Source organism: Modestobacter sp. VKM Ac-2984 (assembly GCF_026967985.1).
In the GTDB taxonomy this organism is placed as follows: domain Bacteria; phylum Actinomycetota; class Actinomycetes; order Mycobacteriales; family Geodermatophilaceae; genus Modestobacter.
Genome location: NZ_JAPVBJ010000010.1, coordinates 56761 through 230800 on the forward strand (window position 1 = coordinate 56761; position 174040 = coordinate 230800).

161 protein-coding genes (1 of these 161 cut by a window edge) are annotated in these 174040 nt (G+C 73.3%); 70 read left to right on the forward strand and 91 right to left on the reverse strand.

Translation table 11 applies throughout. The annotated features are described in order from the left end of the window. Both O2W16_RS18690 and O2W16_RS18695 read right to left on the reverse strand, forming a co-directional pair. On the reverse strand, positions 1 to 951 hold the 5' portion of the coding sequence (locus tag O2W16_RS18690; RefSeq protein WP_269160332.1) for an aspartate aminotransferase family protein. It extends 351 nt beyond the left edge of the window; only the first 951 of its 1302 coding nucleotides appear in the window; it begins with the start codon at positions 949 to 951; the stop codon falls past the left edge of the window. Between the two features lie 137 nt (positions 952 to 1088). Then, entirely contained in the window at positions 1089 to 1781 is a 693-nt protein-coding gene (locus O2W16_RS18695; protein WP_269160333.1) for a FadR/GntR family transcriptional regulator, read from the reverse strand. Between the two features lie 261 nt (positions 1782 to 2042). Between O2W16_RS18695 and O2W16_RS18700 the strand changes: the two genes are divergently transcribed. The 6 genes from O2W16_RS18700 to O2W16_RS18725 all read left to right on the forward strand — a co-directional run bounded on the left by O2W16_RS18700 (position 2043) and on the right by O2W16_RS18725 (position 7524). Continuing rightward, positions 2043 to 2891, forward strand: a complete 849-nt coding sequence (locus O2W16_RS18700; protein WP_269160334.1) for an ABC transporter substrate-binding protein — start codon at positions 2043 to 2045, stop codon at positions 2889 to 2891. 5 nt (positions 2892 to 2896) lie between these two features. Continuing rightward, positions 2897 to 3814, forward strand: coding sequence for an amino acid ABC transporter permease (locus O2W16_RS18705; protein ID WP_269160335.1), 918 nt, complete (start codon positions 2897 to 2899; stop codon positions 3812 to 3814). Next, a complete protein-coding gene (locus O2W16_RS18710; RefSeq protein ID WP_442928920.1) occupies positions 3807 to 4622 on the forward strand; it encodes an amino acid ABC transporter ATP-binding protein in 816 nt (271 codons plus the stop codon). Before O2W16_RS18705 ends, O2W16_RS18710 begins: the two co-directional genes overlap by 8 nt. Positions 4623 to 4651: 29 nt before the next feature. Then, positions 4652 to 6250 (forward strand): gamma-glutamyltransferase family protein, encoded by a 1599-nt coding sequence (locus tag O2W16_RS18715; RefSeq protein ID WP_269160336.1) that lies wholly within the window; start codon positions 4652 to 4654, stop codon positions 6248 to 6250. 8 nt (positions 6251 to 6258) lie between these two features. Next, positions 6259 to 7023, forward strand: a complete 765-nt coding sequence (locus tag O2W16_RS18720) for a YoaK family protein (RefSeq protein WP_269160337.1) — start codon at positions 6259 to 6261, stop codon at positions 7021 to 7023. 102 nt (positions 7024 to 7125) lie between these two features. Next, positions 7126 to 7524 carry a DoxX family protein gene (locus tag O2W16_RS18725; protein WP_269160338.1) on the forward strand — a complete coding sequence of 133 codons (399 nt, stop codon included), beginning with the start codon at positions 7126 to 7128 and terminating at the stop codon, positions 7522 to 7524. Positions 7525 to 7557: 33 nt separating this feature from the next. Here O2W16_RS18725 and O2W16_RS18730 read toward each other — a convergent pair whose 3' ends face one another. The 3 genes from O2W16_RS18730 to O2W16_RS18740 all read right to left on the reverse strand — a co-directional run bounded on the left by O2W16_RS18730 (position 7558) and on the right by O2W16_RS18740 (position 11232). Then, positions 7558 to 8859, reverse strand: coding sequence for an aminotransferase class V-fold PLP-dependent enzyme (locus O2W16_RS18730; RefSeq protein ID WP_269160339.1), 1302 nt, complete (start codon positions 8857 to 8859; stop codon positions 7558 to 7560). Positions 8860 to 9043: 184 nt separating this feature from the next. Beyond that, positions 9044 to 9742, reverse strand: a complete 699-nt coding sequence (locus O2W16_RS18735; protein ID WP_269160340.1) for a class I SAM-dependent methyltransferase — start codon at positions 9740 to 9742, stop codon at positions 9044 to 9046. A 485-nt stretch (positions 9743 to 10227) separates the two neighbouring features. Further along, the gene (locus O2W16_RS18740) at positions 10228 to 11232 is read right to left on the reverse strand and encodes a LacI family DNA-binding transcriptional regulator (protein WP_269160341.1); all 1005 of its coding nucleotides are present in this window, start codon (positions 11230 to 11232) and stop codon (positions 10228 to 10230) included. Between the two features lie 176 nt (positions 11233 to 11408). On the opposite strand from O2W16_RS18740, the gene O2W16_RS18745 reads away from it, so the two are divergent. The 6 genes from O2W16_RS18745 to aroQ are packed head-to-tail and all read left to right on the forward strand — an operon-like array spanning position 11409 to position 16674. Next, complete coding sequence (locus O2W16_RS18745) at positions 11409 to 11897, forward strand: TRAP transporter small permease (protein ID WP_269160342.1); 489 nt, start codon at positions 11409 to 11411, stop codon at positions 11895 to 11897. Next, positions 11894 to 13168 carry a TRAP transporter large permease gene (locus tag O2W16_RS18750; RefSeq protein ID WP_269160343.1) on the forward strand — a complete coding sequence of 425 codons (1275 nt, stop codon included), beginning with the start codon at positions 11894 to 11896 and terminating at the stop codon, positions 13166 to 13168. Before O2W16_RS18745 ends, O2W16_RS18750 begins: the two co-directional genes overlap by 4 nt. Next, complete coding sequence (locus O2W16_RS18755; RefSeq protein WP_269160344.1) at positions 13165 to 14130, forward strand: shikimate dehydrogenase; 966 nt, start codon at positions 13165 to 13167, stop codon at positions 14128 to 14130. Before O2W16_RS18750 ends, O2W16_RS18755 begins: the two co-directional genes overlap by 4 nt. A 23-nt stretch (positions 14131 to 14153) precedes the next feature. Beyond that, complete coding sequence (locus O2W16_RS18760; RefSeq protein WP_269160345.1) at positions 14154 to 15185, forward strand: DctP family TRAP transporter solute-binding subunit; 1032 nt, start codon at positions 14154 to 14156, stop codon at positions 15183 to 15185. Further along, the gene (locus O2W16_RS18765; RefSeq protein ID WP_269160346.1) at positions 15182 to 16219 is read left to right on the forward strand and encodes a phosphotriesterase family protein; all 1038 of its coding nucleotides are present in this window, start codon (positions 15182 to 15184) and stop codon (positions 16217 to 16219) included. The genes O2W16_RS18760 and O2W16_RS18765 overlap by 4 nt, the downstream gene beginning before the upstream one ends. Beyond that, complete coding sequence (aroQ, locus tag O2W16_RS18770; protein WP_269160347.1) at positions 16216 to 16674, forward strand: type II 3-dehydroquinate dehydratase; 459 nt, start codon at positions 16216 to 16218, stop codon at positions 16672 to 16674. Before O2W16_RS18765 ends, aroQ begins: the two co-directional genes overlap by 4 nt. 16 nt (positions 16675 to 16690) lie before the next feature. On the opposite strand, the gene O2W16_RS18775 is transcribed toward aroQ, so the two are convergent. Both O2W16_RS18775 and O2W16_RS18780 read right to left on the reverse strand, forming a co-directional pair. Beyond that, complete coding sequence (locus O2W16_RS18775; RefSeq protein WP_269160348.1) at positions 16691 to 17485, reverse strand: hypothetical protein; 795 nt, start codon at positions 17483 to 17485, stop codon at positions 16691 to 16693. Next, positions 17482 to 19410 (reverse strand): bifunctional sugar phosphate isomerase/epimerase/4-hydroxyphenylpyruvate dioxygenase family protein, encoded by a 1929-nt coding sequence (locus O2W16_RS18780; RefSeq protein ID WP_269160349.1) that lies wholly within the window; start codon positions 19408 to 19410, stop codon positions 17482 to 17484. Before O2W16_RS18780 ends, O2W16_RS18775 begins: the two co-directional genes overlap by 4 nt. Before the next feature lie 165 nt (positions 19411 to 19575). Here O2W16_RS18780 and O2W16_RS18785 point away from each other — a divergent pair, with 165 nt between their 5' ends. The 3 genes from O2W16_RS18785 to msrA all read left to right on the forward strand — a co-directional run bounded on the left by O2W16_RS18785 (position 19576) and on the right by msrA (position 22256). Next, a complete protein-coding gene (locus O2W16_RS18785; protein ID WP_269160350.1) occupies positions 19576 to 20256 on the forward strand; it encodes a TetR family transcriptional regulator in 681 nt (226 codons plus the stop codon). A gap of 138 nt (positions 20257 to 20394) precedes the next feature. After that, entirely contained in the window at positions 20395 to 21438 is a 1044-nt protein-coding gene (locus O2W16_RS18790) for an SDR family oxidoreductase (protein ID WP_269160351.1), read from the forward strand. Between the two features lie 302 nt (positions 21439 to 21740). Continuing rightward, positions 21741 to 22256: a peptide-methionine (S)-S-oxide reductase MsrA gene (gene msrA / locus O2W16_RS18795; protein WP_269160352.1), complete on the forward strand. Its 516-nt coding sequence runs from the start codon at positions 21741 to 21743 to the stop codon at positions 22254 to 22256. Between the two features lie 209 nt (positions 22257 to 22465). On the opposite strand, the gene O2W16_RS18800 is transcribed toward msrA, so the two are convergent. The 8 genes from O2W16_RS18800 to O2W16_RS18835 all read right to left on the reverse strand — a co-directional run bounded on the left by O2W16_RS18800 (position 22466) and on the right by O2W16_RS18835 (position 30517). Then, a complete protein-coding gene (locus tag O2W16_RS18800; RefSeq protein WP_269160353.1) occupies positions 22466 to 23500 on the reverse strand; it encodes a HEAT repeat domain-containing protein in 1035 nt (344 codons plus the stop codon). After that, positions 23494 to 24279, reverse strand: coding sequence for a HEAT repeat domain-containing protein (locus O2W16_RS18805; RefSeq protein ID WP_269160354.1), 786 nt, complete (start codon positions 24277 to 24279; stop codon positions 23494 to 23496). The genes O2W16_RS18800 and O2W16_RS18805 overlap by 7 nt, the downstream gene beginning before the upstream one ends. 552 nt (positions 24280 to 24831) lie before the next feature. Next, positions 24832 to 25878: an isopenicillin N synthase family dioxygenase gene (locus O2W16_RS18810; RefSeq protein ID WP_269160355.1), complete on the reverse strand. Its 1047-nt coding sequence runs from the start codon at positions 25876 to 25878 to the stop codon at positions 24832 to 24834. After that, positions 25875 to 26948 carry an adenosine deaminase gene (gene add / locus O2W16_RS18815; RefSeq protein WP_269160356.1) on the reverse strand — a complete coding sequence of 358 codons (1074 nt, stop codon included), beginning with the start codon at positions 26946 to 26948 and terminating at the stop codon, positions 25875 to 25877. Before add ends, O2W16_RS18810 begins: the two co-directional genes overlap by 4 nt. 14 nt (positions 26949 to 26962) lie before the next feature. Next, positions 26963 to 27793 (reverse strand): ABC transporter permease, encoded by an 831-nt coding sequence (locus tag O2W16_RS18820; protein ID WP_269160492.1) that lies wholly within the window; start codon positions 27791 to 27793, stop codon positions 26963 to 26965. Between the two features lie 5 nt (positions 27794 to 27798). Continuing rightward, on the reverse strand, positions 27799 to 28587 hold the full coding sequence (locus tag O2W16_RS18825) for an ABC transporter permease (protein ID WP_269160357.1): 789 nt from the start codon (positions 28585 to 28587) through the stop codon (positions 27799 to 27801). A 2-nt stretch (positions 28588 to 28589) separates the two neighbouring features. Further along, positions 28590 to 29429, reverse strand: a complete 840-nt coding sequence (locus O2W16_RS18830; protein ID WP_269160358.1) for an ABC transporter ATP-binding protein — start codon at positions 29427 to 29429, stop codon at positions 28590 to 28592. A 29-nt stretch (positions 29430 to 29458) separates the two neighbouring features. Continuing rightward, a complete protein-coding gene (locus O2W16_RS18835) occupies positions 29459 to 30517 on the reverse strand; it encodes an ABC transporter substrate-binding protein (RefSeq protein ID WP_269160359.1) in 1059 nt (352 codons plus the stop codon). 288 nt (positions 30518 to 30805) lie between these two features. Between O2W16_RS18835 and O2W16_RS18840 the strand changes: the two genes are divergently transcribed. Further along, positions 30806 to 32542, forward strand: coding sequence for a DUF429 domain-containing protein (locus O2W16_RS18840; RefSeq protein WP_269160360.1), 1737 nt, complete (start codon positions 30806 to 30808; stop codon positions 32540 to 32542). Between the two features lie 31 nt (positions 32543 to 32573). Here the strand turns inward: O2W16_RS18840 and O2W16_RS18845 are convergent, their stop codons facing one another. Continuing rightward, positions 32574 to 33428 (reverse strand): helix-turn-helix transcriptional regulator, encoded by an 855-nt coding sequence (locus O2W16_RS18845; protein ID WP_269160361.1) that lies wholly within the window; start codon positions 33426 to 33428, stop codon positions 32574 to 32576. Positions 33429 to 33569: 141 nt separating this feature from the next. Here O2W16_RS18845 and O2W16_RS18850 point away from each other — a divergent pair, with 141 nt between their 5' ends. The 4 genes from O2W16_RS18850 (at position 33570) to O2W16_RS18865 (ending at position 36653) form a co-directional block, all read left to right on the forward strand. Continuing rightward, positions 33570 to 34436, forward strand: coding sequence for an SDR family NAD(P)-dependent oxidoreductase (locus O2W16_RS18850; RefSeq protein WP_269160362.1), 867 nt, complete (start codon positions 33570 to 33572; stop codon positions 34434 to 34436). An 81-nt stretch (positions 34437 to 34517) separates the two neighbouring features. Then, the gene (locus O2W16_RS18855; protein WP_269160363.1) at positions 34518 to 34673 is read left to right on the forward strand and encodes a Zn-dependent oxidoreductase; all 156 of its coding nucleotides are present in this window, start codon (positions 34518 to 34520) and stop codon (positions 34671 to 34673) included. Positions 34674 to 34802: 129 nt separating this feature from the next. Next, complete coding sequence (locus O2W16_RS18860) at positions 34803 to 35273, forward strand: hypothetical protein (protein WP_269160364.1); 471 nt, start codon at positions 34803 to 34805, stop codon at positions 35271 to 35273. 156 nt (positions 35274 to 35429) lie between these two features. Further along, complete coding sequence (locus O2W16_RS18865; RefSeq protein ID WP_269160365.1) at positions 35430 to 36653, forward strand: DUF5677 domain-containing protein; 1224 nt, start codon at positions 35430 to 35432, stop codon at positions 36651 to 36653. A 91-nt stretch (positions 36654 to 36744) separates the two neighbouring features. Here O2W16_RS18865 and O2W16_RS18870 read toward each other — a convergent pair whose 3' ends face one another. Continuing rightward, a complete protein-coding gene (locus tag O2W16_RS18870; RefSeq protein ID WP_269160366.1) occupies positions 36745 to 37107 on the reverse strand; it encodes a hypothetical protein in 363 nt (120 codons plus the stop codon). Further along, positions 37104 to 38252 (reverse strand): ATP/GTP-binding protein, encoded by a 1149-nt coding sequence (locus tag O2W16_RS18875; RefSeq protein ID WP_269160367.1) that lies wholly within the window; start codon positions 38250 to 38252, stop codon positions 37104 to 37106. The genes O2W16_RS18870 and O2W16_RS18875 overlap by 4 nt, the downstream gene beginning before the upstream one ends. A 116-nt stretch (positions 38253 to 38368) precedes the next feature. Here O2W16_RS18875 and O2W16_RS18880 point away from each other — a divergent pair, with 116 nt between their 5' ends. After that, positions 38369 to 39340, forward strand: coding sequence for a quinone oxidoreductase family protein (locus tag O2W16_RS18880; RefSeq protein ID WP_269160368.1), 972 nt, complete (start codon positions 38369 to 38371; stop codon positions 39338 to 39340). Between the two features lie 36 nt (positions 39341 to 39376). Here O2W16_RS18880 and O2W16_RS18885 read toward each other — a convergent pair whose 3' ends face one another. From O2W16_RS18885 to O2W16_RS18915, 7 genes are all read right to left on the reverse strand, one after another. After that, positions 39377 to 40333 (reverse strand): VWA domain-containing protein, encoded by a 957-nt coding sequence (locus O2W16_RS18885; protein ID WP_269160369.1) that lies wholly within the window; start codon positions 40331 to 40333, stop codon positions 39377 to 39379. Beyond that, positions 40330 to 41304: a DUF58 domain-containing protein gene (locus tag O2W16_RS18890; protein WP_269160370.1), complete on the reverse strand. Its 975-nt coding sequence runs from the start codon at positions 41302 to 41304 to the stop codon at positions 40330 to 40332. Before O2W16_RS18890 ends, O2W16_RS18885 begins: the two co-directional genes overlap by 4 nt. After that, positions 41301 to 42464: an AAA family ATPase gene (locus O2W16_RS18895; RefSeq protein WP_269160371.1), complete on the reverse strand. Its 1164-nt coding sequence runs from the start codon at positions 42462 to 42464 to the stop codon at positions 41301 to 41303. The genes O2W16_RS18890 and O2W16_RS18895 overlap by 4 nt, the downstream gene beginning before the upstream one ends. 209 nt (positions 42465 to 42673) lie before the next feature. Continuing rightward, positions 42674 to 44101: a C40 family peptidase gene (locus O2W16_RS18900; protein ID WP_269160372.1), complete on the reverse strand. Its 1428-nt coding sequence runs from the start codon at positions 44099 to 44101 to the stop codon at positions 42674 to 42676. A 202-nt stretch (positions 44102 to 44303) separates the two neighbouring features. Beyond that, the gene (locus O2W16_RS18905) at positions 44304 to 45842 is read right to left on the reverse strand and encodes an AMP-binding protein (RefSeq protein ID WP_269160373.1); all 1539 of its coding nucleotides are present in this window, start codon (positions 45840 to 45842) and stop codon (positions 44304 to 44306) included. 97 nt (positions 45843 to 45939) lie between these two features. Continuing rightward, positions 45940 to 46674 (reverse strand): SIR2 family NAD-dependent protein deacylase, encoded by a 735-nt coding sequence (locus O2W16_RS18910; protein WP_269160374.1) that lies wholly within the window; start codon positions 46672 to 46674, stop codon positions 45940 to 45942. 9 nt (positions 46675 to 46683) lie between these two features. Further along, positions 46684 to 47679 carry a phosphatase PAP2 family protein gene (locus O2W16_RS18915; RefSeq protein ID WP_269160375.1) on the reverse strand — a complete coding sequence of 332 codons (996 nt, stop codon included), beginning with the start codon at positions 47677 to 47679 and terminating at the stop codon, positions 46684 to 46686. A 270-nt stretch (positions 47680 to 47949) separates the two neighbouring features. Between O2W16_RS18915 and O2W16_RS18920 the strand changes: the two genes are divergently transcribed. From O2W16_RS18920 to O2W16_RS18930, 3 genes are read left to right on the forward strand one after another with little or no spacing between them, the layout of a single operon-like run. Beyond that, the gene (locus O2W16_RS18920) at positions 47950 to 50811 is read left to right on the forward strand and encodes an aconitate hydratase (protein WP_269160376.1); all 2862 of its coding nucleotides are present in this window, start codon (positions 47950 to 47952) and stop codon (positions 50809 to 50811) included. Beyond that, complete coding sequence (locus tag O2W16_RS18925; protein WP_269160377.1) at positions 50811 to 51572, forward strand: SDR family oxidoreductase; 762 nt, start codon at positions 50811 to 50813, stop codon at positions 51570 to 51572. The genes O2W16_RS18920 and O2W16_RS18925 overlap by 1 nt, the downstream gene beginning before the upstream one ends. Positions 51573 to 51627: 55 nt before the next feature. Further along, a complete protein-coding gene (locus tag O2W16_RS18930) occupies positions 51628 to 52335 on the forward strand; it encodes a sirohydrochlorin chelatase (RefSeq protein ID WP_269160378.1) in 708 nt (235 codons plus the stop codon). A 7-nt stretch (positions 52336 to 52342) separates the two neighbouring features. Here the strand turns inward: O2W16_RS18930 and O2W16_RS18935 are convergent, their stop codons facing one another. From O2W16_RS18935 to O2W16_RS18970, 8 genes are all read right to left on the reverse strand, one after another. Continuing rightward, entirely contained in the window at positions 52343 to 52714 is a 372-nt protein-coding gene (locus tag O2W16_RS18935; protein ID WP_269160493.1) for a hypothetical protein, read from the reverse strand. Positions 52715 to 52800: 86 nt separating this feature from the next. Further along, on the reverse strand, positions 52801 to 53625 hold the full coding sequence (locus O2W16_RS18940) for a sulfurtransferase (RefSeq protein ID WP_269160379.1): 825 nt from the start codon (positions 53623 to 53625) through the stop codon (positions 52801 to 52803). After that, positions 53622 to 54089, reverse strand: a complete 468-nt coding sequence (locus O2W16_RS18945) for an SgcJ/EcaC family oxidoreductase (protein WP_269160380.1) — start codon at positions 54087 to 54089, stop codon at positions 53622 to 53624. Before O2W16_RS18945 ends, O2W16_RS18940 begins: the two co-directional genes overlap by 4 nt. A gap of 115 nt (positions 54090 to 54204) precedes the next feature. Next, the gene (locus O2W16_RS18950; protein WP_269160381.1) at positions 54205 to 54480 is read right to left on the reverse strand and encodes a hypothetical protein; all 276 of its coding nucleotides are present in this window, start codon (positions 54478 to 54480) and stop codon (positions 54205 to 54207) included. A 131-nt stretch (positions 54481 to 54611) separates the two neighbouring features. Then, the gene (locus O2W16_RS18955) at positions 54612 to 56507 is read right to left on the reverse strand and encodes an ABC transporter ATP-binding protein (protein WP_269160382.1); all 1896 of its coding nucleotides are present in this window, start codon (positions 56505 to 56507) and stop codon (positions 54612 to 54614) included. A gap of 73 nt (positions 56508 to 56580) precedes the next feature. Then, a complete protein-coding gene (locus O2W16_RS18960; RefSeq protein WP_269160383.1) occupies positions 56581 to 57354 on the reverse strand; it encodes an enoyl-CoA hydratase/isomerase family protein in 774 nt (257 codons plus the stop codon). Continuing rightward, the gene (locus O2W16_RS18965; protein WP_036338653.1) at positions 57351 to 57581 is read right to left on the reverse strand and encodes a helix-turn-helix domain-containing protein; all 231 of its coding nucleotides are present in this window, start codon (positions 57579 to 57581) and stop codon (positions 57351 to 57353) included. The genes O2W16_RS18960 and O2W16_RS18965 overlap by 4 nt, the downstream gene beginning before the upstream one ends. A 186-nt stretch (positions 57582 to 57767) precedes the next feature. Continuing rightward, complete coding sequence (locus O2W16_RS18970; protein WP_269160384.1) at positions 57768 to 59369, reverse strand: ABC-F family ATP-binding cassette domain-containing protein; 1602 nt, start codon at positions 59367 to 59369, stop codon at positions 57768 to 57770. 153 nt (positions 59370 to 59522) lie between these two features. On the opposite strand from O2W16_RS18970, the gene O2W16_RS18975 reads away from it, so the two are divergent. Both O2W16_RS18975 and O2W16_RS18980 read left to right on the forward strand, forming a co-directional pair. Next, positions 59523 to 61448 (forward strand): SCO7613 C-terminal domain-containing membrane protein, encoded by a 1926-nt coding sequence (locus tag O2W16_RS18975; protein WP_269160385.1) that lies wholly within the window; start codon positions 59523 to 59525, stop codon positions 61446 to 61448. Positions 61449 to 61530: 82 nt separating this feature from the next. Beyond that, on the forward strand, positions 61531 to 61989 hold the full coding sequence (locus O2W16_RS18980; protein ID WP_269160386.1) for a hypothetical protein: 459 nt from the start codon (positions 61531 to 61533) through the stop codon (positions 61987 to 61989). Positions 61990 to 61996: 7 nt separating this feature from the next. On the opposite strand, the gene O2W16_RS18985 is transcribed toward O2W16_RS18980, so the two are convergent. From O2W16_RS18985 to O2W16_RS19030, 10 genes are all read right to left on the reverse strand, one after another. Next, positions 61997 to 62569: a hypothetical protein gene (locus tag O2W16_RS18985; protein ID WP_269160387.1), complete on the reverse strand. Its 573-nt coding sequence runs from the start codon at positions 62567 to 62569 to the stop codon at positions 61997 to 61999. A gap of 75 nt (positions 62570 to 62644) precedes the next feature. Next, positions 62645 to 63052 (reverse strand): metal-sulfur cluster assembly factor, encoded by a 408-nt coding sequence (locus O2W16_RS18990; protein WP_269160388.1) that lies wholly within the window; start codon positions 63050 to 63052, stop codon positions 62645 to 62647. Further along, on the reverse strand, positions 63049 to 63516 hold the full coding sequence (sufU, locus tag O2W16_RS18995; RefSeq protein ID WP_269160389.1) for a Fe-S cluster assembly sulfur transfer protein SufU: 468 nt from the start codon (positions 63514 to 63516) through the stop codon (positions 63049 to 63051). The genes O2W16_RS18990 and sufU overlap by 4 nt, the downstream gene beginning before the upstream one ends. Further along, a complete protein-coding gene (locus O2W16_RS19000; RefSeq protein ID WP_269160390.1) occupies positions 63516 to 64853 on the reverse strand; it encodes a cysteine desulfurase in 1338 nt (445 codons plus the stop codon). Before O2W16_RS19000 ends, sufU begins: the two co-directional genes overlap by 1 nt. Beyond that, complete coding sequence (gene sufC / locus O2W16_RS19005; protein ID WP_269160391.1) at positions 64850 to 65683, reverse strand: Fe-S cluster assembly ATPase SufC; 834 nt, start codon at positions 65681 to 65683, stop codon at positions 64850 to 64852. The genes O2W16_RS19000 and sufC overlap by 4 nt, the downstream gene beginning before the upstream one ends. Before the next feature lie 32 nt (positions 65684 to 65715). After that, positions 65716 to 66057 (reverse strand): Rieske (2Fe-2S) protein, encoded by a 342-nt coding sequence (locus tag O2W16_RS19010; RefSeq protein WP_269160392.1) that lies wholly within the window; start codon positions 66055 to 66057, stop codon positions 65716 to 65718. Further along, positions 66054 to 67370: a Fe-S cluster assembly protein SufD gene (gene sufD, locus O2W16_RS19015; RefSeq protein ID WP_269160393.1), complete on the reverse strand. Its 1317-nt coding sequence runs from the start codon at positions 67368 to 67370 to the stop codon at positions 66054 to 66056. The genes O2W16_RS19010 and sufD overlap by 4 nt, the downstream gene beginning before the upstream one ends. Beyond that, the gene (gene sufB, locus O2W16_RS19020) at positions 67370 to 68809 is read right to left on the reverse strand and encodes a Fe-S cluster assembly protein SufB (protein WP_269160394.1); all 1440 of its coding nucleotides are present in this window, start codon (positions 68807 to 68809) and stop codon (positions 67370 to 67372) included. Before sufB ends, sufD begins: the two co-directional genes overlap by 1 nt. After that, positions 68806 to 69657 carry a helix-turn-helix transcriptional regulator gene (locus O2W16_RS19025; RefSeq protein ID WP_269160395.1) on the reverse strand — a complete coding sequence of 284 codons (852 nt, stop codon included), beginning with the start codon at positions 69655 to 69657 and terminating at the stop codon, positions 68806 to 68808. Before O2W16_RS19025 ends, sufB begins: the two co-directional genes overlap by 4 nt. A 73-nt stretch (positions 69658 to 69730) precedes the next feature. Continuing rightward, the gene (locus O2W16_RS19030) at positions 69731 to 72280 is read right to left on the reverse strand and encodes an ATP-dependent Clp protease ATP-binding subunit (protein WP_269160396.1); all 2550 of its coding nucleotides are present in this window, start codon (positions 72278 to 72280) and stop codon (positions 69731 to 69733) included. Between the two features lie 170 nt (positions 72281 to 72450). Here O2W16_RS19030 and O2W16_RS19035 point away from each other — a divergent pair, with 170 nt between their 5' ends. Next, positions 72451 to 73377, forward strand: coding sequence for a COX15/CtaA family protein (locus O2W16_RS19035; RefSeq protein ID WP_269160397.1), 927 nt, complete (start codon positions 72451 to 72453; stop codon positions 73375 to 73377). A 101-nt stretch (positions 73378 to 73478) separates the two neighbouring features. After that, positions 73479 to 74000 (forward strand): VanZ family protein, encoded by a 522-nt coding sequence (locus tag O2W16_RS19040; protein ID WP_269160398.1) that lies wholly within the window; start codon positions 73479 to 73481, stop codon positions 73998 to 74000. A 30-nt stretch (positions 74001 to 74030) separates the two neighbouring features. Here O2W16_RS19040 and O2W16_RS19045 read toward each other — a convergent pair whose 3' ends face one another. After that, positions 74031 to 74912, reverse strand: a complete 882-nt coding sequence (locus O2W16_RS19045) for a heme o synthase (protein ID WP_269160399.1) — start codon at positions 74910 to 74912, stop codon at positions 74031 to 74033. Between the two features lie 364 nt (positions 74913 to 75276). Here O2W16_RS19045 and tkt point away from each other — a divergent pair, with 364 nt between their 5' ends. From tkt to pgl, 5 genes are all read left to right on the forward strand, one after another. Then, positions 75277 to 77508 carry a transketolase gene (gene tkt, locus O2W16_RS19050; protein WP_269160400.1) on the forward strand — a complete coding sequence of 744 codons (2232 nt, stop codon included), beginning with the start codon at positions 75277 to 75279 and terminating at the stop codon, positions 77506 to 77508. 132 nt (positions 77509 to 77640) lie between these two features. After that, positions 77641 to 78747 (forward strand): transaldolase, encoded by a 1107-nt coding sequence (gene tal / locus O2W16_RS19055; RefSeq protein ID WP_269160401.1) that lies wholly within the window; start codon positions 77641 to 77643, stop codon positions 78745 to 78747. A gap of 146 nt (positions 78748 to 78893) precedes the next feature. Continuing rightward, positions 78894 to 80417: a glucose-6-phosphate dehydrogenase gene (gene zwf, locus O2W16_RS19060; RefSeq protein WP_269160402.1), complete on the forward strand. Its 1524-nt coding sequence runs from the start codon at positions 78894 to 78896 to the stop codon at positions 80415 to 80417. A 46-nt stretch (positions 80418 to 80463) separates the two neighbouring features. After that, complete coding sequence (locus O2W16_RS19065) at positions 80464 to 81705, forward strand: glucose-6-phosphate dehydrogenase assembly protein OpcA (RefSeq protein ID WP_269160403.1); 1242 nt, start codon at positions 80464 to 80466, stop codon at positions 81703 to 81705. Continuing rightward, entirely contained in the window at positions 81702 to 82514 is an 813-nt protein-coding gene (gene pgl / locus O2W16_RS19070) for a 6-phosphogluconolactonase (RefSeq protein WP_269160404.1), read from the forward strand. The genes O2W16_RS19065 and pgl overlap by 4 nt, the downstream gene beginning before the upstream one ends. A 105-nt stretch (positions 82515 to 82619) precedes the next feature. Here pgl and O2W16_RS19075 read toward each other — a convergent pair whose 3' ends face one another. The 11 genes from O2W16_RS19075 to uvrC all read right to left on the reverse strand — a co-directional run bounded on the left by O2W16_RS19075 (position 82620) and on the right by uvrC (position 95334). Then, on the reverse strand, positions 82620 to 82961 hold the full coding sequence (locus tag O2W16_RS19075) for an RNA polymerase-binding protein RbpA (RefSeq protein WP_269160405.1): 342 nt from the start codon (positions 82959 to 82961) through the stop codon (positions 82620 to 82622). A gap of 223 nt (positions 82962 to 83184) precedes the next feature. Continuing rightward, entirely contained in the window at positions 83185 to 83415 is a 231-nt protein-coding gene (gene secG, locus O2W16_RS19080) for a preprotein translocase subunit SecG (protein WP_269160406.1), read from the reverse strand. A gap of 120 nt (positions 83416 to 83535) precedes the next feature. Then, complete coding sequence (locus O2W16_RS19085; RefSeq protein ID WP_269160408.1) at positions 83536 to 85299, reverse strand: ABC transporter substrate-binding protein; 1764 nt, start codon at positions 85297 to 85299, stop codon at positions 83536 to 83538. A gap of 51 nt (positions 85300 to 85350) precedes the next feature. Then, complete coding sequence (gene tpiA / locus O2W16_RS19090; protein ID WP_269160409.1) at positions 85351 to 86160, reverse strand: triose-phosphate isomerase; 810 nt, start codon at positions 86158 to 86160, stop codon at positions 85351 to 85353. 9 nt (positions 86161 to 86169) lie between these two features. Continuing rightward, complete coding sequence (locus tag O2W16_RS19095; RefSeq protein WP_269160410.1) at positions 86170 to 87363, reverse strand: phosphoglycerate kinase; 1194 nt, start codon at positions 87361 to 87363, stop codon at positions 86170 to 86172. Next, entirely contained in the window at positions 87363 to 88367 is a 1005-nt protein-coding gene (gap, locus tag O2W16_RS19100; protein WP_269160411.1) for a type I glyceraldehyde-3-phosphate dehydrogenase, read from the reverse strand. The genes O2W16_RS19095 and gap overlap by 1 nt, the downstream gene beginning before the upstream one ends. Positions 88368 to 88540: 173 nt before the next feature. Then, positions 88541 to 90184, reverse strand: a complete 1644-nt coding sequence (locus tag O2W16_RS19105; RefSeq protein WP_269160413.1) for a histidine kinase N-terminal 7TM domain-containing diguanylate cyclase — start codon at positions 90182 to 90184, stop codon at positions 88541 to 88543. A 141-nt stretch (positions 90185 to 90325) separates the two neighbouring features. Continuing rightward, on the reverse strand, positions 90326 to 91300 hold the full coding sequence (whiA, locus tag O2W16_RS19110; protein ID WP_442928921.1) for a DNA-binding protein WhiA: 975 nt from the start codon (positions 91298 to 91300) through the stop codon (positions 90326 to 90328). A gap of 79 nt (positions 91301 to 91379) precedes the next feature. Then, positions 91380 to 92333, reverse strand: coding sequence for a gluconeogenesis factor YvcK family protein (locus O2W16_RS19115; protein WP_269160415.1), 954 nt, complete (start codon positions 92331 to 92333; stop codon positions 91380 to 91382). Next, entirely contained in the window at positions 92333 to 93271 is a 939-nt protein-coding gene (gene rapZ / locus O2W16_RS19120) for an RNase adapter RapZ (RefSeq protein WP_269160416.1), read from the reverse strand. Before rapZ ends, O2W16_RS19115 begins: the two co-directional genes overlap by 1 nt. Then, positions 93268 to 95334 (reverse strand): excinuclease ABC subunit UvrC, encoded by a 2067-nt coding sequence (gene uvrC / locus O2W16_RS19125; protein WP_269160417.1) that lies wholly within the window; start codon positions 95332 to 95334, stop codon positions 93268 to 93270. The genes rapZ and uvrC overlap by 4 nt, the downstream gene beginning before the upstream one ends. A gap of 145 nt (positions 95335 to 95479) precedes the next feature. On the opposite strand from uvrC, the gene O2W16_RS19130 reads away from it, so the two are divergent. Then, on the forward strand, positions 95480 to 96745 hold the full coding sequence (locus tag O2W16_RS19130; RefSeq protein WP_269160418.1) for a cytochrome P450: 1266 nt from the start codon (positions 95480 to 95482) through the stop codon (positions 96743 to 96745). A 92-nt stretch (positions 96746 to 96837) separates the two neighbouring features. Then, the gene (locus O2W16_RS19135) at positions 96838 to 97398 is read left to right on the forward strand and encodes a hypothetical protein (protein ID WP_269160419.1); all 561 of its coding nucleotides are present in this window, start codon (positions 96838 to 96840) and stop codon (positions 97396 to 97398) included. Between the two features lie 71 nt (positions 97399 to 97469). Here O2W16_RS19135 and O2W16_RS19140 read toward each other — a convergent pair whose 3' ends face one another. The 3 genes from O2W16_RS19140 to O2W16_RS19150 all read right to left on the reverse strand — a co-directional run bounded on the left by O2W16_RS19140 (position 97470) and on the right by O2W16_RS19150 (position 102981). Further along, entirely contained in the window at positions 97470 to 98390 is a 921-nt protein-coding gene (locus tag O2W16_RS19140; protein ID WP_269160420.1) for an alpha/beta fold hydrolase, read from the reverse strand. Positions 98391 to 98446: 56 nt separating this feature from the next. Next, on the reverse strand, positions 98447 to 101341 hold the full coding sequence (gene uvrA, locus O2W16_RS19145; protein ID WP_269160421.1) for an excinuclease ABC subunit UvrA: 2895 nt from the start codon (positions 101339 to 101341) through the stop codon (positions 98447 to 98449). Positions 101342 to 101526: 185 nt separating this feature from the next. Next, positions 101527 to 102981, reverse strand: coding sequence for an amidase (locus tag O2W16_RS19150; protein WP_269160422.1), 1455 nt, complete (start codon positions 102979 to 102981; stop codon positions 101527 to 101529). Positions 102982 to 103028: 47 nt separating this feature from the next. On the opposite strand from O2W16_RS19150, the gene O2W16_RS19155 reads away from it, so the two are divergent. Together O2W16_RS19155 and O2W16_RS19160 are read left to right on the forward strand one after the other, a co-directional pair. Beyond that, entirely contained in the window at positions 103029 to 103697 is a 669-nt protein-coding gene (locus O2W16_RS19155; RefSeq protein WP_269160424.1) for an MBL fold metallo-hydrolase, read from the forward strand. A gap of 38 nt (positions 103698 to 103735) precedes the next feature. Continuing rightward, positions 103736 to 104119 carry a VOC family protein gene (locus O2W16_RS19160; protein ID WP_269160425.1) on the forward strand — a complete coding sequence of 128 codons (384 nt, stop codon included), beginning with the start codon at positions 103736 to 103738 and terminating at the stop codon, positions 104117 to 104119. 105 nt (positions 104120 to 104224) lie between these two features. On the opposite strand, the gene O2W16_RS19165 is transcribed toward O2W16_RS19160, so the two are convergent. Continuing rightward, a complete protein-coding gene (locus O2W16_RS19165) occupies positions 104225 to 104503 on the reverse strand; it encodes a hypothetical protein (RefSeq protein WP_269160427.1) in 279 nt (92 codons plus the stop codon). 175 nt (positions 104504 to 104678) lie between these two features. On the opposite strand from O2W16_RS19165, the gene O2W16_RS19170 reads away from it, so the two are divergent. Both O2W16_RS19170 and O2W16_RS19175 read left to right on the forward strand, forming a co-directional pair. Beyond that, positions 104679 to 104927, forward strand: coding sequence for a hypothetical protein (locus O2W16_RS19170; protein ID WP_269160428.1), 249 nt, complete (start codon positions 104679 to 104681; stop codon positions 104925 to 104927). Continuing rightward, positions 104924 to 105358, forward strand: coding sequence for a hypothetical protein (locus O2W16_RS19175; RefSeq protein ID WP_269160429.1), 435 nt, complete (start codon positions 104924 to 104926; stop codon positions 105356 to 105358). Before O2W16_RS19170 ends, O2W16_RS19175 begins: the two co-directional genes overlap by 4 nt. Positions 105359 to 105383: 25 nt before the next feature. Here the strand turns inward: O2W16_RS19175 and O2W16_RS19180 are convergent, their stop codons facing one another. The 5 genes from O2W16_RS19180 to uvrB form a co-directional block, all read right to left on the reverse strand. Next, complete coding sequence (locus O2W16_RS19180) at positions 105384 to 107441, reverse strand: S9 family peptidase (RefSeq protein WP_269160430.1); 2058 nt, start codon at positions 107439 to 107441, stop codon at positions 105384 to 105386. Between the two features lie 47 nt (positions 107442 to 107488). After that, on the reverse strand, positions 107489 to 108826 hold the full coding sequence (locus O2W16_RS19185) for an MFS transporter (RefSeq protein WP_269160431.1): 1338 nt from the start codon (positions 108824 to 108826) through the stop codon (positions 107489 to 107491). 147 nt (positions 108827 to 108973) lie between these two features. Further along, positions 108974 to 110071: a TerC family protein gene (locus tag O2W16_RS19190; RefSeq protein ID WP_269160432.1), complete on the reverse strand. Its 1098-nt coding sequence runs from the start codon at positions 110069 to 110071 to the stop codon at positions 108974 to 108976. A 138-nt stretch (positions 110072 to 110209) separates the two neighbouring features. Then, the gene (locus O2W16_RS19195) at positions 110210 to 111334 is read right to left on the reverse strand and encodes a TerC family protein (protein WP_269160433.1); all 1125 of its coding nucleotides are present in this window, start codon (positions 111332 to 111334) and stop codon (positions 110210 to 110212) included. Positions 111335 to 111589: 255 nt separating this feature from the next. Beyond that, positions 111590 to 113713, reverse strand: a complete 2124-nt coding sequence (gene uvrB / locus O2W16_RS19200; protein ID WP_269160434.1) for an excinuclease ABC subunit UvrB — start codon at positions 113711 to 113713, stop codon at positions 111590 to 111592. 515 nt (positions 113714 to 114228) lie between these two features. On the opposite strand from uvrB, the gene glgX reads away from it, so the two are divergent. Both glgX and treY read left to right on the forward strand, forming a co-directional pair. Then, complete coding sequence (gene glgX / locus O2W16_RS19205) at positions 114229 to 116337, forward strand: glycogen debranching protein GlgX (protein ID WP_269160435.1); 2109 nt, start codon at positions 114229 to 114231, stop codon at positions 116335 to 116337. After that, positions 116334 to 118682: a malto-oligosyltrehalose synthase gene (gene treY, locus O2W16_RS19210; RefSeq protein WP_269160436.1), complete on the forward strand. Its 2349-nt coding sequence runs from the start codon at positions 116334 to 116336 to the stop codon at positions 118680 to 118682. Before glgX ends, treY begins: the two co-directional genes overlap by 4 nt. Before the next feature lie 47 nt (positions 118683 to 118729). On the opposite strand, the gene O2W16_RS19215 is transcribed toward treY, so the two are convergent. The 3 genes from O2W16_RS19215 to O2W16_RS19225 are packed head-to-tail and all read right to left on the reverse strand — an operon-like array spanning position 118730 to position 121688. After that, positions 118730 to 119941, reverse strand: coding sequence for an ABC transporter permease (locus O2W16_RS19215; RefSeq protein WP_269160437.1), 1212 nt, complete (start codon positions 119939 to 119941; stop codon positions 118730 to 118732). Next, positions 119938 to 120666, reverse strand: coding sequence for an ABC transporter ATP-binding protein (locus O2W16_RS19220; RefSeq protein WP_269160438.1), 729 nt, complete (start codon positions 120664 to 120666; stop codon positions 119938 to 119940). Before O2W16_RS19220 ends, O2W16_RS19215 begins: the two co-directional genes overlap by 4 nt. Then, positions 120663 to 121688 carry an efflux RND transporter periplasmic adaptor subunit gene (locus O2W16_RS19225; protein WP_269160439.1) on the reverse strand — a complete coding sequence of 342 codons (1026 nt, stop codon included), beginning with the start codon at positions 121686 to 121688 and terminating at the stop codon, positions 120663 to 120665. Before O2W16_RS19225 ends, O2W16_RS19220 begins: the two co-directional genes overlap by 4 nt. A gap of 216 nt (positions 121689 to 121904) precedes the next feature. On the opposite strand from O2W16_RS19225, the gene treZ reads away from it, so the two are divergent. The 5 genes from treZ to O2W16_RS19250 all read left to right on the forward strand — a co-directional run bounded on the left by treZ (position 121905) and on the right by O2W16_RS19250 (position 128300). Further along, positions 121905 to 123656 (forward strand): malto-oligosyltrehalose trehalohydrolase, encoded by a 1752-nt coding sequence (gene treZ / locus O2W16_RS19230; RefSeq protein WP_269160440.1) that lies wholly within the window; start codon positions 121905 to 121907, stop codon positions 123654 to 123656. A gap of 2 nt (positions 123657 to 123658) precedes the next feature. Continuing rightward, on the forward strand, positions 123659 to 124369 hold the full coding sequence (locus O2W16_RS19235) for a dihydrofolate reductase family protein (RefSeq protein ID WP_269160441.1): 711 nt from the start codon (positions 123659 to 123661) through the stop codon (positions 124367 to 124369). An 84-nt stretch (positions 124370 to 124453) separates the two neighbouring features. After that, a complete protein-coding gene (locus O2W16_RS19240) occupies positions 124454 to 125527 on the forward strand; it encodes an ATP-dependent DNA ligase (protein ID WP_269160442.1) in 1074 nt (357 codons plus the stop codon). A gap of 86 nt (positions 125528 to 125613) precedes the next feature. Next, positions 125614 to 127176, forward strand: coding sequence for an alpha/beta hydrolase (locus O2W16_RS19245; protein WP_269160443.1), 1563 nt, complete (start codon positions 125614 to 125616; stop codon positions 127174 to 127176). A 56-nt stretch (positions 127177 to 127232) separates the two neighbouring features. Next, positions 127233 to 128300 (forward strand): DNA polymerase domain-containing protein, encoded by a 1068-nt coding sequence (locus tag O2W16_RS19250; RefSeq protein WP_269160444.1) that lies wholly within the window; start codon positions 127233 to 127235, stop codon positions 128298 to 128300. An 868-nt stretch (positions 128301 to 129168) separates the two neighbouring features. Here the strand turns inward: O2W16_RS19250 and O2W16_RS19255 are convergent. Further along, positions 129169 to 130098, reverse strand: coding sequence for an EamA family transporter (locus O2W16_RS19255; protein ID WP_269160445.1), 930 nt, complete (start codon positions 130096 to 130098; stop codon positions 129169 to 129171). Between the two features lie 68 nt (positions 130099 to 130166). Between O2W16_RS19255 and O2W16_RS19260 the strand changes: the two genes are divergently transcribed. The 3 genes from O2W16_RS19260 (at position 130167) to O2W16_RS19270 (ending at position 131927) form a co-directional block, all read left to right on the forward strand. Further along, complete coding sequence (locus O2W16_RS19260; protein ID WP_269160446.1) at positions 130167 to 131021, forward strand: LysR family transcriptional regulator; 855 nt, start codon at positions 130167 to 130169, stop codon at positions 131019 to 131021. A gap of 115 nt (positions 131022 to 131136) precedes the next feature. Continuing rightward, complete coding sequence (locus tag O2W16_RS19265) at positions 131137 to 131574, forward strand: hypothetical protein (protein ID WP_269160447.1); 438 nt, start codon at positions 131137 to 131139, stop codon at positions 131572 to 131574. A 149-nt stretch (positions 131575 to 131723) separates the two neighbouring features. Further along, entirely contained in the window at positions 131724 to 131927 is a 204-nt protein-coding gene (locus O2W16_RS19270) for a cold-shock protein (RefSeq protein ID WP_014741881.1), read from the forward strand. Between the two features lie 98 nt (positions 131928 to 132025). Here the strand turns inward: O2W16_RS19270 and O2W16_RS19275 are convergent, their stop codons facing one another. Beyond that, on the reverse strand, positions 132026 to 132484 hold the full coding sequence (locus O2W16_RS19275) for a hypothetical protein (RefSeq protein ID WP_269160448.1): 459 nt from the start codon (positions 132482 to 132484) through the stop codon (positions 132026 to 132028). 224 nt (positions 132485 to 132708) lie between these two features. On the opposite strand from O2W16_RS19275, the gene O2W16_RS19280 reads away from it, so the two are divergent. After that, the gene (locus O2W16_RS19280) at positions 132709 to 133275 is read left to right on the forward strand and encodes a hypothetical protein (protein WP_269160449.1); all 567 of its coding nucleotides are present in this window, start codon (positions 132709 to 132711) and stop codon (positions 133273 to 133275) included. A gap of 88 nt (positions 133276 to 133363) precedes the next feature. Further along, complete coding sequence (gene msrB, locus O2W16_RS19285; protein ID WP_269160450.1) at positions 133364 to 133783, forward strand: peptide-methionine (R)-S-oxide reductase MsrB; 420 nt, start codon at positions 133364 to 133366, stop codon at positions 133781 to 133783. 272 nt (positions 133784 to 134055) lie between these two features. On the opposite strand, the gene hemQ is transcribed toward msrB, so the two are convergent. Next, positions 134056 to 134772 (reverse strand): hydrogen peroxide-dependent heme synthase, encoded by a 717-nt coding sequence (hemQ, locus tag O2W16_RS19290; RefSeq protein ID WP_269160451.1) that lies wholly within the window; start codon positions 134770 to 134772, stop codon positions 134056 to 134058. 160 nt (positions 134773 to 134932) lie between these two features. Here hemQ and O2W16_RS19295 point away from each other — a divergent pair, with 160 nt between their 5' ends. Continuing rightward, the gene (locus tag O2W16_RS19295) at positions 134933 to 135403 is read left to right on the forward strand and encodes a Dps family protein (RefSeq protein WP_269160452.1); all 471 of its coding nucleotides are present in this window, start codon (positions 134933 to 134935) and stop codon (positions 135401 to 135403) included. Positions 135404 to 135497: 94 nt separating this feature from the next. Here the strand turns inward: O2W16_RS19295 and hemG are convergent, their stop codons facing one another. Both hemG and hemE read right to left on the reverse strand, forming a co-directional pair. Beyond that, positions 135498 to 136898 carry a protoporphyrinogen oxidase gene (gene hemG, locus O2W16_RS19300; protein ID WP_269160453.1) on the reverse strand — a complete coding sequence of 467 codons (1401 nt, stop codon included), beginning with the start codon at positions 136896 to 136898 and terminating at the stop codon, positions 135498 to 135500. Next, complete coding sequence (hemE, locus tag O2W16_RS19305) at positions 136895 to 138001, reverse strand: uroporphyrinogen decarboxylase (RefSeq protein WP_331253771.1); 1107 nt, start codon at positions 137999 to 138001, stop codon at positions 136895 to 136897. Before hemE ends, hemG begins: the two co-directional genes overlap by 4 nt. 110 nt (positions 138002 to 138111) lie before the next feature. On the opposite strand from hemE, the gene O2W16_RS19310 reads away from it, so the two are divergent. The 3 genes from O2W16_RS19310 to O2W16_RS19320 all read left to right on the forward strand — a co-directional run bounded on the left by O2W16_RS19310 (position 138112) and on the right by O2W16_RS19320 (position 140387). Then, positions 138112 to 138729: a DUF3000 domain-containing protein gene (locus O2W16_RS19310; RefSeq protein ID WP_269160455.1), complete on the forward strand. Its 618-nt coding sequence runs from the start codon at positions 138112 to 138114 to the stop codon at positions 138727 to 138729. 126 nt (positions 138730 to 138855) lie between these two features. Further along, positions 138856 to 139131, forward strand: coding sequence for a LuxR C-terminal-related transcriptional regulator (locus O2W16_RS19315; RefSeq protein WP_269160456.1), 276 nt, complete (start codon positions 138856 to 138858; stop codon positions 139129 to 139131). Continuing rightward, positions 139128 to 140387, forward strand: coding sequence for a ribonuclease D (locus tag O2W16_RS19320; protein WP_269160457.1), 1260 nt, complete (start codon positions 139128 to 139130; stop codon positions 140385 to 140387). The genes O2W16_RS19315 and O2W16_RS19320 overlap by 4 nt, the downstream gene beginning before the upstream one ends. An 87-nt stretch (positions 140388 to 140474) precedes the next feature. On the opposite strand, the gene O2W16_RS19325 is transcribed toward O2W16_RS19320, so the two are convergent. The 3 genes from O2W16_RS19325 to O2W16_RS19335 form a co-directional block, all read right to left on the reverse strand. After that, complete coding sequence (locus O2W16_RS19325) at positions 140475 to 141758, reverse strand: sugar ABC transporter permease (protein WP_269160458.1); 1284 nt, start codon at positions 141756 to 141758, stop codon at positions 140475 to 140477. Between the two features lie 9 nt (positions 141759 to 141767). Then, a complete protein-coding gene (locus O2W16_RS19330; protein WP_269160459.1) occupies positions 141768 to 142574 on the reverse strand; it encodes an ATP-binding cassette domain-containing protein in 807 nt (268 codons plus the stop codon). A gap of 71 nt (positions 142575 to 142645) precedes the next feature. Then, positions 142646 to 143707: a sugar ABC transporter substrate-binding protein gene (locus tag O2W16_RS19335; RefSeq protein WP_269160460.1), complete on the reverse strand. Its 1062-nt coding sequence runs from the start codon at positions 143705 to 143707 to the stop codon at positions 142646 to 142648. Between the two features lie 254 nt (positions 143708 to 143961). Between O2W16_RS19335 and O2W16_RS19340 the strand changes: the two genes are divergently transcribed. Beyond that, positions 143962 to 145182 (forward strand): thiolase family protein, encoded by a 1221-nt coding sequence (locus O2W16_RS19340; RefSeq protein ID WP_269160461.1) that lies wholly within the window; start codon positions 143962 to 143964, stop codon positions 145180 to 145182. Further along, the gene (locus O2W16_RS19345; protein ID WP_269160462.1) at positions 145179 to 147257 is read left to right on the forward strand and encodes a 3-hydroxyacyl-CoA dehydrogenase NAD-binding domain-containing protein; all 2079 of its coding nucleotides are present in this window, start codon (positions 145179 to 145181) and stop codon (positions 147255 to 147257) included. Before O2W16_RS19340 ends, O2W16_RS19345 begins: the two co-directional genes overlap by 4 nt. Before the next feature lie 145 nt (positions 147258 to 147402). Here the strand turns inward: O2W16_RS19345 and O2W16_RS19350 are convergent, their stop codons facing one another. The 3 genes from O2W16_RS19350 to O2W16_RS19360 form a co-directional block, all read right to left on the reverse strand. Next, positions 147403 to 147663, reverse strand: a complete 261-nt coding sequence (locus tag O2W16_RS19350; RefSeq protein WP_269160463.1) for a thiamine-binding protein — start codon at positions 147661 to 147663, stop codon at positions 147403 to 147405. Between the two features lie 104 nt (positions 147664 to 147767). Beyond that, positions 147768 to 149690, reverse strand: a complete 1923-nt coding sequence (dxs, locus tag O2W16_RS19355) for a 1-deoxy-D-xylulose-5-phosphate synthase (RefSeq protein ID WP_269160464.1) — start codon at positions 149688 to 149690, stop codon at positions 147768 to 147770. A 102-nt stretch (positions 149691 to 149792) separates the two neighbouring features. Beyond that, entirely contained in the window at positions 149793 to 150161 is a 369-nt protein-coding gene (locus O2W16_RS19360; protein WP_269160465.1) for a hypothetical protein, read from the reverse strand. A 96-nt stretch (positions 150162 to 150257) separates the two neighbouring features. On the opposite strand from O2W16_RS19360, the gene O2W16_RS19365 reads away from it, so the two are divergent. After that, complete coding sequence (locus tag O2W16_RS19365; protein WP_269160466.1) at positions 150258 to 150911, forward strand: class I SAM-dependent DNA methyltransferase; 654 nt, start codon at positions 150258 to 150260, stop codon at positions 150909 to 150911. On the opposite strand, the gene O2W16_RS19370 is transcribed toward O2W16_RS19365, so the two are convergent. Continuing rightward, entirely contained in the window at positions 150887 to 151156 is a 270-nt protein-coding gene (locus O2W16_RS19370; RefSeq protein ID WP_269160467.1) for a hypothetical protein, read from the reverse strand. The genes O2W16_RS19365 and O2W16_RS19370 overlap by 25 nt on opposite strands. 209 nt (positions 151157 to 151365) lie before the next feature. On the opposite strand from O2W16_RS19370, the gene O2W16_RS19375 reads away from it, so the two are divergent. Further along, positions 151366 to 151503 (forward strand): hypothetical protein, encoded by a 138-nt coding sequence (locus O2W16_RS19375; RefSeq protein ID WP_269160468.1) that lies wholly within the window; start codon positions 151366 to 151368, stop codon positions 151501 to 151503. A gap of 129 nt (positions 151504 to 151632) precedes the next feature. Further along, positions 151633 to 152628, forward strand: a complete 996-nt coding sequence (locus O2W16_RS19380) for a TAXI family TRAP transporter solute-binding subunit (RefSeq protein WP_269160469.1) — start codon at positions 151633 to 151635, stop codon at positions 152626 to 152628. Here the strand turns inward: O2W16_RS19380 and O2W16_RS19385 are convergent. Together O2W16_RS19385 and O2W16_RS19390 are read right to left on the reverse strand one after the other, a co-directional pair. Further along, positions 152592 to 154028 (reverse strand): HAMP domain-containing sensor histidine kinase, encoded by a 1437-nt coding sequence (locus tag O2W16_RS19385; protein WP_269160470.1) that lies wholly within the window; start codon positions 154026 to 154028, stop codon positions 152592 to 152594. The genes O2W16_RS19380 and O2W16_RS19385 overlap by 37 nt on opposite strands. 16 nt (positions 154029 to 154044) lie before the next feature. Next, a complete protein-coding gene (locus tag O2W16_RS19390; protein ID WP_269160471.1) occupies positions 154045 to 154743 on the reverse strand; it encodes a response regulator transcription factor in 699 nt (232 codons plus the stop codon). Positions 154744 to 154969: 226 nt separating this feature from the next. On the opposite strand from O2W16_RS19390, the gene O2W16_RS19395 reads away from it, so the two are divergent. The 4 genes from O2W16_RS19395 to O2W16_RS19410 are packed head-to-tail and all read left to right on the forward strand — an operon-like array spanning position 154970 to position 159761. After that, entirely contained in the window at positions 154970 to 157075 is a 2106-nt protein-coding gene (locus O2W16_RS19395; RefSeq protein WP_269160472.1) for a TRAP transporter permease, read from the forward strand. Further along, a complete protein-coding gene (locus O2W16_RS19400) occupies positions 157072 to 158082 on the forward strand; it encodes a TAXI family TRAP transporter solute-binding subunit (RefSeq protein ID WP_269160473.1) in 1011 nt (336 codons plus the stop codon). Before O2W16_RS19395 ends, O2W16_RS19400 begins: the two co-directional genes overlap by 4 nt. Positions 158083 to 158085: 3 nt before the next feature. Beyond that, positions 158086 to 158988, forward strand: coding sequence for a dihydrodipicolinate synthase family protein (locus tag O2W16_RS19405; RefSeq protein ID WP_269160474.1), 903 nt, complete (start codon positions 158086 to 158088; stop codon positions 158986 to 158988). Beyond that, the gene (locus O2W16_RS19410; RefSeq protein WP_269160475.1) at positions 158988 to 159761 is read left to right on the forward strand and encodes an SDR family oxidoreductase; all 774 of its coding nucleotides are present in this window, start codon (positions 158988 to 158990) and stop codon (positions 159759 to 159761) included. Before O2W16_RS19405 ends, O2W16_RS19410 begins: the two co-directional genes overlap by 1 nt. 15 nt (positions 159762 to 159776) lie before the next feature. On the opposite strand, the gene O2W16_RS19415 is transcribed toward O2W16_RS19410, so the two are convergent. Together O2W16_RS19415 and O2W16_RS19420 are read right to left on the reverse strand one after the other, a co-directional pair. Beyond that, positions 159777 to 161066: a class I SAM-dependent RNA methyltransferase gene (locus tag O2W16_RS19415; RefSeq protein WP_269160476.1), complete on the reverse strand. Its 1290-nt coding sequence runs from the start codon at positions 161064 to 161066 to the stop codon at positions 159777 to 159779. Further along, positions 161059 to 163089 (reverse strand): APC family permease, encoded by a 2031-nt coding sequence (locus O2W16_RS19420; RefSeq protein WP_269160477.1) that lies wholly within the window; start codon positions 163087 to 163089, stop codon positions 161059 to 161061. Before O2W16_RS19420 ends, O2W16_RS19415 begins: the two co-directional genes overlap by 8 nt. A gap of 188 nt (positions 163090 to 163277) precedes the next feature. Between O2W16_RS19420 and O2W16_RS19425 the strand changes: the two genes are divergently transcribed. After that, complete coding sequence (locus O2W16_RS19425) at positions 163278 to 163946, forward strand: potassium channel family protein (protein WP_269160478.1); 669 nt, start codon at positions 163278 to 163280, stop codon at positions 163944 to 163946. After that, complete coding sequence (locus O2W16_RS19430; protein ID WP_269160479.1) at positions 163946 to 164614, forward strand: potassium channel family protein; 669 nt, start codon at positions 163946 to 163948, stop codon at positions 164612 to 164614. The genes O2W16_RS19425 and O2W16_RS19430 overlap by 1 nt, the downstream gene beginning before the upstream one ends. A 25-nt stretch (positions 164615 to 164639) precedes the next feature. On the opposite strand, the gene O2W16_RS19435 is transcribed toward O2W16_RS19430, so the two are convergent. The 7 genes from O2W16_RS19435 to O2W16_RS19465 all read right to left on the reverse strand — a co-directional run bounded on the left by O2W16_RS19435 (position 164640) and on the right by O2W16_RS19465 (position 169459). Then, positions 164640 to 165425 carry a DUF3159 domain-containing protein gene (locus O2W16_RS19435; RefSeq protein WP_269160480.1) on the reverse strand — a complete coding sequence of 262 codons (786 nt, stop codon included), beginning with the start codon at positions 165423 to 165425 and terminating at the stop codon, positions 164640 to 164642. Positions 165426 to 165464: 39 nt separating this feature from the next. Further along, entirely contained in the window at positions 165465 to 165866 is a 402-nt protein-coding gene (locus O2W16_RS19440; protein WP_269160481.1) for an OB-fold nucleic acid binding domain-containing protein, read from the reverse strand. After that, positions 165863 to 166660, reverse strand: a complete 798-nt coding sequence (locus O2W16_RS19445) for an alpha/beta hydrolase family protein (protein WP_269160482.1) — start codon at positions 166658 to 166660, stop codon at positions 165863 to 165865. Before O2W16_RS19445 ends, O2W16_RS19440 begins: the two co-directional genes overlap by 4 nt. Continuing rightward, positions 166657 to 167556 (reverse strand): DUF3710 domain-containing protein, encoded by a 900-nt coding sequence (locus O2W16_RS19450; protein ID WP_269160483.1) that lies wholly within the window; start codon positions 167554 to 167556, stop codon positions 166657 to 166659. The genes O2W16_RS19445 and O2W16_RS19450 overlap by 4 nt, the downstream gene beginning before the upstream one ends. A 2-nt stretch (positions 167557 to 167558) precedes the next feature. Next, the gene (dut, locus tag O2W16_RS19455; RefSeq protein ID WP_269160484.1) at positions 167559 to 168086 is read right to left on the reverse strand and encodes a dUTP diphosphatase; all 528 of its coding nucleotides are present in this window, start codon (positions 168084 to 168086) and stop codon (positions 167559 to 167561) included. Between the two features lie 51 nt (positions 168087 to 168137). Next, on the reverse strand, positions 168138 to 169061 hold the full coding sequence (locus O2W16_RS19460; protein ID WP_269160485.1) for a hypothetical protein: 924 nt from the start codon (positions 169059 to 169061) through the stop codon (positions 168138 to 168140). 95 nt (positions 169062 to 169156) lie between these two features. Next, positions 169157 to 169459, reverse strand: coding sequence for a DUF4193 domain-containing protein (locus O2W16_RS19465; protein ID WP_036336978.1), 303 nt, complete (start codon positions 169457 to 169459; stop codon positions 169157 to 169159). A 332-nt stretch (positions 169460 to 169791) separates the two neighbouring features. Here O2W16_RS19465 and O2W16_RS19470 point away from each other — a divergent pair, with 332 nt between their 5' ends. Both O2W16_RS19470 and O2W16_RS19475 read left to right on the forward strand, forming a co-directional pair. Beyond that, positions 169792 to 170838: a phosphotransferase family protein gene (locus O2W16_RS19470; RefSeq protein WP_269160486.1), complete on the forward strand. Its 1047-nt coding sequence runs from the start codon at positions 169792 to 169794 to the stop codon at positions 170836 to 170838. A gap of 58 nt (positions 170839 to 170896) precedes the next feature. Further along, positions 170897 to 171445 carry a LytR C-terminal domain-containing protein gene (locus tag O2W16_RS19475; RefSeq protein ID WP_269160487.1) on the forward strand — a complete coding sequence of 183 codons (549 nt, stop codon included), beginning with the start codon at positions 170897 to 170899 and terminating at the stop codon, positions 171443 to 171445. A 21-nt stretch (positions 171446 to 171466) separates the two neighbouring features. On the opposite strand, the gene O2W16_RS19480 is transcribed toward O2W16_RS19475, so the two are convergent. After that, positions 171467 to 172294, reverse strand: a complete 828-nt coding sequence (locus O2W16_RS19480; RefSeq protein ID WP_269160488.1) for an inositol monophosphatase family protein — start codon at positions 172292 to 172294, stop codon at positions 171467 to 171469. Between the two features lie 62 nt (positions 172295 to 172356). Here O2W16_RS19480 and ppgK point away from each other — a divergent pair, with 62 nt between their 5' ends. Both ppgK and O2W16_RS19490 read left to right on the forward strand, forming a co-directional pair. Then, positions 172357 to 173100 (forward strand): polyphosphate--glucose phosphotransferase, encoded by a 744-nt coding sequence (gene ppgK / locus O2W16_RS19485; RefSeq protein ID WP_269160489.1) that lies wholly within the window; start codon positions 172357 to 172359, stop codon positions 173098 to 173100. A 330-nt stretch (positions 173101 to 173430) separates the two neighbouring features. After that, the coding region (locus tag O2W16_RS19490) for a sigma-70 factor domain-containing protein (protein ID WP_331253773.1) at positions 173431 to 174040 on the forward strand (610 nt) is incomplete at its 3' end.

Below are 174040 nucleotides of genomic sequence, written 5' to 3' on the forward strand. Positions count from 1 at the left end.
GACGGCCGCGCCGGCCGCGGCGGAGACCGGGTTCCCGGCGAAGGTGTTGAAGTACATGTTGGCGCTGCCGAACTCGTCCAGCAGCCGGGTCGTGGTGACCACGCCGCCGAGCGGGTGCCCGTTGCCGAGCGGCTTGCCCATCGTGACCAGGTCGGGCCGGATGCCGTGCAGCTCGTGCCCCCAGAACGCCGAGCCGGAACGGCCCAACCCCGACTGCACCTCGTCGGCGATGACCAGCCCCCCGGCGCCGTGGACCAGGTCGGCCAGGCCCTCGACGTACCCGGCCGGCGGGTGCAGCAGGCCCTCGGTGGTGAAGAGCGGGTCGAACAGCAGCGCCGCGAGGCCGTGACCGGCCGCCCGCAGCGAGGCGACGGCGGCGGCCGCCTCCTCGAGCCCCTCCGCGAGGAGGACGTCGGGGCTCCGGGGGTCGGAGAGGACGTCGGGGATCCGCAGCGCGCGGACGTGGGAGCCGAGCGGTTCCGCGACCGTCAGCCCGGTGGTCATCTCCGCCAGCGACGTGGTGTTGCCGTGGTAGCTGAAGTCGGTGACCAGGACACCGGTCGACCGGGTGTGCTGGCGGGCGATCCGGAGGGCGAGCTCGTTGGCCTCCGAGCCGCTGTTGGTGAAGAACACCTTGTCGAGGTGCGGCGCGAAGGTCGCGAGCAGCATCTCGCCGTAGTCGACGACGGGATCGTGCAAGTACCGGGTGTGCACGTTGAGCCGCGCCGCCTGCTCGGCGATGGCGCGGACGACCACGGGGTTGCAGTGCCCCACGTGCGGGACGTTGTTGTAGGCGTCGAGGTAGTCGACGCCGTCGGCCCCCGTCAGCCACACACCGTGCCCGCCGACGACGTGCAGCGGCTCGTCGTAGAACAGCGGCGAGTGCGGGCCGATGACCTTCGACCGGCGCGCACGGAGCGCATCGGCCACGGACGAGCTGTCGGTCGACATGACGCCTTCTTCCTCAGCGAGCGGGTTCCGCGCCATGCGCTGATGGTCCTCGGAATCTGAACGCAGCGTACAGAGTTTGGGGCGACCACGGCCACCGTCGTCCGTCGCGAGTCGGCACGGCGGCGCTGCGACGCGGGTCAGGGACCCGAGACCCGGCGCTGCACGCTCGCGACGTGGGCCGCGGCGGCCGCGACGGCGCCCGCCTCGTCGCCCGCCCGGATGGCGGCTGCGATCCGCTCGTGCTCACGGCGCGAGGAGCGCATCCGGTCGGCGGTGAGCAGGTGCTCGCGGCGGCTGGGCTCGGTCAGCTCCTGCACGCGGTCGTGCAGCCGCACCAGCAGCGGGTTGTTGCTGTACTGCGCGATCGCCCGGTGGAAGGTCCGGTCCAGCCGGGCGAAGTGGGCCGGCCGGCTCTCCCCCTCCATCTCCACCAGCAGCGCCTCCAGCTGGGCGACCCCCTGTGCGGTGGCGTGCCGCGCGGCGCGGCCGGCGACCGAGGGTTCGATGCAGGCCCGCACGTCCATCACCTGCGCGAGCTCGATCTGGTTCGCGTCGAGCCCGCCGGCCAGCGCCAGGCCGGTGAGCGTCCCGCCCGGGCGCAGCACGGTCGTGCCGCGACCCCGGGTGCGGTCGACGAGCCCGCGGACCTCCAGGTCGCGCAGCGCCTCCCGGACCGAGCCGCGAGAGACGCCCAGCGACCCGGCGAGCTCCCGCTCCGGGGGCAGCCGGTCGCCCGGGCCGAGCGTCCCGTCCAGGATCAGCCGCTCCAGACGGGAGGAGACGGCATCCGCTCGCGAGGTCTGCCCGGACGACGCGGCGCCTGTCTCCACTCGATCTCCTTGGTAGGACCAATACGTCGTTCGCCTACGACCTCGGACGTGGCACGGGGTGCCAGTCGTCGCGGAGGTTACGCCCACGTCTCATTCTCAGAACTTGCGTCAGAAGTCTTTACAGTCCGTTCAGTGTGACCCCAGACTCACCGACACCATCCCTCAACGGGGTGACTTGGTCCTACCAAGACGCCCGACCACTGGAGGCCGACTGTGCGTCCGCTCCGTGCTCTTTCCCTGACCATCGCGCTGGGTACGACCGTGACCCTGGCGGCCTGCGGCGGGTCGTCCGACGAGGAGGCCGAAGCTGCGGCCCCGTCGGTCGAGCAGGACGACGAGATCGCCGCACTCGTGCCCGACGAGCTCCGGGAGTCCGGCGTCCTCACCGTCGGCGTGGACGCCGGGGTGGCACCGATGGTCATCTCCTCCGACGACGGGACGCTCACCGGGTTCGAGGTCGAGCTCGCCCGGGCCGCGGCCGGGCTGATGGGCCTGGAGGCCGAGTTCAGCCCCGGTGACTTCACCGGCCTGATCGCCGGGCTCGAGGCCGACCGCTACGACACCGTCATGTCCTTCGTGGTGGACACCGCGGAGCGGGAGCAGTCGGTGGACTTCGTGGACTACATGGAGGTGGGCGCCGGGATCCTCGTCCCCCAGGGCAACCCCGAGGGCATCGAGGAGCCGATGGACCTCTGCGGGGTGACCACCGTCGTGGGCGCCGCCAGCCAGGGCGAGCGGACGGCCGACGCGTTGAGCGAGGAGTGCGTGGCGGCCGGGCAGGAACCGGTCGACAAGCTCGTCGTCCAGGACCCCACCGACGTGCAGACCGCGATCAGCTCCGGCCGTGCGCCCGCCGCGCTCAACGTGAGCCCGGTGATCGGCTACGCCGTGAGCACCTCGGGGGGCCAGTTCGAGCAGGCCGGCGACTTCTTCAACGAGGTGCCCGGCGGCGCCCTGTTCCGCAAGGACGAGACCGAGCTGCGGGACGCCTTCGTCGCCGCGCTGCTGCAGCTCCAGGAGGACGGGACGTTCGCCGAGCTCGGCGAGGAGTTCGGCGTCACGGAGAGCCTCCTGGAGGGTGCCCCCATCAACGCGGCGACCCAGGAGTGAGCGCGGTGGCGAGTCGGGCGGGGGCGCCGGCGGACACCGGCTCGCGGCCGTCCGGTCTCGAGCCGATCGCGCCGCGGGTCCGGTGGCAGGAGTTCCTCTACCTCGCAGTCGTCCTCGTGCTGCTGGCGATGCTGGCGAACTTCGTCCTCACCAACGAGCGGCTCAACCTCCCCGTCTTCTGGGAGTACCTCTTCCACCCGCTGGTCCTGGACGGCCTGCGGATCACCGTGATCCTGACGGTTGCGGGCATGGTCGGGGGAACCGTGCTCGGCCTGGCGCTCACGGCCATGCGGCTGTCGTCCAGCCCGACACTGCGGGCGGTCTCCTTCACCGCCATCTACGTGTCGCGCACCATCCCGCTGCTGGTCCAGCTGCTCTTCTGGTTCTTCCTCGCCTCCGTGCTGCCCCGGATCAGCTTCGGCATCCCGTTCGGTCCGGAGTTCGTGTCCTTCGAGACGAACGAGGTGATCAACCAGCTCGGTGCGGCGATCATCGCGCTGAGCCTGTTCGTGGCCGGCTACATGGCGGAGATCATGCGTTCCGGCGTGATGTCGGTGGACCGGGGCCAGGTGGAGGCGGCGACCGCGATGGGGATGACCCCGCTGTCGGTGTTCCGCCGGGTGGTCTTCCCGCAGGCGGCCCGGATCTCCATCCCGCCGACCATGAACCAGGTCATCTCGGTCCTGAAGTACTCCTCCGTCGTGATCCTCATCGGCCTGGCGGACCTCATGTACTCGGTGCAGGCCATCTACTCGCGCAACTTCCAGCAGATCCCGCTGCTGCTGGTGGCGACCTTCTGGTACGGCCTCGTGGTGGTCGTGCTGACCGTCGTCCAGAGCCAGTTGGAGAAGCGGTTGTCCACGGGCCTGCCCAAGGCGGCCCGCCAGCGGATGAAGGAGCTGGAGGAGAAGACCGATGCCTGAGACCCCCGTCGCCAGGGCGACCGACCAGCACACGGCCCACGGCTCGGACCGGCCCATGGTGGAGATCGCCGGGCTCTGCAAGACCTTCGGTGAGCACCGGGTCCTCCGGGGCATCGACCTCACTGTCGCCCCCGGGCAGGTCGCCTGCATCCTGGGGCCCTCCGGCTCGGGCAAGTCGACGCTGCTGCGGTGCGTCAACCAGCTGGAGACGTCCACCGACGGCGCCATCCACATCGACGGCGAACTGGTCGGCTACCGCGTACAGGGTGGCCGCCGGCATGCCCTGTCGCCGAGGCAGATCGCCCGCCAGCGCCGCTCCACCGCCATGGTCTTCCAGCGGTTCAACCTGCTGGCCCACCAGACCGCGCTCGCCAACGTGATGGAGGCGCCGGTGCACGTCCACGGCGTCCCCCGGGACCGGGCCCGCGAGGAGGGCCTGGCGCTCCTCGACCGGGTGGGGCTGGGCCCGTACGCCGACCACTACCCCGCCCAGCTGTCGGGCGGGCAGCAGCAACGCGTCGCCATCGCCCGGGCGCTCGCTGTCCGGCCGCGGGTGCTGCTGTTCGACGAGCCCACCTCCGCGCTGGACCCCGAGCTGGTGGACGAGGTGCTCGCGGTCATGACCGACCTCGCCCGGGAGGGCCTCACGATGCTCGTGGTCACCCACGAGATCGCCTTCGCCCGCGACGTCGCCGACACCGTCTTCTTCATGGACGGCGGTGTCGTCGTGGAGTCCGGCGACCCCGCCCAGGTCCTCAACGCCCCGAGTCACGAACGCACCCGCGCCTTCCTGCGCCGCGTGCTCTGACGTCCCTCTTCCCGCACAGGAGCCCCACCATGACCTCTGCCGACCCTGCGCCGGCCCGCCGCTGCGCCGTCGCGGCCCCCCACGCGCAGGCCACCGCGGCCGGCAGCGACGTGGCGGCCCGCGGCGGCACCGCGGTCGACGCCGCGATCGCCACCGCGGCCGCCCTCACCGTGCTGTACCCCCACCAGACGGGCGTCGGGGGTGACCTCATCGGCCTCGTCCGGACGCCGGACGGGCAGATCTCCTGCATCAACGCCAGCGGGCCGGCGGCGGCCGCCACCTCCGTGGAGGAGGTGTCCCGCCGGCACGGGGGCACCATGCCCACCGTCGGCATCGACACCGTCACCGTGCCGGGCGTCGTCGGCGGGCTGGCGGCCGCGCACGCCCTCGGCGGCCGGCTGCCCTGGGCCGAGGTCTGGGCCGCCGCCGTCGACCTCGCGGACAGCGGGGCCGAGGTGTCCGCCAGCCTCGGCCGGGCCCTGGTCACCTACCGGGACGAGGTGCTGGCCGAACCGGGGCTGCGCGGGGTCTTCGCACCCGACGGCGAACCGTTGACCCCCGGTGCGCTCCTGCGGCAGCCGGCCCTCGCCCGGACCCTCGCCCAGGTCGCGGCGGGCGGCGCGGCTGCCTTCTACTCCGGTCCCGTCGCGCAGGAGCTGCTCGCGGGGTTGACCCGGCTGGGCAGCCGGCTCAGCGCCGCCGACCTCCGCGCCTTCGCACCCGAGACGGTGTCACCGCTGCACCGGGACCACGGCGACCACACCATCTGGACCAGCCCGCTCAACACCCAGGGCTACCAGCTCCTCCAGGTCCTCGGTGCGCTGGCACACCTGCCCGAGGACGTCGACGTGGACGGCGCCGGTGCGGGCTCGCTGGCCGCGCTGTGGTCGCGGGCCAACCGCGACCGCGCGCGGCTGCTGGCCGACCCCCGGTACGCGGACGTCGACGTGGAGGAGCTCCTCTCCGGCGACGCGCTCGCCGGGGCCGCGAAGGAGGCCGTGACCGCCGGTGCCACCGACGGCCCGACCGCCTTCGTCCAGCCCCGCGGGGACACGGTGGCCGTGGTGACCACCGACAGCGACGGCTACGCGGCGTGCCTGATCCTCAGCGTGTTCCACCCCTTCGGCTCCGGGCTGCTGGAGCCCACCACGGGGGTCGTCCTGCACAACCGCGGGGCCTACTTCTCCCTCGACCCGGCCAGCGCCAACTGCCTGGCCCCGGGCAAGCGACCCGGTCACACGCTCATGCCGGTGATGGTCACCCGGGGCGACGAGCTCGCCTGGGTCGTCGGCACGATGGGCGGCAAGGCCCAGCCGCAGATCCAGGCGCAGGTGCTCCGCGCGCTGTTCGCCGGCGCGTCCCCCGGGCAGGCCGTGGGCACCCCGCGCTGGGTCGTCGGCGGTCTGGGCGCCGGCGAGCCGGAGGACCTCGTGCTGGTCGAGTCCGACGTGCCGGCCGTCGTCCAGGGCGCCATCGCCGGTCGCGGATACACGCTGCAGGAGTACGCGCCGCACAGCGAGATGCTCGGGCACGCCCAGGTCATCCGGGTCGACGTCGATGGGTTCACCGCTGCCAGCGACCCCCGGTCCGACGGGCGCGCGATGGTCGTCCCGGTCCCCGCACGGTGAACCGTCGGGTGAGCCAGGGACGCCGGGCCCCCCGTCACCCCCTGCAGACCGCGGCCTTCCTGCTGACCTTCGGCACCGGCATGTTCGACGCGATCAGCTACCTGGGCCTGGACCGGGTGTTCACCGCGAACATGACCGGCAACATCGTCCTGCTGGGCATGGGGCTGACGACCGACCAGGACATCCCCGTGCGCCTGGCGGCGATCGCGCTCGCCGGGTTCGCCGTCGGTGCGCTGGCGGCCGCACGGTTCCTGCGCCGCCAACCGACCGGCCTGCAGGTGCCGCTCCGCTCACTGCTGCTCATCGGGGCGCTCGCCGTGCTGACCGCCGCCTCGGCGGTCGCCTTCCTCGTCGTGCCGGAGGTGCCGCGCGCGCTGCTGGTCGGCATCACCGCGGCGTTGAGCGCCGGCATGGGCATGCAGGCGGTCGTGGCCAAGCGCTTCGGCGTCCCCGACGTGTCCACCGTCGTGCTGACCATGACCCTGACCAGCTGGATGAGCGAGTCCCGGCTCGGCGGCGGCACCGGCGTGCACTCGTTCCGCCGGGGCGGCGCCATCGTGCTCATGGCGGCCGGGGCGGCCGCCGGCGGTGGCCTCCTGCTCCTGGGCGACGCGGTGGCCCTCGCCGCCGCCGCTGCGGTCGTGCTCACCGCCCTCGCGCTGATGACCCGGAGCCATCTGGTGGCGCGCCGGACAGCGGTCGCCGGTCCGGGAACGACGCCGGTCCCGGACCGACAGCCGACCGCCGCCCGTAGCCCCGCCCAGGCGCCCTGACCGGTCGGTCCGCGGACGGCAGGTGTCGGGCGACAACGGCGCGGGAAGGCAGGATCGACCGCGACGGACGACGACCGCGTACGCCCGACCCGAAGGACCCTCGTGCCCCCCTCCCGTCCCCGCCTCCGCTCGGCAGCCCGGATCGCCCTCGGCGGCATGCTCGTCTTCGCCGGCACCAGCCACCTGACCTTCGCGCGGGAGGACTTCCGCGCCCAGGTGCCCCCGTGGGTCCCGATCGACACCGATGACGTGGTGCTCGCGTCCGGCGTCGTGGAGATCGGGCTGGGCGCGGCCCTCGCCGCCCTCCCCCGCGAGCAGCGCCGGATCGGGGCGTTCGCGGCGCTCTTCTTCACCGCGATCTTCCCGGGCAACATCGCGCAGTACACCGGACGGCGCGACGCCTTCGGCCTGGACACCGACCGCAAGCGGGCCCTCCGCCTGCTCGGTCAGCCGGTGCTCGTGGCCTGGGCCTGGTGGTCGACCCGCACCCGCACTCCCTGACCGCACCGGCCAGGGGGAGCCGGCCTTGCCTCCTCAGCGCCCCTGACCGGCTGCTGCAACGGGGCGGCTCCGGATCTCGTCCCCGCCGGGAGCGGTGAGGGCGCGCAGGGCCTCGCCCAGCGTGGCGACGTCCGCCAGCGGCGTGGCCGAGCTGCAGCTCACCCGCACCGCGCCCGGCAGCCGGTCGGTCCGGTCCGCCCGGGCGTCGTCGTGGAACTGCTGCACCTGGCTCGGGGTGAGCCCGAACAGCCGGCTGAGGTAGGGGTGGGCGCAGAAGCACCCGCTGCGGACCCCGATGCCGTGCTCCCGGGCCAGCCGCTCCGCGACCTCCGCGTGCGGCATCCCGTCGATGACGAAGGCGGCCACGGGGAGCCGGTCGCCGGACGTCGGGCCCAGGCGGCGCAGCCCGGGAACGGTGGCGAGCTCGTCGTCCAGCGTCCGGACGAGCAGGTCCTCGTGGAACCGGTTCCGCCCCGCTGCGGCGAGCAGCTCCTCCGCGGCGGCGGCGAGGGCCACGACGCCGACGACGTTGGGCGTGCCTGCGTCGTCCCGGTCGGGGGTGTCGGCCCAGACGACGTCGGTGTGCGAGACCGCCTTCACCGCCCCACCCCCGACGAGGAAGGGCTCGCCGTCGGCGAGGAGCCGTCGGTCGACGACCAGGCCGCCCGCGCCGAAGGGCGCGAACATCTTGTGCCCGGACCAGGCGAGGACGTCGATCCCGAGAGCGGCCATGTCCACCGGGCGGTGCGGCACCAGCTGCGCACCGTCGACCACCACCAGCACACCCCGGTCCCGGGCCGCTGCGGCGATGCCGGCGAGGTCGGGCATCCAGCCGGTGACGTTGGACGCCCCGGAGACCGCCAGCACGCGTGGCGTGGGCCGCGCGTCGAGGGCGGCGACCACGGCGGCGACGTCGAAGGTCCCGGCCCGGTCGACGTCGACGACCCGCACCTGCGCGTGGCGCTGCCAGGGCAGCAGGTTGGCGTGGTGCTCGACCGCGGTGGTGACCACCACGTCGTCGCGGGTCAGGCCCAGTCGGAAGGCGGTCAGGTTGAGGGCCTCGGTGGTGTTCCGGGGGAACAGGGCCACGTGCGTGCCCGGATCGGCGCCCACGAACCGGAGGAGGGTCTCGCGCGCCTGCTCGTACCGGGCGCTGGTGAACTGCGACTTCGCGCCGGCTCCCCGGTGGACGCTGGAGTACCACGGCAGGAACTCCTGCACGACACGGACGACGCCCGCCGAGGCCGACGTGGTGGCCGCGGCGTCGAGGTCGACGTACCGACGCTGCTCACCGCCGACGGAGATGCGCAGGTCGGCGCCGATGAGGGGGTCCACCTGGGCCACGTCTCCCGTTCCGCACGAGGGCGTCATGGCCATCGAGCTCCGGTCATGACGGGTCACCGCCGCAGGCGACCGCTCGGGAGCCTCTCACCGCGGACCCCCGACGACGGGTGACGACACCCCCACCGGCTGTGGTGACAGCCACTTCGCCCCGATCAGCGTGGGGACGGTTGGCGGCTCAGCTCGCGACCAGTACGAAGAAGACGAAGCTCAAGAAGGACGTGCGGCCGGTGAACTGGGGCGGCAGGAGCTCCGGCGGCGTGTCCGGCGACCACGGCGGTTCACTGATGCGGGCGAGCTGGAAGCCCGCGTCCGCGAAGGCGTCCGTCATGGCGTGCAGCGGCCGGTGCCAGTACGTCAGCTCAGCCCGCTGGTCCCCGAAGGTGTACTCGTCCGTCCACTGGGTGAGGGCGAAGTAGTCGGTCTCCGGGTGCAGCATCTTGTAGAGGCTCGGGTGGTTGACCGACAGCATGAGCCGGCCACCCGGCCGGAGCACGCGACGCAGCTCGGCCAGCGGTGCGGACCAGTCACGCAGGTAGTGCAGGACGAGCGAGGCGGTGACGTCGTCGAAGCTGTCGTCGGCGAAGGGGAGCGGGGCCGACAGGTCGGCGACCTGGACGTCGGCGTCCGCACCGAGCCGCTCCCGCGCCAACTCGACCATGACCGCGCTGGAGTCGAAGCCCGTCACGACGGCACCCCGAGTGCGCAGCGCCGCAGCGAGCGGTCCGGAGCCACAGCCGGCATCGAGGACGCGGCGACCGCGGACGTCACCGACGAGGTCGAGCATCGCGGGTCGCTCGTAGTGGGCGTTGATGAGGTTGCCGTCGTTCTCCGCCGAGTACGCCGCACCGAAACTGTCGTAGTCGTTGACCTTCACGTGCGGCCTCGCCTCCAGTGACTGATCGAGCGGTCAACGTATCCGGGCTCAGGCAGGCTCGACGACGACCTCGCCCTCGATGCGACCGGCGGCGGCTCCACAGCGCGAGTGTGTGCTGCGGACCTCCACAGATGACGTCCGTGGGCCCCGGCATCGGCGGAGGCCCACGGCGCCGCCGACGAACACCTCCTCGGCCAGCGGACTTCCGGCCAGCCGGGTCGGCCGCTGGATGCGGCCGGGGTCGTGCGGCTCGTCCGCCTGCACCTCCGTGCTCGAGATGGACACGAACGCCGGGTGGGCCGCGAGGTCCGCGCACCAGCTCCGCCGACCCGGAAGGGCGCCCAGGTAGGCGGTCCCCACGCGCCTGCGGCGCCAGATGTCGATCCGCCGAGGGCGACCGGTGGGCGCCCCCGGTCGTGGTGACACGGCTGAACACGGCTGCCGCACGGCGGGCGTCGGACCGGGCGGGCCGCACCACCACGAGGTCAGCGGTCGGAGAGATCGCTCGTCCTGGCGCTGCCGGTCGACCTTCTCAGGATCAGCTCCGAGGGGACGACGAGCTGTGGCGCCTGCTCCCGGTACTGGTCCATCGAGGTCAACAGGAGCTCGACGGCGGCTCGTCCGACGTCGGCGTGCGCACCACCCAGGGTCGTCAGGGTGGGTGTACAGAGATCGGCGGCGAAGATGTCGTCGAAGCCGACCACGCTCACATCGGCCGGTACTCGGACCCCGCGATCGGCCAGGCGCCGCAGGACCCCGATGGCGAGCAGGTCGTTGTGCGCGATGGCCGCGGTCGCATCGGTCGTCAGCGCCGCATCGGCAGCGGCGCCGCCACTGGCCACCGTGGGGGTGAAGGGACCCATGCGCCGGGCGTGCACGCCCAGCTCGGCCGCGGCCGCCCGGATGGCGGCCCACCGGCTCGCCGCCATCCAGGAGTTCTGCGGGCCCGCGAGGTAGACGACCGACTCGTGCCCGAGCGAGGCCAGGTGGGACACCATCTGCCGGCACCCCTCGGCGTGCTCGAGCACGACGCTGGCGAGGCCGGGCACACGACGGTTGACCACGACCACCTTCTGGGTGGCAGCGAGTTGCAGCAGGTTCTCCGCGGGCTGCCGACTGGCCGCGAGGAGGAAGCCGTCGACGGACCGGGTCAGCCGCTGGATCTGTTCGAGTTCGATCCGGGGTGACTCCTCGGCGTTGACCAGCACGAGGGTGTAGCCGGAGGCCTTGGCTCGCAGTTCGGCACCGCGGATCAGCTCGAAGAAGTGCGGGTTGGTGATGTCGGAGACCACCATCGCCACCGTCTGGGTCCGGCGGGACACCAGCGCACGCGCATGCGGGTTCGGCTGGTAGCCGAGGCGTCTGGCCGTCTCCAGCACGTGCTCCCGGGTGGCCGCACGGACCCGGTCTGGGGCGCTGAATGCCCGCGACACGGTCGACGTCGAGACGTCGGCGGCCTGGGCGACGTCATAGATGGTCGAGCTCCTCATGCGGACATCACAGTCCGGTCACGAGATTTCTGCAACATTCTGCAACCCTTTGCCACGCCCCCTCAGCCCTTCGTACGGTCCCCCGGTGTTGTGACGGGCAGCACAAGGGCTGCGGAGAAGGGCTGGCGATGACAGCAACTGACGGCCGACCACCTGCACGGTGGAAGTCGTGGATCGTGGTGGTCACGCGCGTGGAGCTGGCGCTGGCCGCCACTGCGCTGGCGGTGCTGTTCGTGCTGGTCCTCGTGCAGGCCGCCCAGCGCTACCTGCCGGTCGGCGGCTGGTCGTGGACCGGCGAGCTGGCGCGGTTCTGTCTGGTGTGGGTCACGTTCACGGTGGCCGGGGTGCTGGTCACCACCGACTCCCACATCGCGCTGCAGCTGGTCGACAACGTCAAGAACCCGAAGGTCGTCCGGTTCGTGCGGGTCCTGGCCAGTGCGATCGTCGCCGTCATCGGCGCCGGCTTCGCAGCCGAGGCGTGGGAGCTGATGTCCACGCAGGGGCAGCTCAAGTCGCCGTCCCTGCGCATGCCGCTGACCTTCCTGTACCTCTTCCCCTTCCTCGGCTTCCTCAGCACCGCCATCCGGGGCGCCGTGGCCGCGGTGGTCTTCGCCGTCCGCGGCGTGCCGGCTCCGGTCGGGACGACGGAGGTGCGGCCGGCATGAGCCTCCTGCTGCTGACCATCGCGATCGTCGCCCTGCTCTTCATCCGGGTCCCGGTGGCGTTCGCGTTCCTCGGCCCCTCGCTGGCCTACATGCTGCTCACCGGGCAGTCCCTCGGCCTCAGCCTCCGGCTGATCGTGAACGCGACGGCGAGCTTCCCGCTGCTCGCCGTGCCGCTGTTCATCCTGCTCGGCGTCATCGCCAACCGGGGCGGCATCGCCGACCGGCTCTTCGACTTCGCCCTGGCGCTGCTGGGCCGGGTGCGCGGCGGCCTGGGCTACGTGAGCGTCGGCGTCAGCCTCGGCTTCTCCTGGATGAGCGGCTCGGCAGTGGCCGACGCCGCCGCCCTGGGCAAGATCCAGATCCCGGCCATGGTGCGCAACGGCTACCCGCTCCGCTTCGGCCTGGGCGTCACCGGTGCCGCCTCGCTGATCGCCCCGGTGATGCCGCCGAGCATCCCAGCGGTCATCTTCGCCGGACTGGCCGCGGTCTCGACCGGTGGGCTCTTCGCCGCCTCCGTGGTGCCGGCGCTGCTGATGGCCTTCGGCCTGTGCGTCGTCGTCTTCTTCCTGGTGCGAAAGCAGCCGGACATCATCCGGACCGACTTCTCGATGCGCCAGCTGGTCGTCACCGGACGACGGGTGATCGGCCCGATCCTCGCCCCGGTGATCATCCTGGGCGGCATCCTGGGCGGCTTCTTCACGCCCACCGAGGCCGCCGCCGTCGGCGTTGCCTACATGCTGCTGCTCTGCCTGGCCTACCGGAGCCTGAAGGTCCGGGAACTGCCCAAGGTGCTCACCGAGACGGTCACGACGACCGGGGCGATCATGCTGATCGTCTCCTCCGCGTCGCTGCTCGGCTACATCCTGGCCCGCGAGCGGGTCCCCCAGATGCTGGCCGAGAACGTCTTCGGGTTCACCGAGAACGCCACGGTCTTCCTGCTGATGACGGCGATCCTGATGCTCGTCCTGGGCACGGTGGTGGACCCGACCGCCGTCCTGGTGCTGGTGGTGCCGATCCTGCTGCCGATCAGCGCGAGCTTCGGCGTCGACCCGATCGTGCTCGGTGTGCTGATGATCGTCGCGCTGATGATCGGGCTGCTCACCCCGCCGGTCGGCACCGTGCTCTACGTCCTCAGCTCGGTGGCCGAGACGAAGGTCAGCGAGGTCTTCCGCGGTTGCCTGCCGTTCATCGTCCCCCTCGTGGTGATCCTCGGCCTGATCATCGCCTTCCCCGACGCCGTCCTCTGGCTGCCGGGGGTGCTGGGCCTGTGACCGGCTCCGCACCGCAGACGGGCGCACCCGCCCCCCGCCGGTCCTTCCTCGCCGGGCTCCTCGGGCAGGGCATCGGGCCGTCGCTCTCTCCCGAGCTGCACGAACGGGAGGGCGCCCGGCAGGGCCTGCGCTACACCTACAAGACCGTCGAGCTGCCGGACGACGCCCTGCAGCCGGACCACCTGCGGCGCCTGCTGCGCGCCGCGGTCGAGCTCGGCTTCGACGGGCTCAACGTCACCCACCCGGTCAAGCAGGTGATGGCACCGCTCGTCGACGAGCTGGCTCCGGAGGCCGCCGCCATCGGCGCGATCAACACGATCGTGATCGAGGACGGCCACACCCGGGGTCACAACACCGACGTGACCGGCTTCGCCGCGGCCCTGCGCGCCGGGCTGCCCGACGTCCCGCTGCAGCGCGTCGTGCTGATCGGTGCCGGCGGCGCCGGGGGCGCCGTCGCCCACGCCCTCGCCAGCCAGGGCGTCGAACAGCTGTCGGTGGTCGACCGCGACGCGGCGCGTGCCGAACAGCTGATCGGCGCGCTGGCGGCAGCCGGCAACCAGGTGTCGACGGAGGTCTGCGCGCCGGAGGAGCTGCCCGGCCTGCTGGCCGGCGCATCGGGTCTGGTGAACGCCACCCCGATGGGGATGGCCGCCCACCCCGGCACCCCGGTGCCCGCCGGCCTGCTGCGCCCGGACCTCTGGGTCGCCGACATCGTCTACCGACCGCTGCTGACCGAGCTCGTGCGGGAGGCGACCGCCCTGGGGTGCCGGGTGATGACCGGCGCCGGGATGGCCGTGAACCAGGCCGCCGACTCCTTCGAGCTCTTCATCGGCCGGGCTGCGGCTCGGCCGGCCATGTTCGCCGACTTCGACGAGCTCGTCGCCGCCGAGGTCAACGGCGACGACCCGTCGCCCGGCGACACAGCACCAGACACCCCGACCGCCCACCCGACCGAGCACTGAGAATCCCAACGAAGGGAAAGACCATGCCCAACCGTCCCCTCCCCAGGCGCCCGCTCCTCGCGGCCTCCGCCCTCCTCCCCCTCCTGCTCGCCACCGCCTGCGGCGGCGGCGACGACGCCGGCGGCGGGGACGCCGGTGGCGGCGGCGAGGTGGAGCTGACGCTCGCGCACAGCTACACCGAGCAGCAGCCGCAGCACCGGTGCGGTGCCCAGGTCATCGCTGACGAGCTCGAGGCCGCCGATGTCGGCGTGACCGTGGAGATCTTCCCGAGCAGCCAGCTCGGCGGCGACGCCGACCGCATCCAGTCGGTGATCTCCGGTGACATCGACCTCGACATCCAGGGCGCCTCGGCGCTCGGGGCGGTCTACGAGCCGATGAGCGTCGTCGACGCGGCGTACGCCTTCGACGACGGCGAGCACCTCGCCCGGTTCTTCGGCAGTGAGGCGTCCGACGAGCTGACCCAGGGGTTCGCCGACTCCACCGGCGCCAGCGTGCTCGGCGCCTGGTCCGCCGGCGCCCGGCACTTCACCGCCGGCCAGGCGATCCGCGAACCCGCCGACCTGGAAGGCCTGCGGATGCGGTTCCCCAACTCGCCGCAGTACCTGATGAACGCCCGCGCCCTGGGCGCGGACCCGACCGAGGTGGCCTACGAGGAGCTGTACCTGGCTCTGCAGCAGGGCATCGTCGACGGTCAGGAGAACCCGATCGTCAACATCGACGCCCAGAACCTCGGCGAGGTGCAGGACTACCTGAGCCTGTCCGCCCACCAGGAGAACTCCAACCTGGTCATCGCCGGCCCGGGGGTCGAGGAGTTGTCCGACGAGCAGCGGGAGGCGCTCGACGCCGCGGTCGCGGCAGCCGTCGAGCAGGTGCCCGAGTGCGTCGCGGAGGACGAGGAGCAGGTCCTCGAGGAGTGGACCTCCGGCGGTGAGTTCGAGGTCGTGGAGGACGTGGACGTCGACGCCTTCCGCACCCAGGCCGAGGAGTACCTGCGGGCCAACCTGAGCGAGGAGCAGCTCAGCGTCTACGAGGCCATCCGCGACTCGGCCGAGTGACCGACCCTCTCCGCACCGACCCCCGGGGCGACTCCGCACAGGAGCGCCCCGGGGCGGTGGTGCAGACCTTCCGGGGCCCGGTGCACCCTGACCAGCTCGGGTCGACCCTGGTGCACGAGCACCTCTTCGTCAGCAGCCCGGAACTCGACCTCAACCACCCGCACCCGGAGTGGGAGCCGGCCACCGCCGTCGACCGGGCCGTCACCGCCCTGACCCGGCTGCGCGACCTCGGCGTCCGCACGGTGGTCGACCTGACCGTGCTGGGCCTCGGCCGGGACGTCGCCCGGCTGGTGCCCGTGGCCGACCGCGCCCCGGTGCACCTGATCGCCTCGACCGGCTACTACACCGCCAACGTGCTGCCGCCCTTCTTCCGCACCCACGGGCCGGGGCTGCTCGTCGCCGGCCCCGACCCGCTGATCGAGTTCTTCCTGCACGACATCGAGGAGGGCATCGCCGGCACCGGCGTCCGGGCCGGGATGCTCAAGGTCGTCACCGACGAGGAGGGCATCACCGAGGACGTCGCCCGGGTGATGACCGCGGCCGCAGTGGCCCACCAGCAGACCGGCGTCCCGATCACCACCCACAGCCGGCCCGCCCTGCGCAACGGACTCGACCAGCAGGCGTTCCTGCGGAAGCGCGGCGTGCCGCTCGACCGTGTGGTCATCGGCCACTCCGGGGACACCGAGGACCTCACCTACCTCCGGGTGCTGATGGACGCCGGCTCGACCATCGGCATGGACCGGTTCGGCATGGAGCACGTGCTGCCCGATGTGCGCCGGGTCGCCACCGTGCTGGCGCTGCTGCGGCTCGGGTACGCCGACCGGATGGTGCTCTCGCACGACGCGGCCTGCTTCAGTCGGGTCACGCCACCGTCGTGGCGCGCCGTCCACGCCCCGCACTGGCGGTTCGAGAACATCCCGACCCGGATCGTCCCGATGCTGCTCGCCGGCGGGGCCACCGAGGACGACGTCCACCAGATGACGGTGGTCAACCCGGCTCGACTGCTCACACCGGACCACGAGAGGACGCCGTGAACTCGGTGCTCGTGCTCAACGGCCCGAACCTCGACCTGCTCGGCACCCGGAAGCCCGAGGTGTACGGCTCGGCCACGCTGGCCGACGTCGAACAGCTGTGCCGGGTGCGAGCCGCGGAGCTGGGGCTGGACGTGCAGTTCCGGCAGTCCAACCACGAGGGCCAGCTCATCGACTGGGTCCACGAGTGGGGCAGGCGCGTCCGCGACGGGCAGGCGATCGGCGCCGTCTACAACCCCGGCGCACACGCCCACACGTCCATCGCCCTGCGGGACGCGATCGAGGGGGTGGAGCTGCCGGTGGTCGAGGTGCACATCTCGAACGTGCACGCCCGCGAGCAGTTCCGGCACCACTCCTACATCTCCCCGGTGGCCCGGGGCGTCGTCGTCGGACTCGGCGTCCTCGGGTATCCCCTGGCGCTGACCGGCCTCGCCGAGCTGACCCGCCAGCCGCGCTGACCCGGGCCCCTGGAGGTCAGCCGGCGGTCAGCCGGCGGGCGCGCGCCCGGGGGTGCTCGAGCATCTCGTCGACCAGGCCGTGCAGGTGCTGCAGCCGCGCGGCGGGGTCGTCGGTGAGCAGGCCGACGGAGTCGTCCCCGCCGAGCGCGACCGGGACGTGCGGCGGGAGGGTGGCGAGCAGCCCGGCCGCGGCCTCGCCGCCCTGCTCGACCTGACGAGCGCTGAGCCGGACGTAGCCGAGGGACTCACCGAGCACGTCGACGGCCGCCTCGACCTCGGCCGGTGAACAGCTGCCCACCGGCACATCCAGGACGACCCCGCCGCCGCTCGGCCGCACGACGGTCGCCGCGTCGGCGAGCAGGTCCGGGCGGTCGACCGGCAACGGCGCGAGCAGCGGCAGGAGCCGGTACGGCCGGGCCTGCTCGACCAGCCGACCGAAGACCTCGACCCGCTCGGCGACAGCTCGTCCGGCCGGGTCGTCCGCACTGAACCGGGCGGTCACGTACCGGGCCCCGAACCGGGCCCCGAAGTCCAGCACCCGCCCGTGGGTGGCGTGCACGTGGTCGTCGGGCAGGGTGCCGTCGAGCTGCACGCGGCCGACGTCGAGCGCCGTCACCCGGGTCTCGAGCAGCTCGTCGACGAGCCGGAGGAGGTTGCGCTCGCCCGCCCCGCCGGACCACCAGGGCTCGACCTCGGCCACGGCCCCGACGTGCAGGCCGATCGAGTCCCAGCCACTGCCGGCCAGCAGCTCGGTGAGCTCGACGGGACTGCGCGGGTGCACCACCGACTGGTGCACGGCCAACCGGTTCACGACACGTCCGTCCTCTCGACTCCGGTGCGCCGGACCGGCGTCACCGCCTGCGGTGAACGCTGACGGCGATGGGCGGCCATCCGCACCGGCGCATCGGCGTTCCCGTACCCGTCATAGCCTCCCAGCCGCTGGACCACCATGACGAAGAGCCGGTCGCCCAGCACCTCGGTCGCCAGGTGCAGGCAGGCGCCGTCCGGGTCCTCCTCGTACATCAGCCCGTGCTCCCGGACGGCCGCCAGGAGGTCGGCCGGGAGGTCGAACCGGGCCTCGAGGTCGTCGGCGTAGTTCTCCGGCAGCCGCAGCAACGGGGCGCCGGCGGCCCGCAGCCGCTCCGCCGTGGCCACGACGTCGTCGGTGGCGAAGGCGAGGTACTGCGGCTCGGGCACCCGGGGCGCCCAGCCGCCGCGGCGCAGCGACGAGGCCGAGAGCGTCAGCCGCACCGCCCGGTCGGGCCCGGTCACCGCCCGGGTGCGCACCAGGCCGAAGGGGGCGGCCAGCTCGGTCACCTGCTGCGGCTCCAGGCCCAGCACAGCCCGGTAGAACAGCCCGGCCTCGTCGAAGGAGTCGAACGGCTGGGTCAGGGCCACGTGGTCGATACCGGTCAGGCCGGCGCCCGGGGCGGGTGTGACTCCGGTGGGCAGGAAGTCCGCCGGCCAGCCGTCGGGCACCGTGCGGGTGAAGAAGACCTCCGTGCCGTCCGGAGCGGCGACCGCGGACAACTCCGCCTCCGCCGCGCCGCGGGTGCGGGGCAGCACCGGGGCGCTCATCGCCTCGGCGCGGACCGCCGAGCGCACCGGGTCACTGCTCTCCAGGCCGAGGGCGGAGACCACCGCCTCCCCGAGTGCCCCGGGCCGGACGACGGACCCGTTGAGCAGCACCCGCGCCGCCCCCTGTTCCCACAGCTGCACCGGCTTGGAGCGGTGCTGGCCGCTGTGGGTGAACCCGAGGGTCGTCAGCACCTCCCCGACCTGCGGCCCGGAGACCCCGTCGACGGCCAGCTCGGTGAACGACCACCCGGACAGCGCCGGCGGGGCCGGCGGCGGGCAGAGACCAGAGGCCGGATCCGCCAGCGCGAGCGCCTCCTCGAGCCACTGCAGCGAGCGCATGGCGTCGACCGCGGTGCGAGCCGGGTCGGACTGCCGGTAGACGTCGTTGAAGACCTCCAGCGACCACGGCCCGCGGTACCCGGTGGCGAGGACGGCGCCGAGGAAGCCGGGCAGGTCGAAGGCGCCCTGCCCGGGGAAGAGGCGGTGGTGCCGGCTCCACTGCAGCACGTCCATGGTCAGCTGCGGGGCGTCGGCCAGCTGCAGGAAGAACACCTTCTCCCCCGGGACGGCCGCGAAGCCGCGGGGGTCACCGCCGCGGGAGAGGACGTGGAAGCTGTCCAGGCACAACCCCAGCGCCGCGGAGTCGGCCCGGCGGACGGCGTCCCAGGACGCCTCCCAGGTCGACACGTGCCGGCCCCAGGCGAGCGCCTCGTAGGCGATCCGCAGTCCGCGCCCCTCGGCCCGGGCCGCCGCGGTCGACAGCTGCTCGGCGAGCTGGTCGGCGTCGGCGACGGCGTCCGGCGCGACCGAGGAGCACACCAGCACGGTGTCCACGCCGAGCGCGCTCATCACGTCGAACTTCCGTTCCGCGCGCCGCAGGTTGGCGGCGAACCGCGTGGGGTCGGTCGAGTCCAGGTCGCGGAACGGCTGGTAGAGGTCGATCGACAAACCGAGGTCGGCGCAGCGTGCGGCCAGCTCGGCCGGCGACCAGGGAGAGGCGATCAGGTCGGGCTCGAACACCTCGACGCCGTCGAAGCCCGCGGCCGCCGCCGCGGTGAGCTTGTCCTCCAGCGTCCCCGACAGGCAGACGGTGGCGATCCCACGGCGGGGGTGCACGGCGCCCGCGCCGGCGGGGTGCGGTGGACGAGCTGGTGGCATGGACCCTGTCCTCTTATGTACCAAGTGGTGAGTTGTGGACCACCCGACCACATCGGACGGCAGGGCGCCAGTCCCCCCGCCGGACCGGAGGCCCGGTCGCCGGGGTCCTCTCCGAGCCGGCGTTGCATAGGCTCCGCCGCACGTCCACCCAGGCAGGAGGAGACCGTGACCGCGCGCCGACCGGAGAGCGAGCCGCCCACCGACGCCGCCGCGGCGCGCCCGGTGGAGCGCACCCGCGACGCCGACCGGACCCGGGCGGAGATCCTCGCCGTCGCCACCGCTGAGTTCGCCGACCGCGGGTACGCCGGAGCCCGGGTCAACGAGATCGCCGAGAAGCTGAGCACGACCAAACGGATGATCTACTACTACTTCGGCGGCAAGGAGCAGCTCTACGTCGCGGTGCTCGAGCAGGCCTACGGCCGGATCCGGGCGCTGGAGCAGCAGGTGGACGTCGAGCACCTGGAGCCGGTGGCGGCGATCCGCGAGCTGGCCGGGCTCACCTTCGACCACCATGAGGCGCACCCCGAGTTCATCCGGCTGGTGAGCATCGAGAACATCCACCGGGCCGAGCACCTGGCCGGTTCGCCGGCGCTGGCCGGCCTGGCCGCGCCCGCCGTCGACGTGCTGGCCGCCATCCTGCAGCGCGGCCGGGCCGAGGGGGTGTTCCGGGACGACGTGGACGCGCTCGACGTGCACCAGGTGATCAGCGCGTTCTGCGTCTTCCGGACCGCCAACCGGCACACGTTCCGGGTCATCTTCGACCGCGACATGCTCGACCCGGCGACCCGTGACCACCAGCGGAGGCTGCTCGGCGACCTGGTCGTCGCCCACCTCACCACACGCTGAGCCCCGGGCGGTGCGACGCTCGGCAGGACACGTGCACCGGACCCGGCGACTCCTCGCCGGGCCGTCCGACGGCGTGCACGACCTACAGGGGACACCGAACACGTGACTGCAACTGCTGGACCGCGACAGGCGCTCGTCGTGGGCGCCACGGGGATCGTCGGCCAGAACCTCGCCGAGCGACTGACCGCACAGGGCTGGGACGTCCACGGGCTCTCCCGCAGCGGGCGGGCCCCCGGCCCGGGCGTGCACCCCGTCCAGGCGGACCTGGCGGACCCGGCCGGCCTGTCCGCCGCACTGGAGGGCCTGTCCCCCGAGCTCGTCGCGATCACCGCCTGGACCCGGCAGGCCACGGAGGCGGAGAACATCGCGGTCAACGGCGCCGCCGTCCGCAACGTGCTCCAGGCGCTGGAGCCGGCCGGGTCGGTGCGGCACGCCGCGCTGATGACCGGGCTGAAGCACTACCTCGGCCCGTTCGAGGCCTACGCGCAGGGCGAGATGCCGGACACGCCCTTCCACGAGGACGAGCCCCGCCTGGACGCGCCGAACTTCTACTACGCGCAGGAGGACGAGCTCTTCGCCGCCGCCGCCCGCGCCGGGTTCACCTGGAGCGTCCACCGCTCGCACACGGTGTTCGGCTTCGCCGTGGGCAACGCGATGAACATGGTGCTGACGCTGTCGGCCTACGCCGCGATCTGCAAGCAGACCGGGCGGCCGTTCGTCTTCCCCGGGTCGAGCACCCAGTGGAACAGCGTGACCGACGTGACCGACGCCGACCTGCTGGCCGACCAGATCATCTGGGCCGCAGCTTCCGAAACGGGACGCGACCAGGCCTTCAACACCGCCAACGGCGACGTCTTCCGGTGGCGCTGGCTGTGGCCGCAGATCGCCGCCCACTTCGGCCTGGAGTGGGAGGGCTACGCAGGACGGGTCCGCCCGCTCACCGAGAGCATGGCCGGCACCGAGGACGTCTGGGCCGGCATCGCTGCCGAGCACGGGCTGGTCGAGCCCGACCTCGGCCGGATCGCCTCCTGGTGGCACACCGACAGCGACCTGGGACGGGAGATCGAGGTGCTGACCGACATGAACAAGAGCCGCAAGGCCGGTTTCACCCAGAGCCGGGACAGCCGCGACAGCTTCTTCCGCTACGTCGAGCGGTACCGCGCGGCCCGCATCATCCCCTGACGCCGGCTGTCCGGAGTCGCATCTGCACCGCTGTCGTCCGGGTCGGTGGCCACAGGTCGTGCTGGAGACCCCGGCGATCAGCAGCACGACCCGGCCGGCCACGGGGAAGACGAGCGGGCCGGCGCACGACGACGTCCCCGCGGTGACGGTGTCGACGGAGGCCCCGGGGTGCGGCGCCCGACCGACCCGGACGCCTGGCGATCCCGCCGGCCGGGCCAGGCGGCTGGAATCGGCGGACGGTGGGAAGCACCGACACCGGTCGCGGTGTTGTCCTGCCGTACTCGACAGAGAGGCAGGAACCCATGACCACGGAGACCGCGATCCTCGCCGGCGGCTGCTTCTGGGGCGCCCAGGAACTGCTGCGCAAGCGCCCGGGGGTGGTCTCGACCCGCGTCGGCTACTCGGGCGGCGACACCCCGAACGCCACGTACCGGGACCACGGTGACCACGCCGAGGCGGTCGAGATCCTCTTCGACCCGGCTGTGATCTCGTTCCGGGAGCTGCTGGAGTTCTTCTTCCAGATCCACGACCCGTCGACGAGGGACCGGCAGGGCAACGACGTCGGTCGCAGTTACCGCTCGGCGGTCTACTACACCAGCGACGAGCAGCAGCGCGTCGCGCTCGACACGATCGCCGACGTCGACGCCTCGGGCATCTGGCCCGGCGAGGTCGTCACCGAGGTCGAGCCGGCCGGCCCGTTCTGGGAGGCCGAGGACGAGCACCAGGACTACCTGCAGAGGATCCCGTTCGGGTACACGTGCCACTACGTGCGGCCCGACTGGGTGCTCCCGCGCCGCGAGGCCCAGGCCACCCGCTGAGACGAGCTCGACGAGGAGCTGGTCCCCGACCTCGTCGAGAACTCCCAGAGTCCGGTCGCCGCGCGTGAGCTGACTCCGTGTCGCTCAGCCGCGTCCCGGACCGGTGCCCTGCACCAGGTCCGCGGACGCGGCGGACACGGCGATCGCGTTCTTGGCGGCTGCGGCGACGTCCTGGCGGTCGGTCCAGGCCATCCGCGCCGAGTCTCGGGCTACGGGGACGACGACTCGCTCCCCCGGCTACGCGCATCGAGGAGTCCGACGAAAGCCGTTGCGACGAGGGCGACGGTGCGGTCGTCGTCCTGAGCGAGTTGGCGCAAGACCGCGAGCGCGGAGGGCCCGGACAGCTCGACCAGCGCCTGCATCAGGCGGATGCGCACCGAGGGGTCCTGGGGGTGCGCGGCGAGTTCGTCGACCAGCGAGGTCATGATCCCGTCTGCGCACTCGGCGTCCTGGTACAGCGCCCCCAGGACCTCCGCCGCCTCGATGTCGTCCGCACCCTCGACCACCATCCCGACGAGCGTCGGCAGCGCGGCGGTGACGCCTCGCCTGCCCAGCGCCAGAGCGGCGTGCCCGCGCACCGTGGGGTCCGGGTCCCCGAGCGCCTCGACCAGGACCTCCGTCGCGCCCGGGGCCGCGGACGACGTCCCGATCGCCGACACCGCGCGCCGCCGTACCTCGACGTCTCCCGACCGGACGCCGGCGGCCAACGCCGCGACGCCGTCGCCGCCCGATCGGGCCAGGGCCCAGCGAAGGGCACCGGCGACATGGGGATCGGACTCGGCCAGCACCGCTCCGGCCAGCAGGTCTGCGGAGGTCGACGCGTCCTCCGGCCGGGCCAGGACGGCCTGCTGCCTGCGGGCTGCGCTGGTCGAGTGCAGCCCCTGCATGAGCTCGACGATGCGCAGCGCGCCCTGCCACCCCGTCGGCGACGACGCATCGATCGCGCGGAGCCGCTCGAGCAGCTCGCGGTCTCGCTCCACGCGTTCTTCCGTCCACTCGATGAGGTCGCCGACCAGGGCGGACGGGGTGAAGGCCGGGTCGTCCAGGGCGCGACCGACCTGCTCGAGCGAGAGCCCCAGCGATCGCAGGCTCTCCACGTGGAAGATCCGGCGGACGTCGTCGGCGGCGTACTCGCGGTAGCCGCCGACGGTGCGACCGGACGGCCGCACCAGTCCGAGGGCGTCGTAGTGCCGGAGCATCCGGCTGCTCACCCCGGAGCGCCGGGCCACCTCGCCGATCAGCATCCCGTTGCCTCCGCTGCCTCGACGGGCTCCGTCGATTCGGGAGTGTCCACGGTCCCGGCGGGTCCCGAGGCTGCCTCGTCGGCGAGAGCGGCTCGTTCCGGGCCCAGTCTGAGCACCCGCCGCGCCTCGTCGAGAGCTGCGTCGAACCCGGACTCCGGGTCCTCCAGGAGCAGCGCGGTGGCCCGGGCGTGCGCAGCCATCCCTGGATCAGCGCTCACTGCCGCCTCCTCCAGGGCCGGCTGGACCACGTCGCCGAGCGAGAGGAGAGCCCGGCTCAGACTGAGCTGCACCGTCCGGTCTCCACGCCCGAGCTGGGTGACCAGTTCTGTGACCAGGTCCTCCTCGTCGTCCTCGGGAACGAGGAGGACAGCCACCCGCCAGGCCGTCCGGGCCACCTCGTCGTCGGCGTCACGCAGCAGGTACCGCGTGATCCAGGCCCACGTGCTCTCGTCGCCTATCTTCGACAGCGTGTGCAGGGCCTGGCTGCGCGCCTGCGCGTGCCCGGAGTCGAGCTCCCGCCGGAGCCGGGGCAGGACCAGCTCCGGCGGAAGGCGGGTCAGCGCCCAGGACAGCATGTCCCGCACGAAGAAGTCCGACTCGATCGCGCACCGCTGGACGAGCGCCTCCAGGAAGCCGGGGTCGGGCTCCGCGCCCATCGCCAGAGCCCCCCGGAGCCGGACCGAGGCGTCCGTCGCGGCCAGGGCACCGACCACCCGGACGTGCTGCGGTTCCTCGTTCGTCGCATGCATCACGACCACCTCCTGCGCTGCAGTGGGCACCTTGTCACCGTGTCAAGGTCAAGCACCGATCGGCGACCACGCGGCTCGGCGGAGTCTCCGGAAAGCCGTACGGGACGGTCAACGCACGGCTGGCCTCGTTCCTGTCCGCCCGGCACCCAGCAGTCGAGGTGGTCCCGGCGGATGCTGCCGACCTCGGCACGGTGCTCTCCGAACGCGGCATCGCGCACGCCGACGTCATCGTCAGCGGCCTGCCGTGGGCTGCCTTCCCATCGCAGCAGCAAGGGCTGCTGCTCGACGCGGTGCTCACCGGTCTGTCATCCGATGGCGTTCTCACGACGTTCGCCTACGTCCACAGCCGGTGGACGCCGGCCGCCCGACGGTTCCGCCGGGAGCTGGAGGCACGCTTCGACGAGGTCGTCGTCGGCCGCACCGTGTGGCGGAACCTCCCTCCGGCCCTCGTCTACTACGCACGTCGGCCCGTCACAGCGGGGGCCAGCCGCCGCACGATGTCGGGACGGCCACCACGCGAGCCCAGGAGCGCGACCACCGCACCGCGTGGACCACGCGTCGCGGAGGGAGATGGTCCGGCCGTCAGGCGCTGGCCTGCGCTGCCAACACCCGGGCGGCCTCGCGTTCGGCCTCGGTGTTGGCCACACCCGCCCGGGAGCCGGCGAGCTTGGCGCGGATGTGCTCCCCCACGGTGATCGGCGGATACGGCGACCCGTCGCCCACGCAGGTCGGCAGCGTCTCGATGACGGCGTCGATGTTGCCGTCGTGGAAGAACGCCGCGCTGCGCCGCCGCTGGATGCTGCCGTCCACGATCGGCGGCTTGACCCGGTGCAGGGTCGACATCCAGCGCTCGTTCGTCCATCGCGCCATCAGGTCACCCAGGTTGATCAGCAGCGCACCGTCGGCCGGCTGGACGTCGTGCCAGGCCCCGTCGCGCCCCAGCACCTGCAGCCCCGCGACCTGGTCGGCCCAGAGCACGGTGACGATGCCGTAGTCGGTGTGCTCCCCCATGCCGGTCAGATCGCCGTCGAGTTCGAGCGCGCCGGGCTCCAGGGCGTAGTTGTTCATCCTCAGCACGTCGAGGCTGTGGTCGGTGTAGCGCTCGAAGAAGCCGTCCGGCAGGCCGAGCGCGTCGGCGAACATCGTCGTCAGGGTCCGCGCCACCCGGGAGGCCTCGTCGGAGTAGGCGGAGACGGCACCGCGGAACGACGAGGCCTCGGCCGGCCAGACGTTCTCCGGGTAGTCGGCCTCGGGCAGGTCGAGTTCCGGGAAGTCCGACACCGCAGCCCCGACGTTGAACGCCTCGAAGAAGTCGTGCATGCGGTTGGACGGCGCGAGCCCGAGGCTGAGGCTGAGCGACTCCGTCTTGGGAGGGGCGTAGCCCCGGTTGATCTCCGGCGGCGTCCGGTACTGCTCCTTGACCTCCAGCGGGAGGAGGAAGAACTCGTCGAGGGCGGCCGCGAACGCGTCGGTGACGGCGGTCGGGATGCCGTGACCGAGAACCTGGACGAAGCCCACGGTGCGGGCTGCCTCGTCGAAGGCCGCCGCCGTGGCTGCGCGCTCCTCCGGGGTGCCGGCGCCGACGTAGGAGGAGATGTCGACGGTCGGGACGTGGAACGCGGTGGTCATGCTCGGCCCTTCGGGACGGGTGGGGGTGCATCGGGGGTGGTGGACACGACGGCCTCGACCCGCGCGAGCAGGTCGGCCTTGTCCGTCTCGTCGAGCCAGCAGGCCTCGACGGCGTTGCGGGTGAACGCGGCGAGCTGGTCGCGGCGGTAGCCGAGAGCGTGCGCGAGCACGCGGTAGTCGTGGGTCGGGTCGGTGCCGAACATCGGTGGGTCGTCGCTGTCGATGGTCACGCAGAGCCCGGCGTCGACCATCTCCGCGATCCGGCGGTGGCTGCCGTCCCCGCTGCCGGAGTAGCGACCGATGTCGGAGCTGACCGGAGTGCAGGTGAACGGCACCCGCTCCGCCACGCACCGCGCGGTGAGGACCGGGTCGTCCACCACGTGGTAGCCGTGGTCGACCCGGCTGCAGCCGAGCTGGTCGAGCAGGACCTCGACGTGCTGCGGCGGGCCGGACTCCGAGTGCGCCGTCCGCTGCAGGCCGTGCCGCGCCGCCAGCCGGTAGGCCTCGACGAAACGGCCCGGCGGCCCGTTGACCTCTGCGTAGTCGAGCCCGATGCCGAGCACGTCCTCGGCGCGGTGCTCCACCACCTGCTCGACCAGCTCGACGGCGGCGGCGCCGCTGCGCTCCCGGCAGAGGCCGACGAGGAAGGCGGCCCGGACGCCGGTGTCGACCTCCGCGTCCCGGGCCCCGGCGAGGACGCCCTCCAGGATCCGGCGGTACGGCACCCCTGGGTGGCCCGGCGGGCTCAGGTGCACCTCCCGGTAGAGCACCCCGTGGTCTGCGCCGCCGGTGGTCAGGGACTCGTAGGTGACCTGGCGGAAGTCGTCGACGTCGCGGATCAGCGAGCCGACGACATCCAGCACGCGGAGGAACTCCCCGAGGTCGGCGTAGCTGTGGTGGTCGTACAGCTGCTCGGCGGACCGGCCGAGGGCGACGCCGTGCTTCCGAGCGAGGTCGATCACCGTCTGCGGGGCCACGCTGCCGATGAGGTGGCAGTGCAGGCTGATCTTCGGCAGGGCGGCGACCATCGCGTCGATGGCCGGGTCGGCCGGCACGGGCGTGGAGTGCACCCTGGTCGCGAGGCTCACCGCTGACCCACCGCGCGCCCGAACCGGCTGAGCACTGCCGTCTCCAGCAGTTGGGCGAGGAGGTAGAGCAGCAGCGCGGTCAGGGTGATGGCCACGACCAACGCCCAGACGCGGGTGTTCTGTGAACGGTTGGCGGCGGACACGACGGCGTAACCGATGCCCTTCCCGGTCGCCAGCCACTCGGCGAGGAGCGCGCCGGTCAGGGCACCGGGCACCGCGATCCGCACGGAGGCGAAGAGCGCGGGCAGCGCGGACGGGAAACCCACCTTGAGCAGCACGGTCGACGGCGACCCGCCGTAGACGAGCACCAGGTCCCGCATCTGCGGGGTGACCGAGCGCAGCCCCGCCACGATGTTCACCAGGGCTGGGAAGAGGACGACGATCGCGCTCATCAGCGCGACGACGGCGTAGCCGCGGCCGACGAGCAGGATCAGGATGGGCGCCAGCGCGATGAGCGGGACGGTCTGCAGCACCACCGCGGCCGGCATCACCGCCCCCTCGAGCAGCTTGCACCGGACGACGACCGCCGCCAGCACGATCGCGGTCAGCATGCCGGCGGCGAACCCGACGGCGGCGTCGATCAACGTCTGCTGCAACAGCGTCCAGATCTCCGCGCGCAGCTCGGCCGACTCCGCGTCCCCGAAGAGACTGGTCCACACCTCCGCCGGGGTCTTGCCGACGTACGTCGAGACGTCCCAGACCCGCAGCGCGGCGATCCAGAGGAGCACCACCACACCCAGCACGAGCACGGTGGTGGCCACCTGGCGGAGCACGGAGCGAAGCAGCGACCCGGTCCCGCCGGTGACCCGGTCGGTACCGGGCAGCATCGTGCTCACGAGGCCGCGCCCTTCGACCACGGCGTGACCACCCGGCCGACCAGACCCAGGACGGCGTAGACCGCCCCGGCCACCAGTGCGCAGCCGATCCCCACCGCCCACGCCTGCTCGACGTCGACGTTCTGCTGGGCGATCTTGAGGATGAGCGCGACGCCGCGCTGCACTCCGCCGACGTACTCGCCGAGGATCGCGCCGAGGAAGGCAGCCGGCGCGCCGATCCGCATGGCGGCGAGGATCGAGGGCAGGGCCGAGATCAGCTGCACCTTCTGCAGCTGCCGGACCCGGCCGCCACCGAAGACCCGCACCACGTCGAGGCTGGCCCGATCGGCGGAGCGGAGCCCGAGCACGGTGCCGACGACCGTGGTGAAGAAGACCGCCAGGGCGGCGAGTGCTGTGGCGGTGCCGGAGCGCTCGCCCTCGTCCGGGTTGCCGATGACGATGAACAGCACCGGGGCGATGGCGACCAGGGGCACGCAGTAGCTCATCACCGCCACCTGCATCAGGACCGGCTCGGCGACGGGGAACAGCAGCACCAGCGACGCGACGACGAGCCCGGCCAGGGTGCCGTAGAGGAAGCCGACCGAGGCCTCCTGGAGCGTCATCCCGAAGTGCAGCGACCAGAAGCCCCAGCCGGCCTGGACCGCGGTGGTGAACACGCCGTCCGGGGTCGGCACCCGGGCGCCGGACAGCACGGTGAGCGCGGCCAGCCACCACACGGCGACCAACGCGAGGATGCCGACCGCGCTGGTGCGCAGGGAGCGGATGGACTCACGCGAGAGGTGCACGCTCAGCCCTCACCCGGCACGGCGGACGCCCCGCCGAACAGCAGCTCCGAGGCCCGGTCGTGCAGGGCGTGGAACTCCGGTGTCCGCATCAGGTCGGGGGTCCGCGGTCGGGGCAGGTCGACCTGCAGGACCTCCTGGACCCGCCCGGGGCGCGCGCTCATCACGGCGACCTGGTCGGAGAGGAAGACCGCCTCCGAGATGCTGTGGGTGACCATCAGCGTGGTCGCCGGCTTCTCCGTCCAGATCCGCAGCAGCTCCACGTTGAGCCGCTGCCGTGTCATGTCGTCCAGCGCGCCGAACGGCTCGTCGAGCAGCAGGACCGACGGGGTGACGACCAGCGCACGGGCGATCGACACGCGCTGGCGCATGCCGCCCGACAGCTGGGCCGGCTTCGCCTTCTCGAAGCCCTCCAGGCCGACCAGCTTGATCAGCTCGCCCACCAGCGCGTCGTCCGGCTTCTGCCCCGAGACCTCGAAGGGCAGCCGGATGTTGGACAACACCGACCGCCACGGCAGCAGGGCGGAGTCCTGGAAGGCGATCCCCAGCTCATTGCCGCGGCGCAGCTGCAGCGGCGTCCGGCCCTCCACGAGCGCCGAGCCGGACGTCGGCTCCTCCAACCCCGCGAGGATCCGCAGGATCGTGGACTTGCCGCAGCCGGACGGGCCGAGCAGCGACAGGAAGCTGCCCTTGTCCGTCCACAGGGTGGCGTCCTCCAGGGCGGCCACCGTCCGGCGACCGACCCGGAAGGTCTTGCTCAGGTGGTCGATCCGCACGCCGGTGCCGATCGAGGGAGCTGCGCCCCCGGTACCAGCGCTCGTCGACGCCTCTGCAACCTGGGCCATGTCGAACGTCTCCGTCGCGTCCGGCCGGGTCAGGAGGGCAGCTCGGTGAGCTCGGGCTTCTCCTCGAGCAGCTCCTCGAGCAGCGACAGGTCGAAGAGGTCGGCGGCCTCGAGGTCGATGCCGGCCGCCTCGAGCGTGGTCATGTTCTGCTCGATCAGCTCGTCGGAGATGGTGAACAGGCCGTTCGCCTCGACGTCGGGTGTGACGATCAGGCCGGCCTGCACCTCCGACTGCTCGAGCTCCTTCTGCATGTTCAGCTGCAGATCGCTGCCGTACTCCTCGACCGCCATCCGCGCGCCCTCCGCGGGGTCGGCGAGCGCGTCCTGCCAGCCGAGGATCTCCGCCTCGAGGAACGCCTTCACCTTCTCCGGCTCCTCCGCGATCATGCGGTCGGTGGTGATGACCGACTCGGCGACGAAGGGCAGCCCGTTGTCGGCGAAGGGCAGGTTGGTCACCTCGATGCCCAGCGACTGGACGGTGATGGACTCGTTGGTCAGGTAGGCCAGGAAGCCGTCGACCTCGCCGTCGACGAGCGGTGCCGGGTCGTACTCGACGGGGACCTTCTGCACGTCGGCCGGGTCGATGCCGTTCACCTCGAGCAGTGCGTCGAAGAGCGTCTCGTTGCCGCCGGCCTGCACGCCGATCGTCTTGCCGATCAGGTCCTGGGGCGTCGCGATGTTCCCACCGTCCGCGCGCGAGAGGATCGTGAACGGGTTCTTCTGGAACTTGGTGCCCACGATCTTGAGCGGCGCGTCCTCCTCGGCGATGACCTGGGCGGTGGAGACGGCGTTGCTGAGGCCGAAGTCGGCGTCCTCGGTGGCGACGAGCGTCTCGATGGCGCCCGGACCGGGGTCCATCGTCACCGAGCCGAACCCGGCGTCCTGGTAGTAGCCCTGGCTGTCGGCGAAGAACTCACCGGCGAACTCGGCGTTCTTGATCCACGACAACTGGAGCGTGAGGTCGCCGAGGTCACCCTCCCCGCCGCTGGCGGCTGCGGACTCGCCGTCGTCGGACCCGCATGCGGTGAGAACGAGGGCGGCGGCGGTCAGCAGTGCTCCGGTGCGCACGGTGCGGTGGCGGAAGGTCATGAGGTGCTCCGTATCTCAGCCACACCCTCGGCGGGGTGGGGTGCCGTCCCGGCATGGGGTCGGGCTGAAGCTAGGAGCGGGTCGTTTCGCCGTTCAGCCCCTGGTGTTTCGCGTCGGTTAACCCATTCGCCCAGCGGCGGATGCGCTGGTCGACCGGCGGCAGCGACCTGTCGATCGGACCACCCAGGTGAGCACGAGCGGCACTCCGGCCGTCGGCGACGGAGCGTCACCGGTTCGGCTCCCGCGGGAGGAGCCCCGACGAGGTGTGGGGCAGGGCAAGCTGACCCCGTGCAGCACATCGGGATCGACCTCGCCTGGGGGCTCAAGCAGCCCACCGGCCTCGCCGTGCTCGACGACGCCGGCCGGCTGGTGCACGTCTGCGCGGTGCGTACCGACGAGCAGATCGAGACCGCGCTGGCACCGTTCACCGTCGGCCCGTGCATCGTGGCGATCGACGCCCCGCTGGTGGTCACCAACGCCACCGGCAACCGGGCCGCCGAGCGGGCGCTGAACGCCGACTTCGCGAGGTTCCAGGCCGGGACGTACCCGACGAACACCGGGAAACCAGAGTTCACCGATGGTGACACCCGGGCCGGGCGGATCGGCCGGCGCCTGCGGCTGGACCTCGATCCCCGCTCGGGCCGCGACCGCCGTGGGATCGAGGTCTACCCGCACGCGGCGACGGTGGCGCTGTTCCGGCTGGGCCGCACGCTGAAGTACAACAACAAGCCGGGCCGGGTGCTCGAGCAGATGCGCGCGGAGCTGCTGCTGCTCATCGACCTGCTGGGCGCGGTGGTCGAGCTCGACCTCGGAGCACCGTTCGCCGGGCTGCGCCAGCAGGTGCAGGCCGCCACCCGCAAGAGCGAGCTGCGGGTGGCGGAGGACCAGGTCGACGCCGTGGTGTGCGCCTACGTGGGATGGATCGCCGTCCGGCGCCCGGATGAGGTGACCACCTACGGCGACGCGGCTGGCGGCGCCATCGTGACCCCGACCCTGCCGCCGGACCTGCAGCCCGGCCCCTGGGTCGCCGCACCCGCGGCCGACCCGGTGCAGCAGGCTATCCAGGCGTACGCCGACGGCCGGCCCGAGACCCTGGTCGCCGGGGCGCAGGCGCTCGCACTCGTCACCGGGGTGCTCGACGACGCGGGGATCAACTACCTGTCGGTGACCGGGCGGACCAAGACCATCGCCTCGTTCGCGGAGAAGGCGGCCCGCACGGTCGACGGCGTGCTCGCCTACCCGGATCCGGCGCGGGAGATCACCGACCAGATCGGCGTGCGGGTGATCACCTACGTGCAGAGCGACGTGGAGGCGGTCGCCGAGCTGCTGGCCGCGCAGGTGCGGGTGCTCGACGACCGCGACATGGGTCGGCGGACCGCGCAGCAGGGCCGGTTCGGCTACGCCAGCCGGCACCTGCTGATCGGCGTGGACCCGGGCCGGGTGGCCGAGCTGCCGGAGCTGGTCGGGCGCGTGGTCCAGGTGCAGGTGCGCACGGTGCTGCAGCACGCGTGGGCCGAGTTCGAGCACGACATCCGCTACAAGGGCACGGTGCCGGCCGAGCACGCCTCCGAGTTCGACCGCCGGTTCACCCTGGCCGCCGGGCTGCTGGAGCTGGCCGACCAGGAGTTCACCGCGATCCGCGAGCGCCTCCGGGCACCGGTTCCCGCCGACGAGGTCGACGACACCGACCCCGACGACCCCCGGATCGCGCCCCGCGAGCTGGCTGCGTTCCTGGCCGGGCAGTACGCCGACGCCGGCTGGTCGCGTCCGGACCACTACACCTGGATCTCCGGCCTGCTCCTGGAGCTGGGCGTGACCAGCCTGGTGGAGCTGGGCGAGGTGCTGCGCGGCGCCGACGACAGCGGCATCCCCGCCCGGATGGACTACCGCTATCCCCCGGGTGCCGTGCGCCGGCTGGACGACACGCTGTTGGCCGGCTTCGGGCAGCGGTACGTGGAGCTGCACGGCAATGCCGACCGGCGGGCCGCGCTGACCACCCGGCTGCAGCGGCTCACCGGCGGCTGACCGACGGCCGGCTGTACCCGGAGGGCCGGGGTCAGCCGATCGGGAAACGGTCGGTGCCGAGGACGGCGAGCAAGGCCAGCTTCTCGGCGTCCTCGGTGCCCGGGGTCGCGGTGAAGACGAGCAGAGACTGCCCTTGGTCGGGGTCCAGCAAGGTCTGGCAGTGCAGGTCGAGTCGGCCCAGTTGCGGGTGCACGAACCGTTTGGCGTCGCTCCACCGCAGCCCGACCTCGTGCCGGTCCCAGAGCTCGGCGAACTCGGCGCTGTCCCGCCGCAACGTGGCGACCACCTGCGCCGCCCGCGAGTCCGCGCCGTCCCGGGCCGCTGCCGCGCGGAGCTGGGAGACCTGCACCCGGCCGTTGAGCTCGTGGTCGTCGAGCAGGTACCGCGCGCGCTCACCGTGGTCGGTGAACCACCGGTAGGTCGCACTGCGCGCCAGGCCGGCGTGCTGCGTCTGCTCACCGAGCAGGGCGACGGCCGCCGGGGTCTGCAGCAGCGTCTCGCCGGCCGGCCCGATCACCTGGGCAGGGGTGTCAGCGAGGCGGTCGAGCACCCGCAGCAGAGCCGGGCCCACGTGCTGGCCGCGCAGCTCCCGGCACGCCGGCCGGTGCCCGCAGAGCAGGAACAGGTGGTCGCGCTCGGCCAGTGTCAGCCGCAGGCCACGGGCCAGCGCGGCGGCCATCTGCGCCGAGGGCTGCGGGCCGTCGCCGCGCTCGAGGCGGGCAACGTAGTCCACCGACATCGCGCACAGCTCGGCGACGTCCTCGCGCCGGAGCCCCGGGGTGCGCCGGCGCACCCTTGGGACCAGCCCGACGTCCTCCGGGCTCAGTGCTTCCCTGCGCGCGCGCAGGAAGTCACCGAGCGCTGCCCGGTCCACCGACCGCCCCATGGTCCTCCTGTCGTCGCCCCCATCGTCGCGGCCGGCAGCGTCCTCAGCCACTGACTGCTGATCAGTGGCTGGGCGTGTCCTTTCTGCTGCGCCCGCGCTGCCGTGCACTGATGCCGTCGGCACGATCGAGGAGGAGTTCAGATGAGCGAGTGGACGGCGGCAGACCTGCCGGACTCGACCGGGCGCACGGTGCTGGTCACCGGCGCGGGCCGGGGCATCGGCTGGGTGACCGCGCGGGAGCTGGGCCGGGCCGGCGCCCGGGTGGTGCTGGGGGTCCGCGACCCGGACAGGGCCCGGGCCGCGGTCGCCGGGCTGGCCGGCGAGTTCGACGTCCGCCGGTTGGACGTGTCGGACCTGTCGTCGGTCCGGGAGTTCGCCGCGGCGTGGACCGGGCCGCTGGACGTGCTGGTGAACAACGCCGGGGTCATGGACACCCCTGCCGCGCGGACGGCGGACGGCCTCGAGCGGCAGACCGCGACCAACTACACCGGCCCCTTCGTGCTGACGAACCTGCTGCTGCCGCACGTCACCGGTCGGGTGGTCAGCGTGACCAGCCAGCTGCACCGTCTGGGGAAGGTGGACGTCGCCGACCTGGACTGGAGGACGCGGACCTACCGACCGATGCAGGCCTACCGGGACTCCAAGCTCGCCCAGGTCCTCTTCTCCCTGGAGCTGCAGCGCCGCTTCACCGCGATCAGCAGCCCGGTCCGCTCGGTGCTGGCCCACCCGGGCATCGCCCACACCGGCCTGGTCGACCACTCCAGCCAGAAGCTCGTCTTGCGCCTGGGAGGCCCGCTGCTCAACGACGTCGAGCACGGCGCCCTGCCGACGCTGTTCGCCGCGACCCAGGACGTGCGGGGCAACGCCTACGTCGGGCCCGACGGCCTCGGCAGCGTCAAGGGCCACCCGACGGTGCGCCGCCAGGCGCGGAAGGGGCTGGACGAGGAGACCGCCCGCGCCCTGTGGGCGGCCACCGAGGCCCTGACCGGTGTCCGGGCCGAGTTCTAGGTGTGCTGACCGGGCAGGTCGGTCGCAAGCACTGCCGACCTCGGCACTGCGGACCTCTGGGCCGCGCCTAGCCTCACCTGCATGCGATCAGTGCAGATCACCCGTTTCGGCGGCCCCGAGGTCATGGACATCGTCGAACTGCCCGATCCCACCCCTGGAGACGGCGAGCAGCTCTTCGACATCTCCTCCTCCGGCGTCAACTTCGCCGACACCCACCACCCGGCGTCGGCCAACTAATCTGTCCGCAGAAGTTGGTCTGCGACGTCCTGCCGGCCAGGGGCTCGACGTGACGACCAGCCGCCTTCCTGCCAATCTGTCCCTTTGCTGGCATCCTCAAGGGCAGTCACGAATGGGGGGCAGACACTGGTGCGTCACGAGGATGACCCAGCGGAGTACGCCCGCCGTATTGAAGCAAAACTGTCCCCCGATCACATTCGCGCGACGCTTGCCTTCTCTGGCCTATACCAACTCACGCACGAGCAGATCAAGCGCACTGTGCTCGATGACGTGAAGAGCTTCTTTGGCTACAGCCCATTGCGCGACGGTATGTGGCTCCTCGGCGAGTCCGGTAAACGGGACTACGATGCGTCAGTCCTGTCGCGAGCACCCAAGCGCCCCTTCCAAGCTTCCCTGCTCTGGCTCGAGGACATGGAAGCGATCACCACCGAGCAGAGGAAGAGGCTCGATGCGATATATGCGCATCGACACGACCTCACGCATGAGCTCGTCAGGTACCTCGTGGACGTCGACACTGAACCGGACGTCGATCTGTTCCAGGAAGCGCTGGAGATCCTCCTGTCGATCCACCAATCTGGATTCAGGTGGAGAAGGACATAGGCAGCTTCGACGAACACGGCGACGTCCCGATCGAGGACGTGGCCCCCCTTTCCATCGCCTTCCTGCACACGTGCATCGACGCTTACGTCGCTGGGTTTCCCGACCACAGCTGACGAGCAACTGGCGACGAGTCCTGCGCGTCGACAGACTGGATGCATGAACACAGTGGGTGATTCGCGCCTCCGACAGCGGTTGGTCGGCCTGCGGGATGAGGTAGCCGAATCGGCGCCAGCGTTCACGCTCGCCGCCGACTCGGTCGCCGACGCCCTTCTCAACTACCTGGACGTTGTTTACGACGGCGAGCCCAGTCCCGCGGAAAGCTTTCCTACCATCTTCAGTCAAGGGTGCAACGACCTTCTTGATCTGTTGGCTGCGGCCATCGCCGGTCATGGCCGTCCAGCGATGCGGGCCGCGCGCGCGGTGTTCGAGTCGGCGATCGCCTTCCTCGACGTCACCACGGACGGCAGCGCGGACAAGCGATACATGGACCATCTGTGGGTCACGGCCTATCTGGAGTCCGGCCTGTCACTCGGTGAAGACTTGCTAACGCCGGAAGAGCGGGCCGCTGAGGAGGATCGTCGCCGGTGCTACCGGGCAAGCGCCGAAGAGACGTACGCGGAGCTGGTGTCGGATGAGGGCTACGGCAGACGTTTCGTCAACGGGTGGGCCCGAGGCGACCTCGCAGGCCGGGCCCGCGCGCACGGTCACGAGCATCTGTACGCGCCGTACAAGGTGGCATCTGGCGTCATCCACGCCGGTGCCGGTGGCGGGTACGGCACCGAAAACCTGATCGGTGGCCGACAGATCGTTCGGACCGGACCAGCGTTGGCGATCTGCCCTCTGGCCGCGATCTATGGGCTCAGGAGTTTCCGCCTCATGGTTCCTGCCCGAGAGCAGGATGCTGGTCATCCGTTGACGATCCTGCTGGTCGAAGCTCTGGATGACTTGGAGGAGGCGTGGCCAGCCTACCGCCGGGCCATGATGGATCTGGATGCACGCACGTGGCCTACCGATCCGCCCGAGCAAGGTCTGATTGCCGTGGCTCACGTATCGGTTGACGGATCCGTAGCCTGGTACGTCGCGAACCAGCGAAGCAAGCACCTTGCCCTCACGAGCGCCCCCGCCCGACTCCCAGTGGGCTTCGACCTCCTCGTACGAGCCACCAAAGAGGCCGACAGTCCTCTTGGAGCCTCCGCATTCTTCATGATCGATGGATTGTTAGCGACCGTGCCCGCTGAGCCGACTTGGACAGAGCTCGAAGAGCTGTCGCCAGGCGCGATCATGATGCGCGTCGAACTTCCTGGCGACCGCCCTGGAGAAGGGCCACCTAAGAGCAGGGCGGGGTCTCATGAGCATCTACGCGAAGACGGCCATGACTGAACTCGTGCTGGGCGGCTTGATCGACTCTCTGATCGACACTTCCCTCGGAGCCCTACGTCCGACCAGCGAGGAGTGTCGCAGGGCCTGAGGACTATTCGTTGGCCGGTGACGGCTGTGGCAGCTCCCAGACCCGCTGGAAGTCCTCGGCGACGAGCGGCCAGATCCGCTGACGCCCCGTCTCGATCGAGTCGAGTTCGTCGGCCAGGGCACCGAGGACGACAAAGTCGTGCGGAATCACCCTGCCGGCCCGGTCTCGCCGGCCTCCCGGGTCCGGAAAGCGCAGCGCCACCATCTCGGGCTGCGCCTCGGTCGCAGTCACACGACGGCATGCCTCCGGCGAGTCTTCAAGACCGGAGAAGGCGGCGTCGTAAAGCACCAGCGGATCCCCGGAGGCGTCATTCCGGAGGAACCGAAAACCCCACGCACGGCCGCGCGTGGCCCAGATCAGGCTCAACGGAGACTCCTGAGCAGGATCCGCTCCTTTTCGCCCCGGTCGAGGTCCATCCCGAAGCGGGTCAGCGTGGCTCGCAGGTGGTCCTGCTTGGCCAGCGCCTCTGAGTTGACCTCCTTGAGTTTGTCCCCAGTCAACCCGGCCGCTTCGGCCAAGCTGGGTCCGACGATGTTCAGCACGAGCCCCACGACCCCGAGGAACTTGCTCTTGGTCCCGACCAACGCAGCAGCCAGGGGGCCAGCGCCGCGCAGCAGCATCTCGACCACCTTCCCCTGAAGCTCCTTGGTCTGGGCCCAGTGAATGTGGCGCTCGAAGGGCAGCATGGCGGCCAGGGGCAGGACCATGTCGACACCGATCCGCTCGCTGACCTCGATCCTTTCTGCGCCGAACTTCGCTGACGAGAGCAGCACGAAGTCCTCGCCGACGGACAGCGCGTCCTTGGCCTCCACCAGTCCGGCGAGCTCCTGGCGCAGTGCATCAAGGTCATCGGTTGCCTTCTCGATGACGAGATCTCTGAACGCGAACACGTCTAGGTCTGGCAACAGATCGGATTTCGACAGCCCCAGCACCCAGATACGCGGGAACTCTATGAGCGGCTTCCCGTCCTCGAGCAGGTCGTCCCTGAGGGACAGCAACCCGTTGAGGAAGTTGGCGAACAGCGACTTCAGGTATCGCTCCTCCTGCCCGGCGTTCTCCACCAACCGCTGAGCGTCCACCAGCAAGAGTGCGACATCCGAGCCCAACAGGGACTTGAAAGTGTCGACTCGGCGCTGTGCCTCCTCGGGCCCGCTCACGTCTTGCTCGAACCACTCCCCCGGGTAGTCGTGCCAGACAAGGCGCAGGGCGTCGAACGGCTTGTCCTTCATCGCCTTAGTGCCGGACCCGTCCTTCAGCTTGATCGAGAAGGAGTAGGACGTCCCGGTGAAGCGGTTGGGAGCGGGCAACTGCGCTGAGTTTTTCATGCCGAGGTAGTTCCGGTGCAGCCGAGCGCCTTGGCCGATGTCGTCGGCCACGACGTGGAAGAGACTCTGCTTCCGGTACTGGGGCTCTTGGGTCGCTCCGTAGAACGAGGAGATCAGGACCGTCTTGCCGCTGCCGCCCTCACCGAACACCGCAATGTGCTGCTCCAGCGCTCTGCTCACGTCCATGCGCGGAGCGTAGACACCATCGTCGTCGGGTCACCGTCCACAGGCCCGCCGCATGTCCCAAGCAGGCGCCCCTCCCATGCCACCACCCGCATAGCCGCCTCTCTAACCTCCCTTTCATGCGATCAGTGCAGATCACCCGCTTCGGCGGCCCCGACGTCATGGACATCGTCGACCTGCCCGACCCCACCCCTGGGGACGGCGAGCAGCTGTTCAACATCAGCTCGGCGGGGGTGAACTTCGCCGACACCCACCAGACCGAGGACAGCTACCTCGCCAAGCAGGAGCTGCCGCTGATCCCGGGGGCCGAGTTCGTCGGCACCCCGGCCGGTGGCGGCCAGCGCGTGGTGGGCTTGCTGCCCGGCGGCGGCTACGCGCAGCAGGTCGCCGCGCACCCGCGGCTGACCTGGCCGGTGCCGGACGGGGTGACCGACGAGCAGGCGCTGGCCGTCGTCCTGCAGGGCGCCACCGCCTGGCACCTGCTGCGCACCTCCGCGCACCTGGCCGAGGGCGAGTCCGTCGTCGTCATCGCCGGCGCCGGCGGGGTCGGCACCCTGGCGATCCAGCTGGCCAAGCGCTGGGGCGCCGGCCGGGTGATCGCCACCGCCTCCAGCCCGGAGAAGCGGGAGCTCGCCGCGTCCCTCGGCGCCGACGCCACCGTCGACCCGGCGCTGGCGAACGACGACCCGAAGGCCTTCACCGCCGCCCTCCGCGAGGCCAACGGCGGCAGACGAGTCGACATCGTGCTGGAGATGACCGGCGGCAACGTGTTCGACGGGTCGCTGTCGGCGCTGGCGCCCTTCGGCCGGCTGGTCGCCTACGGCATGGCCGGGCGCGAGGCCCCCGCCACGGTCGCCGTCCCCGCGCTGATGGGCACCAGCCGGGCGGTCATCGGGTTCTGGCTGGCGCACTGCATGACCCGGCCGGAGATGATGGACGCCGCGATGACCGACCTGCTGGCGATGGTCGCCGACGGCAGCCTGAAGCCCGTCTCCGGCGGCCGCTACCCGCTGACCGCCGTCCGCGAGGCCCACCAGGACCTCCTCGCCCGCCGCACCACCGGCAAGCTCGTCCTCGACCCGAACCGCTGAGCACCGGTCCCTCCCCGGGCGCACCCGGGGAGGGACCTACAGCAGCCGGTTGGTCCAGAGCAGGGACGCGACGACGCCGAGGAACGCGAACAGCACGCCGCCGCGGACGAACCACGGGCTGATGTCCTGCGGCTCGGTGGTGTAGCCGATCTGGCTGCCCAGGTCCTCGAAGACCTCCGACAGCTCCGCAGCGCTGGCGGCCTCGCTGTAGCTGCCGTCGGTCTCCTCGGCGATCTGCTCCAGCGTGGCCCGGTCGACCGGCACCGGCACCCGCTCGCCGTTGATGTCCAGCGTCCCGTAGTCGGTGCCGAACGCGATCGTGGAGACCGGCACCGAGGCGTCGATCGCGGCGTCGATCGCCTGGGTCGCCTCCCGGCCCACGGTGCTGTACCCGTCAGACAGCAGCACGATCCGGGCCGGCGGCGCCTCCATCCCCTCCGAGGCCAGCGTCGCCTGGTAGTTCGTGATGGCGGTGAGCGAGGTGAAGATCGCGTCCCCGATCGCCGTCGCCTCGGCGAGTTCGAGGTTCTCGATCGCGGTGCGCACCTCCTCCCGGTCCGTCGTCGGGGTGACCAGGGTGGCCGCCGTCCCGGCGAAGGCGACCAGCCCCAGGTTGATCCGCTCCGGCAGCACCTCCACGAACTCCTCGGCCGCCAGCTGCATGGCCTGGAAGCGGTCGGGCTCGACGTCGGTCGCGCGCATCGACAGCGAGACGTCGACGGCCATGATCACCGTCGCGCGCTCCCGCGGCACCCGGACCTCGGTGCTCGGCTGCGCCAGCGAGGCGACCAGCACCGCGAGCCCCAGGGCGACGAGCCCGAACGCGACGTGCCGGCGCCACCCGGCCCGCTTGGGCACGAGCGAGCCGAGCAGGGCCACGTTGGTGAAGCGCGCGGCGTACTTGGCGCGGCGCCGCTGCAGCAGCACGTAGAGGCCGACGAGGGCCACCACCGCCAGCAGCCCGGCCAGCCACCACGGGGACTGGAAGGTCATCGGGAAGCCCCTCCGCTGCCGGCGCGCCGGCGGTCGGCGACGTAGCGGACGACGTCGGTCAGCCAGTCGCGGTCGGTCTGCAGTCTCAGGTGCCCGGCACCGGCCCGGCGCAGGGCCGCGGCGATCTCGCGCCGCTGGGCGGCGGCGCCCTCGGCGAACCGGCGGCGCACCTCCGCGTTCCCGGTGGGCACCTCGAGCGTCTGGCCGGTCTCCGGGTCGACGACGGTCAGCAACCCCACGTCGGCCAGCTCCAGTTCCCGCGGGTCGACGACCTCGATGGCCAGCAGGTCGTGCCGGGCCGACAGCCCCCGCAGCGGGCGCTCCCAGTCCGCGGTGCTCTGCGCGTCCGAGCCGAGGAAGTCCGAGATGACGACGACGAGGCCACGCCGCCGCGGCGGGCGGCGCAGCGACTCCAGTGCGCTGGCGAGGTCGCCGCGCCGGCCGGCCGCGGCCCGCGGGGTGGCGACGACGGACCGCAGCAGCCGGTCCGCGGCCAGCCGCCCGGGGCTGGCCGGGTACCGGTCGACCCGCTCGCCGGTGGTGACGACGGCGCCCAGCCGGTTGCCGCCGCGCACGGTCAGGTGGCTGACCGCCGCGAGGCCGGCGATCGCCAGGTCCCGCTTCTCGCACTCGGCGGTGCCGAAGTCGAGGCTGGCGGAGAGGTCGAGGACCACCCAGGTCTCCAGCTCCCGGTCGGCAATCGTCTCCCGGACGTGCGGCACCTGGGTGCGCGCGGTCACCGGCCAGTCCATCCGCCGGACGTCGTCCCCGGGGTGGTAGGTGCGGGAGTCACCGGCCTCGCTGCCCGAGCCGGGCACCAGCCCCAGGTGGTCGCCCTGCAGCAGCCCGTCCAGCCGACGGCGGACGGTGAGCTCGAGGCGGCGCAGCAGCACCGCCGAGTTGCTGCCGGGGCCGAAGTGCGGCGGGGCGCCGTCGCCCGGCGCCCGGCCGGTGGGGTCCGGGCCGGTCACACCGGCTGCGGGCCGAAGCCGCCGTCGGCACGACCGCCGCCCTGCGGAGCACCGTTCGGACTGCCCTGCGACGGACCGAAGGACGAGGCGCCGAAGCCGGGCACCGACGGCCCGCCGGGGGAACCGGGCCCGTAGCCGGCGGCGCGCTGCCGCGGGGTGACCTGCGGCAGCGGCACGCTCTGCACCACCCGCTTGACGATGTGGTCGGCCGGCACGCCGTCGGCCAGCGCGTCGTAGGAGAGCACCAGCCGGTGCCGCAGCACGTCACCGGTCACGTCCAGCACGTCCTGCGGCAGCACGTAGTCGCGGCCGCGGATCAGCGCCAGAGCACGGCTGGAGGCGATCAGGCCCAGCGAGGCGCGCGGGCTCGCGCCGTAGGAGACCCAGTTCGCGACGTCGGGCATCCCGTGCTCGTTCGGCGCCCGGGTCGCCACCACCAGCCGGACGACGTAGTCGACGAGCGCGTGGTGCACGAACACCTCCGACGCGGTGCGCTGCAGCCGGCGCACGTCCTCGGGCCCCAGCACCGGCTGGGCCTCCGGCGGGGTCGAGCCCATCCGGTAGATGATCTCGCGCTCCTCCTCCGGGCTCGGGTAGTCGACGAGCACCTTGAGCAGGAAGCGGTCGCGCTGGGCCTCTGGGAGCGGGTAGACGCCCTCGTTCTCGATCGGGTTCTGGGTGGCCAGCACCAGGAAGGGGTCGGGCAGCGGGTGGGTGACGCCGCCGATGGAGACCTGCCGCTCGGCCATGACCTCCAGCAGCGCCGACTGCACCTTGGCCGGGGCCCGGTTGATCTCGTCGGCGAGCAGGAAGTTGGCGAAGACCGGCCCCAGCTCGGTGGCGAAGGTGTCCTGGCCGGACTTGTAGATGCGGGTGCCGATGATGTCGGCCGGCACCAGGTCGGGGGTGAACTGCAGCCGGGAGAACTTCCCGCCGACGACGGTCGCGAGGGTCTCCACGGCGAGGGTCTTCGCGACGCCGGGCACGCCCTCGAGGAGCACGTGCCCCCGGGCCAGCAGGCCCACGAGCATCCGCTCGACCAACCGGTCCTGGCCGACGATGACCCGCTTGATCTCGAAGAGCGCACGCTCCAGGCGCGCGGCGTCGACCGAGGGCGGGGTGGGCTGTTCGGGGGCGGGCGAGCTGCCTGCGGCGGTCACGCGTCGAGTGTCCTACACCTGGCTGTGCGACCACGGGGCCTGCACGGTCCGGTCGCCGAGGACACCCCGTCCACAGGCGTCGTCGCCCCTGCCCGCAGACCGGCCGGGCTGCTAGCCTGACGCTCGCGTCGGGCAGCTCCCCCCGTGGCTGCCCGACGCCTTTCTGCGCCGGCCGCCCCCGCTCCGACGGCCCCTCCCCGCCGCCCGCCTCAGCCGGTGGGGCGCACCGCGCCGAAGTAGTCGCTGCCGAACCACATGGTGCTGATCCGCACCACGTCACCGCTCTGCGGCGCCTGGATGACCTTGTTGCCGCCCAGGTACAGGGCCACGTGGTAGATCGAGTTGTAGTTGCTGCCGCTCCCCCAGAACACCAGGTCGCCGGCCTGCAGGTCGTTGCGGCCCACCGTCCGGTCGCTGAAGCGGGCCCACTGCGCCCGGCTGGTGCCCCCGATGGCGATCCCCGCCTGGGCGTAGGCGTACTCGGTCAGCCCCGAGCAGTCGAAGCCCCAGATGTGGGTGTCCGGCGGGATGCCCCAGCTGGGACCGCGGCTGCCGCCACCACCCCAGGAGTAGGGCAGGCCTTGCTGGGTCTTCGCCGCCGCGATGGCGGTCTGCACGGCCGACCCGGACGGCGCGCCGGCGTTGTTCGGCACCGGGGCCGGGGCCGGGGCGGGCTTGGGCGCCGCCACCGGGGCGGGCGCGGGCCTGGGCACCGGAGCCGGTGCAGGAGCGGGCGCCGGCGCCGGCGCCGGGGCAGGGGCAGGCACCGAGCTGCCGCCGCCCGAGGAGGACGTCGAGCCGCCGGAGGACGACGAGGGCGCTGGGGCCGGAGCAGGTGCCGGTGCCGCTGCCCGCTGAGCAGCCGCTCGCTCCTCGGCCGCCCGGCGCGCACCCTCCAGGCCGTACAGCGTCTGCTGCGCCTGCTCGAGGTCTGCCTCCACGGCATCCTGCTGTGCGACCAGCGCGACGGCCTGCTCGCGGGCGGCGACCTCCTGCTCCTGTGCGGACGCCAGCAGCTGCGCTGCCTCGGTCTTCAGCGTCTCGGCCTCGCCCACCGCCTGCTGGGCGGTCTGCTCGGCGACGGTCGCCTGCTCCTGCAGCACGGTGAGCTCGGCGACGACGTCGACCCGGTGCTCCCCCACCGCAGCGAGCAGCGCAGCGCGCTCGATCAGCTCCCCCGGGCCACCGGCCGTCATCAGCGCACGCGCCCCGGAGCTGGTGCTGCCCTGCTTGTAGCTGTCCCGAGCGAAGGCGGCGACCTCGCCCTTGCCCACCGCCACCTCGGCGGCGGCCTGGCCCGCCGCTGCCTGGGCGGCGTCGGCGGCGGCGCGCGCCTCGTCGTGGTCGCCCTGCCGCTGCTCGTAGTCCTGCAACGCCAGCAGCGACCCGATCCGGGCCTGGTCGACCGCGGCCTGGGCACCGGCGAGCTGACCGGTGATGGCCCCGACCTGGGCTGCAGCCTCCTCACGGGCGCGCTGCGCTGCGGAGATCTCACCGTCGCTCGGGGCGGCGAGGGCCGTCCCGGGGGCGCCCACGAGGCACGCGGCGACGACGGTGCCGGCGGCGAGCGCACGCTGCACCCAGCGGGCACCCGTCCGTCGTCCTGTGCTGACCTGCGTACCGACCTGTGCGTGCACGAACCCGACTCCTCCGTTGCCCGGCGCCAGGTGGTGCGGCGACGCCGGTCTCGACCAGTCCCGGCACACCCCTCGGGGTGTGCTCTCGCGGGGTCATCGACCGGATCGGGTGAACGGCTGAGGATCGTCGGAGGGACCTCCCCCGTCGGGGTGAGGCGGTGCGGGCACGCACGGTCACCGCCCCCCTGGGAGGGGGCCTCCCTCAGTTCACCTGGCGCTCGGAGTCGGCCCAGAAGGACTCGCGCAGCTTGAACTTCTGGATCTTGCCGGTGGCGGTGCGCGGGATGCCGTCGCGGAACTCCACCCGCTTGGGTGCCTTGTAGCCGGCCAGCGTCGTCCGGCAGTGGGCGATGATGTCCGCCTCGGAGGCGGTGGCGCCCTCGGCCAGCACGACCAGCGCGGTCACCATCTCCCCCCACCGGTCGTCGGGCACGCCGATCACCGCGACCTCGGCGACGGCGGGGTGGCTGAAGACGGCGTCCTCCACCTCGATGGAGGAGACGTTCTCCCCGCCGGAGATGATCACGTCCTTCTTCCGGTCGGAGATGGTGAGGAAGCCGGCGTCGTCGACGGTGCCGCCGTCGCCGGTGTGGAACCAGCCGCCGTCGAGGGCGTCGGCGGAGGCGTCCGGGTTCTCCCAGTAGCCGGCCAGCACGGTGTTGCCCTGCGCCAGCACCTCGCCGGACTCGCTCGTGCCGATCCGGGTGCCCAGCGCCGGCACCCCCGCCCGGGACAGCGCCTTCGCCCGGGTCTGCACGTCCATCTCGTCGTACTCGGCCCGGGGCCGGTTGATCGTCAGCAGCGGCGCGGTCTCGGTGAGCCCGTAGATCTGGTTGAACTCCCAGCCCAGCTCCTCCTCCACCCGGGCGATCGTGCGCGAGGGCGGCGGCGCCCCGGCGACCACGATCCGCACCCGGTCCCGCCCGGGCACCTCGCCGTCCCAGTCGGCGGCCGCCTCGAGCACGGCGTTCCAGACGGCGGGTGCACCGGCCATCAGCGTGACGCCGTGCCGCTCGACCCGGCGGAGGATCTCGGCGCCGTCGACCTTGCGCAGCGCGACCTGCGTGGCCCCCATGCCGGCCGCCGTGTAGGGCAGCCCCCAGCCGTTGCAGTGGAACATCGGCAGCGTGTGCAGGTAGACGTCGCGGTCGCTGACCTGCATGTGCAGGCCGAACGTGGTGGCGTTGACCCAGAGGTTGCGGTGGGTCATCTGCACGCCCTTGGGCCGCGCCGTCGTCCCGCTGGTGTAGTTGATCGTCGCGGTGGCGTCCTCGTCCGGTGCGGACCACGGTCGCGGCTCCACGTCGTGCCGGAGCAGCCCGGACTCGTACTCCTCACCCAGCAGGAACCGGTGCGGGACGTCGATGCCCGACAGCTGCGACTCCACCTCCGGGTCGGCCAGCAGCACGCGGGCGCCGCAGTGCTCGACGATGTAGGCGAAGTCCGCCGGTGCCAGCCGGAAGTTGACCGGCACGAGCACCCGGCCGAACGAGGGGACGGCGTAGAGCAGTTCCAGCAGCCGAGCCGAGTTGTGGCTGACCACCGCCACCCGCTCCCCCTCGCCGACGCCCAGCGCGTCCAGCCCGGCGGCGACCGCCCGGGCCCGTCGGGCCACGTCGCGGTAGGTCAGGTCGCCCAGCGAGGGCGCCGGCTGGCTCGGCTCGTCGACGACACCGAGCCGGTCGCCGTAGACCAGCTCCGCCCGGTCGAGGAAGTCACGGGTGGTCAAGGGCACGCGCATGCCGGGCTCCCCGGTGCCGGGGCCGGCTGCGGTGCCGGCCGCTGTCCGAACGTGGTCGGCGTCACGCTAACGGGCCGGGGGCGCTCCCACGAGCCGCTCAGTCCGCGGCGGCCAGCAACCGGGGCAGGACGGTGCCGATCGGCTCCCGCACGACGAGGTCCGCGAGCCCGTCGTAGGGGGTCGGCTCGGCGTTGACGATGACCACCCGGGCGCCGGAGGCGGCGGCCACCTCGACCAGCCCGGCCGCCGGGTGCACCCCCAGGGAGGTGCCGACGGCCAGGAAGACGTCGCAGTCGGCGGCGGCCTGCGCGGCGGCGTCGAGCACGTCGGCGTCCAGCGCCTGGCCGAAGCTGATCGTCGCGGACTTGAGGATCCCGCCGCAGTCGGCGCAGGCCGGGTCGGGCTCGCCGGCGTCCACCCGGGCCAGCGCCGCCGTCATCGGCGTCCGCGCAGCGCAGGACAGGCACTCCACCTCGCGGACCGTGCCGTGCAGCTCCAGCACCGCGCTGCTGCCGGCGGCGGTGTGCAGCCCGTCGACGTTCTGGGTGAGCAGCGCCCGCAGCCGGCCCTGTCGCTCCAGGTCGACCAGCGCGGCGTGGCCGGCGTTGGGCCGCGCGTCGGGGGCGGTGTCCCGGCGCATCAGCCAGGCCCGGCGGCGGATCTCCGGGTCGGCCACGTAGTACGAGAAGGTGACCAGCTTCTCCGCGTCCGGGTCGCGGGTCCAGACGCCGTTGGGGCCGCGGTAGTCGGGGATACCGCTGTCGGTCGAGATGCCCGCGCCGGTGAGCACGCAGATCCGGTGCGCCGCGCGGAGCCAGTCGGGAGCGGTCACCTCCCCAGGCTAGGCAGCCACCGCCTCCCGCTGCGGCGCGCCGGCCTCGGCCGGCAGGGGCGGTCGCCGGACCGCGCGGGACGCCGCCGCGACCAGCCGCGGCACCAGCAGCCACACCGCGACGGCGTAGACCGCCCCGAGCAGCGTGTCGACCACGTAGTGCTCCCCGGACCACACCAGCACGACCGGCATCGCCACCGCGTACGCCGCCAGCGCCATCCGCTGCCAGACCCGGTGCGCGACCGGCAACAGCACCAGCGCCGTCAGGACGGCGAAGGCGGTGTGCAGCGAGGGCACCGCCGCCACCTGGTTCACCTGGCCCTGCCCGGAGGAGAGCAGGGCGCCGGCCTTGTCCAGCCCCAGCACGGCCCAGCCGGAGTTGCTCAGCCGGTCCACCTGCGCGATGACGCCGTCCTTCGCGGCCAGCCAGGGCGGCGCCGCCGGGTACAGCACGTAGGTGACCAGCCCGGCCGCCGACAGCCCCACCACCAACCGGGCGTAGGCGGCCCAGCGGGCCCGGTCGCGCAGCCAGAGGACGCCGAGCACCACCGGCGTCACCACGAAGTGGCTGCTGTAGACCAGCGACGCGACCACCGTCCACCACGCGGCGCCCCAGTGGTCCTGCAGCCACACCGTGGGCAGCACGCCACCGGCGAGCCACCGGTCGGCCGTCGCGAGCTCACCGACGGCCACCGGCATGCCCAGCCCGTCGGCGAACCCGCGGCTGAGGTCGTAGAGCAGCAGGACCCCGGCCAGCGGCAGCCAGTCGGCGAGCAGCCGGAGGAGGGCGGGCCACCCCCGGCCCAGGGACTGCACGGCCAACACCGCGACCACCCAGCCCAGCAGCACCAGGCGGTCGGTCGGCAGGCCGGTGACGACGCAGGTGGCGAGGAAGGTGGCCAGCAGCCCACCGGTCCCCAGCAGACGGGCGCCGCGGTACCGGTCGGCCGGGACCGGCAGCTCGACTGCGGACGTCGTCGTCCCAGTGGTGTCCGCGAGGGTCATGGCGCGGCACGCTAGGTGACCCGGTGCACGCGTGGGGGCCGCCGGTGCACGGCGCGCCGCGGGCCCGGGTCTCCCGGGGCTGCGGTGGCTGGCCGGACACCTGAGGTCGCCGGCGCTCCCTGCGCCGACCGCCGTCCGTCGCCGAAGTGCTCACCGAGGGTGAGGAAAGGGTGGCCTTGCTGCGCATACCCGGCCGGGTGCTGGGATGATCGGGGGTGGCACATCGAGGCGCAGGACGCGCGCAGGACCAGCGAGGGTGAGGCGCAAGCAGTGGCAGCCAGCAAGGACAGCTTCGGAGCCCGGGCGACGCTCGACGTCGACGGCACCGAGTACGACATCTTCCGGCTCGACGCGGTGGAGGGCGCCGACAAGCTGCCCTTCAGCTTGAAGGTCCTGCTGGAGAACCTCCTGCGCACCGAGGACGGCGCGGACATCACCGCCGACCACATCCGCGCCCTGGCGAACTGGGACCCGGCCGCGGAGCCGGACCAGGAGATCCAGTTCACCCCGGCCCGGGTCGTGATGCAGGACTTCACCGGCGTCCCGTGCATCGTCGACCTGGCCACCATGCGCGAGGCGATGGCCGACCTCGGCGGCGACCCGCAGAAGATCAACCCGCTGGCGCCGGCCGAGCTGGTCATCGACCACTCGGTCATCGCCGACGTCTTCGGCACGCCGGAGTCCTTCGAGCGCAACGTCGAGATCGAGTACCAGCGCAACGGCGAGCGCTACCAGTTCCTGCGCTGGGGCCAGGGCGCCTTCGACGACTTCAAGGTCGTCCCCCCGGGCACCGGCATCGTGCACCAGGTCAACATCGAGCACCTGGCCCGCGTGGTCTTCCCGCGGCAGGAGGGCGACCGCACGCTGGCCTACCCCGACACCTGCGTGGGCACCGACAGCCACACCACCATGGTCAACGGCCTGGGCGTGCTGGGCTGGGGCGTCGGCGGCATCGAGGCCGAGGCCGCGATGCTCGGCCAGCCGGTCTCCATGCTGATCCCCCGGGTCGTCGGCTTCAAGCTGTCCGGCCAGCTGCCCGACGGCGCGACCGCCACCGACCTGGTCCTCACGATCACCGAGATGCTGCGCCAGCACGGCGTGGTCGGGAAGTTCGTCGAGTTCTACGGCGCCGGTGTCTCGGCGGTCCCGCTGGCCAACCGCGCCACCATCGGCAACATGAGCCCGGAGTTCGGCTCCACCGCGGCGATGTTCCCGATCGACGAGGAGACCATCACCTACCTGGAGCTGACCGGCCGCAGCGCCGAGCAGGTCAAGCTGGTCGAGACCTACGCCAAGGAGCAGGGCCTCTGGCACGACGCGTCCCGCGAGCCGGTCTTCTCCGAGTACCTCGAGCTGGACCTGGCCACCGTCGTCCCCTCCATCGCCGGCCCGAAGCGCCCGCAGGACCGGGTGGCGATCACCGACGCCAAGGAGGCCTGGCGCGAGGCGCTGCCGGCGTACGTCTCCGACGGCGAGACCGGCGGGGAGGACCGGAAGCCCGGCGTCCCGTCCAACGAGCAGCCCTACGGCGTCGAGTCCGCCGCCGACGAGGCGTCCGCGGAGTCCTTCCCGGCGTCGGACCCGGTGAGCCCGTTCGGGCACGGCAACGGCGAGGCCGGCAAGCCGCACCCGTTCGTGGCCGACCACGTCCTCCCCGACCGGGCGAACAAGCCGACCAAGGTCGTGATGGAGGACGGCACCGAGACCTACGTCGACCACGGGCACGTGGTGATCGCCGCCATCACCTCCTGCACCAACACGTCCAACCCGCAGGTCATGATCGGCGCCGCGCTGCTGGCGAAGAACGCCGTCGAGCGGGGTCTCACCAGCAAGCCGTGGGTGAAGACGACGCTGGCGCCGGGGTCCAAGGTCGTCATGGACTACTACGAGAAGGCCGAGCTCACCCCCTACCTGGAGAAGCTCGGCTTCTACCTGGTCGGCTACGGCTGCACCACCTGCATCGGCAACTCCGGCCCGCTCCCCGAGCCCGTCTCGGCCGCCGTCAACGAGGCCGACCTCGCCGTCGTCTCGGTCCTGTCGGGCAACCGGAACTTCGAGGGCCGGATCAACCCCGACGTCAAGATGAACTACCTGGCCAGCCCCCCGCTGGTCATCGCCTACGCGCTGGCCGGGTCGATGGACGTCGACCTGAACAACGACTCGCTGGGCAAGGACACCGACGGCAACGACGTGTACCTGCGCGACATCTGGCCCTCGCCGCAGGAGGTCCAGCGGGTCATCGACCACGCCGTCTCCGCGGAGCAGTTCGGCCGCAGCTACCAGGACGTGTTCGCCGGCACGGAGCAGTGGCAGGCGCTGCCCACCCCGGAGGGCGACACCTTCGAGTGGGACGCGGAGAGCACCTACGTCCGCAAGCCCCCGTACTTCGACGGGATGCCGGCCGAGCCGGCCCCCGTCGAGGACATCGCCGGGGCGCGCACCCTGGCGGTGCTTGGTGACTCGGTGACCACCGACCACATCTCGCCGGCCGGCTCCATCAAGGCCGACAGCCCGGCCGGGAAGTACCTGCAGGAGCACGGCATCGAGCGCCGCGACTTCAACTCCTACGGCTCCCGGCGCGGGAACCACGAGGTGATGATCCGCGGCACCTTCGCCAACATCCGGCTGCGCAACCTGCTGGTGCCCGGCACCGAGGGTGGGGTCACCAAGAACCACCTGACCGGCGAGACCACGTCGATCTACGACGCCTCGCGGGCCTACGCCGAGGCCGGCGTGCCGCTGGTGGTGCTGGCCGGCAAGGAGTACGGCTCCGGGTCCTCCCGTGACTGGGCGGCCAAGGGGACGGCGCTGCTCGGTGTCAAGGCGGTCATCGCACAGAGCTACGAGCGCATCCACCGGTCGAACCTGATCGGCATGGGCGTCCTGCCGCTGCAGTTCCCCGAGGGCGAGTCGGCCGAGTCGCTCGGCCTGACCGGGGACGAGGAGTTCACCATCACCGGGGTCACCGCGCTGAACGACGGCACGATCCCCCGCACGGTGAAGGTCAAGGCGGGCGACGTGGAGTTCGACGCCCGCGTCCGGATCGACACCCCCGGCGAGGCGAACTACTACCGCAACGGCGGGATCATGCAGTACGTGCTGCGCTCGCTCCGCGGCACCGTCTCCGCCTAGTGGACCTGGGCCTGGGCGGTCGCGGACTCCTGCTCACCGGCGCGAGCCGGGGGCTGGGGTTCGCGACCGCCCGGGCCCTCGTCGACGACGGGGCCCGCGTGCTGATCAGCTCCCGGTCCCCCGAGTCGGTCGACGCCGCCGTCGCCTCGCTCGGCGGGGCACCGGCCGCGTCCGGGCTGGCCGCCGACCTGGCCGACCCCTCGGCTGCCGAGGAGCTGGTCGGCGCGGCCGTCGACCGGCTGGGCCGGGTCGACGGCGCGCTCATCTCCGTCGGCGGGCCGGCACCGGGCAGCGTGCTCGAGGTCTCGGAGGACGCCTGGCGGGCCGGGGTCGAGAGCGTCCTGCTCGGGCCGCTCCGGCTGATCCGGGCACTCGTGCCGCACCTGTCCACCGACGCCGCCATCGGGCTGGTGCTCTCCACCTCGGTGCGCCAGCCGATCGGGCACCTGGCCATCTCCAACGGCCTGCGGCCCGGGTTGGCGATGACCACCAAGGCGCTGGCCGACGAGCTCGGGCCGCGCGGCATCCGGGTGTTCGGGCTGCTGCCCGGCACGATCGCGACCGACCGGGTCACCGAGATCGAGGCGGCCTCCGGCGACCCGGCTGCCGCCCGCACCCGCACCGAGGCGTCCATCCCGCTGCGCCGGGTCGGCCGTCCCGAGGAGTTCGGCGCGGTCGCCGCCTTCGCCCTCTCCCCCGCCGCCTCCTACGTCACCGGCACCATGCTGGCCGTCGACGGCGGCATCACCCGCGCACTGTGACGCTCTCCCGCCACCACTGGTCGCTGACGACGGTCTCGATGCCCAGGAGGCAGCCATGAACGACCTCTCGCAGCCCGTGCTGGTCGCCTGCGCCCACGGCACCCGCAACCCCACCGGTCGGCGGCTGATCGGGCAGCTCGCACTCGCCGCCCGCGCGCTGCGGCCCGGGCTCACCACCACGGCCGCCTTCGTCGACGTGCAGCCGCCCACCGTCGTCGACGTCGTCCGCGGGCTGGGCGAGTCGGCCACCCCGGCCGTCGTCGTCCCGCTGCTGCTGTCCGGCGGCTACCACGTGCACGTCGACATCGCCGGTGCCGTCGCCGACCACCCGTCGGCGGTGGCCGCCCGGCCGCTGGGGCCCGACGCCCGGCTGGTGGGCGTGCTCACCGACCGGCTGGTCGCCGCCGGTGCGGACCGTGACGACCCGGCCACCGCGATCGTGCTGGCCGCCGCCGGCTCCAGCGACAAGCGCTCGGTGCAGGACGTCGAGGACACCGCCGCGCTGCTCCAGCGCGACTGGGTCGGCCCGGTCACCACCGGCTACGGATCGGCCGCCCGGCCCACCGTGCCCGACGCGGTCGCCGCCGCACGGGAGGCGGGCGCCCAGCGGGTGGTGGTCGCCGCCTACCTGCTCGCGCCCGGGCACTTCCACGACAAGCTCCAGGGGGCCGGCGCCGATTGCGTCACGGCGCCATTGCTGCCCGACGAGCGGATCGCCGCCGTCCTGCTCGACCGGTACGACGCGGCCCTCACCCCCGCCTGACCCGGCGTCACTGCAGGGCGAGCACCAGGCAGACGACGGTCAGCGCCAGCGCCACCGGCGTCATCACCAGGCGCTCCGGGACGCTGCGCGAGACGCCGTTCATCAGCACCCCGACGGCGAAGTACGCCGTCAGCACCCAGATGGCCACGTCGGCCACGCCGCGCGGCAGGACGTCCAGCGCTCCGGCCACCTGCAGCAGCAGCGCGGCGACGAGCCCGTAGACCACGATCGACACCGCGCTGCCGATCCGGAGGCCCGTCGGCAGAACGACGTGCTGACCGCCCCAGGCGAACCGGCCCAGTGGGGCGCCGGCGATCAGCGACACCTGGAAGACGGCCAGGCCGCCGAGCAACGCGACGCCGACGACGGCAGCGACCATGATCACCCGGCGCACGCTACCGACCCGAGACGATCTCCCACGGCTTCGGCCACCCCGTCAGGGGCCAAAGTCGCGATCTTGGCCCTTCAGGGGCCGGTGGCGACCGGGCGATCCGGGTCGTTCGACCACTGCGACCAGGAGCCGGGCCACAGGGCGGCCTCGACGCCGGCCTCGGCGAGCGCGGCCACCTGGTGTGCCGCGGTGACGCCGGAGCCGCAGTAGACGCCCACCGTCGCCCCCGGCCGGACGCCCAGCGCGGCGAACCGGTCGGTCAGTACAGCCGCTGTAGCGAACGATCCGTCGGGGTCGAGGTTCTCCGTGGTGGGTGCGCTGACCGCCCCCGGCACGTGGCCGGCCCGCGGGTCGACCGGCTCGACCTCGCCGCGGTACCGCTCGCCGGCCCGGGCGTCCAGCAGCACTCCACCGGCCATGGGCAGGGCAGCCGCCTCGTCAGCGGTCAGCACGGGCATCCCGCCGCCGGTCAGCACCACGTCGCCGGGATCGCGGACGACGTCGCCGCGCTCGAGCTCACCCCCGGCCGCGGTCCAGGCGGTGAGCCCACCATCGAGGATCGTGACCTCGGTCAGCCCGCCCCAGCGGAGCAGCCACCAGGCCCGGGCCGCCGCCAGGCCACCGGTCGCGTCGTAGACGACCACCCGCGAGCCGGTGGAGACGCCCCACCGCCGGGCAGCTGCTTGCAGTGCCTGTACCGACGGGAGCGGATGGCGACCGGCCGCCGATGAGGCGCCCTCGGCGAGCTCGGTCGGCAAGTCGACGAAGACGGCGCCCGGCAGGTGGCCGGCCAGGTACTGATCCCGGCCGTCGGACCTCCCGAGCGCCCAGCGGACGTCGAGCAGGACGACGTCCGCGGTGCGGCCGAGCAGCTGCGCCGCCGCGGTCAGCACGGTCACCGCGCGACCTCGTGCCGCGCTGCCTCCAGTTCCGCGGTCAGCGCGGTGAGCGCGTCGGCCCGGCCGCCGTAACGGGCCGGGGTGCTCTGCAGCAGGGCGATCTTCCACCGTCCCGCCTCCTCGACCGCGGTGAGCGCGTGGACCATGTGCAGCGCCGGATCGACGGCGTCCTTGCCGGGGGGCACCATCCCGGCCACCGCGTGCAGCACCACGACGCGGTCGGTCAGCTTGCGCACCGAGCGCACGACGCCGACGAAGGTGGGGGTGGCGTGCTCGGTGAACATCCGGCGCATGTCGGCGGCGATGCTGAGCCGGCCGCTGCGCAGGGTGCCGTCGAGGTCGATGACCTCGCCGTCGTCGGCGAAGACCGAGGACACCGTGACGCCGCTGCGCTGGTTCCATCCCGCCAGGTACCGCGCGTACAGCGCCCGGATCTGGGTGTCCTGCGGATGACCTGCGCTCAAGGGAGTGCTCCTGCGGGTGGTACGAGTGGGTCGAGAGTGACCGTAGTGTGCCCGCCCCGCCGGGGCCGACCCCGTGCCCTCGAGCCGCGGTCCGACCTCGGTCCGGATGGGCCGCTCAGAAGGCGGCGAGGGGTTCGGCCACGAACCCGCCGTCCCGCTGCGACACGTGCCAGACCCGGACGTCCTTGCCGCCGATCTCGTCCTTCTCGTGGAAGCGGACCCGATCGTCGAGCCGCACCCCGTGGCCGCGGACCAGCAGCGGCCCGCCGCTGTCGACGGTGAACTCGGCGTCCCCGAGGAAGAGCTCCAGGGACGGGACGTCGCCGGCCGGCGGCACGGTCACCGGGCACGGCCGGCCGGAGGCGACGGATGGCGGCGGCTGGATGGTCATGGTGGGCCTCCCACGGCTCGGGTGACGGGCGCCGTCGGGGGGAACGTGCCACGGGCGGGACGAGTGCGCAGTCCCCGCCGGCCGTCACCGGCACGGCCACCACAGTGCGTACGCCGCCCCGGACGCACCGCTCATCCGACCTGGACGGCCCGGTCCTCCCCGGCCGGGGCGAACTGGGTGCGGTAGAGGTCTGCGTAGTGGCCGCCGGCGGCCAGCAGCTCTTCGTGCGTCCCGCGCTCGACGATCCGGCCGTCGTCGACCACCAGGATCTGGTCGGCGCCGCGGATGGTGGACAGCCGGTGCGCGATCACCAGGGAGGTGCGCCCGGCCAGCGCCGCGTCGAGCGCGTGCTGCACGGCCACCTCGGACTCGCTGTCCAGGTGGGCGGTCGCCTCGTCGAGGATCACGATGCCCGGCGCCTTCAGCAGCACCCGCGCGATCGCCAGCCGCTGCTTCTCCCCGCCGGACATCCGGTGGCCGCGGTCGCCGACCACGGTGTCCAGCCCGTCGGGCAGGGAGTGCACCAGGGCGGCGATCCGGGCGCCGGTGAGCGCCGACCACAGCTCGTCCTCGGTGGCGTCGGGCTTCGCGTACCGGAGGTTGGCCCGGATGGTGTCGTGGAACAGGTGGGCGTCCTGGCTGACCACGCCGATCGCGTCGCGCAGCGAGGCGGTGGTGGCCTGCCGGACGTCGACCCCGCCGACCCGCACGGCGCCCTCGGTGACGTCGTAGAGGCGGGACACCAGCGCGGCCATCGTCGACTTCCCCGCGCCGGAGGTGCCGACCAGGGCGACCAGCTGACCCGGTTCGGCCCGGAAGGAGATGTCGTGCAGCACCTCGGCCGGCAGCCCGTGCTCGGGGACGGCGACGTCCTCCAGCGACGCCAGCGACACCTCCGCCGCCGACGGGTAGCGGAAGGAGACCGACTCGAACTCCAGGGACCGGTCGTCGGCCGGGACCGGCACCGCGTCGGGGGCCTCGGCGATCATCGGGGCCAGGTCCAGCACCTCGAACACCCGGTCGAAGCTGACCAGCGCGCTCATCACGTCGACCCGGACGTTGGCCAGCGCCGTCAGCGGCCCGTAGAGCCGCGCGAGCAGCAGCGCCAGGGCGACGACGTCACCGGCGGACAGCTGCCCGGTGAACGCCAGCCAGCCACCCAGCCCGTAGACCAGGGCGGTGGCCAGCGCGGCGACCAGGGTGAGGGCGGTGAAGAAGGTGCGGCCGTACATCGCCGACAGCACGCCGATGTCGCGCACCCGGGACGCCCGGCCGCGGAAGGAGTCCGCCTCGACCTCGGGCCGGCCGAACAGCTTGACCAGCAGCGCCCCGGCGACGTTGAACCGCTCGGTCATCGTCGCGTTCATCGAGGCGTTGAGCCCGTAGGACTCCCGGGTGATCGTCTGCAGCTTCTTGCCGATCCGCTGGGCCGGCACCACGAACAGCGGCACCATCACGATCGACAGCAGGGTGATCCGCCAGGAGAGGCTCAACATGACCCCGGCGGTCAGCACCAGGGCGATCACGTTGGAGACGACCCCGGACAGCGTGGAGGTGAAGGCCCGCTGCGCGCCGATGACGTCGTTGTTCAGCCGGCTGACCAGCGCGCCGGTCTGGGTGCGGGTGAAGAAGGCCACCGGCATCCGCTGCACGTGCTCGAACACCCGGGTGCGCAGGTCGTAGATGACGCCCTCGCCGATCCGGGCGGAGTACCACCGCTGGACCAGCGAGCTCCCGGCGTCGAGCACGGCGAGCCCGGCGATGAACAGCGCGATCCGGACGATGTCGCCGGCCGTGCCGGTCAGGTTGGCGATCCGGTTGACGATGTCGCCGGCCAGCAGCGGGGTGACCACCCCGATCACCGCGGAGAAGACGACCAGCGCCAGGAAGCCGATGAGCTCGCGCCGATAGGGACCGGCGATGCTCAGGATCCGGCGCACCGTGCCCTTGGGGACGCCGCGGGACGTGACCGACCTGTCGGTGCTGAACGACCGCATCGCCGCCATGGACGTCATCGGTGAGCTCACGACACGCCCCCTGCTGCTGGATCTGGCTGACCACCGGGCCGAACAGCGGCGGCGGTCGTCCTGTTCCGCCCGGTCAGTCCCGTCCGGCCAGCGTGCGCAGCCGGCGCACCTGGGCGGCCCGCTCGGCGGCGTCCTGCTCCTCGGGGCCGTTGCGGACGGCGGAGCGGACCAGCGCCAGCGTCTCGCGGGCAGCGCCCACGTCCGGCCCGAGCAGGGCGGCGGTCAGGTCGGCGACCGCTGCGTCGAGCTCCGCGGTCGGGACGGCGACGTTGGCCAGCCCGGTGGTCACGGCCTCCGCGGCACCGACCGCCCGGCCGGTCAGGCAGATCTCCAGGGCGCGGCTGTAGCCGACCAGCTCGACCAGCGTGCTGGTGCCGGTGAGGTCGGGCACCAGCCCCAGGCCCGCCTCGGGCAGCCGCAGCTGGGCGTCCTCGGTGAACACCCGCAGGTCGCAGGCGAGCGCCAGCTGGGCGCCGGCGCCGATGGCGTGCCCCCGCACCGCCGCGACCGAGACGACACCGGGCGAGCGCAGCCAGCGGAACGCCGCCTGGTAGCCCCGGATCCGCTCCTGGGCCGCCTCGGTGGGCAGGGAGCCCAGCTCGGCCAGCCCGCCGGGCACGCCGGGGTCGGCGCTGAAGAGCGTGCGGTCCAGGCCGGCGGAGAACGCCCGGCCCGCCCCGCGGACGACGACCACGCGCACGTCGTCGTCCAGGGACTCCCCGACGGCGCGCAGCGCCGCCCACGTGGCCGGGGTCTGCGCGTTGAGCTGGTCGGCCCGGTCGAGGGTCACGGTGAGGACGGCGCCCTCGCGCGCCGTCCTCACCCAGCCGTCGGGCTCACCGCTCACGCAGACTTCTTGGCGTTCCGGTTCGCCCCGCCCCGGCCCCGGAGCGTGGCGCCCGACTCCGACAGCAGACGGTGCACGAAGCCGTAGGAGCGGTTGGTGGACGTCGCCAGCGAGCGGATGCTCTCGCCGCTGTCGTACCGCTCCCGGAGCTCGCCGGCCAGCGACGTCCGGTCGTCCCCGGTGATCCTCTTGCCCTTGCTCAGGTCCGCAGTGCTCGAGTCGGCCATGACTCCCCTCCGTGTCAGGGGTGCTGCCGGCTCGCGCCGACACCTCCCGCTGATCCCCCGGCGCCGATGTCCCGGTGACCTCGGCGTCCCACTGGCCATGATCACCCAGGCGGGGAGGGTCGGCCACCGCAACAAGACCGCGCACCGCCGAACCGGAGGTCAGCGCGGAGCGACCCGGTACAGCCGTTACGCGAGCGAGACCAGCTCGGCGAAGTCGGGGCTCCAGGTGTCCTCGGTGCCGTCGGGCAGGACGATCACCTTGTCCGGGTCGAGCGCGGTGACCGCGCCCTCGTCGTGGGTGACCAGCACGATCGCGCCCTGGTAGGTGCGCAGCGCATCGAGCACCTGCTCGCGGCTGGCCGGGTCGAGGTTGTTGGTCGGCTCGTCGAGCAGCAGCACGTTGGCGCCGGAGATGACCAGCGTGGCCATCGCCAGCCGGGTGCGCTCACCGCCGGAGAGGGTGCCGGTGCGCTGGTCGACCGTCTCGCCGGAGAAGAGGAACGCGCCCAGGATCCGGCGCAGCTCGGTGTCGGTGGAGCCCGGTGCCGAGGACCGCATGTTCTCCAGCAGCGTGCGGTCCATGTCCAGCGTCTCGTGCTCCTGGGCGTAGTAGCCCACCCGCAGCCCGTGGCCCGGCTTCACCTCGCCGGTGTCCGGGCTCTCGGTGCCGGCCAGCATCCGCAGCAGCGTCGTCTTCCCCGCGCCGTTGAAGCCGAGGACGACCACCCGGGCGCCCTTGTCGATGGCCAGGTCGACGCCGGTGAAGATCTCCAGCGAGCCGTAGCTCTTGGACAGGCCCTCCGCGGTGAGCGGGGTGCGGCCGCACGGCGCCGGGGTCGGGAAGCGCAGCTTGGCGACCTTGTCCTGCACGCGCACGTCGGCCAGCCCGGCCGCCAGCCGCTGGGCGCGCTTGTCCATGCTCTGCGCGGCCTTGGCCTTCGTCGCCTTGGCCCGCATCTTGTCCGCCTGGGCGCTCAGCGCGTCGATCTTCTTCTCGGCGTTGGCCCGCTCGGAGCGGCGGCGGCGCTCGTCGGTCTCCCGGGCGTTCAGGTACCGCTTCCAGCCGAGGTTGTAGATGTCGACGGTGGCCCGGTTGGCGTCCAGGTGCCAGACCTTGTTGACCACGGCCTCCAGCAGCTCGACGTCGTGGCTGATCACGATGAGGCCGGCACGGTGACTGGAGAGGAAGCCCCGGAGCCAGACGATCGAGTCGGCGTCGAGGTGGTTGGTCGGCTCGTCGAGCAGCAGCGTGTCGGCGTCGGAGAAGAGGATCCGGGCCAGCTCGACGCGGCGGCGCTGACCACCGGAGAGAGTGCGCAGCGGCTGCTGGAGCACCCGGTCCGGAAGGCCCAGGTTGGTGCAGATCCGAGCGGCGTCGCTCTCCGCGGCGTACCCACCGAGCGCGGCGAACTGGTCCTCCAGCCGCCCGTACTGCCGGACGGCGCGGTCCATCTCGGCGTCGTCGGCCGGCTCGGCCATCGCGACCTGCGCCTTGGTCAGCTTCGCCTTCAGCACGTCGAGCCCCCGGCCGGACAGCACCCGGTCGCTGGCGGTGATGTCGAGGTCGCCGCTGCGCGGGTCCTGCGGGAGGTAGCCGAGCTCGCCGGTCACCTCGACCTTGCCGGCGTGCGGCACGCGCTCCCCGGCGAGGGTGGTGAGAGTCGTCGTCTTGCCAGCACCGTTGCGCCCGACCAGCCCGATGCGGTCACCGGGCTGGACCCGCAGATCGGCGTCGCTGATGAGGATCCGGGCGCCGGCACGCAGCTCGAGGCCGGTCGTCGTGATCACTGATCCCATGGTAGGCGCTCGCCCGCCATCAGCCGACCCCTTTCCCGGGTGACCTCCACGTCACCTGCCTCCTCGCCCCGCAGGTCGTCGACGCCGCCCGTAGCGTGACCGGCGGCAGCCGCACGCAGCCCGTCACCGGGGAGGAGGCCCACCGTGCCCACGCCGGAGGTCGAGTACCCGCCCCCGCTGGAGCAGCGCGTCCCGCCGCCCTCCGGGCCGGCGGACCCCGACGACGGACAGCCCGACCCGGGTCCCACCGACCCCGATGACACGGGCCGGGACGACACCGGCCAGGACGACGCCGGCCTGGCCGACGCCGAGCCCAGCGACATCGAGCCCCAGCAGGTGCTGCTCGGCGCCGGCGTGGTGGCGGTGGTCGCCGCCGGTGCCGCCTCGCTCACCGACGCCGGCTCGGTCCCCGGGCTGCTCGTGGTCACCCTGCTCACCGTCGCCGCGACCCTGGGATCGCTGCGGGCAGGGCACCGCGGGCTGGGCAGCAGCGAGGAGGCGTTCGCCTCCGCCGCGGTGGTGCTCGCCGCCGTGGCCGCATGGTCGGCCGGGGACGGCCCCGGGGGCCCGACCGCGATCCTGCTGTCCCTGCTCGCCGCGGTGTTCGCCGTCCTCGGGCTGATCGCCCGGACGGCGGTGACCTGGCCGATCGCCGCCTGGGGAGCGGTGCAGGCCGCGGTGCTGAGCGGGCTGACCGGCTCCGGGCTGTCGCTGGCTCCGCACGCCACCGCCGTGCTGGCCACCGCCGTCGCCGGGCTCCTGATCACGCTGGCGGTCCGCCGGGCCGTCGCCGTGGTCACCCTGGTCAGCGCCGCCGCCTGGTGGGTGACCGGGGTGGTGGAGGGCGCCGCCCAGGTGTGGACCACGGAGTCGGTCGTCGCCGCCCTGGCGCCCTCGACGCTGATGCTGCTGGCGGCCGGCGCGCTGCTCGCGCTGGGCGGCCGAGCGGACCTGCGGCCCCTGCTCGGTCCCCCGGCGGCGGTGCCGGTGCTCGCCGGGATGGCGACCGGGGCCGCCCTCGCCGGGCTGCTGCAGGCGGCGGGACTGGCCGGGGTGCTGGCCAGTGGGTACCTGGGCGTGGCGCTCGCGACGGCGGTCGGTGCGGTGGCCTCCTCGGGACGGTCCGGCCTGCTCCGCCCGTCGGGCCTCGCCGCCGCCGCGGTGCTCACCGGGCTGGCCGTCGTCCAGCTGCTCGGATCGGGGCACTGGTCGGCGCTGGCCGGCCTCGTCGCGGTCGCCGCCGTCCCCGCGGTGGTGGTCGCCGCCCGGCGGCCCGGTGAGCGCCACTGGGCGCTGCCGGTCGTGGTGGGCTGCCTGGCCGCTGCCGTGCTGCTGACCGCGGCCGACGGCAGCCTCGGGTCCGCGCGGGCCGGCCAGCTGCTCGTGCTGCTGAGCCTGCTCACCCTCGCGGGCGCGACCGCGCTGCGCGGGCAGCGCCCAGAGCTGCCGTTGACCTGGGCGGCCGCGGTGGTCGCCGCCCTCGGGCTGGGGCACCTGGCCCGCACCGGGCACCTGACCGGCCTGGCCGTCGGGCTGGCCGTGGTCGGCGCGGGCTTCATCGCCTCCGGCACGGTCACCGACCGGGCGCGGGTCCGGGCCGGTGGGTGCACCGTGCTCGTCCTGGCGGCCTGGCTGGCTGCGGGCGCCGCCGGCATCGGCGTGCCGGAGGCGTACACGCTGCCGGCCGCGACGGTGCTGTGGCTGTACTCAGGACGACGGCTGGCCACCGGCTCGTCCTGGCGGACCTGGGGCCCGGGCCTGCTGGTGGCCTTCGTCCCGTCGGTCTGGCTGGCGGCCGTCGAGCCGGACCTGCTGCGACTGGTGCTGGTCGTCCTCGCCGCCACCCTCACCGCAACCGCGGGCAGCCACTGGCAGGTGCAGGCCCCGCTCGTGGTGGGCGCCGCGTCACTGACCGCGGTGGCCCTCGGGCGGCTGGTCGTCCACCTGCCGCTGACCGGCCTGCTCGCCGTCGGGGCAGCCGGCGCCGTCATGCTCGCCGCGGGGGCGGCCTACGAGGAGCGGCGGACGCGAGCCCGCGCAGCCCTCGCCCGCGTCGCCGACCTGCGCTGACACCGGTCGTTACAGCGACTGCAGCCCCTGTCACGCGGCGCCCGCCACGCATCCAGCCCGGCTGGTGGGCCACCCTGGGCCGATGCACCTGACCCGGTCGCGGCGACAGACCTGCGCCGGCGCCCTGGCCGTGTCCCTGGCGATCGGCGCCGGGGCCTGCGGAGAGCCGTCCTCGCCGTTCCTCGGCCCCTGGGAGGACGTCGACGGAACGCTCGGCCAGGAGGTGCTGACCGTGTACCGCGGGGAGGAGCACTGCGACCTGGAGGCGGCACTGTTCCTGCACCTCGCCGGGCCACCGGGCACGGGTGAGTGGCGCCAGTTCGTCCGGGACCCCGAGGGGGTCGTCTCCCCCACCCTCTCCGCTGCCTTCGACGGGGACGCGAGGCTGCCCGCCGACGCCGCCCCGACCGGGTACCGGACCGAGTCCGGGGTCCAGCTGTGGCTGCCGTCCGGAGACGCGCCGCGGCAGGTCTTCCTCGTGACCGCGCCCGACGACGTCGAGGCGTGGCCGCTGGCGAGCCCGTCCGTGGGCTGCGACTGACCCGCGGTCAGGGGCCGAAGAGGACCTCGGCGCCGACCGGCCGCCAGCCCGCAGCGAGGAAGGACCGCAGCGAGGCGGTGTTGGCCGGAGCGACCTGCGCCCACAGCGGTTCGCCGTCGGGCACCAACGCCGGGGCCACAGCAGCCAGGGCCGTGCCCAGGCCTCGCCCGCGGGCGGCCGGGTGGACCTTCACGCTGACCTCCCACCGGCCGGCGACCCCCTGGCCGAGGACCAGCAGGGCGGTGCGGTCGGGCGTCGTCCACACGCGCACCCCGGTGCGGTGCCGCAGGGCGCGCCGCACCCGGGGGTGCTCCCCCGGCTCGACCTCGCCCAGCAGGATGCCGATGCGCTCCGGTGCCGGTGGGGCGGTCAGCAGGGCATCCAGCACGCCGGGTTCCGCACCCACCCGATCGGCCAGCGAGGACAGGAAGCGGGCGCCCAGCGGGGCCTCGACCGGTTCGTGCGCGACCTGAGCGGCCACCCAGGCAGGGGCGACGTCCGCGGCCACGACGTGCCAGCCGGTCCCCCCGACGACGAGTGCCGGCGCCCGCCGTCCGTCGAGGAGGGCAGGCGCCGGCACGGTCGTGACGCATGCATCAGCCGGCGGGGTCTCCCCCGCGGCCAGCTGGTCCAGCAGCGTGCGCAGCTGCAGGACTCAGACCCGGAAGCCGAGTGCGCGCAGCTGCTCGCGGCCGTCGTCGGTGATCTTGTCCGGGCCCCACGGCGGCATCCAGACCCAGTTGATCCGGATGTCGCCGACCAGGCCGGGGCCAGGGCCGCCGGTGAGGGCCTGGCGGGCCTGGTCCTCGATCACGTCGGTGAGCGGGCAGGCCGCCGAGGTCAGCGTCATGTCGATGATCGCGACGTTCGCCTCGGTGTCGACGTCCATCCCGTAGACGAGCCCGAGGTCGACGACGTTGACCCCCAGCTCGGGGTCGACGACGTCGCGCATGGCCTCTTCGAGGTCCTCGATCAGCGCGGACTTGCCGCCGTAGAGGCCGGCGTCCGGCGCCACGGTGGCGGTCGTGGTGTCGGTGGTGGTGTCAGGGGTGTTCTCGGTCATGCGTCGGCTCCTCCAGTGGGGGACGAGAGCGCGCGGGCGCTCGCGTCCTTCAGCGCCATCCAGCTCATCAGTGCGCACTTGACCCGCGCCGGGTACTTCGAGACGCCGGCGAACGCGACGGCGTCCTCCAGGTCGTCCTCGAGCTCCTCGGCCACGGTTGCGTTGCCCTTGCTCTGCATCAGCGTCATGAACTGCTCGCCGGTGTGCATCGCCTCGGTCACGCTCTTGCCGATCACCAGGTCGTACATCGCCGAGACCGAGGCCTGGCTGATCGAGCAGCCCATGCCCTCGTAGGAGACGTCGGCGATGGTCTCGCCGTCCAGGTGCACCCGCAGGGTGACCTCGTCACCGCACGTCGGGTTGACGTGGTGCACCTCGGCCTGGAACGGGTCGCGCAGGCCGCGCCCGTGGGGGTTCCGGTAGTGGTCCAGGATGATGTCCTGGTACATCGACTGCAGCTGCATCAGGTGGTCGCTCCCTCGTCGTCAGAGGGTGCAACACCGAAGAAGCGCTGGGCTTCCCGGACGCCCTCGACAAGCGCGTCGACGTCGTCGTACCCGGTGTGCACGTAGAACGTCGCCCGGGTGGTGGCCGGCACGCCGTAGCGGCGCACGACCGGCCAGGCGCAGTGGTGCCCGACCCGGACGGCGATGCCGAGGTCGTCGAGGACCTGGCCGACGTCGTGCGGGTGGACGCCCTCGACGGTGAAGCTGATCGCTCCCCCACGGGCCACGGTGTCCGGCGGGCCGATCACGGTGACGCCGGGGATCGCCTGCAGCTGCGCCAGCGCGTACTCGGTGAGCGCCTCCTCGTGGGCCTGCACCTTCTCCATCCCGAGCCGCTGCAGGTACTCCACGGCGGCAGCGAGCCCGATGACCTGCGCGGTCATCGGCACACCGGCCTCGAAGCGCTGCGGCGGGGGCATGAAGGTGCTGCGCTCCATCCGGACGACCTCGATCATCGAGCCGCCGGTGAGGAAGGGCGGCAGCGCGTCGAGCACGTCGTACCGACCCCACAGCACGCCGACCCCGGTGGGGCCGAGCATCTTGTGCCCGGAGAACACCAGGAAGTCCGCGCCGAGCTCGGTGACGTCGACCTGCTGGTGGGGCACCGACTGCGCGCCGTCGACCAGCACCAGGGCGCCGACCTCCCGAGCCCGGGCGATGATGCCGCCCAGCGGGTTGATCGTGCCCAGGATGTTCGACTGCTGGGTCACCGCGACGAGCTTGGTCCGCTCGTTCACCACGGTGCCCAGGTCGGACAGGTCGAGCCGGCCGTCGTCGGTGAGCCCGAGCCAGCGCAGGGTGGCACCCGTGCGCTCGCACAGCTGCTGCCAGGGCAGCAGGTTGGCGTGGTGCTCCATCTCGGTGACGACGATCTCGTCGCCCTGGCCGACGGCGTACCGGCGGAACTCCGGCTCCTTCGCCGTCGCCGCGTTGGACAGCGCGTAGGCGACCAGGTTGATCGCCTCGGTGCTGTTCCGGGTGAAGACGACCTCGTTCTCCGGCGCCCCGATGAAGGCCCCGATGGTGGTGCGCGCCGCCTCGTAGGCCGCGGTGGCCTCCTCGGCGAGCTGGTGCGCGCCCCGGTGCGGAGCGGCGTTCACGTTTTCGTAGAACCACCGCTCGGCGTCCAGCACGCTGGTCGGCTTCTGCGAGGTGGCGCCGGAGTCGAGGTAGACCAGCCGCTTCCCGTCCCGGACGGTGCGGGACAGGATCGGGAAGTCCGCCCGGATCGCCTCGACGTCCAGCGGGAGCGGCACCTGGTGCGCCCCGGCGGGACGCGAGACGGTCCGGGTCATGCCGACGCAGCCTCGCTGGCGGCCTGCTCGTTCGAGTCCTTGACGTAGGCGGCGTAGCCCTCGTCCTCGAGCTTCTGCGCGAGCTCCGGGCCACCCTCGTCGACGACCCGGCCGGCGACGAAGACGTGCACGAAGTCGGGCTTGATGTACTTGAGGATCCGCGTGTAGTGCGTGATCAGCAGGACGCCGACGGGGCTGTCGGCCTTGGCCCGGTTCACGCCCTCGGAGACGACCCGCAGCGCGTCGACGTCCAGGCCGGAGTCGGTCTCGTCGAGGATCGCCATCTTCGGCTTGAGCAGCCGCATCTGCAGGATCTCGTGGCGCTTCTTCTCACCACCGGAGAAGCCCTCGTTGACGTTGCGCTCGGCGAACGCGCTGTCCATCTCGAGCGCGGTCATCTCGGTGCGCACGTCCTTGACCCAGGTGCGCAGCTTCGGCGCCTCACCGGTGATCGCGGTGGCCGCGGTGCGCAGGAAGTTCGACACCGAGACGCCGGGGACCTCGACCGGGTACTGCATGGCCAGGAACAGGCCGGCCCGGGCGCGCTCGTCGACGGTCATCGCGAGGACGTCCTCGCCGTCGAGGGTCACGGTGCCGCCGGTGATCGTGTACTTGGGGTGCCCGGCGATCGAGTAGGCCAGGGTCGACTTGCCCGACCCGTTGGGGCCCATGATCGCGTGGGTCTCGCCCCCGCGGACGGTCAGGTCGACGCCGCGGAGGATCTCCTTGGCCTCGTCTCCGTCACCGACGGTGACGTGCAGGTTGCGGATCTCCAGCACGCTCCCGGCCGAGAGGCCGGTGGCGGTGGGGGTGGCGGTGGGGCTGGTCACGGGGTTCTCGCTCCTCAGTTGCTTTGGCCAGGTCAGGGCTGCAGGGCGAGGGGGGCGTCGACGTCCACCAGGACGTCGTCACCCTCCACCCGGACCGGGTAGACGGGGACCGGCTCGGTGGCCGGGAGGTTCGTGGGCTGGCCGGTGCGCAGGTCGAAGCACGAGCCGTGCAGGGCGCACTCGATGGTGGGCGCCCCGTCGACGTCGTCGACGTCGCCGTCGGTCAGCGGGACGTCGGCGTGCGAGCAGACGTCCTGGATCGCGTAGATCTCACCGTCGAGCTGGACGACGGCGACGTCGATGTCGGCGAGCTCGACCCGCAGGGACCCGTCCTCGGGCACCTCGGACAGCGCGCAGACGCGCTCGTACGTCACGCGTCGACCTCGACCGGCTGCTCCTCGAGGTCCGGCAGCGCGCCGAGGCGGGCCTCGATGGTGGACATCAGCCGGTCCTGGAGCTCGGGGACGCCGATGTGCTGCACGACGTCGGCGAAGAAGCCGCGCACCACGAGGCGACGGGCCGTCTCGGCGTCGATCCCCCGGGAGCACAGGTAGAACAGCTGCTCGTCGTCGAACCGGCCGGTGGCGCTGGCGTGGCCGGCGCCGACGATCTCGCCGGTCTCGATCTCCAGGTTCGGCACCGAGTCGGCGCGGGCGCCGTCGGTGAGCACCAGGTTGCGGTTGAGCTCGTAGGTGTCGGTGCCGGTGGCGGCCGGACGGATCCGCACGTCACCGACCCAGACCGTGTGCGCCTTCTCGCCCTGCAGCGCGCCCTTGTAGACGACGTTGCTGCGGCAGTTCGGCGTGCCGTGGTCGACCCACAGCCGGTGCTCCTGGTGCTGGGTCTCGTCGGCGAAGTACACGCCGTAGAGGTCCACCGAGCCACCGGGACCGGCGTACTGCACGTTGCTGACCAGCCGGACCAGGTCGCCACCGAGGGTGACCACGACCTGCTTGAGGCTGGCGTCCCGGCCGACGACGGCGTCGAGCTGGCCGCCGTGCACCGTGCCCGGGGCCCAGTCCTGCACCGAGACGACGGTCAGCTGCGCACCGTCACCGAGCAGGAAGGCGACCCCACCGGAGTAGCGGGCCGAGCCGGAGTGGTCGAGGACGACGGTCGCCTGGGCGAACGCGCCGACCTCGACGACCAGCTGGCCCCAGACGACGTCCTCGCTGCCGGTGCCGGCCAGGCCCAGGGTGACCGGGCGGTCGAGCACGGCCTCCTTGGCGATCCGGAGCACGGCCGCGCCACCGCTGCGCTGACGGGTCAGCGCAGCGAGCCGGTCGACCGGCTCGGGCAGGCCCTTGAGCAGCGGGTCGCCGGCCTCGACCGAGGTCAGCTCGGCACCCTCGGGCAGATCGCTCTGCCACGTCAGGGAGGCGTCGGACGGAGCGCCGTCCAGCAGCGCGCGGACGCGGCGCATCGGGGTGAAGCGCCACTCCTCCTCGCGGCCGGTCGGGGCGCCGAACGCCTCCGGGTCGGTGGAGGTGAACCGCTCGGCCGGCGAGCCGGTCGGGGCCGGCCCGCCGTGCGAGTGCGACCCGGGGGGCGTGTCGCCGGCGGTGCCGGTGCCGGCCGCCGGGGTGGTCGGCGGGCCGGCCTGGGCACCCACGCCGGGAGCGAAGAGCTCCCCGGCGAGGGTGGCCGAGTCGGTGGTCAGGGTGGTCTGGTCGTCAGTTGCCGACATCAGCCGACGGCACCTTCCATCTGGAGCTCGATCAGGCGGTTGAGCTCGAGGGCGTACTCCATGGGCAGCTCCCGGGCGATGGGCTCGACGAAGCCGCGCACGACCATCGCCATCGCCTCGTCCTCGGAGAGCCCTCGGCTCATCAGGTAGAACAGCTGGTCGTCGCTGACCCGCGAGACGGTCGCCTCGTGGCCCATCGACACGTCGTCCTCGCGGACGTCGACGTAGGGGTAGGTGTCCGAACGGCTGATCGTGTCGACCAGCAGCGCGTCGCACTTCACCGTCGAGCGGGAGCCGTAGGCGCCCTCGTCGACCTGGACCAGGCCGCGGTAGGAGGTACGGCCACCACCGCGGGCCACCGACTTCGACACGATCGTCGAGGAGGTGTGCGGGGCGGCGTGCACCATCTTGGCGCCGGCGTCCTGGTGCTGGCCCTCGCCGGCGAAGGCGATGGACATGACCTCGCCCTTGGCGTGCTCACCGGTCATCCACACGGCCGGGTACTTCATCGTCACCTTGGAGCCGATGTTGCCGTCGACCCACTCCATGGTCGCGCCCTCGTGGGCCACGGCCCGCTTGGTGACCAGGTTGTAGACGTTGTTCGACCAGTTCTGGATGGTCGTGTACCGGCAGCGCGCGTTCTTCTTCACGATGATCTCGACGACCGCGGAGTGCAGCGAGTCGGTCTTGTAGATCGGCGCGGTGCAGCCCTCGACGTAGTGCACGTAGGCGCCCTCGTCGATGATCATGAGGGTGCGCTCGAACTGGCCCATGTTCTCGGTGTTGATCCGGAAGTAGGCCTGCAGCGGGATCTCCACGTGGACGCCCTTGGGCACGTAGATGAACGAGCCGCCCGACCACACCGCGGTGTTCAGCGCGGAGAACTTGTTGTCCCCGGCCGGGATGACCGACCCGAAGTACTCACGGAACAGCTCGGGCTGCTCGCGCAGCGCGGTGTCGGTGTCCAGGAACAGGACGCCCTGCTCCTCGAGGTCCTCACGGATCTTGTGGTAGACGACCTCGGACTCGTACTGGGCCGCGACACCGGAGACCAGCCGCTGCTTCTCCGCCTCCGGGATGCCCAGCTTGTCGTAGGTGTTCTTGATGTCGTCGGGCAGGTCCTCCCACGAGGTGGCCTGCGCCTCGGTCGACCGCACGAAGTACTTGATGTTCTGGAAGTCGATGCCGGAGAGGTCCGAGCCCCAGTCGGGCATGGGCTTCTTGCCGAAGATCTTCAGCGCCTTCAGCCGGCGCTCGAGCATCCACTCGGGCTCGTTCTTGCGGCGCGAGATGTCGCGGACGACGTCCTCGTTGATGCCACGGGTGGCCGAGGCACCGGCGGCGTCGGTGTCGGACCAGCCGTACTTGTAACGGCCGAGCGCGTCGATCGTCTCGTCCTGCGTCATCGGCGCGCTGGGCACCGGCTGCGTGGTGGTCATGCGGGGGTCCTCTCCCGGTCGATCGAGGGGGTGGTGCGAGTGCTGGCGCCGGCGTTCGGGTCCATGTGCTCCGATGCCGTGGCGCGACCAGCAGGTACAGGGCGTGCAGGGGTGGCTTTGTTCCCGGCGCGGTGCCCAGCCCGGAGGGCGAGCTGCGCGGGGATGTGGGTGGTGCAGATCCCGTCGCCGTGGGCGATCGTGGCCAGCCGCTGGACGTGCGTGCCGACCAGCCGGCTGATCACCGCGGTCTCAGCCTCGCACAGCTGCGGGAACTCGGCTGCGACGTGGGCGACCGGACAGTGGTGCTGGCACAGCTGCCCGCCGCTGGAGATCGCCGAGGCGGTCGCGGCGTAGCCCTCGGCGGTGAGCGCGACGGCGAGCACCTGCGCCCGGTCGACGTCCGCGGACCCGGCCTCCGCCTGCGCGAGCGCGGACTCCACCGCGGTGGAGCACCGCTGCGCCAGCCCGGAGAGCTGCTGCTCGGCGACGGCGCGGACGGCGTCGGGCCCGCCGTGCTCGGCGACGAAGCGCAGCGCGGTGAGCGCCAGGTCGTCGTAGGCGTGCGGGAAGGACTCGCGGCCGGCGTCGGTGAGGGCGAACCGGCGGGCCGGGCGTCCCCTCCCCCGCTGGCCACCGGGCGCCTCGCGCTCGGTGACCCGCGCTGCCGCGACCAGGCCGTCGAGGTGCCGGCGCACCGCGGCCGGGGAGATCCCCAGCCGGGCGGCGAGCTCGGCGGCGGTCTGCGGGCCGTGCTCGAGGAGGAGGCTGCTCACCCGGTCACGGGTGCGCCCGTCCTCGGCCGGCGGGCCGGCGAGGGGGACGGCGGCTCGGGCCGCAGCGGATTCCACAACACGATTGTGTGCTTAATCGGGGAGCCCGCAAGGAAGGCGGTCCTAACCTGCGGGCTCCCCGAGAGGCGCGTCACACCGCGGCGGGGGTCTCCACCTCGACGACCGTGTTGGCCTCGGCGACCTGGAGGTCCAGCTCACCGTCGGTGACGGTGACGGTCACCCGCTGCCCGGCGCCCAGCTGGCCGCCCAGCACCAGCCGGGAGAGCCGGTTGTCGACCTCGCGCTGGATCGCCCGGCGCAGCGGCCGCGCCCCGAACTGCGGCTCGTGCCCGCGCTCGGCCAGCCAGGCCACCGCCTCCGGGGTGAACTCGATCGCGACGTCCTGGGCGGACAGCCGCCGCCGGGTCTCGTCCAGCAGCAGGTCGGTGATCCGCGCCAGCTGCTCGGCCTCCAGCTGCCGGAACACCACGATCTCGTCGATCCGGTTGAGGAACTCCGGCCGGAAGGCCTCCCGCAGCCGCCGCATCACCTGGTCGCGCAGGTCGTCACCGGCGTTGCCGTTGGCGGTGAAGCCCAACGGGCCCCGGCCGGCGTTGACGATCGCCTCCGAGCCGAGGTTGCTGGTCATGATCACCACGGTGTTGGTGAAGTCGACCGTGCGGCCCTGCGAGTCGGTCAGCCGGCCGTCGTCCAGCAGCTGCAACAGCGTGTTGAACACGTCCGGGTGGGCCTTCTCCACCTCGTCGAGCAGCACGACCGAGTAGGGACGGCGACGCACCGCCTCGGTCAGCTGACCGGCGTCCTCGTACCCCACGTAACCGGGGGGCGAGCCGACCAGCCGGCTGACCGTGTGCCGCTCCTGGAACTCGCTCATGTCCAGCCGGACCATCCGGTCGGAGTCGCCGAAGAGCGCCTCGGCCAGCGCCCGGGCCAGCTCGGTCTTGCCCACCCCGGTCGGGCCGAGGAACAGGAAGCTGCCGATCGGCCGGTCCGGGTCGCCCAGCCCGGCCCGGGAGCGGCGGATCGCCTCGGCGACGACGTCGACGGCCTCGTCCTGGCCGACGACCCGCTCGTGCAGGACGTCCTCCAGCCGCAGCAGCCGGTCGCGTTCCTCCTCGGTCAGCTGGGCCACCGGCACGCCGGTCGCCCGGGAGACGACCTCGGCGATCTCGGCCACGCCGACCTCGGGGATGCCAGCACCCCCGCCGGAGCGGGCCCGGTCCAGCTCGGCCTGCGCCGCCCGGCACTCGTCGCGCAGCGCCGAGGCGCGCTCGTACTGCTCCGCGGCGACCGCCTGGTCCTTCTCCCGGTGCAGCCGCTGCACCTCCTGCTCCAGCGCCCGCAGGTCGGTGGTGGGCCGCCTGACCCGCAGCCGGGTGCGGGCACCGGCCTGGTCGATCAGGTCGATCGCCTTGTCCGGCAGGTGGCGGTCGGTGATGTAGCGCTCGGACAGCTCGGCCGCCGCGACCAGGGCCTCGTCGGTGAACCGGACCTGGTGGTGCGCCTCGTAGCGGTCCCGCAGCCCGCGCAGGATCTCGATGGTGTCCGGCGTGCTCGGCTCGGGCACCAGCACGGGCTGGAAGCGCCGCTCCAGCGCGGGGTCCTTCTCGACGTTGCGCCGGTACTCGTCCAGCGTCGTCGCCCCCACGATGTGCAGCTCACCGCGGGCCAGCGCCGGCTTGAGGATGTTGCCCGCACCGGCCGAGCCCTCCGACCCACCGGCCGCGACCACGGTGTGCAGCTCGTCGATGAAGACGATCACCTCGTCGCTGTGCTCGCGGATCTCGTCCATCACCTTCTTGAGCCGCTCTTCGAAGTCACCGCGGTACCGGGTGCCGGCGACCAGACCGGTGAGGTCCAGCTCGACCACCCGGCGCCCGCGCAGGGACTCGGGGACGTCGCCCTCGGCGATCTGCGCGGCGATGCCCTCCACGATCGCGGTCTTGCCGACGCCGGCCTCACCGATCAGCACCGGGTTGTTCTTGGTGCGCCGGGAGAGGACCTCGATCGTCTGCTCGATCTCCTGCGCCCGGCCGATGACCGGGTCGATCTTCCCGTCCCGGGCCAGCTGGGTGAGGTCGCGGCCGAACTCGTCGAGGGTCGGGGTGGACGACGGCGGCTGCTCGCCGCCGCCCCCGCTCCCGCGCACGGCGCTGGGGCCACCGGCGGCGGCCTGCTGCAACGCCTCCGGGGTGGCCCGGACCGCACCGAGCACCCGGCCGGCACCGGACTCCGGGTTCACCGACAGCGCGAAGAGCAGGTGCTCGGGGCCGATGTAGGTGGACCCGCTGGCCCGGGACACCTGGTGGGCGTCGAGGAGGGCCCGCTTCGCGGCCGGGGTCAGCGCCACCGGCCGACCGGTGGGCTCACCCTGGCGCAGCTGTCCGGCCAGCTGCTCGCGCAGCTGCTCCGGGTCGGCCCCGGTGCGGGCGAGCAGGGTGCGGGTCGGCTCGTGACCGGCCAGCGCCCAGAGCAGGTGCTCGGTGTCCAGGTCGGCGCTGCCCCACTCGCTGGCCTGGTGGGCCGCGGTGGCCACCACCTCGCGGGAGTGCTCGCTGAGCAGCTGGGTGATGTCGACCCGCTGCATGCCCCGCCGGGCGCCGGGACCGCCGAGGAAGGCGGAGAAGAAGTCGTCGAACGGGCTGCCCCCGTAGGGGCCGCCGGGGAAACCGCTGGTCATCGAAGATGGCCGCCTCTCGTGTCGGATGTGGCGGTGCACACCTACCCGCGGCGGTCACTGCCCACCGGTCGCCGGCTTCTCGGCGAGGGGCTGCCCGCGTGCGGGGTGGGGCGCCGGGCGGCTGGTCGAGCCGGGCGGCGAGGGGCACCGAGGTAAGTAGCATCGGTGGCGTGTCAGTTCTTCCCTCGCGGGTGCGCAACTCGACGGTCTCCCGGCTGGCGCTGGCCAGCGTGGTCGCCAACGGTCTGATCGTCCTCACCGGCGGGTTCGTCCGGCTGACCGGCTCGGGGCTGGGCTGCCCCACCTGGCCCCGCTGCACCGAGGACAGCTTCACCACGACGCCCGAGCTCGCCGCCCACGGCGTCATCGAGTTCGGCAACCGGCTGCTGACGTTCGTCCTGGTGGCGATCGCCGCCGCCACCCTGGTCGCGGTCTTCCGCTCCGCCCGCCGCGACCTGCGGACGCTCGCCGTGGTGGCCTTCCTGGGCATCCCCGCGCAGGGCCTGGTGGGCGGGGTCACGGTGCTCACCGGGCTCAATCCCTACACGGTCGCCGCGCACTTCCTGGTCTCGACCGCGCTCGTGGCGCTGACCACCGTGATGTGGCTGCGGTCCCGAGAGCCAGGGGTGGGCCAGCTCGTCGTGCGCCGGCCGCTCGCGCTGCTGGTGTACGGCATCGCCGCCACCACGGCGGTGGTCCTGGTGCTCGGCACGGTGGTCACCGGCAGCGGTCCGCACAGCGGCGACCCCGAGGCCGGCCGCACCGGCTTCGACCCGGCGCTGATGAGCCAGCTGCACGCCGACGCCGTCTTCCTGCTGCTCGGGCTGACGATCGCCCTGCTGGTGGCGCTGTACGCCACCGACTCCCCCGGCCGGGCCCGCCGGGCCGCCCGCGACCTGCTGATCGTCGAACTGGCCCAGGGGGTGGTCGGCTACGTGCAGTACTTCACCCAGCTGCCCATCCTGCTGGTGCTGCTGCACATGGCCGGCGCGGTGCTGACCACCGCCTACGCCGCCCGGCTGGTGTGGTCGGTGCGTGGGCCGGCCTCCGAGCTGCCCGTCACCTCGACCCCGCTCACCACCACCGCCGCCCGCTGAGGACGCCGGTCCGGACACACCCGGCCGGGCAGCCACCCCCGCTGGTGAGCCCGTGCCAGGGTGACCGGCGTGCCGCCTGACGCCCCGCTCCGGACGCCCCGGTGATCACCGACGTGCTGCTCGACCATGCGGCGCTCGTGCCGGTCGCGCTGCTGGGGGTCGCGCTGGGGTGCGTGCTCCTCGGCTCCGCACTGCTGCGCAGCCGACGCGCCGGTCCCCAGGTGCTCGGCACGCTGCTCGGGCTGTCCCTGCTGCCGGTGGTGGCGCTGACGCTGGTCCCCACCGGCGTCTCGCGGGTCGACGACGCCCGCTGCACGGTGCAGTTCTCCCTGCCGACCCTCGGCAGCGTGGAACCGTTGGCGAACCTCGCACTGTTCCTCCCGCCGGCCTTCCTCGGCACGCTGCTCAGCCGCCGTGCGCTGCGCGTGGTCGCCGTCGCGGCGGCCGCGTCCGCGCTGATCGAGGCGCTCCAGGCCGTCGTGCCGGTCCTCGGGCGGGCCTGCGACACCACCGACTGGACGACGAACACCGCAGGCGCCGTCATCGGCGTCCTGCTCGCCGTCGGGACCCGCGCCCTGACCGGCCGTCGCCGCGACGAGCGCGAACCGGCCTCGCGCGGCTGAGCCGCCGGGCCGAGCTCCCGCCCCGCGCTGCTAGAGGAGGACGTCGGCCACCAGGGCGATCGACAGCAGCGTCATGTAGGTGATCGACACCGAGAACAGCCGCATCGGACGGTCGGGGACGCCGGCCTTGATCCGCCGCAGCCAGGCGTGCGACTCCGCGACGTACCAGGCACCGAGGCCCAGGGTGGCGATGCCGGTGACCCAACCCAGCTGGGGCGTCACGGGGACCATCAGCAGCGAGGTGCCCAACGTGCCCCACGCCCAGGCCACGGACTGGCGGCCGACGGTGACCGGCCCGGCCACCACCGAGAGCATCGGCACCCCGGCGCGGAAGTAGTCGAAGCGGAACCGACTGGCCAGCGCCCAGAAGTGCGGCATCTGCCAGCAGAAGACGATGCCGAAGAAGACGACGGCCGGCCAGTCCAGCGAACCGGTGACCGCGGCCCAGCCGATCAGCACCGGCGCGGCGCCCGGCAGCCCGCCGAACACGGTGTTGTGCCGGGTCCGGCGCTTGAGCACCATCGTGTAGAGCACCGAGTAGGCCAGCACCGCGGCCGCCGCCAGCACCGTGGCCAGCGGCGTGGTGAACAGCCCGAGCACGACCAGCGACACCCACGCCAGCAGGACGCCGAAGACCAGTGCGTTGCGCGGGGCGATGACCCCGCTGGGGATCGGTCGGCCGCGGGTCCGGGACATCAGCCGGTCGATGTCCCGGTCGTACCAGCAGTTGATCGTGTTGGCGGCGCCGGCGGCGAGCATGCCGCCGACCAGGGTGGCCACGACGAGACCGGTGCCCGGCCAGCCCCCGGCCGCGAGCATCATCGCCGGCAGCGTGGTGACCAGCAGCAGCTCGACCAGCTTCGGCTTGGTCAGCGACACGTAGGCGGCGACCGTGCCACCGGCCGAACGCATCGGCCGGACCCGGCCGACGGAACGGTCCGCGATCGCCGTCACCGGGAGCCCAGGGGCGCAGCGTCGCGCGGGCAGCAGGGCACCACGAGGTCCTTCTCCGCCGGGGATGGGGTTGCCGACTCACTGTAGCCCCGCCCTCCCTACAGGGAATGGCCGGACACCACTAGGGTTTGATCACGTTGACTCTGCGCGTGATGCGGGTAGGGCGGACGTCGAGGACGACGGCGCGCCCACGCTCACGACCTCCGACCGCGCCGACCGGGGCGGCCGTGGTGCGCATCGTCGTCCGTCCCGGGGTGAACTGCCCCCGTGCCCCCGGGCGGGTCCGACACCGACCGATCCCCGAGGGAGCTCCGAGCGCCACATGACCAGCGACAACGGAACCAAGAGCACCGCGGCCGAGGCCCCCGCCGAGGCCGCCACCGACTCCTCGACCGGCTCGCCCCCCCAGCCTGACCCGACCCTCCCCCAGGGCTTCGGCGACCTGGACCGCGCGGCCATCGACACCGCGCGCGTCCTGGCGATGGACGCGGTGCAGAAGGTCGGCAACGGCCACCCCGGCACCGCGATGAGCATGGCGCCGGTCGCCTACCTGCTCTTCCAGAAGTGGCTGAAGCACGACCCCAGCGACCCGAACTGGGCCGCCCGCGACCGCTTCGTGCTCTCCATGGGGCACTCCAGCCTCACCCTCTACGTGCAGCTCTACCTGGCCGGCTACGGCCTGGAGCTGTCCGACCTGCAGGCGCTGCGCACGTGGGGCTCCAAGACCCCGGGCCACCCCGAGGTCGGGCACACCGCCGGGGTCGAGACCACGACGGGCCCGCTGGGCCAGGGCGTCGGCAACGCGGTGGGCATGGCGATGGCCGCCCGCCGCGAGCGCGGCATGCTCGACCCGGACGCCCCCGAGGGAGAGAGCCTGTTCGACCACACCATCTGGGCCTTCGCCTCCGACGGTGACCTGGAGGAGGGCGTCAGCGGCGAGGCCTCCTCGCTCGCCGGCACCCAGGAGCTGGGCAACCTGGTCCTGGTCTACGACGACAACCGGATCTCGATCGAGGACGACACCACGATCGCCTTCACCGAGGACGTCGGCGCCCGTTACGCCGCCTACGGCTGGCACGTCCAGCACGTCGACGACGGCGAGGACCTGGCCTCCGTGGACGCCGCGTTCGCCGCCGCCAAGGCCGAGACCACCCGACCGTCGATCGTCGTGCTGCGCACGGTCATCGGCTGGCCCGCGCCGAACAAGCAGAACACCGGTGCCGTGCACGGATCGGCCCTCGGCGACGACGAGGTGAAGGCGACCAAGGAGATCCTCGGCTTCGACCCGGAGAAGACCTTCGACGTCACCCCCGAGGTCATCGAGCACACCCGCAAGGCCGTCACCCGCGGCCAGCAGGCACACGCCGAGTGGCAGAAGCGCTTCGACGCCTGGACCACCGCCAACCCCGAGGGCGCCGCGCTGCTGGAGCGGATGAGCACCCGCACCCTCCCCGAGGGCTGGGCCGCCGGACTGCCGTCCTGGGACGCCGACCCCAAGGGCGTCGCCACCCGCAAGGCCTCCGGTGAGGTCCTCGCCGCCCTCTACCCCGAGCTCCCCGAGCTGTGGGGCGGGTCGGCCGACCTCGCCGAGAGCAACAACACCGCGGTGAAGGGCGAGCCGTCGTTCCTGCCGGCCAGCCGCCAGACCAAGATGTGGTCCGGTGGTCCCTACGGCCGCACGCTGCACTTCGGTGTCCGCGAGCACGCCATGGGATCGATCATGAACGGCATCGCGCTGCACGGTGGCACCCGCGTCTACGGCGGCACCTTCCTCACGTTCTCCGACTACATGCGCGGTGCAGTGCGGCTCGCCGCCCTCATGCAGCTGCCGGTCACCTACGTGTGGACCCACGACTCGATCGGTCTCGGCGAGGACGGCCCGACCCACCAGCCGATCGAGCACTACGCCGCGCTGCGCGCCATCCCGGGGCTGGACTTCGTCCGCCCCGCCGACGCCAACGAGACCGCGGTGGCCTGGCGCACGATCCTCGAGCACAACGACCGGCCCGCGGGGCTGGCGCTGTCCCGGCAGAACCTGCCGGTGTTCGACCGCACCGAGTTCGCCTCGGCGGAGGGCACCGCCAAGGGCGGGTACGTGCTGGCCGAGGCGTCCAACGGCGCCCCCGAGGTGGTCCTCATGGGCACCGGCTCGGAGGTCCAGATCGCGGTGGCCGCCCGCGAGCAGCTCGAGGCCCAGGGCGTGCCGACCCGCGTCGTGTCCCTGCCCTGCTGGGAGTGGTTCGCCGAGCAGGACCAGGCCTACCGCGAGCAGGTGCTGCCCCCGTCGGTCAAGGCGCGGGTCAGCGTCGAGGCCGGGGTGCCGATGGGCTGGCGTGAGTTCGTCGGCGACGCCGGGCGGATCGTCGGGCTCAACCACTACGGGGCCAGCGCGTCCTTCTCGAAGCTGTACGAGGAGTTCGGGCTGACCGAGGACGCCGTCGTCGCGGCTGCCCGGGAGAGCATCCAGGCCGCGGCCTCCGGCGCCACCCCGCCCAGCGGTGCCGGCGTCTCCCGCGGCGGGGTCTTCGGCTCCGACGCCACCGCCGACCACTGAGGACGTGACCCCGTCCCGGGTCCCACCGCCGCACACTCGAGGCGGGACCCGGGCCGGGGCCACCAACCAGTCGACAACTCGCACACGGGTCCCCCACCGAGGGGCCTGACCACACCGACAGGAGGGCATGAGATGGCCCAGAACGAGAACCTGGCACAGCTGTCGAAGGCGGGGGTCGCCGTCTGGCTCGACGACCTCTCCCGGGACCGCATCCGCAGCGGCAACCTGCAGTCGCTGGTCGACGAGCAGAGCGTCGTCGGCGTCACCACCAACCCGAGCATCTTCGCCGCGGCGATCAGCGGCTCGGAGTCCTACGACGACCAGCTGCACGCGCTGGCCGTCCGCAAGGTCAGCGTCGAGGAGGCACTGCGCACCATCACCGCAGCCGACGTCCGCGACGCCTGCGACCTGCTCGCGCCGGTCGCCGCCCGGACCGGCCGCGACGGCCGCGTCTCCCTCGAGGTCGCGCCGGGCCTGGCGCACGACGAGGACGCCACCGCCGCCGAGGCCGCCCACCTGTGGTGGCTCGTCGACCGGCCGAACCTCTTCATCAAGATCCCGGCCACGCTGGCCAGCCTCCCGGCGATCACCACCTCGATCGCCCGGGGCATCAGCGTCAACGTGACGCTGATCTTCAGCCTCGACCGCTACAAGGCCGTCATGGACGCCTACCTGTCCGGCCTGGAGCAGCGGCTGGCCGAGGACCCGGAGGCCTCCTTCGAGGGCATCGAGTCGGTGGCCTCGTTCTTCGTGTCCCGGGTGGACAGCGAGATCGACAAGCGCCTGGACGCCAGCGGCGCGGATGCCTCGCTCAAGGGCAAGGCGGGCGTCGCGAACGCCCAGCTGGCCTACCAGGCGTACGAGGAGGTCTTCTCCTCCGACCGCTGGAAGGCGCTGGAGGCCAAGGGTGCGAGCAAGCAGCGCCCGCTGTGGGCCTCCACCGGGGTCAAGAACCCCGACTACTCCGACACCCTCTACCTGTCCGAGCTCATCGCCCCGGACACGGTGAACACCATGCCGGAGAAGACGATGCAGGCCTACGCCGACCACGGCCAGGCCGGCACCCCGGTGCAGTCGGCCTACGCGGACGCCGAGAAGGTCATGCAGGCGGTCGCCGACGCCGGTGTCGACCTCGACGACGTGTTCCGCGTCCTCGAGGACGAGGCCGTGCAGAAGTTCGTCGACGCCTGGGACGAGCTGACCGGCTCGGTGCAGGAGCAGCTGCAGGACAAGGCGTGACCGCCGGGGCCCGGGCGGCGGCACACCTGCCGCTCCCGGGCCCCGCGCTGCCCCGCCTGCGCACCACCCTCTGGACACCGTCCGTCGTCCGTTCCGGCGCCGCACCGGACGACGGGCACCCTGCGAGCTGATCGAGGACGGACACGATGCCCACCAACCCGTTGCGCGATCCACGGGACCGGCGGCTGCCCCGGGTCCCCGAGCCCTGTGCCCTGGTCGTCTTCGGGATCACCGGAGACCTCTCGCGCAAGAAGCTCCTCCCCGCCGTCTACGACCTGGCCAACCGCGGCCTGCTGCCGACCAACTTCGCGCTGCTGGGCTTCGCCCGCCGCGACTGGGGCGACGTGGAGTTCTCCGAGCTGGCGCGTTCCGCCGCCCGCGAGCACGCCCGCACACCGTGGCGTGAGGAGGTCTGGGAGCGGCTGGCCAACAGCGTCCGGTTCGTCCAGGGCTCCTTCGACGACGACAACGCCTTCGATGAGCTGGCCAGCAACCTGGCCGAGCTCGAGGGCAGTCACGGCATCGGCGGCAACGCGGCCTTCTACCTGTCGATCCCGCCGGCCATGTTCCCCACCGTCCTGAAGCAGATGCAGCGCACCGGGATGGCCGAGAGCAGCCCGGACCGCTGGCGCCGCGTCGTCGTGGAGAAGCCCTTCGGCACCGACCTGTCCTCCAGCCGCGAGCTGAACGAGCTGGTCGACTCGGTGTTCACCGCCGACGACGTCTTCCGGATCGACCACTACCTGGGCAAGGAGACGGTCCAGAACCTGCTGGCCCTCCGCTTCGCCAACACCATGTTCGAGCCGATCTGGAACGGCCACCACGTCGACTCCGTGCAGATCACGATGGCCGAGGACGTCGGCATCGGCGGGCGGGCCGGGTTCTACGAGAAGACCGGCGCCGCCCGTGACGTCCTGCAGAACCACCTGCTCCAGCTCCTGGCGCTGACCGCCATGGAGGAGCCGGTCGAGTTCTCCGCGGAGGAGATCCGCACCGAGAAGCTCAAGGTGCTCCGGGCGGTCTCCGTCCCCGCCGAGGAGGACATGGTCCAGTTCGCCGTCCGCGGCCAGTACCAGCAGGGCTGGCTGGCCGGTCAGCGGGCGAACGGCTACCGCCAGGAGGAGGGCGTCGCGAGCGACTCCAGCACGGAGACCTACGCCGCCGTCCGGCTGGGCGTGGAGACCCGGCGCTGGGCGGGCGTGCCGTTCTACCTGCGCACCGGCAAGCGGCTGCCCCGCCGGGTCACCGAGATCGCCCTGGTCTTCAAGCGCGCGCCGCACCTGCCCTTCGCCCCCACCGACACCGAGGAGCTGGGCCACAACCAGCTCGTCATCCGGGTGCAGCCCGACGAGGGCATGACGCTGAAGTTCGGCTCGAAGGTGCCCGGCAGCGTGATGGAGGTCCGCGACGTCGCGATGGACTTCCTCTACGGCGAGCAGTTCACCGAGGCGAGCCCGGAGGCCTACGAGCGGCTGCTGCTCGACGTGCTGCTCGGCGACGCCACGCTGTTCCCCCGCAACGCCGAGGTGGAGGCCTCCTGGGCGGTCATCGACCCGCTCGAGGCGTTCTGGGCCGACACGGAGCCGCACCCCTACCGGGCGGGCGAGTGGGGTCCGCGGGCCGCCGACGCCATGCTCGAGGCCGACGGCCGGCTGTGGCGCCGACCGTGACCCGCCTCCCCCGAACCGCCCGAGCGACTCCCCAGGAGGGGATCTCATGACCACGCTGTGGGACACCACCGGATCCGCGGTGGTCAAGGAACTGGCCGCCCAGCGCCGCACCGGCGGCGCCGTGATGAGCGGCGTCGCGCTGACGCTGGTGGTCGTCGCCGACGAGGGCCGGGTCGCCGAGGCCGAGCAGGCCGCGTCCGCCGCGGCCGAGGTGCACCCCTGCCGGCTGCTGGTCGTCGTGCGGCGCCAGGTCGAGGCCCCGGTGCCCCGGCTGGACGCCGAGGTGCTCATCGGTGGCCGGCTGGGCCCGGGTGAGGCCGTCGTCATGCGGATGTACGGCCGCCTGGGCCTGCACGCGGAGTCCGTCGTGCTGCCGTTGCTCGCCGCCGACGCGCCGGTCGTCACCTGGTGGCACGAGACCCCGCCGGAGCTCATCGCGCGGGACGCCCTGGGCGTGATCGCCAACCGCCGGATCACCGACTCCGCCATGGCGGCCGACCCGGTCGCCGCGCTGCGGAACCGGGCGCACGACTACGCCCCGGGGGACACCGACCTGGCCTGGACCCGCAGCACGCCCTGGCGGGCCACGCTCGCCTCCACCCTCGACTCCGTCTCCGGTCGCCGCGGCGACGCGGTCCGGGTGCACGGCGGGCAGGTCGAGGGCGACCCGGCGAGCGCGACCGCCCAGCTGGTCGCCGGATGGCTGTCCGCCCGGTGCGGCTGCACCATCGAGGTGGTCCCCACCGCACGGGTCCCCGGGTCGGCCGGCATCGACAGCGTCGAGCTGCGCCTGGACCAGGACGAGGTCGTGCGGCTGCAGGACGACCGCAAGGGCGGGGCGGTGATCAACCAGCCGTTCCGGCCGGAGGCCGTCGTCGCGCTGCCCGACCGCAGCCTCGGCGAGCTGATCGGTGAGGAGCTGCGCCGGCTGGACTCCGATGAGCCCTACAGCGAGGCGCTGGAGGCGGTGACCGGTGCGACCGGTCTCTCCGCCCGGCCGGGCTGCCGGGACCACGTCTGGTACGACCCCATGCGGCCGCAGCAGACCTCCGAGCCGAGCAACGGCAACGGCAACGGGGACGGCGCACCCCCCAGCGCCTCCCCTGCGGCGTCGGCGGCCACCCCGGCCCCGACGGTGCCCGACGACTCGGTCGACGCCGACGAGGTGGCCGAGAGCGGGGAGCACGACTCCCCCGCCGACGACTCCGACGAGCAGCCGGTCGTGCAGTCCCCCGACGCGCCGTCGGCGGCCGGCGGCGCACCGACCAGGAAGGCGCGCACCCGATGAGCCACACCTCCCCCGGCGACCGGGTCGACCAGGCCCTGACCGAGTCCGGCCGGCCCGCCCCCGACGTCGTGGTCCAGCCCGACGCCGACCAGCTCGCCCGCTCCGTCGCCTCCGCGCTGGTCGCCCGGCTGGCCGCGGCCCAGGCCGTGCACGGGACGGCGTCGGTGGTCCTCACCGGCGGGGGCATCGGCACCGCCGTGCTCGAGCGGGTCGCCGCGCTGGCCGCCGAGCCCGAGCACGCCGTCGTCGACTGGGCGGCGGTGGACGTGTGGTGGGGCGACGAGCGCTTCGTGCCGGTCGACGATCCGGACCGCAACGAGCTCGGCGCCCGGGAGTCGTTGCTGGGCAAGGTGGCGCTGGACCCCGAGCGGGTGCACCCGATGCCCTCCTCCGACGCCGGCTTCGACGAGCCGGAGGAGGCCGCGACCTGGTACGCCGAGCAGCTGGCCGCCGTCGCCGGTGCGGGCGAGACCATGCCCCGGATCGACGTGCTGCTGCTGGGGATGGGGCCGGAGGGGCACGTCGCCTCGATCTTCCCGGAGTCCCCGGCCGCCACCGACGACCGTCCGGTGGTCGCGGTCCGCGACTGCCCGAAGCCGCCGCCGACCCGGGTGAGCCTCGGCTTCGCAGCGATCACCGCGGCCGAGGAGGTCTGGCTGCTGGTCAGCGGGGAGGGCAAGGCAGAGGCCGTCGCCCGGGCGCTGTCCGGCGCCGACCCGGTCCAGCTCCCGGCTGCCGGCGCGCGCGGCAAGCAGGCCACCCGCTGGCTCCTGGACGCCGCCGCAGCCAGCCAGCTCCCCCGAGCCTGAGCCCCGGACAGCCGACAGCCCGGTCACCCCAGCTGCTCATGGGGTGACCGGGCTGTCGGCTGGAACGGACCCGCCGCGGACCTGCCCGAGGCCCGGGTCCTGCGCTCAGGCGCCCCGGCGGGCGCGCAAGCGGCTCAGGGCCTCCTCCAGGAGTGCATCTCCGTCGGCGTCCGAGCGGCGCTCTCGCACGTAGGCCAGGTGCGTCTTGTACGGCTCCGTCCGCGGTGCCGGCGGCGGGTTCTGCTGGTCGGTCCCCGCCGGGAGCCCGCACCGAGGGCAGTCCCAGGTCTCCGGGACGTCGATGTCCGTCGCGAAGGCGATCCGCGACTCGTGGTTGTTCGCGCACCAGAAGCCGATCCGGTGCCGTGGCGCTGCCTCGCCGCGCTCTGCCTCACCGATCGGTCCCGCACCGACCCGGCTCCCCCGGATCGCGTTCCCACCAGCCACGAGCGGCCCCCCTGATCGTCGCCACGTCGCGGTGACTGAGTTGATCACCGCTGGGGCAGTCTAGGACCTGACCAGCTCGTCTGGGGTCACGATGTGAACACCCTGTGTGCCGCCACGCGCCCTGACGACGATGGGAACGATCGCACGACCGGACCACACCCGCGGCCCTTTCTCAGCGGCCCGCGCCGAGCTCGCGAGGCGTGGGGCGAGAGCGGGTCCTTCGTCAGATCTTCAGCAGCAGGCCGAGCGCCACGATGCAGACGGCCCACAGCAGGCCGGCGAAGACGGTCAGCCGGTTGAGGTTCTTCTCCACCACCGAGCTGCCGGACAGCTGGGAGGACACCGCGCCGCCGAACATCGAGGACAGGCCGCCGCCCTTGCCGCGGTGCAGCAGGATGAGCACGATCAGCAGCACGCTGGTGAGCACCAGCAGCACGTTGAGGAACAGCTCCATCAGTCGTTCGTCTCCTGTCCCGTACACCACGGGGTGGGTGGGCTCGCACCCGTCGGGTCGGGGGCTCTCGACGGTCCAGCCTAACGGACGACGCCGGTGTGGCGGTTCAGCCGGCGTCGGTCAGCGCACTCCGGCCGTCGCGACGTCGTAGCCCCCGTAGGGCTGCATGACGACACCGTTGCGCAGCCGCTGGCCGGCCAGCAGCTGCACCCGGTTCTCCACCAGCGGGACGTAGGCCGACGTCTCCTGCACCGCGTACCCGACCTGGCGCCACGCGTCGGCGGCCGCCGCCGGGTCGGTCGCCGACCGGGCGGCGTCCACCAGCCCGTTGACCGTCGGGTCGTCCAGGTGCGCGTAGTTGGTGTTGCCGACCCGGCGGATCGAGCGCCCGTCGGCCAGCGGGAGCAGGAAGGAGGCAGCGGTCGGGAAGTCCGCTGCCCAGGTGGCCAGCACCATCCCGTACCCCGCCGCGGTCACGGCCTCGGGGTTGCCGACGTCGGTGGCGTAGTAGGTCGCCGGGTCCAGGGGGCGCACCTCGACGTCGATCTGCACCTCCGCCAGGTCTGCGGCGATCGCCTCGGCCACCTCCACGCTGGAGGGCACGTCCGGCACCGCCAGCACCGTGCTGAAGCCGTCGGGCTGCCCGCAGGCGGCCAGGGCCGCCCGGGCAGCGGCCAGGTCCGCTTCGGGGTCGGACTCCTCGGGGGCGCCGGCGACCGCGCGCGGCCAGAGCACCGACGTCCGCACGGCGTTGCCCGCCCCGGACAGCGCCTGTTGCACGGCGGACCGGTCGACCGCGGCGACCACCGCAGCGCGGCACGAGGGGTTGTCCATCGGGGCCACCGTGGTCGGCAGGGCCAGCAACCGGACCGTGCCGGTGGTGACGTCGTCGATCCGGTCGGCCAGCTCCTCGTCCTCCAGCCGGCTGGTGGTGGCCTGGTGCACGCCGGTGCCGGAGAGGTCCGCATCGGCCGAGCCGGCCAGCAGGGCCTGGTCGCGGGCGAGGCTGGAGAGGCCGGTCCGCACGACGACCTGGTCCGGGAGGGCCGTGCGGACGTCGTCGGTGGCCGGGTCCCACTCCGGGTTGCGGGAGAGCACGATCCCGGCCACCGGGTCGGCGGAGGTGATCAGGTAGGGCCCGGAGCTGACCGGGCGGGCACCGTAGTCGCCGCCGGTGTCGCTCTCCACCGGCACCGGGCTGCTCGAGGGCAGGGCCATGACGAAGGGGAAGTCCGGCGCCGGGGCGGTGAGCCGGAAGACGATCGTCCGGTCGTCGGGGGTCTCGATCGAGGCCAGCCCCAGCCGGTCGGCGCTCTCGTCCTGGTAGGGCCCGGCGTAGGGGTCCGTCGGGTCGTCGAGGAGGTCGACGACGTGCGTGGGACCGCCGACGACCACGTCGGAGGCGAAGGAGCGCTCGATCCCGTACTTCACGTCGCGCGAGGTGATCGGCCGGCCGCTCTCGAACCGCACCCCCTCGCGCAGGGTGTACGTCCAGGTCCGGCCGCCGTCGGTGCTCGTGCCGAGGTCGGTGGCGAGGTCGGGGACGAGCTCGTCGGTGCTGCCCGGCTCGGCGGAGTAGGTGACCAGCGTGCGGGTGTACAGCCGCATCAGGTTCCACACCGACGGCATGTAGGAGCGCTGCGGGTCCAGGCTGTCGATCTCCCCGGTGACCAGCCGCAGGGTCCCACCGGGCTCCTCGGACGGCGCGCGCACGCCGTCGACCCCGCTGTCGGGCTCCGACTCCAGCGTCGGCACCGCGGCCACCCCGCTGTTGTCGCTGCCGCAGCCGGCCAGCAAGGCGACCAGGACCACGACGACGACCGACCGCCCTGCTCCCCGGAGGGCGCGCTGGGCGATCGGTCGTCGTTCCGTGCTGTGCCTCAACTGCTGTGCCTCAACGTGGGTGCTGCTCCGCCCGGTCAGTGCCGGCGGCGGTCAGCTCCCACCGGCAGCGGTACGACAGATCTGTACGAACTCGTCGGCGTCCAGGCTGGCCCCGCCGACGAGTGCACCGTCGACGTCGGCACCGGCGAGGATGCCGGCGGTGTTGCCGGCCTTGACCGATCCCCCGTAGAGGATACGGACCGCAGCGGCCGTGTCCGCGCCGTGACGTTCGGCGAGCCGTGCCCGCAGCGCCGCACAGACCTCTTGCGCATCATCCGGCGTGGCCACCTCCCCGGTGCCGATCGCCCACACCGGTTCGTAGGCGACCACCAGCTCCTGGAGCTGTTCGGTGGGGACGCCGTCCAGGGCCCGGTCCAGCTGGTCGGTGCAGTGCGCGACGTGGGTGCCCGCCCGGCGGACGTCCAGCCCCTCCCCCACGCACAGCAGCGGGACCAGGCCGTGCCGCAGGGCCGCCTGCACCTTGGCCGCGACCACCGCGTCGTCCTCACCGTGCAGCGTGCGCCGCTCGGAGTGGCCGACCAGGACGTAGCGGCAGGCCAACGCGGCGAGCATCGCCCCGCTGACCTCCCCGGTGTAGGCACCGGAGTCGTGCGCCGAGACGTCCTGGGCGCCGTACCCGATCTCCAGCTTGTCGCCGGCCACCAGCGTCTGCACGCTGCGCAGCGCGGTGAACGGCGGGACGACGACGACCTCGGCGTCCTCCAGCTGCGGCTCGGTCAGCGAGAAGGCCAGCTTCTGCACCAGCCCGATCGCCTCGAGGTGGGTCAGGTGCATCTTCCAGTTGCCCGCGATGAGCGGACGGCGGCCCTCCCGGGGCGGCCTGGGCTTGGTGCGTGCCATCGTCGCCCCTCAGTCCGCGAGCACCGCGAGCCCGGGGAGCTCCCGGCCCTCGAGGTACTCCAGCGACGCGCCGCCGCCGGTGCTGATGTGACCGTAAGCCGCCTCGTCCAGCCCGAGCTGGCGCACGGAGGCCGCGGAGTCGCCGCCGCCGACGACGGAGAGCCCGTCGATCGCGCCGACGGCCTGCGCCACGCCCCGCGTGCCGCCCTGGAAGGGAGCGAGCTCGAACACGCCCATCGGCCCGTTCCAGAAGACGGTGCGCGCGCCGGCCAGCGCCTCGGCGAAGACCTCCACGCTCTTCGGGCCGATGTCCAGGCTCATCTGGTCGGCCGGGATCTCGGTGGCCGGCAGCACGGTGGTCGGCGCGTCCGCGCTGAACTCCGAGGTGCAGACCACGTCGACCGGCAGCACGATCCGGTCGCCGGCCTCGGCCAGCAGCCGGCGGCAGCTGTCGACCTGGTCGGCCTCCAGCAGCGACGTCCCGACCTCGTGCCCCTGGGCGGCCAGGAACGTGTAGGTCATCCCCCCGCCGACCAGCAGCCGGTCGACCTTGGGCAGCAGCGCCTCGATCACGCCGAGCTTGTCGCTGACCTTGGAGCCGCCGAGCACGACCACGTAGGGCCGCTGCGGCTCCTCGGTGAGCCGGGTGAGCACCTCGAGCTCGCGGGCGACCAGCCGGCCCGCCGCGTGCGGGAGCCGCTCGGCCACGTCGACGACCGAGGCGTGTGCGCGGTGCACGGCCCCGAACGCGTCGTCGACGTACAGCTCGGCCAGCCCGGCGAGCCGGTCGGCCAGCTCGCCACGGACGGCGGCGTCCTTGCTGGTCTCGGCGGCCTCGAAGCGGACGTTCTCCAGCATCAGCACCTGGCCGTCGGCCAGCGCCGCGGCCCTGGCCGTGGCGTCGGGGCCGGCGACGTCGGCGGCCAGCGGCACCTCGGTGCCGAGCAGCTCACCGAGCCGGGCGGCCACCGGGGCCAGGGAGTACCGCGGGTCGGGCTCGCCCTTGGGCCGGCCCAGGTGCGCGGCGACGACGACCCGGGCGCCGGCCTCGCGGAGGGCGCTGATCGTCGGGAGGCTGGCCCGGATCCGGCCGTCGTCGGTGATCGCGCCGCTGTCGGAGTCCAACGGGACGTTCAGGTCGGCGCGCAGCAGCACGCGCCGACCCGACACCCCGTCGGCGATGAGCTCGTCGACGGACCGCATCAGAGCTTGCTGCCCACCAGGACGACGGAGTCGACGAGGCGGTTGGAGTAGCCCCACTCGTTGTCGTACCAGCCGACGACCTTGACCTGGTTGCCGAACACCTTGGTCAGGCCGGCGTCGTAGATGCAGGAGGCCGGGTCGGTGACGATGTCGGAGGAGACGATCGGCGCGTCGGTGTAGACCAGGTACGGCGCCAGCGGGCCGGCGGCGGCCGCCTTGTACGCCGCGTCGACCTCCTCGACGGTGACGTCACGGGACAGGGTGACGGTGAGGTCGGTGGCCGAGCCGGTCGGCACGGGCACGCGGAGCGCGTAGCCGTCGAGCTTGCCCTTCAGCTCCGGCAGCACGAGGCCGATCGCCTTCGCCGCACCGGTGGAGGTGGGGACGATGTTCAGCGCCGCCGCGCGGGCGCGGCGCATGTCCTTGTGCGGGCCGTCCTGCAGGTTCTGGTCGGCGGTGTAGGCGTGGATCGTGGTCATCAGGCCACGCTCGATGCCGAAGGCGTCGTTGAGCACCTTGGCCAGCGGGGCCAGGCAGTTGGTGGTGCAGGACGCGTTGCTGATGATCGTCTGCGAGCCGTCGTACTGCTCGTGGTTGACGCCCATGACGATCGTGAGGTCGTCGCCGGTGGCCGGCGCCGAGATGATGACCTTCTTGGCCCCACCGGCGTCGACGTGCTTGCGCGCGTCGTCGGCCTTGGTGAAGAAGCCGGTGGACTCGACGACGACGTCGACGCCCAGCTCGCCCCAGGGCAGGTTCGCCGGGTCGCGCTCGGCCAGCACCTTGATGGTGGCGCCGCCGACCTTGATGCCGTCGCCGACGACCGAGACGTCCTCGGCGAGCTTGCCGAGGATGCTGTCGTACTTGAGCAGGTGCGCGAGCGTCTCGGGCGTGGTCAGGTCGTTGACCGCCACGACCTCGACGTCGGCCCCGCTGGCGGCGACCGCCCGATAGAAGTTGCGGCCGATCCGACCGAACCCGTTGATGCCGACCCGTACCGTCACTGAGGACCTCCCAGACCGTGTTGCCCAGCCGGGCCGGTCGGCCCAGCGGCGCCCGTGGGCCGTGCGTGCGCACGACCACATTCCGGCGACAGCCTATCGGCCTGCGGAGCGGCGCCCGACCGCGCGTCCGGGCCGTTCCTGCTGCTCCGGAAGACGTCGCGGACGTCTGGAGGTCAACTCGGCGTGCTGGCCCCGAGCACCTCGACCGGCGCGTCGCCACCCGACCGCCCGCCGTCACCGAGGACGACGCGGTCCCGGCCCTCGGCCTTGGCCACGTACAGCGCCGCGTCCGCGGCGGCGAGCAGCTCCCCGGGCCCCTCGTCCCCGGTCCGGACGGCGACGCCCACGCTCACCGTGACCTGCACCGAACCGCCGTCGATCCGGTGGACGACGGCTGCACAGCCCTGCCGCACCGACTCCGCCCGAGCCGCGGCCTGAGCCGGGTCGGCGCCGGGCAGCACCAGCACGAACTCCTCCCCGCCCAGCCGGGCGACCGTGTCGCCGGGCCGGGTCACCCGACCCAGCGCGCCGGCGATCCCGCGGAGCACCTGGTCGCCGGCGGCGTGCCCGAACCGGTCGTTCACCGCCTTGAAGTGGTCGACGTCCAGGGCCAGCAGGGCGACCGGCGACCCGGCGCCGTCCGGCAGCAGCATCGTGGCCAGCACCCGGTCGAGGTGACGCCGGTTGTGCAGCCCGGTCAGGTGGTCGCGGACGGCCTCCTCGGCGAGCTCCTCCTGGAGCCGCTCGATGACCTCCAGCTGGGCCAGGAGCCGGGCGTTGAGGGCCTCGACGGCCAGGTGCCGCGCCCGCTCCTCGCTCACGTCCCGCAGCACCGACACCCGGCCGAGCAGCCGGCCGCGGCCGTCGGTCACCGGTGTGGTGCGCACGTCGCACCAGAGACCGGGCAGGAGCTCGGTCGGCCGGCCCCCGGACCGCCCGGCCACCGACTGCAGCAGGGTGGCGAGGTCCGGGCCGGCCACCTGGGCGAGCGTGGCGCCGAGCGGGTCGACGGTGCTCGTCGGCCGGACCCGGCGCAGCAGCGCACGGGCGGCCGGGTTGAGGTCGAGGACCCGGCCCGCCGGGTCCGAGACCACGACCGCGTCGGTCATGGTGTCGACGGCGTGGCTGCGGGCGACGGGGACCAGCCGCAGCAGCCCCATCCGGAGCAGGGCGTACCCGGCGACCACCCCGGTCAGCACGAACAGCACGGGGGTCAGGTCGACCGTGCCCTGGTCGGCCATGAGGCCGGTGAGGGCGGCGTTCCCGACGAAGGGGGGCAGCACCGACAGCAGCAGGACGCCGGTCTGCCGGCGCGCCAGCGTCGTGCTGGACCGCAGCCGCCAGACCAGCAGGCCGAGGGCACTGAGGACCATCAGGTAGCTGTAGGCGGCGTGGGCCAGGAACAGCGGGCCGACCACCAGCTCCACCTGGCCCGCGGGCGCGGACAGGTCGGTGCCGCCGTAGATCCACGGCCAGGTGGCCGGCAGCACGGTCAGGACGGTGATGGTCAGCGGTTCGACGACCAGCGCCGCGCGGAGCCGACCACTGGGCCGCCAGGACGGGTCGGCGAGGGCGCGCGGCAGGCACCACAGCCCGATCACCACAGCGCCCGCACCGAGGAAGGCCACCGGCTGACTGGCCCGCCGCAGCCCGGCACCGACGTCGAGGAGCAGGACGACGTCGGCTGCCGACCAGAGCGCGATGCCCACCATCACGAGCGTCAGGCAGGTCGCGGCCGAGTTGCCGTCCCGCCGTTGCCAGCAGACCCAGGCGACGGCGAGCGAGACCGCGATGGCGGCCACGAAGAGCGCCGCCAACGGAACCGGCTCCACGGCGTTCTCCCACCGTTCAGCGGCGACTCGTCTGGTCGCCCTCCTCGCGGTCTTCGGTACGCGGGCCCGATGACTGTGCCCCTGCGGCGACGACGTCCCCCGCGCGGGTGACGCGGGCCGGCGCCGCTACTGGGCCAGCATGTCGTCGGTCACCACGGACTCGGTGTCCGGGATGCCGAGGTCCTTGGCCCGCTTGTCGGCCATCGCCAGCAGACGCCGGATGCGCCCTGCCACGGCGTCCTTGGTCATCGGGGGGTCGGCGCGCTGGCCGAGCTCCTCCAGCGACGCCTGACCGAACTCCAGCCGCAGCCGCCCGGCGACCAGCAGGTGCTCGGGAGCGTCGTCGGCGAGGATCTCCAGGGCGCGCTCCACCCGGGCGCTCGCGGCCACCGCCGCCCGCGCCGAGCGGCGCAGGTTGGCGTCGTCGAAGTTGGCCAGCCGATTGGCGGTGGCCCGGACCTCGCGGCGCATCCGCCGCTCCTCCCAGGCCAGGACGGCGTCGTGGGCGCCCATCCGGGTCAGCAGCGCACCGATGGCGTCGCCGTCCCGCACGACCACCCGGTCGGTGCCGCGGACCTCCCGGGCCTTGGCCGCGATGCCCAGCCGCCGCGCTGCGCCGACCAGCGCCATCGCCGCCTCGGGCCCGGGGCAGGTGACCTCCAGGGACGAGGAGCGCCCCGGCTCGGTCAGCGAGCCGTGCGCCAGGAAGGCACCTCGCCACGCGGCCTCGGCGTCACCGATCCCGCCGGAGACCACCGACGGCGGCAGGCCCCGGACGGGGCGGCCCCGCTGGTCGACCAGCCCGGTCTGCCGGGCCAGGCCCTCGCCGTGCTTGGCGATCCGGACCAGGTAGCGCACCCCCCGCCGGATGTTGCCGCCGGCCAGCACGCTCACGCCGCTGGTGTAGCCGTACACCTCGCTGATGTCGCGGCGCAGTCGCCGGGCCACCGAACCGGTGTCCAGCTCGGCCTCGATGACCACCCTGCCGCCCACGATGTGCAGGCCACCGGAGAAGCGCAGCAGCGCGGTCACCTCGGCCTTGCGCTCCGAGGTCTTCGTGCACTCCACGCGGGAGAGCTCGTCCTTCACCATCGCCGTCATGGCCACCAGCTGTGTTCCCTTCCCCCTGTGTGCCGGCCGGTGTCACGGTCGTCCCCGTGTCCGGCCACTGCCCTGCCGGTCACCGCGCGCCGACCACGGAGGCCAGCGCGGCAGCGAGCCGGGAGGGGTCGTGCTGTGGTGCACCGTCCGGTGCAGCCACCGGTGCGAGCACCAGTTCTGCACCACATGCCTGCACAGCAGACAGCAGACCACGCCGGTCAACAACCGCAGCGGTGTCCGCGATCACCGTGTGCAGCGACACGCCCCCCAGATGTGCCAGCAGGACCCGTAGGTGCTCCTCCGGTGAGAAGCCGTCGGTCTCCCCCACCTGGGGCTCCAGGTTGAGCACCACGACCACCCGCGCCGTCGTCTCCGCCAGGGCCGTCCGCAGCCGCGGGACCAGCAGGTGGGGCAGCACGGAGGTGTACCAGGAGCCCGGCCCGAGGCTCACCACGTCGGCCGTCGCGATCGCCGCCAGCACCTCCGGAGGGACCGGGGGGTCCGCCGGGGAGACCCGGATGTCCTCGACGTGCCCGGGCGTGGAGGCGATCGCGACCTGGCCGCGGATCCGCCGGGTCTCCTGCGGGTCGTCGGGGTCGACGCTGGCCACCGTGGCCACCAGGTCCAGGGGCACCTCGGCCATGGGCAGCACCCGGCCGCGCGCCCCGAGCAGCTGCTCCAGCACGCCGAGGGCCCGGACCGCGTCACCACCGTGCATCTCGGTCAGCCCGGTCAGCATGAGGTTGCCGACGGGGTGGCCGGCGAGCACACCGCTGCCACCGAAGCGGTGCTGGAGCAGGGCGGCCATCTCCTGGGTGCGCGGGTCGTCGCCGGCGAGCGCGGCCAGCGCCATCCGCAGGTCACCGGGTGGCAGCACCGGCATCTCGCGCCGGATCCGCCCCGAGGACCCGCCGTCGTCGGCGACGGTGACCACCGCGGTCAGCTCCGTGGTGAGCCGACGCCAGGCGGCCAGGGCAGCGGCCAGGCCGTGCCCGCCACCGAGGGCGACGACCCGCAGACCGGGCGTCTCCACTACTCGCGCCCCAGGTCACGGTGGCGCGCGGTGGCCGGGACACCCTCGGCTTTGAGCCGACGGGCGAACTCCTCGGCGATGGCGACGCTGCGGTGCTTCCCGCCGGTGCACCCCACGGCGAGGGTCAGGTACCGCTTGCCCTCGCGCCGGTAGCCGGGCAGCAGCAGCCGCAGCACCTCGCTGTAGCTGTCCAGGAAGGCACCGGCGTCGTCCTGGGCGAGCACGTAGTCGCGCACCTCGGCGTCCCGGCCGGTCATCGACCGCAGCTCCGGCACCCAGTGCGGGTTGGGCAGGAACCGGGCGTCGACGACGAGGTCGGCGTCCAGCGGCAGGCCGTACTTGAAGCCGAAGCTGAGCACGGTCGCCACCACCTCCGGCAGCTCGCCGTCCGGCACGAACGCCGCCTCCAGGGTGGCCCGCAACTGGTGCACGTTGAGGTCGCTGGTGTCGATCCACAGGTCGGCGTCGCCGGCGACGCCGGTGAGCAGCTCCCGCTCGGTGTCGATGCCGTCGATCAGCCGGCCGTTGCCCTGCAGCGGGTGCTCGCGCCGGACCGACTCGTAGCGCCTGATCAACACCTCGTTGCGGGCGTGCACGTACACCACGCGCGGCCGGTGCCCGGCGTCGGCGAGCTGCCGGATGGACTCCTGCAGGTCGCTGGAGAAGGCCCGGCTGCGCACGTCGACGACGGCGGCGAACCGGCGCAGGTCGCCCCGGGCGCCCAGCTCGACCATCGGCTGCAGCAGGGCGGGCGGGAGGTTGTCGACCACGAAGAAGCCGAGGTCCTCCAGCACCCGGCCGGCGCTGTTCTTGCCGGCTCCGGAGAGCCCCGTCACCACCACGACGTCCAGCGGGGCGAGCTCCGTGCTCGTCCCGTCGTCCGCCGGCGGGACGTCGCTCTGCGGCCCGGCCGGCACCGGGTGGGCGGCGGCGCTCATGCCCGCTGCCCGGCGGCGGGGTGGACCCGGCCGATCTCGGCCGTCTCGCCGGCGTCCGCCCCGTGCACCGGTGACGGCGGTGCGCCCGTGGCCACCGCCGGCTCCACCTCGACGGCGTCCTCGGCGACCACGTCGGGCGAGGCCCCGGCGGCCACCGGCTCGGCGACGGCGGCCAGCACCGCCTCGGCCGTGCGCCGGCCGATGCCGGGGACCGCCGTGAGCTCCTCGACCGAGGCCGCGCGCAGCCGCTTGAGGGATCCGAACTGCTTCATCAGAGCCTTCCGCCGGGTGTCGCCGAGCCCCGGGACGTCGTCCAGGAGCGAGACCAACATGGTGCTGGATCGCTTCTGCCGGTGGTAGGTGATCGCGAACCGGTGCGCCTCGTCGCGCACCCGCTGCAACAGGTAGAGGGCCTCGGAGGTGCGCGGCAGGATGACCGGGTCGGGGTCGTCGGGCAGCCAGACCTCCTCCATCCGCTTGGCCAGACCGCAGACGGCGACGTCGACGATGCCCAGCTCCGCCAGCGAGCGGCTGGCTGCGGCCACCTGCGGGGCGCCGCCGTCGACCACCAGCAGGTTGGGCGGGTAGGCGAACCGGCGGGGCCGGCCCTCCTCGGCGGCGACGCCCTGCTCGTCCCGGCGGTCCTGCTCCTCCTTGAGGTGCCGGGCGAAGCGGCGTCGCACGACCTCGGCCATCGCCGCGGTGTCGTCGGTGCCCTGGGCGACGGAGAACCGCCGGTAGTCGGACTTCTTGGCCATGCCGTCCTCGAAGACGACCATGCTGGCCACGACGTTCGTGCCCTGCACGTGTGAGACGTCGATGCACTCGATCCGCAGTGGCGCCTCGGGCAGGTCCAGCGCCTCCTGGATCTCCGACAGCGCCAGCGACCGGGCGGTGAGGTCGCTGGCCCGCTTCACCCGGTGCCGGGCGAAGGACTCCTTCGCGTTGCGCTCGACGGTCTCCATCAGGCTGCGCTTGTCCCCCCGCTGCGGGACGCGCAGCGACACCCGGGAGCCGCGCAGCTCGCTGAGCAGCTCGGCGTAGACCTCGGCGTCGTCGGGCAGCTCGGGCACGAGCACCTCCCGGGGGACGACCTCTCCCACCTCCCCCGTGCCGGTCTCCTCGTCCACCCCGCCGTAGACCTGCAGCAGGAACTGCTCGACGAGCTGGCCGGTGGTGACGTCCTCGACCTTGTCGATGATCCAGCCGCGCTGCCCGCGCACCCGGCCACCGCGGACGTGGAAGACCTGGACGGCGGCCTCCAGCTCGTCCTGGGCGAAGGCGACGACGTCGGCGTCGGTGCCGTCACCGAGGACGACGGCCTGCTTCTCCAGCGCCCGGCGCAGCGCGCCGAGGTCGTCGCGCAGCCGCGCGGCCCGCTCGTAGTTCATCTCCTCGGCGGCCTCGGTCATCTGCCGCTCGAGCCGGCGGATCATCTGCTCGGTGCGACCGCCCATGAAGTCGCAGAAGTCGTCGACGATCTCCCGGTGCTCCTCGGCGCTGACCCGGCCGACGCAGGGCGCCGCGCACTTGCCGATGTAGCCGAGCAGGCACGGCCGGCCGATCTGCGCCGCCCGCTTGAAGACGCCGTTGGAGCAGGTGCGGGCCGGGAAGACGCGGGTGAGCGTGTCGACCGTCTCGCGGATCGCCCAGGCGTGCGCGTAGGGACCGAAGTACCGCACGCCCTTGCGCTTGGGGCCGCGCATGACCTGCAGCCGCGGGTACTCCTCGTTGAGCGTCACGGCGAGGCTGGGATAGCTCTTGTCGTCCCGGTACCGGACGTTGAACCGCGGGTCGAACTCCTTGATCCAGTTGTACTCGAGCTGGAGGGCCTCGACCTCGGTGCCGACGACGGTCCACTCCACGCTGGCGGCGGTGGTGACCATCTGCCGGGTGCGCGGGTGCAGCCCCCAGACGTCGGCGAAGTAGCTGTTCAGCCGCTGGCGGAGGCTCTTGGCCTTGCCGACGTAGACGACCCGGCCGGCCGGGTCGCGGAACTTGTAGACCCCGGGGCTCTCCGGGATGCTGCCGACCGCTGGGCGGTACGTGGACGGGTCGGGCATGCACCCAGGTTAGGTCTGCCCACCGACAACCCGTCGCCCGCTCCCGGCAGCCCCCCGGTGGGCGACGCAGCCGGACGGCCGAGAGGATGGGGACGGCGGCCTGAGCAGCGGGTGCCCACCGGGTCCTGACAGTGAGAGGTCTCCCGTGATCCCGTCCCTGACCGTGCCCGACAGCAGCCTGGCGCTGCTCCGCGAGGGCTACACGTTCATCTCCCGGCGCTGCGACCGACTCGGCTCCGACGCCTTCCGGACCCGCCTGTTGCTGCAGCCGGCGGTCTGCCTGCGCGGCGCCGAGGCGGCCGAGCTCTTCTACAGCGGCGAGCGGTTCGACCGCACCAACGCGTTCCCGCCGTCGATCGGGCACCTGCTCCAGGACCTGGGCAGCGTGCAGACGCTGGAGGGCGATGCCCACCGGCACCGCAAGGACATGTTCCTGACCGTGCTCCAGGGCACCGGCAGCGACGCGGTCACCGAGGCGCTGGCCCAGGAGTGGCGTCGCGCCGTCCCGCGGTGGCAGCAGGCCGGCCACGTGGTGCTCCACCCGGCGGTCAACGAGGTGCTCACCCGGGCGGCGACCCGGTGGGCCGGGGTGCCGATGAGCGAGCGCGACGTGCGGCTGCGCACCCGTGAGCTCGCGGCCATGGTCGACCAGGCCGGCACCGTGGGCCCGCGGAACTGGTGGGCCCACGCCCTGCGCAACCGGTCGGAGCTGTGGGCCCAGGGGTTGGTGACCCGGGTGCGCAGCGGTGACCTGGAGGTGCCCGCCGGCAGCGCACTGTCCGTGATCGCCGGTCACCGGGACACCGACGGCGCCCTGCTCACCGTGCCGGCCGCCGGGGTGGAGCTGCTCAACGTGCTGCGCCCGATCGTCGCGGTCAGCCGGTACGTGGTGTTCGCCGTGCTCGCCCTGCTGCAGCACCCGCACTGGCAGCAGACCTTCGCTGCGGGCAACGAGACGGACCTGATGGGCTTCGTCGACGAGGTGCGCCGGGTGTACCCGTTCTTCCCGCTGATCGCCGGCCGGGTGCGCAGGCCCTTCCGCTGGCAGGGGCACGACTTCCCGGTCGGGCTGCGGGTGCTGCTGGACATCTACGGCACCGACCACGACGCCCGGCTGTGGCCCGAGCCGGAGGTCTTCCGCCCCGAGCGGTTCCGCGACTGGGTGGGCGACGCGTACACGCTGATCCCGCAAGGCGGCGGGGAGTACCGGGACGACCACCGGTGCCCCGGAGAACCGATGACCCGGCTGCTCATCGCCGAGTCGGTACGGCTGCTGACCCGGTCGATGCGGTACGACGTCGGGGTCCAGGACCTCAGCGTCAGCCTGTCCCAGCTGCCCGCACTGCCGCGGAGCGGGTTCGTCGTGCACGGCGTCCAGCCGGTGGCCCCCGCAGCTGCCGTCACCGACTGACGCGGCCGACCTGCCTGTGGACGACGCCGGCACCACACCGGCCGCGGCTGCCAGGGTGGCCCTCTCAGCGACGGGCGACGGACGGGACGGGCATGCGCGGGACGGCGAGCAGTGAACGGGACGGCGTGGTGGTCACCGACCGCTGGGGCGGGAGCTGGCGGGTCCGCTGCCATCGCGCGGGGGTGTTGCCGGCCCCCGTGGCCCGGCCGGACGCCGCCGCGCTCGAGCGGCTGCTGCTGCCCTGGGGCACGCCCACGGGCTCACCCCCACCTCCGCCCCGGGCCAGCTGGGTGCTGGGGCGGTCGGCTCGCTGGCAGGGCTGGGCCGCTCCCGGCGCCGGTGTGGACCCGTGGCGGGAGGAGGCCTCCGCCCTCCGCGCCATCGCGTCGACGGCCGGGATCGGTTCGGTCGCCGCCTTCGTCCTGCTGCTGCGCGGTCGCCGCATCGCGCACCTGGCGGCGGCGGAACGGACGCACCCGTGGCTGGTGGAGTTCACGGCCTGCGCCGGGCCCACGCGGTCGGCGGTCTGGCTGGTCGAGGGGCCCGATGCGGCGCAGGCGGCTGTGGGCGAGGTGACCGGCGCAGTCCAGGCCGGGCGGCCACCCGCGCCGGCCGGCGGTCGGCTGCTCGACGTGCAGGACCGTCGCCGCTGAACCGTGGCCAGCTGGGGACCAGCGCACCGACGGTGTGGCCCCCGCCGGCCGGACGGCAGCGAGCTGCACTGTCAGGCGCCGAGGCGAGCCTCGAGCCAGCCGAGCAGGTCGGCGACGACCTCGTCGCGGTTGGTCTCGTTGAAGACCTCGTGCCGAGCCTCGGGGTAGACCCGCTGCTCGACGGGCAGCCCCCGCTCCCGGAGCAGCCCGGCGAGCGCGGTGACCTGGCCGGCGTCCCGGCCGCCGACCGGGTCGTGCTGCCCGGACAGCAGCAGCACCGGGAGCCCCTCCGGCAGCGCGGCGACCGCCTCGGGGCTGGCCGCGCGGACCGACATGCCGAAGACCCCGGCCGCGTAGCCGTGGGTCAGCGGGACCTGGTCGCCGGCGAGCGGGTCGGCCAGGTAGGCGTCGACCTCGGCCGGGTCACGGGACAGCCAGTCGTAGGGGGTGCGGGCGGGCTCGAACGGCTCGTTGAAGGCGCCGAGCGCGTCCAGCGGCTGGTCGCCCAGCCCGGCGGCCACGGCACCTTCCAGGGCGGAGACGGTGTCGGCCAGCTCCGGCGACACCCCGATCGGCCCGGACAGCACCAGGCCGCTCAGCTGGGCGCCGTCCCGCTGTGCGCTGGCCAGCGCGATGACCGAGCCCATCGAGTGGCCCAGCAGCACCCGGAGCACGCCTGGGTGCCCCTCGGCGGCGACCCGGTGCAGGGCCTCGACGTCGTCGAGTGCCCCGTCGGCACCGGGCGCGCCGAACCGGCCGGGGCCGGTGGCCTCGGCGGTGCGGCCGTGCCCGCGCAGGTCCATCGCGTAGACGGCCAGGCCCCGCTCGGTCAGCGCACCGGCCAGCCGCTCGTAGCGGCCGGAGTGCTCGGAGGCGCCGTGGACGACCTGCACGGTGCCGCGCACCTCGCCGGCGGGCAGCCACCGCCGGTAGGTGACGGCCACCCCGTCGGGGCGTGGGAGCTCGGACAGGTCGCCGGACGTCGTCGTCACGGTGGTTCCTCTCGGTCGGGAGCGCGCGGGGCGGCTGCAGCCGCCCCGCGCACCCGTCAGCTGGCCTTCTTCCGGGTCTTCTTCTTGACGCCGGAGGCCGCCGCGGCGACAGCCTCCGGGTCGAGGATCTTCGCCAGGAACCGGCCGGTGTGGCTCTCCGGGACCGACGCGACGAGCTCCGGCGGCCCCTCGGCGACGACCATGCCGCCGCGGAACCCGCCTTCCGGGCCCATGTCGATCAGCCAGTCGGCGCTCTTGATCACGTCGAGGTTGTGCTCGATGACGATGACCGAGTTGCCCTTGTCGACCAGGCCCTGGATCACCTGCAGCAGCTTGTTGATGTCCTCGAAGTGCAGCCCGGTGGTGGGCTCGTCGAGGACGTAGATCGTGCGGCCGTTGGAGCGCTTCTGCAGCTCGCTGGCGAGCTTGACCCGCTGCGCCTCGCCACCGGACAGCGTCGTCGCCGGCTGGCCGAGCCGGACGTAGCCCAGGCCGACGTCGGTGAGGGTGCGCATGTACCGGGCGATGGCAGGGATCGCGGCGAAGAAGTCGGCGGCCTCCTCGATCGGCATGTCCAACACCTCGGCGACCGTCTTGCCCTTGTAGTGCACCTCGAGGGTCTCCCGGTTGAACCGGGCGCCCTTGCAGACCTCGCAGGGCACGTAGACGTCGGGCAGGAAGTTCATCTCGATCTTCAGCGTGCCGTCGCCGGAGCACGCCTCGCACCGGCCGCCCTTGACGTTGAAGGAGAACCGGCCGGGCTGGTAGCCGCGGACCTTCGCCTCCGAGGTGCTGGCGAACAGCTTGCGGACGTGGTCCCAGACCCCGGTGTAGGTGGCCGGGTTGGACCGCGGGGTGCGGCCGATCGGCGACTGGTCGACGCCGACGACCTTGTCCAGCTGGTCCAGGCCGGTGATGGTGCGGTGCCGGCCGGGGACCATCCGCGCACGGTTGAGCTCGTTGGCCAAGGTCGTGTAGAGGATGTCGTTGACCAGGCTGGACTTGCCCGAGCCGGAGACGCCGGTGACGGCGACCATCATGCCCAGCGGGAAGGCCACGTCGATGCCGCGCAGGGTGTTCTCCCGGGCGCCCTTGACGACCAGCTCCCGGCCCGGCGTCCGCTCCCGCCGGATCGTCGGGATGGTGATCTCCCGGCGGCCGGACAGGTACTGGCCGGTGATCGACCGCTCGCTGGCGAGGAGGTCCTCATAGGTGCCGCTGACCACGACCTCGCCACCGTGCTCGCCGGCGCCGGGACCGATGTCGACGATCCAGTCGGCCTGCTTGATGGTGTCCTCGTCGTGCTCGACGACGATCAGCGTGTTGCCCATGTCGCGCAGCCGGACCAGCGTCTCGATCAGCCGGACGTTGTCGCGCTGGTGCAGCCCGATCGAGGGCTCGTCGAGCACGTAGAGGACGCCGACCAGCCCGGAGCCGATCTGGGTGGCCAGCCGGATGCGCTGCGCCTCCCCACCGGCCAGCGTGGCGGCCGGACGGTCCAGGGACAGGTAGTCGAGACCGACGGAGACGAGGAAGGACAGCCGGGCCTGGATCTCTCGGAGCACCTGGACGGCGATCGCCCGCTCGCGCTCGCCGAGCTCCAGGGCGTTGAGCCACTCGGAGGCCTCGCCGATGGACAGCCCGGTGACCTCGGCGATCGACCGGCCGTTCATCTTGACGGCGAGGATCTCCGGCTTGAGCCGGGTGCCGTGGCAGACGGGGCAGGGCACGTCCCGCATGTAGCCCTCGTACTTGTCCTTCATGAACTCGCTGTCGGTGTCCTCGTGGCGGCGCTCCAGGAAGGGCAGCACGCCTTCGAAGGCGGCGTAGTAGCTGCGCTCGCGGCCGTAGCGGTTCTTGTAGCGGACGTGCACCTGGTCCGGGGAACCGTGCAGCACCGCCTTCTGCACCTTGGCCGGCAGCTCCTCCCAGGGCGTGTTCATGGAGAAGCCGATCATGTCGGCGAGCCCGCCGAGCAGCCGCTGGAAGTACTCGTTGCTCATCGAGCCGGCCCACGGGGCGATGGCACCCTCACCGAGGCTCTTGCCCGGGTCGGGGACCACGAGGTCGGGGTCGACCTCCTTGCGGGTGCCGATGCCGGTGCACTCGGGGCAGGCGCCGAAGGGCGAGTTGAAGGAGAACGACCGGGGCTCCAGCGCCTCGAAGGACAGCCCGTCGTCGATGCAGGCCAGGTGCTCGGAGAAGGTGCGCTCACGGTGCAGGTCGTCCTCGGGGAGGTCCACGAAGTCGAGCACCACCAGGCCACCGGCGAGGCCGAGTGCGGTCTCGACCGAGTCGGTCAGCCGTCGCTTGGCGTTCTCCTTGACCGTCAGCCGGTCGACGATCACCTCGATCGTGTGCTTCTCCTGCTTCTTGAGCTTCGCCGGCTCGGTCAGCGGGTGGATGGTGCCGTCGACCCGGACCCGGGAGAAACCCTGGGTCTGCAGCGAGCTGAACAGGTCGACGTACTCGCCCTTGCGCGCCCGCACGACGGGGGCGAGCACCTGGAACCGGGTGCCCTCCTCCATGGCGAGCACCTGGTCGACGATCTGCTGGGGCGTCTGGCGGGAGATCGGCTTGCCGCAGTTGGGGCAGTGCGGCTGACCGGCCCGGGCGTAGAGCAGGCGGAGGTAGTCGTAGACCTCGGTGATCGTGCCGACCGTGGACCGCGGGTTGCGGTTCGTGGACTTCTGGTCGATCGACACCGCCGGGGAGAGGCCCTCGATGAAGTCGACGTCGGGCTTGTCCATCTGGCCCAGGAACTGGCGCGCGTAGGCGGACAGCGACTCCACGTACCGGCGCTGGCCCTCGGCGAAGATCGTGTCGAAGGCAAGGCTCGACTTGCCCGAGCCGGAGAGCCCCGTGAACACGATCATCGCGTCGCGGGGCAGGTCGAGGTGGACGTCCTTGAGGTTGTGCTCTCGGGCGCCGCGGACGACGAGCCGGTCCATGTGATCCCTGTCGGTCGCAGTGGTTCGGTGCTGGTCCGGTCGCGGGGCGGCGGGGACCAGTGGTGCAGTGCGGAGCTCGAGGCCGGTGAGGTGCATCGCCCAGTGGAACGGTGGCCCGACAGGCGGGCTTCCCGGCGCGGGTGTCGGCTGGGTCTCCCCCGCCCGCGCTGGGCGACGATGCCCGGTCAGCCGGCGGGGCCGCCGACGCGTCCTGCCGGGGCGAAGACCGGCGCGTGCCGGCGCCAGGGCAGCCGGCCTTCGAGCTCCCCGGCCAGCCAGAGTAGCCGCGTCTCGGCCCCGGCCGGGCCGACGAACTGGACGGAGGTGGGCAGCCCGTCCCGGCCCGGGCCGGCCGGCAGGACGAGCGCCGGCAGGCCGGCCACGTTCCAGGCCGACGTCCACGGCGCCCAGCGGGCGTTGGCCGTGATGTTCGCCAGGAAGCCCCGCTCGTGCCACGGCCGGGCGGCCAGCGGCGGACCGGAGACCACCGGGCTGAGCAGGACGTCGACGTCGGCGAAGTAGTCGGCCATCCGGGCCCGGAACGCCGCCGCCGTCTGCGGGCGGACCAGGCCGGCACGGCGCACCCAGCGGCCTAGCCGGGCGTGGGTGCGGCTGCGCGGCTCCAGCGCCCGCCGGTCGAGGCCCAGCGCCTCGGCGTCGGCGTCGGCGCCGGCCAGCCACCGGGTGATGGCGCCCAGCGCCGCAGCGGGCGTGATCACCGGCTCCTTGTCGACCACGACGTGACCGGCGGCGCGCAGCTCGGCGACCACGGCGTCCATCGCCGCGCGGCCGGCGGCGTCCAGCCGGACGCCGAGCACGGGCGACCGGGTGGAGACGGCGATCCGCAGCGGCCCGGCCGGGGCCGCCGGCGGGACGGGCTCGGTGCCGGCCAGCACGGCGAAGCCGACGGCCAGGTCGGCGACGGTGGTGGCGAGGACGCCGTTCTCTGCCATCCCCGACCAGCTGTCGGCGCCGATCTGGGCCGGGACCACACCGGAGCCCGGCTTGAGCGTGACGAGGCCGCAGGCGGCGGCGGGCAGCCGGAGGGAGCCCATGCCGTCGTTCCCCTGGGCCAGCGGCACGACGCTGGCGGCCACGGCGGCGGCGCTGCCGCCGGAGGAGCCGGCGGCCGAGCGTGCGGTGTCCCAGGGATTGCGGGTGACCGTGCCCGCACCGTCGGTGGCGCAGTAGAGACACAGCTCCGGCACCCGGGTGATGCCGACCACGACCGCGCCCGCGGCCCGCAGCCGGGCCACCACCGGGTGGTCGGCGGTGGCCGGGACCGGCCGGTGGGCCCGCGACCCGTCGGTGACCGCCTCGCCGGCGACCGCGACGTTGTCCTTCACCGCGATCGGGACGCCGGCCAGCGGCAGCCGGGCCCGGTCGGGGTGTGCGTCGACCACCGCGGCCTCGGTGAGGGCGGCCTCGGTGCGGACCACCCGGAAGGCCCCGATCCGCGCCTCGACGGCGGCCAGGTGCTGCAGATGGGCACGGACCACGTCGACGGCGGAGAGCTCTCCCGCGCGGACCCGGGCGGCGAGCTCGGTCGCCGGCAGACCGACGACCCCGTCGAGCACCACCCCGCCGGACCCTGCTCCGGCCGGCGCAGCGGCGGGCCCGGAACCTGCACTAGCGTCCATGCCGACGAACCTAGACGGCGGCACCGACAGTCCCGGACGGGAGCAGCATGAGCGGGCAGACGTACACCGGTGACGTGCAGGTCGGCGGCCCCGCCGACGTCCGGGAGCTCCCCGGGCTGACCATCCGGAAGCTGGCCGTCAGTGAGATGGCGAACAACGTCTACCTGCTCACCAGCACGGCCACCGGGGAGTCCCTGCTGGTCGACGCCGCGGCCGAGCCGGCGGCGCTGCTGGAGCTGATCGGTGACGCCGACGTCCGCACGGTCGTGACCACGCACGGGCACTGGGACCACCACCGTGCGCTCCCGGAGGTGGTCCGGGCGACCGGCGCGGAGATCGTCGCGCACCCGGCCGACGCGGCCGACCTGCCGGTGCCGGTCACCCGGCCGGTGGAGCACGGTGACACCGTCGCCGTCGGCGACCAGACCCTCGAGGTGGTGCACCTGCGCGGGCACACGCCGGGCAGCATCGCGCTGGTCTGGCGTGGTCCCGAGGGCGCCGGCACGCACGTCTTCACCGGCGACAGCCTGTTCCCCGGCGGCGTGGGCAACACCCAGTCCGACGTTGCCCGGTTCACCAGCCTGGTCGATGACGTGGAGAGCCGACTGTTCGGTGAGCTGTCCGACGACACCTGGGTCTACCCGGGACACGGGAGCGACACCACGATCGGCGCCGAGCGGCCGGACCTGCCGGAGTGGCGCGCCCGCGGCTGGTGACGGGACGGCGGTCGGCGCCATCGCCTACCGTGCCGCACATGGCCGACGGTCCTCCTGTCTCGCTGGGCGCGGTGAACGTCGGCGCCCGAGATCCCCGTGCACTGGCCTCCTTCTGGGCCGGCCTGCTCGGCGGTGAGATCGCCGGCGAGCACGGCGACTTCGTGTTCGTCTCCGCCCGGGAGCCCGACGGCTTCGCGATGTCCTTCTGGCCGCACCCCGGCGATCGTCCGGAGCAACCGGCCCAGCACCTCGATCTCACGGTGCCGTGGGGGACGCGGACCGCCGCGGTGGACCGCGCGATCGCGCTCGGCGCGGTCCACCGGTGGGACGTGCTCGACGAGGTCCCCTGGGTGCAGTGGTCGACCCTCGCCGACCCGGAGGGCAACCTCTTCTGCCTTGCGGAGCACCCGCCTGCCGGGTGACGCCCGACGCCGGTCGGTACGCCGGCGCGGAGCGGCCGGACCTGCCGGAGTGGCGCGCCCGCGGCTGGTGACCGACGCGGCGCAGCGCCCGATCTCGGAAGAGCTCTAGTCCTCGAAGAGCTCCACGAGCTCCTCCGCCGTCCCGGGCACGTGCAGTGGCACCACCGAGATCGACCAGTCCGGGCGGCGCTCGTCGAGGTCGACCGCCAGGTCCCACGCCGCCCTCGCGGTGAGCGGGCCGAAGCACGCGTCGTCCCCGTCCTCCCCCACCGCGACCTCGACCAGCCAGTTGTCGGAGAGATCGGCCGCGAGCTCGGCGAAGTCGGCCTCGCTGTCCTCGTCGGGCTCCGGGAGGTCGGCCTGGACGGGGTAGATGAGCGCCATGCGGACACGCTAGACCGGCTCGCGGCCCCTGACCGCCCGCATCAGCCGCCGCTCCGGATGCCGGTTCACCGATGCCACACCGGGTAGTGCACAACCGGAGCCGTGGACGAACGCGCCCGCGGCACGTCCGGAAGCGCCGCGTGCCTGCGGCCACCGCCCGAGCGAGGAGAGCTCCATGACCACGTCGACCAGCGACACTGCGACCGGCAAGCGCGACATCAAGTCCCACGAGGCGACCAGCTTCGCCGACCTGGGCAAGGAGATGTGGGCCTACCTGACGGGCAAGGGCGCGGCGATCAACTACGAGTTCGTGGACATGACCGTCGAGGTCCCGCGGGAGACCGGTCCCGACGCACCCCGCGCCACCTGGAAGCTGAACGGGACGCTGCGCATCACCACCGCCGAGAACGCCAGCAAGGGATGAACCCGGAGGTGGCCCGCCTCGACGTGACGGGCGACCTGTCGATCGAGGTCGACGGCGCGCCCGTGCGGGTCACCGCCGCGGGCGGTGACGTGCACGTGGTCGCCGACGACGTCCGCGGGTTCGTGCTGGGTCTGCGGGCGGCGGCCACCGCCCGCACCGGGACCCGGCCGGGCCGCGCCGACCTCGCCCAGCTGGCCGGCGCGCTGGCCGATGCCGGGCTCACCGCCCGGCTCGACTCGCCGTCGCAGCACATCGTCACCGTGGGCTCGGGCGTCGACTCCTCACTCGGCGGCGCACTGCTGGGCACCCGACAGGCACGCCCAGACGCCGTCGGCATCATCCGCGCCAGCAGCCGGGCCCGTGCGGTCGAGACCGCGCTGGTGGCGACGCTGCTCGCCCTCGGCTATGCGGTGGTCCGCCGCCGCAGGTGAGCGAGGGGACAGGACAGCGCGCTCCTCAGACGACCCGGGTCGCCCGCACGGTCAGCGGCTCGGCCGGGTCCGGCCCGGCCGAGCCGCCGACGGACCCGGCCGGCAGCGCGCCCATCGCCGAGCTGTTCTGCGGAGTCGGCAGCCAGCGGCCCCACCAGCGCAGCACGTGCTCGAGCCGTGCCTGGCGGTGCTTCGGCCGGCCGGACCGCGACAGCTCGTGGCCCTCCCCCGGGAACAGCAGCAGCTCGGTGGGGACGCCGCGGCGCTTGAGTTCCACGTAGAGCCGGGTGCCCTGTTCCAGCGGGCAGCGCCAGTCCTCCTCCGAGTGGATCACCATCGTCGGCGTGGTGATCCGGTGCGCCGAGGCCATCGGCGACTGCGCGGCGACGCGTCCAGGATCGGTGCCCACGTACTCGTCGGGGAAGAAGAACCCGATGTCGGAGGAGCCGACGAAGCTGACCGGGTCGTTGAACCCCCGCTCGCTGATGCCGGCGACGAACCGGTCGGTGCGGCCGAGCAGCAGCGTGGTCATGAACCCGCCGTACGAGCCGCCCATCAGCCCGACGCGGGTGTCGTCCAGCCCCGGGTCGGCCAGCGCTGCGTCCAGGAAGGCGAGCACGTCGTCGGCGTCCAGCTCGCCCATGTGCTCCTTGATCACCCGCCCGTGCGCCTGGCCGTAGCCGGACGACCCGCGGGGGTTGCACATCAGCACGGCGTAGCCGGCCTCGACGTAGGCCTGGGTCTCGTCGAAGAGCGTCCACCCGTACTGGCTGAACGGCCCGCCGTGCACGGTCAGCAGCACCGGGTGCGGCCCGGGACCGGGCGGTGTGGTGACCCAGCCGTGCACCGGGTAGCCGTCCGGCGCGGTCGCCGTCGTCTCCCGCATCCGGTGCAGCCGACCGGTTTCCTGCAGCGGTGCACCGAAGCCGGTGATCAGCCGGCGGCGTCCCGGGGTGATCGCGATGAGCTCGCCCGCCGAGCGGTCGTGCGCGACGGTGGCGACGACGACGCCGCCCCCGACGGCCACCCCGCGCACCGTGTACGGCCCCTCGACCAGCGCCTCGGGCTCGCCGCCGTCGAGCGGGACCCGCAGCAGTTCGACCGCACCGCGCCGCTGGACGCCGACGAAGGCGGCGCCCCCGGCCACCACGGTCGCCGGTGTCTCGTCGCCGCGGTCGTGCTCCTCCGGATCGAGCAGCGGCACCACGGGCCCGCCGTCGGCGCTGACCTGGGCTAGGGTCGTGTTCCGGCCGACGAAGTCCCGGCCGAGCGGGCCCAGGTCGGGGATCGCCGAGAGGTAGAGGGTGCTGCCGGTGGCGTCGTCCGGGTCGTAGGCCGGGTGGGCGCAGGCGGACCGGGAGTCGGTGACCCGGCGCAGCCCGCTGCCGTCGGGCCGGACGACGTACACGTCGGTCACCCGGTCCAGGTCAGCACCCTCGTGCCGCGCGGAGACGAAGGCGAGCTCGGCGCCGTCCGGACGCCACGTCACGTCGGTGTCGTCCACGTCGCCGCCGGTGACCTGGAACGGCGTGGGCCGCTCGTCGGCGGTCTCGGCGGTGTCGGCCGGCAGGTCGACGACGAAGACGTGACTGCGGCGGTCGTTGGTGAACCCGACGCCGTCGGCCCGGTACGTCAGCGTGGTGATCAGCCGTGGGGGCTCCGCACCCGGCGACACGTCCTCGTCGGTGCCGTACCGCCCCTGCTCGGGCACGCGCGCGGTGTAGGCCAGCCGACGGGAGTCCGGCGACCACACCGGGGTGCCCGCGCCCAGGTGGTGATCGGTCAGCCGCCGGGCCGTGCCGCCGTCCACGGGCAGCACGTGCAGCTGCGGTCGCCCCTTCGGCTCGGCCGACAGGTAGGCCAGCCAGCGCCCGTCCGGGGAGAACACCGGCGCCGAGTCCAGGTGGCCGTGGGTGAGCGGCCGGGCCGGCGCCGAGCCGTCGGTCGGGACGGTCCACAGCTGGCCGCGGTACTCGTCGGTGTCCAGGTCCAGCCGGCTGACGGCGACGACGGCGGTCGCCCCGTCCGGGGACACCGTCGGCACACCGGGCACGCGCAGCAGGGAGAGGTCGGCAGGCCGCATGCGGGCACGCTAGCCCAGGCGCACAGCGGCGCAGATGATGAGCCCTGCTAAGGGGTGAGTGCTCCCGGGTCGCGCCGTTCCGCCCGGATGCTGCGGGCCAGACCCAGCGCCCCGAACAGCGGCAGCGCGGCGAGCAGCAGGAGACTGCGGTCCAGCCCGAGGACCTCGCCCGCACCGCCGACCACCGCCGACCCCACCCCGCCGCCGACCAGGAAGACCAGGGTGGCGATGCCGAGTGCGACGCCGCGCACCTCGTCGGGGACGGCGCCGCCCACCGCGGCCATCAGGGCCGGCTGGCCCAGCCCGAAGGCGACCGTCACCAGGACGACGGCCGTCACCAAGCCGGGGGCGGAACCAGCGGTGGCGCCCAGAGCAGCGACCAGCAGCGCGACGGTCGCGGTGATCCCGGAGATGGCCAGCGACCGGGCGGGGCCGAGCCGGGCCAGCAGCGGGCCGGCCAGCCGCGGGGCGAGGAAGCCGGTGACCGCGCTGGGCACCAGCGCCAAGCCGATGTGCAGCGGTGTCCACCCCTCGCCCGCGAGCACGGCGGGGACGGCGATCAGCAGCGCGAACCAGGCGGCCGGGACGGCCGAGGCGGCCAGCGCGCTGCGCACCACCACCGGCTCCCGGAGGACGGCCCTGGGCAGGAAGCCCTCCGGCCGGCGGCGCACCTGCGCGGCGACCGCCGGGATGCCCAGCCCGAGCAGGGCAGCACCGACGGCGGCGATCACCACCCCGGAGGCCGGTGACTGCACGAGCAGCACCAGGCCGGCGGCGGTGCCGGCGACCAGGACCGCGCCCAGCACGTCCAGCCGGGCACCGGTGCCCACGGCGGGGACCGAACGCCACAGCACCGGCACGAGCAGCAACCCGAGCGCCGGCAGCACCACGACCGCCCGCCAGCTGGCGACGTCGGCCACCAGCCCGCCGACCAACGGCCCCAGCGCACTGACCGCCGCCGCGGTGCCGGTGACCTTGCCCAGCGCGGCCGTGCGCACCGCGCCCTCGTACCGTGCGCTGACGATCGCCATGCCGAGCACCGGGACCGCAGCCGCACCCAGGCCCTGGAGGATGCGGGCACCCAGCAGCACCGGGTAGCTGGGGGCCAAGCCGCCGAGCACTGCACCGGCGGTCATCAGGGCCACCCCGACGACCAGCGGCAGCCGGATGCCGGCCAGGTCGGCGACCCGGCCGTACACGGCGGTCGCCACGGCCAGCATCAGCGCGTAGAGGCTGATCACCCAGGAGACGCCACCGGTGGTCAGGTCCAGGTCGGCGGCGATGGCCGGCAGCGTGACCGCGACCGCAGCACTGCCCATGCCGGCGAGTCCGAAGAGGAACCCGACCAGGCCGGCGACGCGGCCGGCGTCGGTCGGGGCGCTCATGACCGGGAGCCAACCACGCGCCGGCCCGACGGCGGGACGGCGTCCTGGTGGCCGCCGGCGGCTCGACGGTGGAGCCGGGGACGATCCCGCCCCGCTGACGGCCTGCCGCGCGAGACGGCGGCCCGGGCGACCGGGCCGCCGTCCGGCTCAGTTCCTGCGGGGCTGGTCCTCGCCGGTGACGGCCTGCGCGCGCCGCTCGTCCTCGGTGAGCGCATCGGCCCGACCGGGCTCGCCGGTGTCGGTCGCGGCCGGGTCGATCGCGGCACCCTGGACATCGGGCACCTCGCCACGGGTCTTGATGAGGCTGGCCACGGTGGCGACGAGCAGGACCACCAGGATCACCGTGAGGGACAGCCAGGTCGGGATCGCCGGGATGCTCTCCAGGGGCTCGCGCTCACCGGCGAAGGGGTACTGGTTCTCGTGCAGCGCCTCGAGGATCAGCTTGACGCCGATGAAGGCGAGGATGACGGCCAGCCCCAGCGACAGGTAGACCAGGCGCTTGAGCAGGCCGCCGAGCAGGAAGTACAGCTGGCGCAGGCCCATCAGCGCGAAGATGTTCGCGGTGAAGACGATGAACGGCTCGCGGGTCAGCCCGAAGATGGCCGGGATGCTGTCCAGCGCGAAGAGCAGGTCGGTCGTGCCCAGTGCGAGGAACACCACGATCATCGGCGTCCACAGCTTCTTGCCGTTCTCGACGACCCGGATCTTGCTGTCGTGGAAGTCCTGGGTCATCGGCAGGACCTTGCGCATCCGGCGGATGAGCCCGTTCTCCTCGTAGTCCTCGTCCTCCTCGCGGTGCCGGACCAGGTTGATCGCGGTGTAGACGAGGAAGGCGCCGAAGAGGAAGAAGACCCAGATGAACCGCTCGATGACGGCGGCGCCGGCGAGGATGAAGAGGCCGCGGAGCACCAGCGCGATGATGATCCCGACCATCAGGACCTCTTGCTGGAGCTTCCGGGGCACCCGGAAGCGGGCCATGATGATCACGAAGACGAAGAGGTTGTCGACCGAGAGCGAGTACTCGGTCAGCCAGCCTGCGTAGAACTCCGTGGCGAACTGGCCGTTCGTCACCGCCAGCACGATCCCGCCGAAGGCCACCGCCAGGCCCACGTAGAAGACCACCCACAGCGTCGCCTCCTTCACGGAGGGCTCGTGCGGACGACGGACGACGAGGGCGAGGTCGGCGAGCAGCAGGACGGTGAGCCCCACGAACGTCGAGATCTCGAACCAGACGGGGAGCTCCACGGGCGGGACTGTACAAGTTGGTTGTAGCCAACACCCGGCCAGCCGGGGCGCGCCGGGTGGGCGTCTGGCCGATGGTGCGCGGTTGCCCGCCGGCGGTCCCGGGGACGACGGTCGTCGTCCCCGGGGCCGCACTCGTGATCAGTCGGTGTGTGTCTCCGGTCGGCTGACCGGCACCCCACGCGGGTCGGCGGGAGTGTCGGCCGTGTCGGTGTCCGGGTCACCCGGCGCACCGATGTGCCGTCCAGTGCTGTCGGCGCCGGGCTCACCGGCGTCGCGCTGCTCGCGCCGCGCCGCGTCCTTCTTGTTCTTGCGCAGGCTGGCCCAGGTGGTGATCACCAGGGTCACCAGGATGACCAGCAGCGACAACCAGGTCGGGATCTCCGGGATCAGCGTCACGTGCTCACCGCCGTTGATGAACGGCAACGTGTTCTCGTGCAGGGCGTGGATCAGCAGCTTGATGCCGATGAACCCGAGGATGATCGACAGGCCGTAGGCCAGGTACACGAGCTTGTCGAGCAGGCCGTCGATGAGGAAGAACAGCTGTCGCAGGCCCAGCAGCGCGAAGGCGTTCGCGGTGAACACCAGATAGGTCTCCTGGGTGAGACCGAAGATCGCCGGGATCGAGTCGACGGCGAAGAGGATGTCGGCGCTGCCGATGGCGATCAGCGCGATCATCAGCGGGGTGATGAACCGCTTCCCCTTGATCTTGGTGATCAACCGGTCGGAGTGGTACTCCTCGGTCGTCGGGAGCACCTTGCGGGTCAGCCGAAGGACCGAGTTCTCCTTGAACTCCTCGTCATCGTCGTGACCGCCGCTGCGGGCCTGGGCGATCGCGGTCCAGATGAGGAAGCCGCCGAAGATGTAGAAGACCCAGCTGAAGTTCTCGATGGCCGCTGCCCCGAGGAAGATGAAGATCGTCCGCAGCACCAGCGCGAAGGCGATGCCGAACAACAGGACCTTCTGCTGCAGCTCTCGAGGCACGGCGAAGCTCGCCATGATGAGCACGAAGACGAAGAGGTTGTCGACCGAGAGGCTCTTCTCGGTGACCCACCCGGCGAAGTACTCCCCGGAGTAGGTGCCACCCCAGAAGACGAACACCACCAGGCCGAAGAGCACGGCGATGCCGACGTAGACCGCCGACCACTTGGCGGACTCGGCAAGGGTCGGCGCGTGCGGCGTGCGCACGTGGCCGATGAAATCGAAGACGAGCATCCCGATGATCGCAGCCACCGTGATGCCCCACACCCACAGGGGGACGTCCATGCACTTCCTCCGGTCGTCTGGCTCATGTCAGCACCGGAGGTCTCTCCCACCGGCCCGCGAGCGGGTCGGCCGGCGGCGCCGGGGACCGTGGGATCCCGTGTTGACGACACTGCCGCGAGCGGGATACTCCCCTCCACGTGAGGCCTGCCCGGTCCGGCGCGACAGCGCACCGCCCCCTGCAGCCCAGGCCCCAGGGTCCCCTACGAACGGCCGGGCCGCAGAGTTCCCGCAGACGGTGAGGACCTCAGAGCTGAGTCAGGCGTGTGCGGCGTCGAACTGCCGCAGCTCCTTCTTCAGCTCGGTCAGCTCGTCGCGCAGCCGGGCCGCCACCTCGAACTGCAGTTCGCGGGCCGCAGCCAGCATCTGCTCGTTCATCGAGGTGATCATGTCGGCGAGCTCGTTGCGCGGCAGCCCCTGGACGTCGATCGACCCGGCCTTCGCCTTGCTCCGCGACGACAGCCCCGGCACCGGCGACTTCCCCCGCGACTGCTGGCGCCCCGAACCGCCCAGCAGCTCGGTCGACGTCATGTCCTCGGCGTCCTCGGCGGCCTTGTAGATGCCGTCGAGGATGTCGACGATCTTCTTGCGCAGCGGCTGTGGGTCGACGCCGTGCTCGGTGTTGTAGGCGATCTGCTTCTCGCGCCGCCGGCTGGTCTCGTCGATCGCCTGGGCCATCGACGGGGTGATCTTGTCGGCGTACATGTGCACCTGGCCGGAGACGTTGCGCGCGGCCCGGCCGATGGTCTGGATCAGCGAGGTGCCCGAGCGGAGGAAGCCCTCCTTGTCCGCGTCGAGGATCGCCACCAGCGACACCTCGGGCAGGTCGAGCCCCTCCCGCAGCAGGTTGATGCCGACCAGCACGTCGTACTCGCCCTGCCGCAGCTCCCGCAGCAGCTCGACCCGGCGCAGGGTGTCGACCTCCGAGTGCAGGTAGCGGACCTTGATGCCGAGCTCGAGCAGGTAGTCGGTGAGGTCCTCGGACATCTTCTTGGTCAGCGTGGTGACCAGGATCCGCTCGTCCTTCTCCGTACGCAGCCGGATCTCGTGGACCAGGTCGTCGATCTGTCCCTTGGTCGGCTTGACGACGACCTCCGGGTCGACCAGCCCGGTCGGGCGGATCACCTGCTCCACCACGTCACCCTGGACCCGGCCGAGCTCGTAGTGGCCCGGGGTCGCCGAGAGGTAGACGGTCTGCTTGATGCGGTCGGTGAACTCCTCCCAGCGCAGCGGGCGGTTGTCCATCGCCGAGGGCAACCGGAAGCCGTGCTCGACCAGCGTGCGCTTGCGGCTCATGTCGCCCTCGTACATGCCGCCGATCTGCGGCACCGTCACGTGCGACTCGTCGATGACGAGCAGGAAGTCGTCAGGGAAGTAGTCGATCAGGCAGGCGCCGGCGCTGCCGGGCGCCCGGCCGTCGATGTGCCGGGAGTAGTTCTCGATGCCCGAGCAGAACCCGACCTGCCGCATCATCTCGATGTCGTAGGTGGTGCGCATGCGCAGCCGCTGGGCCTCCAGCAGCTTGCCCTGCTTGTCCAGCTCGGCCAGCCGCTGCTCGAGCTCGGCCTCGATGCCTCCGATGGCCCGCTCCATGCGCTCGGGGCCGGCGACGTAGTGGGTGGCGGGGAAGACGAACAGCTCGTCGACCTCGCGGATGACCTCGCCGGTCAACGGGTGCAGGTAGTACAGCCGCTCCACCTCGTCGCCGAACATCTCGATCCGGCAGGCGAGCTCCTCGTAGACCGGGAACACCTCGATGGTGTCGCCCCGGACCCGGAACGTGCCGCGGGTGAAGGCGAGGTCGTTGCGGGTGTACTGCTCGGTGACCAGGGTGCGCAGCAGCTCGTCGCGGTCGCGCTCCTCCCCCACCTTGATCTTCAGCGCCCGCTCGACGTACTCCTCGGGCGTTCCCAGGCCGTAGATGCAGGAGACCGTCGAGACCACCACCACGTCGCGCCGGGTGAGCAGGCTGTTCGTCGCGGAGTGCCGCAGCCGCTCGACCTCGTCGTTGACCGAGGAGTCCTTCTCGATGTAGGTGTCGGTCTGCGGGACGTATGCCTCGGGCTGGTAGTAGTCGTAGTAGGAGACGAAGTACTCGACGGCGGCGTCGGGCAGCAGCTCCTTGAACTCGTTGGCCAGCTGCGCGGCGAGGGTCTTGTTCGGCGCCATCACCAGGGTCGGGCGCTGCACCTGCTCGATCAGCCAGGCCGTGGTGGCCGACTTGCCGGTGCCGGTGGCGCCGAGCAGCACGGTGTCCTGATCTCCGGCGTTCACCCGCTCAGCGAGCGCCTTGATCGCCGTGGGCTGGTCGCCGGAGGGCTGGAACTCGCTGACGACACGGAACCGCCCCTGGGTGGGCCGGATGTCGGTGGATGCACGCACGCCGACGACGGTACGACGGGCCTGTGACAGAAGGGGCCCGCGCGTCGTCCGGGCCGCCCCGGGCCGGACGTGACCCCGTCCGGGTGCGCCGCGTGGGACCCGTGGGACGGCAGATCGACACCCCGCCGCCGTGGGGCCTTGTCGACACGCCGGAGGACCCCTAGCGTCAGCGCCCGCAGGAGCGAGCAGCACCGGTCGCCGCCAGTGCCACCCGGGGTCACCGGGCGAGGTCGGCGGCGCCGGGTTGCTGCGCCTTTCCCTGCCCGGCGCAGGCCCGCAGCGGAGCCCTCGGGTCGGCCCGGCGGGTCGTGCGGCGGGGTCGGGTGGACCGGCCTTGGCAGACTCACCCCGAGGACCGCCCGCGATCGTCCTCCGAACGCCGACCGTGTCCTGCGCGTCACAGGTGTGCGGAGGACCGGACGCGGGCATCCGACGACGAACCCCCCGGTTCAGCCGTGACGACCCGCGCCCCCGCCCCGAGCCCAGGGGCGACCAGCTCAGGAGGACGAACTCTCATGACCACCCAGGTGTGGCCCGGTTCCGCATATCCCCTCGGGGCGACCTACGACGGCACGGGCACGAACTTCGCGATCTTCAGCGAGGTGGCCGAGAAGATCGAGCTGTGCCTGTTCGACGAGGCGGGCAACGAGGAGCGCATCCGCCTCCCCGAGATGGACGCCTACGTCTGGCACGCCTTCCTCCCCGGGGTCCAGCCCGGCCAGCGCTACGGCTTCCGCGTGCACGGCCCGCACGACCCCGAGCAGGGGCACCGCTGCAACCCGAACAAGCTGCTGCTCGACCCCTACGCCAAGGCCATCGACGGCCAGGTGGACTGGGACGAGGCGGTGTTCGGCTACCACTTCAAGACCGGTGCCAAGAACGACGGCGACTCCGCGGCGCACATGCCGAAGTCCGTCGTGATCAACCCCTACTTCGACTGGGGCGTGGACCGTCCGCCGAAGACCCCGTACAACAAGACGGTCATCTACGAGGCGCACGTCAAGGGCCTGACGATGACCCACCCGCGGATCCCCGAGGACCTGCGCGGCACCTACGCCGGCGTCGCCCACCCGGCGATCATCGAGCACCTGCTGGAGCTCGGGATCACCGCGATCGAGCTCATGCCGGTGCACCAGTTCGTGCAGGACGACACCTTGCTGCAGAAGGGCCTGCGCAACTACTGGGGCTACAACACGATCGGCTTCTTCGCCCCGCACAACGAGTACGCGCAGCAGACCGACGGCCAGCAGGTGCAGGAGTTCAAGGGCATGGTCCGGGCCCTGCACGAGGCGGGCATCGAGGTCATCCTCGACGTCGTCTACAACCACACCGCCGAGGGCAACCACATGGGCCCGACGCTGTCCTTCCGGGGCATCGACAACTCGGCGTACTACCGGCTGGTCGAGGACGACAAGCAGTACTACATGGACACCACCGGCACCGGGAACTCGCTGAACGTCCGGACGCCGCAGTCGCTGCAGCTGATCATGGACTCGCTGCGCTACTGGGTCACCGAGATGCACGTCGACGGGTTCCGCTTCGACCTGGCGTCGTCCCTGGCCCGGCAGTTCCACGAGGTGGACCGGTTGTCGGCGTTCTTCGACCTCTGCCACCAGGACCCGATCGTCAGCCAGGTGAAGCTGATCGCCGAGCCGTGGGACATCGGCGACGGCGGCTACCAGGTCGGCAACTTCCCGGCGCTGTGGACGGAGTGGAACGGCAAGTACCGCGACACCGTCCGCGACTTCTGGCGGGGCGAGAACGCCACCATCGGCGAGTTCGCCAGCCGGATCACCGGCTCGGCGGACCTCTACCAGCACTCCGGCCGGCGTCCGGTGGCCAGCATCAACTTCGTCACCGCGCACGACGGGTTCACGCTGAACGACCTGGTCTCTTACCACGAGAAGCACAACGAGGCCAACGGCGAGGACAACAACGACGGCGAGAGCCACAACCGCAGCTGGAACTGCGGGGTCGAGGGCAAGACCAAGGACCCCGCCATCAAGGCGCTGCGGGCCCAGCAGCGGCGCAACCTCATCACCACGCTGATGCTGTCCCAAGGTGTCCCGATGCTGCTGCACGGCGACGAGCTCGGCCGCAGCCAGGGCGGAAACAACAACGGCTACTGCCAGGACTCCGAGCTCACCTGGATCGACTGGGAGAACATCGACGAGGGCCTGCTGGAGTTCACCAAGCTGGTCACCAAGCTGCGCACCGACCACCCGACGTTCCGCCGTCGGCGGTTCTTCCACGGCCGCCCGGTGCGCCGCGCGGAGGGCGACCCGGTCCAGGACGTCGCCTGGTTCACCCACGCCGGTGAGCTGATGAGCGAGGAGGACTGGGACGCCCACTACGCCAAGTCGATCGGCGTCTACCTCAACGGCCACGGGATCCGATCCACCGACGAGCGGGGCGAGCCCGTCGTCGACGACTGCTTCTACCTGGTGTTCAACGCCTGGCACGAGGACATCGAGTTCACCCTGCCCAGCAGCGAGTACGCCGAGGGCTGGACGGTGGTGGTGGACACCGCGGAGATGAGCGAGGTCGAGCCGCTGGTGATCAAGGCCGGTGACACGTTGACCGTCGCGGCGCGCGCCACCGTCGTCCTGCAGGCCGCCCCGTGACCCAGCCGGCCGCGAGTCGCCCGGCCGAGAGCCGACGCCGGGAGGTGCCGGCGAGCACCTACCGGCTGCAGGTGACCGCCGACTTCACCCTCGACGACGCGGCGGCCGTGGCCGGCTACCTGGCCGACCTCGGCGTGACCCACGCGTACTCCTCCCCGCTGCTGCGCTCGGCGGCGGGGAGCACGCACGGGTACGACACGGTCGACCACGCGCACATCGACGAGCCGCGCGGTGGGCGGGCCGGGCTCGACCGGTTCGTGACCGCGCTGCACGAGCACGGCCTCGGCCTGGTGCTGGACCTGGTGCCCAACCACATGGGCGTCAGCGACCCGGCCGAGTCCCGCTGGTGGTGGGACCTGCTCCAGCACGGGAGGGAGTCGGCCCACGCCGACGCCTTCGACGTCGACTGGGACTTCGGCGGCGGCAGGATCCGGGTCCCGGTGCTGGGCAGTGCGGACGACGTCTCGGAGCTGCAGGTCGTGGACACCGCCGACGGCCCCGAGCTCCACTACTACGACAACCGCTTCCCGATCGCCCCGGGCACCGCGCAGGGCACGCCGCAGGAGGTGCACGACCGGCAGCACTACGAGCTGGTCGACTGGCGGCGCGCGGACGACCAGCTGAACTACCGGCGGTTCTTCGCGATCAACACCCTGGCCGGGCTGCGGGTGGAGGACCGCGACGTCTTCCGCGCCACGCACGCGCTGGTCGTCCAGCTGGTGGAGAACGGCGCAGTCGACGCCCTGCGGATCGACCACCCCGACGGGCTGGCCGACCCGAAGGGCTACCTGGACCTGCTCGCCGAGGCGACCGGGGACCGCTGGACCGTCGTGGAGAAGATCCTCGAGCCGGGCGAGGAGCTGCCGGAGGACTGGCAGACGGCCGGGACGACGGGGTACGACGCGTTGGCCGAGGTCGACGACGTGCTGGTCGACCCCGCCGGCGAGGCGGCGATCACCGCGCTGGACACCGAACTGGCCGGCGGCCGGGTCGACTACGCCCAGCTCGTGCACGACTGCAAGCGCGAGGTCACCGACGGGATGCTCGGGTCGGAGGTGGCCCGGCTGCACCGGATCGTCGGAGAGCTGCCCGGGGTGTCCACCGAGCAGGTCACCGAGGGCCTGGCCGAGCTGCTGGCCGGCTTCCCGGTCTACCGCAGCTACCTGCCCGTCGGCCGCGAGCACCTGGACGCCACGGTGGCCGCGGTGAAGCGCCGCCGGCCGGATCTCACGGCCGCCGTCGACGCCCTGCACCCGCTGCTGAGCTCGGCCGGCACCGAGCTGGCCACCCGGTTCGAGCAGACCTCGGGCCCGGTGATGGCCAAGGGAGTCGAGGACAGCGCCTACTACCGGTGGTCGCGGTTCGTCGCGCTCAACGAGGTGGGCGGTGACCCGGCCCGGTTCGGGACGACGGTGGAGGAGTTCCACGCGGCTCAGCAGCACCGCCTGGAGGTCAAGCCGGCGTCGATGACGACGCTGTCCACCCACGACACCAAGCGCAGCGAGGACGTGCGGGCGCGGCTGGCCGTGCTCGCCGAGCTCCCGTCCGAGTGGGCCGGCCTGGTCCACGGCTGGCTGGACCGGCATCCCCTGGCCGATCGCCCGCTGGCGCACCTGGTGTGGCAGAACCTGGTCGGCGCGTGGCCGCTGTCCCGGGAGCGGGCGCACGCCTACGTGGAGAAGGCGGCCCGGGAGGCGGGCACCTCGACCACCTGGACCAACCCGGTGCAGGAGTTCGAGGACCGGTTGCACGCCCTGGTGGACGCCGCGTTCGACGACGCCACGACGCATGCGGAGATCGAGCGGTTCGTGGCGCGCATCGCGCCGTTCGGCTGGTCGAACTCGCTGTCGCAGAAGCTGCTGCAGCTGACCATCCCCGGGGTCCCGGACGTGTACCAGGGCAGTGAGCTGTGGGACTTCTCGCTGGTCGACCCGGACAACCGGCGTCCGGTCGACTACGGGCAGCGCCGCGAGCTGCTCGCCCGGCTCGACGGTGGCTGGGTGCCGCCGGTCGACGAGACCGGTGCCGCGAAGCTGCTGGTGGTCTCCCGGACGCTGCGGCACCGCCGCGACGTCCCGGAGGCGTGGTCGGGGTACGCCCCGGTGCCGGCCCGCGGTCCGGCGGCCGACTCCGTCGTCGCCTTCGACCGCGGCGGCGTGGTCACCGTGGCGACCCGGCGGCCGGTGCACCTGGCTCAGACCGGCTGGGGCGACACCTCCGTCGGCTCGCGGACCGGCGCCTGGCGGGACCTGCTCACCGGCACCCGGCTGGTCTCCGACTCCGGCGGCATCCGGCTGAGCGAGCTCTGCGCCCAGCTGCCGGTCGCCCTGCTCGTCCGGGACTGATCCGGCCCGGTCCCCACCACCAGGCCCTGGTGGTGGGGGCCGGACGGTCAGAACCGGATCGCGTCGATCACCTTCACCCGGACGGCGATCAGCGCGGGCACCAGGCCGGCCAGCGCGCCGACGGCGGTCGCCGCGACCAGCCCCTCGACCGCCGCCGAGACCGGGAAGCCTGGTGCGTCGACCAGCGGGACGCCGCCGGCCAGCCACCGCTCCAGCGGCAGGTTCCGGACGATCGCCACCGACAGCGCGACAGCGGCGAGCCCCGCCAGTGCGGTGGCCACGACGCTCTCCAGCACCACCGCGGAGAAGACCCGCGCCGAGGTCGCCCCGAAGCTCCGCCGGACGCCGATCTCCCGGATCCGCTGGCGGACGGTGACCAGCCCGATGTTCAGCACCCCGAGCCCGCCGAGGGCCAGCACCACCAGCCCGGCGGCGCGGACGGCGAGCCGGAGCGTGGCGATGGTGTCCTCCAGGTTCTCCGGGTCCTGCCGGTAGGCCTGCACCTCCGCACCGGGCAGCAGCCGGGCCAGGTCTGCCTGGACTGCGGTGACGACTGCGTCGGCCTGCGCGGAGGGCACCCAGAGCTCCAGCGTGGGCGGCGACCAGAAGCCCGGGGCCCCGGCCGCGGTGACGGCGTCCCCGGCCGAGGAGTCGATCCGGTAGGCGCTCGGGAAGCCCTCGTTCCAGTCGAGCACCCCGACGATCGTGGCCAGCACCGGCTGCGAGCCGCCGATCACCACGGTCGGCCGGGAGCTGAGGTCCGGGACGCCCAGCAGCGTGAGGAAGTCCCGGTTGACCACCAGGGCGGGCGACAGGCTCTGCCGGTCACCGGTGCGGAACCAGCGGCCCTCGACCGGCTGGATGCGGTGCAGCGGACCGTAGGACGGCGAGACGCGCCTGGTCTCCACGGCCTGCGTGTCCCCGGGGAACCGGTAGAGCCCGTTCTCCTGGGCGAGGGTGGCCACCGCCTCCTCCGGCAGCCCGTAGCGGGTCACCAGCGCGTCGACCCCGGCGTCCCACTCCTGCTGCGGCACGTTCCCGGTCATCGGGTCGTAGGCGGAGACACCGATGGTCGCCGTCCGCCCGCCGCTGGCCTCGGCCTGCTCCTGCTGCACCTGCGCGGCGATCTGGCCCAGCGCCGTCACCGTGGTCATCGCCAGCACGGCCAGGAAGACCCCGACCAGCGACAGCAGGACCCGGGCCTTGTGCACCCGGACCTCGCCCCACGCCTCGCTGAGCGTGCCCAGCAGCCCGGTCATGCGTCGGTCCGGTCACTGGTTGCCGCAGCGAGCGCGTCCCCGGCGGGAACGGGGGTGAGCCGACCGTGGTCGAGCCGGAACCGGCGGCCGGCCAGCGCGGCCACCGAGAGGTCGTGGGTGATCGTCACCAGGGCGGCACCGTTCTCGGCGGTCACCTCGGCCAGCAGCGCCATCACCGCGGCCCCGGTCTCGACGTCCAGCGCACCGGTCGGCTCGTCGGCGAGCACCACCCGGGGCCCGCGGACCAGTGCCCGGGCGATCGCCACCCGCTGCTGCTCACCACCGGAGAGCTTCTCCGGCACCGACAGCGCACGGGGGCCCAGGCCGACCCGGTCGAGCATCGCCCGGGCGGCCCGGTTGCGGGTGAGGAAGTCCCGGCCGCGGGCGTAGAGCAGCGGCGCGGCGACGTTCTCCTCCGCGGTGCGCCGCGGCAGCAGGTTGAACTGCTGGAAGACGAAGCCGAAGGTCTCTCCCCGCAGCCGGGACCGTCGCCGTCCACCGAGGGCGTCGGTCGGCTGCCCGTCCAGCAGGTAGGTGCCGGCGGTCGGGCTGTCCAGCAGGCCCAGCACGTTGAGCAGCGTGGACTTCCCCGAACCGGACCGGCCGACGATCGACACGTGCTCGCCGGCCGCGATGCTCAGGTCGACGCCCGCCAGCACCGGCAGCAGGCTCCCGTCGGGCAGCCGCACGTCCCGGCCGATCCCGGAGAGCTCCAGCAGGCTCACCCGTACGGCCCGCCCATGCCGTAGGGGTCGGCGGCCGCGTCGTCGGGCACCGGGACGAACTCCAGCACCGACTCCCCCTCGGTCAGACCGCCGGTGATCTCCACCTGCTGCCCGTCGGTGAGCCCCAGCGTGACCGGTCGCTCCTCGGGGGTCCCGTCGGCGCCGGGCACCCAGACCACCCCGTTCTGCACCGAGCCCTGCACCGCGGTCACCGGCACCACCAGCGCGTCGGCGACCTCGCCCGCCTGCACGGCCACCGTCGCCGCCATCCCGGAGAAGACGGTCACCTCGGCCGGGACGGCGCACCGGGCGGTGGTGGTGGCGGTGATCGGCATGCCGGTCATCGGGTCCACCCCGGCGCTGGCCTGGTCCTCCCCGCTCGGCGGGGCACCGAGGGTGAGCCCCGTGCAGGTGAACGGCGCCGGGCCGCCGGTGACCGTGACCTCGGCGGTGGCGGGCGGGCTCAGCAGCCGGAACTGGTCGGCCTGGGAGAGCGACGCGGTAACCGAGAGGGTGCCCGGGGAGATGGTGCCCACGGCGTCCCCGACGGCGACCACCTGGTCCTTCAGGACGTCCAGGGTGGCCAGCCGGCCGGCCGCCGTCGCGGTGACCGTCACCACCTTCACCAGCGGGTCGCGCGGCGTCGAGGTCGGGTTTCCCTCGGCGTCCGTGCCGACGACCGGGTCGCGCTCCTCCTCGAACCGGACGTCCAGCAGCTTGTCCCCGACCGCCACCGGAGCCCCGGCGCTGACGTGCAGCCGGCTCACCGTCCCGGCGGCGGTCGCCTTGACCGGCACCGCGGGGTCGGCGGCGATGGAGCCCTGCACGGAGACGGTGTTGGTCACCGTGCCGCGGGTGACCGGGATCGACGGCGACCCCAGGTCCACGCCGGGGGCGCTGGTGACGCCGGTCGGGTCGGCCCCGCCGCTGCCGCGGAAGGCCAGGACGACGAGCGCCACCGCGATCACCGCCCAGATCAGGATTCGCAGCACGGGCAGGACCCAGGTCCGGACCACCGTCATGTCGGCTCTCTTCGTCGCGCGGAACGGAAGCGTGCAGAACCTAGCGGGCCGGAGGCCTCCCTGTGGTCATCCCGGAGACGGAATCGCGGCCCTGAGCAGGTCGTCCTCGCGGTGGACGCCGCCCGGCCCGAGACGTGCCCACCGGCGACGGTTGACGGCCGGGTGCCCGGGCATGATCCACCTGCCCGTCCCCCGCACCGCCCTGGAGGCCCCCGCATGTCCGAGCCCGTCGAGTTCACCGTCTGGGCGCCGCTGCCTGCGCGGGTCCGCCTGCAGGTGGACGGCGAGGTGCACGACATGCAGCGGGACGACGCCGGCTGGTGGCACGCCACGGTCCCCGCGTCCCCCGAGGCCGACTACGGCTACCTGCTCGACGACAACCCGACGCCGCGCCCCGACCCGCGCTCCCGCCGTCAGCCCGACGGCGTGCACGGTCTCTCCCGCCGCTTCGACCCGTCCGGGTACCGCTGGGGCGACGGCGCCTGGACCGGGCGCCCCCTCGCCGGCGGGGTGGTCTACGAGCTGCACATCGGCACCTTCAGCCGCGAGGGGACCTTCGACGCGGCGATCCGGAACCTGGACCACCTGGTCGACCTGGGCGTCGACTTCGTCGAGCTGCTGCCGGTCAACGGCTTCAACGGCACGCACAACTGGGGCTACGACGGCGTCGCCTGGTACGCGGTGCAGGAGACCTACGGCGGCCCCGCGGGCTACCAGCGCTTCGTCGACGCCTGCCACCAGCGAGGGCTGGGCGTCATCCAGGACGTCGTCTACAACCACCTGGGCCCGTCGGGCAACTACCTCCCGGAGTTCTTCCCGGTCTTCGCCGAGGGCGCGAACACCTGGGGCAACTCGATCAACCTCTCCGGCCCGGACTCCGACGAGGTGCGGCGCTACATCTTGGACAACGCCCTGATGTGGCTGCGCGACATGCACGCCGACGGCCTGCGGCTGGACGCCGTCCACGCGCTGGTCGACGAGCGGGCCACGCACGTGCTCGAGGAGATGGCCGCCGAGGTCGCCCGGCTCTCGGTCGCCGAGGGCCGCCCGCTGTCCCTGATCGCGGAGAGCGACCTCAACGACCCGCGGATGGTCACGCCCCGGGTGGCCGGCGGCACCGGCCTGGACGCGCAGTGGAGCGACGACTTCCACCACTCCCTGCACACCCAGCTGACCGGCGAGGGGCAGGGCTACTACGCCGACTTCGAGGCGGCCGGGCTCGGCGGGCTGGCGAAGGTCCTCACCAGCGCGTTCTTCCACGCCGGCGACTGGTCCAGCTTCCGCCGGCGGCACCACGGCCGCCCGGTGGACACCGCGGCCCTGCCGGGCTGGAAGTTCCTCGCCTACCTGCAGGACCACGACCAGATCGGCAACCGCGCGGTCGGCGACCGGATCTCCGCCTCGCTCTCCCCCGGTCTGCTCGGCGTGGGCGCCACTCTGGTGCTGACCAGCCCGTTCACCCCGATGCTCTTCATGGGCGAGGAGTGGGGCGCGGCCACCCCGTGGCAGTTCTTCACCAGCCACCCGGAGCCGGAGCTGGGCCGGGCCACCGCCGAGGGCCGGATCGGCGAGTTCGCCGAGCACGGCTGGGACGCCGCCGTGGTGCCCGACCCGCAGGACCCGGAGACCTTCACCCGCTCGAAGCTGGACTGGTCGGAGCTGGACCGGGAGCCGCACACGCACGTGCTGGCGGTGCACAAGGCGCTGCTCGCGCTGCGCCGCCGGCACCCGGAGCTGGTCGACCCCGACCTCTCCGCGGTGCAGGTGCACTGGGACGACGCGGACCGGTGGCTGGTCGTGCACCGCGGCTCGTTGCGGGTGGTCGCCAACCTGTCCGACCAGCCGCGGGAGATCGACCTGGACACGGCGGCCACCCAGGTGCTGTTCGCCAGCGGCGAGCTGCCCGAGCTGGACGGGGCGCAGGTGACGGTGCCGGCGGAGAGCGCCGCGGTCCTGGCCACCCACTGAGCGTGGCGTCGCTGCCGCACGACCCGGCCGAGCTGGCCGACGCCTATCGGGTGTCGGCCGGCCGGCACCTGCGGGTCAACTTCGTCGCCTCGCCGGACGGGGCGATCAGCGTCGACGGCCGCAGCGGCGGGCTGGGGTCGGACGGCGACCGGCGGGTGTTCCGCACGCTGCGCGCGCTCTCCGACGCGGTGCTGGTGGGTGCCGGCACGGCGGCGGCCGAGGGCTACCGGCCGGTGCTCCCCGACTCCGCCGTCGGCCGGCTGCGGGCGGAGCTCGGCCGCCCGACGGTCGCGCCGATCGTGGTCGTGTCCCGGCGGGCGTCCCTGCGACCGGACGACCAGCTGGTCACCGCCGCCGTCACGCCGACCCTGCTGGTCACCTGCGCCGCGGCCGACGCGGACCAGCGGGCGGCGCTCACCGGCGCCGGCGTCGAGGTGCTGGTCTGCGGCGACGACGACGTGGACCTGCCGACCGCGCTGGACGCCCTGGCCGAACGCGGTCACGAGCAGGTGCTGTGCGAGGGCGGTCCGGCGCTGTTCACCGCCGCCCTGGCCGCCGGGGTGGTCGACGAGCTGGACCTGTCGATCGCCCCGCTCCTGGTCGGCGGCGGCCCCGGTCTGCTGCCGCAGGCCCTCCCGTCGCCCGTGCCCGCCGAGCTGCGGCAGGTGCTGGAGGAGGACGGCGTCCTGTTCACCCGGTACGCCCTGCGCTGAGGCCTCGCCCCTGGACGACCCCGTCGTGCTCGACCGGCTCGGAGGGGCTGCCCGGCGTCGTCGGCGACTGCTTGACTGGCCGGCATGGACCTGCCCGTGAACCCGCCGGTCAAGCCGATGCTCGCCAAGCCCGTGGCGAAGCTCCCCACCGGCGACGGCTGGTTCTACGAGCCGAAGTGGGACGGGTTCCGGTGCATCGTCTTCCGGGACGGCGACGAGGTCGAGCTGGGCAGCCGCAACGAACGCCCGCTGACCCGCTACTTCCCCGACGTCGTCGAGGCGGTCAAGGCCCAGCTGCCCGAGCGCTGCGTGGTCGACGGGGAGATCGTCGTCCCGCGCGGGGACCGGCTGGACTTCGAGTCGCTGCTGCAGCGGATCCACCCGGCCGCCTCCCGGGTGACCCGGCTGGCCGCCGAGACCCCGGCGTCCTTCGTCGCGTTCGACCTGCTGGCACTGGGCGAGGAGTCGCTGCTGGCGACGCCCTTCGCCGAGCGGCAGGCCCGGCTGCGCGAGGCGCTGGCCGGTGCGCAGGCACCGGTGTACGTCACCACGGTCACCTCCGACGCCGAGGTCGGGCAGCGCTGGTTCGCCGAGTTCGAGGGCGCCGGCCTGGACGGCGTCATCGCCAAGCGGGGCGACCAGCCCTACTCCCCCGACCAGCGCGTGATGACCAAGGTCAAGCACGTCCGGACGGCGGACTGCGTGGTGGCCGGCTTCCGCTGGCACAAGAGCGGGCCGGTGGTCGGCTCGCTGCTGCTGGGCCTCTACGACGACGCCGGCGCCCTGCAGCACATCGGCGTCGCGGCGTCGTTCTCGATGAAGCGCCGGGCCGAGCTGGTCGAGGAGCTGGCCCCCCACCGGGCCGAGGCGCTGGACGGACACCCCTGGCAGGACTGGGCGAACGCCCAGACGGACACGGACGGCGAGCGCCGGATGCCGGGGGCCACCAGCCGCTGGAACGCCGGCAAGGACCTGTCCTGGGTGCCGCTGCGGCCGGAGCTGGTGGTGGAGGTCAAGTACGACCAGCTGGAGGGCCGCCGGCTGCGGCACACCGGTCACTTCCTGCGCTGGCGCCCCGACCGGGACCCGCGGTCGTGCACCTACGAGCAGCTGGAGGTCCCGGTCCGCTACGACCTCGCCGAGGTCCTCGGCGGCTGAGGAGCAGCCGGGTCCGCGGGGACTGAGCGCATCCTCACGCCGAACCTGGCTGCCGCTCCCAGGTTCGGCTCCTACCCTTGCCGATCATGACCGCGCACCGCCGCCTGGCCACCGCCGGAGGAGCGTTCCTCGCCCTCGCCCTGACCCTCGCCGGGTGCACCTCCTCGGGCGAGGAGGAGACAGCCGCGGCCGTCTCCTCCTCGGAGGCCCCGCCGGCCGAGCCGGAGCCGCAGCTGATCGAGTGGACCGACTGCGACGACCAGATCGACCCGATCATCGCCGGGCGACCCGGGTCGGAGCGCGACCTCGTCTTCTCCTGCGGGACGACGACGGTGCCGGTCAGCTACGAGGACCCCGAGGGCGGCACCCTGCAGCTGTTCCTGGTGCGGGCCAGCCTCGCCGGGCAGACCTACCCGATCGGCTCGCTGATGGTGAACCCCGGTGGCCCCGGGCAGTCCGCCGCCGATGCGGCCATCCAGGCGGCGCTCACCCTCCCCGAGGCGGTCGTCAACCAGTTCGACATCGTCGGCCTCGACCCGCGGGGGACGGGGCTGAGCACCCCGGTCGAGTGCATCTCCGACGAGCAGAAGGACGAGCTCTTCGCGGCCGATCCCCGGGTCACCGACACCGCCGCGCAGGACGCCCTGTTCAGCCAGGTCGAGGAGGTCGCGGCCGGCTGCAGCGAGGAGTACCAGGAGGCGCTGGGCGCCTTCTCCACGGCGGACGCGGCCCGCGACCTGGACCTGGTCCGGCGGTCCCTCGGTGACGACCAGCTCAACTACCTGGGTTACTCGTACGGCACCACGCTGGGCTCCACCTACGCCGAGCTGTTCCCCGAGCAGGTGCGGGCGATGGTGCTCGACGGCGCGGTCGACCCCGACGCCACCCCGCAGGAGGCGGCGGAGGCGCAGGCGCAGGGCTTCGAGGCCGCCTTCGACGCCTTCGCCGCCAACTGCCTGTCGCTGATCAGCGGCTGCCCGCTGGGGCCCGACCCCCGCGCGTTCCTCGACGAGCTGCTGGCCCAGGCCGCCGCGGCCCCGATCCCGAGCAGCCGGGAGGGCGAGACCCGGCAGGCGACGCCGGGCCTGATCCTGGGCGGCGTGCGCTCGGCCCTCTACCAGCCCTCGGCCTGGCCGCAGCTGGCCCAGTCGCTGGCTGCCGCCCGGAACGGTGACGCCGCCGGCATCCTGACCCTGGCCGACACCTACACCGGCCGCAATGACGACGGCACCTACAGCAACGTGGTCGACGCCAACCTGGCGGTCAACTGTGCCGACACCGACGAGGAGTTCAGCGCCTCGGACGTGCAGGCCCTGGCCGCGGACTGGAACGCGCGCTACCCGCTCTTCGGCGCCGACGCCGCACTGAGCCTCTACACCTGCTCGGCGTGGGAGGCCCCGCGCACGCCCCTGCCCGAGCGGGACGCCGCGGGCAGCGCGCCGATCCTGGTCATCGGCACGCAGGGCGACCCGGTGACCCCGGTGACCGGCGCGGTCGACCTCGCGGAGGACCTGGAGAACGGGGTGCTCCTCACCTGGCAGGGCAGCGGGCACACTGCCTACCCCAAGACCGAGTGCGTGACGGCGGCCGTGAACGCGTACCTGATCGACCTCGCCGTCCCGCAGGACGGGACGACCTGCCCCGCGTGACCGGCTCCGGCAGGATCGACCCCGCACCCGGTCCTGCCTGACCCGAACGGAGCCTCATGGCCAGCAGCAAGGACGCCGTCGTCCTGGAGCTCGACGGCCATGAGGTGCGGGTGAGCAACCCGGAGAAGCCCTACTTCGGGGACAAGGGCATCCGCAAGATCGACGTCGTCGAGTACTTCGTCGCCGTCGGCGAGGGCATCCTGTTCGCGCTGCGCGACCGGCCGACGACGCTGGAGCGCTGGCCGGGCGGGGTGTTCGAGGGCGCCCGGCTCTCCACCAGGGTCGACAACACCGGCGACGCGTTCTACCAGAAGCGGGTGCCGAAGAACGCCCCCGAGTGGGTGCCGACGGCGCACATCAGCTTCCCCAGTGGCCGGACCGCCGACGAGATCGCCCCGGACTCGGTCGCCGTCGTCGCGTGGTGCGCGAACCTCGGGACGCTGACCTTCCACCCGTGGCCGGTGTCCAAGGGCGACGTCGAGTCGCCCGACCAGCTCCGGATCGACCTCGACCCGCAGCCGGGCACCGACTTCTCCGACGCCGTGTGGGTGGCCCCGCACGTGCGCGAGCTGCTGCACGAGTTCGGCATGGAGGGCTGGCCGAAGACCTCCGGCGGCCGGGGCGTGCACGTCTACGTCCCCATCCAGCCGCGCTGGACCTTCCCGGAGGTGCGCCGGGCGGTGATCGCGTTCGGCCGGGAGCTGGAACGCCGCATCCCCGACCGGGTCACGATGAACTGGTGGAAGGAGGAACGCGGCGAGAAGATCTTCATCGACTACAACCAGATGGCCCGGGACCGCACGATCGCCAGCGCCTACTCGATCCGGCCGAAGCCCCATGCGCCGGTGAGCGCCCCGGTCGACTGGGACGAGCTGCCCGACGTCTCGCCCTTCGACTTCGACGTCCGCACCATGCCGGCCCGCTTCGCCGCCGTCGGTGACAAGCACGCCGGCCTCGCCGACCACGCCTTCGACCTCACTCCCCTGGTCGAGCTGGCCGACCAGCAGGAACGGGACCTGGGACTGGGCGAGATGCCCTATCCCCCCGACTACCCGAAGATGCCCGGCGAGCCGATGCGGGTGCAGCCCAGCCGCGCGAAGAAGGTCCCCGCCGCGCAGGACTGAGCCGAGGGCTCGCCGCGCTAGCGTCGCACCGTGGCCGATCACCCGACGCAGGCCTGGGACCTGGTGGCGGAGGGGCGCCGGCACCGGGTGGAGGCGACCGGTTCGGTGTCGCGGACGGTCCGGTGGAGCGTCGACGGGCGGGTGGTGGCGGCCAAGAAGTCCGCTGAGGACACCGTGCGGCTCAAGCCGGGTGACCGGCTCAAGGGCGAGGACGACGTCAGCCCGGACGACCAGCCGGCCGACGTGGAGCCGGACGTCGGCTCGGTCACTGTGCAGTACACCGGCCTCGGCAAGCCGAAGCGGGCCACCTGGTACCCGCCTGCAGACGGCGCCGCCGTGCGTGCGGCGCTCGGCACCGGCGGGATCGACCTGGAACCGGAGACGGGGTCCCCAGCCGCGCTCCGGGAGGAGCGGATCCGTCAGCACCCCCGCCGGTACGCCGTGCTCGCCGTCGCCGGCGGCGTGGCGAAGGTGGTCCTCCCGCTGCTGCTCGGGCTGCTCGCCGTCCGACTGACCGTCGCACTTCCCTGGCCCGACTGGGACCTGCCGTCGATCCCGTGGCCGGACGTCGACCTGCCGTCGATCCCCTGGCCCGACGTGGACCTGCCCGACGTGGACCTGCCGGACTGGCAGGCCCCGGCCTGGGTGCGGTGGATCGCCGACAAGGCCCAGTTCGTCTGGCCCGTCCTGCTGGCCGCCTACCTGGCCCGGCGGGAGATCCGCCGCCGGCGAGAGCAGGACGCCCTGCGGGCGCAGCGCAGGGCGGAGCAGCAGTCCCAAGCCGGGCACGAGGCCGGTCACGAGGCGAGCCGCGAGGACGACGACCGGCCGCCGTCCCCTGACGGGCCGCCGCGGACGCCGGTGGCGCTCAGCCGGCCGGGCGACGGGCGGGCAGCTGACCGGCGACGTTGGCGCCGACGATCGCGGCGATGGCCAGCCACGCGTCCCACGGCTGCCCCTGGCCGAGCACGATCAGGCCGACCACGGTGGCGATCACCGGGTGGATGCTCATGAACACCCCGTAGGCGCCGGCGGGCACCCGGCGCAGCGCCAGCAGGTCGAGGAACAGCGGCACCGCCGAGGCCAGCACGCCCGCGGTGACGGCGTACCCCACGGTCACCAGCGACGGCGGGTGTGCGACCAGCACGGCGATGCCGATGGGGAGGAACACCAGCGCCGACAGCCCCGCCGCAGTGGCCGGGCCGGTACCGCCGGGCACCCGGGCACCCAGCTGCCGGTTGACCAGGATGTAGCCGGCCCAGCAGGCGGCGGCCAGCAGGCCGAGGGCGATCCCGGCGTGGTCGGTCGTCGGGTGCGGCCGGCTGAGCGCGACCACCCCCGCCAGGGCCACCAGCGCGCAGCCCAGGTCGCGCCGCCGCCGCGAGGCGGCCAGCGCCACACCGAGCGGGCCGAGGAACTCCAGCGTCACCGCCAGGCCCAGGCCGATCCGCTCGATGGCCGCGTACAGCGACAGGTTCATCGTCGCGAACACCACGGCCAGCAGCAGGATCGGCCGCCACTGGGCGGCCGTGAGCCGCCACGGCCGGGGCCGGACGACGCCCACCAGCACGATCCCGGCGACCCACTGCCGCACGGCCACCACCCCGACCGCTCCGATCACCGGGAAGGCCAGCGCCCCGACCGCCGCGCCGACCTGGTTGGCCAGCGCACTGCCGAACATCAGTGCCACGCCGGCACCCGCGCCCGGGGCACCGCCGGGGAGGTGGCTCGCCGGGCGGGCGACGACCGGGGCTGCCCCTCCCGCCGCGGGCTGGTCGATCCGCCGGGTACTGGTCACCGGTCGACCCTGACCTCCGCGGGTGCATGCACAAAATGCACACACCGGCTCATGCATACGCTGAGCGCATGAGCGTTGAGCTGCGGCACCTGCGGTGCCTGGTCACGATCGTGGACACCGGTACCTTCACCGACGCCGCGATCGAGCTGGGCGTCTCCCAGGCCGCCGTGTCCCGCGGCCTCGCCGCCCTCGAGGCCGAGCTCGGCACCCGGCTCCTGCGGCGCACCGCGCGCGAGGTCTCCCTCACCGCCGCCGGGCAGCGGGTGCTCGACCGCGCCCGCCGGGTCCTGGCAGAGGTCGGCCAGCTGGTCGAGGAGGCCGGTGGCACCGCGACCCGGCTGCGGATCGGCCACGCCTGGTCCGCGATGGGCCGGCACACCCTGGACTTCCAGCGCCGCTGGGCGACCCAGCAGCCGGGCACGGAACTCCGTCTGGTGCGCACCAACTCCCCCACCGCCGGTCTCGCCGAAGGCGCCTGTGACGTGGCCGTGCTCCGGGTGCCGCCGGACCCACAACGCTTCGGCAGCGTGCTGGTCGGGGTGGAGCGGCGCGTGTGCGCGGTCGCGGCCGACGACCCCTGGGCCCGCCGCCGTTCGCTGCGGATGGCCGAGATCGCCGAGCGGACCCTGCTGGTCGACCGCCGGACCGGGACGACGACCCCGGAGCTGTGGCCGGAGGACGCGCGCCCGGTGATCGCGCACACCCAGGACGTCGACGACTGGCTCACCGCGATCGCCACCGGCCGCTGTGTCGGGGTCACCGCGGAGGCGACCGGCGCCCAGTACGGACGCCCCGGGGTCGCCTACCGGCCGATCCGGGACGCCGAGCCGGTCGCCGTCCGGTTGGCCTGGTGGCGCGACGACCCGCACCCGGCGTCCCCGGCCGCCGTCGCCCTGCTCACCGAGCTCTACCGGCGCACCTGACGCCGGCCGGCTCACCCGCAGGGGTGAGCCGGCCGGCGTCGGCTGTCGCGTGGGGCGGTTCCTGTCGTTGAGGAGGCGTTCGGTCCACGGTCAGACAGGCGACAGGAGCGGGGTCATGCGGGTCGCGTTCCTGGTGTACGGCGTGCTGTACGTCGTCATCGAGGTCGTCGGGTACCAGCTGGAGCAGGTCAGCTGGCCCGAGCTCACGGCCCTGGACGTGGCCACCGCGCTGACCAACGCCTTCCTGACCGTCGCCGTCCTCGTCGCCGTGTTCGTCGGGGTCGACCTCGCCGGACACCGCTGGCGCCGCCACCTGCGGGCGGTCGCACAGGAGCGGGCCCGGCTGGCGCTCGAGGAGTGGGCGGCCCCCGAGCCGCTCACCGTGCAGGCCTGGCGGCCGGGGCCGCTGGCGTTGACCGCTGCCCCACCCCGTCCGACGGGGAGTGCCCGACCCCGGGCCGGCGCCGCTCAGGACAGCTATGCGCCGAACGCCTACGCCCGCCAGGCCTGGTCCGAGGACGCCGCCCGGGACGCCTCCGGACGCCTGCTCTGACCCGCCGCACCGCGGCCCGGACCGGCTCGCCGAGGATCTTTGTGCCCCTGACCTCCCACAGATCGCCAGAACCCGCTAGGGTCGTACACGTCGGGAAGGCCCTGCGCATTGGCAGGACCCCGACGCACGACCTCAGCTAGGAGCGAGCAATGCCCGAAGGAACAGTGAAGTGGTTCAACGCAGAGAAGGGGTTTGGCTTCGCCACCCCGGACGGCGGCGGCCCGGACGTCTTCGTCCACTACTCGGCCATCCAGACCAGCGGGTACCGCTCGCTCGATGAGGGCCAGCGCATCTCGTTCGACATCGAGCAGGGCCAGAAGGGCCCGCAGGCGGCGAACGTCAACCCGGTCTGATCTTCAGACCGAGGAGCTGAACGCAGCCCTCTCGAACCACCGACAGTGCCCTCGCCCGAGCAATCGGGCGAGGGCACTGTCGCGTCCGGTCCCGGCGGTCAGCGCGCCCGGGGCACGTACCCGCCGATCAGGGCGGACATCAGCAGCGCCCCGTCGTCGGGCCCGATGGCAGCTGCGGCATCGGCGAACGTGCGCCAGCGCTCCCGCTCCACGTCGGTCATTGCACCGGCGGCCCGGGCGCGGGCCTGTTCCAGGAGCCGGTCCCACTCGCTCTGCGGCGTGGGCCAGAGACCGGTGAGCCGGCGGGCCTCACCGGAGACGGCGGTGAACCGGACGATCTCCCCGGCGTGGTTGGTGAGCGCCTCGGCGTAGCCGGCGGTGACCAGCGCGTTGGCCGCGGAGACGACCTGCGGCTTGGGCAGGCCGCTGGCCGGCACGACGGCCCCGAGGTAGGGGGCACTGCCGTGCGGGGGCTCGTCGATGAGCCGGGCGATCGCCCGGAGCACGGGGAGGTCGCGGGTGAACCAGGTGTCGGCCAGGGGCTGCGGGGTGCTCATGGTTCCTCTCGGCGGACGGCGGCGCCACCGGACGCGGCGCCGGGCTCACCGTACGAGCACCCGACCGCGGCACCGCAGCCGCACATCACCGGGGTGTCCGGTCGCTGCTTAGCAGAGCGAACTTCGTTACCGGATGTTGATCGACCCTTGCGCTGGGCGATGACAGGATCGAGGGGTCCGCCGCCCAGCACGCGAACCCTCCGTCCGCCCGTCCGAGGAGACCCGTGTCCCGACGCAGCATGCCCCGCGCCGTCCTCGGCCCTGTCCTCGGTCTGGCCCTGGCGGCATCCACCCTCGGGGTGGCCGGTGCGGCATCGACCGCCGACGCCGGTCCGCCGACCGTGGCGGTGGCCGTGGCCGTGGCCGACGGGCTGACCGACCCCGCTGACCTCGCGCCCCACCCGACCTCCCCGATCGCTGCCCTGGACCCGACCGCCGGCGCGGACCGGGACTCCGCCGCCGGCGTCACCGACGACGCGCCGACGGCGACCGTCAGCGACCCGCGGCCGCTGCGGGAGGACGAACTGACCGTTCTCGGGACCGGTTTCTCGCCGGGAGAGAAGGTCACCGCCGAGCTGCCTGCGCGGCTGCGGGGCCAGCTCGGTTCCGGGGTGGCCGGGCCGGACGGCAGCGTCTCCCTCACCGTGCGGGCGCCGATGGTGCTCCAGGCCGGCGCGCACGAGGTGCTGCTGCGAGGCACGTCGGGTGCCACGGCGAGCACGAGCATCCAGCTCCGCCCGCTGGTCGAGGACCAGCTCACGCGGCTCGCCCGCTGGTGGCCGCGCGGCTGAACGCAGGCTCCGGCGGCAGCACCGGACGCTGCCGACCGGGGAGCACGGGCCCCCGGCGCAGGTGGCGGAGCCGCCGTACCGTGGAGCCATGACCACATCCGCCCACCAGCCCCAGGTCGTCAAGAGCGACGAGGAGTGGCGCGCGCAGCTGTCGCCGGAGGAGTACGCCGTGCTCCGCCAGGCGGGCACCGAGCGGCCGTGGACCGGTGAGTACGTCGACACCAAGGCCGTCGGCGTCTACTCCTGCCGGGCGTGCGGTGCCGAGCTGTTCCGCTCCGAGACCAAGTTCGACTCGCACTGTGGCTGGCCGTCCTTCTACGAGCCGGCCGCCGAGGACAACGTCGTCCTCCGTGAGGACCGTGCGCTCGGCATGGTCCGCACCGAGGTGCTGTGCGGCAGCTGCCACAGCCACCTCGGCCACGTCTTCGCCGACGCCCCCCAGACCCCCACCGGCGACCGCTATTGCATCAACTCCGTGAGCATCAAGCTCAACTCCACCGAGAGCTGAGCCCCCAGCAGCGCACGAACGGCGCGTTCCTGACCGGGGAACGCGCCGTTCGTGCGTCGGGCACGAGTACGGACCCGCCGCTCTGTCGCGCCAGCGACCCCGCGGGATCCGGCGCGGGCCCGGAGGGTCCCGCCGGAGACCGCGGCCAGCGGCTCTGTGTCCCTGTCGCGGGGCCCGGAGGGTCCCCGACAGAGACGCAGGCAACAGCTCAGCGCAACCGGGGCACGGCTCCTGGCCGCGGTGTCATCGCGGAGCGATGACCATGTGCATCATCACGGCAGGTCCGCGACCAGCTCTGCGATCTCCTTGCGGGTGCCGGTGTAGAACGGCACCTCCTCGCGCACGTGCCGGCGGGCGCGGCTGGCCCGCAGGTCGCGCATGAGGTCGACGATGCGGTGCAGCTCGTCGGCTTCGAAGGCGAGCATCCACTCGTAGTCGCCGAGCCCGAAGGAGGAGACGGTGTTGGCCCGCACGTCGGGGTAGGGCCGGGCCTGCATGCCGTGCTCCTTGAGCATGTCCCGCCGCTCCTCCTCGGGCAGCAGGTACCACTCGTAGGAGCGGACGAACGGGTAGACGCAGACGTAGCGGCGCGGCTCCTCGTCGGCGAGGAAGGCCGGCACGTGGCTGCGGTTGAACTCGGCGGGGCGGTGCAGCGCCATCTGCGACCAGACGGGTTCGAGCCGGCGGCCCAGGGCGGTGCGGCGGAACCGGCCGTAGGCCTCCTGCAGCGCCTCCGGCGTCTCGGCGTGCCACCAGATCATCAGGTCGGCGTCGGCCCGCAGGCCGGCGACGTCGTAGACGCCACGGACGACGACGTCCTTGCCGGCCAGCTCGTCGAAGAGCGCGGTGACCTCGTCGGCGGCGGCGCTGCGCTGGTCGTCCTCGAGCGGCCGGGCCAGCTTGAACACCGACCACATCGTGTAGCGGATGAGGGCGTTCAGCTCGTTCGCCCGCTTGCCGATGCTGCGCTCTTCGGTCTGCTCGCTCATGTCCTCATTGTGGACCGCCGGCCAGCGGCGCGATGCGGGACGTCGGTCCCTCCCGGTCGTGAGGCCGGACACGCGCGCATGCGCTCGCCCGGACCGGGAACAACACCCCCCGTCCGGATCTTGTACCGGAGGACACCTTCCCGACCGTAGGAGGAACAGCATGGCCGTGATCCAGAGCCCGTTGTCCGAGGACGTCCAGAAGGTCACCGGCGAGGCGCTGCAGGGCGCCGTCGTCGACCTGATCGACCTGAGCCTGATCGGCAAGCAGGTGCACTGGACGCTGGTGGGCCGCAACTTCCGCAGCATCCACCTGCAGCTGGACGACGTCGTCGACACCGCCCGCGAGTACCAGGACACCGCCGCCGAGCGGGCCGCCGCGATCGGCGTGCTGCCCGACGGCCGCGCCGGCACGGTGCAGTCCAGCGGCATCCCCCAGCCGCCGGTGGAGTGGGTGCACGCCGACGACGCGATCCGCTACTTCGTCGATGTCTTCACGCTGGTCGTGGCCCGGATGCGCGACCGCATCGAGGCGACCGAGGACGACGAGGTCACCCAGGACCTGATCATCGAGATCACCGGGGCCCTCGAGAAGCACCACTGGATGTGGCAGGCCGAGGCAGCGCAGAACTGAGCCCGCTGCACTCCCACCGGAGGCCGGCACCCCGATCGGGGTGCCGGCCTCCGGTGCGTCCGGCCCGAGCCGTGCGTCCGGCGGGAGTCGCGCGTCAGGCCAGGGCCCGGACCGCCCGGCGGGCGTCGCGGATGCAGGCAGGCACGCCGACCCCGCCGTAGGCGGCCCCGGCCACGGCGAGCCCGGGGACGGCGTCGACCGCCGAGCGGATCGCCGCGACGCGCTGCGGGTGGCCGACCAGGTACTGCGGCAGCCCGTCGACCCAGCGCACCAGCTCGGTCTGTACCGGTTCGGGCCGGCCGAGGTCGAGGAGCTCGGCGACGTCGGCGACCACCGCGGCGGTGAGCTCGGCGTCGTCCCACTGCAGGGCGGCGTCGTCGCCGAACCGGCCCACCGACGAGCGGACCCGCAGCACCGGCGCACCCTCGGGGCCGGACAGGTGCGGCCACTTGGACGAGGAGACGGTGACGCCCTTGACCAGCCGGCCGGTCACTGGCGGCACGAGCAGCCCCGAGCCGGCGGCGACCGGCTGGTCGGGGAACGCCATCGCGACCACGGCCATCGACGCGTACGGGATGCCCGCCAGCGGCTCGACCGCGTCGGGGGCGACGTCGGCGAGCAGCCGCGCGGTCGGGCCGGCCGGCGTGGCCAGCACGACGGCGTCCGCGGTCAGCGTCCCGCCGCCGTCGACGTCCAGCTCGAACCCGCCCGCGGTGCGGCGCAGCGCCGCCACCCGGGTGTGCAGCCGGACGTCGGCCCCCGAGGCGTGCACCAGGGCGGCGGGCAGTGAGCCGACGCCCTCGCGGACGGTGACGAACACCGGTCCGTCGACGTCGCCGCGGCTGCGCGCCCCGGCGTCCCGGGCGGCGACGGCGGCGCCCAGCAGCGAGGTGGCCGCCGGCAGCTCGGCGGCGAGCGCGGGCATGGTCGCGGCGAGGGAGAGGTCGTCGGGGCGACCGGCGTAGACCCCGCCGAGCAGCGGCTCGACCAGCCGGTCGACCACCTCGTCGCCCAGCCGTTCCCGCAGCAGGCCACCGACGGAGACGTCGCCGTCCAGCTGCAGCGGGGGCAGCTCGGCCTCGGCCCGGAGCCGGGCGACGCCGGCGGGGGTGAGCACGCCGTCCAGCCCGTCGGCGGTCGTCGGCACCCCCTGCAGCGTGCCGGCCGGGAGCGGGAACCGGCCCTCGGGCAGCACGATGGCGGCCTGGGTGGTCCGCGCCGACACCAGCTGGTCGGCCAGGCCGAGCTGCTCGATCAGCTCGACCGCCTCGGGCACCCGGGCGAGCACCGCCTCGGGGCCGGTGTCGTACCAGCGACCGGCGAGGTCGACCCGGTCCAGCTTGCCGCCGATCCGCCCGCCGGCCTCCAGGACGACGACCTCGCCGTCCGGGTGGGCGCGGTGCCACTCGAACGCTGCGGTGAGCCCGGTGATCCCGGCGCCCACGACGACCAGCCGGGGAGCGGTCGCCGGGGTGGTGCGGGCGGGGGACGTCACTGCGCGGTGAGCTCGTGCACCAGCTCCACGACGTGGGTCAGCACGCCGGGGTCGGTGTCCGGCAGCACGCCGTGGCCGAGGTTGAACACGTGCCCGCGGGCGGCCCGGCCCTGCTCCACGATGCGGCGCACCTCGCGGTCGACGGTCTCCCGGTCGGCCAGCAGGACGGCGGGGTCGAGGTTGCCCTGCAGCGAGTACCCCGGACCGACGCGGCGGGCGGCCTCGTCCAGCGGGACCCGCCAGTCGACGCCGACGACGTCCGCCCCGGCGTCCCCGATCAACGGCAGCAGCTCCCCCGTGCCCACGCCGAAGTGCACCTTCGGCACCTCCGGGCGGGCCAGCCCGTCGAAGACGGCACGCGAGTGCGGCAGCACCCGGCCGGCGTAGTCGGCCGCCGACAGCACCCCGGCCCAGGAGTCGAAGAGCTGCACCGCGCTCGCCCCGGCGTCCACCTGCACCCGCAGGAACATCGCGGCGCTGACTGCGAGCCGCTCCAGCAGCCGCTGCCAGGCCGCCGGCTCGGCGTACATGAAGGCCTTGGTGCGGGCGTGCTCCTTGGAGGGCCCGCCCTCGATCAGGTAGGTGGCGAGGGTGAAGGGCGCCCCGGCGAAGCCGATCAGCGGCGTGGCACCGAGCTCGGCCACCAGCCGCTGGACGGCGGTGGCGAGGAAGTCCAGCCGGTCGGGCTCCAGCGGCGGCAGCGCGTCGACGTCGGCGACGGTGCGCACCGGGGACGCGATCACGGGCCCGACGCCCGGCTTGATCTCGATGTCGACCCCGGCCACCACCAGGGGCAGCACGATGTCGGAGAAGAGGATGGCCGCGTCGACGCCGTGCCGGCGGACCGGCTGCATGGTGATCTCGGTGACCAGGTCGGGGTCCTGGCAGGCCTCGAGCATCGCGGTGCCCTCCCGCAGCGCGCGGTACTCCGGCAGCGACCGCCCCGCCTGGCGCATGAACCAGACCGGCGTGCGCGACACCGGGAGGCCCCTGGTCGCTCGGACGAGATCGGAGTCGGCGGCCGGTCCTGCTGCTGTTCCCACGGACGCCGATCCTCCCAGACGTCGGCGGGGTCGGCTCCGCCCCTCCACCGGGCCGGTCACGGCACGAGGTCACGGCGCGAGGTCACGGCGGAGGTCACGGCTGTGCGTCGGCTGGGCGGGGCGGCGCGTCGGGGCCTCCGCTGCGGTGACGGGCGACCTACCCTGCCCAGGTGGCCCAGCAGCGCAAGCGCCTCGACGACGGCGCCCCGCCGCCGGAGCGACCGGCTGCGTTCCAGGCCGCCCTGGAGGCCCTGGCGACGGTGCGCCCGCGCCCGGAGGTCGTCGTCGAGCACATCCCGGCGCCGCAGCGACTCGCTCCCTGGTCCCACGCGATCGGCCTGCGGGTCGGCCACCCCGAGGACGAGGAGGAGGAGCTGGCCAGCGGCCGGTTCATCCTGCTGTTCGACCCGGAGGGCCACGAGGCCTGGCAGGGCACCACCCGCTGCGTCGGCTACGTCTCGGCCAGCACGGACTCCGACATGGTCGACGACAGCATGTTCTCCGAGGTCGCCTGGAGCTGGCTGATCGACGCGCTGGCCGAGTCCGGGGGCGCACACCACTCCGTCGGTGGCACGGTCACCCGCACCGCCTCCACCCGCTTCGGTTCGATCGCCGCCCCGGAGCACTCGGTCGACGTCGAGATCCGCGCCTCGTGGACGGCGGACGGCACCGACCTGGACCGGCACCTCACCGCGTTCCTCGAGGTGCTGGGCACGGCCGCCGGCCTGCCCCCGCCCGGCATCCGGCTGATCGCCGCGATCGAGCAGGCCGGGACCGACGACGCCTAGACTCCCGCCGTACTGCACTCGGCGTGACCGGACGTCGGCCGAATGCGCGGACACGCCGGGCCGTTCGCCGGGTGGTCAGCTGCTGACCACCTGCGTCGTCGGTCCGGTCCGACCACGGGAGGGTCGATGCCCCAGGGCCAGCCGTGGTCCGACGGCGTCCTCGTCCACCCGCTCGCCGGGGCCACCCGCAGCGGGGTGGAGGAAGCTGTCCGGGAGTTGTCCGCCCCGGAACGGGACGCCCTGCGGCTCGTCGCCGGCGGGGGCACGAACGAGGAGATCGGCGAGAAGGTGGACCTGTCCGCACTGACCGAGAAGAGCCACCTGGCGCACAGCCCGCGCCCGGGCACCGGCGACCGGGCGCATCCGGCGCCACGGAGCCTCCGCCGAGGGGCCGCCGAGTGAGCACGGACCCCGACGCCGAGCTGCCCACCGACCCGGCGGTGGAGCCCGCCGTCGACGAGGGCCCGCCCCCGACCCCGCTGCTGGCCCCGCGGGACGGACTGCCGCCCGTCATCGAGACCTCCACCGCGCTGGTCGCCTACGCCGATGCACTGGCCGCCGGCAGCGGCCCGGTCGCCGTGGACGCCGAGCGCGCCTCGGGCTACCGCTACGGCCAGAGCGCCTACCTGGTGCAGCTGCGCCGGGTCGGCGCCGGCACCGGCCTGATCGACCCGGTGCCGCTGCCGGACCTGACCGCCGTGCAGACCGCGATCGGCGACGCGGAGTGGGTGCTGCACGCGGCCAACCAGGACCTGCCCTGCCTGGCCGAGCTGGGCCTGGTGCCCACCCGGCTGTTCGACACCGAGCTCGCCGCCCGGCTGGCCGGGTTGCCCCGCGTGGGGCTCGGCGCCGTCGTCGAGTCGCTGCTGGGCCTCTCGCTGCAGAAGGGGCACTCCGCGGCCGACTGGAGCACCCGCCCGCTGCCGGCGGACTGGCTCGTCTACGCGGCGCTGGACGTCGAGGTCCTGGTCGAGCTGCGGGACGCCCTGGCGCAGATCCTGGAGGAGCAGGGCAAGACCGAGTGGGCGCGGCAGGAGTTCGCGGCGATCCTCACCGCCGGCCCCCCGGCGCCCAAGGTCGACCCGTGGCGGAAGACCTCCGGGATGCACGGCCTGCGCAGCCGGCGCCAGCTGGGCATGGTGCGGGCGCTGTGGCAGGCCCGCGACGAGCTGGCCCGGCGACGCGACATCGCGCCCGGCCGTGTGCTGCCCGACGCCGCCATCGTCTCCGCCGTCCAGGCCGACCCGAAGAACGAGGGCGCGCTGCTGGAGCTCCCGGTGTTCCGCGGCCGCGCGAACCGGAAGCTGGTGACCACCTGGTTCGGTGCCCTGGTCCGTGGCCGGGAGCTCCCGGAGGACCAGCTGCCGCTGCACAGCCGCCCCGGTGACGGGCCGCCGCCGGTGAACCGCTGGGCCGACCGCGACCCCGATGCCGCAACCCGGCTCAAGGCCGCCCGGACCGCCCTGGCGCAGGTGTCGGAGCAGTGGTCGGTGCCGGTGGAGAACGTCCTCTCCCCCGACCTGGTCCGGCGGCTGATGTGGGCACCACCCCGGCCGGCCGACGCGGCCGCCGTGGCGGAGGTGCTGCGCGCCGGTGGCGCGCGCGAGTGGCAGGTCGAGCTGACCCGCGACCTGCTCACCGAGGCGATCGCCGGCTGATCCCCGGCCCGGCAGGACGACGGCGGCCCACGGCACGGTGTGCAGCACTGCGCACCGGGGCCGTGGGCCGCCGTCGTCGTCCCTGCGTCAGCGCGCCGTGGCCGCCCGCCGCCGGGCCAGCGCGTCGACCGAGGCCGCCAGCAGCAGCACCCCGCCGGTGATGACGAAGTTCAGGTACGCCGCCACGCCGAGCAGCCCCAGCCCGTTGGCGATGATCGCGATGACCAGGCCACCGAGCAGCGCATCCCGGGCCCGTCCGCGCCCGCCGAAGAGGCTGGTGCCACCGATGACCGCGGCACCGACCGCGTACAGCAACGTGTTGCCCGCACCGGCGTCCGGCGTCACCGAGCTCAGCCGGGAGGTGGCGAGGATGCCGCTGATCGCCGCCAGGCTGGAGGAGATGACGAACGCCATCACCCGGATGCGGGTCACGTTGATGCCCGCGCGGCGGGCCGCCTCGGCGTTGCCGCCGACCGCGTACATGTGCCGGCCGAAGCTGGTGCGGGACAGCACGAACGTGACCACCAGCAGCAGGAGGATGACCAGCGGGATGGCGTACGGGATGCCGGCCAGGTCGACCGCCGCCGACAGCGCCCGGTCCTGGCTGAGGATCGCGGTCACGCCCAGCACCACCACGGCCATGAGGACGACCCGGAGGACGACCAGCAGCAGCGGCTGGTGCGCCAGGTCCCGGGCCCGCTTGGCCCGCCAGCGCCAGAGTTCGACCACCGCGTAGGCCACCGCCACCAGCACGGCCAGCGCCCAGCCGACCGCCAGCGGCAGGTTCTCGTTGGCCAGTGCGCGGATCACCGGTTCGCGGACCGGCACGGTGCCGCCCTGGCCGATCAGCCGCAGGGTCACGCCCTGCCAGCCGAGGAACAGGGCGAGGGTCACCACGAACGACGGGATGCCCACCATGCCGACCAGGCTGCCGGTGAACATCCCGATCACGGCACCGGTGGCGATCGCGGCCAGGACCGCGATCGGCCAGCCGACCCCGGCCTGCACGAGCAGCTGGGCCAGCACCGCCGAGCAGACCCCGCTGACCACGCCGGCCGACAGGTCGATCTCGCCCAGCAGCAGGACGAAGACCAGTCCCATGGCCAGCACGATGATCGGGGTGGCCTGCACCGCGAGGTTCGCCAGGTTGATCGGGCTCAGGAAGGTGCCCGGCCGCAGCACCGTGAACAGGATGCCGAGGGTGATGATGCCCAGGACGGCCGGCAGCGCCCCCAGGTCACCGCCGCGCAGCTTGTCCACGTACCCGCGGACGGCGCCGCCGAGCGTGTTGTCCTGCCGGTCGCCCTCGAAGCCGGCGGCGGGCTTCTGCGGACCGCTCGCCTCGGCGGCGGTCAGTGTGTTGCTCGACATGACGTCCTCTCAGTCCTCGAGGTCTTCGGCCGAGAGGCCCAGGTCACCGGACCGGCCGGAGGTGATGAGCTCGATGACCTGGGTGCGGTCGACCTGGTCGATCGGGACGTCGGCGGCCACCCGACCCAGGTACAGCGCGGCCACCCGGTCGGCGACCTCGAACACGTCGACCATGTTGTGGGTGATGAAGACGACGGCGTGGCCGGCGTCGGCCAGCCGGCGGACCAGGTCCAGCACCTGCCGGGTCTGCGCCACGCCCAGTGCCGCGGTCGGCTCGTCGAGGATGACGAGCTTGGACTCCCACAGCACGGCCTTGGCGATGGCCACGGTCTGCCGCTGTCCGCCGGAGAGGCTGGACACCAGCTGCCGGACGGACTTCAGGGTGCGGACCGACAGCTTGGCCAGCGTCTCCCTGGCCGCCACCTCCATCGACTGCTCATCGAGCAGAACGCCGCGCTTGCGCTCCCGCCCCAGGAACATGTTCTGGACGACGTCGAGGTTGTCGGCCAGCGCGAGGTCCTGGTAGACCACCTCGATCCCGAGCTTGGCGGCGTCCCGGGGGCTGTGCAGCGTGACTCGCTCGCCCTCGAACTCCACCTCGCCCGAGTCGAACGGGTGGATGCCCGCGATGCCCTTGATCAGCGTGCTCTTGCCCGCTCCGTTGTCACCGACCAGTGCGGTGACCTTCCCGGGGTAGACGGTGAGGTGGACGTCGTGCAGCACCTGGACGGCGCCGAAGCTCTTGTCCACCCCTCGCAGTTCGAGGGTGGGCCGGCCGACGGCCGTGGTGCCGTGATCGCGCTCTGGAGCGGACACGTGGGTCCCTTCTTGCCTGGACAGGCCGACAGGGGCGCCCCCCGGAGAGGGCGCCCCTGCTGGCAGGTGGACTACTGGATGCCGAGCTCGGTGCAGGCGGCGGCGTACTCACCGGTGCACAGGTCCGCGGCGTCGACGTAGCCGTCGTCGACGACCTCCTTGACGTTGTCCCGGAAGACCGGGACCGGGTCCAGCAGCACGGCCGGGACGGTGCGGTCGCCCTCGGGGTCCTCGGCCTCGCCGTCGACCTCCGGCGTCTCGCCGTTGACCAGGGCGACCGCGAGCTCGGCCAGCGCGTTGGCCTCCTCCTCGATCGGCTTGTAGACGGTCATGCACTGGTTGCCGGCCAGGATGTTCTGCAGGCCCTCGGTGGTGGCGTCCTGCCCGGTCACCGGCACGGTGCCCGCCACGTTGTTGCGGGAGAGGATGGAGATCACCGCGTTGGCCAGGCCGTCGTTGGCGGCCAGGACGCCCTGGATGTCGCCCCCGGCCTGGGTGTACATCTGCTCGAAGATCGTCGCGGCCTGCTGGTTGTCCCACTCGGGCACGGCCTGCTCGGCGACCTGCGTGTACTGGGTCATCGGGTCGAGCACCTCGTGGGCGCCCTCGGAGAACAGCGTGGCGTTGTTGTCGTCCGGCGAGCCGTTGAGGAACGCGATGTTCGCCGGCTCGTCGCCGAGGCACTGGGCCAGGCCCTCGCCCTGCAGGCGGCCGACCTCGGTGTTGTCGAAGGAGACGTAGTAGTCCGACTCCCCACCGAGGGTGAGCCGGTCGTAGTCGATCGTCTGCACGCCCTGCTGCTCGGCCTGGCGCTGGATCGCGGCACCGGAGGCGGAGTCGAGGTTGGTGATCGCCAGGACGGTCGCCCCGCCGGTGATCATCTGTTCGGCGATCGTCGCCATCCGCTGGGCGTCGCCCTGGGCGTTCTGGATGTCGTAGTCGACGCCGGCCTCCTCGAAGGCGGTCTCGAGCAGTGGGCGGTCTGCGCTCTCCCAGCGGGCCGAGGACGCGGTGTCGGGGAGGATCACCCCCACCTTGCCGGCGGCCTCGGCGGCGTCGCCGCCACCGCCGGCGTCGTCGTCACTGCCGCAGGCGGCCATCGAGAAGACGAGTGAGGCTGCGAGAGCCGTCATCAGGGTGCGCTGTCGCGCCATGTTCGACCTGCCGTTCCTTCGTTGGATCCGGGAGATTTCCGGAAGTGATCGTTTACTGCCTCCCGGTGTGACCGCAAGCACATGGCAGCACTGTTGCCGGACTGTGACCCGGAACGCCCCGGTCACCCCCGCGGGTGTGGAGCCCCGGGTTACCAGCGGGTAACTTCGCCGTGCCGCCCTGTTCGGGGCTGCACCGAGTTCATCGCGGAGGTCCTGTGTCATCTGGAGAGCGGTTGCCGCGCCACCTGCGTGAAGTCGTCTTCGTCGACGGCGTGCGCACCCCGTTCGGCAAGGCGGGCCCGAAGGGCATCTACGCCGAGACCCGCGCCGACGACCTCGTCGTGCGCTGCATCCGGGAGCTGCTGCGCCGCAACCCGGCGCTCCCGGCCGACCGGGTCGACGAGGTGGCCATCGCCGCCACGACCCAGATCGGTGACCAGGGCCTGACCATCGGCCGCACCGCCGCGCTGCTCGCCGGGTTGCCGAAGAGCGTGCCCGGCTACGCCATCGACCGGATGTGCGCCGGGGCGATGACCGCGGTGACGACGACGGCCAGCGGCATCGCCTTCGGCGCCTACGACGTCGCGATCGCCGGCGGGGTCGAGCACATGGGCCACCACCCGATGGGCGAGGGCGTCGACCCGAACCCGCGGTTCGTCAGCGAGAAGATCGTCGACGGCTCCGCGCTGGTGATGGGCTCGACCGCGGAGAACCTGCACGACCGGTTCCCCCACCTGACCAAGGAGCGGGCCGACGCCTTCGCGCTGGCCAGTCAGCAGAAGTACGCCGCAGCGGTGGCCGCCGGCCGGATCGGTCCCGAGCTGGTGCCGGTGGCGACCCGCTCCGCCGAGGCCGGTTGGGGCCTGGCCACCGTCGACGAACCGCCGCGGCCGGGCACCACCCTGGAGGGGCTGTCGGCACTCAAGACGCCGTTCCGGCCGCACGGCCACGTCACCGCCGGCAACGCCGCCGGGCTGAACGACGGCGCCACCGGCTGCCTGCTCGCCGCCGAGGAGGTCGCCGAGGAGCTGGGGCTGGACGTCGGCATGCGGCTGGTCGGCTTCGGCTTCGCCGGCGTGGAGCCCGAGGTGATGGGCGTGGGGCCGATCCCGTCGACGGAGAAGGCGCTGGCCCGGACCGGGCTGTCGATCACCGACATCGGCCTGTTCGAGCTCAACGAGGCCTTCGCCGTCCAGGTGCTGGCGTTCCTGGACCACTTCGGCATCGCCGACGACGACGAGCGGGTCAACCCGTGGGGCGGCGCGATCGCCGTGGGCCATCCGCTGGCCTCCTCCGGCGTGCGGCTGATGACCCAGCTGTCCCGGCAGTTCGCCGAGCGGCCCGACGTCCGCTACGGCCTGACCGCCATGTGCATCGGCATCGGCATGGGCGGCACCGTGATCTGGGAGAACCCGAACTGGTCGGGGGCACACACCGAGGGAGCACAGAAGTGAGCGCCGTGTTCGCCGACGAGGTCGTCACCGCCGCCAAGGTCCGGTACCTGCGGGTGCCCGGGCTGACCGGTGAGCTGGCGCTGATCACCCTGGACAACGGGCACGACCACACCCGCCCGTCCACCTTCGGGCCCGGCGGGCTGGCCTCGCTGGACGCCGCCCTGGACGAGATCGACGTCCACTCCCCCGCACCGGTGGCCATCGCCGTCACCGGGAAGCCGTTCATCTTCGCCGTCGGCGCCGACCTCTCCGGCGTCCCGTCGATCGCCTCGGCTGCCGACGCACGGGAGATCGCCGAGACCGGGCACCGGGTGTTCCGCCGGCTCAAGGAGTCGACGATCCCGACGTTCGCGTTCGTCAACGGCGCGGCGCTCGGCGGCGGCCTGGAGCTGGCGCTGCACTGCCACCACCGGACGATCGCCAGCACCGCCGTCGCCGCCTTCCCCGAGGTCTTCCTCGGCCTGGTGCCCGGCTGGGGCGGCACCCAGCTGCTGCCGCATCTGATCGGCATCGACGCCGCGGTCGGCGTCATCGTGGAGAACGCGCTGGCGCAGAACAAGGTGACCCCGGCACCGAAGGCGGCTGAGCTGGGCATCGCCGACGCGGTGTTCGAGCCGGCCGACTTCCTGGAGCGCTCGCTGGAGTGGGCGGCCGGGGTGCTCGCCGGGGACGTCGTCGTCCGCCGTCCCGAGGTCGACCGGTCGACCTGGGACGACGCCATCGCCCGGGCCCGGCAGCTCGTCGCCGCCCGGACCCGCAACGCCTCCCCCGGTGCGCTGCGCGCGGTGGAGCTGCTCGACCTGGCCCGGGCCGGTGACGCCGGCTTCACCGCCGGCACGGCGGCCGAGGACGACGCGCTCACCGACCTGCTGATGAGCGACGAGCTGCGGGCCGGCCTGTACGCCTTCGACCTGGTCAACAAGCGGGCCAAGCGGCCGGCCGGGGCCCCGGACCGGAAGCTGGCCCGGAAGGTCACCAAGGTCGGCGTCGTGGGCGCCGGGCTGATGGCCTCCCAGCTGGCGCTGCTGTTCCTCCGCCGGCTGGAGGTGCCGGTCGTTTTCACCGACGTCGACCAGGCCCGCGTCGACAAGGGCGTCGGCTACGTGCACGGCGAGCTGGAGAAGCTCGCCGGTCGCGGGCGGCTCTCCCCCGACGCGCTCAACCGGCTCAAGGGCCTGGTCACCGGGTCGCTGGACAAGGCCGCCTTCGCCGACGCCGACCTGGTGATCGAGGCGGTGTTCGAGGAGCTGTCGGTCAAGCAGCAGGTCTTCGCCGAGGTGGAGGCGGTGGTGACGCCTGAGTGCGTGCTCGCCACCAACACCTCCGCGCTGTCGGTGACCGAGATGGCGTCGCGGCTCCAGCACCCGGAGCGGGTCGTCGGCCTGCACTTCTTCAACCCGGTCGCCGTGCTGCCGCTGCTGGAGGTGGTGCGCGCCGAGGGCACCGACGACGCCACGCTGGCCACCGCGTTCGCCGTGGGCAAGCAGCTGGGGAAGTCCTGCGTGCTGGTCGCCGACGCCCCGGCGTTCGTGGTCAACCGGCTGCTCACCCGGTTCCTCGGCGAGGTCACCGCCGCCGTGGACGCCGGCACCCCGGTGCCGGTCGCCGAGACGGCCCTGGAGCCGCTGGGCCTGCCGATGACGCCCTTCGAGCTGCTCACGCTGGTCGGCCCACCGGTCGCGCTGCACGTGGCGGAGCGGATGCACGAGGCGTTCCCCGACCGCTTCGGCGTCGGTGCGGGGCTGCGGCGGATGGTCGAGCTCGGCAAGAGCTCGGTCTTCGTCGAGCCCGGCGTGATCGACCCGGAGCTGGCCGGGATCGACGCCGGCGACTCCCCGCTGACCGCCGAGGAGCTGCGCACCCGGGCCGAGCGTGCACTGGCCGAGGAGATCGGGCTGATGCTGGAGGAGGGGGTCGTCCAGGCCGTGCAGGACATCGACCTGGCGATGCTGCTGGGCGCCGGCTGGCCGTTCTGGCTCGGCGGGATCAGCGCGTACCTCGACCGGGCCGGCGTCTCCGAGGCCGTCACCGGGGCGCGGTTCCTCCCGAAGGGCGTGGCCTCCCTGCCCGCCTGACGGACGGCGACCGCCGGACTCACCTCCCGGTCGCCGACCTCACCTCGCAGCGTGAGGTCGGCGACCGGCGCGTGAGGGCGGCGATCATGGCGTGGAGACGACGAGAGCGCCGCATCCCCCGTGGGGTGCGGCGCTCTCGTCGCGCTCAGCGGAACTTGTGGGTGAGGCTGTCCATCGTGCGGTCCACCGAGGCGATCTTCACGTGCGAGATCCCGGCGTTCGCGCCGGCGGCGATCATCGCCTCGTGCGCAGCCCGCAGGGTCGCCCACACCGCATCGGCGTCGCCCTCCAGCGTGGTGCCCAGCGCCCCGACCTCCGACCGCAGCCCGGAGGCCTGGATCACCCGGATCGCCGCCTCGACGAAGGCGTGCGGGTCGTCCGGCGTGCCGGGCGGGGACGGCGCCACCTGGATCTCGGCGATGATGAAGATTGTCGACCTCCGATTGCTCGTCCGGCCCCCGTGCAGGTACCCACCGCGAGCGCGCGAGGGGTGGGGGCACGGGGGTCCTTCTACTGCTGCTGGCCCTCGACCTCGGCGGACTCGCTCTGCCCCGCGGCGCGGTCGGCGACCCGGGCGGCCCACTCCACGATCCGCCGGGCGACGTCCTGCTCGGTGAGGCCGACGTCAGCCAGCACCTGACCGCGGCTGCCGTGCTCGAAGAACTGCTGCGGCAGGCCCAGCGTGCGCACCGGCACGTCGCAGTCGGCGTCCTGCAGCGCCTGCGAGAGCAGGGTGCCCACGCCGCCGGCCCGGCCGCCGTCCTCGACGGTGACCACCAGCCGGTGCTCACCGGCCAGCGTGACCAGCTCGTCGGCGACCGGCATCACCCAGCGCGGGTCGACCACGGTCACCTCGATGCCGTGGTCGGCGGCGCGTTCGGCGACCGCCAGGCACATCGGCACCAGGGAGCCGACGGCGACCAGCAGCACCTCGGGGCTCGCGCCGCGGCGCAGCACGTCGACCCGCCCGCGCCGCTCGATCGCCGGCACCTCGGGCGGCAGCGCACCCTTCGGGAAGCGGATGACGGTGGGCCCGTCGGAGACCTGCACCGACTCGCGGAGCGCCTCGCGCATCGTCGCCTCGTCCCGCGGCGCCGCCAGCTGCAGCCCCGGGACGATCGAGCAGATCGACATGTCCCACATGCCGTTGTGCGAGGCGCCGTCGGAGCCGGTGACGCCGGCCCGGTCCAGCACGAGGGTGACCGGCTGGCCGTGCAGCGCGACGTCCATCAGCAGCTGATCGAAGGCGCGGTTCAGGAAGGTCGAGTAGATGGCGACGACGGGGTGCAGCCCGCCCATCGCGAGCCCGGCGGCCGAGGTCAGCGCGTGCTGCTCGGCGATGCCGACGTCGTACGTGCGCTCGGGGAAGCGCTCGGCGAACGGCGCCAGACCGGTCGGGTGCAGCATCGCCGCGGTGATCGCCACGACGTCGGAGCGCTCGGTGCCGATCCGCACCAGCTCGTCGGCGAAGACGTCGGTCCACTCCGGGCCCTTGGCGGCCGAGGAGAGCCCGCTGTCGGGCTCGAAGACGCCGGTGGAGTGCCAGGCGTCGATGGTGTCGGTCTCCGCCGGCGGGTAGCCGAAGCCCTTGGTGGTGACGGCGTGCACGATGACCGGCCCGCCGAAGGAGCGGGCCCGGCGCAACGCCGACTCCATCATCTCCACGTCGTGGCCGTCGACCGGGCCGACGTACTTCATGCCGAGGTCCTCGAACATGCCCTGCGGGGCCAGGACGTCCTTGAGCCCCTTCTTGATCGCGTGCAGCGCGTCGTAGAGCTTCGTGCCGACGACGGGGGCGCGGTGCAGGGCCTGCCGGACGGCGGCCAGCGCCTCCTCGTACCCCGGGCGCAGCCGCAGCGTGGCCAGTGCGTCGGCCACCCCACCGATCGTCGGGGAGTACGAGCGGCCGTTGTCGTTGACCACGATGACGACGGGGCGGTCCTGCGCGGCGGCGATGTTGTTCAGCGCCTCCCAGGCCATGCCGCCGGTGAGCGCGCCGTCGCCGATCACCGCGACCACGGGCCGGACGTCACCGCGGACGGCGAAGGCCTTGGCCAGCCCGTCGGCGTAGGACAGCGACGTCGAGGCGTGGCTGTTCTCCACCCAGTCGTGCTCGCTCTCGGCCCGACTGGGGTATCCGGACAGCCCGTCGCGCTGGCGGAGCTGGGCGAAGCCGTCCTGCCGGCCGGTGAGCAGCTTGTGCACGTAGGCCTGGTGCCCGGTGTCGAAGATGACCGGCTCGCGCGGGGACTCGAAGACCCGGTGGACGGCGATCGTCAGCTCGACCGCGCCGAGGTTCGGGCCCAGGTGGCCGCCGGTCTTGGCGACCGCGGCCACGAGCGCATCGCGGATCTCGCCGGCCAGGACCGGCAGCTGGTCGGGGCGCAGGGCCCGGAGGTCGGCGGGCCCGGTCAACGAGCTGAGCAACGACACGACGGGGCAGGGTCCTCTCGACGACGGCGGCGTCCGGTGGGGCGCAACCGGTGAAACCCCACTGTAACGGCGAACCGGCGACCTGCCTGGTCGGCAGCGAGCTCAGAGCCGGGGCACCCAGCGCTCACCCCGCAACGCCCCGGCGACCACCTCGACCCCGCGGGCGGCCCGGGTGAGCCGGGCACCCTCTCGCTCGTAGGCGCTGATCGCCGCCTCCATGGCCTCCGGCGGCAGCTGGTCGGCGAGCTCCACCCGCACGGTGCGCCAGCCGGCCCGGGCCGCCTCGAGCCCCGCGGCGACGTGGTCACCGGCGAACCGGGCCAGCAGCACCGGGTAGCGCCGGAGCACCTCGTGCGCCCGGTAGTCGGGCGGCACGAGGTCGAACAGCCAGCTGACCGCGGTCCGCTCCCAGTCCGGGGCGCCGGGCGGCCAGACCTCGTCCGGCCAGCCCGGTGGCAGTGCGACGTCCACCCGGTCAGTGTGCGCGGACGCCGCGGCGACCTCGACCGCGGATCGCACGTGTGTTCGAAGCGTGACCTGTCGGTGTCCCGCCGTACGGTCCCCGGCGTGACCGAATCCAGCGATGTCGCAGAGACCCGTGCCGCCTACGACACGGTCGCCGCCAGCTACGAGGAGCTGGCCCGGTCGTTGCTGGCGGAGAGCGCGATGGACCGCGCCGTGCTCGGGGTCTTCGCCGAGCAGGTGCTGGCCGACGGCGGAGGCCCGGTCGGCGACCTCGGGTGCGGCCCGGGCCGGATCACCACCCACCTGGACTCCCTCGGGCTGGACGCGTTCGGCATCGACCTCTCCCCCGGCATGGTCGACGTGGCCCGCCGGCGGCACCCGCACCTGCGCTTCGAGGTCGGGTCGCTGATCGCCCTCGACCTGCCGGACGGCGGGCTGGCCGGTGCGCTCGCCTGGTACTCGGTGATCCACACCCCGCCGGAGCGGCAACCTGCGGTGTTCGGCGAGCTGGCCCGCGTGCTGCGGCCCAGCGCACCGCTGCTGCTCGCCTTCCAGGCCGGCGCCGACGAGCCGGTGCACCACCGGCAGGGCTACGGCCACGAGATCTCGCTGCACGGCTGGCGGCTCGATCCCGACCGGGTCGCGCGGCAGCTGGCCGACGCCGGCCTCGATGTGCGGGCCCGGGTGCTCCGTGAGCCCGACGGCTCGCCGTACGAGAAGAGCCGCCAGGCCTACCTGCTGGCCGTGCGCGCCTGACCCGACGACGGCCGGTCCTCGCCGGTCCCGCGCAGCGCCCACAGCCGGGAGCCGGCGACCCCGGCGAGCAGGACCCCGAACACCGCCGACAGCCAGTTGCCGTCGGCCGCGTTGGCGACGGCGGTCCCGACGAGGAAGACCGCTGCCACGGCCCAGAACCCGCGGCTCACCGGGCGCAGCAACAGCCAGGTGTGTGCCGAACGCGCCCAGTCGGCCAGCCGCTCGCCACTCGCCGGATCAGCCACAGCGCCAGCGTAGGCCCAGCGACCTGACCGGCCAGGCCGGCGGACGGGCCTGGACCAACCACCACGCCCGAGTGAGAGCGGACCGGATCGCAGTACGGGCGACGCGCGCAGGTGCCGATGACGAACGTGACCCAGGACACACGGATCGTTCGACGAGCCGCCCGGGAACGCCTGACCCGCTCGCACTCGGCAGTACTGGAGGCCCTGACGTGACCACCTACCGCAACGTCCGAGACCTGCTCACCGAGGCCGTCCACGAGGCGTTCCTGCTCGCCGACTTCCTCATCCGCAAGGCCGATGACCGGTGGGTCCTGCCGCGCGGGGACACCAGCCGCAGCCCTGTCTGACCCTGCCCCAGCCGCACGCTCCCCGGCCGGCCGCGCTGCCCGCCGGCTCCCCGGCCGGGGAGCCGCGCGGCTAGGGTCGGCGCCGGCCGGCACGGGCGCCGACCCTGCGGCAGGAGGAGTGGGCGTGTGGTGACCAGCGGCCGATCCCGCAGCCGGCTGGCCGGAGCGGCCGCCGCGGTCGCCGTGCTAACGGGCACCCTTCTCACAGGCTGCGCCACGGACCTGGACGTCGCCGACCCACCCGCCGAACTGGTCGTCGCCGCGGGCGAGTCCTCGGGGGTCTACTACCGCTACGGGCTGGGTCTCGCCGACGCCTTCGGCGCCGAGCTCCCGGACACGGCCGTCAGCGCAGCGGTCACCAGCGGATCGGTGGACAACATCCAGCGGCTGGCCACCGGCGACGCGGCGGTCGCCTTCGCGCTGGCCGACACCGCCGCCGAGGCCGCCGCCGGCACAGGCCCCTTCGACACGCCGGTCCCGCTCCGGGCCATCGCAAGGCTCTACACGAACTCCGTGCACGTCGTCGTCGCGGCCGGGTCCCCCGCCCAGCGGGTGGCCGACCTCGCCGGCAAGCGGGTGTCGGTGGGTGCTCCCGGTTCGGGCACCGAGGTGACGGCGCTGCGGCTGCTGACGGTCGCCGGGGTGTCCGGTGACCGAGCCGCCCACACCCAGCGGCTGGGCGTGCAGGAATCGGCCGGCGAGCTGGCGGCGGGCCGACTGGACGCCTTCTTCTGGTCCGGCGGCCTGCCCACCGACGGGGTCCAGGACCTGGTCGACAGCACCCCGGTGCGGCTGCTGCCCACCGACGACCTGCTGGTCGGCATGCGCGCCGACCACGGGGAGTACGTCGTCGAGCAGACGATCCGGGCCAGCGTGTACGGCCTGCCCGCCGACGTTCCGGGCATCGGCGTCCCCAACCTGCTGCTCGTGCGGGCGGACATGCCCGACGACCTCGCCGAGACGCTCACTGCCGCGCTGTTCGCCGCCCAGGTGGACCTGGTCGGCGCGCACCCGGCGGCGCGGCACCTGGACCAGCGCAGCGCCATCACCACCGCCCCGGTGCCGCTGCACCCGGGGGCGGCCGCCTTCTACCGGGCCGCCAAGCCTGGGGTCAGCGGCGGCTGAGCCGCCGCCGGGGCCGGCCGGAGGGATGACGGTGCCACGTCCAGCCGGGGCAGCCGGACGGCGACGCACACCCCGTGCGGTCGGGCCGGGGAGATGGTGAGCCGGCCACCACAGCGTTCGGCGAGCGCCGTCGCGATCGCCAGCCCGAGCCCGGAACCGGGGACGTTCTGTTGGTCGGGCGCGCGCCAGAAGCGGCGGGTCGCCACGGCGCACTCCTCCGGGGTGAGCCCCGGACCGTCGTCCACCACCCGGACCTCGACCTCGGCGTCCCCGGTCAGCTCGACCTGGACGTCGACGGTGCCGCCGCGGGTGAAGCGCAGCGCGTTGGACAGCACGGCGTCGAGCACCTGGTCCAGCGCACCTCGCGGGGCCAGCACCCAGCAGGTGCCGGCGCCGGTCAGCAGCACCTCGGTGTTCCCGGCGGCAGCGGCGTCGCTCCACATCCGCAGCCGGTCCCGGACGCACTCGCGCACGTCCACCGCCACCAGCGGGCCGGCGTCGTCCTCGGCCCGGGCCATGGCGAGGGTGTCGTCGAGCACCTGGGTGAGCCGCTCGATCTCCGCCATCGCCAGCCGGTGGTCCGCCCGCGCGCCGGGCACCAGCCCGGCCTCCAGCGCGTCGACCCGCAACTGCAGCGCGGTGAGCGGGTTGCGCAGCCGGTGCGAGACGTCGGCGACCAGGGCCCGCTGCTGTGCGCTGGAGGTCCGGATGGCCTCGGCCATCCGGTTGAAGTCGGCGATCAGCCGGCGCAGCTCCGGAGGCCCGGGGCCGACCTTCGCGCGGGCGTCGAGGTCGCCGGTGGTGAGGGTGTGCACGGCGTCGTCCAGCCGGTGCACCGGGCGCAGGATCCACCGGGACAGCGGTGCGGTCGCCAGCGCCACCAGCGCCAGGGCGAACAGCCCCGCGGCGGCCAGCAGCGCCCAGTGGACCACCACCTGCTGCACCACCCGATCAGTCGGCGAGACGGTGACCACGGCGCCGGCCACCTCGCTGCCGCGCAGCACGGGCTCGGCGACGGCGACCGGGGCCGTCCGCCACGGCAGGACGGTGGGCGGCGGGCTGGACCGGCGGCCGGCCAGCGCCTGCCCCATGCTGTCCGCCGCGACGGCCTCGGGTGCGTCCGGCGCCGAGCTGAGCAGCAGTTCCCCGTCCGGGCCGTGCACCTGCACCAGGACGCCGTAGAGGTCGCCGTACGCCCGCAGCTCCGGCTGCAGGGTCCGCACCGCATCCCGGGCCAGCGCCGGGGCGGCGAGCCGGGCCAGCCGGGAGGTGTCGCCGGTGCGGTCGATGAGCAGCTCCTGGGTGCGGGCCTGCGCGTAGCTGGCGGCCAGCGGCACCTCCACGGCCAGCAGCAGCACGGCGACCAGGCCGATGAAGAGCGCGATCAGCCGGCGCCGCACCGGGCCACCTCCCGGCTCACGGCAGCGGGACGGCGGCGCGCATCCGGTAGCCGACGCCGCGGACGGTCTCGATCAGCTCCGGGTCGCCGAGCTTGGCGCGCAGCGTGGCCACGTGCACGTCGAGGGTGCGGGTCGAGCCGAACAGCGTCGCGCCCCAGACCCGGTCCAGCAGCGTCTCGCGGGAGCAGACGGTGCCCTGGGCGCCGGCCAGCACGACCAGCAGGTCGAACTCCTTGCGGGACAGCTTCAGCTCGCCCCCGGCCAGGGTGACCCGCCGGGCGCCCGGGTCGACCTCGAGCGCACCGTGACGCAGCACCGGCGCCGCCGGCGCCTCGGCGAGCGCGACCGGCGGGGACTGGGCCGAGCGGTGACTGCGGCGCAGCACGGCCTCCATCCGCGCCAGCAGCTCGCCACTGCTGTAGGGCTTGACCACGTAGTCGTCCGCCCCGGCCCGCAGCCCGGCGATCCGCTCCCGCTCCTCTGCCCGCGCCGTCACCGCGATGATCGGCACGTCGACGACCCGGCGCAGCGCCCGACAGACCGCCAACCCGTCCATGTCGGGCAACCCCAGGTCCAACAGCACGAGGTCGACCGCGCGAGGCACCAGCGCCTCCTGCCCGGAGGACACCCGCTGCACCAGCACCCCGTGCCGGCGCAGCACGTCGCCCAGCGCCGCCGCCACGCGATCGTCGTCCTCGACCAGCAGGACCCGCACATCCCCTCCTCCGCGCTCCCGGGGGCCCGGCGACGTTAGGAGGACGTCAAGTCCTCGCCCGACGCTGGGCTCCGACGTCGAATGCTGTCACGGTCCCTCCGACAAACGTGAGGGAGGCCACACCGTGTCCGTGCAGGGAACCGACGCCGGGAGCCCCGGCGAACGAGCCGTCGGCTCGACGCCGGCGCCTCCGGCCACGCCATCGCCGGTGGCCACGACATCGCGGGTGGCGACACCATCGCGCCCGGGCAGCGAGCCCACCGAGGAGCCGACCCGGCCCGGCGCGCTGGGCGACGTGCCCGCCGAGGCCGATGCGGAGAAGCCGGCCCGGGTGCTCACCGGGCCGCTCCGGCTCGCCGTGAGCGTGGTCGCGGCGCTGCTCTCGGTCTACGCGCTGTGGAACGTCTTCTTCCCGGTGCCCGCACTGCAGTACCGGATCATCTTCCTCGCCGTCGTCCTGCCGCTGACCTTCCTGCTCTACCGCCCCGCCGTCCGGGTGCTGCGCGGGAGGAGCGAGGGCCCCGACCGGCCCAGCGTGCTGGACTGGGGACTGGCGGCTGCGTCGCTGTTCGTGGCGATCTGGCCGCTGCTCGCCGGCTTCGACGCCTACATCTCCCGCGGCTTCCGGCCGCTGGTCATCGACGTGGTCTGCGGACTGGCGCTGTGTGCGCTGGTGCTGGTGGCGACCTGGCGGACCGTCGGCCCGGTGCTGCCGGTGATCTGCCTGCTGTTCATCGGCTACGCCTACCTCGGCGACCTGATCCCCAACGGCTGGCTGATCGGCCACCGCGGCTACGACTACCCCCGGCTGACCTCGCAGTTCGTGATGGGCACCGAGGGCCTGTACGGCGTGCCGCTGGACGTCGCGGCCACCTACATCATCCTGTTCACGATCTACGGGGCGGTGCTGGAGTTCTCCGGCGCCGGCCAGTTCTTCATCGACATCAGCTTCGCGGCCTTCCGCCGGTCGCGGTCGGCGCCGGGCCGCACGGTCACCCTGGCCGGCTTCCTGCTGGGCACCGTCTCGGGATCCGGGACCGCGACCGCGGTCAGCCTGGGCAGCGTCGCCTGGCCCATCCTCAAGAAGGCCGGCTACCCGCGCGACTCCGCCGGTGGTGTGCTGGCCGCCGCCGGGATCGGGGCGATCCTCTCCCCGCCGACGCTGGGCGCAGCCGCCTTCATCATCGCCGAGCTGCTCCGGGTCTCCTACCTGCAGGTGCTCGGCTACGCGCTGATCCCGACGCTGCTGTACTACCTCGGCATCTTCCTGGCGGTGGAGTTCGACGCCCGCCGGTTCGGCGTCCGCGAGGTGCCGCTGCAGCGGCAGAGCTTCTGGCGGCTGCTCGGCCGGTTCGGCTACCACTTCAGCTCGCTGTTCGTGATCGTGCTGCTGCTGGCGCTGGACCAGTCCGCGTTCAAGGCCGTCGTCTACGCCACGGCGCTGGCGTTCCTGCTGTCGTTCCTGGACCGCAGCCGGCGGATGACCCCGCCCCGGGTGTTCGACGCGCTGGCCAAGGGGGCCGCCGGCGTCCTGCCGGTCGCGGCGACCACCGCTGCCGCGGGGCTGATCGTGGCGGTGCTGACGCTCACCGGGCTCGGCCTCGACCTGTCCTCGATCATCGTCGACCTGGCCGGGCTGGTCTCCAGCAACCCGACCGCCCAACTCATGGTCACCTGCGTGCTGGCCGCCCTCGCGGTGCTCGTGCTCGGGCTGGCGGTGCCGGTGACGGCGTCGTTCATCATCGCCGCGGTGGTCATCGCCCCGGCGCTGACCTCGCTGGGCGTGGCCACCCCCGAGGCCTACATGTTCATCTTCTACTACGCGGTGCTCTCCGAGGTGAGCCCGCCGACGGCGCTGGCCGCCGTCGCCGCCGCCGCGATCACCGGCGGCAACGCCTACAAGACGATGATCATGACGGGCAAGTACACGCTGCCCGCCTTCCTCGTGCCGCTGGCCTTCGTGCTGACCAGCAACGGCCAGGGCCTGGTCGGCGAGGGCGGACTGGGCACCGTGTTGTTCGCGACCGTCGTGTCCGCACTCGCCGTCGCCGCCCTCGCCGTCGTCACCGGCAAGTGGCTGATCGGCCCGGCCCGGGCGCCGGAGCGGGTGCTCGCCCTCGCCGCCGCGCTCCTGCTGCTGTACCTGGAGACGACCACGGTGCTGATCGGCCTCGCCGCGCTCGTGCTCGCCGTCGTGGTGCACCTCGTCGGCCGCCGCAGGCACCCCGCTCCCCCGACCCCCCAGCCGCCCCCCGACGACGGGCCGGAGACCGCCCCGCCGTCCGCCACCCGGAACGCACCGCCCATCCCGACCCAGGAGGTCACCTCGTGAGAAGGTCCCGCACCCCCGTCCTGCTCGCCGTCGCATCAGCCACCGCACTCACCCTCGCCGGCTGCGGCGAGGCCGGTGGTGGTGGTGGCGGCTCCGCCGAGGGCGAGAGCGCCGGCTGCGCCGAGCCGGCCGGCGGTGGCCGGCTCTCCATCGCCACCGGCAACACCACCGGCGTCTACTACATCCTCGGCGGCGGCATCGCCGCGGTGCTCACCGACGAGGTCGAGGGCACCGAGGCGACGGCGGAGGCCACCAACGCCTCGGCGGAGAACATCCGGCTGGTCTGCGCCGGCGACAGCGACATCGGCTTCTCCCTGGCCGACACCGCCGCCGACGCGGTCAACGGCGAGGCCGGGTTCGCCGGCGAGCCGCAGTCGGTGCAGGCGCTGGCCCGGATCTACAGCAACTACACCCAGGTCTTCGTCCGCGCCGACGCCGGCATCGAGTCCATCGCGGACATGGCCGGCAAGACGGTCTCCACCGGCTCGCCGAACTCCGGCACCGAGGTGATCGCCACCCGGCTGCTGGAGGTCAACGACCTGGGCACCGGCGACGTCGACCAGCAGCGGCTGGGCCTGCCGGAGAGCGTGCAGGGCATGAAGGACGGCTCGATCGACGCGCTCGTCTGGTCCGGCGGCCTGCCCACCGGCGGCATCACCGATCTGGTCACCTCGATGGGCGAGGACGTGGTGGCGCTCCCGCTGGACGAGGAGCTGCCCAAGATGCAGGAGGCCTACGGGGAGGCCTACACCGAGGGGAGCATCCCGGCCGACACCTACGGCCTGCCCGAGGACGTCGCCACGATCGCCGTCCCGAACCTGCTGGTCGTCAGCGACGCCATGCCGGAGGACGTCGCCCAGGACGTGACCCGGGCGATCTTCGAGAACCTGGACGACCTGGCCGCGGTGCACCCGGAGGCGGAGAACATCTCCGCGGAGACCGCCACCGATACCGGCGACGTGCCGCTGCACCCGGGCGCCGAGGCCTACTTCGACGAGCAGGGCTGAGGCGTGGGCGACGTCGCACTGGCACGGGGCGTGTGGGGGGTGCTGGCCACCCCGTTCCACGGGCCGGCCCTGGAGGTCGACCGGGACAGCCTGACCCGGCTCGCCGGGCACCTGGAGAGCGCCGGCGCCACCGGGCTGACCGTGCTGGGGGTGTTCGGGGAGGCGATCCGGCTGTCGGTCGCCGAGCGTCGGGCGGTGCTCGGCGCGGTGGTCGACGCCGTCTCGCTGCCGCTCGTGGTCGGTGCGACGTCGCTGGCCACCGCACCGCTGCTGGACGAGGTCCGGATGGCCCAGGAGGTCGCCGGCGACCGGCTGGCGGCGGTCATGGTGCAGGTGCACTCGCCCAGCGCCGACGTGCTGCGGGCACACCTGCAGGCGGTGCACGACGCGACCGGGGCGGCCGTGGTGGTGCAGGACTACCCGGTGGCCAGCGGAGTGCGGATCAGCGGGGACGACCTGGTGCGGGCGCTCACCGGCCTGCCGTTCGTCGCCGCGGTCAAGGCGGAGTCCCCGCCCACCGCGGCCGCCGTCGCCGGCCTCACCGCACGGTTGGACGTACCGGTGTTCGGCGGTCTGGGCGGGCTCGGGCTGCTCGACGAGCTCGCCGTCGGTGCGGCCGGGGCGATGACCGGGTTCTCCTTCCCGGAGGGCTTGGTGGCCTGCACCCGCGCGTTCGCCACCGACGGCTTCGTCGCCGCCCGCGAGGCCTTCCTGCCCCACCTGCCGCTGATCGCCTTCGAGCAGCAGCCGAGCATCGGGCTGGCCATCCGCAAGGAGTGCCTGCGGCGTCGTGGACTGGTCGCCGAGGCAGCGGTGCGGCCTCCGTCGCCACCGATGCCCGCTGCGTTGCACGACCAGCTGGTGCGCCAGGTGGACGCGCTCGCCGTCCCGGCCGGGGTGCGCTGATGGACCTCGGACTGGACGGTCGCACCGCGGTGGTGGCCGCCTCGACCGGTGGGCTGGGTGAGGCGGTGGCCCGGGCGCTGGCGGCGGAGGGCGCGCAGGTCGTGGTCGCCGGCCGGCGCGGGGACCGGGCGCAGCAGATCGCAGCCGAACTCCCACGCGCCGTCGGCGTCGAGGTGGACCTGACCGCCGCCGACGGGCCGGCCCGGCTGGTGGCCGCGGCGGAGTCGGCCTTCGGGCCGGTGGACGTCGCAGTGCTCAACGGGCCCGGCCCCCGGCCCGGTCGAGCGGCCGACCTCACCGACGACGACGTCACGGCGGCGGTCGACGCACTGGTGGTCCCGCACCGCCGGCTGGTCGCCGCGGTGCTGCCCGGCATGCGGGAACGCGGCTGGGGCCGGGTGCTGGCCGTCGGCTCCAGCGGGGTCGCCGCGCCACTGCCGAGCCTGGCGGCGTCCAACCTCGGCCGGGCGGCGCTCGCCGCCTGGCTCAAGACGCTGGCCGCCGAGGTCGCCGCCGAGGGGGTGACGGTGAACCTGCTGCTGCCCGGCCGGATCGCCACCGATCGGGTGGCCGAGCTGGACCAGGCGGCGGCCGGCCGCACCGGGCAGTCGGTCGAGGAGGTGCAGGCCGCGTCCCGGGCGACCATCCCAGCGGGGCGGTACGGGCGCCCTGCGGAGTTCGGCGCGGTCGCGGCGTTCCTCTGCAGCGACGCCGCCAGCTACGTCACCGGCTCGGCGCTGCGCTGCGACGGCGGCCTGGTGCGCAGCCTGTGACCCGCTGGTCCCGGCTCAGGCCGGGACCAGCAGGGCGACGCACTCCACGTGGGCGGTCATGGGGAAGCAGTCGAAGGCCCGCAGCGCCTCGAGGCGGTAGCCCGCGTCCGCGAACGCGGCGACGTCGCGGGCCAGGGACGCCGGGTCGCAGGCCACGTAGACCACCGCGCGGGCTCCGGAGCCGGCGAGCACCCGGCTGACGTCCTTGCCGGCCCCGGCCCGGGGCGGATCGAGCACGACGACGTCGGGGCGGCCGAGGTCACCGAGCAGCTCGGTGAGACCAGGGGCGTCCACGTCGCCCTGCCAGACCTCGGCCTGCGGCAGGTCGGCGAGGTTCGCGTCGGCCGCGGCACAGGCCGCGGCGTCGGACTCGACGCAGACCACCCGGCCCGCAGCGCCCACCCCGGGTGCCAGCGCCCCGCCGAACAGGCCGGCGCCGGCGTAGAGGTCCAGCACCGTCTCCCCCGGCTGCACCGCGGCGAAGCCCCGGACTGCGTCCACCAGGGCGTCGGCAGCCGCCGGGTGCACCTGCCAGAAGCCGGTGCCCTCGACCTCCCAGTCCCGGCCACCGGCGGTCCGCTGCGCCCGCCCAGCCGGCTCCTCGGGCACCTCGGCACCGGGCCGCAGCACCTGGGTGTCCAGCGGCCGGCCGCGGCGGTCCAGCGTCGTCGTGGTCACCACGCCGGCCGAGTCGACGGCGACGTCGACCGCCCCGGCGTCCAGCCAGCGCCGGGCCAGCACCGCCTGGGCGGCCGGCTCGGCGGTGATCGGGCAGTCGTCGAGCGGGACGACGTCGTGCGAGCGGTGCCGGCGCAACCCCGGCGAACCGGTGCGGTCGACGGCGAACCGGGCCCGCGACCGCCAGCGCAGCGGCCCGCCGGGCAGCGCCTCGACCGTGACGTCGACGTCCAGCCCGGCGAGCCGGGACAGCTGCTCCCGGACGACGTCGGCCTTGAGCGCCAGCTGGCCGGCGTGGCTGACGTGCTGCCAGTCGCAGCCACCGCACAGGCCGGGGCCGCTGTACGGGCACGGGCGCTCGACCCGCTCCGGCGCCGCCTCCAACACCTCGACGGCGTCGCCGCGGCAGAAGCCCTTCTGCCGGTCCTCCGTCACCTCGACGACCACGCGCTCCCCGGGCAGCGTGTGCCGCACGAAGACCACCCGGCCCTCGTGCCGCGCCACGCAGTGCCCGCCGTGCGCCACCGGGCCCACGGTCACCTCGAAGCGGCTCCCCACCCAGCCGCCGCCGGAGTCGGGCGCCTGCCGCTGCGGCCGGGCAGCAGGACGGCGGCGGCGCTCAGCCATAGGGCGTCTGCTCGGTCTCGGACGTCAGCCCGCGCCGCAGGTCGCCGGGGGCCGGGCCGCTCCCGTCCCCGCCCTCGCGGTCATGGGAGCCCTCCAGCTGCCACGGCACGCTGGTGATCATGACCCCGGGCAGGAACTGCAGCCGGGTGCGCAGCCGCAGCGCGCTCTGGTTGTGCAGCACGTTCTCCCACCAGTGGCCCAGCACGTACTGCGGCACGAAGACCACGACCAGGTCCCTCGGGCCGGCGCGCCGGATGTCCTTGACGAAGTCCAGGACGGGGCGGGTGATCTCCCGGTACGGCGACTCGAGCACGGTCAGCGGCAGCGGGATGTCGTAGCGCTCCCAGTCCCGCTGCAGTGCGCGGGTCTCGGCCCCGTCCACGTTGACCGTCAGCGCGGTCAGCACGTCGGGCCGGGTCGCGCGGGCGAACGCCAGCGCCCGCAGCGTCGGCTTGTGCACCTTGGAGACCAGGACGACCGCGTGCACCCTGCTGGGCTTGGTCCGCGCGTCGCTGTCGGGCACCAACTGCGCGGCCACCTGCGAGTAGTGCCGGTTGATCGCCCGCATCAGCAGGAAGATCACCGGCATCGCGGCGAGCACGATCCAGGCGCCGCCGGCGAACTTGGTCACCACGACGATGAACAGGACGACGCTGGTCATCGTGCCGCCGACGGCGTTGATCAACCGGGAACGCTGCATCCGGCCACGGGCGGCGGGCTCGGTCTCGGTCCGCAGCTCCCGGTTCCAGTGCCGCACCATGCCCCACTGGCCGATCGAGAAGCTGGTGAAGACGCCCACGATGTACATCTGGATCAGCTGGGTGGAGTCGGCGTCGAAGACGACCAGCAGCAGGATCGCGAACCCGGCGAGCAGCAGGATGCCGTTGCTGTAGACCAGCTTGTCGCCGCGGGTGTGCAGCTGGCGGGGCATGAACCGGTCCTGCGCGAGCACGGAGCCCAGCAGCGGGAAGCCGTTGAACGCCGTGTTGGCGGCCAGGATCAGCACCAGCGCCGTCGCCGCCTGGACGAGGTAGAAGCCGATGGAGTCCGCGCCGCCGAAGGTCGCCGCCGCCACCTGCGCGATCACGGTCCGCTGCGGCTGGTTCTCGCAGTCGAAGCCCACCAGGTCGCAGGCGTTCTCCACGTACTTCACGTCCGCCAGCAGCGCCATCGCCGTGACACCGGCGAACATCGTGGCGGCGATGCCGCCCATCAGCGCCAGGGTCGTCGCCGCGTTCCGGCTCTTCGGGGGGCGGAACGCCGGCACGCCGTTGGCGATCGCCTCCACCCCGGTGAGCGCCGTGCACCCGGAGGCGAAGGCCCGCAGCACGAAGAAGATCAGCGCCAGGCCGGTCACCTGCTCGTAGCCCGGTTCGGGCTGGATCGCGTAGCCCGCGCTCTCGGCCACCACGTCGCCGCCGGTGACGAGCTCCCGGATCAGCCCGGTGCCGATCATCACCAGGATGCAGGCGATGAACGCGTAGGTGGGGAAGGCGAAGGTCCTCCCCGACTCCCGCACCCCGCGCAGGTTGATAGCCACGAGCAGGGCGACGAGCCCGACGGAGATGAGGACACGGTGCTCGGCGAGCTCGGGGAACGCGGAGATGATGTTGTCGGTGCCGGAGCTGACCGACACCGCGACGGTGAGCACGTAGTCCACGAGCAGTGCGCTGGCGACGACCAGGCCGGCGAACTGGCCGTGGTTCTTCATCGCCACCTCGTAGTCGCCGCCGCCCGAGGGGTAGGCGTGCACCACCTGGCGGTAGGAGAGGACGACGACGGCGAGCAGCAGGACCACGAGCGCGGCCAGCCACGGGGTGAGGAACAGGAACGTCGTCCCGGCCAGCGTCAGGAAGATGAGGATCTCCTGCGTCGCGTAGGCGACGGAGGAGAGCGGGTCGCTGGCGAAGATCGGCAGCGCGAGGTGCTTGGGCAGCAACGACTCGCCAGCACGGTCGCTGCGGACCGGCCGGCCGAGGACGAGTCGTTTCGGGAGTTGTCCGAGGTCGGACAGGGTTGGCACGGCGGCGATGGTACGGACGCCGCGACCACCCGTGGGCCGGGACGGGGCGACCTCACTCACATGGGCAACCTGCGCTGCCCCGCACGCCCCGGTGCGCCACCACAGCCCCGCTTCGGGTGTACGTTCGCGCGCTGTACGCCCCGGCGGTCCGCGGGGGCGGCAGGGTTCGGCAGACGGGTGGGACACAGGTGCACGTGGTCGTGATGGGCTGCGGCCGCGTCGGTTCGGCGATCGCCCGGCGACTCGAGGTGATCGGTCACAGCGTCGCGGTGATCGACCAGGACCCCGAGGCCTTCCGCAGGCTCGGCCCCGAGTTCGGCGGCCGCCAGGTGACCGGCCTCGGCTTCGACCGGCAGACCCTCCTGGACGCCGGCATCGACTCCGCCGGGGCCTTCGCTGCGGTCAGCAGCGGGGACAACTCCAACATCATCGGCGCGCGCGTCGCCCGCGAGACGTTCGGTGTGGAGCACGTCGTCGCCCGGATCTACGACTCCAAGCGGGCCGAGGTCTACGAGCGGATGGGCATCCCCAGCGTCGCCACGGTCCCGTGGACGGTCAGCCGGCTGATGCGGGAGCTGCTCTCGGTGAAGGTGACCGAGATTTGGCGCGAGCCCACCGGCACGGTCCTGCTGATGCGGATCACCGTGACCGACGTCTGGGTCGGCCGGCCGCTGGCCGAGCTGGAGAACGCCTCCGGTGCCCGGGCGGCCTGGCTGGTGCGCTTCGGCGAGGCCCAGCTCATCACCCCGACCACGGTGCTGCAGACCGGCGACCACCTCGTCGTCGCCGCCACCGACGAGCTCACCCACCGGGTGCACCAGGCCGTCGAGCAGGGTCCCGCGGGAGGGCAGCACTGATGCGCGTCGCCATCGTGGGGGCCGGCGCGGTCGGCCGGTCCATCGCCACCGAGCTGCTGGGCAACGGCCACGCCGTGATGCTCATCGAGAAGAACGGCTCCCGGGTCAAGCCGCGGGCGGTCCCGGGCGCCGAGTGGGTGCAGGCGGATGCCTGCGAGGTCTCCTCCCTGGAGGAGGCCCAGCTGGCCACCTGCGACGTGGTCATCGCGGCCACCGGTGACGACAAGGCCAACCTGGTCGTCTCGCTGCTGGCCAAGACCGAGTTCGCGGTCGCCCGGGTGGTCGCCCGGGTCAAGGACCCGCGCAACGAGTGGCTCTACACCGAGTCGTGGGGCGTGGACGTCGCCGTCTCGACCCCCCGGGTGCTCGCCGCCCTGGTGGAGGAGGCAGTCACCGTGGGCGACGTCGTCCGGCTGATGAGCTTCCGCAAGGGCGCGGCGAACCTGGTCGAGATCACCCTCGCCGAGGACACCCCGTGGGTGGGCCGGCCGGTGCGCGACGTGCCACTCCCCCGGGAGACCGTGCTCACCACCATCCTTCGGGGCGACCGGGTCATCGCCCCCGATCCCGACGAGCCGTTGGAGGCCGGGGACGAGCTGCTGTTCGTGACCCACGGCGACATCGAGGAGCAGCTCCAGTCGGTCATGTGCCCCGACGGGAGCTGCTAGCCGGAGCTCCCCTGCAGCGACGCCGTCAGGTGGCCGGGGGCTGCGCTTCGGAGCGGTGCCGGTGCAGTCGGGCCACCACCCACAAGGTGACCACGAGCTCGGCTGCGGTCAGCGGCAGCCCGAGCACCAGCGAGGACGTCGCCAGCAGCTCCACCTCGTCGCGCAGGTAGAAGAAGCCCTGCACGACCGCGCGCAGCAGGAACACCCCAGCCCACAGCACGGTCAGCCAGCCGTAGGCCCGCAGCATCCGCGGGTCGTCGCGCCAGTGCCGTTCCGGCTCCGGGTCCGGCACCCGGTCGCCGGGGGCCACCGGCACCGTCGCGCCGCCCTCCACCGGCACGGCCGTCGCGGCCGGGTCCCGGCGCGCCCGGTCGCGCAGTGACGGCAACCGGTGGGTGGACATGGCCCCCAGGTGGCTGGGGGCCAGGAACTCGGCGATCACCCCGACCAGGGGACGTCGGAAGGGGATCGAGCCGAGCAGGATGAGGGCGATCCCGGCGTTGCGCACGATGCCCAGCACGAAGAAGTCGCGGGCCTGCCCGGAGTACGCCGCGATCGCGACGGCGACGGCGACGGCGAACAGCCCGCTGACGGCCTGCTGGAGGCCCTCCCGGCGGAGCAGCCGCAGCAGGAAGACCAGCACCGCGGAGGCGAGGGCGGCCCAGATGCCGACGGTCAGCCCGCCGACCGAGTTGGCCACGATGAACGCGATCGTGGGCAGGGAGGCGTCGACCATGCCGCGCCAGCCACCCAGCTGGTCCAGCACCAGGTGGCGGTCGAAGGACACCCCACCGCGTCCGGGCTCGCTCACCGGCCGGGCCCTCCGGTCATGCCCGCATCGACGACCGGGTCACCCGGCGCTCAGCTCGTACCAGGGGTTGTAGATGACCTGCCGACCCTCGAAGGAGGCGAACCGGCCGCGCGCGGTGAGCCGACGACCTGGCTCGATGCCGGGGATCCGGCGGCGGCCGAGCCAGACGAGCGTGACCGAACCGGAACCGTCGAAGAGCTCGGCCTCCAGGGTCGGGACCGTCTCGCGCGGGGTGTAGACCACCGACTTGATCCGCCCGGTCACCGTGACGACCTCGCCCTTGCGGCAGGTGCTGACCGCCGAGCAGCCGGCCGACGCCACCCCAGAGCGCAGCTCCTGGGCGTCCACGGTCCGGTCGTCGGCGGTGAGCTTCTGGAGCTTGCGGGACAGCCAGCCCCGCGCGCCGGGCTCCGTGGAGGCACCGGTCCTGGTCTCGGTCACGATCCCAGCGTAGTGCGGTCAGCGGCGCCTGTCCGACGGTCGGCCAACCAGTCCACGGTGCGTCTCCACGCCGCACCGGAGACGTCGATCAGCACCATGTGGTCACCGGGGACGACCACCACCTCGACGGGGTCCCCGACCGCGGTGGCGGCGGCGGCGTACCGCCGGCTCTGGTCCAGCGGCACCGAGGTGTCCTCCGCACCGTGCACGCAGAGCACCGGCAGCCCGGTCGGCAGCAGCCGCACCGGGTCGGCCGTGGCGTACCGGTCGGGCACCTCGGCCGGCGTCCCACCGAGGAAGCCGACCGTGGCCCCGTCGCCGAGGTCGGCGGTGACGGCCGCCTCCAGGTCCAGCACCCCGGCCTGGGCGACGGCCGCGCTGACCCGGACCCGCGGGTCCGCCCCCGGCGTCCCGGCGGGCAACCGGGCGCGGCCGGCGACCCACGCCGCGAGGTGTCCGCCCGCGGAGTGGCCCAGGACGGTGACGTCGGTGAGGTCCAGCCGCGCTGCGTCCGGCACGTCGGGGAGCGCGTCGACCGCCGCGGCGACGTCCTGGAGCGTGGTGGGCCAGCCTCCACCGGCGCCCACCCGGCGGTACTCCACGGCCACGGCGGCCCAGCCGCGGGCGGCCAGGTCGGCGGCCAGCGGGCGGGCCAGCTCGATGCCGTAGCGGGCCCGCCAGAACCCGCCGTGCAGGACCACCACCACCGGTGCCGGACGGTCGCCGACCGGCAGGGACACCTCCAGGAACTGGTCGGGCTCGGCACCGTAGTCGTGCCGGACGGGCTTGCTCACCCGGCGTTCCGCGGCTCGGTGGGCGGTGCCGCCGGAGGTGCGGCAGGCGGTGCCGCCGGAGGTGCGGCAGGCGGTGCCGCCGGAGGTGCGGCAGGCGGTGCCGCTGGCGGCGGTGCAACCGGCGAGGCAGGCGGTGCAGCCGGCGAGGCAACAGGCGGGGCAACAGGCGGGGCCGCCGACGGGGCCGCGGGCCGGCGGGCCGCCGGGCGCGCACCCTGGCCCGCGGCCTGCCTCCGGGCGACCTGCTGGGCTGCCTGCGGGGGCAGCGTCAAGGGGAGCTGCTCGCGCACCGGCATGGGCTGCGCCCCCCGGACGACGACGACCGACCGGAACGCCGCCTCCAGCGGCGCAGCCGCCTCGGGTGTGCTGGCCGCCGAACCGCTGATCATCCCGCGGAGGAACCACCGCGGGCCGTCGACGCCGAGGAACCGGGCCGGACGGCGCACCGGCTTCGGCGCCCCGGTCTCCCCTGGCTGCGGCGGTGCGGCGACCAGGATGGACCCGACCAGCTCACGGCCGAAGGGCCCGTCCACCTCGGTGAGCCGGCCGCCCTGCCCGCTCGCCCCGCGCATGAGCTCGGCGCGCACCTCGTCCCACAGTCCGCCGGCGCGCGGGGCGGCGAAGACCGACAGCTGCAGCAGGGAGTCCCCGGCGCGGAGGCTGGCCCCGACGACCTGCTGCTGGGCGTTGACGTCCACCCGCAGCTCCATGCCCGCGACGGCCGGCAGCCGCAGCGAACCCAGGTCGACGCGCGGCCGGCCGTCCTCCGGGGCATCGGCCTCGTCCCACGGCCCGCTGGTCGCGGCCTCCTCGCGCTCCCGCACCTGCGGTTCCGGGGGCACTCCCCGTTCCCGCAGGCTGCGGTCGATCCGGTTGCGTCGACGTCCGAACGGCATCGTCAGGCCCGTCCTTCCAGAGAGGTGTGGGTCAAGTCGGCGGCCAGCGCGGCCGAGCCGCCGGTGGAGCCGTGCCCTCCGCTGCCGCGCTCGCTGCCGGGCAGCTCCCCGACCGGCACGAAGCGGGCCCGCACGACCGGCTGGACCACGAGCTGGGCGACGCGGTCGCCGCGGGACAGCCGGAGGGTGGTGGTGGGGTCCAGGTTGACCAGGTTGACCTTGATCTCGCCCCGGTAGCCCGCGTCGACCGTGCCCGGTGCGTTGACCAGGCTGAGCCCGAGCCGGTGCGCCAGACCCGAGCGCGGGTGCACGAAGCCGGCGAACCCCTCGGGGATCGCGACAGCGACCCCCGTGCCCACCAGCGCGCGCTGGTGCGGTGCGAGCTCCACGTCCTCGGCCAGGCACAGGTCGGCACCGGCGTCACCGGGCAGGGCGTAGGCCGGGAGGACGGCGGCGGAGCCGAGGACGACGGGCACGTCGACCTCGGCGGCGACGCCGGCCGGCGGCTGGTCGGGCAGGGGAACGGGCACGGCGGCGAGGCTAGCCGCGCCGACCGGTGCGCGTGCGGGCCGACCCGGGGGTCAGGCTCCCGGACCGGCCGGGGGCAGCCCCAGGTCGGCCCGCAGCCGATCGGCCAGCGCGGCCGTCGCCTTGCGGTTGCCGCGGGCGGCCAGCGTGGCCCCGACCAGGAGGGGGGCCACCGACGTCGTGCTCCGGGCCAGCCGACGGGTGACCCGTCGCCGCAGCGCCGCCGTCCCGGCCGTGCTCAGCGCGGCGAACAGCCCACCCGACGACGAGCTCCCCACAGCCCGCTGGGTGCTCCAGCTCGCCAGGTAGGCACCGGCCCGGGCGCGAGCATCGCCCGGGGCCGGGCGGCCGGCCAGCTCGTGCAGCTCCCCGACCAGCACCACCTCGACGGCGGCCACCAGCACCGTCTGCGCGCCGAGCTCCAGGGGGACGGCGACCAGGGTCGGTGGCGCGAACCACTGCGCCGCTGCCAGCCCACCGGTCGCCGCACCTACCCCGCCGGTGAGCCGGGCCGCCCGGGCGACGAGGGCGTCGGCGATCTCCGCGTCCGAGGCCCCCGGATGAGCACGTCGCAGCCGGGCCCCGTCCCGGATCGGGAGGCGAGGGGCGGCCGCGTCGAGGAGGTCGCTCAGCAGACCGGATGGTGCCGAGCCGCCGCGGGGGTCCGTGCCGGTGGCGGTGGCGCGCTCCCGCCCCGAACCGGCCCGGGCGTCCCGCGCCGCAGCGGCGACCGCGGAGACGACGTCGGACAGGACCCCGCTCGCCGCCCGGGCACCGGCAGCCGACCGGCCCGGTCCGCTGCCGTCCCGTGCACGGGTGTCCCTGCCGGGCTCGTCCCGACCGAGCAGCCCGGCCACTGCATCGGCGAGGGCCCGCGCAGCGGCACCGAGTCCGCTGTCGGCGCCGACGACCTCACCCTCCACCGGCGTCCCGCCCACGGGGCGGGGCGGCGGGACGTCACGCGGCTGCTGGCTCATCGGTTCCCCTTCGGATCAGCGGCACCTGCTCCTCGGCCCTGCTGCAGGGACCCACGCCTGGCCTGCGAGGTGTGGGGGTGCAGCGGGGTCCTCCTTCAGGCCGCGCAGTCGCGGCAGACCGGCTGCCCGTTGCGGGTCGCCGCCAACCGGCTGCGGTGGTGCACGAGGAAGCAGCGCGAGCAGGTGAACTCGTCCTCCTGCTTGGGCAGCACCCGGACGGTGAGCTCCTCGTTGGACAGGTCCGCTCCTGGGAGCTCGAGGGCCTCGTTGAAGTCGGTCTCGTCGACGTCCACCGAGGAGGACTGCGCCTCGGCCCGACGGGCCTTCAGCTCCTCCAGGGAGTCCTCGCCGAGCTCGTCGGCCTCGTTGCGCCGGGGGGCGTCGTAGTCCTGGGCCATGGGGTGCCCCTCACTCTCTGTTCGTCGCGGGCCCACGGGCCCGCTCGTCTGCCGTCGGCAGCGGGCGCCGACGGCGGTGGTGCCGGCCGCCAGGGCGGCCGGTGATCTCGCGCCGGTCCGGGGGCCACGTGGCCCCTGTCCCGGGTCGCTCGGTCGTGCACCGGACCACGTCCGGCTCGGCTGGTGGACGAGCACGCCTGCTGCTCGTCCTGCACCCAGCCAGCCGCCCAACGCCGTCCGGCCCCGGTTTGTGCCCGCCTGCGGGAGACCGACACATCGGGGCCTCCGGGAGGCCCGTCGAGGCGGGGAGCGCCAGAGGCTACCCTGCCGCCGTGGGGACTCCAGTGGGTGCTGATCCGGGGGTCGTCGGCCCCTACCTGGCTAGTGCTCTCGGGCACGAGAAGTGGCGTTCGGTCCGGGTCGAGCTGATCGCCGCCGGCATGTCGAACCTCACCTACGTGGTGACGCCGGAGGGCGGCTCCGAGGACGACGCGGTGATCCTGCGCCGGCCGCCGACCGGGGCCGTGCTGGCCACCGCGCACGACATGGTGCGCGAGCACCGGGTGATCTCCGCGCTCGCCGGCACGCCGGTGCCGGTGCCCCGCACGCTGCACCTGGCCACCGACACCGCGGTCCTCGGCGCCCCGTTCTACGTGATGGAGCGCGTGGTCGGCGTGCACGTGGTCAGCGAGCTGCCGCCCGGCTACGCCGACGAGCCGGCTCAGCGCCGGGCGGTCGCCGACGGCCTGATGGACACCCTCGCGGCCCTGCACAGCGTCGACCCCACGGCGGTCGGGCTGAGCGACTTCGGCCGGCCCGAGGGCTTCCTGGAGCGGCAGGTGCGCCGCTGGACCAAGCAGTGGGACGCCACCCGCGACACCGACCGGCCGGCGTTGGACGCACTGGCCGCCCGGCTCGCGGAGACGGTGCCCGCCACCCGGCGCACCGGCATCACGCACGGCGACTACCGGCTGGACAACTGCCTGCTCGACCCGCAGACCCCCGGCCGGGTGCGCGCGGTGCTGGACTGGGAGATGTCCACGCTGGGCGACCCGCTCACCGACCTGGGGATGCTCTTCGTCTACTGGCCCCAGGCCGGCGAGGAGCGGGCCGTCTCGGTCTCGCAGGTCACCACGCTGCCCGGCTTCCCGACCCGGCTGGAGCTGGCCGAGCGGTACGCCGTGAGCAGCGGCGCCGACCTGTCGGACCTGAACTGGTACGTGGGGTTCGCCTACTTCAAGTTCGCCGCGATCGTCGCCGGCATCGTGGCCCGGTCGGCGGCCGGTGCGATGGCCGGCAAGGACACCACCGGCTACGCCGACAAGATCGACCCCTGCGTCGAGCTGGGACGCGCCGCACTCGAGGACGGTGCGCTGTAGCCGCTCCGGACGCCGCTAGGGTCGACTCCGTGTACGTGCCGGCCGCCGTGAGGACCCAGTGACCGAGCTCAGCGACGACACCACCGAGCGCCGGACCGACGCTCCGCGCCGCAACCGCCGGCCGGTGCCCGCCCTGGTGTTCCTGCTGGTGCTGGCGCTGGCCGCCATGGCCGTGTGGTGGAACGTGCTCGGCGACGAGCGTGCCCGGGAGCAGGTCGAGGCAGCGGTCTGCAGCAGCGCCAGCGCCGTGCCGACCGAGCTGGACCCGGCCACGGTCTCGATCCGGGTGTACAACGCCACCGACACCCCCGGGCTGGCAGGTGAGGTCACCACGACCCTGGAGAGCCGCGGGTTCGTCGTCACCGAGACCGCCAACGACCCCAGCAGCGCGGAGGTGACCGGCGTCGGCGAGCTGCGGTTCGGCCGCCCGGGCCGGGAGGCCGCCGAGTTCCTGCGGCTGTACCTGCCCGGCGCCACCGACCGCGGCGACACCCGGTCCACCGGCCTGGTCGACCTCGTGCTCGGGCCCGACTTCGCCGGCCTGGCCAGCGAGGAGGACGTCGCCGCCGCGCTCGTCGCCGCTGCGGGTGCCGAAGCGGACTGCTGAGCTGCGGCCGGGTGTGCCTGGTCAGCCGGCGGCGTGCAACCGCTCCAGCAGGGCGACCAGCGGCTCGGCGACCGACGCGGCCACGGCGACCGCCATCGGCTCGGCGAACGGGCGCCCACCGGTCCCGGTGACCACCAGGCCCGCCTCTGCCGCGACCAGCGCACCGGCGGCGTGGTCCCAGGGCTTGAGGTCCAGCTCGTAGTAGGCGTCGACCCGGCCGGCCGCCGCCGCGCAGAGGTCCAGCGAGGCACACCCCCAGCGCCGGATGTCCCGGACCTCGGGGAGCAGCTGGGCGACGACCATCCCCTGGGCGCGGCGTTGCTCCACCCGGTAGCCGAAGCCGGTCGCCACGAGGGTCTGCTCCAGCGAGGCCGGTGAGCTGCCGTGCAACTGCATCGCCGCCGCGCCCGGTGCTGTGAGCCAGGCGCCCTGGCCGCGGACGGCGGTGAACAGCTCCCCGGTGCCGACGTTGAGCACCACGCCGACCTCGGTGCGGCCGTCGACCTCACCGGCGATGGAGACGGCATAGGCGGGCAGGCCGTAGAGGAAGTTGACGGTGCCGTCGATCGGGTCGACCACCCAGCGGACGCCGCTGGTCCCCTCGCGAGAGGCGCCCTCCTCCCCCAGCACCCCGTCGTCCGGCCGGGCCTCGAGCAGCCGGCGCACGATCAGCGCCTCGCTGGCGGTGTCCACCGCGGTCACGACGTCCACCGGGCTCGACTTGGTGTCGACCTGCTCGGCGGCGCTGCTGCGCCCCGCCCCGACGAGGGCCGCGGCCTCCTCTGCGGTGGCCCGGGCCAGCTCCAGCAGCTCGGTGGACAGGTCGGGTGCGGCGGCGCCGGAGGTCATCACGGAGAGCGATCCTGCCCGACCGGTGCACCCTCGGTGGGCGGGGTCGCTAGCCTGCCCCCGTGCAGGGCTTCGGAGTGGACATCGGTGGCAGCGGCATCAAGGGCTGCGTGGTCGACCTGGACAAGGGCGAGCTGATCGGGGAACGGGTGCGGATCCCGACCCCGCAACCGGCCCTGCCCGACCCGGTCTACGGCGTCGTGGCCGAGATCGTCGGTCGGTTCGGGTGGGAGGGGCGCATCGGCGTCACCTACCCGGGGGTGATGAAGCACGGGGAGGCCTTCACGGCCGCCAACATGGACAAGAGCTGGATCGGCACCGACATGGCCGCCGGGCTCGAGGCGGTCATCCCCGGCACCGTCCAGACGCTCAACGACGCCGACGCCGCCGGCATCGCCGAGATGGCCTACGGCGCCGGCCGTGGTGAGCGCGGCCTGGTGCTGATGCTCACCTTCGGCACCGGCATCGGCAGCGCGCTGTTCATCGACGGCACCCTCGTGCCCAACACCGAGTTCGGCCACATCGAGGTCGACGGCCAGGACGGCGAGAAGCGCGCCTCGGCGTCGGCCCGGGAGCGCGAGGACCTCAGCTACCCGCAGTGGGCCAAGCGCGTCGACCGGTACCTGGACACGCTGGAGGCCAGCCTCTGGCCCGACCTGATCATCGTGGGCGGCGGGGTGAGCAAGAAGGCGGAGAAGTGGGTGCCGCTGCTGTCCACCCGGACCCGGGTCGTCCCCGCCGAGCTGCTCAACGACGCCGGCATCGTCGGTGCGGCCCTCGCGGCCGAGCAGCACATCGGTCAGTGACCCCGGGCTGACGACAGCCGCCCGGTCGCCGGTGCCGACCGGGTGCGCCCGTCATCGAGCCGCGCCCGGTACAGAACCTGTGGACCCCTGGGTGTGCGCCGTTACAATGGAGACGCTCCACCGCGTCGCTCCTCAGTCAACAGGTCATCCCCACTCCCAGCCCGGGCGAAACACCGCACGGCGTGCGTCTCGCCCGGCCGGCCGGTGGGGTCCCTGCTCTGCCGGAACGCCGTCCGGGGCCGCTGTCCGCGGGCCGCACGGCCCTCCAGGAACGCACCGCAGTAGTACGGGAAGGAAACCCGAGTGCCCGCCGACCAGCCAGGACCGGACGTGACCACGGTGAGCAGCCAGGGTCGCAAGAGGACGGTCGCCGCCCGCACCAGCGCCTCGTCGTCGACCACCGCACCGGTGACCACGGCGGCCAAGAAGGCCCCGGCCAAGCGGGCCCCCGCGAAGAAGGCCGCGTCCCGCAAGCCGACGATCGCCCCCTCCCCCGGCACCGGTGAGGGCACCGTCCTGACCGCCGTCGCCTCCGACGGGGCGACCGTCGCCGTCGTCGACGCCGGCGCCGAGGGCCTCAAGCTCGACGAGACGGTCGTGACCGGCAAGGACGGCGTCGCCGTCACCGAGACCGAGGAGAAGGACGCCGAGACCACCGGCGACTTCGAGTGGGACGACGAGGAGGAGTCCGAGGCGCTGCGGCAGGCCCGCAAGGACGCCGAGCTCACCGCCTCCGCCGACTCCGTCCGCGCCTACCTGAAGCAGATCGGCAAGGTCGCCCTCCTCACCGCCGAGGAGGAGGTCGACCTGGCCAAGCGCATCGAGGCCGGCCTCTACGGCGCCGAGCGGCTCCGCCAGGTCGAGGAGGAGGGCCAGAAGCTCACCCCGCAGATGCGTCGTGACCTCAACTGGATCATCCGGGACGGCGAGCGCGCCAAGA

Coding starts and splice junctions, on each gene's coding strand:
- secG (WP_269160406.1), bottom strand. CDS start 83,415: ATGGAGCTGTTCCTCAACGTGCTGCTGGTGCTCACCAGCGTGCTGCTG.
- hemQ (WP_269160451.1), bottom strand. CDS start 134,772: ATGAGCGAGCAGACCGAAGAGCGCAGCATCGGCAAGCGGGCGAACGAG.
- O2W16_RS19250 (WP_269160444.1), top strand. CDS start 127,233: ATGGCCAGCAGCAAGGACGCCGTCGTCCTGGAGCTCGACGGCCATGAG.
- O2W16_RS18980 (WP_269160386.1), top strand. CDS start 61,531: ATGCACCTGACCCGGTCGCGGCGACAGACCTGCGCCGGCGCCCTGGCC.
- O2W16_RS19335 (WP_269160460.1), bottom strand. CDS start 143,707: ATGACGGCTCTCGCAGCCTCACTCGTCTTCTCGATGGCCGCCTGCGGC.
- tkt (WP_269160400.1), top strand. CDS start 75,277: ATGACCAGCGACAACGGAACCAAGAGCACCGCGGCCGAGGCCCCCGCC.
- treZ (WP_269160440.1), top strand. CDS start 121,905: ATGTCCGAGCCCGTCGAGTTCACCGTCTGGGCGCCGCTGCCTGCGCGG.
- O2W16_RS19450 (WP_269160483.1), bottom strand. CDS start 167,556: ATGCCGTTCGGACGTCGACGCAACCGGATCGACCGCAGCCTGCGGGAA.
- O2W16_RS18810 (WP_269160355.1), bottom strand. CDS start 25,878: ATGACCACCGCGTTCCACGTCCCGACCGTCGACATCTCCTCCTACGTC.
- O2W16_RS19170 (WP_269160428.1), top strand. CDS start 104,679: ATGACCACGTCGACCAGCGACACTGCGACCGGCAAGCGCGACATCAAG.
- O2W16_RS18835 (WP_269160359.1), bottom strand. CDS start 30,517: ATGACCTTCCGCCACCGCACCGTGCGCACCGGAGCACTGCTGACCGCC.
- O2W16_RS18845 (WP_269160361.1), bottom strand. CDS start 33,428: ATGGGGCGGTCGGTGGACCGGGCAGCGCTCGGTGACTTCCTGCGCGCG.
- O2W16_RS18935 (WP_269160493.1), bottom strand. CDS start 52,714: ATGGTCGCTGCCGTCGTCGGCGTCGCGTTGCTCGGCGGCCTGGCCGTC.
- O2W16_RS19460 (WP_269160485.1), bottom strand. CDS start 169,061: ATGAGCCAGCAGCCGCGTGACGTCCCGCCGCCCCGCCCCGTGGGCGGG.
- O2W16_RS19195 (WP_269160433.1), bottom strand. CDS start 111,334: ATGGACGTCCCCCTGTGGGTGTGGGGCATCACGGTGGCTGCGATCATC.
- msrA (WP_269160352.1), top strand. CDS start 21,741: ATGACCACGGAGACCGCGATCCTCGCCGGCGGCTGCTTCTGGGGCGCC.
- O2W16_RS19000 (WP_269160390.1), bottom strand. CDS start 64,853: ATGACCCGGACCGTCTCGCGTCCCGCCGGGGCGCACCAGGTGCCGCTC.
- O2W16_RS19245 (WP_269160443.1), top strand. CDS start 125,614: ATGACCGCGCACCGCCGCCTGGCCACCGCCGGAGGAGCGTTCCTCGCC.
- O2W16_RS18905 (WP_269160373.1), bottom strand. CDS start 45,842: ATGCGCGTGCCCTTGACCACCCGTGACTTCCTCGACCGGGCGGAGCTG.
- O2W16_RS18865 (WP_269160365.1), top strand. CDS start 35,430: ATGAACACAGTGGGTGATTCGCGCCTCCGACAGCGGTTGGTCGGCCTG.
- O2W16_RS19275 (WP_269160448.1), bottom strand. CDS start 132,484: ATGAGCACCCCGCAGCCCCTGGCCGACACCTGGTTCACCCGCGACCTC.
- O2W16_RS19315 (WP_269160456.1), top strand. CDS start 138,856: ATGCCCCAGGGCCAGCCGTGGTCCGACGGCGTCCTCGTCCACCCGCTC.
- O2W16_RS18760 (WP_269160345.1), top strand. CDS start 14,154: ATGCCCAACCGTCCCCTCCCCAGGCGCCCGCTCCTCGCGGCCTCCGCC.
- uvrC (WP_269160417.1), bottom strand. CDS start 95,334: ATGCCCGACCCGTCCACGTACCGCCCAGCGGTCGGCAGCATCCCGGAG.
- O2W16_RS18855 (WP_269160363.1), top strand. CDS start 34,518: ATGCGATCAGTGCAGATCACCCGTTTCGGCGGCCCCGAGGTCATGGAC.
- O2W16_RS18915 (WP_269160375.1), bottom strand. CDS start 47,679: ATGACCCTCGCGGACACCACTGGGACGACGACGTCCGCAGTCGAGCTG.
- O2W16_RS19410 (WP_269160475.1), top strand. CDS start 158,988: ATGGACCTCGGACTGGACGGTCGCACCGCGGTGGTGGCCGCCTCGACC.
- O2W16_RS19270 (WP_014741881.1), top strand. CDS start 131,724: ATGCCCGAAGGAACAGTGAAGTGGTTCAACGCAGAGAAGGGGTTTGGC.
- O2W16_RS19175 (WP_269160429.1), top strand. CDS start 104,924: ATGAACCCGGAGGTGGCCCGCCTCGACGTGACGGGCGACCTGTCGATC.
- tal (WP_269160401.1), top strand. CDS start 77,641: ATGGCCCAGAACGAGAACCTGGCACAGCTGTCGAAGGCGGGGGTCGCC.
- O2W16_RS18880 (WP_269160368.1), top strand. CDS start 38,369: ATGCGATCAGTGCAGATCACCCGCTTCGGCGGCCCCGACGTCATGGAC.
- O2W16_RS18800 (WP_269160353.1), bottom strand. CDS start 23,500: ATGCTGATCGGCGAGGTGGCCCGGCGCTCCGGGGTGAGCAGCCGGATG.
- O2W16_RS19135 (WP_269160419.1), top strand. CDS start 96,838: ATGCGCGGGACGGCGAGCAGTGAACGGGACGGCGTGGTGGTCACCGAC.
- O2W16_RS18965 (WP_036338653.1), bottom strand. CDS start 57,581: ATGGCCGACTCGAGCACTGCGGACCTGAGCAAGGGCAAGAGGATCACC.
- O2W16_RS19225 (WP_269160439.1), bottom strand. CDS start 121,688: ATGACGGTGGTCCGGACCTGGGTCCTGCCCGTGCTGCGAATCCTGATC.
- whiA (WP_442928921.1), bottom strand. CDS start 91,300: ATGACGGCGATGGTGAAGGACGAGCTCTCCCGCGTGGAGTGCACGAAG.
- O2W16_RS18740 (WP_269160341.1), bottom strand. CDS start 11,232: ATGAGGAGCTCGACCATCTATGACGTCGCCCAGGCCGCCGACGTCTCG.
- O2W16_RS19185 (WP_269160431.1), bottom strand. CDS start 108,826: ATGAGCGCCCCGACCGACGCCGGCCGCGTCGCCGGCCTGGTCGGGTTC.
- O2W16_RS18850 (WP_269160362.1), top strand. CDS start 33,570: ATGAGCGAGTGGACGGCGGCAGACCTGCCGGACTCGACCGGGCGCACG.
- O2W16_RS18930 (WP_269160378.1), top strand. CDS start 51,628: ATGAACGACCTCTCGCAGCCCGTGCTGGTCGCCTGCGCCCACGGCACC.
- O2W16_RS19295 (WP_269160452.1), top strand. CDS start 134,933: ATGGCCGTGATCCAGAGCCCGTTGTCCGAGGACGTCCAGAAGGTCACC.
- O2W16_RS19325 (WP_269160458.1), bottom strand. CDS start 141,758: ATGTCGAGCAACACACTGACCGCCGCCGAGGCGAGCGGTCCGCAGAAG.
- O2W16_RS19265 (WP_269160447.1), top strand. CDS start 131,137: ATGCGGGTCGCGTTCCTGGTGTACGGCGTGCTGTACGTCGTCATCGAG.
- O2W16_RS18710 (WP_442928920.1), top strand. CDS start 3,807: ATGCCTGAGACCCCCGTCGCCAGGGCGACCGACCAGCACACGGCCCAC.
- O2W16_RS18950 (WP_269160381.1), bottom strand. CDS start 54,480: ATGACCATCCAGCCGCCGCCATCCGTCGCCTCCGGCCGGCCGTGCCCG.
- O2W16_RS18715 (WP_269160336.1), top strand. CDS start 4,652: ATGACCTCTGCCGACCCTGCGCCGGCCCGCCGCTGCGCCGTCGCGGCC.
- tpiA (WP_269160409.1), bottom strand. CDS start 86,160: ATGGCACGCACCAAGCCCAGGCCGCCCCGGGAGGGCCGCCGTCCGCTC.
- O2W16_RS18820 (WP_269160492.1), bottom strand. CDS start 27,793: ATGCTGCCCGGTACCGACCGGGTCACCGGCGGGACCGGGTCGCTGCTT.
- zwf (WP_269160402.1), top strand. CDS start 78,894: ATGCCCACCAACCCGTTGCGCGATCCACGGGACCGGCGGCTGCCCCGG.
- pgl (WP_269160404.1), top strand. CDS start 81,702: ATGAGCCACACCTCCCCCGGCGACCGGGTCGACCAGGCCCTGACCGAG.
- O2W16_RS19240 (WP_269160442.1), top strand. CDS start 124,454: ATGGACCTGCCCGTGAACCCGCCGGTCAAGCCGATGCTCGCCAAGCCC.
- O2W16_RS19215 (WP_269160437.1), bottom strand. CDS start 119,941: ATGACCGGGCTGCTGGGCACGCTCAGCGAGGCGTGGGGCGAGGTCCGG.
- sufU (WP_269160389.1), bottom strand. CDS start 63,516: ATGCAGCTGCAGTCGATGTACCAGGACATCATCCTGGACCACTACCGG.
- O2W16_RS19150 (WP_269160422.1), bottom strand. CDS start 102,981: ATGGACGCTAGTGCAGGTTCCGGGCCCGCCGCTGCGCCGGCCGGAGCA.
- O2W16_RS19415 (WP_269160476.1), bottom strand. CDS start 161,066: ATGGCTGAGCGCCGCCGCCGTCCTGCTGCCCGGCCGCAGCGGCAGGCG.
- O2W16_RS19030 (WP_269160396.1), bottom strand. CDS start 72,280: ATGACCAGCGGTTTCCCCGGCGGCCCCTACGGGGGCAGCCCGTTCGAC.
- O2W16_RS18780 (WP_269160349.1), bottom strand. CDS start 19,410: ATGCCACCAGCTCGTCCACCGCACCCCGCCGGCGCGGGCGCCGTGCAC.
- uvrA (WP_269160421.1), bottom strand. CDS start 101,341: ATGGACCGGCTCGTCGTCCGCGGCGCCCGAGAGCACAACCTCAAGGAC.
- sufB (WP_269160394.1), bottom strand. CDS start 68,809: ATGACCACCACGCAGCCGGTGCCCAGCGCGCCGATGACGCAGGACGAG.
- O2W16_RS19095 (WP_269160410.1), bottom strand. CDS start 87,363: ATGCGGTCCGTCGACGAGCTCATCGCCGACGGGGTGTCGGGTCGGCGC.
- O2W16_RS18830 (WP_269160358.1), bottom strand. CDS start 29,429: ATGGCCCAGGTTGCAGAGGCGTCGACGAGCGCTGGTACCGGGGGCGCA.
- O2W16_RS19430 (WP_269160479.1), top strand. CDS start 163,946: ATGCGCGTCGCCATCGTGGGGGCCGGCGCGGTCGGCCGGTCCATCGCC.
- sufD (WP_269160393.1), bottom strand. CDS start 67,370: ATGTCGGCAACTGACGACCAGACCACCCTGACCACCGACTCGGCCACC.
- O2W16_RS19045 (WP_269160399.1), bottom strand. CDS start 74,912: ATGCGTTCGGCCGGTGGCACGGTCGCCGCCTACGTGTCGCTGACCAAG.
- O2W16_RS19260 (WP_269160446.1), top strand. CDS start 130,167: ATGAGCGTTGAGCTGCGGCACCTGCGGTGCCTGGTCACGATCGTGGAC.
- O2W16_RS19480 (WP_269160488.1), bottom strand. CDS start 172,294: ATGACCTCCGGCGCCGCCGCACCCGACCTGTCCACCGAGCTGCTGGAG.
- msrB (WP_269160450.1), top strand. CDS start 133,364: ATGACCACATCCGCCCACCAGCCCCAGGTCGTCAAGAGCGACGAGGAG.
- O2W16_RS19155 (WP_269160424.1), top strand. CDS start 103,029: ATGAGCGGGCAGACGTACACCGGTGACGTGCAGGTCGGCGGCCCCGCC.
- O2W16_RS18750 (WP_269160343.1), top strand. CDS start 11,894: ATGAGCCTCCTGCTGCTGACCATCGCGATCGTCGCCCTGCTCTTCATC.
- rapZ (WP_269160416.1), bottom strand. CDS start 93,271: ATGAGCGCCGCCGCCCACCCGGTGCCGGCCGGGCCGCAGAGCGACGTC.
- O2W16_RS18885 (WP_269160369.1), bottom strand. CDS start 40,333: ATGACCTTCCAGTCCCCGTGGTGGCTGGCCGGGCTGCTGGCGGTGGTG.
- O2W16_RS18990 (WP_269160388.1), bottom strand. CDS start 63,052: ATGACCGAGAACACCCCTGACACCACCACCGACACCACGACCGCCACC.
- glgX (WP_269160435.1), top strand. CDS start 114,229: ATGACCACCCAGGTGTGGCCCGGTTCCGCATATCCCCTCGGGGCGACC.
- O2W16_RS19160 (WP_269160425.1), top strand. CDS start 103,736: ATGGCCGACGGTCCTCCTGTCTCGCTGGGCGCGGTGAACGTCGGCGCC.
- O2W16_RS18875 (WP_269160367.1), bottom strand. CDS start 38,252: ATGGACGTGAGCAGAGCGCTGGAGCAGCACATTGCGGTGTTCGGTGAG.
- O2W16_RS19180 (WP_269160430.1), bottom strand. CDS start 107,441: ATGCGGCCTGCCGACCTCTCCCTGCTGCGCGTGCCCGGTGTGCCGACG.
- O2W16_RS19465 (WP_036336978.1), bottom strand. CDS start 169,459: ATGGCCCAGGACTACGACGCCCCCCGGCGCAACGAGGCCGACGAGCTC.
- O2W16_RS19065 (WP_269160403.1), top strand. CDS start 80,464: ATGACCACGCTGTGGGACACCACCGGATCCGCGGTGGTCAAGGAACTG.
- O2W16_RS19165 (WP_269160427.1), bottom strand. CDS start 104,503: ATGGCGCTCATCTACCCCGTCCAGGCCGACCTCCCGGAGCCCGACGAG.